Annotated in this window: 189 protein-coding genes, 1 tRNA gene and 21 pseudogenes (2 of these 211 running past the window's edge); 123 read left to right on the top strand and 88 right to left on the bottom strand. The window is 43.6% G+C overall.

Annotated features, from left to right (window positions below):
* From LEPTO7376_RS20435 to LEPTO7376_RS26655, 3 genes are all read left to right on the top strand, one after another.
* Positions 1-4709: the final stretch of an RHS repeat-associated core domain-containing protein gene (locus tag LEPTO7376_RS20435; protein ID WP_015135942.1), read on the top strand. The gene continues 5698 nt to the left of window position 1, outside the view; only the last 4709 of its 10407 coding nucleotides appear in the window; its start codon lies beyond the left edge, outside the window; the stop codon is at positions 4707-4709.
* A 34-nt stretch (positions 4710-4743) separates the two neighbouring features.
* Complete coding sequence (locus LEPTO7376_RS20430) at positions 4744-5403, top strand: hypothetical protein (protein ID WP_015135941.1); 660 nt, start codon at positions 4744-4746, stop codon at positions 5401-5403.
* Positions 5404-5601: 198 nt separating this feature from the next.
* On the top strand, positions 5602-5751 hold the full coding sequence (locus LEPTO7376_RS26655; RefSeq protein WP_160148534.1) for a hypothetical protein: 150 nt from the start codon (positions 5602-5604) through the stop codon (positions 5749-5751).
* A 44-nt stretch (positions 5752-5795) separates the two neighbouring features.
* On the opposite strand, the gene LEPTO7376_RS20425 is transcribed toward LEPTO7376_RS26655, so the two are convergent.
* The 3 genes from LEPTO7376_RS20425 to LEPTO7376_RS20415 form a co-directional block, all read right to left on the bottom strand.
* Positions 5796-6134, bottom strand: coding sequence for a DUF5615 family PIN-like protein (locus LEPTO7376_RS20425; protein WP_015135940.1), 339 nt, complete (start codon positions 6132-6134; stop codon positions 5796-5798).
* Positions 6131-6364 carry a DUF433 domain-containing protein gene (locus LEPTO7376_RS20420; RefSeq protein WP_015135939.1) on the bottom strand — a complete coding sequence of 78 codons (234 nt, stop codon included), beginning with the start codon at positions 6362-6364 and terminating at the stop codon, positions 6131-6133. The genes LEPTO7376_RS20425 and LEPTO7376_RS20420 overlap by 4 nt, the downstream gene beginning before the upstream one ends.
* A gap of 217 nt (positions 6365-6581) precedes the next feature.
* Positions 6582-21992: an autotransporter outer membrane beta-barrel domain-containing protein gene (locus LEPTO7376_RS20415; protein WP_015135938.1), complete on the bottom strand. Its 15411-nt coding sequence runs from the start codon at positions 21990-21992 to the stop codon at positions 6582-6584.
* A 346-nt stretch (positions 21993-22338) separates the two neighbouring features.
* On the opposite strand from LEPTO7376_RS20415, the gene LEPTO7376_RS28505 reads away from it, so the two are divergent.
* The 4 genes from LEPTO7376_RS28505 to LEPTO7376_RS28065 all read left to right on the top strand — a co-directional run bounded on the left by LEPTO7376_RS28505 (position 22339) and on the right by LEPTO7376_RS28065 (position 24873).
* Positions 22339-22470 (top strand): hypothetical protein, encoded by a 132-nt coding sequence (locus tag LEPTO7376_RS28505; protein ID WP_264308923.1) that lies wholly within the window; start codon positions 22339-22341, stop codon positions 22468-22470.
* A 590-nt stretch (positions 22471-23060) separates the two neighbouring features.
* Positions 23061-23783: a SapC family protein gene (locus LEPTO7376_RS20410; RefSeq protein WP_015135937.1), complete on the top strand. Its 723-nt coding sequence runs from the start codon at positions 23061-23063 to the stop codon at positions 23781-23783.
* 105 nt (positions 23784-23888) lie between these two features.
* Positions 23889-24287 carry a transposase gene (locus LEPTO7376_RS28070; RefSeq protein WP_225901096.1) on the top strand — a complete coding sequence of 133 codons (399 nt, stop codon included), beginning with the start codon at positions 23889-23891 and terminating at the stop codon, positions 24285-24287.
* Between the two features lie 13 nt (positions 24288-24300).
* The gene (locus LEPTO7376_RS28065) at positions 24301-24873 is read left to right on the top strand and encodes an IS630 family transposase (RefSeq protein ID WP_041763060.1); all 573 of its coding nucleotides are present in this window, start codon (positions 24301-24303) and stop codon (positions 24871-24873) included.
* Here LEPTO7376_RS28065 and LEPTO7376_RS20395 read toward each other — a convergent pair.
* Positions 24870-25160, bottom strand: coding sequence for a hypothetical protein (locus LEPTO7376_RS20395; protein ID WP_041764229.1), 291 nt, complete (start codon positions 25158-25160; stop codon positions 24870-24872). The two genes, LEPTO7376_RS28065 and LEPTO7376_RS20395, sit on opposite strands and share 4 nt — an antisense overlap.
* 168 nt (positions 25161-25328) lie before the next feature.
* Positions 25329-25796, bottom strand: a complete 468-nt coding sequence (gene bcp / locus LEPTO7376_RS20390; RefSeq protein ID WP_015135935.1) for a thioredoxin-dependent thiol peroxidase — start codon at positions 25794-25796, stop codon at positions 25329-25331.
* Positions 25797-26031: 235 nt separating this feature from the next.
* Here bcp and LEPTO7376_RS20385 point away from each other — a divergent pair, with 235 nt between their 5' ends.
* Positions 26032-26742, top strand: coding sequence for a DUF4230 domain-containing protein (locus LEPTO7376_RS20385; protein ID WP_015135934.1), 711 nt, complete (start codon positions 26032-26034; stop codon positions 26740-26742).
* A 24-nt stretch (positions 26743-26766) separates the two neighbouring features.
* On the opposite strand, the gene LEPTO7376_RS20380 is transcribed toward LEPTO7376_RS20385, so the two are convergent.
* On the bottom strand, positions 26767-28035 hold the full coding sequence (locus LEPTO7376_RS20380; RefSeq protein WP_015135933.1) for a HEAT repeat domain-containing protein: 1269 nt from the start codon (positions 28033-28035) through the stop codon (positions 26767-26769).
* A 231-nt stretch (positions 28036-28266) separates the two neighbouring features.
* Here LEPTO7376_RS20380 and LEPTO7376_RS20375 point away from each other — a divergent pair, with 231 nt between their 5' ends.
* On the top strand, positions 28267-28485 hold the full coding sequence (locus tag LEPTO7376_RS20375) for a hypothetical protein (RefSeq protein WP_015135932.1): 219 nt from the start codon (positions 28267-28269) through the stop codon (positions 28483-28485).
* 127 nt (positions 28486-28612) lie between these two features.
* Here LEPTO7376_RS20375 and LEPTO7376_RS20370 read toward each other — a convergent pair.
* A protein-coding gene (locus LEPTO7376_RS20370; RefSeq protein WP_160148659.1) for an IS1 family transposase occupies positions 28613-29304 on the bottom strand; the annotation gives its coding sequence in 2 pieces (ribosomal slippage) (positions 28613-29256 and positions 29256-29304; 693 coding nt in all).
* A gap of 114 nt (positions 29305-29418) precedes the next feature.
* On the opposite strand from LEPTO7376_RS20370, the gene LEPTO7376_RS20365 reads away from it, so the two are divergent.
* Entirely contained in the window at positions 29419-30321 is a 903-nt protein-coding gene (locus LEPTO7376_RS20365; RefSeq protein WP_015135931.1) for a HEAT repeat domain-containing protein, read from the top strand.
* A 76-nt stretch (positions 30322-30397) separates the two neighbouring features.
* On the opposite strand, the gene mnmG is transcribed toward LEPTO7376_RS20365, so the two are convergent.
* From mnmG to LEPTO7376_RS23985, 3 genes are all read right to left on the bottom strand, one after another.
* Positions 30398-32302, bottom strand: a complete 1905-nt coding sequence (mnmG, locus tag LEPTO7376_RS20360) for a tRNA uridine-5-carboxymethylaminomethyl(34) synthesis enzyme MnmG (RefSeq protein WP_015135930.1) — start codon at positions 32300-32302, stop codon at positions 30398-30400.
* Between the two features lie 161 nt (positions 32303-32463).
* Positions 32464-32730 carry a PTPA-CTERM sorting domain-containing protein gene (locus LEPTO7376_RS20355; protein WP_015135929.1) on the bottom strand — a complete coding sequence of 89 codons (267 nt, stop codon included), beginning with the start codon at positions 32728-32730 and terminating at the stop codon, positions 32464-32466.
* 862 nt (positions 32731-33592) lie between these two features.
* Entirely contained in the window at positions 33593-38365 is a 4773-nt protein-coding gene (locus LEPTO7376_RS23985) for a CHAT domain-containing protein (protein WP_015135928.1), read from the bottom strand.
* A gap of 235 nt (positions 38366-38600) precedes the next feature.
* Between LEPTO7376_RS23985 and LEPTO7376_RS23980 the strand changes: the two genes are divergently transcribed.
* From LEPTO7376_RS23980 to LEPTO7376_RS28060, 4 genes and pseudogenes are all read left to right on the top strand, one after another.
* A complete protein-coding gene (locus LEPTO7376_RS23980; protein ID WP_015135927.1) occupies positions 38601-40022 on the top strand; it encodes a hypothetical protein in 1422 nt (473 codons plus the stop codon).
* 92 nt (positions 40023-40114) lie between these two features.
* Complete coding sequence (locus LEPTO7376_RS20340) at positions 40115-40525, top strand: hypothetical protein (protein WP_015135926.1); 411 nt, start codon at positions 40115-40117, stop codon at positions 40523-40525.
* 104 nt (positions 40526-40629) lie between these two features.
* On the top strand, positions 40630-41331 hold the full coding sequence (locus LEPTO7376_RS20335; protein WP_015135925.1) for a hypothetical protein: 702 nt from the start codon (positions 40630-40632) through the stop codon (positions 41329-41331).
* A gap of 581 nt (positions 41332-41912) precedes the next feature.
* Positions 41913-42065 (top strand): annotated as a pseudogene (locus tag LEPTO7376_RS28060) (transporter substrate-binding protein); the annotation flags it as partial.
* Positions 42066-42126: 61 nt separating this feature from the next.
* On the opposite strand, the gene LEPTO7376_RS20325 reads toward LEPTO7376_RS28060, so the two are convergent.
* Complete coding sequence (locus LEPTO7376_RS20325) at positions 42127-42945, bottom strand: IS6 family transposase (RefSeq protein ID WP_015135586.1); 819 nt, start codon at positions 42943-42945, stop codon at positions 42127-42129.
* Positions 42946-43246: 301 nt separating this feature from the next.
* On the opposite strand from LEPTO7376_RS20325, the gene LEPTO7376_RS20320 reads away from it, so the two are divergent.
* From LEPTO7376_RS20320 to LEPTO7376_RS20300, 5 genes are all read left to right on the top strand, one after another.
* Positions 43247-47203 carry a filamentous hemagglutinin N-terminal domain-containing protein gene (locus tag LEPTO7376_RS20320; protein ID WP_015135924.1) on the top strand — a complete coding sequence of 1319 codons (3957 nt, stop codon included), beginning with the start codon at positions 43247-43249 and terminating at the stop codon, positions 47201-47203.
* Between the two features lie 582 nt (positions 47204-47785).
* Positions 47786-48337, top strand: coding sequence for a PTPA-CTERM sorting domain-containing protein (locus LEPTO7376_RS20315; protein WP_216700263.1), 552 nt, complete (start codon positions 47786-47788; stop codon positions 48335-48337).
* Between the two features lie 202 nt (positions 48338-48539).
* Entirely contained in the window at positions 48540-49358 is an 819-nt protein-coding gene (locus LEPTO7376_RS20310; RefSeq protein WP_015135922.1) for an IS6 family transposase, read from the top strand.
* Between the two features lie 306 nt (positions 49359-49664).
* Complete coding sequence (locus LEPTO7376_RS20305) at positions 49665-50495, top strand: SDR family oxidoreductase (protein ID WP_015135921.1); 831 nt, start codon at positions 49665-49667, stop codon at positions 50493-50495.
* A complete protein-coding gene (locus LEPTO7376_RS20300; protein WP_015135920.1) occupies positions 50495-51343 on the top strand; it encodes an EI24 domain-containing protein in 849 nt (282 codons plus the stop codon). The genes LEPTO7376_RS20305 and LEPTO7376_RS20300 overlap by 1 nt, the downstream gene beginning before the upstream one ends.
* Here LEPTO7376_RS20300 and LEPTO7376_RS20295 read toward each other — a convergent pair.
* Positions 51314-51652 carry a hypothetical protein gene (locus tag LEPTO7376_RS20295; RefSeq protein ID WP_015135919.1) on the bottom strand — a complete coding sequence of 113 codons (339 nt, stop codon included), beginning with the start codon at positions 51650-51652 and terminating at the stop codon, positions 51314-51316. The genes LEPTO7376_RS20300 and LEPTO7376_RS20295 overlap by 30 nt on opposite strands.
* Before the next feature lie 353 nt (positions 51653-52005).
* On the opposite strand from LEPTO7376_RS20295, the gene LEPTO7376_RS20290 reads away from it, so the two are divergent.
* The 6 genes from LEPTO7376_RS20290 to LEPTO7376_RS20265 all read left to right on the top strand — a co-directional run bounded on the left by LEPTO7376_RS20290 (position 52006) and on the right by LEPTO7376_RS20265 (position 59297).
* Positions 52006-52803 carry an ABC transporter ATP-binding protein gene (locus LEPTO7376_RS20290; protein WP_015135918.1) on the top strand — a complete coding sequence of 266 codons (798 nt, stop codon included), beginning with the start codon at positions 52006-52008 and terminating at the stop codon, positions 52801-52803.
* Positions 52803-55454 (top strand): FtsX-like permease family protein, encoded by a 2652-nt coding sequence (locus LEPTO7376_RS20285; RefSeq protein ID WP_015135917.1) that lies wholly within the window; start codon positions 52803-52805, stop codon positions 55452-55454. The genes LEPTO7376_RS20290 and LEPTO7376_RS20285 overlap by 1 nt, the downstream gene beginning before the upstream one ends.
* A gap of 12 nt (positions 55455-55466) precedes the next feature.
* On the top strand, positions 55467-56636 hold the full coding sequence (locus LEPTO7376_RS20280) for a lipocalin-like domain-containing protein (RefSeq protein ID WP_015135916.1): 1170 nt from the start codon (positions 55467-55469) through the stop codon (positions 56634-56636).
* A gap of 284 nt (positions 56637-56920) precedes the next feature.
* Positions 56921-57859: a response regulator gene (locus tag LEPTO7376_RS20275; protein WP_015135915.1), complete on the top strand. Its 939-nt coding sequence runs from the start codon at positions 56921-56923 to the stop codon at positions 57857-57859.
* Between the two features lie 3 nt (positions 57860-57862).
* Positions 57863-58567 (top strand): bifunctional demethylmenaquinone methyltransferase/2-methoxy-6-polyprenyl-1,4-benzoquinol methylase UbiE, encoded by a 705-nt coding sequence (ubiE, locus tag LEPTO7376_RS20270; protein WP_015135914.1) that lies wholly within the window; start codon positions 57863-57865, stop codon positions 58565-58567.
* A 16-nt stretch (positions 58568-58583) separates the two neighbouring features.
* The gene (locus LEPTO7376_RS20265; RefSeq protein WP_015135913.1) at positions 58584-59297 is read left to right on the top strand and encodes a metallophosphoesterase family protein; all 714 of its coding nucleotides are present in this window, start codon (positions 58584-58586) and stop codon (positions 59295-59297) included.
* 30 nt (positions 59298-59327) lie between these two features.
* Here LEPTO7376_RS20265 and LEPTO7376_RS20260 read toward each other — a convergent pair whose 3' ends face one another.
* Complete coding sequence (locus LEPTO7376_RS20260; RefSeq protein WP_015135912.1) at positions 59328-60263, bottom strand: phosphoesterase DHHA1; 936 nt, start codon at positions 60261-60263, stop codon at positions 59328-59330.
* Between the two features lie 184 nt (positions 60264-60447).
* Here LEPTO7376_RS20260 and LEPTO7376_RS20255 point away from each other — a divergent pair, with 184 nt between their 5' ends.
* Positions 60448-60651 carry a hypothetical protein gene (locus LEPTO7376_RS20255; protein ID WP_015135911.1) on the top strand — a complete coding sequence of 68 codons (204 nt, stop codon included), beginning with the start codon at positions 60448-60450 and terminating at the stop codon, positions 60649-60651.
* Between the two features lie 104 nt (positions 60652-60755).
* Positions 60756-61373 (top strand): isochorismatase family cysteine hydrolase, encoded by a 618-nt coding sequence (locus LEPTO7376_RS20250; RefSeq protein WP_015135910.1) that lies wholly within the window; start codon positions 60756-60758, stop codon positions 61371-61373.
* 29 nt (positions 61374-61402) lie between these two features.
* Here LEPTO7376_RS20250 and bchH read toward each other — a convergent pair whose 3' ends face one another.
* Entirely contained in the window at positions 61403-65128 is a 3726-nt protein-coding gene (bchH, locus tag LEPTO7376_RS20245) for a magnesium chelatase subunit H (protein ID WP_015135909.1), read from the bottom strand.
* Positions 65129-65823: 695 nt separating this feature from the next.
* Between bchH and LEPTO7376_RS20240 the strand changes: the two genes are divergently transcribed.
* The 11 genes and pseudogenes from LEPTO7376_RS20240 to LEPTO7376_RS20190 form a co-directional block, all read left to right on the top strand.
* A complete protein-coding gene (locus tag LEPTO7376_RS20240; protein ID WP_015135908.1) occupies positions 65824-66990 on the top strand; it encodes an FIST signal transduction protein in 1167 nt (388 codons plus the stop codon).
* A 22-nt stretch (positions 66991-67012) separates the two neighbouring features.
* Positions 67013-68089: a sensor histidine kinase gene (locus LEPTO7376_RS20235; RefSeq protein ID WP_015135907.1), complete on the top strand. Its 1077-nt coding sequence runs from the start codon at positions 67013-67015 to the stop codon at positions 68087-68089.
* Positions 68090-68143: 54 nt separating this feature from the next.
* Positions 68144-68230, top strand: a pseudogene (locus LEPTO7376_RS29295) (IS630 family transposase); the annotation flags it as partial.
* 34 nt (positions 68231-68264) lie between these two features.
* On the top strand, positions 68265-68663 hold the full coding sequence (locus LEPTO7376_RS28055; RefSeq protein ID WP_225901139.1) for a transposase: 399 nt from the start codon (positions 68265-68267) through the stop codon (positions 68661-68663).
* Positions 68664-68676: 13 nt separating this feature from the next.
* Positions 68677-69249 carry an IS630 family transposase gene (locus LEPTO7376_RS28050; protein WP_041763060.1) on the top strand — a complete coding sequence of 191 codons (573 nt, stop codon included), beginning with the start codon at positions 68677-68679 and terminating at the stop codon, positions 69247-69249.
* Between the two features lie 4 nt (positions 69250-69253).
* Positions 69254-70056: pseudogene (locus tag LEPTO7376_RS29290) on the top strand (IS630 family transposase); the annotation flags it as partial.
* Between the two features lie 272 nt (positions 70057-70328).
* Positions 70329-71186 carry an IS982 family transposase gene (locus tag LEPTO7376_RS20210; protein ID WP_015135906.1) on the top strand — a complete coding sequence of 286 codons (858 nt, stop codon included), beginning with the start codon at positions 70329-70331 and terminating at the stop codon, positions 71184-71186.
* A 65-nt stretch (positions 71187-71251) separates the two neighbouring features.
* Positions 71252-72262 (top strand): ATP-binding protein, encoded by a 1011-nt coding sequence (locus LEPTO7376_RS20205; protein ID WP_225901231.1) that lies wholly within the window; start codon positions 71252-71254, stop codon positions 72260-72262.
* Positions 72259-74895 (top strand): EAL domain-containing protein, encoded by a 2637-nt coding sequence (locus LEPTO7376_RS23975; RefSeq protein ID WP_015135905.1) that lies wholly within the window; start codon positions 72259-72261, stop codon positions 74893-74895. The genes LEPTO7376_RS20205 and LEPTO7376_RS23975 overlap by 4 nt, the downstream gene beginning before the upstream one ends.
* Positions 74896-75146: 251 nt before the next feature.
* Positions 75147-76226 carry a magnesium-protoporphyrin IX monomethyl ester (oxidative) cyclase gene (gene acsF, locus LEPTO7376_RS20195; RefSeq protein ID WP_015135904.1) on the top strand — a complete coding sequence of 360 codons (1080 nt, stop codon included), beginning with the start codon at positions 75147-75149 and terminating at the stop codon, positions 76224-76226.
* A gap of 140 nt (positions 76227-76366) precedes the next feature.
* Positions 76367-76612: pseudogene (locus LEPTO7376_RS20190) on the top strand (magnesium chelatase ATPase subunit I); the annotation flags it as partial.
* A gap of 58 nt (positions 76613-76670) precedes the next feature.
* On the opposite strand, the gene LEPTO7376_RS20185 reads toward LEPTO7376_RS20190, so the two are convergent.
* The gene (locus LEPTO7376_RS20185; RefSeq protein WP_015135903.1) at positions 76671-77528 is read right to left on the bottom strand and encodes an IS982 family transposase; all 858 of its coding nucleotides are present in this window, start codon (positions 77526-77528) and stop codon (positions 76671-76673) included.
* Between the two features lie 244 nt (positions 77529-77772).
* On the opposite strand from LEPTO7376_RS20185, the pseudogene LEPTO7376_RS29285 reads away from it, so the two are divergent.
* A pseudogene (locus tag LEPTO7376_RS29285) lies at positions 77773-78647 on the top strand (IS630 family transposase).
* A 497-nt stretch (positions 78648-79144) separates the two neighbouring features.
* On the opposite strand, the gene LEPTO7376_RS20170 reads toward LEPTO7376_RS29285, so the two are convergent.
* On the bottom strand, positions 79145-80731 hold the full coding sequence (locus LEPTO7376_RS20170) for a glucose-6-phosphate isomerase (RefSeq protein WP_015135901.1): 1587 nt from the start codon (positions 80729-80731) through the stop codon (positions 79145-79147).
* A 118-nt stretch (positions 80732-80849) separates the two neighbouring features.
* On the opposite strand from LEPTO7376_RS20170, the gene LEPTO7376_RS20165 reads away from it, so the two are divergent.
* The 3 genes from LEPTO7376_RS20165 (at position 80850) to LEPTO7376_RS20155 (ending at position 84615) form a co-directional block, all read left to right on the top strand.
* Positions 80850-82490 carry a S8 family serine peptidase gene (locus LEPTO7376_RS20165; RefSeq protein ID WP_015135900.1) on the top strand — a complete coding sequence of 547 codons (1641 nt, stop codon included), beginning with the start codon at positions 80850-80852 and terminating at the stop codon, positions 82488-82490.
* A 39-nt stretch (positions 82491-82529) separates the two neighbouring features.
* Positions 82530-83939, top strand: coding sequence for a hypothetical protein (locus LEPTO7376_RS20160; protein ID WP_015135899.1), 1410 nt, complete (start codon positions 82530-82532; stop codon positions 83937-83939).
* 88 nt (positions 83940-84027) lie between these two features.
* Positions 84028-84615 (top strand): hypothetical protein, encoded by a 588-nt coding sequence (locus LEPTO7376_RS20155; protein ID WP_015135898.1) that lies wholly within the window; start codon positions 84028-84030, stop codon positions 84613-84615.
* 7 nt (positions 84616-84622) lie between these two features.
* On the opposite strand, the gene LEPTO7376_RS20150 is transcribed toward LEPTO7376_RS20155, so the two are convergent.
* From LEPTO7376_RS20150 to LEPTO7376_RS20140, 3 genes are read right to left on the bottom strand one after another with little or no spacing between them, the layout of a single operon-like run.
* Positions 84623-86428 (bottom strand): ABC transporter ATP-binding protein, encoded by a 1806-nt coding sequence (locus tag LEPTO7376_RS20150; RefSeq protein WP_015135897.1) that lies wholly within the window; start codon positions 86426-86428, stop codon positions 84623-84625.
* 26 nt (positions 86429-86454) lie between these two features.
* Positions 86455-87207, bottom strand: a complete 753-nt coding sequence (locus LEPTO7376_RS20145) for a phosphonate ABC transporter ATP-binding protein (RefSeq protein WP_015135896.1) — start codon at positions 87205-87207, stop codon at positions 86455-86457.
* 16 nt (positions 87208-87223) lie between these two features.
* On the bottom strand, positions 87224-90001 hold the full coding sequence (locus LEPTO7376_RS20140) for a COR domain-containing protein (protein WP_015135895.1): 2778 nt from the start codon (positions 89999-90001) through the stop codon (positions 87224-87226).
* A 79-nt stretch (positions 90002-90080) separates the two neighbouring features.
* On the opposite strand from LEPTO7376_RS20140, the gene LEPTO7376_RS20135 reads away from it, so the two are divergent.
* Both LEPTO7376_RS20135 and LEPTO7376_RS20130 read left to right on the top strand, forming a co-directional pair.
* On the top strand, positions 90081-90500 hold the full coding sequence (locus LEPTO7376_RS20135) for a hypothetical protein (RefSeq protein WP_015135894.1): 420 nt from the start codon (positions 90081-90083) through the stop codon (positions 90498-90500).
* 26 nt (positions 90501-90526) lie between these two features.
* Positions 90527-91459: an o-succinylbenzoate synthase gene (locus tag LEPTO7376_RS20130; protein ID WP_015135893.1), complete on the top strand. Its 933-nt coding sequence runs from the start codon at positions 90527-90529 to the stop codon at positions 91457-91459.
* 3 nt (positions 91460-91462) lie between these two features.
* Here LEPTO7376_RS20130 and aroB read toward each other — a convergent pair whose 3' ends face one another.
* Complete coding sequence (aroB, locus tag LEPTO7376_RS20125; protein WP_015135892.1) at positions 91463-92560, bottom strand: 3-dehydroquinate synthase; 1098 nt, start codon at positions 92558-92560, stop codon at positions 91463-91465.
* 258 nt (positions 92561-92818) lie between these two features.
* On the opposite strand from aroB, the gene LEPTO7376_RS20120 reads away from it, so the two are divergent.
* On the top strand, positions 92819-94477 hold the full coding sequence (locus LEPTO7376_RS20120) for a glycosyltransferase family 39 protein (protein ID WP_160148533.1): 1659 nt from the start codon (positions 92819-92821) through the stop codon (positions 94475-94477).
* 49 nt (positions 94478-94526) lie between these two features.
* On the opposite strand, the gene LEPTO7376_RS20115 is transcribed toward LEPTO7376_RS20120, so the two are convergent.
* Positions 94527-95051, bottom strand: coding sequence for a hypothetical protein (locus LEPTO7376_RS20115; RefSeq protein ID WP_160148532.1), 525 nt, complete (start codon positions 95049-95051; stop codon positions 94527-94529).
* 13 nt (positions 95052-95064) lie between these two features.
* Positions 95065-96498 carry a NupC/NupG family nucleoside CNT transporter gene (locus tag LEPTO7376_RS20110; protein ID WP_015135889.1) on the bottom strand — a complete coding sequence of 478 codons (1434 nt, stop codon included), beginning with the start codon at positions 96496-96498 and terminating at the stop codon, positions 95065-95067.
* A 378-nt stretch (positions 96499-96876) separates the two neighbouring features.
* On the opposite strand from LEPTO7376_RS20110, the gene LEPTO7376_RS20105 reads away from it, so the two are divergent.
* Positions 96877-97512, top strand: a complete 636-nt coding sequence (locus LEPTO7376_RS20105; RefSeq protein ID WP_015135888.1) for an NAD(P)H-dependent oxidoreductase — start codon at positions 96877-96879, stop codon at positions 97510-97512.
* Positions 97505-99394, top strand: coding sequence for a glutathione-regulated potassium-efflux system protein KefC (gene kefC, locus LEPTO7376_RS20100; protein WP_015135887.1), 1890 nt, complete (start codon positions 97505-97507; stop codon positions 99392-99394). Before LEPTO7376_RS20105 ends, kefC begins: the two co-directional genes overlap by 8 nt.
* 14 nt (positions 99395-99408) lie before the next feature.
* Here kefC and LEPTO7376_RS29280 read toward each other — a convergent pair.
* The 6 genes and pseudogenes from LEPTO7376_RS29280 to LEPTO7376_RS20075 form a co-directional block, all read right to left on the bottom strand.
* Positions 99409-99800 (bottom strand): annotated as a pseudogene (locus LEPTO7376_RS29280) (hypothetical protein); the annotation flags it as partial.
* Between the two features lie 15 nt (positions 99801-99815).
* Positions 99816-100346: a murein L,D-transpeptidase family protein gene (locus LEPTO7376_RS20095; protein WP_015135886.1), complete on the bottom strand. Its 531-nt coding sequence runs from the start codon at positions 100344-100346 to the stop codon at positions 99816-99818.
* A 15-nt stretch (positions 100347-100361) separates the two neighbouring features.
* Positions 100362-100904 (bottom strand): hypothetical protein, encoded by a 543-nt coding sequence (locus LEPTO7376_RS20090; protein WP_015135885.1) that lies wholly within the window; start codon positions 100902-100904, stop codon positions 100362-100364.
* A gap of 27 nt (positions 100905-100931) precedes the next feature.
* Positions 100932-103253, bottom strand: coding sequence for a penicillin-binding protein 1C (gene pbpC, locus LEPTO7376_RS20085; protein ID WP_041764217.1), 2322 nt, complete (start codon positions 103251-103253; stop codon positions 100932-100934).
* Positions 103254-103452: 199 nt separating this feature from the next.
* Positions 103453-104109, bottom strand: a complete 657-nt coding sequence (locus tag LEPTO7376_RS20080; protein ID WP_051188833.1) for a hypothetical protein — start codon at positions 104107-104109, stop codon at positions 103453-103455.
* Positions 104110-104273: 164 nt separating this feature from the next.
* Positions 104274-104345, bottom strand: a tRNA-Asn gene (locus LEPTO7376_RS20075).
* 179 nt (positions 104346-104524) lie between these two features.
* Between LEPTO7376_RS20075 and LEPTO7376_RS20070 the strand changes: the two genes are divergently transcribed.
* The 6 genes from LEPTO7376_RS20070 to atpC all read left to right on the top strand — a co-directional run bounded on the left by LEPTO7376_RS20070 (position 104525) and on the right by atpC (position 109186).
* Complete coding sequence (locus LEPTO7376_RS20070; RefSeq protein ID WP_041764215.1) at positions 104525-105103, top strand: sigma-70 family RNA polymerase sigma factor; 579 nt, start codon at positions 104525-104527, stop codon at positions 105101-105103.
* Positions 105100-105504 (top strand): hypothetical protein, encoded by a 405-nt coding sequence (locus LEPTO7376_RS20065; protein ID WP_015135882.1) that lies wholly within the window; start codon positions 105100-105102, stop codon positions 105502-105504. The genes LEPTO7376_RS20070 and LEPTO7376_RS20065 overlap by 4 nt, the downstream gene beginning before the upstream one ends.
* 125 nt (positions 105505-105629) lie before the next feature.
* Complete coding sequence (locus tag LEPTO7376_RS20060) at positions 105630-106121, top strand: Spy/CpxP family protein refolding chaperone (RefSeq protein WP_015135881.1); 492 nt, start codon at positions 105630-105632, stop codon at positions 106119-106121.
* A gap of 208 nt (positions 106122-106329) precedes the next feature.
* Entirely contained in the window at positions 106330-107073 is a 744-nt protein-coding gene (gene rsmG, locus LEPTO7376_RS20055) for a 16S rRNA (guanine(527)-N(7))-methyltransferase RsmG (RefSeq protein ID WP_015135880.1), read from the top strand.
* Between the two features lie 155 nt (positions 107074-107228).
* Positions 107229-108680, top strand: a complete 1452-nt coding sequence (atpD, locus tag LEPTO7376_RS20050) for a F0F1 ATP synthase subunit beta (protein WP_015135879.1) — start codon at positions 107229-107231, stop codon at positions 108678-108680.
* A 101-nt stretch (positions 108681-108781) separates the two neighbouring features.
* Positions 108782-109186 carry an ATP synthase F1 subunit epsilon gene (gene atpC / locus LEPTO7376_RS20045; protein ID WP_015135878.1) on the top strand — a complete coding sequence of 135 codons (405 nt, stop codon included), beginning with the start codon at positions 108782-108784 and terminating at the stop codon, positions 109184-109186.
* A gap of 264 nt (positions 109187-109450) precedes the next feature.
* Here the strand turns inward: atpC and LEPTO7376_RS20040 are convergent, their stop codons facing one another.
* Entirely contained in the window at positions 109451-109753 is a 303-nt protein-coding gene (locus tag LEPTO7376_RS20040) for a 30S ribosomal protein PSRP-3 (protein WP_015135877.1), read from the bottom strand.
* Between the two features lie 288 nt (positions 109754-110041).
* Between LEPTO7376_RS20040 and rimP the strand changes: the two genes are divergently transcribed.
* The 8 genes from rimP to recO all read left to right on the top strand — a co-directional run bounded on the left by rimP (position 110042) and on the right by recO (position 117534).
* Positions 110042-110512, top strand: coding sequence for a ribosome maturation factor RimP (rimP, locus tag LEPTO7376_RS20035; protein ID WP_015135876.1), 471 nt, complete (start codon positions 110042-110044; stop codon positions 110510-110512).
* 85 nt (positions 110513-110597) lie between these two features.
* Entirely contained in the window at positions 110598-111947 is a 1350-nt protein-coding gene (gene nusA, locus LEPTO7376_RS20030; RefSeq protein WP_015135875.1) for a transcription termination factor NusA, read from the top strand.
* A 51-nt stretch (positions 111948-111998) separates the two neighbouring features.
* Positions 111999-112247: a YlxR family protein gene (locus LEPTO7376_RS25260; protein WP_015135874.1), complete on the top strand. Its 249-nt coding sequence runs from the start codon at positions 111999-112001 to the stop codon at positions 112245-112247.
* A 222-nt stretch (positions 112248-112469) separates the two neighbouring features.
* A complete protein-coding gene (gene infB, locus LEPTO7376_RS20025) occupies positions 112470-115409 on the top strand; it encodes a translation initiation factor IF-2 (protein WP_015135873.1) in 2940 nt (979 codons plus the stop codon).
* A 187-nt stretch (positions 115410-115596) separates the two neighbouring features.
* Positions 115597-115686 (top strand): cytochrome b6-f complex subunit PetN, encoded by a 90-nt coding sequence (gene petN / locus LEPTO7376_RS25255; RefSeq protein WP_015135872.1) that lies wholly within the window; start codon positions 115597-115599, stop codon positions 115684-115686.
* Between the two features lie 18 nt (positions 115687-115704).
* Positions 115705-115839 carry a hypothetical protein gene (locus LEPTO7376_RS28500; protein ID WP_264308921.1) on the top strand — a complete coding sequence of 45 codons (135 nt, stop codon included), beginning with the start codon at positions 115705-115707 and terminating at the stop codon, positions 115837-115839.
* A 196-nt stretch (positions 115840-116035) separates the two neighbouring features.
* The gene (gene deoC, locus LEPTO7376_RS20020) at positions 116036-116710 is read left to right on the top strand and encodes a deoxyribose-phosphate aldolase (RefSeq protein WP_015135871.1); all 675 of its coding nucleotides are present in this window, start codon (positions 116036-116038) and stop codon (positions 116708-116710) included.
* 2 nt (positions 116711-116712) lie between these two features.
* On the top strand, positions 116713-117534 hold the full coding sequence (gene recO, locus LEPTO7376_RS20015) for a DNA repair protein RecO (protein ID WP_015135870.1): 822 nt from the start codon (positions 116713-116715) through the stop codon (positions 117532-117534).
* Between the two features lie 112 nt (positions 117535-117646).
* Here recO and LEPTO7376_RS20010 read toward each other — a convergent pair.
* Positions 117647-118502 (bottom strand): annotated as a pseudogene (locus LEPTO7376_RS20010) (IS982 family transposase).
* A 219-nt stretch (positions 118503-118721) separates the two neighbouring features.
* On the opposite strand from LEPTO7376_RS20010, the gene LEPTO7376_RS26650 reads away from it, so the two are divergent.
* Positions 118722-118895: a hypothetical protein gene (locus LEPTO7376_RS26650; protein WP_216700262.1), complete on the top strand. Its 174-nt coding sequence runs from the start codon at positions 118722-118724 to the stop codon at positions 118893-118895.
* A 73-nt stretch (positions 118896-118968) separates the two neighbouring features.
* Here the strand turns inward: LEPTO7376_RS26650 and LEPTO7376_RS20005 are convergent, their stop codons facing one another.
* Entirely contained in the window at positions 118969-119499 is a 531-nt protein-coding gene (locus LEPTO7376_RS20005) for a DKNYY domain-containing protein (protein WP_041764210.1), read from the bottom strand.
* A 521-nt stretch (positions 119500-120020) separates the two neighbouring features.
* Here LEPTO7376_RS20005 and LEPTO7376_RS20000 point away from each other — a divergent pair.
* Positions 120021-120491, top strand: a complete 471-nt coding sequence (locus LEPTO7376_RS20000) for an SET domain-containing protein-lysine N-methyltransferase (protein WP_015135867.1) — start codon at positions 120021-120023, stop codon at positions 120489-120491.
* A gap of 236 nt (positions 120492-120727) precedes the next feature.
* Here LEPTO7376_RS20000 and LEPTO7376_RS19995 read toward each other — a convergent pair.
* The 6 genes and pseudogenes from LEPTO7376_RS19995 to LEPTO7376_RS19970 form a co-directional block, all read right to left on the bottom strand.
* Positions 120728-121585, bottom strand: a pseudogene (locus tag LEPTO7376_RS19995) (IS982 family transposase).
* Between the two features lie 85 nt (positions 121586-121670).
* Positions 121671-123935, bottom strand: a complete 2265-nt coding sequence (locus LEPTO7376_RS19990) for a serine/threonine-protein kinase (RefSeq protein ID WP_015135866.1) — start codon at positions 123933-123935, stop codon at positions 121671-121673.
* 194 nt (positions 123936-124129) lie between these two features.
* Positions 124130-124867 carry a hypothetical protein gene (locus tag LEPTO7376_RS19985; RefSeq protein ID WP_015135865.1) on the bottom strand — a complete coding sequence of 246 codons (738 nt, stop codon included), beginning with the start codon at positions 124865-124867 and terminating at the stop codon, positions 124130-124132.
* A 45-nt stretch (positions 124868-124912) separates the two neighbouring features.
* A complete protein-coding gene (locus tag LEPTO7376_RS19980) occupies positions 124913-125302 on the bottom strand; it encodes an SET domain-containing protein-lysine N-methyltransferase (protein WP_015135864.1) in 390 nt (129 codons plus the stop codon).
* A gap of 97 nt (positions 125303-125399) precedes the next feature.
* Positions 125400-127076 (bottom strand): DUF3352 domain-containing protein, encoded by a 1677-nt coding sequence (locus LEPTO7376_RS19975; protein WP_015135863.1) that lies wholly within the window; start codon positions 127074-127076, stop codon positions 125400-125402.
* 265 nt (positions 127077-127341) lie between these two features.
* The gene (locus LEPTO7376_RS19970; RefSeq protein WP_015135862.1) at positions 127342-129006 is read right to left on the bottom strand and encodes a DUF262 domain-containing protein; all 1665 of its coding nucleotides are present in this window, start codon (positions 129004-129006) and stop codon (positions 127342-127344) included.
* 184 nt (positions 129007-129190) lie between these two features.
* Here LEPTO7376_RS19970 and proS point away from each other — a divergent pair, with 184 nt between their 5' ends.
* Positions 129191-130996, top strand: coding sequence for a proline--tRNA ligase (gene proS, locus LEPTO7376_RS19965; protein WP_015135861.1), 1806 nt, complete (start codon positions 129191-129193; stop codon positions 130994-130996).
* A 27-nt stretch (positions 130997-131023) separates the two neighbouring features.
* On the opposite strand, the gene LEPTO7376_RS19960 is transcribed toward proS, so the two are convergent.
* On the bottom strand, positions 131024-131203 hold the full coding sequence (locus tag LEPTO7376_RS19960) for a hypothetical protein (protein ID WP_015135860.1): 180 nt from the start codon (positions 131201-131203) through the stop codon (positions 131024-131026).
* 91 nt (positions 131204-131294) lie between these two features.
* Between LEPTO7376_RS19960 and LEPTO7376_RS28020 the strand changes: the two genes are divergently transcribed.
* Both LEPTO7376_RS28020 and LEPTO7376_RS28015 read left to right on the top strand, forming a co-directional pair.
* Positions 131295-131753 carry a transposase gene (locus LEPTO7376_RS28020; protein ID WP_225901137.1) on the top strand — a complete coding sequence of 153 codons (459 nt, stop codon included), beginning with the start codon at positions 131295-131297 and terminating at the stop codon, positions 131751-131753.
* Positions 131705-132277, top strand: a complete 573-nt coding sequence (locus LEPTO7376_RS28015) for an IS630 family transposase (RefSeq protein WP_071880719.1) — start codon at positions 131705-131707, stop codon at positions 132275-132277. The genes LEPTO7376_RS28020 and LEPTO7376_RS28015 overlap by 49 nt, the downstream gene beginning before the upstream one ends.
* Before the next feature lie 461 nt (positions 132278-132738).
* On the opposite strand, the gene LEPTO7376_RS19945 is transcribed toward LEPTO7376_RS28015, so the two are convergent.
* The 5 genes from LEPTO7376_RS19945 to LEPTO7376_RS19920 form a co-directional block, all read right to left on the bottom strand.
* Positions 132739-133716, bottom strand: coding sequence for an alpha/beta fold hydrolase (locus tag LEPTO7376_RS19945; protein ID WP_041766123.1), 978 nt, complete (start codon positions 133714-133716; stop codon positions 132739-132741).
* Positions 133717-133739: 23 nt separating this feature from the next.
* Complete coding sequence (locus LEPTO7376_RS19940) at positions 133740-134120, bottom strand: nuclear transport factor 2 family protein (protein ID WP_015135857.1); 381 nt, start codon at positions 134118-134120, stop codon at positions 133740-133742.
* A gap of 233 nt (positions 134121-134353) precedes the next feature.
* Positions 134354-137110 carry a COR domain-containing protein gene (locus LEPTO7376_RS19935; RefSeq protein ID WP_015135856.1) on the bottom strand — a complete coding sequence of 919 codons (2757 nt, stop codon included), beginning with the start codon at positions 137108-137110 and terminating at the stop codon, positions 134354-134356.
* 71 nt (positions 137111-137181) lie between these two features.
* Positions 137182-139899: a cation-transporting P-type ATPase gene (locus LEPTO7376_RS19930; protein WP_015135855.1), complete on the bottom strand. Its 2718-nt coding sequence runs from the start codon at positions 139897-139899 to the stop codon at positions 137182-137184.
* Between the two features lie 615 nt (positions 139900-140514).
* Positions 140515-142200: a SulP family inorganic anion transporter gene (locus LEPTO7376_RS19920; RefSeq protein WP_015135854.1), complete on the bottom strand. Its 1686-nt coding sequence runs from the start codon at positions 142198-142200 to the stop codon at positions 140515-140517.
* 118 nt (positions 142201-142318) lie between these two features.
* Between LEPTO7376_RS19920 and LEPTO7376_RS26645 the strand changes: the two genes are divergently transcribed.
* The 9 genes from LEPTO7376_RS26645 to LEPTO7376_RS19885 all read left to right on the top strand — a co-directional run bounded on the left by LEPTO7376_RS26645 (position 142319) and on the right by LEPTO7376_RS19885 (position 148090).
* Positions 142319-142495, top strand: coding sequence for a hypothetical protein (locus LEPTO7376_RS26645; RefSeq protein WP_160148530.1), 177 nt, complete (start codon positions 142319-142321; stop codon positions 142493-142495).
* 504 nt (positions 142496-142999) lie between these two features.
* On the top strand, positions 143000-143308 hold the full coding sequence (locus tag LEPTO7376_RS19915; protein WP_015135853.1) for a hypothetical protein: 309 nt from the start codon (positions 143000-143002) through the stop codon (positions 143306-143308).
* Between the two features lie 155 nt (positions 143309-143463).
* Positions 143464-143664 carry a hypothetical protein gene (locus LEPTO7376_RS26640; RefSeq protein WP_160148529.1) on the top strand — a complete coding sequence of 67 codons (201 nt, stop codon included), beginning with the start codon at positions 143464-143466 and terminating at the stop codon, positions 143662-143664.
* On the top strand, positions 143651-144850 hold the full coding sequence (locus LEPTO7376_RS19910) for an HhoA/HhoB/HtrA family serine endopeptidase (protein WP_015135852.1): 1200 nt from the start codon (positions 143651-143653) through the stop codon (positions 144848-144850). The genes LEPTO7376_RS26640 and LEPTO7376_RS19910 overlap by 14 nt, the downstream gene beginning before the upstream one ends.
* 96 nt (positions 144851-144946) lie before the next feature.
* Positions 144947-145420, top strand: coding sequence for an HXXEE domain-containing protein (locus LEPTO7376_RS19905; RefSeq protein ID WP_015135851.1), 474 nt, complete (start codon positions 144947-144949; stop codon positions 145418-145420).
* 53 nt (positions 145421-145473) lie between these two features.
* Complete coding sequence (locus LEPTO7376_RS23970; protein WP_015135850.1) at positions 145474-146103, top strand: GNAT family N-acetyltransferase; 630 nt, start codon at positions 145474-145476, stop codon at positions 146101-146103.
* A gap of 35 nt (positions 146104-146138) precedes the next feature.
* The gene (locus LEPTO7376_RS19895; protein ID WP_015135849.1) at positions 146139-146762 is read left to right on the top strand and encodes a class I SAM-dependent methyltransferase; all 624 of its coding nucleotides are present in this window, start codon (positions 146139-146141) and stop codon (positions 146760-146762) included.
* A gap of 19 nt (positions 146763-146781) precedes the next feature.
* Positions 146782-147498 (top strand): class I SAM-dependent methyltransferase, encoded by a 717-nt coding sequence (locus LEPTO7376_RS19890; RefSeq protein WP_015135848.1) that lies wholly within the window; start codon positions 146782-146784, stop codon positions 147496-147498.
* Between the two features lie 106 nt (positions 147499-147604).
* Positions 147605-148090, top strand: coding sequence for a hypothetical protein (locus LEPTO7376_RS19885; RefSeq protein ID WP_015135847.1), 486 nt, complete (start codon positions 147605-147607; stop codon positions 148088-148090).
* 9 nt (positions 148091-148099) lie between these two features.
* On the opposite strand, the gene LEPTO7376_RS19880 is transcribed toward LEPTO7376_RS19885, so the two are convergent.
* The 3 genes from LEPTO7376_RS19880 to LEPTO7376_RS26635 all read right to left on the bottom strand — a co-directional run bounded on the left by LEPTO7376_RS19880 (position 148100) and on the right by LEPTO7376_RS26635 (position 151769).
* The gene (locus LEPTO7376_RS19880) at positions 148100-149569 is read right to left on the bottom strand and encodes a DUF4335 domain-containing protein (protein ID WP_015135846.1); all 1470 of its coding nucleotides are present in this window, start codon (positions 149567-149569) and stop codon (positions 148100-148102) included.
* A 57-nt stretch (positions 149570-149626) separates the two neighbouring features.
* Positions 149627-150217: a DUF3038 domain-containing protein gene (locus LEPTO7376_RS19875; protein WP_015135845.1), complete on the bottom strand. Its 591-nt coding sequence runs from the start codon at positions 150215-150217 to the stop codon at positions 149627-149629.
* 1336 nt (positions 150218-151553) lie between these two features.
* On the bottom strand, positions 151554-151769 hold the full coding sequence (locus tag LEPTO7376_RS26635; RefSeq protein WP_015135844.1) for a hypothetical protein: 216 nt from the start codon (positions 151767-151769) through the stop codon (positions 151554-151556).
* A gap of 217 nt (positions 151770-151986) precedes the next feature.
* Between LEPTO7376_RS26635 and LEPTO7376_RS19865 the strand changes: the two genes are divergently transcribed.
* Positions 151987-152331, top strand: a complete 345-nt coding sequence (locus tag LEPTO7376_RS19865; RefSeq protein WP_015135843.1) for a hypothetical protein — start codon at positions 151987-151989, stop codon at positions 152329-152331.
* 23 nt (positions 152332-152354) lie between these two features.
* Entirely contained in the window at positions 152355-153908 is a 1554-nt protein-coding gene (locus LEPTO7376_RS19860) for a TGS domain-containing protein (protein WP_015135842.1), read from the top strand.
* Positions 153909-154023: 115 nt separating this feature from the next.
* On the opposite strand, the gene LEPTO7376_RS19855 is transcribed toward LEPTO7376_RS19860, so the two are convergent.
* The 4 genes from LEPTO7376_RS19855 to LEPTO7376_RS19840 all read right to left on the bottom strand — a co-directional run bounded on the left by LEPTO7376_RS19855 (position 154024) and on the right by LEPTO7376_RS19840 (position 157259).
* Positions 154024-155184, bottom strand: coding sequence for an aminotransferase class V-fold PLP-dependent enzyme (locus LEPTO7376_RS19855; protein ID WP_015135841.1), 1161 nt, complete (start codon positions 155182-155184; stop codon positions 154024-154026).
* Positions 155185-155227: 43 nt separating this feature from the next.
* Positions 155228-155962: a hypothetical protein gene (locus tag LEPTO7376_RS19850; RefSeq protein ID WP_015135840.1), complete on the bottom strand. Its 735-nt coding sequence runs from the start codon at positions 155960-155962 to the stop codon at positions 155228-155230.
* 129 nt (positions 155963-156091) lie between these two features.
* A complete protein-coding gene (locus tag LEPTO7376_RS19845) occupies positions 156092-156886 on the bottom strand; it encodes a type 1 glutamine amidotransferase (protein ID WP_015135839.1) in 795 nt (264 codons plus the stop codon).
* A 94-nt stretch (positions 156887-156980) separates the two neighbouring features.
* Entirely contained in the window at positions 156981-157259 is a 279-nt protein-coding gene (locus tag LEPTO7376_RS19840; RefSeq protein WP_015135838.1) for a hypothetical protein, read from the bottom strand.
* A gap of 116 nt (positions 157260-157375) precedes the next feature.
* Here LEPTO7376_RS19840 and LEPTO7376_RS19835 point away from each other — a divergent pair, with 116 nt between their 5' ends.
* Positions 157376-157885 carry a DUF411 domain-containing protein gene (locus LEPTO7376_RS19835; RefSeq protein WP_160148528.1) on the top strand — a complete coding sequence of 170 codons (510 nt, stop codon included), beginning with the start codon at positions 157376-157378 and terminating at the stop codon, positions 157883-157885.
* Positions 157851-159362 (top strand): multicopper oxidase family protein, encoded by a 1512-nt coding sequence (locus LEPTO7376_RS19830; RefSeq protein ID WP_225901136.1) that lies wholly within the window; start codon positions 157851-157853, stop codon positions 159360-159362. The genes LEPTO7376_RS19835 and LEPTO7376_RS19830 overlap by 35 nt, the downstream gene beginning before the upstream one ends.
* A gap of 111 nt (positions 159363-159473) precedes the next feature.
* Here LEPTO7376_RS19830 and LEPTO7376_RS19825 read toward each other — a convergent pair whose 3' ends face one another.
* The gene (locus tag LEPTO7376_RS19825; RefSeq protein ID WP_015135835.1) at positions 159474-160307 is read right to left on the bottom strand and encodes a sulfurtransferase; all 834 of its coding nucleotides are present in this window, start codon (positions 160305-160307) and stop codon (positions 159474-159476) included.
* A gap of 93 nt (positions 160308-160400) precedes the next feature.
* Between LEPTO7376_RS19825 and LEPTO7376_RS19820 the strand changes: the two genes are divergently transcribed.
* The gene (locus tag LEPTO7376_RS19820; protein WP_015135834.1) at positions 160401-161063 is read left to right on the top strand and encodes a LuxR C-terminal-related transcriptional regulator; all 663 of its coding nucleotides are present in this window, start codon (positions 160401-160403) and stop codon (positions 161061-161063) included.
* A 98-nt stretch (positions 161064-161161) separates the two neighbouring features.
* On the opposite strand, the gene LEPTO7376_RS19815 is transcribed toward LEPTO7376_RS19820, so the two are convergent.
* Both LEPTO7376_RS19815 and LEPTO7376_RS19810 read right to left on the bottom strand, forming a co-directional pair.
* Positions 161162-161743 (bottom strand): hypothetical protein, encoded by a 582-nt coding sequence (locus tag LEPTO7376_RS19815; RefSeq protein WP_015135833.1) that lies wholly within the window; start codon positions 161741-161743, stop codon positions 161162-161164.
* Positions 161744-161827: 84 nt separating this feature from the next.
* Complete coding sequence (locus LEPTO7376_RS19810) at positions 161828-162931, bottom strand: alkene reductase (protein WP_015135832.1); 1104 nt, start codon at positions 162929-162931, stop codon at positions 161828-161830.
* Between the two features lie 282 nt (positions 162932-163213).
* Between LEPTO7376_RS19810 and LEPTO7376_RS19805 the strand changes: the two genes are divergently transcribed.
* The 6 genes from LEPTO7376_RS19805 to LEPTO7376_RS19780 all read left to right on the top strand — a co-directional run bounded on the left by LEPTO7376_RS19805 (position 163214) and on the right by LEPTO7376_RS19780 (position 169137).
* Entirely contained in the window at positions 163214-164161 is a 948-nt protein-coding gene (locus LEPTO7376_RS19805) for a glycosyltransferase family 2 protein (RefSeq protein ID WP_264309037.1), read from the top strand.
* A 336-nt stretch (positions 164162-164497) separates the two neighbouring features.
* Positions 164498-165964 (top strand): PP2C family protein-serine/threonine phosphatase, encoded by a 1467-nt coding sequence (locus LEPTO7376_RS19800; protein WP_015135830.1) that lies wholly within the window; start codon positions 164498-164500, stop codon positions 165962-165964.
* Between the two features lie 17 nt (positions 165965-165981).
* A complete protein-coding gene (locus LEPTO7376_RS19795; RefSeq protein WP_015135829.1) occupies positions 165982-166218 on the top strand; it encodes a hypothetical protein in 237 nt (78 codons plus the stop codon).
* Between the two features lie 97 nt (positions 166219-166315).
* Complete coding sequence (locus tag LEPTO7376_RS19790) at positions 166316-167170, top strand: hypothetical protein (protein WP_160148527.1); 855 nt, start codon at positions 166316-166318, stop codon at positions 167168-167170.
* Positions 167171-167216: 46 nt separating this feature from the next.
* Positions 167217-168464, top strand: a complete 1248-nt coding sequence (locus LEPTO7376_RS19785) for a hypothetical protein (RefSeq protein WP_015135827.1) — start codon at positions 167217-167219, stop codon at positions 168462-168464.
* Between the two features lie 88 nt (positions 168465-168552).
* Positions 168553-169137 carry a TetR/AcrR family transcriptional regulator gene (locus tag LEPTO7376_RS19780; RefSeq protein ID WP_015135826.1) on the top strand — a complete coding sequence of 195 codons (585 nt, stop codon included), beginning with the start codon at positions 168553-168555 and terminating at the stop codon, positions 169135-169137.
* Positions 169138-169240: 103 nt separating this feature from the next.
* Here LEPTO7376_RS19780 and LEPTO7376_RS19775 read toward each other — a convergent pair whose 3' ends face one another.
* Positions 169241-169969, bottom strand: a complete 729-nt coding sequence (locus tag LEPTO7376_RS19775; protein ID WP_015135825.1) for a Bax inhibitor-1 family protein — start codon at positions 169967-169969, stop codon at positions 169241-169243.
* 145 nt (positions 169970-170114) lie between these two features.
* On the opposite strand from LEPTO7376_RS19775, the gene accA reads away from it, so the two are divergent.
* The 6 genes from accA (at position 170115) to LEPTO7376_RS26025 (ending at position 175289) form a co-directional block, all read left to right on the top strand.
* Entirely contained in the window at positions 170115-171092 is a 978-nt protein-coding gene (gene accA, locus LEPTO7376_RS19770) for an acetyl-CoA carboxylase carboxyl transferase subunit alpha (RefSeq protein WP_015135824.1), read from the top strand.
* Positions 171093-171502: 410 nt separating this feature from the next.
* Positions 171503-171793 carry a hypothetical protein gene (locus LEPTO7376_RS19765; protein WP_160148526.1) on the top strand — a complete coding sequence of 97 codons (291 nt, stop codon included), beginning with the start codon at positions 171503-171505 and terminating at the stop codon, positions 171791-171793.
* 67 nt (positions 171794-171860) lie between these two features.
* Complete coding sequence (folE, locus tag LEPTO7376_RS19760; RefSeq protein WP_015135823.1) at positions 171861-172580, top strand: GTP cyclohydrolase I FolE; 720 nt, start codon at positions 171861-171863, stop codon at positions 172578-172580.
* 155 nt (positions 172581-172735) lie between these two features.
* On the top strand, positions 172736-173272 hold the full coding sequence (gene pyrR / locus LEPTO7376_RS19755; RefSeq protein WP_015135822.1) for a bifunctional pyr operon transcriptional regulator/uracil phosphoribosyltransferase PyrR: 537 nt from the start codon (positions 172736-172738) through the stop codon (positions 173270-173272).
* A gap of 74 nt (positions 173273-173346) precedes the next feature.
* Positions 173347-174375: an ABC transporter permease gene (locus LEPTO7376_RS19750; RefSeq protein ID WP_015135821.1), complete on the top strand. Its 1029-nt coding sequence runs from the start codon at positions 173347-173349 to the stop codon at positions 174373-174375.
* 189 nt (positions 174376-174564) lie between these two features.
* Positions 174565-175289, top strand: a protein-coding gene (locus LEPTO7376_RS26025; protein WP_398338393.1) for an IS1 family transposase whose coding sequence is annotated in 2 segments (ribosomal slippage) — positions 174565-174888 and positions 174891-175289 — 723 coding nt in all. Because the reading frame shifts where the segments join, the coding sequence is not laid out codon by codon here.
* Positions 175290-175354: 65 nt separating this feature from the next.
* Here LEPTO7376_RS26025 and LEPTO7376_RS19740 read toward each other — a convergent pair.
* Positions 175355-175918 (bottom strand): annotated as a pseudogene (locus LEPTO7376_RS19740) (IS982 family transposase); the annotation flags it as partial.
* Positions 175919-175995: 77 nt separating this feature from the next.
* On the opposite strand from LEPTO7376_RS19740, the pseudogene LEPTO7376_RS19735 reads away from it, so the two are divergent.
* The 8 genes and pseudogenes from LEPTO7376_RS19735 to LEPTO7376_RS19705 form a co-directional block, all read left to right on the top strand.
* Positions 175996-176436, top strand: a pseudogene (locus LEPTO7376_RS19735) (transposase); the annotation flags it as partial.
* A gap of 222 nt (positions 176437-176658) precedes the next feature.
* Positions 176659-177530, top strand: a pseudogene (locus LEPTO7376_RS29275) (IS630 family transposase).
* 150 nt (positions 177531-177680) lie between these two features.
* Positions 177681-177890 (top strand): hypothetical protein, encoded by a 210-nt coding sequence (locus tag LEPTO7376_RS27995; protein ID WP_225901135.1) that lies wholly within the window; start codon positions 177681-177683, stop codon positions 177888-177890.
* Complete coding sequence (locus tag LEPTO7376_RS29270) at positions 177811-178131, top strand: transposase family protein (protein ID WP_225901134.1); 321 nt, start codon at positions 177811-177813, stop codon at positions 178129-178131. The genes LEPTO7376_RS27995 and LEPTO7376_RS29270 overlap by 80 nt, the downstream gene beginning before the upstream one ends.
* A gap of 128 nt (positions 178132-178259) precedes the next feature.
* A pseudogene (locus LEPTO7376_RS26625) lies at positions 178260-178409 on the top strand (transposase); the annotation flags it as partial.
* Positions 178400-178876, top strand: a complete 477-nt coding sequence (locus LEPTO7376_RS19715) for an IS5 family transposase (protein WP_083891174.1) — start codon at positions 178400-178402, stop codon at positions 178874-178876. The pseudogene LEPTO7376_RS26625 and the gene LEPTO7376_RS19715, both read left to right, overlap by 10 nt.
* Before the next feature lie 290 nt (positions 178877-179166).
* Positions 179167-179356: pseudogene (locus tag LEPTO7376_RS27985) on the top strand (DDE-type integrase/transposase/recombinase); the annotation flags it as partial.
* 259 nt (positions 179357-179615) lie between these two features.
* Positions 179616-181502 carry a mechanosensitive ion channel domain-containing protein gene (locus tag LEPTO7376_RS19705; protein ID WP_015135820.1) on the top strand — a complete coding sequence of 629 codons (1887 nt, stop codon included), beginning with the start codon at positions 179616-179618 and terminating at the stop codon, positions 181500-181502.
* A 124-nt stretch (positions 181503-181626) separates the two neighbouring features.
* Here LEPTO7376_RS19705 and LEPTO7376_RS19700 read toward each other — a convergent pair whose 3' ends face one another.
* From LEPTO7376_RS19700 to LEPTO7376_RS19660, 9 genes are all read right to left on the bottom strand, one after another.
* Positions 181627-182418 (bottom strand): trans-aconitate 2-methyltransferase, encoded by a 792-nt coding sequence (locus tag LEPTO7376_RS19700; RefSeq protein WP_015135819.1) that lies wholly within the window; start codon positions 182416-182418, stop codon positions 181627-181629.
* 27 nt (positions 182419-182445) lie between these two features.
* Positions 182446-183795, bottom strand: coding sequence for an aspartate aminotransferase family protein (locus LEPTO7376_RS19695; protein WP_015135818.1), 1350 nt, complete (start codon positions 183793-183795; stop codon positions 182446-182448).
* A 32-nt stretch (positions 183796-183827) separates the two neighbouring features.
* On the bottom strand, positions 183828-185168 hold the full coding sequence (locus LEPTO7376_RS19690; RefSeq protein WP_015135817.1) for a hypothetical protein: 1341 nt from the start codon (positions 185166-185168) through the stop codon (positions 183828-183830).
* Between the two features lie 34 nt (positions 185169-185202).
* Entirely contained in the window at positions 185203-186039 is an 837-nt protein-coding gene (locus LEPTO7376_RS19685; protein ID WP_015135816.1) for a class I SAM-dependent methyltransferase, read from the bottom strand.
* A 39-nt stretch (positions 186040-186078) separates the two neighbouring features.
* The gene (locus LEPTO7376_RS19680) at positions 186079-186930 is read right to left on the bottom strand and encodes an MBL fold metallo-hydrolase (RefSeq protein ID WP_015135815.1); all 852 of its coding nucleotides are present in this window, start codon (positions 186928-186930) and stop codon (positions 186079-186081) included.
* 17 nt (positions 186931-186947) lie between these two features.
* Complete coding sequence (locus LEPTO7376_RS19675; protein ID WP_015135814.1) at positions 186948-187880, bottom strand: phytanoyl-CoA dioxygenase family protein; 933 nt, start codon at positions 187878-187880, stop codon at positions 186948-186950.
* A 65-nt stretch (positions 187881-187945) separates the two neighbouring features.
* Positions 187946-188638, bottom strand: coding sequence for a YggS family pyridoxal phosphate-dependent enzyme (locus tag LEPTO7376_RS19670; protein WP_015135813.1), 693 nt, complete (start codon positions 188636-188638; stop codon positions 187946-187948).
* A 109-nt stretch (positions 188639-188747) separates the two neighbouring features.
* The gene (locus LEPTO7376_RS19665) at positions 188748-189572 is read right to left on the bottom strand and encodes an SDR family oxidoreductase (RefSeq protein WP_015135812.1); all 825 of its coding nucleotides are present in this window, start codon (positions 189570-189572) and stop codon (positions 188748-188750) included.
* Between the two features lie 25 nt (positions 189573-189597).
* Positions 189598-190308, bottom strand: a complete 711-nt coding sequence (locus LEPTO7376_RS19660) for an iron-containing redox enzyme family protein (protein ID WP_216700261.1) — start codon at positions 190306-190308, stop codon at positions 189598-189600.
* 470 nt (positions 190309-190778) lie between these two features.
* Here LEPTO7376_RS19660 and LEPTO7376_RS29265 point away from each other — a divergent pair.
* The 4 genes and pseudogenes from LEPTO7376_RS29265 (at position 190779) to LEPTO7376_RS19640 (ending at position 194719) form a co-directional block, all read left to right on the top strand.
* Positions 190779-191478 (top strand): annotated as a pseudogene (locus tag LEPTO7376_RS29265) (IS6 family transposase).
* 87 nt (positions 191479-191565) lie between these two features.
* Positions 191566-192437 (top strand): annotated as a pseudogene (locus LEPTO7376_RS29260) (IS630 family transposase).
* A gap of 190 nt (positions 192438-192627) precedes the next feature.
* On the top strand, positions 192628-193653 hold the full coding sequence (locus LEPTO7376_RS19645; RefSeq protein WP_015135810.1) for an iron ABC transporter permease: 1026 nt from the start codon (positions 192628-192630) through the stop codon (positions 193651-193653).
* Between the two features lies 1 nt (position 193654).
* Positions 193655-194719: an iron chelate uptake ABC transporter family permease subunit gene (locus LEPTO7376_RS19640; RefSeq protein ID WP_015135809.1), complete on the top strand. Its 1065-nt coding sequence runs from the start codon at positions 193655-193657 to the stop codon at positions 194717-194719.
* Between the two features lie 234 nt (positions 194720-194953).
* Here the strand turns inward: LEPTO7376_RS19640 and LEPTO7376_RS28490 are convergent.
* Positions 194954-195314: pseudogene (locus LEPTO7376_RS28490) on the bottom strand (IS6 family transposase); the annotation flags it as partial.
* A 79-nt stretch (positions 195315-195393) separates the two neighbouring features.
* Complete coding sequence (locus LEPTO7376_RS28485) at positions 195394-195627, bottom strand: hypothetical protein (protein ID WP_264308919.1); 234 nt, start codon at positions 195625-195627, stop codon at positions 195394-195396.
* Between the two features lie 78 nt (positions 195628-195705).
* On the opposite strand from LEPTO7376_RS28485, the pseudogene LEPTO7376_RS19630 reads away from it, so the two are divergent.
* A pseudogene (locus LEPTO7376_RS19630) lies at positions 195706-196563 on the top strand (IS982 family transposase).
* Positions 196564-196615: 52 nt separating this feature from the next.
* On the opposite strand, the gene LEPTO7376_RS19625 reads toward LEPTO7376_RS19630, so the two are convergent.
* Positions 196616-197143, bottom strand: coding sequence for a GIY-YIG nuclease family protein (locus tag LEPTO7376_RS19625; RefSeq protein WP_015135808.1), 528 nt, complete (start codon positions 197141-197143; stop codon positions 196616-196618).
* Between the two features lie 97 nt (positions 197144-197240).
* Here LEPTO7376_RS19625 and LEPTO7376_RS19620 point away from each other — a divergent pair, with 97 nt between their 5' ends.
* Positions 197241-198401: a DUF58 domain-containing protein gene (locus tag LEPTO7376_RS19620; RefSeq protein WP_015135807.1), complete on the top strand. Its 1161-nt coding sequence runs from the start codon at positions 197241-197243 to the stop codon at positions 198399-198401.
* 39 nt (positions 198402-198440) lie between these two features.
* Here LEPTO7376_RS19620 and LEPTO7376_RS19615 read toward each other — a convergent pair whose 3' ends face one another.
* From LEPTO7376_RS19615 to LEPTO7376_RS19585, 7 genes are all read right to left on the bottom strand, one after another.
* Positions 198441-199487 carry a PepSY-associated TM helix domain-containing protein gene (locus tag LEPTO7376_RS19615; protein WP_015135806.1) on the bottom strand — a complete coding sequence of 349 codons (1047 nt, stop codon included), beginning with the start codon at positions 199485-199487 and terminating at the stop codon, positions 198441-198443.
* A 139-nt stretch (positions 199488-199626) separates the two neighbouring features.
* Positions 199627-200499, bottom strand: a complete 873-nt coding sequence (locus LEPTO7376_RS19610; RefSeq protein WP_015135805.1) for an adenylate/guanylate cyclase domain-containing protein — start codon at positions 200497-200499, stop codon at positions 199627-199629.
* A gap of 136 nt (positions 200500-200635) precedes the next feature.
* Positions 200636-201004 carry a slr1659 superfamily regulator gene (locus LEPTO7376_RS19605; protein ID WP_015135804.1) on the bottom strand — a complete coding sequence of 123 codons (369 nt, stop codon included), beginning with the start codon at positions 201002-201004 and terminating at the stop codon, positions 200636-200638.
* Between the two features lie 48 nt (positions 201005-201052).
* Positions 201053-201643, bottom strand: coding sequence for a DUF6272 family protein (locus tag LEPTO7376_RS19600; RefSeq protein ID WP_015135803.1), 591 nt, complete (start codon positions 201641-201643; stop codon positions 201053-201055).
* 33 nt (positions 201644-201676) lie between these two features.
* The gene (locus LEPTO7376_RS19595) at positions 201677-203305 is read right to left on the bottom strand and encodes a PP2C family protein-serine/threonine phosphatase (RefSeq protein ID WP_225901132.1); all 1629 of its coding nucleotides are present in this window, start codon (positions 203303-203305) and stop codon (positions 201677-201679) included.
* Positions 203306-203630: 325 nt separating this feature from the next.
* Positions 203631-203924 carry a hypothetical protein gene (locus LEPTO7376_RS19590; RefSeq protein ID WP_015135801.1) on the bottom strand — a complete coding sequence of 98 codons (294 nt, stop codon included), beginning with the start codon at positions 203922-203924 and terminating at the stop codon, positions 203631-203633.
* A complete protein-coding gene (locus tag LEPTO7376_RS19585) occupies positions 203924-204796 on the bottom strand; it encodes an MBL fold metallo-hydrolase (RefSeq protein ID WP_015135800.1) in 873 nt (290 codons plus the stop codon). Before LEPTO7376_RS19585 ends, LEPTO7376_RS19590 begins: the two co-directional genes overlap by 1 nt.
* Positions 204797-204927: 131 nt before the next feature.
* Between LEPTO7376_RS19585 and LEPTO7376_RS19580 the strand changes: the two genes are divergently transcribed.
* Positions 204928-206277, top strand: coding sequence for a nicotinate phosphoribosyltransferase (locus tag LEPTO7376_RS19580; protein WP_015135799.1), 1350 nt, complete (start codon positions 204928-204930; stop codon positions 206275-206277).
* Here LEPTO7376_RS19580 and LEPTO7376_RS19575 read toward each other — a convergent pair.
* The 4 genes from LEPTO7376_RS19575 to LEPTO7376_RS19560 form a co-directional block, all read right to left on the bottom strand.
* Entirely contained in the window at positions 206274-207149 is an 876-nt protein-coding gene (locus LEPTO7376_RS19575) for a hypothetical protein (protein ID WP_015135798.1), read from the bottom strand. The genes LEPTO7376_RS19580 and LEPTO7376_RS19575 overlap by 4 nt on opposite strands.
* A 13-nt stretch (positions 207150-207162) precedes the next feature.
* Positions 207163-207552 carry a prevent-host-death family protein gene (locus LEPTO7376_RS19570; RefSeq protein WP_015135797.1) on the bottom strand — a complete coding sequence of 130 codons (390 nt, stop codon included), beginning with the start codon at positions 207550-207552 and terminating at the stop codon, positions 207163-207165.
* A 216-nt stretch (positions 207553-207768) separates the two neighbouring features.
* Entirely contained in the window at positions 207769-208245 is a 477-nt protein-coding gene (locus LEPTO7376_RS19565) for a GNAT family N-acetyltransferase (protein WP_015135796.1), read from the bottom strand.
* 16 nt (positions 208246-208261) lie between these two features.
* Positions 208262-209614 (bottom strand): 16S rRNA (cytosine(967)-C(5))-methyltransferase, encoded by a 1353-nt coding sequence (locus LEPTO7376_RS19560; protein WP_015135795.1) that lies wholly within the window; start codon positions 209612-209614, stop codon positions 208262-208264.
* Between the two features lie 87 nt (positions 209615-209701).
* Here LEPTO7376_RS19560 and LEPTO7376_RS19555 point away from each other — a divergent pair, with 87 nt between their 5' ends.
* Positions 209702-210385, top strand: coding sequence for an HAD family hydrolase (locus LEPTO7376_RS19555; protein WP_015135794.1), 684 nt, complete (start codon positions 209702-209704; stop codon positions 210383-210385).
* Between the two features lie 6 nt (positions 210386-210391).
* Here LEPTO7376_RS19555 and LEPTO7376_RS19550 read toward each other — a convergent pair whose 3' ends face one another.
* On the bottom strand, positions 210392-210931 hold the full coding sequence (locus LEPTO7376_RS19550) for a hypothetical protein (protein ID WP_015135793.1): 540 nt from the start codon (positions 210929-210931) through the stop codon (positions 210392-210394).
* Between the two features lie 283 nt (positions 210932-211214).
* Here LEPTO7376_RS19550 and LEPTO7376_RS26615 point away from each other — a divergent pair, with 283 nt between their 5' ends.
* Positions 211215-211394 (top strand): hypothetical protein, encoded by a 180-nt coding sequence (locus LEPTO7376_RS26615; RefSeq protein ID WP_160148523.1) that lies wholly within the window; start codon positions 211215-211217, stop codon positions 211392-211394.
* A gap of 249 nt (positions 211395-211643) precedes the next feature.
* Here LEPTO7376_RS26615 and LEPTO7376_RS19545 read toward each other — a convergent pair whose 3' ends face one another.
* The 4 genes from LEPTO7376_RS19545 to pilM form a co-directional block, all read right to left on the bottom strand.
* Positions 211644-213926: a secretin N-terminal domain-containing protein gene (locus LEPTO7376_RS19545; protein ID WP_041764186.1), complete on the bottom strand. Its 2283-nt coding sequence runs from the start codon at positions 213924-213926 to the stop codon at positions 211644-211646.
* A gap of 173 nt (positions 213927-214099) precedes the next feature.
* Positions 214100-214864 (bottom strand): hypothetical protein, encoded by a 765-nt coding sequence (locus LEPTO7376_RS19540; RefSeq protein ID WP_015135791.1) that lies wholly within the window; start codon positions 214862-214864, stop codon positions 214100-214102.
* A 53-nt stretch (positions 214865-214917) separates the two neighbouring features.
* Positions 214918-215637, bottom strand: coding sequence for a PilN domain-containing protein (locus LEPTO7376_RS19535; RefSeq protein WP_015135790.1), 720 nt, complete (start codon positions 215635-215637; stop codon positions 214918-214920).
* A gap of 3 nt (positions 215638-215640) precedes the next feature.
* Positions 215641-216744 (bottom strand): type IV pilus assembly protein PilM, encoded by a 1104-nt coding sequence (gene pilM / locus LEPTO7376_RS19530; protein ID WP_015135789.1) that lies wholly within the window; start codon positions 216742-216744, stop codon positions 215641-215643.
* Positions 216745-216973: 229 nt separating this feature from the next.
* Between pilM and LEPTO7376_RS19525 the strand changes: the two genes are divergently transcribed.
* The 5 genes from LEPTO7376_RS19525 (at position 216974) to LEPTO7376_RS19505 (ending at position 220839) form a co-directional block, all read left to right on the top strand.
* The gene (locus LEPTO7376_RS19525) at positions 216974-218260 is read left to right on the top strand and encodes an ABC transporter substrate-binding protein (RefSeq protein WP_015135788.1); all 1287 of its coding nucleotides are present in this window, start codon (positions 216974-216976) and stop codon (positions 218258-218260) included.
* 128 nt (positions 218261-218388) lie between these two features.
* The gene (locus LEPTO7376_RS19520) at positions 218389-218838 is read left to right on the top strand and encodes a DUF3531 family protein (RefSeq protein ID WP_015135787.1); all 450 of its coding nucleotides are present in this window, start codon (positions 218389-218391) and stop codon (positions 218836-218838) included.
* A complete protein-coding gene (locus LEPTO7376_RS19515; protein WP_015135786.1) occupies positions 218831-219499 on the top strand; it encodes a RibD family protein in 669 nt (222 codons plus the stop codon). Before LEPTO7376_RS19520 ends, LEPTO7376_RS19515 begins: the two co-directional genes overlap by 8 nt.
* A complete protein-coding gene (locus LEPTO7376_RS19510) occupies positions 219500-220234 on the top strand; it encodes an ATP-binding cassette domain-containing protein (RefSeq protein WP_015135785.1) in 735 nt (244 codons plus the stop codon). It abuts the gene before it with no gap.
* Between the two features lie 305 nt (positions 220235-220539).
* Positions 220540-220839: a hypothetical protein gene (locus LEPTO7376_RS19505; RefSeq protein WP_015135784.1), complete on the top strand. Its 300-nt coding sequence runs from the start codon at positions 220540-220542 to the stop codon at positions 220837-220839.
* A gap of 129 nt (positions 220840-220968) precedes the next feature.
* Here LEPTO7376_RS19505 and LEPTO7376_RS26020 read toward each other — a convergent pair.
* Positions 220969-221693 (bottom strand): IS1 family transposase gene (locus tag LEPTO7376_RS26020; RefSeq protein WP_315861540.1). Its coding sequence is split into 2 segments (ribosomal slippage): positions 220969-221369 and positions 221369-221693, totalling 726 coding nucleotides; the frame shifts between segments, so codons are not numbered across the junction.
* A gap of 293 nt (positions 221694-221986) precedes the next feature.
* Here LEPTO7376_RS26020 and LEPTO7376_RS23960 point away from each other — a divergent pair.
* A complete protein-coding gene (locus LEPTO7376_RS23960) occupies positions 221987-222436 on the top strand; it encodes a caspase family protein (protein WP_225901131.1) in 450 nt (149 codons plus the stop codon).
* A gap of 317 nt (positions 222437-222753) precedes the next feature.
* Here LEPTO7376_RS23960 and LEPTO7376_RS19490 read toward each other — a convergent pair whose 3' ends face one another.
* A complete protein-coding gene (locus LEPTO7376_RS19490) occupies positions 222754-223611 on the bottom strand; it encodes an IS982 family transposase (RefSeq protein ID WP_015135782.1) in 858 nt (285 codons plus the stop codon).
* Between the two features lie 153 nt (positions 223612-223764).
* On the opposite strand from LEPTO7376_RS19490, the pseudogene LEPTO7376_RS19485 reads away from it, so the two are divergent.
* A pseudogene (locus tag LEPTO7376_RS19485) lies at positions 223765-224335 on the top strand (IS630 family transposase); the annotation flags it as partial.
* 13 nt (positions 224336-224348) lie between these two features.
* Here the strand turns inward: LEPTO7376_RS19485 and LEPTO7376_RS19480 are convergent.
* Positions 224349-224519 (bottom strand): annotated as a pseudogene (locus tag LEPTO7376_RS19480) (IS1 family transposase); the annotation flags it as partial.
* 66 nt (positions 224520-224585) lie between these two features.
* Here LEPTO7376_RS19480 and LEPTO7376_RS19475 point away from each other — a divergent pair.
* From LEPTO7376_RS19475 to LEPTO7376_RS19460, 4 genes and pseudogenes are all read left to right on the top strand, one after another.
* Positions 224586-225134, top strand: a pseudogene (locus tag LEPTO7376_RS19475) (IS630 family transposase); the annotation flags it as partial.
* 17 nt (positions 225135-225151) lie between these two features.
* Positions 225152-225500 (top strand): annotated as a pseudogene (locus tag LEPTO7376_RS19470) (IS6 family transposase); the annotation flags it as partial.
* Positions 225501-225920: 420 nt separating this feature from the next.
* A complete protein-coding gene (locus LEPTO7376_RS19465) occupies positions 225921-226958 on the top strand; it encodes a hypothetical protein (RefSeq protein ID WP_015135780.1) in 1038 nt (345 codons plus the stop codon).
* A complete protein-coding gene (locus tag LEPTO7376_RS19460; protein WP_015135779.1) occupies positions 226951-227400 on the top strand; it encodes a TIGR03792 family protein in 450 nt (149 codons plus the stop codon). Before LEPTO7376_RS19465 ends, LEPTO7376_RS19460 begins: the two co-directional genes overlap by 8 nt.
* A 14-nt stretch (positions 227401-227414) precedes the next feature.
* Here the strand turns inward: LEPTO7376_RS19460 and LEPTO7376_RS19455 are convergent, their stop codons facing one another.
* Entirely contained in the window at positions 227415-228821 is a 1407-nt protein-coding gene (locus tag LEPTO7376_RS19455) for a sensor histidine kinase KdpD (RefSeq protein WP_015135778.1), read from the bottom strand.
* 139 nt (positions 228822-228960) lie between these two features.
* Here LEPTO7376_RS19455 and LEPTO7376_RS19450 point away from each other — a divergent pair, with 139 nt between their 5' ends.
* The 3 genes from LEPTO7376_RS19450 to LEPTO7376_RS19440 all read left to right on the top strand — a co-directional run bounded on the left by LEPTO7376_RS19450 (position 228961) and on the right by LEPTO7376_RS19440 (position 230303).
* The gene (locus LEPTO7376_RS19450; protein ID WP_015135777.1) at positions 228961-229281 is read left to right on the top strand and encodes a hypothetical protein; all 321 of its coding nucleotides are present in this window, start codon (positions 228961-228963) and stop codon (positions 229279-229281) included.
* Between the two features lie 290 nt (positions 229282-229571).
* Positions 229572-229724 (top strand): hypothetical protein, encoded by a 153-nt coding sequence (locus LEPTO7376_RS26740; RefSeq protein ID WP_162471211.1) that lies wholly within the window; start codon positions 229572-229574, stop codon positions 229722-229724.
* 15 nt (positions 229725-229739) lie between these two features.
* Complete coding sequence (locus LEPTO7376_RS19440) at positions 229740-230303, top strand: DUF697 domain-containing protein (RefSeq protein WP_015135776.1); 564 nt, start codon at positions 229740-229742, stop codon at positions 230301-230303.
* Between the two features lie 13 nt (positions 230304-230316).
* Here LEPTO7376_RS19440 and LEPTO7376_RS19435 read toward each other — a convergent pair whose 3' ends face one another.
* Positions 230317-230686 carry the 3' portion of a class I SAM-dependent methyltransferase gene (locus LEPTO7376_RS19435; protein ID WP_015135775.1) on the bottom strand. It continues 302 nt past the right edge of the window, so only the last 370 of its 672 coding nucleotides appear in the window; its start codon lies off the right edge, out of view — the gene reads right to left on this strand; the stop codon is at positions 230317-230319.

The raw sequence follows: 230686 nt of genomic DNA, 5'->3' as shown, positions 1-230686 counted from the left end.
TTAATGGAGATGGAATCGATGACATCCTCATTGGCTCTGGCTTCGCTAATTCTAATGGTCTTGGAGGAGCTGGCTCAAGCTATGTTGTATTTGGACGTACAGAAGGTTTTGAATCAAGCTTTAGCTTATCTACCTTAAATGGAATCAATGGATTTACAGTTGATGGTTTAAGTCAATCATCTCGTACTGGCATGGTCGTCAGTGAAGCAGGAGATATTAATGGCGATGGTATAAATGATCTTATTATTGGCGCAGCAGGCATTGACGAAACCTATGTTGTTTTTGGTCGTATAGGAAATTATGAAGCCAACTTCGAGCTATCTTCCTTGGATGGTAGTAATGGCTTTGTCATCGAAGGAGTAGCGCGTACTGGTAACTCAAATCTTCCTTTTGTAAGTAGTGCGGGTGACTTTGATGGTGATGGTTTTGATGACATCATTATTTCAGCACCAGGTGTTGACGTTGATGATGCTTCTAGCGCTGGAGCTGCTTATCTTGTTTGGGGAAGGAATGGTGGTTTTGCTGCTAGAGAAGATATTTCTACCTTAGAGAAGGTTACACTTTCAACAGTCATTGAAGGCGCTTCTATTAACTACAGAGTTAGTAGTGCAGGAGATTTTAATAACGATGGTTATGAAGATCTTTTGATTGGTATACCATTTAGTCCAACTGATAATGGAAGTTTTAGCAGCGATGGCAATAGTTACGTTGTATTTGGCCGCCAGCGTGGAGAATTTGGGACTTCATCCTATAGTTATGATTCGGTATTTAGTCAGCTAACAAGCTATACGGATGAATTGGGGCATCAGACTTTATTTGATGTTGATCCTACCAATGGAAATATTCTCTCTGAAACGCGAGTAGTTGGCGAAGTTGGTGGTAGTGATGATCAGGTTACTGTATATACCTATACTGCCAATGGGTTGGTTGACTTGATGACGGATCCTTTGGGTCGAGTCACGGATTATGATTATGATTCCTTTGGCCGTGTTACTCAGCTTATTGTCGCTAAAGGAACGATAGATGAAGCGATTCAACAGTTTGAGTATGATGCAGCAGGAAATCAGACTGCATTTATTGATGAAAATGGTAATCGTACTCAGTATGGCTACGACGAGCTTAATCGTTTAATACAACTCATTGAAGCAGATCCAGATGGTATAGAGCCTCTAGAATCTCCAATTACTTCCTTCATTTATGATGCAGCAGGTAATGTTGCCAGTATTGAGGATGCTCGCGGTCACGAAACAACTTTTGATTACGATGTTCAGCATCGCCAGACTTCTATTACTAATGCTTTGCTCGGTGAAATGGAGTATGAGTATGACAACTCCGGTAATGTAATTGCGGAGATTGATGAGCGGGGTAATGTTACTCGATATCGCTATGATTCACGCGATCGCCTAATCGAAACTATCAATCCAGAAGGTGGAAAAACTCGATTTAGATATGACGGCAATAATAATTTAATTGCCTTAGAAGAACTGTTGGATGATGGTACATTCCGCAGTACAACGTTTGGCTATGATTCGCGCGATCGCCTGATTCGTGAAGTAGATGCTAAAGGTTCTGAAACTTTGTATGAGTATGATGCGGCTAATAATTTGACCGCGATTGTTGATCGTAATGGCAACCGTACTGAGTTTCGTTATGACGAGCTTAATCGCTTAATGGAAACTGAGGATGCACGGAATCAGGTTTCGTCTCAGGCCTATGATTTAGCAAATAATTTAATTAGTTCTACTGATGAACTGGGTCGCATAATGACCTATCAGTATGACAACAGAAATCGCCTCACCCAGATTAATCATCCCAGTCCATTTAATGCAGAGTCCGTTAATTATGCCTACGATGCTGTTGGCAATTTGCTGTCTGTTTCGGATGAGCTGGGTCGTACCACTTCCTATCAATATGATGGCCTGAATCGTCAAGTCTCAATATTGGATCCGCTGGGTTATCAAACTCAGTATCAATATGATGCGAATGATAATCTTACGGCGGTTATTGATGCTCTCGGACGGACAACACAATTCACCTACGACAAGCTGAATCGTCAACGCACCCAAATTGATGCGCTCGGTGGAATAGTAACAACGGGCTATGATGCATCCAGTAATGTCACATCGATCACAGATGAGCTGAATCGCACAACGACTTTTGAATACGATCGCCGCAATCTCCTGACAAAGGTCACCGATCCTCTTGAACAAGTTACAACGACAACCTATGACATTTTGGGTCGAGTAATTTCGACAACTGATGCTCTCGGAAATACGACTCAAAATCGCTATGATAATCTCGACCGCCTCATTGAAACAGAGGATGCAACAGGGGCAGTGGTTAAATATGACTATTATGCGGAAGGTCAAATTCTGAGAGTTACCGATGCAGAACAGAACACCACTGGCTTCCGTTATGATGAACTCTATCGATTGACGGAGCGTGACACAGATTCTGGCAGTGAACAGTTTGTTTATGATGCTGTTGGCAACCTCATTGGTGCTTTTGATCGTAATCAGAGAGTAAAAGTCTTGAATTATGATCAGCGTGATCGTCTTATCAAGGAATTCTGGTTTGATGACTTAGCCCATCTACAAGAGACATTTACGGCGGGTACTCCACTTGAAGAGCTAAATAATTTGGATGACTCTAGTAACCCGACTTATTTGGCAGAATATGACTACAATGCCGCCAGTGAATTAACTCGCGCGAGTGATAACTATTCGACCTATAGCTATGAATATGACCTCAATGGTCGTCTAGAAGAAGTTGATAATCTCGGCACGCCAAATCTCCCCAATGTGGTCTTTAACTATGACTACAATGCGGTGGGCGATCGCCTCTCAGTTACAGACACAATCAACGGCCAACAAAATGGCGTTGAAACATTCACCTATGATGACCTGAGTCGAGTTACCTCTATTACCCAAACCGGAACGAATGTCACCGATAAGCGGGTTGACTTTAGCTACGATGCAGCAAGTCAGATGACTGGGGTGACACGTTACAGCGATTTGGCGGGCAATAATGTTGTCGCAAATTCCACCTATACCTTTGATTCTGTCGGTCGTCTGGAAGAACTAAATCATCTCAAAGATGGCAATCCCCTTGCGTTCTATCGATTTGAGTATGACGATGCGAATCGACTGACACGCTTTGAATCGGTGGATGGCAGTAGTGACTTTGATTACAACGAACGGGATGAGCTGACCTCAACCGACCACAGTTATCAAAATGATGAGGCTTACAGTTATGACGACCAAGGCAATCGCACCAATGATGGCTATGTCACTGGTCTAGAGAATCGATTATTAGAGGATGGCACCTATACCTACACCTATGACAACGAAGGAAATCGCCTAACTCGCAAGGAAATTGCCACGGACATCGTTGATGAATATGGCTGGGATCATCTCAATCGCCTCGTGAGTATCACCACTAAAGATACTGATGGCAATGTCATCAAATCCATCGAATATACCTATGACATCTATGGTCGCCGCATCCTGAAGGTGGTTGACAGTGATGGTGCTGGCACAAATTCTGCTGAAACAGAAGCCTTTGTTTACGACGGTGAGCACATTGCACTAGTCTTCGATGGGGAAGAGAATCAAACCCACCGATATTTGCATGGGCCACAGATTGATCAGGTCTTAGCGGAAGAAACTGCTGATGGCGAAGTGCGTTGGGCATTAACGGATCATCAGGGTTCGGTGCGGGATGTCATCGATAATGACGGCGTAATTCTCAATCACATCACCTATGACAGCTTAGGTAATATCACTAGTGAAACTGATAGTGAAGTCAGTTTTCGCTTTAGCTATACAGGTCGAGAATTTGATGAGGAGTCAGGTCAGTATTTCTATCGAGCGAGATATTACGATGCGGCGATCGGGCGCTTTATTAATGAAGATCCAATCGGCTTTGCTAGCGGTGACGTAAATCTCTTCCGTTATGTAAATAATAGTCCCTTGAACTATGTTGATCCTTCTGGATTATTCACTGAGACATATCCACCAAACTCTCTCCCAAATCCGATTAATTGGCTCAGAGGAGGTGCTGCTTTTGTCAAAAATGTTGCTCCAGTAGCATTAAAGGGCGTTGCACAAGGTTCAGCTGCCGTAGCACCATTTCTATTCCTTCCTGGCGGGTTGTTGAATCCTCGTGCGACTTCAGATAGCGTAGTTCCTGATTTTATCCGAGAAGAAGAGTCCCGTAATCAACCTCCTCGAAATGACGAAGGCTCGATGCCTATTCCGCAAGTAAATATAGCTGAAGAACTGCAAAAGTTAGTAGAAAAGAACCGAAAAGAATGTGAAGACGATGACGAAGTTTACAGAGATTTTGCCCATGGCACATCTAAAGAGGACGCCCTTGACATCTTAACTTATGGTATCAATGAGACACGTGCTAGAAGTCGATATCCTGGAGGACAAGGGCTGCCGGGAAGTTTTCATACAGTTGATCTCCAGAGAGAGCCAGCAGCACTTCAAATTGCTTATGAGTTTGGACTTAGAAAGGCTCCGGATCCTGTGATTCTAGTTATGCGAGTGCCGGAATCTGACTTTGATAAATTAGAAGCAACAGGTCAAGTTTTCACACAAGAAATTGGGCAGTCAGGAGTTAACGAAACTGTTTTCAGACCTAGTTCTTTTGAAACTTTAAATAGAGTTGCTATTTTCACTGAAGCTATTGATCCAAGTAAATAATACTTTTTGCTGAATAAACAGAGGAGTAAAAGTAATGACCTCAAAAAGATATGCCGATAGCGGTATCACTAAACGAAATTACCCAGAACTAAAGACACTCTCGGACAATACTTTTCAACAGAAATGGTTGGTGAGCCTAAAAAAGAATACTCCTCAAAAACCAGACTTAGATGACATTTCAAAAAAATTGTCATTTGAAGGGTTTAATATTGCTATTGAAGACTTAAGTGAGAAAAATATTCAGGTTATAGTGAATACAGCATATTCTGAAACCGATTACTTATTTCTTAATACAAGTAATTTATTTGCTGAGATTGACTGTTTGTTATGTGGAATTGAGTTGATTCAAAGTCAAGAAAGAAATGAGTGGTTCCCTTGGCTATCAGAAAGAAGTGGTCAATCCTTCAATATAAACCGGATAATTATCCATGAGATCGACGTTGGTTTGCGTATTTCTCTGCAACAAGGAGTCTCTTTTTTTGGTATAGAAAAAGTAAACGAAGTATTACTGAAAAATTCAAGAGTTATCTCCGTCAACCCGGGTGGAGCTTTAACAAAAAAAAGCATTGATAGTGATGGTAATAATAGTTTTGAAATATCTGGCTTTTTCCTTACTATTCGGTTACATGAGTATCAGCCTTCTTTATCAAACTGGACTAACTCAAAAACTACTACTGAAAGCTATCCCAAATAAAGTCGCTCAACTCATTTTCTAGAAATAGATCACCTCTGGAGCTTTTTATGATCATCCTAAGAAATTGTTTCCTCACGAGAAACTGAATGATTAAGATGCATGCAATAGGTCGGTGATCGTCTAACGGATGAGTACTGGTTAGATGAGTCTAATAATCCTATTTATCAAGCAGAATATGACTACAATACGGCTAGTGAATTGACCCGTGCTAGTGATAATTATTTCACCTATAGCTATGAGCATGATCTCAATGGTTGTCTGACAGAAGTTGATAATGCTGGTACGCCAAATCTCCTCAATGTTGTCTTTAATTATGACTACAACGATGTCAGCGATCATTTGATGTGAAGAATGGTGATTGAGCTGAAGAGAGGCGATCTCTCAATTTATGATTAGTCACTGATTTCGATAATATTTACTCCGGCTCGAAGTTGAATAAGTGACTGTTCAAAAGTAGCTAACAGTAATTTTCTAAGATTACGGTTAGTCACATTGCCACAGGTAATCCAAAGAATTTGAGGAGGTGTTCCTAAACGACACACAAGATCAACAAAATCACTGTCTTTTGTCATGATCACTACATTTTTTTGTTGCTGAGCTGCACCAAAGATGTCCTCATCTTTCGCATCGCGCAAACCAATATCTCTCAAAGCCTCAGCTTCCACATTGAAGGTTGCACTTAGCCAGCCTGCTAATGAGGGAGGAAGTTGAGCATCTATCCAAAACTTCATGCTGTTAGACGAGGGAATTCAGTTCGTTTAGCCGCAAAAATCAGACAAGCTTGAATATCTGCAAACTCCAGATCGGGAAAGTCCTCTAAAAGCTCATCAGCACTGACACTTTCAGCAAGCATTTCGAGGATGTCACAAACACGAATACGCATGCCTCGAATGCAAGGGCGACCGCCACATTGTCCAGGGGTTTGGGTGATACGGGATAATAGATTATTCGATTTACTCATAGTCCATAAGCACTAGCATCGATTCTCAAAGCAATCATATTCTTCGCTTCTATCCTACACCGACTGCCATTTGATACTATCCAGACGTACTTTTCTCGTGTGCGGCGATCGCCACGATAGATGCTCTTGGAAATACCACTCAAAATCGTTATGGCAATCTAGATCTATATGACTACAGCACAGTGGGCGATCACATCATACTTTTATGCTCTCAAAACTAGAATGAGAACTTCATCTTGAAGTCAGCACCGTGAACCGTTGTGTTCCGGGAGAACTGACCCCAATAGCCTGCTTGCATTGAGAGTCCATTTAAGAATTGCAGTTCCACTTTTGCTGAAGCATCAAAAATACTGCGATCGCCTGTGCTATCAACCTCAAAAGAATCAACACCTTGGGGAGCACCAGCTAAACGAGCAGATGTCGATGGTTGCGGATCACTGAGGTAGTGAGTATAGCCGAAGTAGAAGGATGGGCGAACCGTCAAATTGCCATCCTTAAATTCGCCACCAAACTCAATTGCGGGATTGATGCTGACATAGGCTTGACTACTGTCGTCAACAATCAAACTCAAAGCGCTAGAAGGTGTTTCCTCAAAGCCGCTATATTTCACGCGAGTCGAACCAAAATCAAGAATCGGTCGAGCGTACCAGCCACCACCAGCATCAATGTCATGGGAGATGCGTAGCCAGGAGCCGAAGAAAGAGGCTTTTTGGTCACTTGTGACTTCGCCATCAGTGATGAAGAGGTTGGAGCGAACCGCATCAAAATCACCGGAGCCACCGACAATACCCAAAGCAATGTCTGTATCTCCAAGAGATTTCTTGATGGCAATACCAGCCTGATTGGAGGAACCATTCATCATGGCAGGAACTGTTGTGGAAGCCGTTTCGTAAACGCTCGCGCCAGCCGCTAATGCCAAATACCAGTCATTCCCCATATCGAACTGACCACCGCCCGACACTGCCGAAGCCGCAGTCTCAAAACCGAAATGTTCATCCGTGCGATCGCCGTTATTACCGAGAGCGGCAACATCAAGCCAGAGACATTCCCCTTCCTTAACAATGCGACTATCGCCACTCGACTTACAAGTGAAGAGGTCATCCCGTAATTGCTCAGAAGTGAGGAGATAATTAGTATGAATCGAACCATAAATCTCAGGAGAGAGACTATCGTAAGGATCCTTCAAATCCTCTGTATTGGGGAGATCAAAAATCGCCTGAATGAATGGAGCCAACTCATCAGAACTACCAGCCAACTGAACCCGATTAATGTAATCACCGAATGAGGTTTGATTACGATTCAAGTCACCAAAGCCTCGGAAATCAACATCCAAACTTAGATATGCAGTTGTGTTCGTGTACCCAATCTCATAGTTAGCAATTGAAGACTCAGGAATAACAAGATTTAGCGCTTGCTTATCAACAATGCCTTGATCCGTTGCGACAAAAATCAGATCCCGTTGACCCGGCTTAATCTTCTCAATGGTTCGAGTGAAGACATTTAGATCACCTTCCAGAAACGCATTTTGAGTGACATTTAAACGATCCAGCGAATCATCGAGAAAATCGAGATTAAGGTCGAAATCAGCCGTCTGAGTCTGAACATAATTACCGGCAATTTCACTGGTGTAGACAGTCTGGTCACCGGGAGAAATTAGACCCGCAATGGTAAAGCTACTTTGGTCATCGCCACCGATATAGATTTCCTCACCGGTATAGACCGAAGCCCCAAGCTCACTGATGAAGTTGTTCACACCAGCACCGAGGTTCATGTTGCCGTAGAAAACACCGGTTGATTTGTTGGTAACCGTTTCATTTCCTTCCTCACCAACAACGGTGTAACCATTTGGAGCAGCTAGGAATACGCCGGGAACTGAATCAGGAGTCGCCTCAGACGCTGCGATGACAGTACCACCATTGTTCGTAAAGCTATTGTTCGCACCACCAGAAATCTTGACGCCAGTGCCGGTGTCATTCATCCAAATGGTTTTATCATCCGCGAGGGAAACCGTAATATCGCCCTGAGTCTCGGAACTTAGAGATTGCGCATAAATGCCGACATTGTTCTGACCGCTTGCCGTTAAATTACCCTCCAGTTCAACATTCACCGTGCCAGAATTCGCGACAGTTGTTGTGGAAGTATCGGTGCTCGCCGCAGTATTACCCCCTGCATCCATCGCGAAGAAATCATCAACGAGACCACCACCACCACCGAGACTCTGCGCAAAGATACCAAAGGAGCGATCGCCAGAAATATTGACATCACCGATTTGCTTGTAATCAATATTGCCGCCACTACCGCTGTTGGCTGCACTCTTATTAATGGTGATTTGAGGTTCATCCAAATCAGTGAGGACGAAACCACCGCCACCACCGATGGACTGCATCACAACACCATGAGATAACGTACCGGAAGTCGAAACATGACCCGTTTTGGTAACTGTGATATCACCACCATGACCAGTAGAACCATCCTGGGCACCCATGGTGATTGTTGTGCTATTCAAACCAGTCGTTTGGACTAAGCCACCACCAGCACCAATACTCTGGATTACCTTTCCGGTTGAGCGCTCTCCTGTGGTTGTTGTATCCCCAGTTTCATCCATCGTGATGTCGCCACCATGGTTGTTATAACTTGGGTCAGCACCAAGCGTAATATCTGCATCTGCATCACTGTCATCAACTTCAGTGCCCGTATTGTCGCTCTCAACAGTCACCACCTCTAGATTGAGTTGACCACCGCCACCACCAATAGATTGAATATTGTCACCAGTAGAATTATCTCCATTTGTTTGAGTATCGCCAGTTCGTTGGATCTGAACATCTCCACCGCTGGAGTTATTAGTATTTTGAGCGCCTAATAAAACATCCAGATCAACAGTCGCTTCAGAATCCACAATTACTGTTTTGTTGGATGTACCACCACCACCACCAATCGACTGGGCAGTAGAACCATTGGCATAATCACCGCTTGTAACAACATTGCCCGTATGTTCAGCATCAACAATGCCACCAAAAGCATTATTAATTGCGTTACCACCAATATTGATGCCAGAAGTGATGCCCGCTGCGACAATCGAGATTGGGTCAGTTGGGGGACTATCATCGGTGGGGTCATAACTGGTGGCCTGTTGACTCACATCAGCAAAGACATTGGTATTTCCACCACCACCATTAACCGTTTGCCAAAGAATCGCCTGACTATTATTTCCGAGAACCGTTATGTCACCAGTGCTATTGACAGTAACATTGCCCACATCACCAGTCGAGCCACCACCCATAGTAGATGTGAGAAGTAAATCTAAAGCTGTCCAAGCAGGACTAGATAAAGAATAAGCACCGTTACCGCCACCACCAGAGACAGACTGAGCAAAAATACCATAGGAATTATCACCACCAACGATGATGTCCCCACTGTGATTGACGACCACATTACCTGAGTCTGCGCCATCTCCAGCAGAACCTCCCATTGCAAAACTCATCAGAGATTTACCAAGATTGGAAATGGGATTAGTGAGGGCATTTCGGCTGAGGACAGCAGCAAAGCCGCCATCACCACCGCCACCGCCGACGGATTGAGCAAAGATACCGTAGGATGCTTCACCATCAACACTGATTGTGCCGGTGTTATTTACCGTGACTAAACCAGAAGTATTACCATCACCACCAGCACCACCAATGGAAATATCAACGATGTTGCCAGAAGAGGTCGTCCCATTAGAACTACCAAGGGCAAGATCACCGATAACGCTCATACCTCCAGTTCCACCACCACCGCCGACGGATTGGGCAATGATGCCATGGGCCTTATCACCAGCAGTAGCGATTGTCCCAGCATTAGTGACTTCGACTTCGCCGCCAGTACCACCACCACCACCTTGACCACCGAGAGCAAAGGTTAGAGAGTTTGCTTTTGTTGACCCCAGATTGTTAGAACGATTGACCGCCAGGACAGTACTACCATTACCGCCGCCACCACCGATACTAGAGGCCAAAATACCGTGACCCTCATCACCAAGGGTAATAATCGTGGCTGAGTTATTGATATTTTGATCAATCGTATTATTGACGACGACCTTACCGCCACCACCGCCATCACCGCCAGTACCACCGACGTTTACAGAAATATTGTTGCCTTCACTGCCAACAACAGTGTTGTTAAACACTAGATCGCCATTACCACCGCCACCACCAACGGATTGAGCGAGAATACCAACCGAGCCTTCTTGATTTGTTCCAATCGCTCCTTTGTTCGTCGTATTAACTTGACCGCCCTCGGATCCATCACCACCATTACCACCGACCACTACAGAAATAGAGGTTGACCTTGATGCAGAAGAAGTGCTCGCAAAGATTGAGCTTGCTGCGATACCACCGGTACCACCACCACCACCAAGACTCTGGGCCAGAATGCCATGGGCATCTTCTCCATCGGTGATGATAATTCCTTCGTTATTGACATCGACTGTGCCACCAGTATTTCCGGTACCACCACCACCGCCGATCGCCACATTGACGCTTGAACTTTGGACTCTCAAACCTCCAGTCGCCGCCATACCACCGGTACCACCGCCGCCACCAACAGATTGAGCCAAGATACCAATCGCCTGTTTACCAGTAGTATCAATATCGACAAAGTTATCAACATCGATAGCACCACCATAACCACCTTTACCACCGGTACCACCAACGTTTACGGCGAGGTTAGGCGCTTCAATACCGAAGCTACTGGCCATACCACCGGCACCACCACCACCACCGACACTCTGGGCAAAAATACCGTGGGCTTCTTCACCATTAGTTGTGATGGTTGCATCTCCGCTGGTTGTATCTTGGCTGAGGATAGTTACAGTATCTGCATTACCACCTTCTGGGCCGCCAATACCGACAGAAACACTGGCAATTTTGGAGCTGAGGCCATTACTAGCCCCTGCGGGAGCCTGTCCAGCAACAGTTACGGCTGCACTCGTACCACCGCCACCACCGACTGATTGACCAAAGATACCGTAGCCTTTTTTGCCATCTGTTGTAATGCTGCCAGTTGTGGTTACATTGACGGCTGCTGCTGCACCACCTGTGCCACCTTCTTGGCCGAGAACAAAGGTGACGTTACCACCATCCGCAAAAGGCATTGAAATATCTAAGCCAGTGTTACCACCGCCACCACCGATCGCCTGGGCAAAAATACCTGCAGAGTTTTCGCCAGCAGTCTTAATGTCACCGACCTGGACGACATCGACTTGAGCCGCCGCACCTCCATCGCCGACCGTACCACCAATGGCGATCGCCGCACCTAAATTCTTATCACTGCTGTTGGCATAAGTTATACCGAGGTTGAAGTTGGCGTTACCGCCGCCGCCGCCAATAGATTGAGCGAAAATACCATGACTTGTCTTTTGCTTAGTTTCAATGTCACTGTAGTTTGTAACTTTGGCTGTGTCTGCTTCTGAGGACTCACCACCAGAACCACCGATATTAAACTGTGCAGTAAACCCTTGGGAAGTATCACCCGTCCCCACTGTCGAAACACCAAGGTTAAAGTTCATACCAGCATCACCACCGCCACCAGCAATACTTGAAGCTTCGATACCGTAAGCCTTCTCACCATCGGTTGTGACTTTGCCTGTGGAAGTTGTGGAGTTCCCTCGAATTACCTCTACTGAACCAGAAGAAGCACCATCGCCACCGGAACCACCTACACCGACTTGGATGGGCGACTGACTCCTCGTCAAAATGGCAGAAATATTCATACCACCAGTACCGCCACCACCACCGATAGATTGAGCCATCACACCGACAGCATTATCACCAGAAGTTGTGACCACACCATTTTGTGTGACAAGAACATTCCCTGCTGTTGCCGCATCACCACCAGAACCACCGACGCCAACGACAATACCGACATCCTTCTTGCCGCCAGCATCGCCAGCCAAATCAGAATTAGTAATTTGAGCAGTAGTATTTAGACCACCGTTACCGCCACCACCACCGATAGATTGAGCAGCAACACCATGAGTCCAATCACCCGAAGTTGTTGCATCACCGGTATGAGTAACTGTTACGTTGTCACCTTTTGCACCATCGCCGCCGAAACCACCAACACCAACCGCAACAGTCGGAACAAAACTGTCCTTAAAGAGAACAACACTACCTGTAACATTTAGTGCACCGTTACCACCGCCGCCACCGATAGATTGGGCGAGAATACCACCACTACCAGCTGTTTGAGTCTCTGTACCGGTTGCAGATACATCAGTAGTCGCGTTTACTGTAACTGCTTTTGCTTCACTAGCATCACCACCAGAACCACCAACACCGACTGTAATTGAGGAATCAGAGGAAATATTGCCAGTAACATTAACTGCGCCATCACCACCACTGCCACCAATGGACTGTGCAAGAATTGCAGACCTTTGTTCGCCGTAAGCTGTAATACTTTCGCCACCGAGGACAGTGACATCAACGGTATCTGCATTACCACCATCGCCACCAAAACCACCGACACCTACGCCGAGACCATAACCATTGCCATTGGATGAAGCAAAGGATAAGGTGCCGGATACATTTACTGCACCAGTACCACCACCACCACCGAGGGATTGAGCAACTAGACCATGAGCTCCTTTGCCTGTTTGTCCAGAAGCGGCATCAATTTTTCCTGTGTAATCAATTTCTACAGCACCAGAACTACCGCCATCGCCACCAAAGCCACCTACACCGATTGATACGGCACCAGTCTTAGAATTAGCGCTCGCTGCAGCTGTAAAGGAAAGCGTCCCAGTTACGTTTGTACCACCATTACCGCCGGAACCACCGACTGATTGCGCCAAAATACCATGGGAGTTTTCGCCAGTCGTTTCGATGTCACTTGTCACGGCAAGGTCAACCGCAGCACCAGTACCGCCGCCGCCGCCAAAGCCACCGACACCTACTCCAATCGCTGCGCCACTTTCACCAGAAAGATTAATTCCAGCTGTAACGTTAACGCCGCCATTACCGCCGCCACCACCAAGGGATTGTGCGATAACACCGGAAGAATCATCGCCACCAGTCTTGATGATGTAGTTATTACCAGGACTATTGGGATTACTGGATGCCGTAATAGTGCTTGTGACGGAACCAGCATTGCCTGCGCCGCCACCGAAACCACCGACACCTACACCAATTGTGCCGCCATAACCATCAGAAACATTAATTCCTGCGGTGACATTAGTAGCACCGTTACCACCGCCACCACCAATACTCTGGGAGGCGATCGCACTCGAATCTTTCCCCGCAGTTGTGACCCCACCCGTGACATTATTTGTGACTGCCGCTGCATTACCGCCATCGCCACCAAAGCCACCGACACCAACAGCAAGGTTTCCACTGTTGCTATTACCTGATGCAGTGATTGCGCCAGTAACATTAACGGCCCCATTGCCGCCACCACCAGCGAGGGATTGGGCGGCGATACCAATGGCATTGTCCCCCGCAGTTTCGACGAAGCCAACAACTGCGTTTTCGACTTCACCCGATGTGCCGCCGCCGCCGCCGAAGCCACCGACACCAACACCAATGGCTCCACTACCGCTTGTGTTAGAGAAGGAGACAGTACCGGAAACATTCACGCCGCCGTTACCACCGCCACCGCCGATGGATTGAACTGCGACACCAAAGCCATCATCACTGGATGTGCTGACATCACCAGTTAAGCTATTGACGACTTTGCCTGCTGTACCACCATCGCCACCGAAACCACCAACGCCGATCGCCGCCGCCCCAGATGCATTTTTCGAAACGGAAATAGCACCAGCAACATTGACGCCACCATTTCCGCCGCCACCACCGACACTTTGAACTAAAACACCAGCAGAACCGGTCTTATCTTCGCCATCGGGAGTCGTCGCTGAGGTTGTGACATCGCTATAAATTGTCGAAGTAACGTTTGCGCCATTACCACCATCACCGCCGTAGCCACCAACACCAATACCTAATGCAGCACTGCCACTTGTTGCGTAGGACAATGCACCAGTCACATTAAAGCCACCATTACCGCCGCCGCCACCAAGGGATTGAGCTGCGATACCAGTAGAGCCAAAGCCAGCTGTTGTAACTGTTGTACTGGTTGAGCTTGTACCCACGGTTAAGTCAACAGTATCAGCGCTACCGCCGCCACCACCTTTACCACCAACACCAATGCCGACTGCAGCGCCACCTTTGCCGGAAGCAGAGCCAGTTAAGGTCACATTAAAGCCACCATTACCGCCGCCGCCGCCAACGGATTGCGCCAAGATACCAAAGGAGTCATCGCCTGTAGTGCTGATATCACCAAAAGATTTCGCTGTTACTGCACCAGCGATACCACCGCCATCACCAGAACCACCAACACCGATCGCCAAAGAACCACTACCAGTACCAGCACCAGAACCCGTGACGTTTACAGAGAAGCCACCATTACCACCACCACCACCGATGGATTGGGCAGTAAAGGCCGTTGCATCTTTGCCTTCTGTTGTGATTTTGCCATCAGCTTGAGCTGTCACCGCAGCACCATTGCCAGCACCACCACCGGAACCACCAACACTAATATCGAGGTTGCCGCTGCCAGTACCTGCACCAGTCCCACCGACATTGACGTTAAAGCCGCCATTACCGCCCCCTCCGCCAAGGGATTGAGCAATAAATCCTAATGCCCCTTCACCCTTCGTCGAAATATCTTGTTTTGCTAATGCGGTAACTGTGGAAGCATTGCCGCCACCAGCACCGGAGCCACCAACACCAACATTAAGTGATCCTGCACCAGTCCCAGCACCGTTGCCTGTAACATTGACGTTAAAGCCGCCATTACCACCGCCTCCAGCAATAGATTGAGCAGCAAAACCAATGGCTTCTTTTCCTTCAGTTGTGATTGTTCCTTCCGCAGTTGCATCGACGCTACCGGAATTACCAGCATCACCACCGTCGCCGCCAACACCAACATTCAGGGCTGCACTACCAGTTCCTGCACCTGAGCCTTGGACGCTAACAGAAAAACCGCCATTACCGCCGCCGCCGCCAATGGATTGGGCTAGGAGACCAGAAGAGTTTGCGCCTTTTGTGGTGATGTTGCCGACGACCTTTGCCGTAACTGCATCAGCAGCGCCACCGCCAGCACCTTCTCCACCAACACCGACGCTAAGAGTTCCGGTGCCAGTTCCGGCGCCATTTCCTACGACATTTACCGAGAAACCACCATTACCACCGCCGCCGCCAATCGATTGAGCGGCAAATGCTGTAGAGTCTTCTCCTTCGGTAGAAATATTTCCTTCGGCAGTCGCAGTAACTGTACTTGCATCGACACCTGTGCCGCCTTTGCCGCCAACGCTAATACCTAATGCACCGCTACCTGTTCCTGCAGCACTGCCGGTAACTCCGACATTGAATCCGCCGTTACCACCGCCACCACCAAGGGATTGGGCAAGGAAGCCAAAGGAATCATTCCCCTTAGTCGAAATATCTTGCTTTGCTGTTGCTGTTACTGCATTAGCTGCACCACCGGAAGCTCCATTACCACCAACACCAATATTTAGTGCAGCACTGCCTGTTCCTGCAGCACTTCCAGTGACATTAACGACAAATCCGCCGTTACCACCACCGCCACCGATGGATTGGGCGACAAATCCAGATGCTTCGTTTCCTTCTGTTGTGATAGTGCCCTCAGCAGTTGCTTCAACGGTATTTGCAGAACCGCCATCACCACCAGAACCACCAACACCAATACTTATTGCGCCACTTGCTGTGCCTGCACCACTGCCGTTAACGGTTACTGCGAAACCACCGTTACCACCGCCACCGCCAAGGGACTGAGCTGTAAAGCCAGTTGCCCTAAGACCTTTTGTGGAAATGTTATCTTTCGCTGTTGCGACAACAGTAGAAGCTGTTCCGCCATTACCGCCAGAACCACCAACATTAACGTTTAGAGCGCCACCAACTGTACCTGCGCCAGAGCCACCAACGCCAACCGTAAAGCCGCCATTACCACCACCACCACCGATGGACTGAGCGGCAAAACCAAGGGCATCTTCACCTTCTGTGGAGATTGTTCCTTCCGCTGTTGCATTAACAGAGCTAGCGTTACCGCCATTGCCGCCGGAACCACCAACACCAATTTCGACATTGCCACTGACTGTACCTGCGCCAGAGCCGCCAACACCGACTGTAAATCCGCCATTACCGCCTCCGCCAGCAAGGGATTGGGCGATAAATCCGGACGAGCGATCGCCAGTGGTAGAGATAGTTTGTGTCGCGAGTGCAGTAACAGAGTTAGATGCACCACCAGCACCAGCAGATCCACCAACACCAATATTGACCGTGCCGCTGACTGTACCTGCACCGGAGCCTCCAACATTGACTGTAAAGCCACCATTACCGCCGCCACCGCCGACGCTCTGAGCCATAAACGCTGTAGAGTCAGCTCCTAATGTTGTGATTGTGCCTTCAGCTGTTGCATTGACTGTGTCGGCATTGCCCGCTGTGCCGCCGGAACCACCAACGCCAACATTAACGTTCCCGCTAACGACACCTGCGCCGGAACCACCAACATTGACGGAGAAACCACCATTACCGCCGCCGCCACCAAGGGATTGAGCAAGTAAACCGCCCGAATCTTCGAGAGTTGTAGAGATATTACCTGTGGTTTTCGCAGTAACAGAGCCTGCACTACCTGCGCCACCACCAGAGCCGCCAACGCCAACATTGACTGTGCCGCTGACTGTGCCACCACCAGAGCCCCCAACTGTTACGGCAAAACCACCATTACCACCACCGCCGCCGATACTTTGGGCAGTAAATGCTGTAGAGTCTTTGCCTTTTGTTGTAATGTCTCCGTTCGCTGTGGCATCAACCGCGCCTGCTGCACCGCCACTGTTTCCTTCACCACCGACGCCAACGTTGACAGACCCACTCGCAACGCCTGCACCACTACCGGAAACGCTTACGGCAAAACCACCATTACCACCGCCCCCACCGAGGGATTGGGCAACAACACCGCGAGATTTTTCGCCGTCAGTATTGACCGCATTGTCGATGTCTACGGTGACCGCTCCACCGTCTCCAGCAGAGTTACCATCGCCACCAACGCCTACGGAGACAGTTCCACTACCAACGCCAGCACCAGAACCAGTTGCAGTGACGCTAAAGCCACCATTACCACCGCCACCACCGACACTCTGCGCAATGACGGCGATCGCCTCATCCCCAGTTGTCGTAATTGATGTGTCAGTTAGAGTGTTTTTCTCATCAACAGTAAGGCTAACAGTGCTCGCATTTTCACCAGTACCACCATCACCACCAACACCAATCGCTAGACCTCCACTACCAACACCAGCACCACTACCTGATGCAGCTACAGTGAAGCCGCCATTACCACCACTACCACCAATGGATTGAGCCACAATACCAAGCGCTTTATTACCAGCAGTATTCACACCACCAGTAAAATCAACATCCACTGCACCGCCAGTACCACCAGCAGAACCATTACCACCGACAGATACACCTAACGCGCCACTACCAACGCCAGCACCAGAGCCAGTTGCTGTGATGGAGAAATTACCGTTACCACCACCACCACCAACGGATTGAGCAACATAACCAGAAGACCCTTCTCCAGCCGTGGTGATCGAACCATCAAAGTCTCCATCTACATTTGCACCATTGCCACCAGTACCACCATTACCACCGACACCCACTGTAATACTCGCACTAGCAACACCTGCACCAGAACCATTTGCCGTAACTGTAAAGCCACCGTTACCACCACCGCCACCGACAGATTGGGTGATGACACCAATTGCATTGTCACCGTAGGTCGTAATCGTTCCTGTAACATCACTGGTTGCAGTACTAGCATCACCGCCGCCACCGCCTTTACCACCAACACTTACATCGACAGAACCACTGGCAACACCTGCGCCAGAACCAGATGCATTAATTGCAAAACCACCGTTACCGCCGCCGCCGCCAAGACTTTGAGCAACGACACCATGGGAGTTATCTCCTTCGTCATCAATACGGTTGGCGATTCCTGTTGTCACATTATTGGTAACGGTCAAGTTAACAGTATTTCCATCCCCAGCTGTGCCACCAGACCCACCAACACCAACATTGACTGTGCCACTACCAATCCCTGCTCCGGAACCAGTGACACCAATGGCAAAACCACCATTACCGCCACCACCACCGACACTCTGAGCAAGAACACCAATGGAATCTTTTCCGACAGTTGTGACATCTCCCGACGTCGAACCTGTCACTGTACCGGAGGAACCGCCACTGCCGCCATCTCCTCCAACACCGACATTAATCCCAGCACTACCTACTCCTGCGCCACTACCGGAGAGCGTAATACTGAAGCCACCATTACCGCCGCCTCCGCCGAGACTCTGGGCATTGAAACCGATTGAACTATCGCCAGAAGTTTGGATTGTTCCTGTTGACGAAGCATTTACATTACCTCCAGCTCCACCAGCACTGCCGCTTCCACCAACGCCAATAGATAATGCGCCACTGCCGACACCTGCGCCAGAACCGGATGCGACAAAGGTAAAGCCACCGTTACCGCCGCCACCGCCAACGGATTGTGCCAAGATGCCACCGGAATTATTTCCGGTTGTTATTACATCAGATTGCAAGTCTGCCTTAACGGTATTACCATCACCAGCTGTGCCACCTTTACCTCCGACATTGACGCTTATCGCCCCAGAAGCAACCCCAGCTCCAGAACCGCCAACACCAATGGAATAACCGCCATTACCGCCACCCCCACCAAGGGATTGGACAATAATGCCGCCTGCATCACTACCAGTAGTTGATATTGTTCCTGAACGTGTTGCAGCGGAGACAACGCCTGCATTCCCACCGTTACCACCAGAACCACCAACACCAACATTTACTGATGCAGAAGCAATACCAGCTCCAGAACCGGAGAGGGTAATACTACCGCCACCATTACCACCGCCGCCGCCAACGGATTGTGCGAGAAAACCGGCAGAGTTATCACCTTGAGTAAGAATATTTCCTTCAATACCTGCTGAAACGGAGCCACCAGTTCCACCAGAGCCAGCTGAACCACCAACACCAACTGAAATAGCACCGCTAAATGTTGCACCACCACTACCGCTGGCAGACACGGCCAAGCCACCATTACCACCGCCACCACCGACGGACTGGGCAATGAAACCTGTTGACTGGTTGCCAACTGTGCTAATTGTTCCGCTGAAGCCGGTGCTAGTCAGCATGTTGGAGCTATTGAAGGAACCAACGGTTACTGTGCCGCCTGTGCCACCGGAGCCACCGGAGCCACCGACTGCAACGCTAAGAGATGCGGATGCGGGGCCACCAGAACCGGATACTGCAACGGCAAAGCCTCCATTACCGCCACCACCACCGACGGATTGGAGCATCACACCAGCAGATTCATTACCTCCGGTAAAGACGTTACTAGTTCCTGTTCCTTTCGTGAGACTTACTGTGCCGCCTGTGCCACCAGAGCCGCCGGAACCACCGACAGAAAAAGAACCTGCACCGACGAATCCCCCGGTTACTTGAACGGATCCACCACCGTTACCACCACCGCCGCCGACGGATTGGGCAAAGAAACCAATGGAGCGATCGCCGACCGTTTTAATTTCGGAACTGGTACTAGCGTCGATACCTTGTAGCTTGGCAACGACTTGACCGCCATTACCACCACTGCTGCCAGAACCACCGACAGAGACACCGACAAAAGCACTACCGGATCCGGATCCACCACCATTACCACCGCCTCCACCGACGGATTGTGCGAGCACACCATGAGAATCCGTCCCTTGAGTCTCGATTTTGCCACCATTTGTAATAGTTACTTTCTCAGCGTTAGAACCAGCACCAGCGCTACCACCCACAGAGGCAAAAACACCACCGGAGTTACCACCATCACCACCGCCGCCGCCAATACTCTGGGCAACAATACCGCGGGCTGTATTACCAGCTGTTTTGATACTGCCGAAGTTTTCAACTTTTACTTCATCGCTCAAGCCACCAGTGCTGCCTCGACCACCGATAGAAACTAAGCCACCACTATTAGAGCCGCTACCACCGCTACCACCAACAGATTGCGCAAAAATACCGTCCGAGCGATCGCCACTGGTTTCGATTGCACCAGTACTGTTGTTTGTGACAGTTACCTTTCCGCCATCACCACCACTGGAACCAGAACCACCGAGGGAAACTAGGCCACCAGAGCTACCACCAGAACCACCGCCGCCACCGAGACTTTGCGCAAAAATACCGCGAGAATCATTCCCTGTTGTCTTAATAGAGCCACTGTTGGTAACAGTTACATCGCCACCAGAACCTCCATTGTCAGAATCTCCTTGGAGCGCCAGAATCAAGTTACCAGAAGTACCAGAGGAACCACCAGAGCCACCAACACTTTGGGCATAAATACCGTGCGAAAAGTTTCCTTCTGTAGAGATTTCTCCGTCTACAGTATTAGAGACAATGACTGTTCCGCCGTTACCACCGAAGCCAGCACTACCACTTCGACCAACAAGTCCCCATTGGTCGCCGCCATTACCACCGTTGTTACTGACACTCAGGGCATAAATACCGTAGGCATCAGTACCATCTGTGATTACAGTGCCTTTATTTTCTGCGTCAACATTACCGCCATCACTGGTATGACCACCAGTACCACCACCCGGAGCTGCAAAGCCACTGCCTCCATCTCCTGCTTCACCACTACGGCTGTAGGCAAAAATACCGTAATGTTCATTGCCAGAAGTTTGAACAGTTACTCCCTGGTTATTGGTGAAGTCAACATTGCCGCCTTTCGCACCATCTCCTCCATCTTCTCCATCCCAATAGGAAAGATAAGAATCTCCACCATTACCGCCATCTCCACCAACGCTTCCGACTTCTACACCGACCTGACTATTCGTTAGAACATTTGTGGTGTTAGTAAAATTATTATCATCAGGCGTTTTGCCATCTCCACCGCTACGGGGTCGCACAAATAAGGCACCATCGCGGCCGTTGGAACCGTCATCTCCCGTTTTGACACGAACAACACCACTTGCACCTGTTGTAATTTCATCAGGCGTAACGGCTCCGGGAGTATCATTACCTAATAGTTCTGCATCTAGCGTTGTGCTTAAAGGCTGAGTGGAGAATGTTGTTGTATTTGAACCATTACTCAGCGTTGCTGTTGTCCCAGTGATATTCGTAATCGTAAAACCCAGGGCGGGAGAATCATTGTTGTAAATGATGTCGTTGGCGCTTTTTACAAGAATTGAGTAACTGGTATTCGTCGTATCCCCTACATCTACAACGTCAACCCATGCCACATTCCCCACTGTGGGTGTTCCACTTGGATCCGTCCGCAACGCTGTAACGGTTGCCTGATTGCCAGTGGCTGGATTGGTTACTGTCTGACCCACTGTTGATGTTGTTGAAGGATCTGGATCTGTAGTTTGGGCGATCGCCACAGTAGGGGTAGCTAGGATTGCAACCAGTAGCAAAGACCCCTTCAGCTTAAGACGACAGATACAGGCGATCGCCAAAACAATCTGAGTCAAACCTCTATTTAGATAACGAGCGGAGAACGAAACAGGGTTAGGAAGGGACATAGTGGAGAAAAAACAGTGGCAGTATGGTCTGGGGAGCTTGAACTAAGGTCTCAAATTAGCTCGAAAAGTTCGGATCAAGGAAATGGAAAAAGAAGGTTCATGCAATTTGGGCTCAAGCTGTAATGGTGGCGCTAGATATTTAGCTAATTCAAATATCGCTCAAGACCCCGTTCAGAAAAAATCCCTAAAAAGTCACTTTTAGTCATGTCTTTTGAAAAAAACTTGTTGTTTTTTGTATCTTGCGTAAGATTTAGGGTTGCAAAAAAGATTTGGGGTGGTGGCTTGATCACCAGCAATTGAGGGCTACGGTGGTGGAGTAGAAAATATTGTTGCGGTGATCGCCACCATGGGGGGAGATAAGATCGCGATTAATGCCAGTGACCCTTTGAAGCTGGGTTTACAGAAACAGGCGATCGCCAAAACGGTTTGCGCTATAACCTTCCAAACAGAGCGATGGACAGAGGTTGATGTTGTTTGAGAAGGCATGGCAGTAAAACAAGAAATTGAAGAGTAGTCACCCTTGCGAGCTGACAAAGACCAATGTTTAAAGGCTTAGCGTCGCAAGATTAGACGACGAAATATGAAGTCCATATGTTCACTCGTCTATCCATAGATCGTAATTTTAATTACATCAGATGAAGATGATAAAGATCACACTTCTAGAGTGAAAAGATCTATCCTCAACTGTTATTTGAAATCTGATGGCTAGGAAATAAGATCATACTGAGAAACAAGTTTTTTTATTAATGTTGTTTTGATGAAAATATAATGGTCTGTCTTCCTATAACTTCATCAAATCTTTATATAAAATAAGTTGTAAACAGATTGAGTATGTGGGTTGTGTGCTTCTCAAAGATGGTGTTGGAGCATGTCTGAGTCATTATCCTTTTGTCGCTGCGTTGCAATGACCGTCCATTAAAAAATATTTGGAGTCAGTTTTCACTGTAGTAAATATTAATTTGTGAGATTTTATTTTTTATTTTTTGAGGAACACACACTCAAATCATCTTAGGCAGACTACCCTTTAAATATTGAAACCATTTCGCAATATCAAGGAGGCTTTTGAAATTGTCGAAGCAACTACTAATTTATCAAGATGCGATTCCTATTTCTTTGGAAAAGCATAAAGATTGGTGCTTGAAAAGTACTGATAGCTTTGCATTTGCCAAGGATGTCAATTCTTTTCCTCTGCTCAACGTTGAATTTTTTCAAGCAGCTGTAGCTTACCCGATTGTTTTCATTAAAACCGAGTCAGGTTTATATCCATCTGCCATTGTTGGCATTCGAGATCAGCAAAATTTATTTGTGACAGAGTCTGGTGAGTGGCAAGCGGATTATATTCCAGCGTTTGTTCGTCGCTATCCATTTGTATTTTCGATGAGTGAAGATCAGCAAACATTCACTGTCTGCATTGATGAATCTTTTGAAGGCTGGAATCAAGAAGGACTTGGGGAACGACTATTTGATGGTGAAGGAAATCAGACTCAATATCTCAATAATGTCGTGGCCTTTCTGCAAGATTATCAAGCTAAATATCTTGGGACTGAGGCATTTTGCCAAAAGATAATGGAGCTAGATTTGCTAGAAGATATGCAGGCCAATCTCAGGGTAGATGGTGTTGAGCAGCCGCCTCTCCAAGGTTTTCTGGGGATTAGTCGGGAGAAGCTCCGCAATTTATCGCAAGAGACTATCTATGAGCTAATGCAATTAGGCTGGTTAGAGCTTATGCACCTACATCTACATTCCCTTAATCATTTTTCTGCCTTGACGAAAATGCAATCTGAAAATTAGGTTGCAGTTCAAAATGTTGTGAAGGAAATTTATGTTTATTGTCTCAACAGGAAAGACTTACAGCAAATTTCAGCCTAGCAAGGTGTATGAAGTAGTATAGGTGAGTTGACTGGTGAGGAAGAAAGTAGCATCTTGCCGAAAGCCTACTCATTAGACTTAAGACAGAAAATAGTGGATGCCTACGAAAGGGGTGGTGTGAGTCAAAGTAGTCTTGCCCGACAATTTGGAGTGGCGAAAAGTTTTGTACAAAAGCTCCTCGACCAAAAACGACTGACAGGGTCGATTGCTCCGAAAAAACGAAGCCAACAAACACCTCCCAAATTAAACGAAGAGCATCAAACAATATTGCGCCAGTTGCTCACCAAGAAAAACGATGCGACGCTAGCGGAACTATGTGATGAGATGGAGAAACGCACTGGTCTCCGTGTGGCCAATAGCACCATGCATCGCACCTTAAGAAGAATGGGATATAGCCTCAAAAAAAACATTCTATCCAGACCTTAAGGCGACAAAACGAGTGCAACAAGCCAGATATGATTTTTGGCAGAAAATGCAAGCGACTCTAGCGAAAAACTTGATTTTTATCGATGAATCGGGCGTGAACTTAGCCATGACAAGACTGAGGGCACGTTCTGAGAAAGGGAAACGAGCTTATAGTCCGAAATCCAGTAAACGAGGCAAGAATGTTTCTTTGATTGGAGCATTAGGCTTCAAGGGAATGGTCGCTAATTATCATCTGCTGGGGAGTACGGATGGATTAACCTTTGAAGCATTCATCAGCCAGAAGTTAATACCAAACTTATGGGCGGGAGCATGTGTGGTGATGGATAACTGTTCGATTCATTTAGGAGAGTCAGTACGCACAATGATTGAGGCCGTGGGAGCTAAGTTGATTTACCTTCCTCCCTATTCTCCAGATTTTTCACCCATTGAAAATTGCTGGTCAAAGTTGAAAAGTACCTTGAAAAGTATCGGGGCAAGAACTTATCTAGCTCTAGACAAGGCAATTGAGGTAGCTTTTTCCAAGATTACCCTTGATGATATTCGATGCTGGTTTACACATTGCTGCTATTGCACCTCACTCGACTAGAAATTGCTATAGTCCGAATGTTTGAGGGCAATATCGCCGATTGGGAAATCTTGGGATAAAAATGCTTCAATATCTTCTGCTGCATCTTCCCAAGAAAGCGGCATTGTTGTGGTCTTTGGAGTCTCTAAGCTCTCAGTAGCTGTATGTTTGTGTGATAGCTGCTGTAAGGTTTGGAGTGACTCTTCAAATTCTCTTTCGGAAAATACCCGTTGGATATTTGGATTTGTACTACTCACAAATATAGGTCGCATTGCTAAAAATCTAGCCTCATCATAACTCTCAGCCACTTTTCCTAGTAGAGGGGGTGGCCTCAGGAACTGAATATTAAAGAAATCTTCAATATTTTCTTTGATTCGTGATGATTGGTGAGTTGCGACCTATGAAAGTTTAAATGTTTGTGAAAGTTTAAATGTTTGTGAGGTTTAAAGGCCTGGCGATCGCCTTGAAAATTCTATTTATACTAGCGCTTGCAATTCATCTAAAACCTTTTGGGCATGTTCTTTGACGCGCACTTTAACCCAAGCATGGGCGAGTTTGCCTTCTGGATTGATCAAGAAAGTCGAACGGACGATCCCCATATACTCTTTGCCCATAAATTTTTTCAGTTGCCAAATGCCATAATCTTCAGCTGTTTGGTGTTCGGGATCGCTGAGCAATTCGATTTGAAGTTCTTTTTTATCGATAAATTTTTGGTGGGATTTCTCGGAATCAGGGCTAATGCCGACAACAACGGCATTATGTTTTGCAAATTCAGGTTTTAGGGCAGTGAAGTCTAGGGCTTCGGTGGTGCAACCAGGGGTGTTGTCTTTGGGATAAAAGTAAAGCACCAACCATTGACCCGAAAAATCTGAAAGGGTTTTGACTTCACCTTGGGCATTGGAGAGGGAGAAGTTGGGAGCTGCTTGACCGATTTCGAGAGACATATTTGTTTTAAAGAAAGTGCTGGCTAGGGAATTGAGTGAAAGACTTGCAGGTGTTGTGAGTGCAAGTTTGGTTTCATAGGTTAGCAGATTTTATATAGGGATACGTCAGAATTATTTCGTTTGGTATTGCTTGCTGCCATTGATCGTTAGATGGAAGGGTCAAGGCCTTTACCAAATCTTTAAGAATATCTAGTTACAATGGGCAAAGCTGTTTTCTAGGGCTGCAGCGAATATTATGCGCGATCGCCGTTCTCTACTCCATTTGCCATTGAATATTCTACGAACAACATTATTGCTAGGTACTGGTGGGATCGCTATTGTGTTGATTCTGTCGCTGATGAATATCGGACAGTTTAGCTTGCGCTGGTTACAGGGCATAGACGATTGGTTCAAGGTGGAAGAACAGGAACCAGAGGTGGAATCGCCGACGCTGATCGTCCAGAAAATCCGTGGAGTGAGTGAGCTAACCACTACTGTGTTTGCGATGGAAACAGTTGTGCCTGCATCCCAAACAAATCAGATTGGTAATTTGGTGATTGGTGAGAGTCGTTTGCTTTATGTCGCCTATGGTGAGGTGCGGGCTGGTATTGATCTCAGTCAACTTTCTGCTGAAGCAATACAAAATGAAGGCGATCGCCTTGTGGTGACATTACCAGAGCCAGAAATTCTCGATAAAAAGATCGATGTGGAACGCTCCAGAATTTACGATTATGATCGCGGTTTTTTAAATCTTGGTCCCGATAAAATTCCTGAATTATTAGAATTTGCCCAACGCGAAACCCTCAACAATATTGTGTTGAATGCTTGTGAAAATGGCATTTTACGTCAGGCAAATGATCAGGCAGAGGTTGCCTTATCGCGTTTGCTGGGTGATACGGGTTTTGGTTCGGTTGAGATCCAAACGACAAAACCCGCAATGTGCAATGGCGATTCGAGTGAAACTTAGATCGTTAATTTGTTTGCAGAAAGATTAGGCGATCGCCTCTGCTTTAGATCGGATGAGTGGATCTGTATTTTCCGGTAGCCAGTCAAGCTGAATCGTTTCGCCTAGTGCTTTGAGGCCTAGGAGGGATGCATATTGCAGATCGAAAATACCTGTTTTGAGACTTTCTTTGAGCAATGGCACTGCCCGTTGATCGCCAATTTCACTGAGGGCGATCGCCGCGGCAGCTCGGGATTTCTGGAATTGTGGCGCACGGTTGTCGAGGGCTTCAACAAAAAGGTCATAAGCGGGACTATATTTGAGCCACCCTAAGAGCTTGATGACATGGTAATGAGCGCCATAGTCATTGTGGGCTTCCTCTCTCCACGTCTCTAATAATGCAGCAGGTGTTTCCTCTGAGTAAGATTCGAGCAATGTTTGAATGCTGAGATAACAGCGCCCAAAATCAGTGTGATATAGTTCTCGCACCGCAAATTCGAGGGTTGGCTTTTGATCGTATTCATGTACCAACTCGATGTTTTTCGGATGATCTAAAATAACGTTGTCAAGGCAGGATTCAAGATCATTAAATGTCAAATCACCAGCGATAAATCCCTCATTTGCCAATAGTCTGATGCCCCGCAAACGGAAGACAAGGGACACGGGACAGCGGGCGATCGCCGGAATGGCTTGATAATATTTCGCCGTAATCAAATCCTGAATTGCCGAACGCCTCACTGTAACGCCAGAATCTTCGAGGAATTCGAGCACTATTCCAATTGAGTCATAATTGCCTGTGAGACGACAAATTGTGGCGATCGCCGCACTCGCAATGGTTTTATCCTCGTGGTCAACGAATTTCTTAATGCGCTCTACCGCTGGAACATAATTGAGCTTTTCGAGGGTTTGAATAATGATGCGATAGCTCTGATTCGGGCGTTCTAGCAGACCGCTAATATCTTCTAAAATTGCTGTCTCTGTCGTACCGATTTCACCAATGGCCCAAGCTGCATTCTCAACGGTATAGCAGTCGTCGTCATCAAGACAGCGACGAACATCAGATAATGCTCTCGTTGCTTGGAGGCGACCTAAACTTTCAATTGCTTTGCGTCGGGTAATCCGGTCATAAAGCTCTGCCGAAGACTTGTTCAGCACATCGATCAAGGCATCAATTGAACGATCCGTCGGGAAATTAGTTAGCGTCGAAACAGCAACATAATGCTCCGTTGGTGCCGTAAGCTGTTCGATCGGGGTTTCTAGTAGGGCGATCGCTTGATCTTCCGTCAAACCAAACATATTTGAAAAACGTTTATCCATACCAAAAGCCCTGGGAATAGTGCCAACTCTTAAAAACTTTTATTAGGCTAACCATTATCCCAGAGGGATTCACTCAAATACAAAAATAAACATTCAGCTTTACAATCCGCAAAGTTCAAGATGGATGGGTGCAAAAATCGGTAGTCTAGATAGGGCAAATTGTGGCAATGTCCGCAGGCTGCTACTTATTTTTAAAGTGTTGTTTAAAATTTTTACGGAATAATTTTGGTTATGTCTCAAGACAATACTCCCGCCTCTGCTGAAGATCTCGCTGCAGCGATTGAAGAATTAACTCAATATCGTGAGCGTCTTGTTACTGAGATGACGGACACAGCGAAAAAGGCAAAGGTTAAGAAGTCCAAAATGATGGGCGTCCTCCAACCTGAACTGGAAAAAATTGATAATGCTCTTGAAGCTTTAAAGACACAACATGCGTCAAGTGCAAACTAATTCAAATTTAGAATTTGTTCTGAGATAAGTTTTAAAAAATAAATTGTTTAGATCACCTTTAATCTCGGTTTAAACATTTAAACTCTATTGATATCAATATTTGGCGTTGGTGAATTGAGGTATGAATCTATGAGGGTCGAGGGATAGGAACATCCCAGAACTTGAGATAGTGAATCAGCAATCGAATCGAATGCTCTAACATTTCCACAGACTTTGAATAACATAAGGTCTTTCGATGGAGTCGAGCGAGATAATGCCGCAATCGAGTGTTCTCTCCTTCGACTCGAGTCATATAGGTCTTACTGACAATCTGGTCCCCATCGGGTACAAAGATGGGATAAACTTTCCAGCCATCTGTGACGTAAAAGAAGCATCTCCAGAGACTAACGATTGCCCATAGTGGCTTGAATGTCTCTGCACTTCTGTCACCAATAGTCCAAGCAAGAATACCTGGTTGAAAGTGGTCTACTGCTGTCCAGAGCCAGACCTTGTTTTTAGCACCGACGAATGTTTGAAGTTCATCGAGTTCCCCGACCTGAGGCATCTCTTCCGGTTCATAAGCATCAGGCAGCAATGCACCGACTTGTTTGACCCAAGTGATGACGGTAGTGTGGTGCACTCCTTTCACCCGTTCAATGGCTCGAAAGCCCATACCGTTGACATACATTTTGAGGCATTCACGTTTGAAGGCATTTGAGTAGCCGAGCTGACTATAGTGGTCGATAAACTGACGACCGCAATCTACACAGATGTGATTCTGTTTGCCTTTTTCTTTCCATTCTTACGGATATGAGTAGATTGGCATTCTGGACATTCCATTGAGTCAACAACCTCCATTCATACCTCTATTCTGCAACGCCCAATATTTTATTAATAACTCTAAAAGCGTAGCGATTGTAGTTACGCTTGTTTTTTTAATTTGCCGCAAGACCTATGAGTGAAACTATTGCAACATTATTTGCTTCGCAAGCTGAAGTAGATGAATTTTTGGCGATCGCCCGTAAAGATGCTGTCGCAAAAACCTTTGATACAAGCGATGGTGATCGCATTAAAAAGTTAGTCGAATGTATGGGGGATACCCGTGGCATGACCCGACTTGCGGTGGCAGAAACTATTGGATTACTGGGGAAACCTGCAACACCTTTTTTGATTGAAGGATTGCTGAACCACGAGAATGTTGTCGTCCGTCGTGCCTGTGCCAAAACCATTACACTCATTGGGGATACGGCGGCGGTAAAAGACTTGGTTTATGCTCATTTAAATGATGAGGATACCGTTGTTAAAGGTTCAACCATCGGTGCTTTGGCGAGAATGGGAGAGTCTGCCGTTAAAGAATTACTTGAATTCATCAAAGCTCCCGAAACCTCAGAAAGTACGAAGGGCCATGCGGCATGGGCTTTGGCATTTATTGGGGCTGAGGCAAAGCAATATCTCTATAACGAAATCAATTCTGACTCGGAATCTGTCCGTAGTGCCATCGTTGGGGCGATCGCCAAAATTGCAGCAGATAAAGGTGAGACTGAAGATTTCGATGCCCTCGTTAATTTTCTCGATGATAAGAGCGAAACTGTGCGTTGTGAAACAGCAGCAGTTCTCGGAAATCTTACCCACAAACCAGCCATTCCCAAACTGATTGAATTATTAGATCATCCAGAAGGCATTACCCGCAAAGCAGCAGCATTAGCTTTGATGAAAATCAAAGACACTTCCGTCATTCCTCAGTTACAAACTGCCCTTGAGAAAGAACAAGATGATACCCTTCAGCCTATTTATAAATTAGCTATTTCTCTTCTTGAACGTCAGCTCGATGAAGATGACGATGAAGATTGGGACTAAAACAAAAAAAATCCCCCTTTGATTAGGAAGTATTTAGTTGGATCTAGAAGTGAATTAAAGCAACATTTAAATCCCGCTAAGATTTCACTGTTTGACGATTTTTCACTTCAAGAAAAACTAATAATGCATTAATATCTGCAGGATTTACGCCGCCAATACGAGTTGCTTGACCAATTGTGAGGGGGCGTACTTTATTGAGTTTTTCGCGTGCTTCCATCGACAGTGTTTCCACTGTCAAGTAATCCAGTGTTTCCGGCAATTTGCGATTGGCATGGCGACTTACCTGATCAATCTGATTTTGCTGGCGCTTGATGTAACCAGAATATTTAATGTCGATTTCTGCGCCTTCTTTTTCTGCCCGAGTTAGAGTCTCATCACCCAAACCATAATTCTCTAAATCAGCATAATGAAATTTCGGACGACGCAACAAATCTGCCAAGGTCACAGAATTCTTGATTCGATTGCCTGTTTCGTTCGCGATTCGTTGTCCAAGATCCTCTAATTCTTTAACGCGTTCAGAATGAAGACGTTCTTTTTCAGCAGTAATTTTGGCTTGCTTGTCTTGATATAGATTCCAACGGCGATCGCCAATCAAACCAACTTCACGGCCGAGAGGCGTTAACCGTTGATCTGCATTATCAGAGCGCAGAATCAATCGATATTCAGAGCGAGAAGTCAGCATTCGGTAGGGTTCTCGTAGATCTTTTGTACAGAGATCGTCGATCAACGTCCCGAGATAGCTTTGCTCCCGCGGGAAAATCACCATCTCTTTGTCTTGAGCAAACTTTGCTGCGTTAACACCTGCAACAAGACCTTGCGCTGCTGCTTCTTCATAACCCGTTGTTCCGTTAATTTGGCCCGCAGAAAATAAGCCTTCCACCTTCTTCGTCATCAGAGTTGGGAAACATTGGGTCGCAGGTAAAAAGTCATATTCCACCGCATAGGCAGGACGAAGCATTACACACTCTTCCATGCCCGGTAAGCTTTGCAGCATTTGGAGTTGGAGATTTTCAGGTAAGCCTGTCGAAAACCCCTGAATATAAAGTTCAGGAATGGTACGACCTTCTGGCTCAATGAAAATTTGGTGGGAATCTTTATCCGCAAAACGAACGATTTTGTCTTCAATACTGGGGCAATAGCGTGGCCCTTTTGAATCGATAAAACCACCATAAATCGGCGATAAATGCAGATTATCTTTGATGATTTGGTGGGTTTTTTTTGTCGTACGAGTGAGATGACAAGGCATTTGCTCCCGCTTAATCCATGCTTCTGGATCAAAACTAAACCAACGGATCTCTTCATCAGCAGGCTGCTCCTCCATCTTGCTGTAATCGACGGAACGTTTATCAACTCGTGCTGGGGTTCCGGTTTTGAGACGACCAGTTTCAAAACCTAACTCATTAAGGGTTTCAGTCATGCCGACTGCTGCGAATTCTCCAGCACGTCCGGCAGGCATTGATTTATTACCAATCCAGATGGTGCCACCAAGGAATGTGCCTGTGGTGAGAACCACAGCTTTTGCGCCAAAACAAGTGCCGAAGTAAGTTTGGACACCACAAATTTCGTCGTTATTGCCGAGCACCAAATCCGTCGCCATTCCTTCCCGAATAACTAAATTCTCTTGGTTTTCGACGATATTTTTCATTACAGCTGCATATTCACGCTTATCGGTTTGCGCGCGCAATGCCCATACTGCAGGCCCTCGTGAAGAGTTAAGGACACGCTTTTGGAGGTAGGTGCGGTCTGCCATTTTGCCGATTTCACCGCCGAGGGCATCGACTTCATGGGTGAGTTGAGATTTTGCAGGGCCACCAACCGCAGGGTTGCAAGGTTGCCAGGCGATTTTGTCGAGATTTAACGTCAGCATCAAAGTGCGGCATCCAAGACGAGCAGAAGCTAAGGCTGCCTCACATCCGGAATGGCCTGCACCGATGATGATCACATCAAATTCATCTTGAAAATCGACTGGGTTTCTCAGCATGACGAAAGGGTTATAGTTGCGATGTTTGGGAAACGTCTTATTCTAACCTGTTTGTTCGTAACGCTTTCAAGATGTGATAAAGCTAACGTTTTTTTAAAGAAAAAAGGAGACGGTAAAATCTCCTTAATTCAATATTTCGAATGGATTTTGAATTTGATAAATTATTCGGCTTTATTACGGCGCTTTGCTACAGCAAATAGCCCTGATAAAACAGGCAGAACCGCTGCAGGAGTTGGAACTACACCATAGTCAATATTATCAATACCTAGTTTTGAAATACCAGAACCACGAACAGTTGGATCATCTATAAATTTCAAAGCATCGATATAACAATCTTCGATAATTAGTCCGAAAAAACCACTTTGGGAATCAGGTTCTCCAAATACGGTATTAGTGACAGTAAATTCTTCGCCACTAGCAAGGGTCAAGATCAGCTGATCGATGGCTGATGGGTCAGGATTGTTGCCACCGGGACCTGTGTCTTCGTTGCGCCAATCAAAACCAAAAGCATTGATCTGGCTATTAAATAAAAATTCAAGATAGTTATCACCATTTAGAGAGGAACTTGTTCTGAGAAATTGAGAACCATCAACACTAGCTGTCGTGGGATTCCCAGAACTATTCGCACCTTTGGAAATATTGAAAACAGCTGGATCACTATTGTTCCGACTTTTTACAGCTCCGTCGGGTCTAACTGAAACTGTAAAACCATCAAAATCCTTTGTTGAGAATGATCCACGTGAGGATGAATTAAAGTCTTCAGTGGCTAGAAGATTTTGCGTTGCAAAGTCAAAATCACTAGCACTTGTAAATGTTTTAATTGCTTAGTGCTTGTGCCATTTGACTACATAGCATAGATGCTAGAGAAAACCCAAATATGACACTCGCTTTTTTTGATAAAGAGAACATAACCTTAAAAAATATATTGCCAACTAGCTTCAATTAAGTAACTAATGATTGGTAGACAACACTCTTACATCAGAAAAAACACCAATTTCACTTAAATAGTAGCAATCATTGTTTAGGGAGATTTCGGTATTCCACGGGTTTTGTATGAAGAGATGACAAAGATAAATTGATCGTCATCATTTTTTTGAAGAAGATGTAAAGTCGATGTTGGTTTTAGGTATTCTGAAGCCTTAGGTCAAAAAAGATATATTTATTTGCTGAGGTAAGTTTACTATCTCAATTGTGATTGTTAATTTCAATCAATCAATCAAATGAGTGATCGCCAATTCTTACATTCGCTTCTGGCGTGAGACTATTTCGGTATTTCACAAGTGAGCATTTTTAGAGACCATTGCCGATGAGAATGAAGCTCGACCAATAGTAGGGGTGAGCATAGTTGCTAGTGGATGGAGCAGTAATTGATCGCTCAGTGACAGGATCTTTGCTCTGAATTAAAGCGACTTGCGCCTGCCGTAAAGCTTCGGCTTTAGTGATTTTGGGTTGGTTTGCCAGAATGGCATAAAAATTGTTCATTAGCGTTTGGGTGCCACCATCATCCACTGACCAGAGGGATGCCATAATCGATTTTGCCCCAGCTCGTTGCATCTGGAAGCCTAGTCCGAGGATTTCTTCGCCATCTCCCAATTCATGCCCAAGGGCAGTTTGGCAAGCGCTAAGCACCATCAAATCGACATTACTGAGATCCCATTTTTCGACGTCCTTGAGCGTTTGTTTTTGTTGATTGTTGAACAGGATGAATGATTCTTCTGGGTCGCCACTTACGAATTGAGCATGGGTCGCCAAGTGCACAATGTTGTAGTCTTCCACTTCAAAACGAATGTCTGCATTGAAGTCATTATCAAAGCGTGTTTGGGTTGCTGAGATAGTTTGGGCAAGGATTTCCACTTCGGATTTTGCGTACGGGAGTGGCGAAAAAGTGAATTGGCGATCGCCAACCTTGATACTACTTTGGGTATCGGTGAAAGCGCCGGCAAGGATCGATAGTTCTTGGCTGGGTTTATCCGTAAAGTTGGTGAGGCTAACGGCGGTGATGTTGTTAATGTTGTAATTTTCGATTAGCCATTGCTTTCCATCGTAGAGAGACGAAAGAGGCGCATAACGTAACGGCCCATCGGGGGCATAGATAATCGTTTTTGTGGCTAGGGCATAGAGGTCTTTTTCGATAGGTGCAATAAGAAGATCGTAGAGTTTTTTGGACGCAGATTGCACAGCATCAAGGTTTCTGCGTAGCTGTGGGCGCGTTAAGGCTTGGCGATATCTAAGGATTTTTTCATTGAGGTCTACTCGACTGATGGAAACTGTACGCCGGAATGGAGGGGCATCCGCAGAGAGGAGAATCAGTTCTAGGCGATCGTCGAGGATAAGAGGGTAAACAATAACGGCATTATCCAGTTCTTGGAGGTCATCTTTAAGGGCTTTCGCATAGAGGTCGAGGTCGAAATTTTCGCCATTCGTATTCTGTCGGAGCTTATCTAATTCTGTTTGGACGACATCGCTACCAACAAATGTGCGGAATGTTTCGGAGAGTTGTTCCTTTGACTGTCGGAGCTGAGTAATTTGTTTGCGCTGGTCTGGGGTACGATCGCCGACCGGAATTTGATTGAGTTTAGTCAAGCTTTTGCCTACCTGAATTGCATCATCTAGAATCACTTGATGGCGTTCCATGATGAGCGTTTCTGAGCGATGATGAGCGATACCTTTTTCGGTGTTGGCAGTCCCTCGCACGTTATTAAGATATTGATCAAGCTCTTGCACCTTCAGCAAATCAAGCACTCGCTGAGCCTCTAACACACGGTCTTGCTTTAGCAACAAATCAGCTAATGCTCGGTAATGATCTTGATTGCGAGCTAAAAAGAGTGCATCAAAATCGACTCCCGTGCTGCCTATAGTGGCTGAGCTTTGTTCTTTATAGTCAGCGCGAATTTTTTCATAAGTATTAATCGCAGATTTGTAGAAGGCGATCGCCAACTCAGGTTGATTTTGCGCTTCATACAGAGCCGCAATCTGACTGGTTACACTTCCAGTCCAATCAGTGCCTACAAATAATGGATCTTCCCGCAGCTCATAGGCGATCGCCAAAGCCTGTTGATAGAACATCAGAGCAGAGTCAAATTGAGCTTGCTCCTGGTATTTTTGACCAAGATCTAAGTGTGCTTGAAATTTTTTGATAAGACTGCCGCCATCTTGAATGAGTGCTAAATACTGCTGGTGAATATCGAGAGCATAGTCGATATGTCCTTGCTCAAGATAAAGATCACCAATTTTTTGGAGTGATAGTTTTTCTGAATGGCGATCGCCAATATTTTTAGTGACTTCAATCTCCTGTTGAAAGTAGTCAGAGGCTTGGACAAGATCGCCTTTTTCTAAAGAAAATTTTCCTAATTTATGTAGACTATATCTCGCGCTATAGCTGGGACTAAAGTCATCTATAACCTCATAGGATTGCTGTAAATATTGAAGTGCAAGTTCATCATTCTCTAGATATTGATAATATCGGGCAATCCCCAATAAAACGTCGCTCTCTCTAGAAACAGACTCATATTTCTGACATATTTCTAATGCTTGTTGATAAGTCTTTAATGCTAAATCATTTAAATTCAGCTGTTGATAGCGGAACGCTAGTGCATGCAATAAAGAAGCTTTGACAATCTCGTTGAGGTCTTCACCTTCTATCTCAATGGCCTGCTGATAATATTCTAGGGCTCGATCGGTTTGCTGTAGGTGAACATAGATATCACCAATCTCAACCAAAAGACTTTGGACATTATAGGCATGTGTATTTTTAGTGTAAATCTCTAAAGCTTGCTGTGAATAATCTAGAGCTTTTTTATACTCATCAATATCTTGATCTGTTAGTGAGGTCTGAAGTGAAAGGGAGAGTACTCTTTTTTTATCAAGAGGATCACTCATATTTTCATAACCACCAAGACCAAAATCAGAGGAGTAAAGTTTAGGTGCTTCACCTGTTCGACTGAAACGTGAATGGGTGATTTTTTCTAGAGAATAATTGCCCATTGATCTTAAAATCTCAGCAACTCTAAACTGAGCTCCTGTTGATTCCTCATAGCTCTGGGCAAATTTCAAGGCTTGCTCATATTCATCTGAGTAAAGATATTGTGAAGCAAAATAGCTATAAAGACTTGATAATTGGCTCTGATGACTTTGGATAATATTTGTTTTTTCAGGACTTGTAATCTCTAGGTATCTGATAGCTTCTTTATGCAAATTAATTGCTTCGAGATGAGCCTCTAGTGCTTGTTGGTTTAATTCTTTAGCAAGCTCAACATCTCCCATGTCTCTTAGCTCCCTCGATCGATGTAAGAGCCGAGTTCCATCAGTAGTCAGCAGGGAGATACGCATGTCTAAAACTTTGTCTTCTGAACCTAGTTCCCGGTAAATGGCGATCGCCTGTTCCCGGAACTCCCGTACCGCTTGTTCCGCTTCTGACCAATATCCATGGTCATTTTGCTGGATAGTATTTTGGTTGGTATGGCGGCTATATTGATTTTCTAAAATACGGATATATTCTGCCAATTCCCAAAGCTGTTTTTCACGGTCATCTGATTTTTTAGCTAATGTTTGATAAATCTCAATCGCCTGCTTATGTAAAGGCAATGCAAGACTGAATTGTTGGTGGATTTGGTCTAATTGATTGCTCGCTTGACTCCCTTGATCGTAGTGTAGAGACCCCAATCGATTAAGTATTTGAGCTTCCTTTTCTTTGTTTCCTAGTTGTCGATAGATATTCAGAGATTGTTGATAATATTCGAAGGCGGGTTTGTATTGTTGGAGAGTATATGAATACAAAAATCCGATGAAATTGAGGGAGCTTGCTTGTTGTTTTAAATCCCCAAGTTTTTGGAAGAGTTCTAATCGCCTTTGTACCAGTAAAATTGCTTTGTCTGGACTATTATTCTGGAGGTGTCCAACTATCGGTGCAAATTCTATAAGTAGGACTGTTTGGCGATCGCCATCTTCAATTTGACTAACAAGATCGAGAGCCTGTATCGAGGTATTAAAAACTTCTTCATATGCTTGTTGTCGGTAGTGAGCATAACCTATGTCATAAAGGGTTTGTGCCTGCTGATCTAATAGGTTTAACTGGCGATATATTGCGAGTGCTCTGTCATAAAACCCAAAGGTAATCTCCATATCTTGAGCATCGCCAAATTGATATTTTTCACCAAGATTTCTGAGGATTTTTGCTTCAGCTAATTCTCCTTTTGTCTCTCGAATTAATTGCAAACAAGATTCTAAGATGTCGAGCGCTTGCTCACGATTTCCCGCAGCTTGATGGGAGAGGCCGAGTTCAAATAATGCATCAGCTTCTTTTGTTGAATCATTCTGGGATTTGGCGATCGCCAGTAATTCTTCAAAGGTGGCGATCGCCTCGTCATGTCGATCAGAATCACGGTAATCTCTGCCAAGTTCATACAAAGTTGCCGCGACAAAATCATTAGGCGTCGCATTACTGGACTGGAGTGTAGTGATTTGTCCCCAAGCCGTTGAGCGATTATTTATGCGGATTAAAATCGACGAGTCTGTCTGCTGAGGCAATGCATCAAGACTCTGATAAAGAGCGATCGCCTGCTGAAAAGATTCTAGTGACTCTTCATAGTTTGAGCCAATTGAACCGAGCCAATAGAGAATAGTCGCTTCCTGAAAGCGATCACCTTGCTCTTGAGCTAAACCTAATTGCTGTTTTAAAAGCGTCTGTGTCTGATTTCTAAGGCTCGAACCTTGTGTTGTGTCTGAATAGGGAAATGTTAAAGCTTGCTGTCCCGTAAAACCAAGAAAATTAGAGAGTAATGTTTGATGATGTGGCTCTACATTTATGTCATTTTTAATGACTTCTGAAAAAACATCTCCGCAACTGATCAGTAGCTCTTGATAAGCCTGAAATGCTTTGTAATCCCATTGAGCATTAATATCCGCGGTCAGACTATTTTGGCAATCCGTTAATTGTTGAGCCGTTATCGTCTCACTCTGATTAGCCGTCTGGGCGATCGCCACTTTCGCGTTAAAGCTACTTGCTGAAATGGGAACTATCAGCGAGCTAATCAGAATTGGTAGGATGCTGTGCAGTCGGTTCATACTGAAATTATATGAGCGGAAACTTAAAAATCTAAATACTTGTAGAAATATAATGGCGATCGCCTGCATCGAAAGAAATCTGTAGGGAAAACCAATTTCCGAGCTAGGCGCTCATTACGCTAGAGCATCTTAGAGATCACCATAAAAGAGACATTTAGTATTTCAATTGCCCATTCCTGACAGTTGTCATGGTCGCTGTATCTATGGCATAGAACCATAGTGAGGAGAGCAAAACATGCGACTATCCCGCATTACTTGCTGTACGGTATCCGCGTTATTAGGGAGTGGTGTTGCTGCCCAGGCCAATGAAGGACTGAATGAACACCAACCTAAAAATACGGATTTTGATGAACAGCCCGATTTGAATTTTTCCCACCCGTCGGAGAAATATCAGGTTGCGGCAGCGGTGATACCGACTACAGCAAGCCGGATTGTTCCCCCCGAAACTCACTTCAGTGACATTGAAGTTGTGCGCTCAGTCTCTGACATGAAGCAATCCAAGACAGCGGCGATCACCCCCGAAAGAGAACGCACTATTGCGAGAGTGAATACCATTTCTCCAGAGTCTCCAGAATTTATCTCTGAGTTTGAATGGTCTACAACTTCAGAAACAGATGTAGCGGTTGTGGAATCTGTAGACACCGAAGCTAACGACATTCCAGAGCAAGCTTTAAATCCTATTCCAAAACCTGAAGAACCAATTATTCTCGCAGCGAACAGTGCTTCCATCGAAACCAAGGCTACACGAGACATTGTTCCTGAGAAGCTCCTTTTCAATCATAATCAGCAATTAGATCAGGAAGTTCATGCTCGTTCTCTACCCGAATTCAAGGAAGTAGAAGTTGAGTCTGAGGCGATCGCCAAACGACTTCCTGAGGTTGCAGAGCCTAAAATTATCGAGGTGACATCCGAACCTGATTATCTGTTTGCGCAAACTTCCCAGGGCATTGACTGCAAACCCTGTACGCCTGTCGAACCTCTCGTTTTACCCGAAGTTCCAAATAGCGTTAGTCCCGCTTTAAGCATTAGTATCCCCACCGGCTTTGGCGCAGACCAAAATACGGTTTTTCTTAGCAGTACCTATCAAGCCGTCACCCGTACCGATGGCTATTCCACCTTCCACTCCGGCATTGGCGTCGGCTTAGGTAATGCCAGTAAAACTGTCGGTGTAGAGCTGAGCTACAGTCAGGACACCAATGACAATTTTGGTGATGGTGGTTTTAATGCCAAGCTTCATAAGCGTTTTAAGACCGATTTCGCAGGTTCTTTGGGTTGGAATGGGTTTCTGAATACCAGTCGTCATGGCTATGAACACTCCCTCTACGGCTCTCTCACTAAAGTGTTCCGCACCCGTGAATCCCTCGACAAAAGCTTTAGCCGCGTTGCTGTAACTGCTGGTTTGGGCACAAATCAATTCCGTTCCGATGCTGCTGTCCGTGCTGGCAATAACGACATCAATGCCTTCGGAAATATCACCGTGCGCGTTGCAAAACCTGTCAGCCTTATCACCGAGTGGAGTGGCCAGGATCTTGGTGTTGGCCTATCTATTGCACCCTTCAAAAGTTTCCCGTTAGTGATTACTCCTGCTATTCGCGACATCTTTGATGGCAATGGTTCCCGCTTTGTTTTAGGCGTTGGTTTAGCCAAGAAATTTTAGTCTGCTGACACAGTCATTTTCTAATCCATGCTCACAATTTCTATTTGAACTGAGGAAAACATATCGCCCCATTGTTGGTGGTAGGAGAAATTATGAATAAACGAGAAAAATCACTTATTGCGCTGGGTATCGGTTGTCTCTGTTTAGGTATTGCAACCCCCAGTTTCGCCCAAAGTTATTCTGATATTACCGGGACAAATGTTTGGAATAGTGTGCCCGTCATGCTCGATAACGCTGATGCTTTAGATCCTGAGTTAGTCGCTCGCGTCACCGAACTCAACGAAACATCGGCGATCGCCTACGAAGATTGCAAGAAAGCCATTGAGGCGATCGAAGCCCAATATCAAAACGAACCCCAACGGTTTACCCGCGAAGATATTTCCCCAGAGCCGCCGCTAGCTTGTGTTGCTCTAGAAGAAGCTCGTCAAGAAATGGCAACGTTACGAGTGCAGCTCGCTCAATTGCAAGCGGAAATTGATGAAACGAGTTCTTTCACTTGGTAACTCAAAAGCTTAAAGCAATAACACTCAAGAATTGTCGAGATAAATTTCTTTGCTGAATGAATGCCGCCTTGACATCGTAAAAATTTATGGAGAGATAGATAAAAATGTGGAAAAAACTCTTGGTGAGACAGCCTTTTGTCCTTACAAAAATCAGTAATGTAGTGTTGGGTGTTAGCCTCTGCGCTCTCGGTTTAATGCCATTGCGAGCCCAAGCCAATACCAACTTTGACAGCCAAAGTATTAGTTTTAATAAAAATACAATTGTCGAGTTTGAATTTGTGCAATCTCATGGTTCATATCGCACTGTTTTCGGCATGATTAATCAGACAACAGGGACAAAAACAGTCATTTTCCAAGAGAATCAACCCTACGATGATTATCAATTTGCAGAATATGCACCGAACCCCATGCAGCATGACACAGGTTCGAACAAAGACTATGTTGGTACATTCGGCAAAACAGTCACACCGGGTATTGGCATAAATGCAGTCAAAACTTTCGGTAAGCCTGATGGTCAAGTGGTGGAAGTGCCATTTCAGGCCAATCACCAATATGTCTTTTTCCTTGATGTTTATGACGAGCAAGGTAACTTTGTGAATCAATTCCTATCGACTCAAAATGCCGCGAATTTTGATGGCAATTTGCAAGGTGGTCAAGGTCGAGATAGCTATAGCAGAAGCATTACAGGGATTTCTTTACTCTGGGAAGACGGTGGTAGACGGGAAAGCGTCGAAGATTTTGACTACGATGATTTCGTTGTAGAGGCTGGTGGTTTTTTGTTTGATCCCTGCCCTGATGTGAATTAATCTAGCCTTCCGAGCACCGTATTTTTGCTGAAAAGTAGAGCTTTTATCTCACAGGGCGATCGCCTTTTAAGTGCATACATTTTTCAAATCTATAACACTATAAATTTGAATGGCGATCGCCCTGTGAGTGTCATTACGTGAACAGAAAGCCTTCATATCTTTAAGATTTCTCTGTAGATACTTATCCAATTCTGAAATGGATGAAATCAATGGCTCGATTTGCATCGTGTCGCGAGAAGAGATGCTGTTAGATAATGTCAGAAATCTTTCTAACCACGTATGTAAGCCATAAAATACTTGTTATTAAGAACTTCTAACCATGATGTGAAATGCAATCCTAAAACTTGCGACATGATCAGGTATCTACGAAATGATGGCGACAGTTCATTTAGATAGTCATATGCGATACGGTTTTGATTTTGCAGCATTGTCTAAAATATCATCTATATAGGCTGATTAAACATCCTCCTAATGAGAATCCGAGCCTCGGGTCACTCTACTCATTAATGTTGTCATATTAGTTTTTTGAGGTTTATGAGTCTATGACCATTGACCGCTTGGGTGCTTGCGACTTATCTCCTATCCCAGTCGGAATTTTGCATTCTTGCAGCGGCACGATGGCGATTAGTGAAATGTCGTTGATCGACGCGGAAAGAATGGCGATCGCAGAAATCAATCAGGCTGGTGGTGTGCTTGGCCGCCAAATACTTCCTGTTGTCGAAGAGAAAATGTCAGGATTGGGTAGCCAAGTTGGCATCCAAGACGAAACATCATTTTTCTTCGATAAGCCTGTTGTTAAGCGGCATTGAAAATGCTGTGTAATGCTTCGATTCTTTGGAGAAACCTATCTCTTCGTTCAGACGAAGACACTACTTCTCCCATTTGACGACGAGGTCTCAGAACATTATTCACCTCATCAAAAGCCTGACAGAATCTCTGGGCTGATTCCAAGGCTCCAAATCCAAGAGTCGGATAATATCGGTCTTTCTGGCCACGATGACTTTGTTCCACTGGATTACCCTGACAGCCAATCACTTGATGCTCCACCTCTTTTCCTAATTCTTCATCAATGGCTCTGGGGTATGACTTAAGACCATCAGTAAAGACTTGCTCGGGACTTTCCCCTGATATCTCTCTGGCCATTTCAAAAAAGGCTTTAGTCCCTGCCATGTCCCGTTTATCAGAGAGCCTCACATCCACAAGATTGCCATCTTGATCAATGCCACGGTATAGATAGCACCATCGCCCAGAAACTTGGACATAAGTTTCATCAACAAACCAGACTTGCCCTATTTTTCCTCGTCGTTTTTCTCGAATGTGTTCGGTGAAATAAGGCAGGAAACGCTCCTCCCAGTCCCGAACAGTTTCATGGCTGAATTGAAATCCACGAAGCAAATAGAATTCAGCGACATCGCGATAGCTGAGTTTATATCTGATTCGACAGAATAGAACTTCAAAGACGATGTCTGTAGGCACTTCAATGAAATTGAAAGGTGTTGCAGTGCGCTCGTTATAGGTGCGATGGCAAGTTTTACACTGAAAGCGATCGTAACCAAGGTTAGTCTTTCGTTGTAGGACTGAAAATCTTGTCGAGTCACAATGAGGGCAGTCCATAGAACGGTTTGAGAGCGATGGTTTAAGTTAACTCAAACAATATCAGACGGTCACATTCAAACCTATTTTGACAACTCAACTCTGACAGAATCGACTTGGCTACTCAATCCTGACACTTTCAGTTGATGCTGTAGTTTCCAACAGAAATCAGCATAGTAAATATCTAGAAATAAATAGTTTTATGTAACAAATAGACATATCGATATTGCTTAGATATCGTTAATGACAAATATCAAGGGAATAATATTTGTAAGTCATAAAGCAACATCGATACTTTTTTTCCCTGCGGGAGGTTATCTGTGTGAAAACTATTTCTTGTCTCGGTGCTTCAATTGTTTTTTTCTCTATTTCTTGCTTGCAGCTCTCAAATTCAGCACAGATTACCCCAGATACAACATTAGGAGCTGATGCTTCATTTGTTACTCCCGACGTTCTTCTTGATAGTCAAACCGTTGATTTAATTCAAGGTGGTGTAGTAAAAGACAATAATTTACTTCATAGTTTTATCAAATTTAATGTTGCCGCAGGAAAAAATGTTTATTTTGAAAATCCTGTAGCAACTCAAGCAATTTTTAGTCGAGTTACGGGGGATAATGCTTCCGAAATTTTTGGAACTCTGGGAGTAAATGGCAACGCAAATTTATTCTTATTCAATCCTAACGGCATTATTTTTGGGGTTGATGCAAATCTTGACATTAGTGGATCATTCCTCGCCACTACTGCGACTGAAATTGAGCAGATTGATGGAGAGCTATTAAATATTGTTAGTGCTAATGTTAATGATTTATTATCTATTAATCCTAATACTTTATTTCAAAATGCCTTGCGTAATTATCAAGGGCAAATCAGAAGTGACTCAAATTTAATAGTCGGAGAACGTTTACATTTTTCTGCAAATGGGTCTTTAGAAATAAAAGGAGATGTAAGAGCGACAAAAAGTATTAGTCTTCTGACGACAAATGGCAATATCATAACGGCCAATCTTGACTCTTCTTTATCTGACTCAATATCTGGGGATGGAGGAGATATAAGAATATCTACTGATATTGGTGATATTGCTACAAAAAATATTAAATCCTTTTCTTTTAATGAGTCTGAATCATCTTCCTCGTTAACGGGAAATGGAGGAAATATTAGTCTTCTTACAACTATAGGTGATATTTCTACTGAAGATATTCAATCCTATGCTTTTGCCGCTTCTAAACCCTCTTTTTCATCTGCTGGTCATGGAGGAGATATTCGTATTGCTACAACTACAGGGAACATATCCACTGGGAAAATTGAATCCTTTTCTTTTTCTTTATCAGAGGCTGAGGACTCTTCAGTTTCTGGTGATGGTGGAGAGATAAGTATCTCTACTGATATAGGTGATGTTTTAACTAGTGAAATCCGTTCATTTTCATTATCAGAGGCTGAGGGCTCTTCAGTTTCTGGAAATGGTGGCGAGATAAGTATTTCTACCAATACAGGTGATATTGTCACCGAAAAGACTGAAGTTAATAGTATTGAATCTTTCTCTTTTTCTACTTCTAAGTCATCTTTTTCGTCTGCTGGAAATGGCGGCCATATTAATTTCGCTACATCCATAGGTGGTATTTCCACTATTGATCTCAAATCTTTCTCTTTTGCTTTTTCTGAATCATCATCGTCATCAGCTAAAAATGGCGGCGATATTAGTTTCTTTGCAACTATAGGTGATATAAAAATCGATGAAATCGAATCTTTTTCCACCTCTAACTCAAAGTTGTCATCCTCAGCTGGAGACGGAGGAGATATTAGTTTGTTGACAACTATAGGTGATATCCAAACTGCAAATATAAAATCTTTTTCCATTACAGATTCAGGTGACTCTTCAGTTTCTGGTGATGGAGGAATAATTATTATGTCTACGGATACAGGCAATATCCTGACTAAGGAGCTTAGCTCTATTTCTATTGCTGCTTCTAATGTAAATAGTTCTTCTCTTTCTGGTGATGCAGGAGATATAAAAATTTCTATTAATCTAGGTGATATTATCACTGATGAAATACTCTCTTTTTCATCATCTAGTCTTGCCGAATCTTCAATATCTGGAAACGGTGGCAATGTCAATCTATCTACCATTAATGGAAATATTCTTATTAAAGATATCCAGTCTTTTTCTCTTTCAGACTCTAAATCTGGAAATGGTGCAGATATTACCTTATTGGTTACAGAAGAGGGAAATATCTCAACTAAGAATGATGCGATATTCTTCTCTGGTTCAGTTGCTAGATCTGGCAGTTCTGGTAATAGTGGGAGTGTTTTTCTCCAGACCCAAAATAATATTAGTAATCTTGAAATATCCACTCTTTCTCCAGATTCGCAGTCAGGCGTAGTTGAGATTATCGGGAATGAGTATTTAGAGTTGAATAATGTCGATATTATTACTAGACCTACATTGGCAATTACAAATCCACTGGATCTTAATAACCCATTAGTTATTGATCTCAGTACTGTTGGTCAGTCGGGGGATATTTTTCTCACTAGCTCAGAAGATTTGATACTCAATAATAGTTCGGTGCTCAGTGAGACTAACGGGAGTAAACCAGCAGGAAATGTTTTTGTCCGAAGCCCAGGTATTATCACCTTAAACCAAAGTTCTATAACAAGTGATACAAACAATACTGGTAAAGCTGGAAGTATTCAATTTGACTCATCAATCTTGAATGTTTTTAATGATAGTCAAATCTTTGCACGTACCTCCGACTCAGGAGATGGAGGCACAGTAACAGTAAATGCATCTCAAGCTGTGAACCTTGGGCAAGAATCGCAAGATTCATCTCCAATACTTTCTGTCGAAACATCTAGTTTAGGTAGAGCAGGAGACATTATTATCAATACACCATTATTAAATGTATTTGACGGTGCTCGAATTACAGCAATATCAACAGAAACGTCAACTAATCAAGATGGTGGGGGCAGCATTACTCTTAATGCTGATCAAATGAATCTGAGAGGACAAGTAGGAATCTTCGCAGAAACTCAAGGGGAAGCTCCAGCCGGTCGCCTATTGCTGCAACCTTATCAGAATAATCCTAATCTCTTGATTGCTCTCTTTACAGGATCAAAAATTTCTGCATCAACATCAGGTAGTGGTAAGGGAGGCGATTTAGTGATTGTTGCGACAAACCAAGTAAATATTAATGGGGCGGGAATTCTATCAGTAGAGACAACTTCTAGCGGAGATGCCGGCACTATAGATATTTCCTCAAAGAATCTAATCATCAGAGACGGTGTTACTTTAACTGCTTCCACTTCAGGGAGTGGAGATGGAGGATTTATCAAATTTACAGTTGCGGATGATATCAATATTTTAGATAGTTCAGTAGAAGCAATTACGAAATCAGGCTCCACAGGAAAAGGTGGCAGCATTGACATTGACCCTCGTAATGTTAACTTCACTAATTCAAACATTGCTGTGAATTCTCAAGGTCAAGGTGTTGGTGGAGATATTTTGCTGGTTGCAGATTTCCTCCGTTTAGATAATTCAGATCTAACAACAGAAACGTTTAGTAGTGATGGTGGTAATGTAAATCTTGATATTGGAAGGTTTTTCTCTTTAGCCAACGGCAGTAATGTTACGGCTACGGCTGGGCGCGAACGACTAGCAGGTAATGGCGGCAATATTACTATTTTTTCACCAATTATTACAGCCCCGCTTGATCAAGATAACAATATTCGAGCCGAGGCTTTTGCCGGAACTGGCGGCAATATTTTTATTCGTACAATAGGACTTTCAGGACTAGACTTTACGGGTACGGATATCCCAATCCGTAATGATATTACAGCTTCCTCGGGAGTTGTTGGGCTCGATGGGACTGTGACCATTGATGAGCAGCAAACGGAATCTGACGATTTACCCGAAGACTTGATTGATGCAGATAGTCTAATTGAGCAAAATGTCTGTGCGATTGAAAATGACCAAATCGCTGGCGGGAGTTCGCTTACAATTGAAGGTAAAGGTGGCTTGCCGATGAGTCTAGAAGGAAATGCAAGTATTCGTACTCCTATACTTAGCTATCTGACAAGCTCCGGAAATATTCAAGATATGATCTCCAAAGATTTCCCTACCCATACGACCTCACTGTCAAAAATAAGGCCAATAATGATTGAAGAAATTTCGTTAGCTAGAGGATGGCAAAGATTTTCAGACGGAAAAATGGAACTAGTTAGTGATATTTTTTTACCTTCAATACAAAATATTTCATCACATCCCGACTGTTTAACTACACGATGATAGATTAACTGAACATCAAGACTGATTGACTTTTAAAATAGTTTTTGGGATTTCCTTCTATCTTGGTTGACAGATGAAACTTTCGTATTGCTAGTACATACATGGAATGCACTCTTTTTTTCGAATGATACGATATTTCATATCAAGTAAAAAGCTTTTATGTTGAGGAGTTTGTAGAATGAGCGAACAAATGATTTCTATAAAAGACATTTATCTCTACACAAACCAATGCATCTTCCTCTTGAACTGATGTGGAGGATGCTTCCACTCAAATCAGTCCAACATTCAGCCAGAGAATATTGAGTCAATGAATACATAGTTGGTATAAATCAACATATTTAGGAAAAACTATCTAAATCGAAAATAGTGGCCCAATATAAAAAAAATATAGCTATATTCCTAGAACCTTCTGTTAAGTTGACAATGCCCTTAGTATCTTCACGGAATTTTTATATAGCCAAAGAAAAATCATCTAAGTTTTATACTTAAGTAGGATAACTGTGAAAAAAATCAATATCTCATTTATATAATTTAGTTTGTAAGTATTACACTGAACCAATCATGAAGACGATTTCGAAAGCTATGGTTGTAACTGGTTTCGTTGCAACTAGTATGTTGAGTGCAGATCCTGTAGATGCTTTAACCTTCGACTTTTCCTATAGATTTGAGTCAGGCGACGTCCTTTCTGGTGTTCTCGAGGGGAACATTCTTACAGATGAAGAAGATGTTGTTATCGTTTCAGAAATTACAAGCTCTTTCTTTAATAGCACAAATCTTGGTGGCAAAGAAGTTGTCAACTTTTTCCCAGAAACAGACCTTGGTTTAGGTAATATTTTTCTGGGTCTTGAGCCACTAACACCTATTGTCACCTTTAGTGGTTTCGGGATGGATTTATTTGCCTGTGACAGTTTTAGTTTTGACGGACCTGGATTCCCAAATATAGATGATAGTGAATGCGATACAGGCTTTTTCACTTTTGCTTTTGGAGAAGGTTTTATCGGTAATGCTGCGTTTGGAGAAGCATTCAATGCAGAACGCTGGTCATTAACTCCTGTTCCAACTCCTGCAACAGTACTTCCCATTCTGACTGGTCTTTTCGGTGCGGCATCTAAACGTAGGCAAGAAAACGCTTAAGTTACCGTCCAATCATTTGAACATATTTTCCAAAGAATTCTGGGTGATGAAATGCTCAGAATTTTTTGTTGTCTATTTTCTGCTGTTATCGAATTGTTCTTGTAGACGATTCTGTCAGGACTGATTGTCCAAAATAGCTCTGAATGTGACTGTCTGATATTGTTTGAGTCCGCCTAAACCATTTGCCCTCAAACCATTCTCTATGGACTGTCCTCATTGTCATTCAACAGAATTTTCTCTCCTTCAACAAAGAACTAACCTTGGTTACCATCGCTTTCGCTGTAAAATCTGCCGTCGCACCTATAACGAGCGCACTGCAACCCCTTTCAATTTTGTTGAAGTTCCAACAGACATTATCTTCGAAGTGTTATTCGTTCGAGTCAGATATAAACTCAGCTATCGAGATGTCGCTGAATTCTATTTGCTTCGCGGATTTCAATTCAGCCATGAAACTGTTCGGGACTGGGAGGAGCGTTTCCTGCCTTATTTCACCGAACACATTCGAGAAAAACGACGAGGAAAAATAGGGCAAGTCTGGTTTGTTGATGAAACTTATGTCAAAGTTTCTGGGCGATGGTGCTATCTATACCGTGGCATTGATCAAGATGGCAATCTTGTGGATGTGAGGCTCTCTGATAAACGGGACATGGCAGGGACTAAAGCCTTTTTTGAAATGGCCAGAGAGATATCAGGGGAAAGTCCCGAGCAAGTCTTTACTGATGGTCTTAAGTCATACCCCAGAGCCATTGATGAAGAATTAGGAAAAGAGGTGGAGCATCAAGTGATTGGCTGTCAGGGTAATCCAGTGGAGCAAAGTCATCGTGGCCAGAAAGACCGATATTATCCGACTCTTGGATTTGGAGCCTTGGAATCAGCCCAGAGATTCTGTCAGGCTTTTGATGAGGTGAATAATGTTCTGAGACCTCGTCGTCAAATGAGAGAATTCGTGTCTCTATCTGAACAAAGAGATAGATTCTTTCATGGAGTGGAAGCATTACACAACATTTTCAATGCTACTTAACTAAAAGCTTATCGAAGGAAAATGATGTTTCATCTCGAATACTGACTTGGCTACTCAATCCTGACACTTTCCCTACTGCAGGGATGGTTGCTTTTGCGAATCATCTAACGAGTGTTGTTGAGAGAATCGACCCAGCCCAAATGAATACAATTCGAGAAATTATTACTAAAGCCTTACCTTTAGGCAACTAACTGTTCTGAAAAAATGTGGACGTTTCACAAAATGCCCCTACATAAAACGTGAATCTTAAAATCTGCTTGATATACTTTGGAGCGGCGATATTTATGGAATTTAGCGGTTGTGGGTATGAAGATTGCAATTATTGGGTGTGGTTATGTTGGACGGACGATCGCCAAACGATGGAAAGCAGTGGGACATGAGCTGACAGTCACGACCACAAGCTCCGAAAAAGTCTCCCAACTCGCTGATCTTGCCCATCGCGTCAAAGTGATCGAAGGGTCTGATCAAGATGCCTTGCGGGAACTTTGTGAAGGTCAAGAAGTAATTTTGCTGAGCGTTGGCTCCAAAGGCGGACGTACTGAAGAAAATTATCGCCGTTCCTATCTCCAAACTGCCCAAAATCTCCGTGATGCCCTACGCACGAACAGCACCGTTAAACAAGTCATTTACACTAGCAGCTATTCTGTCGTCGGAAACCATGATGGCGCATGGGTAGATGAATCCACTCCCGATCAGCCCGCCAATATTTTTGCTGAAATTTTGCGCGAAGTCGAACAAACTCTCATGGAAATACAAACAGGCGATCGCCATGTCTGTATTTTGCGATTGGGGGGTATTTATGGTGAAGGACGCGAAATCCTCAAAATTTTCCGGCGGGCGATGGGTACAACAAAAGCAGGCAAAGGCGCAGAATACGGTAACTGGATTCACTTAGCCGATATTGTTCGAGGCATAGAATTTGCCCGCGAGAAGCAGTTGTCTGGACTGTTTAACCTTGTGGCGGATGAACCCATGCAACGGCGAGAAATGTTAGATCGCCTCGCAAAAAAATATAATTTAGATCCAGTCCTTTGGGATGAAGCTAAGCCTTCTGACCGTATCTTCAATGTGCGTGTCTCCAACCAAAAACTCAGAGACCAAGGCTTTTTGCTCGCATATCCAACCATTCAGCTCTAATGCAACCTATGCCCATCGCCATTTTTAAAGGTGCCAGTTACCCATTCCGCGCCGTCAGAATGTTTTCGCGTCACCCTCATCTGTTGCAGTATCTCGCAATTCCCATGGCGGTCAATATTGTTGTTGGCGTTCTGCTGTATACATTTTCGCTACGGTGGGCATGGCGTACCGCAGGCAATGGCTATGTTTGGATTGACACCTTTTTCAATGGCTTAATTAGTCGGTTACCCCAATGGTTGCAATGGTTAGATTATGGTGCTCATGCTCTGGCGGTCGTACTTGGGATTATTTTTATCGCCGCAATTTTTATTGTGATTGGTTTAATCTTGGTGCAATTTGGAACACTGCTCGGCGCACCTTGGTATGGTCAACTGTCGGAACAGATCGAAAAACTTCGGACTAGTCGTGTTGAGGTGATTGAAATTGGCATTGTGCGAGATTTGAGTCGAGCCATTCTGTTTGAACTAAAAAAATTAGCGCTTATTATTACGGCTACACCATTTCTCTTTGGCATCAACTTTGTTCCAGTTGCTGGCAGCATCATTTCATCTATTGGTGGTACCACGCTAACCCTCACCCTCATTTGTCTTGACTTTTTTGATGCGCCCCTAGAACGTCGTCGTTTACCTTTTCGCCGAAAACTAGGGATTGTCTATCGTGCCTTTCCCGCCAGTGCTGGATTTGGATTTGTTTGTTTAGCCTTGGTCAGTGTGCCGTTAATTAATCTGATCACCATTCCCATCTGTGTCGCTTCTGGAACGCTTTTTGTATGCGATCGCCTCTTAAATAAACTGCCGCAACGAACAGAAGCGCCATCATCAGAAGAAATTCCGCAAGAATCGGTGTAATATCGCCCGCCCAGAAACATTATCCTCATAGCCCAAAGACTCATCATAGAGCGCTGTCCAAAACTCCAAGATCTCTGTATCTAGAGCTTCTCGAACTCTTTGATAATCAATAATCACATCCGATGTGCGGTGCAAAGAAATCACTTCTGCCGCTTCTGACTCGCTCGACACAAGACAGTGCGGACGAATCCAATAACTCTTTTGCTTCTCGATAAACTGAATCACAGACCCATACAAGCGCTCTTGCGGTGACTCTAAACAGACAATTTGCTGCGGCGAAAAGTTTGCATGGCCTGGCGTGTGACTCATCTAAATAAACCCACCCAACGATTACTAGCAACTGACATTTAGTTCATTATCATGACAAATCTTGGCGAAAGTCGCTGAATCTTGTTTCCCCAAACTCGATTTTTGAGGGTTTTATACAATTCAAAATGTTGTCACTAGTCATCCAATAGACAAAAGAATTTGGACTGATTGGATGTCTGATATTAATGACGCAATTATGGGAAATCTCCTGCTATATCAATGACATTAGGTAAGAAGCTATTGATAGTCAGTAAGCTCTGAAATCCAAGCTATTAAATCGATCCCCAAAGACAGCCTCTTCAATTTGCGTTAAGATTTGGCTTGCAAAGAAACTTAACAAAGAGCGGGTCAACATGGGTTCAAAGCCATCGATCATCACGCAGATATTCGGTTGGTTGCAACCATCTGTCGGCAATTGGGAGCAATTTAAGCAGCCATCTGAAGGTTTTATTGAATTCCGAAATCTCAGCAAAGGTTTCACTGAAGGCTTGACCGAAAGACAGGTGCTTAATAATTTATCGATGGCTTTCGAACAGGGACAATTTATTGTGCTGCTTGGGCAAAGTGGTAGCGGTAAGAGCACATTGCTAAATTTGATTAGCGGTATTGAACGACCAAGCTCTGGGACGGTGCTAATCGATGGTGTACCGATTACGGAGTTAAATGAACGCGATTGCACGTTATTTCGTCGGGATCAGATTGGTATTATTTTTCAGTTTTTTAATCTCATTCCAACCTTAACTGTCCTCGAAAATGTGACGTTGCCGCAAGAGCTGGCAGGTCGTTCCCCTGCTGATGTTGAATCTCAGGCTCTTGCTCTTCTGTCCAAAGTTGGGTTGGGCGATCGCAGTGAAGCTTTCCCTGATAAACTCTCCGGCGGGCAACAACAACGGGTGGCGATCGCCCGCGCTTTGGTTCATGAGCCACGTTTGATTTTGGCAGATGAACCAACAGGCAATCTCGACGAAGATACCGGCAAAACAGTTTTAGAATTACTCCTCGACTTGACCCGCAATGCCAATAAAACTCTGATTATGGCGACCCATAATCCCGAAATTGCAACCTATGCAGACAAAGTACTGCGGGTGCATGAAGGCCATCTCGAAGATGCCACAGCAGAGTTCCAACGTCGAGAGGTCGCGACTCTCTAATGACTGCATCTTCCCATTCCAACAAAGAATCTATTCCACCAGTGGACAACGCTCCTCTATGGCGATTGGCGTGGCGTCGAGTGCGTCGTCGGCCATTCCAATATCTCCTCTTTATTTTGGGCATTGCGATTGGCGTCGCCATGATGGTGTCCATCGATTTGGCTAATGGTTCTGCCCAGAGAGCTTTTGAACTTTCCACCGATGCGATCGCCGGGCGCACGACCCATCGTATTGAGGCCATTTCTCCAATTGGCGTAGACGAATCTCTTTATCGTCAACTTCGTACAGAGGTAGGTTATTCTCAATCTGCTCCCATTGTTGAAGGCTATGTTGTTGCCGAAGATTTAGATCGCCAGCCCATGCGTTTAGTTGGGGTCGATTTTTTCGCAGAAGCACCTTTCCGAAGTTATCTCAGTGGCGACTCCGATGGCGATGCGAATCAAGGTGTAGAAGCTTTAACTGCTTTTCTAACTGAACCGAACACTGTTATTTTGGCGCGAGATACTGCCTCTCAATATGACGTTCAGGTGGGCGATCGCCTCAATCTTTCCCTCGCTGGCCAGCCAATTTCCTCAAAAGTAGTAGGAATCCTTGCGCCTGCCAATGCCCTCACCCGCGATGCCCTGAGTAATGTTTTATTTACTGATATCGCCTCTGCCCAAGAAGTGTTGGGAATGCAGGGTCGTCTCAGTCATATTGACCTCATTGCTGAAGATGAAACTAACTTAGACCGCGTTCGTGCGATTTTGCCTGAGGATGTGAAACTCACCACAGCCCAAGCCCAGAAAAATGCTGTGCAGCAAATGACCGCCGCATTTGAGCTAAACCTCACTGCCCTAAGTTTATTGGCGCTTGTGGTAGGGATGTTTTTGATTTACAACACCGTCACCTTTAGTGTGATTCAGCGGCGACCCTTGTTCGGCACATTGCGATGCTTAGGCGTTACACAAGGTCAATTATTTCAACTAATTTTAGGCGAATCATTAGTACTCAGTATTGTCGGTTCACTGCTGGGTTTAGGTCTCGGCATAATCTTAAGCCGCAGTATTGTTGGATTGATTACCCAGACCATTAATGACTTTTATTTTGTCGTGTATGTTCGCGATATTAGTCTCAGTACCTTCACTTTGGTTAAAGGGATTTTTATTGGTATTTTTGCAGCGTTATTAGCCTCGGTTATTCCAGCGGTTGAAGCGATGCGGACATCACCGAACAATAGCTTGAAGCGTTCAACCCTCGAAGCAAAAGTCCAACAAATTTTGCCTTGGCTCGTCTTAGCTTGGGGTGTTTTTACCCTTGGAGGCACTGGCCTATTAATGATTAAAAATGGTGGCCTCGTCACCGCCTTCGCAGGATTATTCGCCATTCTTTTGGCTGCAGCTCTACTGACCCCACCGTTAACGGCTTTATTAATGCAGGGTTTATCGCCTGTTCTAAATAATTTGATCGGTATTTTGGGCAAGATGGCACCCCGTGATATTACTCGTTCCCTTAGTCGCACCTCCATTGCGATCGCCTCTTTGATGGTTGCAGTGTCAGTAATTGTGGGTGTGTCAGTAATGGTGGGTTCTTTCCGGACAACTGTGGTGCAATGGCTAGACCAAACCCTACAGGCCGATATTTATGTCACGCCGCCGAGTACTACAGCAAACCGTGTCTTTGGCAGTGTCGATCCGAGTGTTGTGGCCGAAGCTTATACTTGGCCAGAAATCGACCGCATTGTCACTTATAACGATACTGATGTTGAGGTAATTGCCTTTAATCGCGATGCTGAAACTAGCACTGAAATCGCGGTAGATCGCTCCGCTAAATTAATCTCTGCCGATGGTGATGTATCTGATGGTCAACGTCCCTACGCTTGGATTCGTGACGATGTCGAAGATCCTTGGCCACAGCTCGATGCTGGCGAAGGAGCGATTATCTCTGAGGCTTTAATGATTCGAGCAGGTGTATCAGAACCACCGGAAACAGTGACTGTCGAATCTCCTCAGGGAGCACTGACCTACCCTGTCATTGCGGTTTTTTATGATTACTCATCCGACCGAGGCACAATTCTCCTCGATGACAATCTTTATCTAGAGGCATGGCAAGACCCCAGCATTGCATCCCTTGGGTTATTCGTGAAACCCGATATCAATGTGGATGAAGTGGTGACTCATCTGCGGGAAATCTTTAAGGGAAGACAGGATTTGGTGGCGCAGTCGAACCGTAATTTACGGCAGGGCTCACTAGAGATTTTTGATCGAACTTTTGCGATTACTGGTGCTTTGAGACTGCTGGCAGTTGTGGTTGCATTTATTGGGGTTCTCAGCGCCCTGATGAGTCTGCAACTAGAACGCACTCGGGAACTCGGCATCTTGCGAGCGAATGGCATGACTCCTCCTCAAATGTGGCAGCTAACCCTTTTGGAGACGGGCATTATGGGAAGTTTAGCTGGCTTTTTTGCGATGCCGCTGGGCTATGTTTTGGCGTGGATTTTGATCTACGTGATTAATGTGCGGTCGTTTGGCTGGACGTTACAAATGCAAGTTCAGCCGAGCTATTTTTGGCAGGCATGGATTGTTGCGGTAGTAGCTGCATTGCTGGCGGGATTATATCCAGCTTGGCGGTTAAGCCGAATGGTTGTAGCAAGTGCGATTCGAGAGGAATAGAAGAGGAAAAAGATGAAAGGATTAAAACAGTTTTCACTCGTAATGCTTGCAATTGGATTAGCTCTTGCAGTGGCTTTTTGGCCGAGGGCTGGCATCACAAATAGTGGTCAGGCTTCAGTGGAATGGCTATCCGTTCAGAATGTTGAGACTACTGCTGAGTTCACTCAGGCGATCGCCCCCAAGCCTCTAAGATTTCCCAAAGATTTAGGCCCTCACGACGATTACCAAACAGAATGGTGGTATTACACAGGCAATCTCGAAACAGATCAAGGTCGAGAATTTGGCTATCAACTCACTTTTTTCCGCCGGGCATTAACCCCAGAGACTGCGGAAGTTGTTGATGCGTCTGACTGGCGATCGCCTCAAGTTTATTTTTCTCACTTCACCATCAGTGATATTGAGAATCAAACCTTTTATCCCCATGAACGCTTTAGTCGAAAATCTGCGGGATTATCTGGTGCGCAATCTGTGCCCTATCGGGTCTGGCTCGAAAACTGGTCAGCGGAAGAAATAGAACCTGGCAAAGTAAGACTCGTCGCCGATGCTGATGATGTGCAATTGGATTTAGTGTTGAGCGAAACTTTACCACCTGTGCTTCAGGGTGATCGCGGTTATAGCAAAAAAGGTCAAGAGCCAGGCAATGCCTCCTATTACTACTCCATCGTCCAACAAGAAAGCGTTGGAACCATTATCGTGGGTGATGAATCCTTTAAGGTTACTGGTCACACTTGGAAAGATCATGAATATTCAACGAGTGCTCTCAGTCCAGGCACTGTCGGTTGGGATTGGTTCTCCCTTCAATTGGATGATGGTTCGGCATTAATGCTTTATGGCTTGCGTCAAGAAAATGGCGATATTACCGATGTTTCCAGTGGTACTTATGTCAGTTCTACAGGTGAAACCCAAACCATTGATAATACAGAGTGGCAAATCGATGTTCTCGACACTTGGCATAGCCCTACGAGTCAGGCTGATTATCCATCCCAGTGGCATATCGAAATTCCAAAGCTTTATCTGATGCTAGACGGCAAATCTCTGATTGCAAATCAAGAGTTAAATGTGTCGACAACCTATTGGGAAGGCGCCGTTGGATTTGAAGGAAAAAAATCAAATCAGCCTATTGCAGCCAAAGGATATGTTGAAATGTCAGGCTACGCTGATCGTCTTGATGTGGTGCTTTAACAAAAAATATGCTGCTTTTTTCTAAGGCAGATTTACCAAAAAATAGTCTGATTTAGGGTTGATACAGGGTTGATCGGCATAGGAGTGTTTCTCCGGCGATCGCCCTGTATTTTGTTTAACGGTCTAAATTGCTAAAAAAGTTCATAAATTTCTGGAATTAATTGGCATTAGCGCCATCTATCAGCATGAGATTTTACAGGAGCTTAAGTTTAGGCTGAAAATCTGCTGACAAGCATTGTAGGGTAAGTATTATGTAATTAGATCAAAATCCGATCCTTGCGATCATGACTATCCCTGAATTTACCCATATCACCGAGCAGATGAAAGCTGTGACTCGCAGACAGAAAGCTAAACTCTTGGTCGTTGACGATGAACCTGACAACCTCGATTTGTTGTACCGGACATTTCGGCGTGACTTCCACGTGCTCCGAGCCAGTAACGGTATCGAAGCCTTACAAGTACTCGAAGAGGAAGGGGAAGTCGCTGTCATTATTTCCGATCAGCGTATGCCGAAAATGAAGGGGACGGAGTTTCTTAGTCGTACAGTCCCTGAGTTTCCGAATACCATGCGGATTATTTTGACGGGGTTTACGGACGTAGAAGATCTCGTCGAAGCGATTAATGCTGGGCAAGTATATCGCTACATCACTAAGCCTTGGGACCCCGCTGAATTGCAGGATGTCGTTGCAGTTGCTGCAGAAACCTATGCGACCGCCAACAATCGTATTGCAGAGCTAGAGCGTAGCCAAAACCAAACGCAACTCCTCGGTAAACTCCTCACTATTTTTGCGTCTGATACTCCTCTAGAAGAGACATTAAACCAAGCAACAGCCGCAATTATGCCTGCCCTAGGGGCAGATGCTTGTTATCTCAAGATCACAAAATCTGGAGATTGTGAAGATGCCATCGGTGAAAGCGGTTCTCTCAACACTGCGATCGCCATCCCGGAGAATGATCCGCTCATCGCTAAGGTGAAAGAATCATTAGCTTTGCAATTATGGCTAAACTCCCGCAAAACGCCACCGCCAGAAGATATTAGTTACTACACCGAGAATGCGATCAAACAACATTTATTGTTGCCTCTGACCTATCGTCAGGAAATCCTCGCTCTTCTGTCACTACAATGGCTTGATGTCTGTACATTGCGTGAGTCTGATCTCAACCTCTTATACCTTGCCAGTCAACAGATTGCATTTGCTCTGATTAGCCAAAAATCCTGTTAACACATGCCCCAAGCCGATACCGCCCCCGAAATCCAAGAAATTTTTAATCGCATCGCTCCAAAATACGACGACCTCAATCAATGGATCAGTTTGGGGCAGCATCAGATTTGGAAAAAAATGGCGGTGAAATGGAGCAATGTGCAACCGGGGGATACGGCGCTCGATATTTGTTGTGGGAGTGGCGATCTAACGCTGCTACTGGCTCGCACAGTTGGAGTGATGGGAAAAACCATCGGCATCGATTTTGCGACAAAACAATTGGCGATCGCCGCTGAAAAACAAACCCGTCAGTGCCCAGAATTTGATATCACTTGGCAAGAGGGTGATGCTTTATCATTGCCCTTTGAAGCTGAAACTTTTGATGGTGTAACCATGGGCTATGGGTTGCGAAATGTAACAAATATTCCCCTTGCCCTCGCAGAAGTTTATCGCGTTCTAAAACCGGGCAAGAAAGTTGCTATCTTAGATTTTCACCGCCCCGCTGATCAAACCAAACAAGCCTTTCAGCAATGGTATATGCAGACTGTTGTGGTTCCCCTTGCTGAACGGTTTAAGCTCACAGCCGAGTACGAATATATTCAGCCCAGTATTGAGCGTTTCCCTACGGGGAAAGCACAGGAAACATTGGCCCGAGAAGCTGGCTTTAGTGAAGCTATTCACTACCCCTTCGCGGGGGATATGATGGGTGTACTGGTGGCAACCAAGTGATTGCAGGCATATTTTTATGGGGCAACGACGAATCTGTATAGGCGACGTGCATGGTCATTACGATACATTAATGGCTTTGCTCGATTTTGTTGCTCCAAATCAAGATGATCGGGTTTATTTTTTGGGAGATCTCATCGATCGTGGCCCAAAGAGTGCTGAAATTATTGAGTTTGTTCGTCGGAGTTCGTACCAATCTCTCATGGGGAATCACGAGATGATGATGCTAGAGGCGATCGCCGCCGACGGTAGTGTGGACGAAGATACATTTGTGGCTTGGTATCACAGCGGTGGTTCTAATACGCTTCAGAGCTATAACCACAAAATTCCCTATGAGCATTTACTCTGGTTGCGCGATCGCCCCACCCATTTAGATCTTGGTGATATCTGGCTTGTTCATGCAGGTCTTGACCCAGACTTACCTATCGATAAACAAGGTGCAGATCAATTCTGCTGGGTGCGGGGTGAATTTCACTCTATTCCGCAGCCCTATTTTTCCAATAAACTAGTGATCGTTGGGCACACGATTACCTTTACCTTTCCGGGAGTTGAGCCGGGACAATTGGCACAGGGAGCCGGTTGGCTCGATATTGATACGGGGGTTTATCACGCTAAAAGTGGTTGGTTGACTGCTTTCGATATTGATCAGCGCGAAGTCTTTCAGGTCAACAGTCATACGGAGCAACAGCGTCATTTCCCCCTAGAGGCGATCGCCGTTACTCCGTTTCTTTAAAGCTCGTCCAAACTAGACTGAATTTCCGCTTTAGCCGTCTGCATTAATTTTGGTGATTAGCTCTTTCAACACAGCTTCAGCCTTGTCATTATCCACTTGGCAAGTACCCGCATTGGCGTGACCACCACCGCCATATTGCAACATCAACTCACCAATATTTGTTTGAGAAGAGCGATCGAAAATCGATTTACCCACGGCATAAACTGTATTTTGCTGCTTTAATCCCCACAGTGCATGGATTGAAATATTGCACTCAGGGAAAAGCGCATAAATCATAAATCGGTTGCCTGTATAAATTGTTTCCTCTTCCCGCAAGTCCAGCACAACAACATTGCCATGAACAGTTGAACATCGTTTTAGCTGCTCTTTAAATTTGTCTTCGTGGTCAAAATAAAGTTCGCTACGTTCTTTGACATCAGGCACTTCGAGAATGTCTGCAATCGAGTGCTCCTTACAGTAATCAATCAACTCCATCATGAGCTGATAATTTGAAATCCGAAAATCCCGGAAACGACCTAAACCAGTGCGCGCATCCATCAGAAAATTGAGCAGAACCCAATCTGTCGGGTGCAAACATTCCTCCTGACTGAATTGAGCAGAATCTGCTTTATCCACAGCGACCATCATCTCGTCGCTGATCATCGAGAATTTTTCTTTCCCACCGTAATAGTCGTAAACAACTCTTGCTGCAGAGGGCGCATCAGGGTCAATGACGTGGTTGTCTGGTTGCTCAGCATTACGGAGCGTTTCACTGTAATGATGGTCGAATGCGAGATGAGCCTCTTTCACATAAGGGAGGTTGGTTGTGATGTCCTGCCCAGTGATATCGACCTTGCCATCTTGCATATCTTTCGGGTGTACGAACTTGATGTCATCGATGAGGTCAAGTTCTTTTAGTAAAACACCACACACTAAACCGTCGAAGTCACTACGGGTTACGAGGCGATATTTAGAAGATGAGGTCATAGGATTTATCTAAAACTTATATTGCTGCTACTGTTTAAATTTTGAGGAAAGATATTTTTACCCTAGCCTTTTCTCAATGATTCTTAATGCAGAGACGAGATAAGGCTACTCTTTTAAAGCTGTTGGATAATGGGCGTTTCTCTTGTGATATTGGCTGAAGGTGAAATGATCACATGCTGAGTCAATGACAGAATTTAAAAACGATCGAGGTGATGCAACAATGACTTTTAATATTAGACGCTTTTTTGTGCTGTTTATTCTTGCGGCAGCGGGATGGTGGTTTGTTGCGGATCCTGATGTGGGTGATAACTGGTCTTATTTTGTAAGTTTCGTGTTTTTATCAAGTGTTTTTTTTATTTGTTTTGAGCTAGATCCGAACGAAGATTAGATTTCTTGCAATTTGGCGATCGCCAAATTGATTAGGGTTAGGCTTGATTTAGTCAGGTGTTTCAATAAACCTCTAACGAAAATTACGTTTTAGGAGTAGGCGAGATGGATCCTCAAAAAACGGCGTTGGTGCTAATCGAATATCAAAACGATTTTGTATCGGAAGGTGGCACATTACACGCAGCGGTAAAGTCTGTGATGGACGCAAGCAATATGCTGGCAAACACAGTCGAAACGATGAAAAAGGCACGTCAATTGGGAGTCGCGATTGTCCATCTGCCGATTACGTTTACTGAGGATTATCACGAATTAACATCTCAGCCCTACGGCATTCTCAAGGGTGTTGTTGATAGTCAGTCTTTTCAAAAAGGGACTTGGGGCGCGGCGATCGCCGATGAACTCACTCCAGAATCTAGCGATATTGTGATTGAAGGCAAACGAGGTTTATGTGGGTTTGCCAGTACAAATCTCGATTTTATTTTGCGGAGTCGAGGGATTACAAATTTAGTGTTGGGCGGCTTTTTAACGAACTGTTGTGTCGAATCCACGATGCGAACTGGCTACGAAAAAGGCTATCGCGTTTTTACACTCAAAGATTGCACCGCAACAGTTAGTGCTGAGGAACAGCAGCTGTCCATCGAAAAAAATTTCCCGATGTTTTCCCAGCCCCTCAATCATGAGGAATTTTTAGCGCAACTTACCCCTACAACAGTGACTGTTTAAGGAAATTACTATTGTAAGGAACTACCACTTTAAGCATTAGGGCTTGCCACACCTTCGATTACATCATCCGTGAGGTCGTATAACTCATTGAGTTTGGCGAGTTTGTCATCAGAAGCTTGCCAAAAACCACGGCCATTCGCTTCGATCATCCGACTGACAATATTGCGAAACGCTTCGGGGTTTGCCTCTCGTAATTTCGCTGCCATATCTTCATCGAATGCATATGTGTCAGCGGCTTGGTCATAAACCCATTCATCGGTGAAATCGACTGTGCCGCCCCAACCTATCAACGCAGTCATTCGCTGGGAAATTTCGTAGGCTCCCCCTGATCCTTCATTCGCCATCGCCCCTGCCCATTTGGGGTTGAGTAATTTTGAACGGTACTCCATGCGTAAAACTGATTCGAGTTTGCGGGGCGTGGTGTCTTTTGAGAAGCTCTCAACGAAGCTGGCAGTAACTTGCTTCCCACTGGCATTTTCGGCAGCTTTTTTGAGGCCGCCAGTATTCGCGTAATACTCTTGGATGTCGGTCAGGCCATATTCCACTGAGTCGATTTCTTGGATGAGGTGATCGCCCGTCTCCAATAATTTTTTGAGAACTTCTGGACGGGCTTGGCCTTTGTCATTGCGACCGTAGCTAAACTGATTTCGTCCTTCCCAAGTTTTGGCTAATTCATCGCCATTTTCCCAATTCCCTTCGACTACTTGATCATTTACGAGAGAACCGAAATCTCCAGCGGGATTAGAAAAAAGTCTTGCCGATGCATTGTCGATACCTTGGGCTTCTAATTCGAGGGTATGTTTGCGAATGAAATTCTGCGCTGGATCTTCATCAATTTCAGCTGCACGGATAAATAAATCATCCAGTAATTCGATGATATTCACAAAACTATCTCGGAAGATTCCAGACATATTCGCCAAAATATCGATGCGGGGATGACCGACGTTTTCGAGGGGAATTAATTCATATCGAACGATGCGACCTGTTCCTTCTTTTACGGGTTCTGCACCGACTAATTCCAAAAGAATGCCTAGCGATTCTCCCTTGGTTTTAATGGCATCCAATCCCCACAACATCACTGCCACAGTTTCAGGATAGTTACCGGTTTCTTCGAGGTGCTGGACAATAATTTTTTTTCCAATTTCTCGCCCACGGGCATAGGCGGCAGGGGACGGCATTCGATAGGGATCGAGGGCATGGATATTCCGTCCTGTCGGCAATACACCCATCCCATCCCGTAACAAATCGCCACCAGGAGCAGGGGGAATGTATTCGCCGTTTAAGCCTTTTACTAAATTTGTGATTTCGTCGTCTGTTTGCAGTAACAAATCCCGAATCTGCTGGGCTTCTTGTAATAGTTTTGGTAGGCGATCGCCAGACTCTACATTTTCACCATGAGAGATTTTCTTGATGGTTTGTTCGGGGAGGCGATCGCCAAAATAAGCCGCTAAATAAGATTGAATTGTTTCGCCATCAGGTTTCTCTCCTAGAACATGTAACCCCGACGAAAATAGCCGTTGTTCTAGAATTTGCAGATAGTCATAAACCTGCACAAAATAATCTTGAATCACTTCTAAATCAAAGCTTTTCGCATTCTCGACAGTGAACTCGATTTCTGTTCTTTCTTCCGATGTAAATGGATAATCCTCTGGTAATCCCATGTCTACAATCTTTTGGATAATGTCCGGTTGCAGCGCTGAATTTGCCTCTGGATTTTCGCGATATTCCGCAATTAAATCCCGCACCACCAGAAGCTCTTTATAGAGCCCAGCACGACCATAGGGCGGCACATTATGGGAAATCAAAGTGCCATAGCCTCGCCGTTTTGCCAGGATCGATTCCGAGGGATTATTCGCCGCATAGATATATAGATTAGGAATATTTCCTAGCAAAATATCGGACCAAGAATAGCTGGTATTTCCCAATGGCGAACCCGGCAACCATTCCACTGTGCCATGCATCCCAAAATGAATCATTGCGTCAGCTCTGAAATCATTTTGCAACCATTTATAGAAGGCTGCGTATTGAGGGTGAGGGGTTAAATCTTTCTCAAACATTAACCGCATTGGATCGCCAGAAATTCCGAGGGGAGGCTGTACCCCAATCCACACATTTCCAAATTGAATGCCACCAACTTGGAGCTTCCCACCAAATGTTTTTAGTCCTGTTTCTGTGAGACTTTGCCATTGATTTTCGATACGCTTGGTGAGCAAATATCCCAACCATCGATCCATTGTTTTGACATCAATATTTTTTAGCGTTTGGGGCGAAAATTCTGGGTCGAGTCGATAAGCTTCATCTGCCTCCTTTACCATTTTGATAATCGCTTCGCCGTCATCTGGAAAATCACCGACATCATATCCTTGGGCTTTTAAAGTCTTGAGGAGATGGATTAAACTCCTCGGCACATTTAGGAGAGCGGCGGTTCCAGTTGCGCCATAACCCGGCGGAAATCCATAGAGTAAAATTGCCAATTTTTTTTCAGCAGGAGCCGCATTTCGGAGGCGAATCCACTGTTTGACGCGACCAGTGAGACGTTTGACGCGTTCTGGAATGATGTAAATGTCTTCGCCAACTAGACCACCGAGAGGCACTGTATCGATCGCCCCATCGAGTTCGGGCAGAGAGTAGAGAACGACGCTTTGCAAACCACCAATGCCTTGCCGTGTCCAGGAATGGAGGTCTTGGATGAGGAGGGGAGCGGCGACAATATAGGGAATATTTTTGGCGGTGAGAATACTTTTAGCGACTTCAATTTGGCGACCAGCTTCCATTGAACCAGCAGGGCCACCAACCAATGGGAAACCGATAGTTGAGACGATGCTATCTACTTTGATTGCATCAGGCTTGAGAGATTTAATTTGGATATGACCGACCAAACGCTGATGTTGTTCATAATCTGTGGTGAGCCAATCTCGGACGATGACATGACCTTCGACACCATTAATGAAAACTGGTAGCGGAGTGAGTCCGTCTGCCTCGAATTTTTGGATGAGCTGGGGGATATATTTTTGATTGGTGATGACGTGTTTTCTATAGAGTAAAACCGCCACAACGGGATTGAATTTTTGGTCAGGAAAAGTCTTGCGATGCCACTCTAAGTAATCTTTTGGAGATGTGAAATAGCCATCATATTTTGGATGCAATAAACCCATATTGGGGGTTTCAATTACTTCCGGTAGTTTGCCGATTTCTAGGCCGAGATAGTTTTCGGCGATCGCCCAACACATTGCCGCGACATTCGCTGTACCGCCAGCATTCCAGTAGCCATAGATGATTAGCCAATTGCGGAGATCTTGAACCTTTTTCGCGGGAATATATTTGAGGAGTTTAGGCCCAGTTTTTAGAAAGCTGAGGTAACCTGCGAGCTTATCTTCTTCCTTACTATTTGTGAATTTGCCGAGGATAAATTTAATTGGCTTGGGCATTCCTTTGGGTTTTTCGCCGATCACAAATTTACCCAGTCGGGTCAATGCCATCAACTCCAACGCCGACTCAAATACCAAGCGGGTTGGGATATGGTCTAGCCGTTCCCGCAGCCACATCACCTGGTCATAGTCAAAAATTAGGCTCGCAAAAAAGACTTCTGCACCGGCGATCGCCTCCGCCACTACATCCGGTTGAGATGCAATATCGCGATCCGTAAAGGTCACCACCTCCAACTCTGGACAACGGGCGATCGCCTGAGCTGCGGCATCCCGATATAAGCTCGCATTAAACGCCTCAAACCCTGTGATGATGACTATGCGTTTCATGGTGGCTGCCTTTACCTTTCGTTACAAGCAGATCTTAGCAAGATTTCTCGAAGAGGTAAGCCATATAAGCGATAAGGATTTAGCCAATCAATTTTCTTCTAACCCATCTTTCAAGAAGATTAGATAGAGATTATTTGAATCTGGCTATTCTCAGATTGGAGAAATACAAAAAATATATATTCAACCATTATTTATTCTGAAATCTACCGAAAAAATATCTGTAATTTATTTTTATTTCCCATGTTTTTACAGGCTACATAATTCAAAATATTTTTTTGTACTTAGTAGGTCTGTAGGATTTTGAAATTTATAATCCTATTTTCTTATTGCATCAAGAGGATTGATACTGACAGTTGAATTGGGAGATTTTGTCATGAAAATCTTTTATCTCAATACTTCACAGGAGCTGTTTCTATCTTCAAGGATCTCGTTAGCGTCTTTTTTACATCACTTCTTGATGCTATCTGACGAAGAATAGTATCATGAATTTCTCTATATATTCATCTGCTAAATCTACTAAAAAAATAAGGTTTCTCTCATGTAAATCTTTATCAATAGTTTAAGAGTATAGATATTTTTAGATAATAGGATAAAGTTACTGAATCAGCATTAAATACTATTAGAATATGTATTTATGTAGGGTGTAATATACCGATCGTCATTTTGTGAAAGTGCTTTTTAGGAATTAAAGATTGATGTTTAAAGTTGTTGTTGGTCATAGTGTAGATCCAGAATCCCAAGATGCAATCGAGGAAATATTGGAGCAGTGTCAAGAGTCTTTAGCGGATCTCAAGCCTCAGGCTGGCATTTTGCTCGCAGCGTTGGATTTTGATCATGAACTTGTCCTACAAGAAATCAATCAATCTTTTCCAGGAATAGAGTTGATTGGTTGTACGACTGATGGGGAAATGTCGTCAATATTGGGGTTTGAGCAAGGGTCGCTAACGCTGATGCTCTTCTGTTCTGATACTGTTCAGATTCATGCTGGAGTGGGTCATAGAACAGCTGAAGATGCGATCGCCGCCGCTGCTGAAGCCGTTAAACAAGCCACGGATAAAAGCACAGAAGAAGCCAAGCTTTGTATTACACTGCCCGCCAGTTATATCGATGCGGAAACAGTGACGAGTGGCGAAGAAATTTTAAAAGGTTTAAATCTTGTGCTCGGTGCGCAGATCCCTGTGGTGGGTGGGACTGCTGGCGATAAATCTCTATTTCAGAAAAGCTATCAGTTTTTTGGCACAGAAGTTTTAACGGATGCCTTACCCGTTTTAATATTTTCGGGAGATTTAGTTTATTCTTTCGGCGCTGGTTGTGGTTGGCAAACGATTGGCAAGAAAAGTATCGTCACGAAATCCAAAGAAAATGTTGTATATGAGATTGATGGCAAGTCGGCTAAAGATTTTTATCAGCAATATATCGGTGATGTCGAGCCAGCCAAAGAAAATCCCCTCGCTGTCTATACCGATGAAGGCGATCGCCACTATCTGCGTGTCCCCAATCTATGTGACAAAAAGACAGGCAGTATTACATTTCTTGGCAATGTCCCAGAAAATTCAGAAATCCAGCTGACCGAAGTTAGCCGTGACCGTATTATTGAAGCATCTAGAGCCTCTTTTGAGATGGCATTAGATCGCTATACCGGCGACAAACCTGAAGCAACTTTATTGTTTTCTTGCTGTTGCCGCCGTTGGGTCTTAGGTACAAGAACAAAAGAAGAATATCAACTCGTTCAAAATGTTCTTGAGAAAGAGATTCCTAGCTGTGGGTTTTACACTTATGGTGAATTTTCTCCTCTAAATCCAGATGGTGTAAATTTCTTTCACCAAGAGACTTTCGTCACACTCTTGCTGGGAACCGAATAGATAAAGAAATGACTGTTAGGCTATGACACTGACTCCTCATGAAAAAGAAATTAAAGCCTTAAAGAAGCAGGTTCGTATCCTTCAGAAAAAGCTGGATTATTCCGAGGCAGATCGACTGCGTTTGGAAGAAGGAAATAATCTAAGAGAAAAGTTTCTAAAGAGTTTAATCAGTAAATTAGAAAGCTCTGAAAATTCTTTAACGCAGCGAAGTCAGGAATTGGAAGAGACTCTGAAAAACATCCAAGCTCTCCAATCGAAGCTGGTCGAATCAGAAAAAATATCTGCCCTAGGTGTCCTAGTGGCGGGTATTGCCCATGAAATTAATAATCCGATTAGCTTTATCTACGGAAATATCTCCTATGCGATGGAGTATTTTCAGGATTTGTTGAAGTTGATTAGTTTATATGAAAGACATTATCCTGAACCTCATTTAGAAATTGCACAAAAGCGTCAAGATATTGACTTGGATTTTTTACAGGAAGATTTGTCTTCTGTATTGGAGTCAATGGATTTTGGTGCCGAAAGAATTAAGAATATTATTTTGTCATTGAGGACATTTGCACGGTTAGGTGAATCATCTCTGAAAGCTGTCGATATTCACACAGGTATTGATAGTAGTTTGATGATGTTAAATAACCGCTTACAAACAGGGAAAGTGCCAATCAAAATCACAAGTGATTATGGTGATCTTCCTAATATTGAATGCTTTGCAGGTCAGCTCAATCAGGCATTTTTAAATATTCTGACAAATTCGATTGATGCGATTGAAGAGAGTGTGGATAAAAAAACGGACGAGAATGTGTCAGAACTCAAAGAGATTGTGATTACAACTCAAGTGATTGGTGACGAATCTATTGGTATTATCATTACTGATAATGGGGTAGGGATGTCAGAAGAGGTTCAGGCTCATCTTTTTGATCCTTTTTTTACGACCAAACCTGTTGGGAAAGGGACAGGTCTCGGTTTGGCGATCGCCCACCAAATCATTACAGCGCAACATCAAGGCTTAATTCACTGCACCTCAACGGAAGGCCAAGGAACTACCATTACTATTTCTCTGCCTGTCTCCATCAATACTCAACTCACCCACTCTCTATAGCAGGCAAGGAGTGGGTTAAGACAAAATAGGATAGAAGCAATAAACATAGATGCCATGCCTGCTCCCCATAGTCTTGATTTACGCCTAAAAGCTGTTGCCGCCTTCGATAAAGGTGAACGAAAAAGTGATACAGCAAATTTCAGCCTAGCAAGGTGTATGAAGTAGTATAGGTGAGTTGACTGGTGAGGAAGAAAGTAGCATCTTGCCGAAAGCCTACTCATTAGACTTAAGACAGAAAATAGTGGATGCCTACGAAAGGGGTGGTGTGAGTCAAAGTAGTCTTGCCCGACAATTTGGAGTGGCGAAAAGTTTTGTACAAAAGCTCCTCGACCAAAAACGACTGACAGGGTCGATTGCTCCGAAAAAACGAAGCCAACAAACACCTCCCAAATTAAACGAAGAGCATCAAACAATATTGCGCCAGTTGCTCACCAAGAAAAACGATACGACGCTAGCGGAACTATGTGATGAGATGGAGAAACGCACTGGTCTCCGTGTGGCCAATAGCACCATGCATCGCACCTTAAGAAGAATGGGATATAGCCTCAAAAAAAACATTCTATCCAGACCTTAAGGCGACAAAACGAGTGCAACAAGCCAGATATGATTTTTGGCAGAAAATGCAAGCGACTCTAGCGAAAAACTTGATTTTTATCGATGAATCGGGCGTGAACTTAGCCATGACAAGACTGAGGGCACGTTCTGAGAAAGGGAAACGAGCTTATAGTCCGAAATCCAGTAAACGAGGCAAGAATGTTTCTTTGATTGGAGCATTAGGCTTCAAGGGAATGGTCGCTAATTATCATCTGCTGGGGAGTACGGATGGATTAACCTTTGAAGCATTCATCAGCCAGAAGTTAATACCAAACTTATGGGCGGGAGCATGTGTGGTGATGGATAACTGTTCGATTCATTTAGGAGAGTCAGTACGCACAATGATTGAGGCCGTGGGAGCTAAGTTGATTTACCTTCCTCCCTATTCTCCAGATTTTTCACCCATTGAAAATTGCTGGTCAAAGTTGAAAAGTACCTTGAAAAGTATCGGGGCAAGAACTTATCTAGCTCTAGACAAGGCAATTGAGGTAGCTTTTTCCAAGATTACCCTTGATGATATTCGATGCTGGTTTACACATTGCTGCTATTGCACCTCACTCGACTAGAAATTGCTATATCTGTCGCTTCTTTGGTATTAGCCGAAATACGCTAGACCTGTGGCTGAAACGACGAGAGAAAATCGGTTCAGTCGCTCCGAAGACAGATTACCGTCGAGGCCCTCAACCGAAGATTAATGATCTAGATGCTTTTCGTGCTTTTGCAGAGGAATATGGGCATCTAACCCAGAAGGAAATGGCGGAGAAATGGCCAGAGTCTATTAGTGATGCATCCAGACGTGAAGCTCTACGGAAAATTGAATTTACTCGAAAAAAAAGACCTATCGATATCAAGAGAGAGATAAAGAATTAGAAAAAGCATTTGTGGCACAACTGAAGCAGTATGTCCAAGAACGACTCGTATATATCGATGAAAGTGGATTTGATAATACCTTAGATTATGGGTATGGCTACTGCCATAAGTCAGAGAGGTTTATCGCAGAGAAGTTAGGTCATCGTACAGAACGAGTTAGCGTGATTGGAGGATGGCGAGAGGGAGAGCAGATAGCACCGATGGTATTTGAGGGCTATGCCAACAGCGCCTTAGTTTGCCAATGGGTAGAGGATTGCTTAGTGCCAGAGTTGATTCCGGGTCAAATTATTATTCTGGATAATGCCAGTGTTCATCCAAAGGAAAGAATACAAACATTGGTGGCGAAGGCAGGATGTGAAGTGATATTTTTGCCACCCTACTCACCACACCTGAACAAGATAGAGAAGTTTTGGGGGAGGTTAAAGAAGGAGGTAAGTAAGCTCATCAAGAAGACTGAGGATTTGTTCGATGCCATCAGAATAGCCTTCTGTTCTATGTCCTAACCTTCTCCTTCGCTGCTATAAATCTAATTAATGAAGTTTTAGACTTGTCTAAGTTGGATTCTGGAAGGGCAGAATTGCAACTCTCAAATTTTGATTTACATGAGCTTTTTGAACAAATATATGGATTGTTTTCTTCCCAATGCCAAAACAAGAATATTACCTTGCAAGTTGATTGGGAAGATGATGTCCCTAAATAACGTGAGTTCTGGATAAGGAAAGAAAAGAAGAAAGCTCATATCGTGGCAGTTGAAACCAATCCACAGCTTTCTCCTATGCTTAGTTTAGACGCTTTATTTTGTGACGTTGACGATTTCTGCCAGGTCTTTGAACCTCAGCGGCATCAAGAATTACTTAGCTCTTGCAAAAGGTATCGTCACCGTTCTAGAAGCCTAAGCTTGAGTGAGGTGATGACGATACTGATTGCATTTCATCAATCTCACTATCGTAATTTCAAGCATTTCTATCTCCTGATGGTGCGACACTATTGGCAAAAAGCCTTTCCCAAAGCAGTGAGTTATCAACGCTTTGTGGCATGGATGCCCTCCAGCTTAGTGCCTCTATGTGCCTATTTATGTGACTGTTATGGAGATTGCACAGGCATTAGTTTCATTGATGCCACCAGTATCAAAGTTTGTCACAATCGCCGTATTGCCCAACATCGAGTCTTTAACGGTCATGCCGCTAGAGGTAAAACCTCTGTTGGATGGTTCTTTGGCTTCAAACTCCATCTGGTCATTAATGACCGAGGAGAATTACTTCATGTACAAATCACTCCTGGCAATATTGATGACAGAAAGCCTGTCGTTGAACTGTTACGGAATTTATTCGGCAAAGTTTTTGGAGATAAGGGCTATGTGTCCCAAGCTCTGGCACAACATCTCAAAGAAGAACATGATGTGATGTTAATTGCTAAACCTCGCCGCAATATGAAGAATCGCTTGATGCTCTGGCAAGATACATTCATCGCTCGTAAACGAGCTTTGATTGAAACAGTGATTGACCAACTGAAGAACATTTCTCAGATTGAGCACTCTAGGCATCGTAGTCCAGCGAACTTCTGTGTCAATTTGCTGTGTGGCTTGATTGCCTATTGTCATCAGCCTAAGAAACCTTCTCTCCAACTCAATTAGAGTCTCATTTCCTTATCCAGAACTCACGTTAAATATATTAAATGTGATGAAAAAAACTACGACAAATTCTCATCAACCTCATTGGTAATGCCGTCAAATTTACAGAGGTAGGTGGCATTACTATTCAAGCTCAGGTGAGTACAGAATTTGAAAAAGTTATCCTTAAAACTAGTGTGACGGATACAGGTCGAGGGATTTCTGAACAAGATATCACAGAGATTTTTCGCTCTTTTATACAGACACAGCATGATAAAGGAGGAACTGGTCTTGGCTTAGCTATTAGTCAGAAATTTGCCGAATTAATGGGAGGTTCACTTTCTGTAGACAGTAATCTTGGTCAAGGGACAACATTTACTTTAGAGACTCCCATAACCATTGTTGATGAGCAAAGTCTGCCCAAAGCAACACCAGAACGACGGGCGATCGCCATTGCTGAAGGCCAACCAACTTATCGTATTCTCGTGGTTGATGATCGCTGGACTAACCGCCAATTTTTAATGAAATTGCTTGAACCATTTGGCTTTGAGCTGCGAGACGCCAGCAATGGTAAAGAAGCCGTCACCATTTGGGAAGAATGGACGCCACATCTAATTTGGATGGATTTACGAATGCCTGTTATGGATGGGTACGAAGCCACAAAATACATAAAATCCCAGCCTGGAGGTCAAAGCACAATCATCATTGCCCTGACAGCTAGTGTATTTGAACATGAGCGAAACCTTGTCCTTGCAGAAGGATGCGATGATTTTGTCCGAAAGCCAGTTAAGGAAGTTTTAATATTTGAAAAGTTAAGTCAGTATCTCGGGATTTTATTCATTTATGAAGATACAATTAGGAATGTTAAGACAGGTCGAGTTGCATCACTTCTAGGTATAAATCCTTTAGCGAACATGCCAGGCACATGGCTACAGGATTTAAGGCAAGCAGCTCTTATTGCAAAACCAACACCGATATTCCACTTAATTGATCATATCTCTGCGGAAAATTCTACTGTTGCTGCTCATTTAAGAAACCTAGTTAAAAACTATCAATTTCACGACATTATCCAGTTAGTTGATGAAGCTAGAGAGCCATGAGTGCCGATTTATTTGACGGCAAAACACCTGAGATTTTAATTGCTGATGACACATTGGAGTCATTAGCTGTACTTACAGAGACAATTTCTAGCCATGGCTATGATGTCCGTAGCGTCAGCAAAGGTTTCCTCGCCTATGAATCGGCATTAGCCGCACAACCAGACTTGATTTTACTAGACATTAGAATGCCAGCTCTATCTGGCTATGAAGTCTGTAAAAAACTCAAAGAACATCCTGCGACACAAGACATCCCCATTATTTTTATTAGTGCTTTAAATGAGGGTTTTGATAAAGTCCAAGCATTTGCCGTAGGTGGTGTTGATTATATTACTAAACCTTTCCAAACTGAAGAAGTTTTAGTACGTATTCAAAGCCATGTCGCATTGCATTTCTCTCGACTCCAGATTCAAGATCTAAATAGCGAACTAGAACAAAGAGTTCAAGCAAGATCTATCGAGTTACTGGAGAGTAACAGGCAATTACAGAATGAGATTATCGAAAAAGAAAGTATTGCCCAAAGTCTTCGTGAGAGTGAATCAAAATTTCGACAAATTTCAGAATGTATTGATGAAGTTTTTTGGTTGACTAACTATGATTCCCGTACGCGATGTTTTACGAATGTTGAGTATGTTAGCCCGGCCTTTGAAAAAGTCTGGGGAAAAGAAACTCAAGTTTTATATGACAACCATTTTGAATGGACTAATGCAATTCACATTGATGATCGTCAGCGTGTTATCCATGCGTTTTCTGATGAGGCAATCAAAGGTGCTTTTGAGGAAGAATATCGTGTTGTGACACCTGATGGGGGAGTGCGTTGGATTTATGACCGCGGCTTTCCAATTCATGACAAAGCTGGTGAGGTTTATCGTGTTGCTGGTATCGCCCAAGATATTACTGAACGTAAAGTTGCTGAATTAGAGCGTGATCGCGTCTTTAAACTTTCCCTCGATTTATTATTTGTCGCTAATGACCAAGGCGAATTAGAGCGAGTGAATCCTGCTTGGACTAAATTATTAGGATATTCCTCTCAAGAATTGCAAAATCAATCATTTTGGGACTTTATTCATCCAGATGATTTAGATTTAGTCGAGCAGGATTCTTTACAATTATTAAGCAATGGGAAAGAGATCGATTCTCTAGAGCTTCGTTGTCGGCGAAAAGATAATTCTTACATTTGGACAGCATGGAATATTGTTCCTTTCCTTCGTGAGAACCGACTATATGGAGCTGGAAGAAATATCGCCCAACGTAAAGCCTCAGAAGCTCGATTTGTACATGAAATTCTACATGATGCATTAACTGGTTTATCAAATCGTGTTCATGTAATGCAGCAGATTAAACAGGCGATCAAAAAAGAGCGGAGGCATCCTGATCATCATTTTGCTGTTCTATTTATTGATCTAGATAATTTTAAGCAAATCAATGATACTTTGGGTCATTTGATAGGTGATAAATTACTGATTAAAATCGCAAAAATATTAGAGAAATCGGTAAGAGAAATCGATTCGGTTGCCCGTTTAGGAGGAGATGAATTTTTGATTCTTCTAGAAGATTTTTATGTTTTACAAGATGTATTAAGGGTTGTGGAGAGAATTCAAGATCATTTAAAGACATCTTTTATGCTTGAGAGTCATGAAGTCTTTTCAAGTGCGAGTATTGGCATCGTTATTGGAACTCCAGATTATCAAAGTGTCTCTGATATTATTCGAGATGCTGATATTGCAATGTATCGAGCTAAAGCGGAACAGAAGGGGAGTTATGCAATATTTGATCAGGAAATGTATGCAGAGACATTACATGAAGTTGAGTTAGAGAATGCTTTGCGTCAAGCGATAACCAACAACGAATTTCGTATCTATTTTCAACCGATCGTCAATCTCAAAAATGCTTCATCACTCGAAGGATTCGAAATTCTCTTGCGTTGGCTACATCCTGAAAAAGGTTGGATTCCTCCTTCTGAATTCATCCCCATTGCTGAGGATATTGGATTAATCAATTCGATTGATCAATGGGTTTTTCACCAAGCGTGTGTGGAGTTTCAGAGATTAACTGCTAGCTATAAAGATTTTGAAAGGTTATATTTCAGTATTAATATTTCTGGTCGTCACTTAAAAGATCCGTCTCTGATTAGTAGTTTAGAAAGTACTTTGAAAACAACAAAGGTCCCTTGTGATTGTCTGAAATTAGAACTGACCGAAAGTAGTTTGATTGATAATACAAATACTGCTGTAGAAATTCTTTCATTACTTCAAAATAAAGGGCTTAGAATTAGCTTGGATGATTTTGGGACTGGCTTCTCTTCATTGAGATATCTACATCAGTTTCCAATTGATGTAATCAAAATTGATCGCTCTTTTATTCTGAGTCTCGATAAAGGCGATCGCGAGCAAAGTATTATTCATGCGATCATCACTCTTGCCAAAGCATTAGGGTTTAAAACAGTGGCAGAAGGTATCGAGACAAATGCTCAATTAATGAAAATCAAGTCCTTAGGCTGTGATTCTGGACAAGGTTATTTATTTTCAAGACCAATGTCTAAATACAAGCTCATAGACTTTTTAAGCCAACATGGATTCTTGCGGCAAAATTCTTCTGTGGCGATCGCCCATTATGACGATAGACAGAGCGCATAATGAAGCATCTCAAAACATTCATTCTTACCTCCGACCTTTAATAAGTTTGAGTTCAGGAGAGAGCAGGCGATCGGCCCATGGTCGACTGCAACAGTTTGTAACAATATGTATAAACTATTCACACAAAAGGGTTTCTACCCCACTCATGACCTTGTTAAACTGTAACCTAACAAAATACGACCAGTTATAGTGGTTCGGCCAAATTGGTGGATGCCACGCACTGTTTAATAAGGACGCAATAAATTACAGATATGGTAAGTACTGTTAACAAACCCTCTGGATCAGATGAGCTGCGCCCCGGCGTCAAAGTTCCAGCAAAGGAGACGATCCTCACACCCCGCTTCTACACCACCGACTTCGACGAGATGGCAAAAATGGATTTGTCCGTCAACGAAGAAGAGATGGAAGCCATCATTGAAGAGTTCCGCGTAGACTACAATCGTCACCACTTTGTTCGTGACGAATCCTTTGATGTCTCCTTTGACGGCATCGAAGGCAAAACCCGTGAGCTTTTCGTTGAATTCCTAGAGCGTTCTTGTACTGCCGAATTTTCCGGTTTCCTTCTTTATAAAGAATTAGGCCGTCGTCTCAAAAATAAAAATCCCCTTTTGGCTGAAGGCTTTAACTTGATGTCCCGCGATGAAGCGCGTCATGCTGGTTTCCTCAACAAAGCCATGACAGACTTCAACTTGTCTCTTGACCTTGGCTTCCTCACAAAGAGCCGTAGTTATACATTCTTCAAGCCTAAGTTCATCTTTTACGCGACTTACCTCTCCGAGAAGATTGGTTACTGGCGTTATATCAAGATTTACCGCCACCTCGAGAAGAATCCTCAAGACCAGATTTACCCTATCTTCAAGTTCTTCGAGAATTGGTGTCAGGATGAAAACCGTCATGGTGATTTCTTCGATGCATTGATGAAGACTCAACCCAATATTCTCAACGACTGGAGAGCGCGTCTTTGGTGTCGTTTCTTCCTCCTCTCTGTCTTTGCCACCATGTATCTCAACGACACTCAGCGTTCTGGGTTCTATGAGTCCCTTGGTCTCGATGCACGTCAGTTTGATAAGGAAGTGATTTACGAGACTAACAACACTGCTGGTCGCGTATTCCCCATCATCCTTGATGTTGAGAAACCTGAATTCTATGAGCGTCTCGAAACTTGTGTAAGCAATAACGAGAACCTCCGCGAGATTGTGGAATCTGAGGCTCCTGCTCCTGTGAAATTCTTGAGGAAGCTTCCTGCATACATCTCGAACGCAACTAACTTGATCAGCTTGTACTTCATGAAGCCTATTCGTGTTGATCAGCTCGAAGGCACAGTTCGTTAAATTGGCTCTTTCGATTTTGTGGGTTTGATCTAGATTCATTTTTGCCAAAAATAAAATCTCCTCATGACTCTGCTCTGGGGAGAGTTTTTAGTGCATGGATAAGATATTTTCTGATCTGAGCTTAAGGGATGACAAGCGGGTTAAAAGTGAAAATTTCTGAGGTTTGCTCCGAAGCAGATATTGACGGTTTGCGAGGTGATAACCGTGCAGCCAAAACATTAGCTGCTTACGAAGGTCGTACTGAAGCTACTGTTGATGATATTCGTCGCGTTGTAACTCTCTGTCTTCGTCACCGTCCCCGTAAAGACCCTCTTGAATCCATTGATTCTGGCTATAAAGTACAGAAGATCGTTGCTCGTGTCTTCGGTCTCGAAGAAGAAGAGTAAGACTTACTATATCTAAATAAATTTATGTAACGTGAGTTCTGGATAAGGAATGATAGCTTTAATCAAGCTGTAAAGAAGGTTTTTTGGGTTGATGGCAGTAAGCAATCAGCCCACACAGCAAGTTCACACAAAAGTTTGTGGGACTGCGATGTCGGGAATGTTCAATCTGTGAGATGTTCTTCAGTTGGTCAATAACTGTCTCAATCAAAGCCCGCTTACGAGCAAAAAGTTTATCTTGATAAACCATCAAATGATGCTTCATATTTCGACGAGGTTTAGCCATTAGGGTCACCTCATGTTCCTCTTGAAGATGCTGGGCTAAAGATTGTGAGACATAGCCTTTATCGGCAAAGACTTTACCCCATAAGTCTTGCAATAACTCCACTACAGGTTGGCGGTCATCGGTATTTCCGGGCGTCACTTGGACGTTGAGTAATTCTCCTCGCTCATTGATGACCAGGTGTAGTTTGAAGCCGAAGAACCATCCCACCGAAGTCTTGCCCCTTGCCGCGCAACCTTCAAAAACACGGTGTTGAGAGATACGGCGATTATGGCAAACCTTGATGCTGGTGGCATCAATGAAGCTAATACCAGTGCATTGTCCGAAGCATCGTCGCAGATATGTACAGAGAGGAATCAAGCTCGAAAGTATCCATGTCACAAAGCGTTGATAGCTCACAGCTAGAGGAAACTCTTGTTGCCAATCGCATTTCACCTTGATGAGATAGAAATGCTTGAAATTTCGATAGTGAGATTGATGGAAAGCAATGAGAATAGTCATCACCTCACTCAGACTGAGGCTTCTCTGACGGCGACGGTATTTTTTGCCAGAGCTGAGTAACGCTTGATGCCATAAGGGTTCAAAGACTTGGCAGAAATCATCAACATGGCAAAACAGAGCCTCTAGACTGGACATGGGAGAAAGCCGTGGATTCGTTACAACTTCCACGATATGGGCTTTCTCCTTTTCTTTCCTTATCCAGAACTCACGTTATTTAGTAGAGATATTTCATGAAATGTCCCTATTCTTCTGTTTAGGGCAAGGTGATGACCAAAACGCGATTGCAGTATTCAAAAATTGATTGTTTAGTTTTGATGAAATATAGCAGGCAAGGAGTAGGTTAAGACAGAATAGGATAGAAGCAATAAACATAGATGCCATGCCTGCTCCCCATAGTCTTGATTTACGCCTAAAAGCTGTTGCCGCCTTCGATAAAGGTGAACGAAAAAGTGATATCTGTCGCTTCTTTGGTATTAGCCGAAATACGCTAGACCTGTGGCTGAAACAACGAGAGAAAATCGGTTCAGTCGCTCCGAAGACAGATTACCGTCGAGGCCCTCAACCGAAGATTAATGATCTAGATGCTTTTCGTGCTTTTGCAGAGGAATATGGGCATCTAACCCAGAAGGAAATGGCGGAGAAATGGCCAGAGTCTATTAGTGATGCATCCAGACGTGAAGCTCTACGGAAAATTGAATTTACTCGAAAAAAAAGACCTATCGATATCAAGAGAGAGATAAAGAATTAGAAAAAGCATTTGTGGCACAACTGAAGCAGTATGTCCAAGAACGACTCGTATATATCGATGAAAGTGGATTTGATAATACCTTAGATTATGGGTATGGCTACTGCCATAAGTCAGAGAGGTTTATCGCAGAGAAGTTAGGTCATCGTACAGAACGAGTTAGCGTGATTGGAGGATGGCGAGAGGGAGAGCAGATAGCACCGATGGTATTTGTTGAGGGCTATGCCAACAGCGCCTTAGTTTGCCAATGGGTAGAGGATTGCTTAGTGCCAGAGTTGATTCCGGGTCAAATTATTATTCTGGATAATGCCAGTGTTCATCCAAAGGAAAGAATACAAACATTGGTGGCGAAGGCAGGATGTGAAGTGATATTTTTGCCACCCTACTCACCACACCTGAACAAGATAGAGAAGTTTTGGGGGAGGTTAAAGAAGGAGGTAAGTAAGCTCATCAAGAAGACTGAGGATTTGTTCGATGCCATCAGAATAGCCTTCTGTTCTATGTCCTAACCTTCTCCTTCGCTGCTATAGATCAGTTTCTATTTTCTGTATGTAAAATTGCTTCATTTCTTCGTCTACTCTTTCAATAAGACCTTTGTAGTGAAAATGTTCAAGAAGTTTTGGATAGCCGAATACAGCCTGAACAGCATATTCACCTTGATCATAAAATGTTGAGAATTCCCAATTGTTAGGGATTCGATTATCAACAACAGTAAACAGCTCTGCAGGATACTAGCTTGGCTGATTTGTATCATCAACAATCAAATAAAAAATGATCCGATACCAGTAACAAACACCGTAAACATTAAAGATTGAATCTAATCGGATATTGAAATGCGTTTTACTAACCTGCGTCTTTACATGTCTGAGATAAAGCTGAGCCTTCTGTTGTAATACATTGAATCCTCATTTTTAGTCTAAGGTTTTATTCCTGAAAGGTTGATCGCCTTCATCGCAAATATAGTAAAACTCATATGGTATTAGATTGAAGGCGATCACGATTTTTTCTATATGCGACTGATGCTTAACTCGGCAGGTTTAGCGGGATTCCCTTCAAGTTTGATAGAACGACCATTGGCAGCAAGGTGACGCACAATTTTATAAATCACCTCGATTTGCTCTTGTTCGCCAACTTTACTCGCTAAGCTATCGAGAGTTAAGGCAGACTCATTCGCTTTAACGGCATCAACGACTTTTTTCTGGAGGTCGAGAACAGAAGCTGCGGCTTTTTTCCCTGCTTCCACGCCAGGCTGGTGATAGGCATTGATATTTACGAGAGATGCATAGATGGTGACGGCACGCTCATACAACGCAATCATTGCACCGACAGTGCGGGGATTCACTTCTTGGATCGTGAGGGTGATTGAGTCACGGTTATTTTCAAACAAAGCTTCACGAGTTCCCAGTAAGAAGCCAGAGAGGAAATCTCCTGCTGTTGCGCCATTTTCGATGTTTATGGATTCTCCTTGGCGATCGCCCAACACCTCAATCAAAGTGGCGAAGAAATTAGGAATACCTTCACGGAGTTGTTGCACATAGGCATGTTGGTCGGTGGAACCTTTATTTCCGTAGACGGCGATACCTTGATATACCTTGTTGCCATCAAGGTCTTCTTCTTTACCGAGGGACTCCATCACGAGTTGCTGTAGATAACGGCTAAAGAGTAGCAAACTATCTTTGTAAGGCAGGATCACCATGTCTTTTTCGCCTTTACCATTGCCGGAGTAGTACCAAGATAAGGCAAGGAGAGCAGCGGGATTTTGCTTTAATTCAGCTAGACGAGTCGCATCATCCATCACTTTTGCACCGTCGAGCATGGCATCGATATCAATACCTTGTAATGACGCTGCGACTAAACCTACTGCTGACAGTTCAGATGTTCGGCCGCCGATCCAGTCGTACATTGGGAATGTGTTTAACCAGTGCTCTGACTTTGCGACATTTTCGAGCTTGGAACCAATACCTGTAATAGCGATCGCATGGGAAGAGAAATCAATATTGTGCGTTTTGTAGAAGTTTTTGACTTCCACCATGCCATTGCGGGTTTCGGGAGTGCCACCAGATTTGGAGACCACAAGGACAAGGGTGGTATTTAGTCGGTCTTTAAGACGATCAAGAACGCGATCAATGCCTGCAGGGTCACTATTGTCAATAAAGCTGATCGCAAGGGGGGCATCATTACCTGCGAGGGCTTCGGTGACAAACTGGGGGCCTAAGGCTGAGCCACCAATACCAACGGAGAGAATATCGGTGAATTTTGCACCACCAGGTGCTGTGATTTCGCCACTGTGGACGGATTTCGTGAATTTCTGGATCTTGTCGAGGGTGGTTGTAATATCTGCTTTCAACTCGGCATTCGGGGCAAGGTCAGGGTTGCGGAGCCAATAATGTCCCACCATGCGGCCTTCGTCAGGGTTGGCGATCGCCCCAGCTTCTAATGCTTTTATATCTTCAAACGCTTTCGTGAATTTCGGTGCTAAACTCTGCACAAACGCGTCATCAAAACCCATCCGACTAACATCGATATAAAGTTCTAGTTCGGGATGGTAGTAGAGCCAATCTTGGTAGCGTTGCCAGAGTGCGGCGGTATCCATATATAAATATCTCAGTCTGAATTTCTATGATTTACGTTAAGTTTAACTAGAGGCAGCCCTCTCGTTAGTAGCGATTCACATTGTTTAGTATTCGGTTTTAGGTTAATAAGCAAAGCTCATGCAGGGATTTGGACAACAACGCTCGCTATTCGGTTTATTTACTTGTTCTTGCGCGGTTTTGGGGAGCTTTAATGGAGCGATCGCCGAATCACTGCATCCGTCCATTGGAGAGCTGGGAATCCAAGCCACAACCCTACACGCTGAACCCTACGATCTTTTAGGCCGAAAAATTGCCATTGGCCAAGTTGAAATCGGTCGTCCTGGCAAATTTGGCCTCGATAAACGTGCCGCTTGGCAGCCGCAGCTCAATCTACCGCAGCTTTTTTTTGTTGATGGTAAAGCGATCCCTGATGAAAATGTCGATGACCATGCCGGAATGGTCGCAGGGGTAATGATTAGTCGCGATAAACGTCAACTGGGTGTTGCTCCAGCAGCAAAGCTCTTTGCATCGGCGATTGGGTCACTGGATGAATCAGGACAACCTCAAGAATGTCTCGCAACCCAACATGTCGCTTTGCAAAATAGCCAAGATGTAAGGGCTATTAATTTTAGTTTTGGGGAATCCCTCGCCCGAGATGATCGAAGCAATCCCATCCTTGATGGCAACTCTTTATTTACGCAGTGTCTTGACTGGTCTGCGCGGGTTTACGATGTACTCCATGTGGTTGCTGGGAATCAAGGCAGTGGTGGCATTCCCATCCCCACAGATCAATACAACGGCATCACCACGGCATATACCACCAGATTTAAGGGCGACGAGTTTAATAAAGTCGACTTTGCTAACCTTAGTTCTCTACCAGAAGGGATTGGCAGTTCGCTGATTCGTGAAGAAATTAATTATGGCGATCGCCGTGCCATTAGCTTGACTGCACCCGGTAGCCGATTAGAACTGATTACTACTTTCAATAAAATCAAAAAAGTCAGTGGCACAAGTTTTGCCGCGCCCCATATTACGGGAACCGTGGCCTTGTTGCAGGAGTATGGCGATCGTCAAATCACGAACAAGGTAGAAAATTGGAGTTTAGATTCCCGTCGCCATGAGGTGATTAAAGCTGTTTTGTTGAACTCAGCAGAAAAAGTTGAGGATCAAGGAGATGGAAAATTATTAGGGATGGAACGCACCATTCTCAAAGAAAATAACCTCACTTGGTTTGATTCCGACGCGGCAACTAATTCTGAAATTCCCCTCGATATTCAAATGGGCACAGGTCAACTTAATGCCCGGCGATCGCACGAACAATTTGCAGGAGGTCAATGGTCACCCACAACAACCGTGGCAAATATTGGCTGGAATTACGACGAACTGCCTCACCAGAACTATCATGACTACCTCATTGATGCGCCATTAATCGCCGATTCCTATGTCTCTGCGACAACCACTTGGGACAGAAGAGTTGAATTAAATGACCTCAACCAAAATGAACGTTATGACGAAGGTGAAACTTTTCAGGATTTGGGATTAAACAATTTGGATCTATATTTACTGCCTGCAACGAGCGATAACCTCAAGGATGCAATTTGTCATTCTAATAGCAGTGTGGATAGTGTTGAGCATTTATTTTGCCCCGTGCCGAATACTGCCCAATACAAATTACGGGTTGTCTTTCCCGACAAGGTAAACGAAGACACCCAAAATTATGCGATCGCCTGGTGGAGTGCAGCTCAAAATCCTAGCCTTGCAATAGAAACTCCAAACTAATTTTTGCGTCAGTGACGATAGCCACTGTTAGCCAAATCCATGAAAACGCGCCGATTTTTCTCCTTCTGTGCCCTTCTTCTCTTTAGTGCCCTAACTATTATTTATTTTCCCGGCGATCGCCTTGATGCAGCCCCTTGGTTTCGATCGTCAAATTATTGGGGTTCTGATGGGCAAGATGGTCGCTCTGGAAGGGATGGCCGAGACGGCATTGATGGCGTAAATCAAGTTATTTATGCTGAGGGAGCACCGCTTAATTTTGACCTATCTGGTAGTGATGGTCGCGACGGTGATGACGGTGAATATGGTGAATCGGCTATTTGTCCCATTTATTGGGATCGACCAGAACGTAATATCAACGGTGCAGATGGCGGCGATGGCGGTCATGGTGGCGATGCAGGGCGCGGCGGCAATGGTGGCAATGTCACAATTTTTTATCAGCAACCCCAAGATTTAAGAAGCGTTTTTATTAATAACAGTGGTGGACTAGCTGGAGAATCTGGCCGCGGTGGCTATGGCGGCGAAGGGTGCGATTGTTATCACAATTCATGGCGTATCAAAACTTGTGAGTGGGAAGAAAAAACCCGCGCTGATGGAACCACCTACCAAGAAGAAAAATGTAAGCGCAAAACCTATTATTGTCGCGATGGTTCTGATGGACGCGATGGACGCGATGGCCAGATTGCAGACGATGGACGCTTTGGTCAGGTTACCCTCGTCCAAAATTACACGGATATTCCCCGCGAAAATCCAGTCAAGCGCGCCTCTGTTGCTCAGCTCGAAAATACAGGGGTGACCCTCTCTAAAAATATTTGGCGATCGCAGTCCGGTTTGTTGAGTAAATTAGCTGGTGGCTCACGCGTCCCGAATAACTACAAAGAGCATGTCGAATTTGTGGAAGTACCTGTTTCTCTCGTTTGGCAAGCAGCTCAGCCCAAAGCGAATTTTAACGATGCAGAATTTGAACTAAGGTTGGGCGATCGCCGTGATCTTTCAGCGAAACAAACGGGTGATCTTTGGTTGGATTATGATGTGATGCGCCAAGGTGAGGGTTATAAGGTGACCGTAAAAAGGGCGATCGCCAAATCCGATGCAACTCAACTCATTCGCCAGAGCGTAAATGGAGAAGGCCGAGACCTCAAAATGACCCTTGTCGATCTTGGACAATATCCAGATTGGATCAATACAGATTTCCGAGTTATTTATCGAACCCGCAACCCTAACCCAGAGTTCCGCGAAGGCTATACCTATACTAGTCGCTATGAAGCTGATTTAGACCCTGCTTACTTCGAAAAAAATGGCGAAGAATTTCTTCTTCATCTCGGCGATCTCCCGATGAATTTCAAATATCTTCAGAGTGGAACAGGCGTAGAAATTGAAGTCAAAGCAACCCGTTCTTTTGCTGATAACAGCACAACCCAAATTATCTCTTGGATAGGAGTTCTACCTTAAACATAGATATTCTGGTTGTGGTTGATCTCTATAATCAGAAACTCACTATGGGAGCTGAATATCGCATTTCCATTAAACCTAGAATGAAATGACTAATACTTATTTTGAAAATATTCCATCATGTCAGATTGAACTTCTACAAAAGATAATTGGGCAGAGAGTAGAAAACCTTATTCGATACAGTTGGTGGTCTGCTGAAGAATCTACTGCTCAAGCTGACATTGATGAACACGAAGTTTTTTCACTAACAGCAGGCCCTCTACTCCTGTACTTCGATTCTGGGTTAGTGATCGGAGCAGCAAGTAATCCATCCCTAAATTCTGTGACTGTGTGGATTGAAGAAGATCAAAATGAAGTTGTGCAAAGTGGCAAACCTATAGAATCAGATGCGCAACTATTCCCTATAGAAGCAAGAGATCGAAAATATAGTCACTTACTCTGGAGAAAACTTATCGGTCAAAAAGTCTGTGATTTTACCATTCTCAAACAAAAGCCAATCAATGTTCTATATGAGGACTTACCTAATGAGGTCGGTATAATAATCACTTTTGAGCAAGGACTAGCCTTCGTACTATCTCACGGACTTCACGATGATTCTGATGACTTTTCTGTCATACAAAAATCTCACATATCAGAGCAAGTTCTAAATACGATTATTGAAATTCAATCTTGCTAAAAAAAGTCTACTCACCGAGCATGTGAAGACGATGTAAACCTGCATATAGACCGTTAAGTTCTAGCAGTTCGTCGTGGTTGCCTGTTTCGATGATTTCACCTTGTTTGAGGACGATGATTTTATCGACATCGCGAATAGTAGAAAGTCGGTGGGCAATGATAATTGCAGTACGTTCTTCGAGGAGCTGATCGAGGGCAGATTGAATTAGGGCTTCTGTGCCGACATCGAGGCTAGCTGTTGCTTCATCTAATACCAAAATCTTCGGGTCGCGAATTGCAACTCGGGCGAAGGCTAGTAGTTGTTTTTGCCCACCCGAAAGGTTTGTGCCACGTTCCCGCAATGCGGTGTTGTAGCCTTGGGGTAATTCTTCGATTAGGCTATCGACATTGGTGATTTGAGCGGCTCGCTGAACCTCGGAGAAGGGATAGTCTTCGCCGAGGGTAATGTTGCGTTGGACATCACCCGTAAACAAAAAGCTTTCTTGCAAAATTACGCCCACATGACGTCGTAATTCTTCTTGGGGAATGTCACGGATATCAACGCCATCAACCAAAATTCGGCCTTCGGTTGGGTCATAAAGACGACAAAGCAGACGAATAATGGAACTTTTTCCTGCACCTGTGGGGCCCACAAGGGCAATTTTTTCGCCGGATTTAATTTTGAAATTCAGATTTTTTAGGACATATTCGCCGGGTTTATAGCCAAACGAAACGTTATCGAAAATGATTTCACCGGAAGCTGTTTCGTTGAGATTTGCGGCGGTGAGGGAGTCTTGATCGCGATCCTTAATTTCAATTGGTTCTGCCATCAACTCGTTAATCCGTTCAATCGCCGTAAAGCCTGACTGAAACATGGTGAATTTGTCCGCGAACTGACGTAGGGGATTGAAGAGTCGCTGGGAATAGAGGATGAATGCGGCCAAAACACCGAAATTTAGAGCATCTTGGTAGATGAACCAACCACCAAGCCACAAAACACCGGCGATCGCCACGAGAGATATCCATTCGAGAGTAGAGGAAACGGCAGAATCGTGAAAAATTGTGGTGTTTACAGCATCACGATAACGGTCATTTACAGAACGGAACATCTCGCTATTGAGCGCTTCACGGCGGAACAGTTGCACGACATTAATGCCAGAAACATTCTCCTGAAGCATCGCATTCATCTGGGAGAGTTCTTCGCGGGCTTGGTAGTTTGCTTTGCGGTATTGGCTCTGGAAATAAATGATCAAGAAGGCGACAGGTACCAACATCAAAATTAGCAAGGTTGCCAATTTCCATTGCAGAGCAAAAATCGTGAAGATAATCACCAACAAATAGATAATGTCGCTGAGAATACCGATCGCCCCACTGGCAAAAACATCTCCCAATGCTTCAACGTCGTTGGTGAGACGGGTGACGAGTTTTCCGACGGGCATCCGATCAAAAAAGCGTGAGGATAAGGATGTCACATGATCGAATAGATCTTGGCGAACTCCCGCAGTAATTTCTTGACCAACTTTCTGGACTAAAAATCCTTGGATCGAGGCGAAGGCAAGACGAATTAAAATCGTGGCACAGAGAATAAAAATTAGGCGATTGAGGCCATCGGTCACGGACAAATCCGCCAAAACAGACCAGACTTTTTCACCCCGCAACAAGGAGATCGCTTGACCAATCACCAAAGGCTGAATGGCTCCGGCGATCGCCAGAGGAATGAGCAACACAATGGAGATCAAAAGGGTGACAATATTGCGTTTTGCGTAGGGAATCAGCTTGCCAGCCAACTGCCAATCGTTATTATCTTTTGGTCGTGCGTTTGATGCGATCGCCATTCTTGCTCTTCATAAAATCCAGACATCTAGTATAAAGGGCTATCACTATAGAGGTGATCGAGTTGGGCATCGGTAACGGCATCCGCAGGTAAATCAAAGAGGATTTTGCCTTGTTTTAGACCGATTAGGCGATCGCAGTGACTTTTTGCAAAGTCTAATGAGTGCAAACTCACCACCAATGTCTTACCGTGGCGATCGCACAAATCCACCAACAAATCCATCATGTCGCGACTGAGCTGTGGGTCGAGACTGGAGATTGGTTCATCCGCCAAAATAATTTCCGGGTCTTGGATGAGAACTCGCGCTAATGCCACACGCTGTTTCTGACCACCTGACAATTCGCTAGTCTTCGCAAACATCTTTTCGGGAATACCAACCTGCTCTAATGCCCAGTGCACTCGCTGCTGCTCTAAAGGAAAAAACAACGAAACTGCGGCTTTCAGAAAAGACCATCGCCCCAAATTCCCCGCATTCACATTATGAACAACAGCCAAACTTTCCACTAAATTGAGCTGCTGATAAATTGTGCCGATTTTGCGCTGCACTCGTCGTCGTCGTTTTCCTTGAAGTTTGGCGAAAGAATCACCCCAAATATTTAGGTTGCCATCGGTTGATTGCCATTGACCATTGAGCAGACTTAAAAATGAACTTTTTCCTGCACCGCTAGACCCAATTAAGCCAACTTTTTCTCCTGCCAAAATTTCAAAATTCAGGTTATCTAAGACTATGGAATCGCCTAAATATAAACTAATTTTCTGACCAGAAAAAACGGATTCCATTATTGATTGAATAAAATTAATTTCCTTTATTTGCTATCCCTCTAATTGCACTAACAACATTACCAAGTACCGGAAGTTGCTGAAGCACGATTGTGACAAGCTGAACCATCGACTCATCTTTGGTTTGGTCGGCAGCTCGTAGAGTGAAAACACCAATCAGAACATACAACATCGTGATTCCGATTAGGGCGATCGCCAGAGAAATAGGATGCAGAACACTGGCCGCAACCAGAATCACTACGGCGACAAGGGCAAACAAATAACCCATTGCGAAGGAGCTGGTGAGCACAACAGGTAATTTTGGGGTGGCATCGTTTGAGATGGGGGATTCTGGCTTTGGTTCAGTCACAGCTTTAGGAGTGATATTAACGGTGCTGTCTTTAATAATAATTCGTTCGTCTCCCAGGAATTCTGTATTGGGGATGGGGGGAGGCAGATTGGTAGAAGGATCATATATTTCGTCGATTAAGCCTTGTACTTTTACTAGCTCAAAACTTCGGCGACATTGGAGAGTCGGTTGATGTTTCGATATTGCCCATTTAATATCTGCAAATGGGAAAAGTTCAGGGTTTGGTTTCGGCTTACATTCAGTGCAGTTACAAGGAATTAGTTTATCGACTTGTAGACCGTGGTAGGAGTCATGAATCTTATCCAACTCATGGAAAATAACCGTCAGTAAATTCTGTTTATGGTCGCCGCGCACCCGAATGGTGATTTTTCGTTGGGCAAGATTTTCGATCACCTCAGCATCAGTATTATCTTTGTGGAGAATAATGCCGCTACGCCACACCAGATTTTGGTCTTTAATTAGTCGATTCATCTCCACAATAAACTGACTAACAATCCCTTTTGGCATAAAGTCATAGCGATATTCAGCGATGAGATTATTCGATTTTCTCCAACCATATTTAGGTTGTTGGGGATTTAAGAGCTGCGGTGAAATATAAATATTCGCTGTTTCAGTGATGCGATAACAAAGCTTGAATTTAATCATTAACTGCAAGACTTCATCATGCATGTTATCGAAAGCTGTATTAATCGAGATGAGCTGTAAATCTTTCCGACTAAAAGTGCCATAGTTCTCAATGATTTCGGGGTGGTCGAGGATCTGATAAACAGCATCAGTTGCCCATTCGGGACTGAGAATAACGGTTTTGTTTAGCAGTGGATCATCCTGGAAGTGCAGAACAATGCCGAGGTCATGGAGATATTGGCTCAGAGAAAGTTTATCGGTGTTTTCTTTAAAGCCAAAGTCATCACACAGGTCAATATATTCCTGCAAAGTAATGTGATTACGGCCATCAGTTTCTAGAAAAGTACGGAGATTTGTCCAAGTTTTTGGCAGTGGGTCACCAATATGATCAAGGGTCTGGAGATAAGCTTGGATTTTATTAACCAGCTTGGGGATTTCTTCGCTCTTAGACAAATCGAGGGAAATGATTTCTTTGAGGTTGGGGAACTGTCCGCGCAGGGCACTTTCATTAATTTTGCGTTTGCGGCCGAGCTTTTCGTTGAGCAGTACGATGACAGGGCTTTTTTTGCCGAGGAGCTGGATAATATTGAGCCAATAGTCGAAGTCGGTATCTTCTTTTCGTTCGTCGGCCACAAGGATATAAACGGATCTTTCGGTAAGGAAAAAGCGGTGGGTGGCATGGTAAATTTCTTGTCCGCCAAAGTCCCAAATGTTTACGCGAAAGTCATGGTCTTGGTACGGGAAAATATATTCGTGGATGTCGATGCCGTGGGTGGTGTCTTCGGGTTGAAGCTCGTAATGTTGATCAAGAATTTTATTAGCAAGGGTTGTTTTTCCTGCGCCTGCCTCTCCAACGATTAAAAGTTTGGCTTCATAGAGTTTGGTGATGCCTTCTTCTCGGATTTGTTTGTAATAATTCCGAATGCTTTCTAAGCCTTGATCCACAACTTCAGGTGGTGGAATTTCTATAGGGTTTTCATCGTTTTTACTTACATTGATTCGCCATGAATAATCACGTGGGTATACTACATTAGTGCTTCCTTTAAGAATAAGTTTTTCAAGCTTTTCTAATTTACAAATATCTTTAGGGATTTGACTAATTTCATTGGATGATAAAGACAAAAGTCGTAGTTCTTTTAATTGAAAAATACAAGCTGGGATTTCTTTAATTCTATTCCTCGATAATGTAAGCTGCATGAGCTTACTCAAATCTTTTATAGCTTCAGGTAATTCAGATAATAAGTTAGAGTCAAGAGACAAAATCTCTAAGGATTTTAAATGGCATATTTCACTTGGAATAACAGCTATATTATTGATTAAAAGTTCTAGAACAACTAAACCCTTTAATTTACCTATCGATGGTGGAATTAAGTTAATCCTGTTCATGCCAAGATATAGTTGTCTGAGCGATATCAGTTCACTTAAGTTTGAAAAGTCATTAATATTATTGTTGTGTAAATCAATAATATTAATGTGAGATAATTGTTTGATAGTTACTGGAATTTCTGTGATCTGATTGTCATAAAGATATAGCTCTTGAAGATTAGATAAGTGACATAGTATTACAGGGATTTTTTTAATCTTATTTCCGCTAAGATGAAAAGTCGTGAGGTTTTCAAGTTGGGCAATTTCACTGGGAATAAATTGAATTTTGTGACGACAAATCTCCAAGCTAGTTAAAAAATCCAGCTCAAATACCTCCGGCGGAATTATTGTCAAGTCGCCTCCGTCAATCTCTGGAGCACTTAAATCTAACTCTGTTGAACCTTGGGCTTTAACCTCTGCAATCTTGTCTAATACCCACTGTGGCGTATCACTCATCTACTCTGTCGCTGCTCGCTCTAATCCCACTGCTCATAATTATACGAAGATAGTTTGAGAGCCTCCGCAATTTCTGACTATGTCTTCTCCACCAACTTCCCAAAATCCTTTTCTTGGCATTTTTTGCATTGTGCTGGGATTTTTTCCGATCGCCGCATCTACTGGTATCTTGAAAACAGACCCCTCGACAATCCATGCGCCGCTGTGGGTGCTATTTGCATGTGGCATGGTGTTTGTAACCACGGGCTTGATGATGATTTTCGGGCAAAAATATCCTTGGTTTAACCACCTCTGTGCGGTGTTGTGGTTTGTGACGATGGGTTCCGTCGCTGGCTGGGTTGCTTTCTTTGCGGAGGGTGGGAGCTGTAGCGTTTTTATTCCTTTTTTCCCGCCTGCATGGGAAATGCTTTTGTGCAAAAGTTTTGTGGCGTTCGGGGCGTTGTTCTGTGCTGGACTAGCAATTTACGCCTTTAGGCAATTTCTGAAAAGCTTAGACTAATTCTTTTCACCGGCAGCGAGCGACAGATGACGGAATACAAACTGAGTTTTCAGCCTTATGAGCGGCGATTAGCGCAACCGCTCCGGACTAATCATGGTGTGATGGCGATGCGTCAAGGGATTATTGTGACGCTCACCAATACGGCAGGTCGTCAATCCCAAGGAGAAATCGCGCCTTTGACTCAGTTTGGGACAGAGACTGTTCAGCAGGCGATCGCCCTGTGCGAAGGATTTGGAGAGCGAATCACCACCGAAGATATTTATTCAATTTCGACAGAATATCCAGCTTGCCAATTTGGGTTTGGGTCAGCCTTGATGGGATTTGAGTGGCAGCCAGAGATAAAACCGATTTCCGTAACGATGCTCTGCCAACTTATTCCACGCACCGCAGATCTGCGCGAGACCAATCCAGAACAATTACAACAACTCATCAAAGAGGGTCACGATACCTTCAAAATCAAAATTCATCGCGGCGATATTCATCGAGAGATAGCTTTCTGTGAACAGATTTTAGAGTTACTGCCATCCTCTGCAAAGTTACGATTAGACGCAAACGGGCGGTTGGCGATCGCCGAAGCTGAGGTGCTGTTTCAGTGGGCAGATCAGCAATCTCAAATCGACTTTATCGAACAGCCATTCCATCCCAAGCAACACCAAGATACCTTGATATTCCAGCAGAAATATCGGACGGCGATCACCCTTGATGAGTCAGTCTGCACTATCGCTTCACTGAAAGCTCATTACACACCGAATTCGCCATTTATCTATGTTTTGAAGCCAGCCATTATGGGCTTTCCATCGCAGCTCAAGCAGTTTTGCGAAACGAATCCCGAGGCAGATTTAGTCTTTTCAACAGTTTTTGAAACGGAGATTGGTCACCAATTTGTCACCAGACTCGCCCAAGCCTTTGGTGGCCAGAGAGCGTTTGGATTTGCGGGGAAACATTGGTTTGTGGACTAGTTATTAAAGAGTGACTGGAGCCAGCACATCCTGAATGAGTTCTGAACTGACCTGATCTGTGATCAGCACTTCGCCAATTTTCGTGGGCAAAATAAACCGCACTTTGCCAGCCCGCACTTTTTTATCGTTCTGGAGTGTCCGCAAAATATCTTTCACCTCTAGATGACTCGGACATTCAATTGGCAAACCAGCTTTCTTAATCAGAGCATCCTGTCGTTGTACTTCTTCATTCGTCCAGAGACTCATTTTCATGGCGATCGCCCCCGCTAGAGCCATGCCAATCGCGACCCCTTCCCCATGCACAAACTGCTTATAGTGAGTCAAACTTTCCACCGCATGACCGAGAGTATGACCATAATTTAAAATGGCACGAATCCCTGACTCCCGTTCATCCTGACTGACTACATCCGCTTTTGCCTGACAAGACCGCTCCAGAATCAAATCGAGCAAATCGGACTTAATACTGTCGTAGCTGTCGATGCTTTCTGCTGTTTCTAATTCTTTAAATAGCTCCTGATCCCAAATCACACCATATTTGATCACCTCTGCCATCCCAGCCCGAAACTCCCGCACTGGAAGCGTTTTTAGCACTGTAGGATCAATCATGACAAATTTGGGTTGGTAAAAAGCACCAATCAAATTTTTGCCTTGGGGATGATTAACTCCTGTTTTACCCCCCACCGACGCATCAACCATTGCGAGTAATGATGTTGGCACCTGTACAAAATTAATGCCGCGTAGCCATGTTGCCGCTGCAAAACCGGTCATATCACCGATAACGCCACCACCCAAAGCCAAAAATGTGGAGGAACGCTCAATACGATTTTCTAGAGCTGTATCATAAACTTGCTGAATCGATGCCAAATTTTTATATTCTTCGCCTGCCGGAATTAGATGACTACAGACATCAAAACCACCTTCCAAAAGGGAACCGACGACCGTTTCGCCGTAATGCCCAAAAATTTCAGGATTCGAGATAATTAGAATCTTCTTGCCAAGATTTAACTGGCTCAGTTCCGAACCGATGCGTGCCAGTTGACCATTGACAATCGCAATATCGTAGCTATTTTCTCCCAATTCGACCCGAAGTCTTGCATCCATAAATCTGCGTAACCTAATCTCAATCTATGTTTTCAATGGTTGAACCAAGGAGTATTCTACTGTATCGCATCAATCTTTTTATAGGGCGATCGCCATACTTATTGCTACAACAAGAAATATTGTGCATTTCTTCATCAAGTTTTCTAATCATAGACTCAGCCACTATTTCTTAATGACACTCTGTAGCCGAACCCTGTATTAAGATAAATGATAAATAATCTTCTCAAATCACGACCTTATCTTTTAGTCTCATTTTGGATGATTATCGGCGGCATTTTACGAGTATTTAAATTAGGCTCAAAACCGCCTTGGACTGATGAATTTGCAACAGTTTTTTATTCTCGTGGAGATGATTATAGTCAGATTTCCATTAACACAATTATATCTCCAGCAGAACTTTTAGCTCCTCTCAAAGGATATCCTATACATAATCTAAAAGATGTTGCAGCTTTACTGATCCAACAAGATAATCACCCACCATTATATTTTTTGATAGCTAATCTATGGCAAAAATTATTTCCTTTAGAGGCAGACAACTATATCTCCATTAATAGCATTCGTTATCTATCTGTGATTTTTAGTATTGTCGGTATCTTTGCGATCTATTGGATAGCAAAAAAATCCTTTAAATCAGAATCAATTGCCCAAATCAGTGCAGCTTTAATGGCACTTTCTCCATTTAATATTTATCTTGCCCAAGAAGCTCGACATTACTCACTGATTATCTTGGTGGCGATCGCCTCTTTTGGCTACTGTCTCCATTGCATCAATTGTCTGCTCGAAAAAAAAGCATTATCTTATTTCATCATTTTTGGTTGGCTGAGCATCAATATCTGTGGCCTTTTAACCCACTACTTTTTCGCACTAACCCTAATCGCCCAGGCGATCGCCTTTATCTGGTTACTCTATACCCACAAAATTTTGCCTAATAAATCCCAATCACTACGCATTGTTTCTGTTGTGATTGGTGTGGCATTTTTTAGCTTGATTTGGATAACTCAAGTTCTCCCGTCTAGCTACGGCAGCGCCATGACCGATTGGATTCGACTGGACTATTCAGATTGGTCAGAATTCTTTTTCCCAGTAGGACAATTTATTTATGCTTTAGCAACGATGATTTTCGTGTTGCCAGTAAAAGCTCCGGTGGTCTCAATTATTATTGTGTCAGGCATTTTGATGGTGATATTTATCCTCAAACTTTTTAGATTTTGGCAACAAGGTATTTCCCATCAAATAAACAATCCCCAATACCAACCTTTAATTTTTTTTCTAACTCGATTTGTGGTGATAGCTTGGGGGCTATTTATTATTTTGACCTATGGGTTTGGTTACGATATCACCCGTGGCGCACGTTATCACTTCATCTATTTTCCAGCGATCATCTTACTTGTCGCTATTGGGATGAGTCATTTTTGGCAACGAAATAATAGTCAGTTTTTTCAATCTCAAAAGATATTTGTTTTTTTCTCTAAATCTGGCTCTCAGGCGATCGCCCTTATTCTGAGCCTCAGTTTTCTAGGTAGCCTGACTGTCATTAATAATTTGGCTTACCAAAAACCTTACCAACCCACTCCGATCATTCAGCAGATTGAAAAAGACGCTCAACCGGCTCTAATTCTGACCTATCACAAAAGTATTGTTCAAATTGGCGAAATGATGGCGATCGCCTGGGAAAGATATCGCAGCTCAAGCCCTAGCGATATTTCCTTTGCTCTTATTCCCTACCAAGACAACCCAGAAAACTATCATCCTGATTTTGAGCAAATTATTGCTAAATACCCAAATCAAGAATTTAAATTATGGACACTAAATCTACAGGAAGATTCGACGCCAAAACTTTGTGAAACCCCACAAAAAACTCGCCAAGCTGGTTACTATGGCTATGTTTATCATTGCAATAAAAAAGCCACCACATAACATTGTGATGACTGAACAATCCTTCTATTCTTTTGCTTATCATTAAGCCTTATTCAATGGGCTTTAAACTTTGGGATAAATCTGGCAAAATCTGCGCAATATTGTCTGTATTTTCTGCCGTTGTCGAAATGCTGAGTACTAAAACAGAATTATTTGTTTGCCGTGCAAAAGCGGTACCAGATACAGGTGTTTTACCTTGCGTCCCGCGCCAAGGAATTTCGACACCAATATCATTGCCAGCAAAGACTCCTGGAACAAATCCTTCTCCTGCCGCTAGGGTATCCAGTGCGACTTGAGCTAATTCATTATCTTCGAGATAACGGTCGGAAGCCTTTGGGCGCACAGATACTGTATAAGCAACGTCCCCTTCTGCGGACTCCACAACAAACATACCCGCAACAGGTGTCATTTTATAGCTAGGTAAAATTGCGACTTCAAAGCGTCCAGCAGGATCTTGATAGCTAGAGGTTTCAGCATGGACAGCAATGAAATTGCCTAAGGTAAAGCCCATCACACTGAGGGCTGTCATAAAGGCAAGTCCGATTGTCCAAAAACGTTTACGGTTTAACATCATTTTTCCTTAGTATTTATCGACCTAAAATTGCGGCGTTGCTACCGCCGAAGAAGAATAGACCAGCGATACAACCAGTCATAAGAGTTGCGAGAGTTGCACCCCAGAGCGCTTTCCAGCCGAGGGAACCGATTTCGCTACGTCGTGAAGGTGCAAGATTTGCGAGACCTCCGACAAAAATGCCGTAGGACGGGACATGGGCAAAGCCACAGAGAACATAACTCACGATCAATAAAGTGCGATCACTTAATGCACCTTCCCGCGCCAAACTTGCGAGCTGAAGATAAGGTGGAATCGAGGTTTGTAAGACGCGCTGTCCAATTAATACCGAAGCTTGCCAAAGTTCAGAAGGGTCGAGAGAGACACCAGTTAAAAAGGTAAGAGGTAGGAATAAAACACCGAAAATATTATTTAAACTGACATATTTAAATAAGCTACCAACCATAGCTAATATGGCGTTTTCGCTTGTTTGTAAACCAGCTAAGCCAGCGAAAGAACTATCAAGCAGTTTTACTAAGCTGACGATTGCAATTAGTACAGCAGCAATACCTACAGCCATTTTGACGCCATCCAATGCACCGAGGATGATGCTGTCCATAATGCTTTGCTTAGGTTTATCTGGGTCCTCTTCCTCTTCTGGAACGCCGCCCATTGTGACAGGCTCACCGGTTTCCGGCACAAGGATTTTTGAAATAACAAAACATGCGGGAATCGTCAGCACGGATGCCGACATTAGGTGACCAGTAATACTTGGGAAAACGGGCAATAAAAATCCGGCATAGAGTCCTAGAACAGTAGAGGCAATAGAACCAAAACAACTGGTGAGAATCGCACAGAGTTCACTGCGGGTCATTTCGGCAAGGAAAGGCTTCACGGCGATCGCCGATTCGATTCCTACAAAAATATTGGCAGAACCGGATAAAGCTTCGGCACCACTGATGCCCATAGCTTTCCGGAAAAACTTAGCGAAGATGCTGATGATGAAAGGGAGAATGCCAAGTCGATAGAGTAAACCGACCAGGGCAGAGAAAAAGATGATGAGTGGTAATGCTCTAAAGGCAAATACATAGCCAAGATTGAGATTTGCACCGCCGAGTGCAGCGTCTGCCCCAGGGACATAAGACGACCCCAGAGTATTCACAAGCCATGTTGCCGCAGTCCCAATGCCCGCACCTCCAGTTGGAGCCGGTGGTACTAATACCGAACCAAACATAAAGCGACTACCTTGTTCGGCAGCGGCAATAAAAGAATTAAGGAGATCATTGAGAAAAACAATGAATTGCTGAGTAATCGGAACAGTGAAGACTAAAAAGCCAATCACTAACTGCATCCCAACACCAACACCAATAATTTTCCACGGAACAATTTTCTTGTTTTCTGAGCCAAGCCATGCAACGCCGCATAGCCCGAATATTCCACAGAAGGAAATCAGATTTAACAAAAGATTCATAGAACAAGACCCACACCAAACAAGTGAGAACCAGAGACTGTTTTAGACAGAATTGACTTATATAACGCCCAAAGTATCAAAGAAAAGCGGTTTTGCAACTTGTATGCAATGAATCTTCGGTTAATGTTTTCATTCTGCTGATGAACCTCTTATTTCCTGCCTATTCAATGTTTTAAGCCTAGATCATTGTCTTGTGGCAGCAGCGACAGCTTTCATTGAAAAAGACAAGGCGATCGCCACGGGGAAGCGATTGTGATAATAGATCTACAGAAAAAATCTATTAAGTCGCTGATTTTATTAGTGGGAAGCTGACATTCCAGTTGATTTGGGCTCACAATGAGTAGATCACGGCTATTCGTCCACTTCACATCATTTGTCATGACTGCCACCAATCGGATTTTGATCTTATTTGCCCATCCGGCTCTCCAGAAGTCTCGCGTGAATCGGGCTTTATTGGAGGCGATCGCCGATCTTGATGGCATTACGATCAATGATCTCTATGAGGAATATCCAGATCTCCATATCAATGTCCCTCGGGAACAACAACTTCTCAGAGAGCATGACATTATTGTTTGGCAACATCCTTTTTTTTGGTATAGCAGCCCTGCAATTCTCAAGAAATGGCAGGATTTGGTGTTGTCCTATGGCTTTGCCTACGGTAAAACAGGCGACGAACTCCAAGGGAAACGGTGCCTCTCTGTTATCTCCACAGGCGGTATGAAAGAAACCTATTGTCGTGAGGGAGACAACCATTATTCGATGCGGGAATTGTTAGTTCCTTTTGAGCAAACTGCGCGACTCTGCGGCATGAATTATCTTCCACCTTTTGTCATTCATGGGGCACTAAAATTTGGCGATCGCCAGCAACTCGATGAGCACGTTACAAAATATCGCCAAGTTTTAAAAGCTTTACGTCAGAATCAAATCCAGTGGGAAAATCTCGTTAACCTTGAATACATTAACGACAACCTAGATCCGATCCTTTCTTCTCCTGCCGAGGTGCCGAGTGCATAGCCAAGACTTCTTTTTTCAAGCATTTATTTATTTAATGGCGGCAGTGCTCTCCGTCCCCCTTGCGAAACGGCTGGGCTTAGGCTCTGTGTTGGGATATCTAATTGCAGGGATTGTGATTGGCCCCTTTGGTATTCAGTTAGTCGGCGCGGAAGAAGGTGTCATGCACTTCGCCGAATTTGGTGTCGTGATGATGCTTTTTCTCATCGGCTTAGAACTACAACCCTCATTATTGTGGCGAATGCGAGGGCCTATTCTCGGTTTGGGAGGATTGCAGGTTGCTGTCACCACGGGGGTAATTACCCTAATAGCTCTGGCATTGGGACAACCGATACAAAGCAGTCTGGCGATCGCCATGACTTTGGCATTATCTTCGACGGCGATCGTTCTCCAAACTCTCAGTGAAAAAGGCTTAATGCGTACCGAAGCAGGTCAAGCTTGCTTTTCTGTATTGCTGTTTCAGGATATTGCTGTAATCCCGATGTTGGCTCTTATGCCTCTACTGGCGATCGCCCCACCGAAAACCGACACTGCCCTAGTCGCCTCCACAGATATCATTGCCGCCGCTGCAAATACCGTTGATCGTCCTGGTTGGCAGCAAACCATCCTCGTCATGGGTGCAGTGGGAGGCATTATCGTCATTGGTCGTTTTTTAATGCGCCCAATCTTCCGATTTATTGCCGACACCCGAATGCGAGAAATCTTTACTGCAACAGCACTCCTCCTAGTGATTGGTATTGCACTACTGATGGCTCAAGTGGGTTTATCCCCAGCGCTCGGGACTTTTGTCGCAGGTGTTGTCCTTGCCGATAATGAGTACCGCCATGAACTCGAAACCAATGTTGCACCCTTTAAAGGTCTACTTTTAGGATTATTTTTTATCTCCGTCGGCGCAGGTATTGATTTCAAGATTTTGTTTGGACAGCCCTTACTCGTCCTTAGCCTAGTAATAGGGTTAATGTTCTTAAAAGGCGTAATCCTCTTTGTCCTTGGTAAATTTTTCAAACAACCCTTTGGCGAAAACCTATTCTTTGCAACCGCTTTGGCTCAGAGTGGCGAATTTTGTTTTGTGCTCTTTTCCTTTGCCCTTACTAGTAATGTTCTGCCGGAAGAGATAGTTGCATTACTGATTGTGGTGGTTGCTCTCTCGATGGGATTAACGCCTCTGGTGATCATCCTCAATGAGCGTTTAATCCAACCACGCTTTAAGGTCACTACAAAAAAACCAGAACCTGACAAAATTGATGACGGTGAAACCCCAGTCATCATTGCGGGCTTCGGTCGGTTCGGTCAGATTATTGGTCGCTTACTGATTGCCAATGGCTTCCAGACCACTATTCTCGATAGTGATCCTGTCCACATTGAGATGCTCCGTAAATTTGGCAATAAGGTTTTTTATGGTGATCCAACACGCATGGATTTGCTTCATTCTGCTGGAGCTGAACATGCCAAGCTGCTAATTATTGCGATCGATGATGTGGAGAAATGTCTGCATATGATCGACTTGGTAAAAAAAGAATTTCCTCACCTTAAATTATTAGTTAGGGCTGTAGACCGTCGCCATGCTTATCAGCTGATTCACCGTAAGGTTGATGTGATTGAACGGGAAACCTTTGAAGCTTCTTTGCATATGGGAATTGAAGCTCTCAAACTCTTGGGATTCCGTGCTTATCGTGCCCACCATGATGCCCAAACATTCCGTCATCATGATATTGAAGCGATGTATGAGATGGCGGAAATCCACGAAGATGAAAGTGGTTTAGTCGCACGTAGTAATCAGCTATTTGATGATCTGCAAGAAATCTTTCAGTCTGATAATTACGATTTACCTCATGAAGTTGATCAAGCTTGGGACACGGCAGATTTACGGAAAGATGTGTCTTAATTTAGAGCGTGTCATCAATTAATCCAGATGATAGAAGCAGCGAGATAAATTCCCCCTAAGAAATTTCTTGCTGTCCTGTCATAATGAGTGGCTCCCCCACGATATTACTTCAAGTTTGACAAAGAAGTTTTCTTGTCGATTATAGCAATGGACACAAGGCTTAAGGGGCAGCTGTTACTGCACCCTGAGTCCTATTCCTGACTATAATTCTAATCTATCCGGCCATCGCGATAAATGGCGAGCTTTTGTAAACCTCTTGGTCATAAAGGTAAGGCGGTTTCCGCTTTTTCGTGGAAGGAAGGACCACTTCGCAATGCTCCTGTGCCAATCGCTGTCGCACTCTCTCATCTGCATCATAGGCTCTATTAGTTAAAAGAGTTTTTGCTTTTATCCCTGGCAATAATGCCCTAATGGGTAGTAGTCAATTTGTTTCGCCTGAAAGCTTTGCCTGAAAATGTTCGCGCCATGATTCGGGTCGAGGGTAATCGAGCCAAATGAATTTGAACCAAGCGGAGTGGGGATAAAGATCTCGAACGTAATAAATTCCTTCCGGTGTTTTGCGATCGCCCTCATGAAATTTATCGCCTTCTGGAGCACTACCGAGAACTATTGGATAGGATTTCATCGGCTGACGATCTTGAAAAACCGTCAATCTAAGTTTTGCTTTCTCGACCAATATCGAAATCTCCCCTTGAGCGAAATTTTCGTTAATGACTTGCTCCAAAGCCTGTTCATAGTTGAGAAAATCGTCGCCTTCTATGGCTGGATGAAAGGCTTCTTCTGGCTCACAGGAAAGTAAACAAAATACTTCTGGAATCTCCGAAAGTGGCATCAACAAATTTGCCTTGACCAGAGCAAAATATGAAATTGCTCCACCGAATAAAAGGAGAGCTATCAACCGCAACCATTTATTGCCGAGATTAAATTTCGTTTTGTTTTTCTGCTTCTTCATGGCTCCTCAGGATGCTCAGCTTTCGTTAGCAATAACGTATGTTCTGGGACTGACTTCACGAACATAAAATCCTTCCGGCGGATGAACTGGAGGGGTTGCAAACACAAGCACCCCATGGCGACCATTTCCCCACCAGAGACGTAATTGTCTGTCTTCAAGAGATTCGCTGTCATTTAGGAGCAAATCGGGAGACTGAAACCAACTCCCACCAAGATCATGGAATCGTTCAGGCAGACGCTCGATGGGAACCTGCCATCCACCGTACATTGACTCAGGTAGAGTAGACACTGTCGTGGCATAGTCGAGAAAAATCTCATCTGCAATTTCTTCAAGTGCAAGATAGCTGCCCTGTTCGAGAATATCAGCTGCGTCATTGACATCTTGAGTAGCTCCAGGTTCTCCTTGCAGGTGTCGCCAAGTGCACTCTGAAACGGAAGTATGGGGAGAACCAAATAAGGCACAGGTTACGCTATGCATAGCAATCCAACCCAGTACTCCGATAGCCATTAAAGCCAATGGAAAAAATAGCAGTACTTTACCTATCTTGGATTTTTGCATAGGAAAAAATCAAACAATAAGATTGAATTACTCAACAGAAAAACCTCGTTTTGAGTCATTTAATTGACCTTGTTCCACCGTAAAACTGACTTGATGATCTGCATCTCCCTGCTTGATTTGCAATGTCCAATTGCCCGGTTGGAGATTTAATTTTGGATTTGTTGAATCACTAGGTTGCCAAGGCTTTTCGTTTAGAAACCATTGCACTGGTTGATCATTGATGGTTTGGTATTGAATTTGCAGCTTGTTAGGATCTCCGGGAAAACTCAATAGGCGATCGCCATCGTTGGGAAAAAGAATTTGCAATCCGCTTTGGGGCACATCGATACGGGTTTGGGTAGCGAGCCAATCGTTGTATTCGGCGGGTAAAGTGAGTTGAATTTCGCCGTTAATCTCTTGATAAAAATCGTCGGTATCGGTTTCGTATTGCGCGAGATCTTCGGGATAGAAATATTCTTGGGCGATCGCCGGACAGAGGCCAGTAGATTTTTTGCCGGATAACGCACAGATAGACTTTTCGACCATGCCATTAGGTTTTGGAAAAGCGCCAGGTTCATTGTCTTTGTGGAGCTGCAACATAATTTCCCGCCACAAAGGAGCTGCCCCCATCACTCCCGAAACGCCATTCATCGGTGAGCCATCAAAATTGCCGACCCACACCGCCACCGTATAGTTTTCGCTAAAACCTACAGTCCAAGTGTCGCGATAGTTCGATGACGTGCCTGTTTTGACCGCTGCTGGGAATGGCAAATTCAAAGCTGAATCTACTCCGAAGGTGATCGCCCGTGCCTGTTTATCGCTGAGCATATCGGTAATCAGTTGCCAGCTCGACTTTTGATCCCCCCCTTTGATAAGGGGGGTTAGGGGGGATCTTTCCTCCTCCAACTCACCCGTAATCTCTCCAAAATTTCCTTGGTTGGCGATCGCCCGATAAGCATTAGCCAACTCCATCAAATTCACCTCGCCACTACCAAGCGTTAAACCCAGGCCATAATGCTCTGCCTGCTGATCGAGATGCTCAAAACCCAAGTCTCTTAGCCGCGTCAAAAAATTGCCCACACCGACATCTTCTAAAACTCTTACTGCGGGAATATTGAGAGAATTCGCTAAAGCCAACCGCACCCGCACAGGCCCCAAAAATGTTTCGCTATAGTCAGTCGGCTCATAGAGCTTTTCGCCAGGAATCGCATAATAAGTCGGGATATCTGCCAACACAGTATTTGCCTGAATCGTTCGTTGTTCTATTGCCAACTGATATAAGAAAGGTTTGAGCGTAGAACCCGGTTGTCGCAATGCCTGAACCCCATCATTTTGCCCGGCATTATCCTGATCTAAATAATCTCGCGAACCGACATAGGCCAAGATTTCGCCTGTTTTGTTATCAAGGGCGATCGCCGCCGCTTGGGTGGCATCGAGCTTCCCGAGATTTAAAACCGTTTGTTGTACCTGTCCCGTTACAAACTCCTGCAACTCCTTATCAAGGCTGGTTTTAACGCTGGGATGATCTGTTGCATCGAGTTGCTGCGTTAACCAAAATAAAAAGTGAGGCGCTGTTTCTATGCCTTGATGACGAGGCTGAAGCGTCAGATTTTCGGCCAAGGCTTGGTCAGCTTGATCTTGGGAAATGTAGCCATCCATGACCATTCGATTCAGCACATATTTCTGACGAACTTTGAGGTTCTCCCAGTAATCATAGGGATTGAGATAAATCGGGTTATTCGGTAACGATGCGAGAACAGCTGCCTGAGCAATACTTAAATCTTCCGCTGCTACCCCAAAATAAATTCGTGCCGCCGCCTCCACACCATAAATATTGCCGCCCATAGGTAGCCGATTAATGTAGGCTGCCAAAATTTCATCGTGGGTCATCCCCGCCATCAGCCGCCAAGACAACCAAATTTCCTGCATCTTCGCGGGAATCGTCCAGGGATTCGGGTGCAGCATGCGCGATAACTGCATGGTTACAGTTGAGGCACCACTGACAATTTTGCGATATTTGGCTGCCTGTCCAATCGCACGGGCGATCGCCTTTAAATCCAGCGCACCATGCTCGTAAAAATTTTTATCTTCCGCTGAGAGAATGGCCTGTTTAAAGTGAGGCGATATTTCGTCGAGGCTGACAACGGACGTTTCTTCTTGGGTTTCGCTGAGCACCGTTCCAAGCCTTAATCCATGGCGATCATAGAAGGTAAATGCTTGATCCTTCTGGGCAATATCTTCGGCACGAATGGGGATTAGATAGGGAGTGATGCGAATAGATAAGGCGATCGCCCCCATCACTCCCAAAACTTTTACTGGGAGAGGAGAACGTTGCCATAGCTTTCGGCCAGAGGAAAAAATGCGTCGCACAAAAAATGTCAGTTACATCAATTCCCTTGTAACTTGCATCAAGCACCAAAGAACGAACCGTTTAAAATTCTGAAACGATTTAAAACTCTTTAGGTTTTTTTTCAATCAGACTCTATTTAAAACTAAAATTCCCTAGGCAAGATTCAAACTTGCGGCCAATCGATTAACAGTCAAGTACTCCAGCGAGATAGGAATGTTCTTAGGAGTCATAGCCTTTTTCGCTGTAATTCCAATCATAGGCAAATACACAACACCACCTTATAGCCATTCCAATAATCTCTTCGATTTTTAAATTATTTGAGAATTCGATATCAGGGCATACAAGTGGATCATTGTCTTCACCAAAATCAGAATTTGAGGGAATAATGATGTCTTGGAGCTGATCTTCGACAGTTAAGAGCGTAGGCTGTGCCGTGATGATTGCAGTGTCACTTTTGCTTAAAATATCTGCAATTTTAGACTCTGTATTTCGTTCCCATACTGCTCCCCACAAACCATCATTACAATCGCCGTCACCCTCATTGAATACCATACGTAGTTCAAGCAATGTATTCATGTTGGAATCTAGAATATCGAAATCGAACCAGTAATATTGCCCTATGTGATAGTTATCAGGATTTCCTCTACCTTCTTGATAGTCATAGGCCAGATCAACATGACCGTCAGGGATATTAGGACAATCAAGATATCTTGCGGTACTACATTTACCTAATAGTTTGATAGGGCGGACAGGAATAAATATTGCAGCGTCATCCACAATCTCAGTGGCATGGAAAGCCATTTTTAAAAACTTTGGAGTTTCTCTCTTCAGTTCATAGGGAAAGGGATTAAGTTGGTTAATACAAGACGGCCACATATCTTCAATACCCGCATTAGAGAATAATTCTGGCTTAACATCTTAAGTCAATGTGTAAAGGGCCAGTAGTAGAGCATCATGTTGTGCTCACCATAACAACAGGATTAACCATCCAACCTCATAACTCCAAGCTATATGTGCTTGTACTTATTCTTTTTTCTATACTCCCCAGGCAAGATTCGAACTTGCGACCAATCGATTAACAGTCGACCGCTCTACCACTGAGCTACTGAGGATAGTGGGTCGTTGAAGTTGACGCTTAACTCCAACGGTTAACCATCATAACCATACTTTTCCATTTTGGCAAGATATTTCCAGAAAAAACTTTTAAAGGGATGTTTTTGGCGCTTTTGAACCTTTTTGATCTGGGCTTTGTCTAAAGAGGCGTGCAATGGTTGAGCGTTCGGAGTACATAATGTCCAGTTTATCTGCGGCACAGTTAGCGTCGGTTTCAGATGAGATCTTGGTGGAATATTGCCGTAATGGCGATCGCCAAAGTTTTCAGATGTTGTATCGGCGTTACCAGCAGAAGGTGCGATCTACGCTTTATCAGCTTTGTGGCAAAACAGTTTTAGACGATCTAGTACAGGAGGTATTTCTGAAGGTCTGGCAAGGTTTACCCAAGTTGAGAAATCCCGAATATTTTGCAACTTGGCTTTATCGGATTTGTTGGAATGTGGCGACGGATCAACGGCGACGTTTTGCGAAGCGACAAACCACTTCTCTGGATGGACTCTCAGAATCTTCAGCCCAATTGACTGCTCCTCAGTCAGGGGGATTAACTTCTCTCCATTACAAAGATGTTGTCCAGCAGGGTTTACAGACTCTCAGTTTGGATCAACGAGCTGTTTTGGTGCTTCATGATCTCAAAGATTTGCCTCAAAAAGATGTGGCTGAAATTTTGACGGTGCCAGTGGGTACGGTAAAGTCACGCCTTCATCATGCCCGGCGATCGCTACGTCAGTTTCTCGAATCACAAGGAGTTCAATTATGAAATCCAACCATGACGAGTCTTTAATTAATTTTCTGAAACAGCATGAGCCTTTACCTCCTCCGGCTCCCGCCGATGCTGAGGAGTCTCTAATGGCGCTGATTGCTGACCAAGCTCCAATTTCACAGCCGCGATCACGGAAAAAATCAAAGGTGGTTTGGTTGATTCCGACGGCGATCGCTGCTGGTATGACTATCACTTGGGGTCGCTACCAATCATATTTACTGTCGCCGGGTATCGCTGATTATGATCTCGTACCACCCGTGATTACGGCAATCCAACCGGATATAAACCCAGAAGAAAATTTAGAAGCTTATCTAGAGAGCACTTGGAGTGAACCGCTCATGGAGTCGGAGTCTTCAGACAGTTATTTCGGCTACTCAGAGCTAATGTACTCTCCCTGAATTTTTGACGAATTGACGCAACGACTTTGGTAACGGATCGCCATTGCACAGGATAGATCTGTCTGTATCTACTGCTTCCTACTCAATTTTTGTACCTAATTACCCTTCACTTCCGGAGAATACTCATGTTGAAACAGTCCTTACTTCTTGCTGGTGCTATGGCTCTCTCTTTCGCAACGGTCAGTCCGGTGATCGCCCAAGCTTCTGATACATCTTTGAGCTCTTTAGAATCGAGCGAGTACATCCTTGCTAATCGTTTCGAAGATAACTTCAAAAAAAATCAGGGAGAGTTGCTCAGTAAATTAGATCTTTCCAGTACCCAAAAACAGCAGATCCAGGCAATTCGTGAGCAATATCGCCCTCAAATGACGAATCTCATGTCTGAGATTCGTGCGGCCCAAGAAGAAATGAAAAGCCTCGCCCAAAGCAATGCAAGCCGTAGCCAATTGGAATCCCAATACAATGCGAACAGTTCTCTCCGCAACGAAATGGCAGATCTTAAATTTGCACAGATGATGGATATCCGTGATATTTTGACGGTTTCCCAACGCCAAGAGATGGTTGATTTTATTGCTGGAAAGCAGAAACAACGTGGTGGCTTCTTTGGTAACCGCTAAGGCATCTCAACTAATTTCAATTCTCTACATCTCACACCAAACATAATCCTCACTTCCCGAGACTCATCCCTATTCATTAGGAGCTCTTGGGGAGTGATTTTCTTTCTGAGGGTTAGGCGATCGCCCCAGCTTCATCCCTATGGTTTACTGGAAATGAGGCATAACTGCTACCAAAATTTAGCGATAGAGAGTTCGAAAATAGAATCAGATGAGCGATGTTTGCACCCAGTTCAAGTCACTATTTGAGTTGCATAGAAGCACCTTAGCGTGGCAACCCGAAGCCAACCAGCTCAATAAACTCACAGATTTATATGACGGGATTTGCGCAGGCAATCAGAAGCTTAATCTCACTCGCATCACGACATTAGAAGATTTTTGGGAAAAGCATCTATGGGACTCTTTTGTTGCCTTAAACCCCATCTTTTCTGACTTACCCAATACTGGAAAACTAATTGATATAGGCACTGGCGGTGGTTTTCCCGGACTCCCTTTGGCGATCGCCTACCCAGAGTGGCAGATCACATTATTAGATTCCACGCGCAAAAAAATTGCCTTCCTCAACGAACTCAGCGAGACCCTCGCTCTAAATACAGTCGGAATCGCCGACCGTGCCGAAGCCGTTGGCCAGAACCCAGCGTATCGCGCTCAATTTGATCTCGTCACGATTAGAGCTGTCGCCAAAGCTGCCATCTGTGTTGAATACACCCTGCCTCTCTTAAAAATAGACGGACTAGCTATTCTTTATCGAGGGCAATGGTCAGAAAGTGAAACAGAAAAACTAATCCCGGCGATCGCCCAATGTGGTGGCTTCCTTGAACGAACCGAGCAATTCATTACTCCCTTGACCCAGAGCCAACGGACTTGCCTTTACATCCGGAAAATTGAACCGACCGATCAGTACCTTCCCAGAGCAATCGGCGTTCCAAAACAATCACCCCTAAGCGACGTTTAAACCCTTCCTGCATAGCGCTAAAAGCACCTGCTTCAAACTGCTTTACAGAAGTCCAAGAAATGGTACTCTGAATATGGCAAAATTTTACATTAGGTTAAGACTTCGGTCACCGAGACACCGTTTCGGCTTAGTAAATAACCAATAAATTAAAAAGAATGGTAGCAACTCAAGAACAAACGTTGGGTAAAATCACCCAGGTCATTGGCCCTGTAATTGACGCAGAATTCCCCAGTGGCAAACTTCCTCGAATCTATAACGCTCTTAAGGTTCAAGGCAAAAACCCCGCAGGTCAAGACATCAACATCACTTGTGAAGTACAACAACTTCTCGGTGACAACCAAGTCCGTGCAGTCGCAATGAGCGGTACCGACGGTTTGGTTCGTGGCATGGAAGTACTCGACACAGGCGCTCCCATCAGCGTTCCCGTTGGTAAGAAGACCCTAGGCCGTATCTTTAACGTTCTTGGTGAGCCCGTAGACGAACAAGGTGACGTTGGCACAGAAGAAACTTCTCCCATTCACCGTCCCGCTCCTAAGCTTACTGAACTTGAGACAGCTCCTTCTGTTTTCGAAACTGGTATTAAAGTCGTAGACCTCCTCACTCCCTACCGTCGTGGTGGAAAGATTGGTCTCTTCGGTGGTGCAGGTGTAGGTAAGACTGTCATCATGATGGAACTTATCAACAACATCGCAACCCAGCACGGTGGTGTATCCGTATTTGCTGGTGTAGGTGAGCGTACCCGTGAAGGTAATGACCTCTACAACGAGATGATGGAATCTGGCGTGATCAACGAGGAAAACCTCAACGAATCCAAGATTGCCCTCGTGTACGGTCAAATGAACGAGCCCCCCGGAGCACGGATGCGTGTTGGTCTTTCTGGTTTGACAATGGCGGAATACTTCCGTGACGTAAACAAGCAAGACGTACTACTCTTCGTTGACAACATCTTCCGTTTCGTACAAGCGGGTTCTGAGGTATCTGCACTTCTCGGTCGTATGCCTTCTGCGGTAGGTTACCAGCCTACTCTCGGTACTGACGTAGGTGACCTCCAAGAGCGTATTACCTCCACAAAGGAAGGTTCTATCACTTCTATCCAAGCGGTATATGTACCTGCGGATGACTTGACTGACCCTGCTCCTGCGACAACATTTGCACACCTCGACGGTACAACCGTACTTTCTCGTGCGTTGGCTTCTAAGGGTATTTATCCTGCAGTAGATCCTCTCGGTTCTACCAGTACAATGCTCCAGCCCAACATCGTTGGTGGTGACCACTACGACACTGCACGTGCTGTACAGTCTACGCTTCAGCGCTACAAAGAGCTCCAAGACATCATCGCGATTCTTGGTCTTGATGAATTGTCTGAGGAAGACCGCCTCACTGTAGCTCGTGCTCGTAAGATTGAGCGTTTCTTGTCTCAGCCTTTCTTCGTTGCTGAAGTATTTACTGGTTCTCCTGGTAAGTATGTAACTCTCGAAGACACTATTGATGGCTTTAAGCGCATTCTTGCTGGTGAGCTCGATGATCTTCCTGAGCAAGCGTTCTACCTCGTTGGTGATATCAATGAGGCGATCGCCAAAGGTAAGAAGCTCCAAGAGCAAGGCTAATCGCTAGATTGCTAAGTTTAAGGTCAGTACTTTTGTGTAAAACGGAGTGCTGACCTTTTACACAAAAGTCGTCCTATTATTTGAATTAAATTTTTAAACTAATGGCTTTAAAAGTACGAGTGATCACGCCAGACCAAACGGTTTTGGATGACAGTGTAGAAGAGGTCATTCTGCCCAGCAGTTCTGGTCTAGTCGGTATTTTATCTGGACATGCTCCCCTATTAACAGCCCTAGAAACAGGTGTTTTGCGAGTACGCATCAACGGCTGGGAAAACATTGCCATTACCGATGGCTTTGCAGAAGTTGAAGAGAATGAAGTGAAAGTTCTCGTTAACGCAGCAACTAAGGCTTCTGATATTAATTTGGAAGAGGCTCGCCAAGCTTTTAACGCAGCTCAATCCAAGTTTGAAGGGATGAGCAGCGAAGCGGGGAAAGATTATTTTGATGCTCGCCAGGAATTTAAGCGTGCTCGGGCACTTTTCATGGCCGCAGGTGGTATGGCTTAATTCTGAAAATCAGTGAATCTTTAACACTTCAAAAGAAGTTCAAAGAATATCAATAAACCAAAAAGGCAGCCGATGAGGCTACCTTTTTTTCGTTTAATCACAAGTAAGTTTTTAGTTAACAGAGTAGGCGAGCTAACGCCCAACTACAAATAAAATTTAATCGATTTCAATACCAATTATATTTACGTCAAACAAAGTGATAATCGCTAATCTAATAGTTTTTATGCTTTACAAGACAAAATAAAATAAATAGTTTGAGTCAATCTAGTTGCTGCCACTAAATGCGACTTCAGGGAATTTTGCCTGAGCTTCCGCCATACTTGTCTTTTTACCGTTTTCTTGCCAGTAGTTAATAACTTCTGTTGCTTGGTTCAGGACGTCAATGCGCTCTGATTCAGAAATCCAATGCTTTGCTTCCATCTCGTCTTTAAGCTGTTGCCAAGCATCGTTACGGGGCCAGAAAAAATATGCAGTCAAAGGACTTGTGCCTTTTCCAACGACCTGATCAACGGCGATCGCCACATCTTTATCTAACCAAAGAACTTTTAAGAGAAATCTTTCTGCCAATGAAGCCTCCGAACCCAAATAGACAATTGGTTTCAAAAATTTACAGTCTACTATTCTACAGTGAAGCGGTTGATTTTTAACTGTTATCTACAAAATAATGGCGAAAAAATATAGAGAGAAGCACATAAAAAATCAGCAGGATAGGAGCTGTGCCCCTGCGATGAGGTCATTTTACCGAGACGATGATAATATGGAATTTAGAGTAAAGCGGCAAGCTTTACGAATCACACCTCGATTAAAGTTCATTGAAGTGGGTTTAGCCCGCTTTTTTTGTTGTCTAATTGTTTTATGGCTCATCCGCTGATTCCTGACATTATCGCCTGTGCTAAACCGATCGCTGAGAGCTTAGGTTTGGAACTTGTCGATGTCATTTTCCAGACGAATAAAAAGCCCCCTGTACTCCGAATTGATATCCGTAATTTGGAGCGAGATACGGGTTTAGAAGATTGCGAACAGTTTAGCCGTACTTTTGATCCCCACCTTGAATCACAAAATTTGATTCCGGGCGCTTATGTTTTGGAAGTGTCTAGTCCAGGAACCACACGGACCCTTAGCCTTGACCGTGAATTTATTGCATTTCGCGGTTTTCCGGTAATCGTTAAGACCTACGCGCCTTATAAGGAGAAGAAAGAATGGCGAGGGAATTTGCAACAGCGAGATGACGACATGATTCGTTTAACTCAAAAAGGTAAGGCGATCGCCATCCCAAGAGAACTCGTTGCCAAGGTGCAGTTAGACGATCAAACCAAATCATCATAAGCCAGACATCAGCTTGAGTATTGCCCAGCAATCAAGCCCTCTATTTTTTATTGTTAGTTTCCTGTTTTATTTAAATTAAATTTCTATGTCCCTTGTTAGTCTCACTGGTTTAGGTACGCTCGTTGCTGAAATTAGCGATCGCCATAACCTTCCCCAATCCGCCGTTCAAGATGCTCTCTGCGAAGCCTTATTAAAAGGCTACGAACGTTACCGTCGTTCCCAAAACCTCGACCAAGTTGTTCCTTTCGCCGAAGATTACTTCGATAACTTTGAAGTGGAGCTAGACCTAGAAGACGAAGGCTTCCGCGTACTATCGACAAAATTAATTGTGGAAGAAGTCGATAATACCGACCACCAAATCGCCCTTGTGGAAGTGCAAGAAGTTGCAACCGAAGCTCAACTGGGTGATTCCGTAATTCTAGATGTCACGCCAGAACAAAATGATTTTGGTCGGATGGCTGCGATCCAAACAAAACAGGTTCTTCTCCAAAAATTACGAGATCAACAACGTAAACTCGTTCAGGAAGAATTCCAAGAACTAGAGGGAGAAGTCCTACAGGCAAGAGTGCTTCGCTTCGAACGTCACTCGATTATCATGGCTGTCACCAGCGCCTTTGGTCAGCCAGAAACAGAATCTGAACTGCCTCGCCGCGAACAGCTTCCTAACGATAACTATCGTGCCAATGCAACCTTTAAGGTTTATCTGAAGAAAGTGAAAGAGGGTTCCCACCGTGGCCCTCAATTAGTGGTTTCTCGGGCGGCAGCAGACCTCGTTGTTTATCTTTTTGCCAACGAAGTACCTGAAATTGAAGAGGAAATCGTTCGAATTGTCGCCGTAGCACGGGAAGCAAATCCTCCAACTCGTTATGTCGGGCCTCGAACTAAGATTGCGGTTGATACCGTTGAACGCGATGTTGATCCTGTCGGCGCATGTATTGGTGCGAGAGGTTCTCGTATTCAAGCAGTCGTTAATGAGCTACGTGGCGAAAAAATCGATGTGATCCGTTGGTCTCCCGACCCAGCGACTTATATCTCTAATGCCCTTAGCCCAGCACGGGTTGATGGCGTGATTTTAGTGGATGCTGAAGAAAGACAGGCGATCGTTCTTGTTCCCGAAAATCAATTGAGTCTTGCCATCGGTAAAGAAGGTCAAAATGTTCGTTTGGCGGCCCGTCTCACGGGTTGGAAAATCGACATTAAAGATAGCCAGAAATATGAAGACGAGCAGGCAGCTTTGGCTGAGGCAGCAGCGGCGGCACCTCCCGAAGATGACATCGACGAAATAGATGATGCTGACTTTGAGCCTGAGACTAAGCTTGAAACCGACACAATTGAATCTGAAGCAGCTGAACCTGTTGAAGAGATTGAAGAAGACGAGTCTATTGAAGAAACAGAAGTAGTGGAGGCGATTGAATCAGATACTGAAGAGGAATAGGATGACACTTAATGTGTTTCTTGGGCGATCGCCCTTTATTGAAAAAGCCAGATGGTTAAGACGAATCACCGCCGCTGCGTTGCCTGTCGCAAGCTAGCCCCCAAAGAATATTTTTGGCGAGTCGTTAGAGTCTATCCATCCCAGGCGGTACAATTGGATGAAGGTATGGGGCGCTCAGCTTATCTTTGTCCGACCCCTGACTGCTTGACCATTGCCCAACGTAAAAATCGTCTCGGGCGATCGCTCAGAAAGCAAATACCCTCTGAAATTTATCAGCAACTAACATCAAGACTTCATTAACACGAACCTCATGGTCTTCAGTTATTCTCTAAAACGTTTTCTAATCCCAAGTTCTTAATCTAAAAAACATTCATTAATCCACTATCGAGCACGAAAAAACATGATTTCGACAACAACCCAGGAGGATAGAACATTCCTTTACTAACCCCCCCCAACCCAACCCCCTTACAGCAACAACTACACAAAAAACACACCTATAGACTCAGGAAAGGACATTATTGAATGAATAACGGCAAAGTTAGAATTTACGAACTCTCAAAGGAGCTAAATCTCGAAAATAAAGATATTTTGGAAATCTGCGAGAATCTTTCAATTGCGGCAAAAAGCCATAGCAGCACTATTACAGAAGCCGAAGCTGAACAAATTCGTGCTAATGCAACAACCGCTACACCTAAAGTTGCAAATAAGCCGAAGCCCCAGCGTCCGAAAAAGAAGAAACAAGAGATTTTAGCCGTCCAGTCCAGTCCTAAAAGTACTCAGAGTGCGCCCGCTGACAACGTAGCAAGTGCTCCCAGCCCAAGTAATGATTCCCCACAATCAACTGGGCGTAAATTAGAACGACCGAGGCTACAGTCTCCGCCAAATCGTGGCAGTAAGACCACAGCTCCGAAAGCAGTGCAAAAGATTGTATCTGCTCCAACATCCGCACCAACTGAGACTAATGCAGCAGAAGTTGCAGAGCAAGAACCAGCAAAAACACCAGCGAAACAAAATGTGGTTAAACCCAAATTGGTTTCTCCCCCTTCGCGCCCCAGTAAAAAAACAGCATCCAAGCCCGCAACATCTAATTCCCGCCCCGATGGCAAGCAACAAGTTGCGAAAAAAGCTGATGGCAATGCAAAACCGAGTAAAGGTGGCCCACAATTAAGGCCGAAGCCTCAGATTGTTGGTACTGTCAGTCGTAATGCCAAAAAGCCCAAAGAAGCGGAGCCCGAACTAGAAACAATCAGTGCTGATTCGGAAGCAGGCGATGATGCAGCTTCAACTGAAACACTCCTTGCACCTCCCAAGCGTCCTCAGCCTAAACCGAAGAAGTCTCTAGGTACTAAGCCCAGCAGCAGTAAGCGCAAGAAGTGGGAAGAGGAAGAAGAAGAGCAACGGGCAGCTCAGAAGAATAAAAATTCCAAACTCAAGCGTCGTCCTGTTGTCATTGATGATGATGATGATGAGTTAGAAACAGCTCTAGGTAGTGAGAAGGAAGCAACACCCGTTAGTCTTTCCATTGCTCGTCCTCCGAGACCGAAGAAGACAACGGCAAGTAAGCCACCAACTTCTAAGCCTCGTAAACCAAGTACCAAGAAAGGTGGTGGGTCGAACTCGTCATCTCAGCAAAAAAATCAGAAGCGTGATCGCCCTGAAGTCCAGGCACCTCCAGAGGAAATCACGCTCACAGAGACCATGACCCTCAGGGAAATGGCAGAGGCGCTACATATTTCCGAGACAGATATTATTCGTCGTCTCTTTACGAAGGGGATCGCGATTAATATCACCCAAACTCTCGACTATGACACCGCTCAAATGGTCGCAGAAGAGTTTGAAGTAACTGTTAACGCGCCGGAGGAAACATCCGAGGCAACGAAGTCCACTGAGATGTTGGATGTCGATGACCTTGATAATCTCCAGAACCGTCCACCTGTCGTAACAATCATGGGTCACGTTGACCACGGTAAAACGACTCTCCTTGACTCTATCCGTGAAACTAAAGTTGTACAGGGCGAAGCAGGTGGTATTACGCAACATATTGGTGCATATCATGTTGATGTTGAGCACAACGGCAAACCTTCCCAGATTGTCTTCCTAGATACACCGGGTCACGAAGCGTTTACCGCAATGCGAGCGCGGGGTGCAAGGGTCACAGATATTGCTGTTCTCGTTGTAGCGGCTGATGATGGTGTACGTCCCCAAACGCTTGAAGCAATTAAACACGCCCAAGCAGCCCAAGTTCCCATCGTTGTTGCGATTAACAAGATGGATAAAGCCACAGCTGAGCCTGATCGCGTGAAGCAAGAGCTTTCTGAACAAGGTCTTCTTCCTGAAGAGTGGGGTGGCGAAACCATTATGGTTCCTGTTAGTGCTTTAACAGGTGAGAACCTTGATACATTGCTGGAAATGTTGCAGCTCGTTTCTGAAATTGAGGAGCTATCGGCAAACCCAGATCGTCTAGCGAAGGGTACTGTTATTGAGGCACACCTCGACCGTGCCCGTGGTCCAGTAGCTTCGTTACTTATCCAAAACGGTACGTTACGCGTTGGTGATGTCATCGTGGCGGGTTCTGTCATGGGTAAAATCCGTGCCATGATTGACGACCGTGGTGATCATGTAGAAGCAGCAACACCATCATTTGCAGTGGAAATTCTCGGTCTCAATGAGGTTCCTGCTGCCGGTGATGAGTTTGATGTCTATTCTGGTGAGAAAGAAGCACGGGCGATCGCCGAGCAGCGCGCGGAAGGCAACCGTCAGACTCGACTTCAGCAAGCAATGTCTTCTCGTCGTGTGAGCTTAAGTAGTCTTTCTGCTCAAGCAGAAGAAGGCGAGCTCAAGGAATTGAACCTGATTCTCAAGGCCGATGTACAGGGTTCTGTGGAAGCGATCTTGGGATCACTACAACAGCTCCCTCAAGACGAAGTGCAAATTCGCGTCTTGCTTTCTGCTCCTGGTGAAATTAGTGAAACTGATGTTGACCTAGCTGCAGCGAGTGGAGCCGTCATTATTGGCTTTAATACAACCCTTGCTCCCGGTGCGCGACAAGCTGCGGAACAGGAAGGCGTTGACATTCGTGAATACAACGTCATCTACCGTTTCCTCGAAGAAATTCAAGGGGCAATGGAAGGTCTCCTCGATCCCGAAGAGGTCGAAGAGCATCTCGGCAAAGCCGAAGTGCGGGCAGTCTTCCCTGTGGGTCGTGGCTCCGTGGCTGGTTGTTATGTCCAGTCAGGTAAAGTCGTTCGGAACCGGATGGTGCGCGTCAATCGTGGCAGTGTTGTGGTTTATGAAGGTCCTCTCGATTCTCTCAAACGGGTGAAGGAAGACGTTCGTGAAGTGAACTCCGGCTACGAATGTGGTATCGGCGTCGATAAATTTAGCACTTGGAAAGAGGGCGACATTATTGAAGCCTTTGAAATGGTGTTTAAGCAACGGACTTTGGCTGGCCGCAAAAGCTAAACGGCGATCGCCAATGTAACGAACTAAATAACTAAATAATTAGCTTTAAGCCTCTCACATGATGTGAGGGGCTTTTGTATGAAATGTAGTCATCTGAAAGAAGTTCTGATAGAGCATTCACCTAGGGTCGGCTTTCACGATATTATGTTGGGGATAACTTGATAAAAATTCAGCATAATTTAGACATATGGATGTTCTCTCTCTAGGCTGGGGCGCAATGCTCGCTCTTTTTGCTTGGTCGATCGCGATGGTTGTTTGGGCAAGAAACGGTTTCTAAAAAACCTTTCAAAAAGTTGTGGAAACGTATTTTTTAAATTCTCTTTTTCTCGGAGCACTCGTTCTCCTGCTCCTTGTGAGTGGTGGTATCTCCTACCTCACTTTTGTTGAATGGCGCGATCGCCGTCGTCAAGAGCGAGATCGACGTGGATAATCATTAATCTAGAATTAGTGCTTTAACCGCTAAAAATAATTGTATTTTTTAGCCTGAAGTCCTCTGCTACCGTTGCGGAGGCTTTTTAATGACTGGCTGATCACAACATTTCTTTGCAGATAAAAACGTTTTAATCAGTGAGCGCAAGGTTTTTCGGTAATCTGTCAAAATTAGAGTAGTCCGTTATCGACCCATTATGGCTATTCCCGAGTATGACATTGACCTTTCTCGCTACATTGAGCATTCTATGCTGCATCCCGCAGCAACTGTAGAGCAAGTCAAACACTATTGCCAAGCGGCGGATCAATGGCGTTTTCCTTGTGTTTGTATTTATCCGAATATGGTTCGCGTCGCAGAGGAAGCATTGCATAAAAGTCGTACCAATGTTTGTACTGTCATTGGCTTTCCATCAGGTGCCCACACCGCTGCCTCCAAACTCTATGAAGCCCAAGAGGCTGTGGACAATGGCGCAACAGAGCTTGACGTCGTGATGAGTCTCGGATTACTCAAGATGGGTAACTCTGATGGTATTTATAAAGAAGTGGCTCAGATCCGTGAGACAACAAATGCCGTAGTAAAGGTGATTTTAGAGACTGGTTTGCTGACAGATGATGAAAAATGTTTGGCGGCGGAAATCTGTTTAGATGCAGGGGCTGATTATCTTAAAACGTCAACGGGTTGGTTCGGTGGCGCAACAGTTGAGGATGTTGAGCTTTTGTACAGTATTACAAAGGGTCGTATCGGCATTAAAGCGGCTGGTGGGATCAAAACTGCCACACAGGCGATCGCCCTCGTCCAGGCAGGAGCGACTCGTTTAGGCACATCCCGTGGCGTAAAAATTATGGAAGAGCGGGAAGCGATGGCGGACTAGGTATGGCAACTCCCTTTAAGGTGACTGGCATTGTGATTAAAGGTTTTCCTTTTGGGGAATCGGATCGTCTTGTCACTATTTTGTCCCCCGAATTGGGATTGCTAAAAGCCGTGGTGCCGAGTGCGCGAAAGCATCGTTCGCAGCTGCGGGGACGCACTGAACTTTTAGTGGTCAACGATTTTTTGTTAGTTAAGGGGCGATCGCTAAATCGAGTAAGCCAAGCAGAAACGCTAACATCCCATGCTGGCTTAAGTAAGGATTTTGCGAAGTTGGCCGCCGGACAATATTTAGCAGAACTGGTTGGTTATTTGGGCGCGAGCGATTTGTATCAAGCAGAACTCTATAATCTGTTGCTGGAGCACTTACAGCGTTTGGAGAAGTTAGAGGTTACGACAGAAAATCGGGTTACAGAAATTGTGGCACATCTTACCCAAGCGATTTTTCATTTGCTGGCGATCGCCGGGCTTGCCCCCCAGACCCAACGCTGCAATGTAACCCAAGATGTTGTGGAGGCAAACTTCACAGACCCTCGGTGGCGAACAGGTTTCAGCCATAATCTTGGTGGTATTCTCAAACTCGATCAACGACCCACTAGTGTGAAGCTCGATCAACGATTAACAGCACTCGAATTGGATTTATTGCAATGTCTCGCCGCTGCAACTCTGCCAGATTTTGCATCATGGTCAGAACGTAAAACCGTATTTCCTTTAGAAACGGCTTGGTTACGATTGGAGCGATTATTGCGAGATTACAGTGAATATCACATCGGCAAATCTCTAAAAACCGCAATTTTAATTGATACTCTTGCGCCCCTCTCTTTTTAGGGCGATCGCCTAACCGCAGTCATAACCACTACAATCACAGAAGTCAAAATCACAACCTTCCAGACAATCGGGAATGCTATTACACGTGAGTTCGGGATAAGGAATCAAGGTTCTAATCAAGTTTTAGAGAAGGTTTCTTGGGCTGATGACAGTAGGCAATGAGACAACAGCAAGTTGACACAAACATTGGCAGGACTGCGATGGCGAGAATGCTCAATCTGAGAAATATTCTTCAGTTGGTCAATCACTGTTTCAATCAAAGCTCGCTTACGAGCAAAAAGTTTATTTTGATAAACCATCAAATGATGCTTCATATTTCGACGAGGTTTAGCCATTAGGGTCACCTCATGTTCCTCTTGAAGATGCTGGGCTAAAGATTGTGAGACATAGCCTTTATCGGCAAAGACTTTACCCCATAAGTCTTGCCATAACTCCACTATAGGTTGGCGGTCATCGGTATTTCCGGGCGTCACTTGGACGTTGAGTAATTCTCCTCGCTCATTGATGACCAGGTGTAGTTTGAAGCCGAAGAACCATCCCACCGAAGTCTTGCCCCTTGCCGCGCAACCTTCAAAAACACGGTGTTGAGAGATACGGCGATTATGGCAAACCTTGATGCTGGTGGCATCAATGAAGCTAATACCAGTGTATTGTCCGAAGCATCGTCGCAGATATGTACAGAGAGGAATCAAGCTCGAAAGTATCCATGTCACAAAGCGTTGATAGCTCACAGCTAGAGGAAACTCTTGTTGCCAATCGCATTTCACCTTGATGAGATAGAAATGCTTGAAATTTCGATAGTGAGATTGATGGAAAGCAATGAGAATAGTCATCACCTCACTCAGACTGAGGCTTCTCTGACGGCGACGGTATTTTTTGCCAGAGCTGAGTAACGCTTGATGCCATAAGGGTTCAAAGACTTGGCAGAAATCATCAACATGGCAAAACAGAGCCTCTAGACTGGACATGGGAGAAAGCCGTGGATTCGTTACAACTTCCACGATATGGGCTTTCTCCTTTTCTTTCCTTATCCAGAACTCACGTTATGTACTGATTTCGCAACAAAACATTCTAATTGAAAATATCGTATTGATTGAGCTCAATCAATACGATATTGCATAAAATAATCGCTGCTCAATAAAGAATCAAGAAGCCTCAAACCCAGATTAGGAAAGACTTTTTTCCTGTTGTTCTTATCCCGAACTCACGTTGAATTAGGCGATTTTTTAGGGACTGTAATTGCGGGGATTTATCAGGGTATTCGAGAAGGCAAGTCTAATAATCCCAGTCATTATCGAGAAGCGGCAGGTCGAGAGCATATGAGCTGGCAAACCTATTTTGAAAGCATCAAAGTAGGATAAATTACTTCAGATGAATAGCGATCCAAAGACTATTGAGACAGCTTATCATTTTCAGCGAAATGCAATTGAAATATCAGTCAATCCGGCGACCCATATTGTAAGAGTGATTTTTGTCCTCAGCATGGCTAGTCACTTCACCTGTGACAACAAATGATTCTGGGTCTGCGCCTTCGACAATATTTCTGAGGTAGTAAACATTGTCACGATCTTTCGAATAACCCCGAGACAAAATTTGCCAATGTTCAACATCTTCGGTGACTGGTATTGACTTCCAATAAATCTGGTTGGCATCGCGACTGAATTCTTGACGCCAATCCTCCACCACAAAACTTTTAGGATCAGCACTCGTTAGCTGTACTTCGCCAAAAAATACTCTTTTGCCGTCTGAACCATACAGATCTCCACTCCACGGAATAGTCCGAATAGTATTGGGGTCTGCGCCTCGAACTTCTTTTGATTTGAACTGCCATTGCATATTGTCAAAAGCTCGAAAATAGACTTTGCCGTCACTAACCTTGTAGCCACTATTACTTTTGAACCAAATTAGTACTAATGCAAGGAATAAGACGATCGCCAACGCAGCATAGAGATAAAGTTGACCCATCCTACTCAGAATCTTGCCCATAGTGATTCACGCCAGCTCAGTATCTAGTCTCATTTATCGGCGATTATTTAGTTCTCGGCAAGTTTAGAGATTAGGCGATCACTCAATCTCTTTAAAACTCATATTTCAAAATATTCAGTGAAATAATACTCTAGCAATACTGTAAGAGAAATGGCGATCACTGTTGAGATTTTGATGGATCGACCTACCTTGTCCCCATGATTATCCACACGTATTTATTGATAGTTTAATCACTTATTATATTGGTGTGATTATTTCAGAAAATATTGATGCAAAAAATAACGAATAGAACTTTTAGATAACACTAATATAAAAGGTAGATAATCAGGCATTTTCTAATTCCCAAAACTTTGTCTTTATACAAAACAACATTTTATTGCTTTACTGACAGAAAATACTGAGTACATGATATTCCTATATTAATTAATTCGCTTTGTCATAAACATTGTTTCGGCATTAAAAATTATATTGTTATCATTGACTTTCGGGAAAAACTAAAGATGCATAACGGATATGAATTGAGAACAGTCGGTAATAAGGATGAAGGAGTTTTTAGCCTACGTCATTTTAAAACTGCTGAGATTGTCATGGTCGGTAAGATCAAAGAAATTTTGAGTAGTAATGACTCTCATGCCTCGCAGATTGCTAAAGGTATATTTGCCCGACATACAGGTGATATCCCTAAAGTAAATCACTCCTGTGGCCCAAATTGTGGTGTCAAACTTAATGAATCAGGAGCTCATGATTTTGTCGCTAGACGGGATATCACAGTAGGTGAAGAAATCACATTTGATTATGCGATGAGGAATTATATTATTGAACATTTCCCTCTCCAATGTGCTTGTGGCGCTGACAATTGTCGAGGTCAAGTAACAGGCTGGAAAGATTTATCAGTAGAACAGAAAAAACATTATGACGGTTTTGCTGCTCCTTATCTGCATGAGTTGGATACAGAACTGAAAACAAGATAAAAGGCCTCTGATGTGTTACTAGTGCTCAAACATAAACTAGTAGAAAAGACTAAAGTCAGATTTTTTTACATCTTAAAGCCTTATTTCTCGATGCTATTTTTTTAGTGAAAGCTATTATGAATATATACCAAGTTAGTTTGAGATGAAGAGATTAATAATTGGACTTTAGAAAATGGTTAGCTACTATCTTTTTTGCTTACCTAAATAACGTGAGTTCGGGATAAGGAATAAAGGTTCTAATCAAGTTTTAGAGAAGGTTTCTTGGGCTGATGAGAATAGGCAATGAGACCACACAGCAAGTTGACACAAAAATTGGCAGGACTGCGATGGCGGGAATGCTCAATCTGAGAAATATTCTTCAGTTAGTCAATGACTATCTCAATCAAAGCTCGCTTACGAGCCAGCACTTTGTCACGCCAAAGCATCAGGTGATTCTTCATATTGCGACGAGGCTTAGCTAGAAGCCTCACATCATATTCTTCTTGTAAATACTGTGCCAGAGCTTGAGAGACGTAACCTTTATCAGCAAAGACTTTTCCCGATAACTCTTTCAATAGCTCTACCACAGGCTTTCTATCATCAGTGTTGCCGGGTGTGACTTTCACATTGAGTAATTCTCCACGGTCATTAATCACCAGATGTAGTTTGAAGCCAAAGAACCAACCCACAGAGGTTTTACCTCGAGCAGCATGACCTTCAAAAACGCGATGTTGAGAGATGCGGCGATTGTGACAAACCTTGATACTGGTGGCATCAATGAAACTAATACCTGTGCATTGACCATAACAGTGACGCAAATAGACACACAGTGGTACTAATGTTGAAGGCATCCACTCCACAAAACGTTGGTCACTCACGGCTCTTGGAAAAGCTCTTCGCCAGTGATGACGCACATTGATGAGATAGAAATACTTGAAGTTACGATAATGAGATTGATGAAAAGCAATCAATATCGTCATTATCTCGCTGAGACTAAGGCTTCTGGGGCGATGCCGTCGCTTTTGTTTTGAGGCCAGTAATTGTTGTTGCCATTGAGGTTCAAAGACTTGGCAGAAATCATCAACAGCACAAAACAAAGGTTCTAGACTGAGCATGGGAGAAGGTGGTGGACTGGTTATCAACTTCCACAATATGCACTTTCTCCTTTTCTTCCCTTATCTCGAACTCACGTTATTCAGATTAGAGCCAAGGTAATAGACTGTCTAGGCCAGATTTAATATCCTCAGCGGTTTCTTCCAGCTCTTCTTTAAGTTCTTCCTTGAGCTCTTCTTTGAGTCGACGACGTTCGAGTTCAGCTTCGGCTTGCTCACGATTGGCGAGAATCTCTTCATCACCAGGCTTATATTGCAAAGCTTGATCATAGGCGGCGATCGCCTCGGCATAGTCCCCGATAAGTAGGTGAGAATTGCCTTTGAGTTCCCAACTATTGCCGTCTTGGGTTTTTAGGGCAAGGGCACGCTCATAGGCGGCGATCGCCTCAGGATAATTCTTTGCTTCGTAGAAGAGGTTCCCGAGATTGACCCAGCTACTATGGTCATTACCTTTAATGCTGACAGTGCGACGGTAGGCCATAATTGCCGTGTCTCGATTATTCGCCTGTTGGGCATTCCACGCGAGATGATACCAAGCGCGATCATTCTCTGGCTCTAACTCAACCACTTTCGTAAAAGACTGCTGGGCATCACGAAATTTCTCAAGATTTTCGAAAGCAATCCCTTGGCTATACCAAGCGGGAGCGTGATCCGGCTTAAGTTTTACCACGCGACCATAAGCATTTTTTGCTTCTTGATAATTGGCTAGTTTGAAATAGCTATTTCCTTTTTGATACCAAATATTTGGGTCAGAATTATTGATGCGCAGCGCCCGATCATAGGCGGCGATCGCCTCTTTATATTGCTCTTGTTGATGATGAATCCAGCCCTTTTCGTACCACGCCCAAGCTTGGCGACTATCTAGTTTCAGAACCGCCTCTAGGCTTCTGAGAGCATTCTCGCGATCATCCTGAGCAAGATGAATTTGCGCTTTTGTTTGCCAAATTTCTAAATTATTGCCGTTCCCCTGAATGGCTCGATTTAGAGACGTAATTGCTTGGCCATATTGTTGGCGATCGCTGTAAATCTTGCCCCGCCCCCACCAAGCTTCCCAATCATTCGGACTGAGCTGGAGCAACTCATCATAGGTCGCCAAAGCTTCGTCATAACGCTGGAGCTGTTGTAAAACCTGCGCCTTACCGAGTAATGCCCCTTGATGACTCGCATCTTGGTTGAGGACTTCTTGATAGCTAGCGAGAGCGTTTTCGGCTTCACCCAGCTCTTGATAAACTTGCCCCTGCTCATATTGCTCAATCCGTTCCTGACGACTAGACAGCCATTGCATGCCAATATTGAGCGTCGCGCCTAAACTCACCACAGCTGCTAGACCTAAACCAATCACCACAGCCATTGCTGTGCGATCTTTTGGATTAATGGTGAAAGCTCGGCCAGCTCCCTGAGGAACCTGAGTATAAAAAGACGAGGTCGCCACTGGCACTGGAGCAGCTTGTACATTATTGGCTGGCACATTTGCTGGGTCGGGCACTTGGGGACGGAGCACCACAGTATTTGATTCCTCTTCTTTTCCCATTTCATTAAGAGCATCGAGGGCAGCTTGGGCGGAAAAATATCGTTCCCGAAAATCATGGCGCACCATCTTGTCGATAATGTCAGCAAATTCAGGGTCAAGATGGATGATCGTATCTCGCCAAATTAACTCTGCAGTGTGAGGATCGGTTGCGAGGGTATGAGGAAACTGTCCTGTAAGAGCTTCAATGGCAATCATCCCTGCTGCATAAATATCACTACCAAATTGTGGACGACCTTGAGCCTGTTCGCTGGGGATATAGCCTTGGGTACCAATGGCCACTGTGGCGCGACCCGTTGCCTGCTGAAATTGGGTGGTAACTCTTTTTACTGCACCAAAATCAATTAAACAGAGACGGCGATCGCTAGCCCGACGGATGAGGTTACTGGGGTTGAGGTCACGGTGAATGACATTACTACCATGCACAAACACCAAGATCTCTAAAATTTCTTTGAGAATATCGACAACTTGATCTTGAGACAGTCTGCCCTGCTGCCGAATTTCTTGCCGTAAATCTTGCCCTCTAATGTATTCCTGAACGAGATAAAACTCGTGTTGCTCCTCGAAATAAGCAAAAAGCTGTGGGATGGCATCATACTTCCCCAACTCATATAAAATTTGTGCCTCAGTTTCAAATAGCCGCCGCGCTGTTTTGAGAGATTGCGGATCGTCCATTTGTGGTTTGAGTTGTTTTACCACGCAGGCAGGATGTTCTGGCAGATGCAAGTCCTCCGCAAGAAAAGTTGCCCCAAAGCCCCCTTGGGCAAGTTCTTGGGAGATGCGATAGCGTCCATTAAGGGTCGTTTGTCCGGTAGGCAACGTCATGGTAGGGAGTTCGGAGGGCACAGGATGATGGCAGAATAATATAGGTTATCTGACTCTAGACTTCATCAGACCCAAAATTGATTCCGTATTTTCATCTTAATGGCGATTCGCACAACCATTAACGTTCATGATGCTCTTAATAAATGATTACGTTGAAAAGATGCAGGAACATGAACAACGCTCGACAATTTATTTTAGACAAGACGATGTTGATATAATTCTTGATAAACCTGATTGCATTGTTTAAGCAAATCATGAAGTTCTGGAGGAATCACTTCTGTCTTCGGTTTATCAGGATGAAAAGTCGTTGAATTCCTAACGGTGTCATACCAATGGTATTTGCTCCAAACATCATTAGTCGGATTACCATTTGGCCATGACAACATTGCTTTATCAAAGTCAATTTCCAACGCTGCACAAAGCAATGAAAGAGTACGTTTGGGATTCTCTAATAAATCTTTCGCATCAACCACTGGTGGAATTTGACTGTTAAATTCACAAACTTGATTAAATAATTTTTTTAAGCGTAAAGTACCGAGACTTTCTAGAGTGGGTGTTGTGCCCCAGAGTTTCAGGTAGGATAGAATCATTTCCCGTGGATCACGAATGAGAAAGCAATTGGTTAATTGATGAACCCAGTGCGTCTCAATGTGAGGAAGCAGCCGATAAACCATAAACTTATAGTAATAAATTGATTTATTGGGTGACGTTCTTGTTGTTACTTGAGTGATAATTTTACGCCAATCTGTTTCATATTGAGCCAGGATTTCTGCCTGCTCTGGATCTTGACGGTCGCTAATAAAAAGATAGTGGGGATAAAGAGGTTCATCTTGAACAAAAGTATCTGGACGAGATGACCAAGACCTTAATAGAACAGTAGACAGACAACGGGGACTCGCCCACATTGCAATGCGCTTTACTTCGGGTTCCATGATTCTAAATCTTTTAACTCGGAAAACGTTTAGAGTGGTAGTTAATTAAGTGACAAATTTACTAGCCAACGAATACTCATTAATATTGGCATAGAAAATGGAGACTTCTTCATTAGGCTGTATATCTTCTTTGGCAATCAAATGTGCCCATAAACCAAGTTCATTCTCGACCCATTCAATGTAAGAATTAGGCTTCTCTGAGTGGTTGCAAAGGGTTGAAGTTCCAAAAACAAGATAGCCATCCACCTTCTTTTGAATACGATACTCTGAGAGCCGTACAAAGCAATATTTAAAAATACTAGTTTGTCTAATCATATCCCATTGTTCTTTGGGGAAAGATGACACTGGAGAAGCTTCAATCAAGGTTCCTTTTGCGATAAGAGTAGTAGCGACAACTCCTCGCCCTTTTGGTGGAATGATTTTGACTTTAATCACAGGATAAAAATACTTTAACTATTTTTACAGTAGTATTATTATTGTTTTTTTTGCAAGAACAATAACTATTTAATTAATGTATATGGACTTTATTTATTTAGTTTTGGATTGACTCCGGCGACAGAGTAAAGAACAATGTCGAACGGCGAATATCTTCAGTATTCCCGGAGCTGGTGAGGCTAAGAGAATTTAGGTGATTAAAGAAGGGTTTCGCGACATAGTCCACCACTCGCAAAATAGGCACTTGGGTTTTAAAAAGGGAAGAACCGCGCCGCCAATCGGCATAGAGATAACCACCATTTTTGCTGGGGAGTTTTTGGAGACTAGTTTTAAAGTTTTTATTGTCGAGTAGGGATTGTTTCTTGCTGGCTTTAATAGCACGGCTGAGAACTTTGACTGAGCTGGCAAAAAGTTCATAGTTTTCCACGCTAATGTGAGCACCTTGGACTTCCGCATTTAATTGCACTAAATCATCACGGTCGGAAGTATCAATGGCGGTCCAGGCTGTTACTTTGCGATCGTCCAAAGGCAGTCTACCGACACTTAATCCTTTAGCTTGGGCAAGTTCATCGAAATGGTCAATGATGGGATCAATATTCGTTTCTTCGTCCCGTGCAGCGACAAATAACCAATCTACTTTGCGAGGATCTTCGGTGGGGACGATCGCCAACGCATAGTCATCAGCAATCCATTCAAAAATATCAGCGGGTAAATCAATGCCGAGGGGCTCTTGAACAGCGACAACAGATTGCTGTAACACTTGGGATAGGGGGCTACTGGGATTCAGTCCAGTGGTTGCGTCTGTCCAAAGCTGATTTAAATCGCGTCCAGCCACTGCCAGTAAAGCTTGGGGCGGAATGTAGTTTAAGGCTTCAACGGGCTCAGTTAACATCGGACGGTTTAAAGCTGGTTCCGTATCCCCAATCAGCGCAGTCTCGGCAATTAAGCCATCGGTTTGTAAGCTTAGGGCAATCGCCAACCGTTGTTTTAGAGTCGGTTCTTCAGGATTGATATCGTTCGCTATCCAGGCACTCAGAGCAGGTAAATTTGCTACGGCAATACCAATATGATCGCGATCAATCGTTTCGAGGGCTTCGTTGTACTGAGGATCGTGGCTGAGGTTGAGATCAGGCACTTGCACTGTATTAATGGCACTGCGGAGCACTTTTCCTTCGCTGGCAAACAGCACATAATTTCCAACAATGGCGCTGGCAAATTGCTTTGTTTTCACATCTGGAATAACGAGATTTACGCCTTTATAGGTTTCGTAGCTTAAGGCAGAATCCGGTGACAAAGCCTGCTCAGTGTAGGCAAGCTGGAGAAATTCTTTTGCCAGTTCTTGATCCCGTGCCTCAACGACCAGCAGATATCCAGGCGTCACACCATTTTCAGGATTGCGATCCACATCGAGAGTGGTCACCGCTAAACTAATTTCGTTACCAAGCCATGGCTCAATTTGTTTGGTGTAGTCTAATCCCGTCGCACTCATCAAACTAGTTTTTGCTTGCTGGAGTTCCTGCAAGGTTTCCCGGCGTTTACCGTAGGGACTCTGCACTAATCCTAATGCAGCTAATTTCTCTGGATTCACGACCATCGACAGCATCAAGGGAGCCTGACGCGGGACAAATAACGCTGCTGCAGGGTTTGTCGCCACACCACCTTTTAGCCAAGGCAAAGGACTTTGAGCAAAAATGCCATACCAACTCGCTGCTCCCACAGAGAGCAACAATACAGCCAGCAGACCAAGGTAAACGAAAAAAGAACGGGATTTCATCAGCCACTCGAAAACGCACGCCAATCATTATCTCATTGTGCCTGAGCTTCTCTCACTCGACTCCAGATGAATACATAAATCTCAAGGGCTGGGCGATTGTCGGACATTTCTGTCATCGGCTGACACATCCGAAACAAATGCTATTCGTTCAGCAAGCCTAACCTTCTATCGTGTTATATCAACTTGAATTATTTTCAACATGGCTCAAAGTACCTTATAATTTCCCACCTCTACTATAGAAAAGAGAAGCATTTTCTTCTAAAAGTTATTCTGTAATCGTTGGCTCCTCTTCATAATCATCTTTTAGATCAGATTGATCTTGTAAGTCTCCATCTTGCCTAATAATTCTTTTACTGAGTTCTTCACTAACTTTTTTTGCTCTTTCCTCAAAGAAGACATCATAATCATCATCCCAAATACCAAATCCATCAATATCTATTAAATGACTTTTCATTGCAGATTCAATGTCTTTATTCTTATTTTTAAAATCATTCATGTATAAAGATGGTGCTTTAGTTCTAATAAGCCTTTTGTTTAAAAAATCATCGACAATTGTTATATTCAGAATATGGTTTATCCTAAATGAATCTTCTTGTCTTTTCAATAAATAAGCTTTTGGGAAAAAGTGATGGTAATTTTTACTGTTTGCTTGTTTTAGCCAATAATTACTGATGTTGACTAGTGAACTATCAACAAATGATTGAGGTTGGAAATATGCATAAATGGACAAAATTGCTTTTATATAGCTTCTGCCCGCACTAAACCATCCATTATTAATAATAAAGTCAGGAGAAGTATCTACAGCATAGTCATAAGTAGGTAGCTGATCATTCAAAATTTGATCAATTCTTTTAATATCCTGAGCTAATTTGCTTTCAAGAGAAGACGAATATCTTCCAGATAAAGAACATCTCCAAAAGAAATCCTCTAAGAATTTTTGCTTGTCTCCTGTAGGTTTATCAGGGTGGTGAAAAAAGAAATATGAAAATTGCACAATGAGCCCGTTATAAGGCAAAAGTTGTGAAACAGGGATTCTATAATAACTTCTGAAATATTCTATACAACGTTCAATTGCATCTTTTGCTTTTTCCCACACTTCAATAAACTTATTCTTATCAAGTTTTAGTATCGTTTTTCGATTACATTCTTTAGCTAGAATCATGGAAACAGTCTGAAGAATAATAGCATCAGAGATGGTTTCGTAATTCAGAGGTTTTAAAACATCCAATAATTCCTGAAATTTTTCAGATAAATCAAACTTTTTCTCATGATCATATGTTTTTGCAACCATGATCTCAAAAAGAGAAAGAGGTTTTCCTCCTACATTAATACGTGTAAATATCTCTGTCGCAATATCAATGGGGACATCTTGAACTTGAATAATTGAAAATTGATAGCTTCGTATTCTATCTTGGTATTCTTTAATCTTTGGATGATAGATGGACTTATATAAGCCAAGTGAGGTGAAATCACCTTCTAATAAAGTCAAAATACTTATTAGTTGATCTTTTTCTTTCCCTTCAGCATTAACGACAACTATTTGTTCAAACTTGCTAGCTTCTAAGTCGATAAATATCTTGGAGAAATCGTCTTCTTTTTTCCCTTCTCTATATAACTTAATGCCTCGTAAACTTGCAAAGAGACTTGTTAAACGTTGTTGACCATCTAATACATAGTCAATCAATTGATTTTCATCAGGTTCAGGGAGGGATTGTTGTCCAAGTTTTTTGATGGAGCGAAGTCTTTCTTGTGTTCGCCAAAAGATAAAAGTCCCTATCGGATATCCTTTAACGATGCTATCAATGAGACCTGCTGACTTCTGCATTGTCCAAACGAAATCTCTTTGAAACTGAGGAATCTGAATCTGTCCTTCTAATATATCTGTGATTAGGCTAGTGAATGTTCGAGTTTGAGGCTGAGGTAATGACATTTACGTGAAGAGGATCGGATTTGGTTCATTTTAAAGTAGTTGCTAAGTATTTTCTGAATTAGGGATTATATTGTTGTTTTGAAGTTCTATTTTTAAATTGTTTTATAATTCTCTATCCCAAATGTCGAAAAGTGACCCATAATAAACGATGGTTCAATAGCGATCGCCAAAGAATAGAGAAATCATGCGCCTTTCCCAGAGTTTATTTGTCACCCTCAGAGAAGTTCCTGCTGATGCGGAGATTTCCAGCCATCAGCTCCTGTTGCGGGCGGGCTATATTCGGCGGATTGGTCGCGGGATTTATGCGTATCTACCGATGATGTGGCGAGTGCTCCAAAAAGTATCAGCGATTGTGCGGGAAGAGATGAATGCGACCGGGGCACAGGAAACACTTCTGCCTCAGCTTCAACCCTCAGAGCTTTGGAAAGATTCTGGTCGTTGGGATACTTATACGAAAGCGGAAGGGATCATGTTTTCCCTCACGGATCGCGTGGATGGTGAACTTGGTCTTGGCCCCACCCACGAAGAAGTGATTACAACCGTGGCGAAGGATATGATTCGTTCATACCGCCAACTGCCTCAACATCTTTATCAGATTCAAACGAAGTTCCGTGATGAAATTCGTCCCCGGTTCGGTTTGATGCGTGGTCGTGAATTCATTATGAAAGACGGCTATTCTTTCCATGCCAATGAGGAAAGTCTCAAGGAAACCTACGCAGATATGGATCAAGCGTATCGCAATATGTTGCGCCGCTGTGGTTTGGAGTTTCGCGCTGTCGAGGCGGATTCTGGAGCAATCGGTGGGTCTGGTTCGCAGGAATTTATGGTGTTGGCGGAAGCTGGCGAGGATGAAATTCTCTACACCGATGACGAGAAGTACGCTGCAAATACAGAGAAAGCTGTTTCCTTACCTGCAGATTTAGTAGAGTCTCCTTTTTCTAGTTTTGAAAAGCGCGAAACCCCTGACACTGCAACCATTGCAACACTCTGCAAAGCCGTTGACTGTGACCCGACTAATACTGTTAAAAATGTTCTCTATCAAGTAGTTTACGACAATGGGCAAACGGTTTTAGTGCTGATTTCCATCCGAGGTGATCAGGATGTAAATGAGGTGAAACTCACCAACGAACTCACAAAATTAGCGCCTGATTACGATGCAAATACCATCATTGCGTTAACGGTTCCCGATGCTGATGCTCAGAAAAAATGGGCGGCTAAACCCCTTCCCCTCGGCTATATTTCACCTGATTTAGCCGATGACTATATCGAAGGCTCTAAGACTGTTGCGGCTAAGTTTTTGCGGATGGTGGATCAGACAGCGGTTGAGCTAAAGAATTTTGTCACAGGTGCGGATGAGTCTGGTTACCATGTGCTTGGCGCAAACTGGGGATCTAAGTTTAAACTGCCTAAGTTGCAGGTGGATATTCGTCTCGCAATGGCTGGCGATCGCGCGGTTCATGACCCTAGTCAAATTCTCCAAACCGCACGGGGCATCGAAGCCGGTCATATCTTTCAACTCGGCACTAAATATTCCGAGGCGATGGGGGCAACCTTTATGGATGAAAATGGTAAGCCTCAACCTTTGGTTATGGGATGTTATGGCGTGGGTGTTTCTCGTCTCGCCCAAGCTGCCGTCGAGCAATCCTACGATAAAAATGGCATCATCTGGCCTGTGGCGATCGCCCCTTACCATGCGGTGGTGGTGGTTCCCAATATTAAAGATGCTGACCAAATGGCTGCGGCAGAAAAACTCTATACTGAACTCAATTCGGCGGGTGTAGAAACTATTCTCGATGATCGCAAAGAGCGAGCTGGTGTGAAGTTCAAGGATTCTGAACTCATTGGTATTCCTTTCCGCATTGTCACTGGAAAATCTCTTAAGGATGGCAAGGTCGAGGTAGTGAAAAGAAAGGACGGCGATCGCCAAGATATTGCTATTGAAGACGTGGTGGCAACGGTGAAAGGTTGGGTTGAAGAAGCAACAGCTTAGATGATTCAAATTTACCAGGGTTTTGCCCTACTTTTTCTTTGTCTTGCCGCTCTTCTTACTTTTCTTTTGAGTATCTTTTGCAACCAAGTAGAAGAGTGGTACTAATCCACCAGCAGAAGTAGCGAGAATAGTTAACAAACCAGTAGCAATAAGATAACTAATTTGCCTGTTCTCTAGATTTCTCTGACGACAAGCAACGGCTGTCATACCAACGGTGTAGATAAGAGCTGCTATGGGTAGATCTGTTTCTATACAGCAAATTTCAGCCTAGCAAGGTGTATGAAGTAGTATAGGTGAGTTGACTGGTGAGGAAGAAAGTAGCATCTTGCCGAAAGCCTACTCATTAGACTTAAGACAGAAAATAGTGGATGCCTACGAAAGGGGTGGTGTGAGTCAAAGTAGTCTTGCCCGACAATTTGGAGTGGCGAAAAGTTTTGTACAAAAGCTCCTCGACCAAAAACGACTGACAGGGTCGATTGCTCCGAAAAAACGAAGCCAACAAACACCTCCCAAATTAAACGAAGAGCATCAAACAATATTGCGCCAGTTGCTCACCAAGAAAAACGATGCGACGCTAGCGGAACTATGTGATGAGATGGAGAAACGCACTGGTCTCCGTGTGGCCAATAGCACCATGCATCGCACCTTAAGAAGAATGGGATATAGCCTCAAAAAACATTCTATCCAGACCTTAAGGCGACAAAACGAGTGCAACAAGCCAGATATGATTTTTGGCAGAAAATGCAAGCGACTCTAGCGAAAAACTTGATTTTTATCGATGAATCGGGCGTGAACTTAGCCATGACAAGACTGAGGGCACGTTCTGAGAAAGGGAAACGAGCTTATAGTCCGAAATCCAGTAAACGAGGCAAGAATGTTCCTTTGATTGGAGCATTAGGCTTCAAGGGAATGGTCGCTAATTATCATCTGCTGGGGAGTACGGATGGATTAACCTTTGAAGAATTCATCAGCCAGAAGTTAATACCAAACTTATGGGCGGGAGCATGTGTGGTGATGGATAACTGTTCGATTCATTTAGGAGAGTCAGTACGCACAATGATTGAGGCCGTGGGAGCTAAGTTGATTTACCTTCCTCCCTATTCTCCAGATTTTTCACCCATTGAAAATTGCTGGTCAAAGTTGAAAAGTACCTTGAAAAGTATCGGGGCAAGAACTTATCTAGCTCTAGACAAGGCAATTGAGGTAGCTTTTTCCAAGATTACCCTTGATGATATTCGATGCTGGTTTACACATTGCTGCTATTGCACCTCACTCGACTAGAAATTGCTATAGAGCTATTACCCACATGGTTATACATCCATACCGCACCAATCGATAGTACCGAGTGAGTGAGATATAGTGCCAAGGCTTCTGGCAGCTTCCTAACATATGAAAAATCGAATAAAAAACGATTGATTTTATCCATATTATTTTTCTAACAGATACTATTTTAGTTCTACCAATAAAGATTAGTTTATCCGCAATTTCTCAAGGGTTTATGAAGCTAATTTTTTGTAAATTTAAAGTATTTTTAATATCGAGAGAATTAGTAGGTTATAGGCGTAAAAATATGAGATTTATGAAGATGAAGAATTACAGCATGGCCAAGATTTATCGCTAGATGAAGTGGTTTCCACTGTTAAAGGTTGGGTTGAAGAAGCAACCAAATAAAACTCAATCGCCAAATCAATATTTTCAAGATCTTGACAAGTAAATGTTGAGCTCTCTTTTTGTATCCTCCCTTACTCTGGAATCTGAGCAAGCAATTTTTTTACAGCATTAATAATTATGTGTGGTTCATCTACCCAGACAAAATGTCCGCTTTGATTCGCTTCAATTTGAGTGCAGTTTGTTGAGAGTTTGCACAATTCTTGATGCATCCTATCTCGTAACTTATTTGCCTTTTTTAAAGGAATAAAAAGAGTTAAGAAAGAAGGCTTAAAAAATGAACTAGCTTTAATACTCATAATGGGCATTTCACCAAAGTTTTTAGCGACACTCACCTGACGTGCACTTTCCTCTAGGTTGATCATTTCTCGACTCATCGTAATCCAGTGTTTCGGGCGACAAAATGAACGTTTCACTAACTTAAGAGAATGTTGAGGGAATTTTCGTAACTCAGGCTTTAATAACTCAAATATTTTTAAAACATTGAGTAATCGAATAATGCCTAACATTGAGCCTAATGTCGACATAAAAAAACCTGAAATGAAAAAGAGTTTTAGTAGCTTCAACGCCAATGGCATATTAAGCATTCCTATTTCGTGTAGACCATCTGTGAGCACAATTCCTAAAACTTTTTCAGGGAAGAGATGGGTATACATCCTGACGTTATAAGTGCCAAAAGAATCACCAATTAAAATATATGGTGGTTCGATTTTTGCTTGGGTCAGAAGGGTATCTAATTCATTCGCAATCTGTTCACTAGTTCGAGGATTTGGGCTGTGATCACTCCAGCCATAGCCAGCTCGATCATAGATACAGACTCTTGTTAGTCTCGATAATTCTTCGATCAGAAAATAGCCTTCTATTCCACCTAAACTATGGTCGAAAATAATCGTTGGATGAGCTTTTGCTTCTCCTGAAATGCAAAGGTGTAGCTGGTAATCTCCGATATCAATGAGTTGTCCGGGTGGGGATTCTTGATCTTCTAGCCAAGTGGCGATCGCCTGAAAAAAAATTGTCGGGATGAGCAACAACAATTGCATCGAAATCGGCATCATAAAAACCTATTTGATATTGGTTAGGCGATCACCTCAAAATCATCCTCACGGAGTTTTGCTGCACCATTTTCTTGGATCACCCATAGCTCTTTGTGAATAACACCAGAGGCTTTGTTCATTCGCCACCCTGATGTCAGAATTGCTTCGGTTTCACTCAGTACTTCTACTTTGGGTTCGATATATTCAACGTCAGAATAGCCACCATCGATCAATCCTTGCCAAAATGTTTTGATGGCTTCAGTCCCAGTAAATGTGCCGAAGGGTCGGGCGTGCATCGTCGCATCATCCTCATAATTTGCGGCGCAGCCAGCAGCATCTCCAGTATTAAATGCATTTTTCCATCGTTCGCTGGCTTGGGAAACAGCGGCTAATACTTTTTGCTCATGCTTAGAATTCGACATACACCTTAGGTTTTTGGTGAGGAAGGACAATTCATGATAACGAATGAGCCGATAGAGATTTTCTGAATAAAATATGGGCGATCGCCTAACGAAGCTAATTTAATAGGCATTTCGCATAAATCTTGAAAGTTCTCCTCTTAGGAGAGGTTAAGGGTGGGTTCTCCGAAGATCGTGAAACCTATAGAGAATCCCTTCCGGTCTTCGATCACCTTCTTCAAGAAAGGATGTAAATCTCAATCATTATCGTCAGCAGAGGGTAAGGCTTGCTGAATAATGCCCCGGATGGCCTCGGTTTGAGTGGGTTCTACTTTCTCGGCGAGGTCAACGATATTGTACGCAAAGTCTAGAATTTCTGCTGTTGGTGCGTCAATAACAGGAATGGCCAGGGCGATCGCCTTTAGTCGCCGCACCAATTTTTTAGAGTTCGGTTGTTCTTTTTGCTTCGCCAACTCGGCTTCAAAATCTTCAATTTCATCTAACAAGTCGTCTCTGGTGTCCTTGGGGAAAGCTGTGACATTGACACACATTGCTTGAATCATTGCTGTGATTTCTGAGAGATCTGAACCGTTTGCGTTGTATTCGCCTGCAACTCTTGCTTGGCTGCCGATTGACCCTTCATTAACGCCCATACCGAATTTGCTATTGCTTTGGTTGAGCTTATCTCCACCAAAGAAATTTGGGTCATTAACTGATGATTGAAAAATGTATTGCTTCTCAATGTATTGAGGTTCTGAAGTGGTATCGTGTTGTCGTGAAATCTCTGGCTTCTCGGCTTTAGAAGATCGAGCAATGACATCATCGAGCAAATTACGAACATTGATCATTTGATAGCTTTTCTGGCACTGGATGGGCTGACCATCGGCCATAAATTGCTTCAGGATTTTGTCGTCGTAGAAGTGAGGTTCGGATGAATCTCGGCAGGTTTTAGAGCAATTGCAAGGGACAAGCTTTTTGTATTTAATACCGGGAAAAGTTTGGTGGATTTTGTCAAGTTCGTGGGTGATTTTAATCAATAAATCCCGCTTTTGCTGGCCTCGAACACGAATTCGGATTTCCCGTTTGCTATAGGTTTCGATGATTTCGGCTTCGGTATCTTGAGCTTGCAGAATAATGCCATTGCGCCAAACCAAATCTTGGGATTTCAGCCATTGGTTCATCTCGACGATGAGGGTTGTCAGAATACCCTTGGGCATAAATTCATATTCATAACGGACAATTAGATTCGCGTCGGGTTGCCAGCTGTAGTCTGGCTTTTCGGGATTGAGGAGTTCAGGAGCAAGGAAGATATCCGGTTGCTGGGGTAGTTGGTAGCAGAGTTTGAATTTCAGCATGAGCTGGAGCAGTTCATCAGCCATCTGTTGGTACTCTGGGTCTTGCCAAATATCACTCAGATCGGCGCGAGAAAAAAGCCCGAAATTGTCTTTGACTTTTTTGTTATCAAGGATTTGGTAAACGGCGGTTGTGCCCCACTCGGGATTGAGAATGACGGTTTTCTTTAACAATGGGTCATCTTGGAAATGGAGAATAATCCCTAGGTCATGGAGATAGTGGCTTAGTTGGAGGCTATCTTTTGAGGCTTTAAAACCAGCTTTTTTACACAGAGATAAAAAGAGCTTTAAAGATACATAATTTCGCGGATTATCCTGTAAAAAATCACGGATCTTAACCCATATTTTTGGTAAACGATCTCCAACATGAGGAAGATTACTAAGTTGGAAGCAAAGCTGCTTAATTAGTTCGTCTAGATTCGTACCTGTTTTAAGGTCTGTTGCTATAATATCTTTGATATTCTCAAAGCGTCCTTTCAAGCCACGAATATCAATCTTTCGGGTGCGCCCGTCTCGTTGATTTTGAGCTACAACAATCGGGCTATCTTTACCCAGAAGTTCGATGATATTTAGCCAATAGTCAAAATCTGTATCTTCTTTTCGTTCATCGGTGACTAGTATATAAAGTGATCGCTGGGTGAGAAAAAATTGGTGAGTAGCATGGTAAATTTCCTGACCACCAAAATCCCAGATATTTACCTGAAATTCATGATTATTATAGGGAAATGTCCAAGGGTGAATATCAATACCATGGGTAGTCATTGTATCCAGCGAGCAATCAGGATCCTGAATTTTATTGGTCAATGTGGTTTTACCTGCCCCAGCTTCTCCAACTACTAAAAGCTTTGCTGCATAGAGATGATCAACTCCTTGTTCTGTAAGTTGTTTATAATAATTGCGAATTGCATCGATACCTTTAAATGCAATCTCTGGAGGTGGAATTTTAACTGGATTAATATTTTGAATATCTCTAATAATTAACGTGTTTAGATTAGGTAGATCACATAGAAATTTAGGGATTATTTTAATTTGATTACCCCGAATATCTAATACTTGAAGCTTTGGAAGCTGGGCAATCACCGGCGAGATTCTCATGATTTCATTATTATTGAGGTAGAGCTGTTGGATATTTCTCAGGCTAGCGATTACTACGGGGATTTCTTTGATTTTATTGTTACTAAGACAAAGCTTTTGTAGATTGTTTAATTCGGTGATTCCTTTCGGGATTTCTTTGATTTTGTTGTTTGATAGATCAAGCTGTTGAAGATTTTTTAGTTCGGCAATTGTATGGGATAGATACCTGATTTGGTTATTGGAAATATTGAGTTTTTTGAGATTTCTTAGTTTTGTGATTGTTTCCGGAATTTCCAAAGTTTGATTATCAGAGAGGTCAAGCTGTTGGAGATTTTTTAGGTTCGTAATTTCCTCAGGAAAATTTCTGATTTTGTTATGACGGAGATTCAGTCGTTGTAAATTGTTTAGGTTCGTGATTTTCCAAGGAATATTCCTGATTTTGTTACCCCAGAGATTAAGTTGTTGTAGATTTTTAAGTTCGGTAATTTCCTCAGGAATTTTCCTTAATCCATATGTCGACAAATCAAGTGTTTTCCAGCCTTCTGCCGCTGCTCGTTTGATTAGTTGAAGAATATCTTCTGTTACCATCACTCACCACGCACTATCTACCTTGCTGGCATTCTAGCGGAGCTATCTGAGAACCGATGCTTGTGGCGAAATTAGGGATCGATACGATTGGCAAAGATTGCTAATGGAATCATTGGTAGCATTGGAATGAGACAAATTAACCCTTGGGAGAAAGTAAGTGGCGCTGTGTCGAAAAGACGATTCATGACACTCCATTGGCTAAAGACAATTTGTAGGACGATCGCCACAAGAATTCCCACAAGTAAAAATGGTGCATTGGTAATGGTTTGGGTTTTGCCGCGTAGATATAGCAGCAAACTGCGACCTAACTGACTAATGCTGAGGAGATAAATGACCCGCGCTGCAACTAAGGCCTGAATTGCCATTGTTCGGGCAATCGTCACATCGCCAGTGGTTGATTTCGCCCATTCAAACATCCCAAAAATCAGAATCCAGTTAAATGCAGAGACTGCCAAAATTCGTCGCAGCAATAGTTTGGTGATCAGTGGTTCATTGGGGTTGCGCGGTACGGACTGCATGATGTCTGGGGATTTCGCTTCAAAGGCGAGGGGAACCGTCATGGTGATCGAGTTAATCATGTTCAGCCACAACACCTGCAATGACAAAATGGGTAGATCGCGTGCCAGCAACGCACTGATCAAAATGGTCATCGATTCGCCACCATTAACCGGCAATAAAAAGGCGATCGCCTTACGCAGATTTTGATAGACAGTGCGACCTTCCTCTACTGCTGCTTCGATGGAGGCAAAATTATCGTCAGTGAGGAGCATATCAGCCGATTCGCGGGCAACTTCTGTGCCACCTTTACCCATCGCAATACCAATATCGGCCTGTTTGAGAGCGGGAGCATCATTCACTCCATCGCCAGTCATGGCAACGATATCGCCTTTTAATTGGAGAGCTTCCACCAGTTGTAATTTTTGGGCTGGGGCAACGCGTGCAAATACGGATCCGGTTTCGGCGGTGCGGGCAAGCTGAGTTTTATCCATCTCCACCAATTGCCGTCCTTCAAACGCTGTAACCTCACCAGCAGTATTGATGCCCATCCGTTGAGCGATCGCCTGAGCAGTTTTAATGTGGTCACCCGTAATCATTTTGACGCGAATTCCTGCTTTCTGACAGGCATGGACTGCGGCGATCGCCTCTGGTCTGGGCGGGTCAATCATGCCCTGCAATCCCAAGAACATTAAATTCGCGACAATATCTTCATGGTCAACAGAATGCTGATGTTCCTTAACTTCTTTTTTCGCAAACGCTAGCACCCGCAGCCCTTGAGCTGCCATGTCATTAACCACCTGAGTAATTGTGTCTTGTTCGACGGGAATCGATTGACCTTGCTCATCGAACATTTGACCACAGCGACTGAGGATAGATTCCACCGAGCCTTTCACGTAAATTGTGCGAGCTTCCCCATCATGGAGAGTCGCCATATATTGATATTCCGACTCAAAAGGAATGACATCTAAACGGGGTTTCGTTGCCGCAAATCCCGTTTGACTAAACCCTGCTTTGGCCGCCGAACTGATTAATGCTCCCTCCGTCGGGTCGCCCACCACCGACCAATCTTCACCAGTTTGTTTAAGCTGAGAATCATTGCACAGTAATCCTGCTAACAAACATTCGGCGAGGGTAGAGGGCAACTCTCCATCAAGATGACAATTGGCACGCCGATCATCTTGACGACAAATTTCTCCCTTAGCACTGTAACCCCCACCACTGACGGAATAATGCTCTTGTCCCGCATAAATCGCCTGTACCGTCATTTGATTTTCGGTGAGGGTTCCGGTTTTATCAGAACAAACCACCGTTGCACTTCCTAATGCTTCTACGGCAGGAAGCTTACGAATAATGGCATGGCGACTTGCCATCCGATTAACTCCAATCGCCAAAGTAATAGTGACCACTGCGGGCAAACCCTCAGGAATGGCACTCACCGCCAGGGCGATCGCCGCCTCAAACATATAAACCCAAGATTCTCCCTGACCCAAACCAATGGCAAAGGTCAAGGTTGCAAGGGTCAAAATGGCATAGAGAAGCGTACGACTAAACTTCGAAAACTTACGGGTGAGGGGCGTTTGGAGACTAACTTGTCGCTCCATCGATTGGGAAATTTGCCCCATTTCCGTGGCATTCGCTGTGGCAACCACAATGCCGCGACCCTGCCCAAAGGTCACAAAACTTCCCGCATAGGCCATGTTATTGCGTTCAGCGAGAGGAGTATCCAGCGGTAAGGATTCGGGATTTTTCTCAACGGGAACAGCTTCTCCCGTTAGAGCGGATTCATCAATTTGCAGATTGCGCGTGGCGACTAATCGGAGATCTGCGGGGACTTTATCACCCGATGCCAACATCACTAGATCACCCGGCACCAGATCTTTTGAGGGAATGCGCAAAGGCTGCTGATCTCGCAATACACTGGCTTCCGTTGTCACTGCTTTAGCAAGGGAGGCGATCGCCCCTTCAGCTTTTGCTTCTTGGAGATAACCAATAACAGCATTCACAACTGTTACGCCCCAGATAACAGCGGCATTTGTCCAAGATCCCAAAAATGCTTTCACAACCCCAGCGAACAGCAAAATATAGAGCAAAGGCTGATGGAATTGCAATAAAAATCTTAGCCAAGCAGGCTTTCCTGATTTGAAGGTGAGCTCATTCCAGCCATAGGTTTCATAACGCTGGGCAACTTGCTCTGCTGATAATCCTTGTTCTAAATTACTGCCAAAATCATCGAGTACCTTTTGTGTAGATAAATCGTGGAAAGAGTGCTGTGATGATGGTCGTTGCGTCATACCGGCTAATCCAACAAGGGGACATCTCGATCCTAATGATTTACCTAAGCATTTGTACTCGTTTTAATTGATGTTTTCCATCCCAAACAGATCAAAGAAATATCCAACGCCTGACACAGTATTCGATTCATCAGACCCGAAATCAATAGCAAGAAATTCTGAATAATTGTTACAACAAAAAAGGCCGCATTCGCTCAATGAAATTGCTCTATTCAGCGGTTAGATAAAAGCCTATGACTTAATAAAAAGTCGAGGAGTTGTGCCCTTATATTTTTTAAAAAGTGCGAGTGAATTGGGATTGATTGGTAAAGCCAAACTGATGGAATGCTTGAGCTATATCTAGTTCTTGCTTTTATAGTGGCGCAACAGTTGGTGATAAGCCAAATCCTTTCCATCAATCAGTATTTGTTAAAGGTGCCGATGCCGGAATTACGTCTGATTGGATTTGGAAACAAACTCTTCTTTGCGAGAAGGACAAGAGCTTCAGCCAATTTCGCAACTGATCGAGAATCTTTCCCCAAGAAGAACAGACTTGATCCATATTCAAAAAACCGCCAATCTTATGACGCAAGATTGGCGGTTTTCTAATGCTTATTTAGTTAATTGAGCGAAGGATTAAGCTAAAGTGCCCATTGGCATACCTTGTCTATCTTCAATCATCCGTAGACCTTCTTCTAAAGCCATAAGACGATCTTTCATCCAATGCTCTTCAGGGATCATGCCTGCAATACCAAGTTTTTCGAGGCGATCGCGGACTTTACCAGTTGCACCAACAACGACAACTTCACGACCTACATCCAATGCTTCTTGGATTGCATTTTCAATCGCTAGAGCTGAAGTCACACCAACTACTGGAACTTCCTCTAAATCCACAATGAGAACGTCATAGCTATCAATTGCACTATGCTCACGGGCGATCGCCTTAGCGACACCAAAGATCATGGGGCCATTGAGGTGGAAAAGAAGGAGTTTACCGTTGGCAAGGTCTAGAATTCGCTTCTCTTCAGAACCAAGAATAATTTGGTCATCAACGTCTGTAATTGCTTTAACCGCGTCTTTTTGAACAGAGGAGAGACGGTCAATAGTGAGAATGTTCGCGATAAATACACCGACACCAACCGCAATCATGAGGTCAACGAAGACGGTGAGAAGAATAACGCTGTAGACAATACCTGCTGCTTTCCAAGAAATCTTGTGGACACGCTTGAGGAAACCCCAGTCAATAATATCGATACCCACCTTAAGAACGATACCCGCGAGTACAGCGAGGGGGATACCAGAGGTTAGAGGTGCAGCCCAAAGCGCAATAATTAAGAGAACAAAAGCGCGGACAATACCGGCCATTGCCGTACGACCACCAGCCTGAACACTGACAACCGTTGCCGTTGTAGCACCAGAACCAGCGACACCACCGAATAAACCAGTAATAATATTTGCGACACCTTGACCAATTAACTCTTTGTTGGAGTTGTGCTCTGTACGGGTCAAACTATCTGCAACGAGACAAGTCAAAAGACAATCAATACAACCCACTGTCGCCAGGATAAGTGCATTCACCACGATCAGACGTGCATCTGCCATGGAGAAATAAGGGATCTGCAAGGAAGGTAAACCAGGCGTGATCTCTCCAATTGTGGCGATCGTCCTAATCTCAATGTTGCCGAGGAACAAGATAGAAATGATTGTTCCGATAACCAACGCTGTAAGCTGAGGAGGCAAAATCGTCTTTAGCTTGTTGGGATAAAAGAACAAAATTGCAAGGGTTAAGACACCCAAACCTGCTTCTACAGGACTTGCATTGCTCAGCAGCGAAGGGAGGCTGCGAAGTACGCCTAGCACACCACCTTTGGGAGTTGCCTGACCGAGAAATGGTGCAATTTGCAAGAAAATCAGGATGACACCAATGCCTGTCATAAAGCCAGAAATGACGTTATAGGGCAGCATGGTGATGTACTTACCGAGACGGAATACCCCAAATAATATTTGGAATACACCAGCCAAAACCACAACGGTAAAACCCATTGCCAAACCGTTTTCTGGATTATTGGCAACAAGCTCGGTAATAACGGCAGTCAAGATCACGGTCATGGGACCGGTGGGTTCGGAGATCAAGCTAGGTGTTCCGCCGAACAAAGATGCAAAGAAGCCGATTAATATGGCTCCCCAGATCCCGGCAGCGGCTCCAGCACCGGATGCAATACCAAAGGCGAGAGCCATCGGCAAAGCAACAACAGCAGCGGTTAAGCCTCCATAAAAATCTCCTTTAAAATTTCGAAAGGAAATTTTGTTAACAACGCTCATAGTGTGTGTATGTTCCTCAAGATGAATCGTTAAAAAATCAACGGCCTCAAAATTTAGGGGAGTTGCAATAATTCGGACAATCGATCAGAACATCGTGCGATCTTGCAGAATTCTCACAGTGGGTCAATTCATCGCATCTACAACGCAATCAATGGGCTACAGACACCTGTTTCGGCGATCGCCATCTACTGATTTCCGACTGCTACTCATCCCTGAATTTTTGACTTACCAAAATGCAGGTATTTTTGTTAAGGATTGTAACAGTCTTTGGTCATATACAATTTTTGGGATGTAAGCACAACAGCAATTGCAAGTGGAAAAAATTTACGAAAAAAGAGAATCAGTCAAAATCAACTCTTAACAAAACGCAATCTTTTTCATGTTTAAAATATCAAAAAATCTGGGCTAATTCACTTTAAAAAAAGTTTCAACAAGGCCTCTCAATTACCTGGATCAAATCAGAATTTATAGAATCCATACGATCACATCAGCTAAACAGAAATATCTCATTATCTAAGGGAGATATTCAGGCTCTCTTTTGGTGAGACTTATTATTTACTCATAATGGCTCAGCACTATAGAAATAGGAAAAAAGCCGAATATCTAGACTTAAACAAGAGAAATAGATAAGTAATCTGATTCGATTTACTTTGTTTTTGACGGCATTTCTCCAGGGGAAAACTGAGTTCTTATTTGAGAGACTCCATTTTCCTTGAGAGAATTCGCTCAAAAAAATCTTTTATACAGTGATTTTTCTAGGTAGAGGCTACACATCTAATTGAAATACAGGAGCAATGTAATGATGTATAGAAAGTTTCTATTTATTGGCATCATTTCCGCGAGTACTTTAGTCGTTTTTCATAACGCGGCTCAGGCGAATGAAGTGAATCAGGCCAAGGGCAAACTTCGCCATTTATCTGAGAGTCACGTCATGTTGTCTAGAAGTGCGAGACAGGCTCAGGTTGAAGCAAGTGAGAAAACAGGCAAACTTGGACATTTATATGGCAGCAGCTATGTTTGTCTAAATAATCCCAGACCAGAGTGTGCGAATCCTGAGCATGCGGAAGAACGGACAGCGGAATTGCCAAATCGACTGAAAGTTATCTAAGTACAAGTTGCATTGGCTAAGACAATAGAGCTGGGGTTCTGGTATTTTTGCTGGAGCCCTTTGCGCTAGAGGTCGCCGAATACAGGGAAGGACAAGAAGGCGATCGCCTGAATCATGCTTTTCATTTTTTAATACAAGCTTTTTAAACATAAATTATGGAATCTACGTCACGGTTGTTGAAGTGTTCCCCTGATGATGGCGAAAAATCCCTACCCAAATTTACTAAGCCAAATTGTTACCATTGGTTTAATAAATTTTTGGTAGACCGCTCACTCACTCTCAGGGCGATCGCCATTGCTGTTGACTGTTTACTGATAAGACTGGATGGGAAGAAAAACTTCTATGCGACGATCTAAATTTTTACAGCGATTTAGCACTCATATTGTGGCGTTAGTCTTTGGCTGTGCGATCACGTTTGGTGCAATACAAGGTTCCGCTGAGCCTACAAATCAAACTCTCGCTGATACCCAAACTCCTCAACAAGTTGCTGCTGTACCGATTACTGGGGAAAGCAGTTTTGTTGCCGATGCGGTGGCAAGGACTGGTTCGGCGGTAGTCCGTCTCGATACAGAGAAAACAGTGGTACGCCGCTTTGAAGATCCATTCATGAATGATCCGTTCTTTAGAGAATTTTTTGGCGATCGCTTCGGTGTGGAGATACCTAGCGAGCAGGAGCAAGTTTTGACTGGTCAGGGCTCTGGCTTCATCACAGATCGTAATGGCATCATCCTCACCAATGCCCATGTTGTCAGTGGTGCAGATAAGGTGACAGTGACGCTAAAAGATGGTCGTAGTTTCGAGGGAGAAGTAAAAGGGACTGACGAAATTACTGACCTTGCTGTAGTGAAAATCAACCCCGGCAATGAATCTATTCCCGTTGCACCTCTTGGTAATTCTGGTGCGGTACAAGTCGGTGATTGGGCGATCGCCGTAGGTAACCCGGTAGGCCTTAACAACACAGTGACGCTCGGTATTATCAGTACTCTAGAACGTTCCTCTGCCCAAGCTGGTATTCCTGATAAGCGCGTTGATTTCCTTCAAACTGATGCCGCGATCAACCCGGGTAATTCCGGCGGCCCTCTCCTTAATGCAAAAGGTGAGGTGATTGGTATCAACACTGCAATTCGCCGCGATGCAATGGGTATTGGTTTTGCGATTCCGATTAATAAGGCCAAATCTCTGCAGGATACGCTCGCTTCCGGGAAAGAAGTGCCCCATCCATTTATTGGCATCCGTATGGTGACAATTACCCCCGAAGATGCGAAGCAAAACAATGACGACCCGAATTCTCTTGTTACTCTCCCTGAGGTGGATGGTGTATTGGTAATTGGTGTTGTACCAAACAGCCCTGCGCAGGATGCAGGTCTCCGTCGTGGCGATGTGATCACAAAAATCGATGGCAAGCGTATTACCGATGCTCAACAATTACAGGAAGTGGTTGAAGATAGTGGCATTAATGCAACGCTGAAAGTGGAACTCTCTCGCGGCGATCGCCAACTGCAGATGAATATCAGAACGGCACAACTGAGTGAAATGTCCTAGATTTTACGTCTGTTAACTCAATATTGAAATTTTGGGATTAGGGCTGGTACAACTCAGGTATCAGCTCTTTTCTTTTGGATTCACGCAGGTAAAACAATGATGGCGACTCCAATTTTAATAATGTGGTTACTGGCGATCGCCCTAATCCTCCATGTCTTCGAAGAGGTGTGGGTGAGTGAATATAAAAAAGGGCAAGTCACTTGGGGCACAGTTATCTTGAATTATGCACCGATTGTTGAAAATATACCCATCTTTATTTTCGCAATTGTTCTCGCTGTGATTGGGTGGCGATCGCCGATGATTAGTGGCATTTTGCTTTCAGTTTGCCTCACCCATCCATTGCTAGATCATGTCGGCTTAAGCATCAAAACCCAGAGCATCCGGGCTGGTAGCCTCACCGCAATTTTTTTAATGTTACCTCTGAGTATCTGGGCTTATGCGGTTGGCTACAATAACGCTCTATTCCAAGCTCCTGCCTTAGTCATTAGCGGTATGACTGGTTTGGGCATTTCAATTTGGCTCTTTTGGGAAGTGGAGAAAGAGCTACAACAGAAAAGTAGAAGCTCATAACTCTTCCAATATTTGACATCACTCTTCTATAAATCCACAGGAGTAAGATTTTTATGGGTACAGCCGATATGAACAGCATTATAAAAGCGACTTTCAGTGATGCAGATTTGATTGCAGAAACTTTGGGAGAAGCCTTTGACGATGACCCTGTAATTTCCTATTTACTAGGTGCATCCGGTAATGCCTATGACTTTTTTAGATCACTTTTTCAACATATTTATCTGCCTTTTAATTGTTCTTTTTACCTAGCGAATGACCAAGGTGAAATGATGGGCTGCGCACTCTGGTCAAAGCCTGGCCAAGATCCAAATGCTCTGTCTCTCGGATTTTTTAAAGTGTTATGGCAGAATAGGCGCAATCTTACCTTCAGCTCTTTACAACGTCTTTTCTCCACTTCTAATCTTTCGATGCGTTATCACCCGAAAGAGCCTCATTATTATCTCTGTGCGATTGGTGTGAATTTGTCCTTTCGTCGTCAGGGAGCAGCCAGTCGTCTTCTTGCCTCTGTTTTAACGATGGCCGATCAAGAGCAAGTCTCTGTTTATCTAGAAAATTCAAAGGAGCAAAATCTAGCTTTCTATCAGAAAAACGGTTTTAAGGTTGTCCATAAACACATCCTTGCAAATGATGGCCCTCCTATCTGGTTTATGCAGCGATCGCCACAAAATCCACCTCAAGCCTAAGCTTTGATCTTTTGTATTTTTTAGCAGGGAATCCAATGGCACAATCAACAAAATTCTGGGACAAGATCGCGGCTAAATATTCCAAGCAACCCATCGAGGATGAAGCGTCTTATCAAAAGAAATTAGAAGTCACCCGCACCTATTTTCAGCCAGACACAGAGGTCTTAGAAATCGGCTGTGGTACTGGCTCCACGGCATTGCTCCATGCCCCCTATGTTAAACATATTCGAGCGACTGATTTTTCTAAAGAGATGTTGGCGATCGCCCGTGAAAAAGCCGCAGCCCAAAATGTCGAAAATGTCACCTTTGAGCAATCCAGCATTGATGATTTAAACGTTGCTGCCGAAAGCCTAGGTGTGGTGATGGGCATGAGTATTTTGCATTTGCTGGAGGATAAGGAAGCGGCGATCGCCAAAGTCTATAAAATGTTGAAGCCAGGTGGTTTATTTGTCACCAGTACCGTTTGTTTAGGGGATACGATGGGATGGTTTAAATTGATTGCACCCATCGGCAAATTGCTCGGATTTTTCCCACTGGTCAAGGTTTTTAAAGTCGAGGCTTTAGTAAATAGTTTGACTCAGGCAGGCTTTTCGATTGATTATCAATGGCAGCCGGGTAAGAAAAAAGCAGTTTTTATCGTGGCAAAAAAAGCGACCTAGACTTTGAGCAAAATTATTTATGTGTTCAGCATTATCGCAACAAAACTCTTTCTCCAGTACCCATGAAATTGCCACCGAATTTGATAAGTGGGCAGAGATCGGCCGAGGCGATTCGATGGCGGAAGGTCATCTCCATGCCACCCAAACATTATTAAAAGACTTTGCGATCGCCGAAAATTCCGTTGTCCTTGACGCAGGTTGCGGGATTGGCTGGATCTTAAATGATTTAATTGGCTCACAGATTACTGAAGGGGTAGGCATAGATCTGGCGCCAGAAATGATCTCGATCGCCTCTGCCCGATGTAAGCGGCCCCACCTAAAATTTTTAACTGCCGATAGTGCAAAAACACCCTTCGGGAATGATCAGTTTTCCCACATCATCTCGGTCGAATCCCTCTATTACAATGCCGAGCCGCTTGACACCTTGCAAGAATGGTTGCGGATCTCGATGCCGGGTGGTCGCCTTGGTCTTGTGCTCGATCTGTACCAAGATAATCCCGCTGCTCACCATTGGGTTAATGCCTTATCGGTCACAGCCCACAATTTTTCCGTTGCAGAGTGGGAAACGCTTTTGGCCTCAGCAGGTTGGACAAATATCAAGCATCGTCGTGTTACGCTACCAGCCAAAATTTCGGCCAGTGATTTTACGCCATCGGCCTACTTCCCGACCTACGATATCTATCAGGCTTATTGTGCAGCAGGCTCATTATTGCTCAGTGCAGAAAAAGCAAAATAATTCGGCGATCGCCCTGAGTTTGGGAATAACGCAAGATAAATTCGCCTCATCATAAACTCGATATAATTGCACTATTGATTTGTGGCGATCGCCCCCGGAGTTAGCGATGAATTTAGAGCAACAATTGCAAATCCTCGTTGACCAAGCCCCCAAGGATGGTGTGACTCCCAATGTTATTGCGAAGGCTGTGAACCCTGTCCTCAAAAGCTTTGCGACTCAGCTCAAACACAACGAATATTTTGCATATCAATCGGTGCAGGGAAATTGGCTCCTCACCACCCTCAGCAATCGTCGCGATCCGATGCTGGAGAAAAAAGTAATCTACGCATTCACAACCCTCGAAGATGCCAAATTATTTGAGCAAATGGAAGGCGATCGCCCGGATCCAGATCTCACGGCGCAACTCATTCCAGTGACTCATATTTTGTTTCAGCTGTTTGCTCTAAAGAAATTAGACAGTATCGTTTTCCTCGAAACGGCAGGTGATTTAAATAATGGCACTGAAGTCCATCGCCGCGATTTACAAGGGGCAATCCAGAAGAAACTTAAGCAGTATAAGCAAGAAAAAAGCGACTCGACTCGTCTTGCTTAATGTCGCGAATTATTCCTCAAAAGTTTGGACAGTGCCATCTGGGTCAAGCACTAAACGAATCGTTTGCGCAGGATTTTCAGTAGCACCAACAATCTTGTTTCCAGTGGCGAGATAGCTTAATCGACTTTGGTAGAGCTCTGATGCCTTGCCAAGAGGCACAACTTTTTGGAGGTTACCCGTTTGATCGATATTGAGACGATATTCGAGGGTTTCTTCTAATCCTTCAGGAGTTTGCCAACGAGAATCAAAATACTGTTGGGTCTGTTCGAGGCGATCGCCTGTCAATACTGGGTCAACTGGAGCGGCTGTGACTTCACCACTGACAGAATCATCATAGGCATCCGCACTATAACTATAGTCGGCAGCAACACTATTCAAACCGATTGAAGCGCCTCGTTGTGCAGAAGTGCCAAAATTGCCATCGGCAGGTGCTGCAGCCGTAACGCTTGGTGCTGGCGCTGGGGGAGAGGCTGTAGCAATAGGAGCTTCGCGAGCTACAGACGGTGCAGCAGATTCAATGCCACTACTCGCTTGCTGGCGAGGAATAATTGGTGTCGGAGCATTCGCAATTGCAGGGGGTCGCGGCACTGACTCCAGACTTCCTCCAGCAGTTGCAGTCTCTGATGGCGGCGGTGCAGAACTCGCAGCGGGTTGTGGACTAGCCGGTTTTGGTGAACCGGCAGGTGTAGGATTCGTGGCGATCGCCTCTAGCTGCACAGTGGAGGGATCGGCTTTTTCTGCTTCTAAGGCTTCTTCGAGCTCGGGGACTTCTGTGAATGTATAGGACGAATGCAAATCTGGTGGAACAACTTGCTGTTCAAACTCAGTCGCAGTTTCTTCGACAGCTTCAAGGCTGGCAGCAGTTTCATTTTGTGAGGATTGCTGTAAATCAAAGGCTGTTTTGCTCACACCCACAACGATGAGGAATGATGCGGCGATCGCCCCCCAACGCATCACATTTTTCCGATTACGGCCAGCGGTTAAAGTGGGTAGCGCCACCATGTCAGCACTATAGGATTCTAGAGCGTTGGCGAGGTCATAAAGTTGTGTGGCACTAAGCTGAATTGTTTGCCCAGAAACATCGTTCGCCAAGCGTCCTAAATGTAATCGGTGGGAAAGTAATCCTTTTGTTTCTAGTTGGGGTCGTGCAATCGTCGCAATATTGCCAGCGTTACTACCGGGGGTTTGATAAGTGTAAATATTTTGGGTCGGCGCAAAATCAAAAACGGGATTCGTTTGCTGGAGAAAATTCTGGACATAATCCGTGACCACTTCCACCAAATCTTCCAGTTGTTGGCGATCGCCCGTGAGCAAGATTTTATTTTCAGTGACGAGGCGTGGATCATCGAGACTCAGTTCAAAGTCTAATTCTTTGATCACCGGATTCCCTGTCCATTGGGACAACGCAGAAGTCTTTGCAACCACTTCTAGGCTGCAAGTCGGCGGTGTATATCGTCGGATTAGGGTGGGTGTGAGCATAAAATCTAAACTTCGGTCAAATCAAAAGGGTTAGGTAACTTGGACAAAAATGAGGGTTTATTCTGTTGCATGATCCATTAACGCGAGCCACAAACGGCGATGACCATTATTTGCTCCGTAGAATAACAAATCTATTAAAAGCTTGAAGGCTAAACGCACCAAAAATTCGGGGGGAGCCGGACTCTCTTCGTCCATCCGTTCCTGATACGTATTACTGAAATTATCGAGGTAATCCCCAAGTAATGCCGCGCGATGGGGTTCTTTTCCTTGCTCGGTCACCTGCTCCAAGAGGGCACAGGCACGGCGAATATTTTCCTGCTCCTGCTGTGCGAGATGACAAATGATTAATACGAGAGACCGTGCCTCCTCAACGTCTAACTTTTTTCGACCACCACTACTTTTTCGTAGGGGGTTGGATTGCCGCAGTCGCCACAGGGTAACGCGATCGCCGATCACAGATTCGAGGTCTAATTCCTTCGCTGCCAATAACATCGCTTCTGAACCAATCCCCGCGAGAGACTCCAGCGCCAACAAAATCAAGTCAAGATGACTTTTGATATTCTCCAACTGCTGACCATCGGGAGTCCGGGTCAGGGTTAGATCCTCCAGTGATGCAGGAGCAGTAACCGTTTGGAGACTGGGGCGCATAACAATAATTTAGGCGATCGCTCGGTGAATAGGCATGGGGTTACAGGTCTTGAAACGTCTTTTTTTCGCGAAATGTTCCCTCATATTATGCCCTACAACGAGAAACCTCTTCGTTCCGCGATTAATCGACTTCAGGATTTAGCCTGATGTTTTCATCCTTTGCCCATTACTTCTAATTCCATTCTCCTCACAGAATAAAAGCAGCCCAATATTTGGAGATGTGACCAATTAGTTTCTTCGCGCATTTCTCGTTGGGGCATTGTCAACTTAACTGAAGATTTGAGGAAAGTAGCTACAATTTTTTTGTAAGGAAGGAGCGGCTGTCTCTGATTTGGGAGCCCTTCTCTAAACGTATTAATTTCCGCCAACTCTCTATTCGTTGACTCATTATTTCTCGATATTCTCTGGCCGGATGCTGGGGTTGATGTGGGTAGAAGTATCCTCGTATTGGTTCAAATGCTGATAAAAATCGTTGGGCATGGCCAGGGGATTTGAATCTTCCCATGCACCTTGCTGTGAATACCTCTTGCTTAAGTTGACATTGCCATTCAAAGTGTTCGGAAAAGTTCTTCGGTTTGATTAATGCGTCTTTATGCTTGCTAGATTTATCGTATAGAATCTTGATTTCATTTCCATCTTGATTTCATTTCCATCTTGATTTACAAAAAGGTTGCATGTAGATCTTTCCATTTATCCTTTAAAGTCAATTATGATTTGCTCAATCATAATTGACTAATTCTTGCTATTAATCATCAAAAACTCACATGTGAGTTTTTGATGATATTCCGCTAGAAGGGAACTCCTGAGGTGAATTATTGATTTCCTCAGAAAAAGACAAGCTCAATAATAAGATCAGTATTAGAAGACCTATAAACAATAGAAAGAAACTTCCATTGGATTTGTCATCAGTTTTATTATTGGACTTATAAAAGCGCTGATTGCAATAGCGGCAATACCATTGTCGTGGGTCATCAGGGTGTATCAAAATTTCGCAACCGCTCCGCCTGCAGTCATATTGAGTTATCATCATCGAACTCCTTAATCACTACGATTTCAAAATATTTTTTTCTAGAAGCAAATCCAATTGCTTAGTCCCTAAAGATCATGTTTAGATAAAAGATTCAGAAGCCTAGGAGAATATCAAAACTCATAGAATACTGCCGAAAATACTCTTGCTTTAAACATAAATGATCGAATTCAGATTCTTGATATTGGGTTGGTTATAGGACAGCAGATATCATTTTTTGATAGTTCTAAAATTCAGCCTTAGTTATCTTTCTATCAAGTGAAAATCTTTTTCTCACCGCCTAATCTCATCCAAATTTCTATGAGCGTACTATGTCAAAAAAGCATCTTCATAGAATGGTGCGATCAAGACTTTTGCTCCTTTTGTCCCTAGCACTAATACCTGATCCCCTACTTCAATTACGACATGAGTCCCGAGATAATATGCTTCAGCCATGAGGTAGCGGCCGCCAACAATTACCTGAAATTCTATTTCGTCTAGCTTGTCTGCGACCTTGCCACAAAGTGCTTCATAAGAATTTCTCATATCCAATACCTCTATTAGGTTACTGATACTTGTCCCAAAAGTGTATACCCACCTAGGTGCTTTGTGTATAGTCTGTCCATTTCTCGTTAACAAAAAGTCATACTTCTGGTCAGTTTTGGAAAGACTATTGACGAACTTGAATGAGGTTCTTACGATAATGGATATTAAAAGAGGTGTTTCCCACTTGATCTGAGGAAATTGAAAGAGTAATAAAGCTATGGCAAATCCTAATCCCAACATTAGTGGGCTGGAAAAAGGTAGAGGCAAACGCCCAAAAGAGGATAATGAATCCATTAGTATGCGCTTACCATCTAAGACTTGTTTAGTCTTAGAGGATATTGCAGAAGAGTACGGGATTTATTATGGCGATAAGCCTTGGATTTCAGGTTTGTTGAGAAAGATTGGTGAAGGAGAGCTGATGGTTGTTCCTGCTAGTCCTGATACAAAAGAGAACATCAAAAAAAGATTACAGGAAAGGACAGAGAAAGGAAAAATCATTCGAGAGAGAATGAATCTAAAGAAATTTAGACCTACAACACAAAGGAAAAAGAATAAACAGTAGATAAATAAATCAGGAGTGTACTAATGATTAAGGTAACCGTATGTGGGCATCTTTTAGTTGATTGGATACTGAGCAATGGGTGGTCCACTCCTGAAGAAGAAAATCTATACAAAAAAATAGAAAATGCTCAGGTATTTAAAAAACTTATAGAAGCAGATATTGTTTCAGTTTATCTGCATCCTGGTTTGAGTAGCTTTATCCAGGTGTCTATCGAAGATTCGTGTTCTTCTAGACAGCAATTTCGTGATCAAATGAGACAATTAAATCAATATATAACTCTTGAAAATAACATTTCTTTGGATCAATGCGGTGAGGATTTTGTAGAGTTAGATTTGCCAGAAGAGTCTTGTTATCATGAAGGTTTAATACTAGTCTCTGCAAAAATGATTAAGGCAGATGCTGTTGTTTGTACGGAAGACAGTAAAGTAATTTTAAAGCAGATTTTAGAGTTGAACCCGAAGTTCTTTAAGCATTTCCAAACTCCCATTTATGATCTGGGAGAGTTTTTGGCCCATTTAAATCAAGATGTCCGCTTTATTCCAAAGATTGAGAGTTGTAATAATTCTATTTTTGTTAAGACTCCGAAAGGAAGGATTGTCGAGTTGCCTTGCAACGCCACACCAATTGATTTTGCCCATTCTCTACATACAAAATTCACAACAAGTTGTATAGGAGCTGTAGTAGATGGAATCCAAGTCCCTTTAAATCATATTTTAAGAGGAGGGGAAACTATTGAAATCGTTCGAGGAAAGCCAAATGATATATTTAAATCTACTAATCTAAATGCTACTTTGTATTCTGATCTTGAAAAATATCTAAGGCTATATTGCCGAAAAAAAAGCACTGTAAAAGCTTTAACAAAAGCTTTTGAGAGATCTTACAGAAAAAAAGGTTGGAAGATAATTAATAAAAGCCTCAATAAAAATCAAAGAAGAATGCTTGAAGAGGCATCTATATATAATGATCTTAACTCTTTGAAAGGAATAAAATCCAGAAGAGATTTGGTTCTATATTTAGGTCTGGGCAGGATTAAGATCGAAGAACTTCAAATGCTTCTAGATAGTATTGAAAATGTTGAATACAGCTTTTTCTTATCACCCTACAATAAAGATCTACTCAAAACTAAAAGATATAACATATCCATATGCTGTAATCCCAGCCTTAATGATGATATAGCCGGTATTATATCTTCTGGTAGAAGGCCTATTCGTGTTCATACTAAATGCTGCGATTATATTAAGCACATGCATTCGGATGATTTGATTGATTTGCAGTGGAATTGTGACTTACTCGGAGTCAACTTACAGCTGAATTTATATAATCAACCCGGTGCTTTATCAGAGCTGATAGTTTTTTTAGATAAAGACTATTGTTGGGAATATAATATTCATAGTGTTCAACCAATCAAAGAAAATAGAAGTTCTCAAGTTTTAACTCAAGTCATACTCAAAAAAGGAAATACCATTTCTGAATTGCTCACGGATATTCAACAACTTAAAAAGTTAAATCGCGTCCGTGTTCGAGATATTTCTCCTCTAAATAATAATATGGTGAATAATTTTTTCTATGGCTCTTGATAACTTTTAAAAAAGATATTTCTCTGAATGGTAGCCGAGGAAAACTGATTTACCTAAATGTATTTTTTCTGTTATGTACAAGAGGAAAAGTATTTTTAACTTAAGTAAGCGGTATTCACAGCAGAGCTTTTATTGCAATAATCAATTGATCAATTTCAGCATGGCTTGTGAAGTAGTGAGTACAAGCGCGAATGCAATCTGGATAGGTGAGAGTCCGCAGACAAAACCCCTTTTCTTCGAGGATTTCGACGAGCTTTTTGTGACCGATAGGAGAGTCAACGGTGAAGGAAACTAAGCCTGATTTTGGTGGAGTATTTTTAAGGCAAGACACTGCATCAATTGAACCTAATCTTTCCCAAGCGTAAGCACTCATCTCACAAATTTTGGCGTAGCGCTCCTCTGCTGTCCCGTAGCTTTGGTGGAGCTTAATCGCTTCCGTTAAGCCTGCTTGCAGCGGATAGGCTGAGGTCGCAACTTCGTATTGATTGCCATCGTTTTTGAGTTTGACGTCGAAAGGGGAAGGCCAAATTTTGACACCACGCCAGCCGATAAATGTCGGTCGCAAAGTTGGCATTGCAGCTTCAGACACATACAAACCACCTACACCTGCTGGACCACAACACCATTTATGGCCAGTAAACGCATAAAAATCACCGCCGATATCTTCTAAATTTAGGGCGAGACTGCCGACGGATTGCGCAGCGTCCACCATCACCTGGACATCTTGTTTATGGCATAGCTCACAAATGTCTTTTATTGGTAAAACCTGTCCGGTATTCCAGAGCAAGTGGCTAATCACTAAACAGCGGGTTTTCGGGGTTAGATGCTGGGCAATAACTTCAGTAGGATTGCCTTCGTTAAGCGTGTCAAAAATTGGGCAGAAATTTATTTTTATGCCAAAGCGATGCACCAATTCTTGGAGCGTGCCAATGACGCCGGGATGCTCACAATCCCCCACCAAAACTTCATCACCTTCTTGCCACTCGATACCCCACAACGCAATATTGCAGCCAATCGTGACATTTTCAGTGAGGACAATATTTCTGGGCTGAGCACCAATCTCTGTGGCGATCGCCTGTTTTGTGGCAGCCATTACATCCTGTGCCCAATCATTCACCGCAATAGAAAATGGCCCTTGCACTTGCACTTTGTCGTAGCTGGAGATGATTGCATTCAGGGATTTTTGAGATAGAGGCCCCTGTCCACCAAAATTAAAATAGGACTTCGCTGCGATCGCCGGAAACTGTAGATGCAACTGTTCGAGATCCATTGTCATAGGAAATATTGAGGGGAGTATTAATTAAAAAAAGTGAGGCGAATTAAACCTTAGGGAGAAACTGTCTGGATTCAGTATCAAATTCCCAGCCAACATTTTGAGGGTCTTTGCTGCGACTCCACTCTAGAAAACCTTCTTCAGTGCGACGTTTGCGGAGGGTGCTGGGGTGAACATCGAGACGTTTTGCGAGGTCTGCCTGAATAAGTGGATCGAGGGCTTGGGCTGAGTGTAAATCCACCAACGACGAAATATCACTCACCCGCGAGGAATCATCGTCCATATCTAGCAGTTGGGCAATGTCATTTGGGGAAGAAGAAGCTTCTTCTGGCTCTGGTTGCACTGCATCAGCGAGTTCAAAACTATCCAGTTCAAACTCTGGCTCTTCAAGTTCAAAGTCTGGATCGCTATCGTCAAACATATTCCCCAACGCAGAAACCGTCAGGAAGTAGTAGATAATGCCGCGATTTTCGTAGGCGATCGCCTGGGCACCATATTCTTTCGCTTTGCGAGTGAGGAACCATCGAGCAGAACCGCCGGATAAACCTGTTTCGAGGGCAAGATCCGCGACGGTAATTTTGCCTTGGTTTGATTCGATGAGCCGCCGAAAATCGGGATTAATCGCAAGGGACAGCTGTTGCCATTGGTATTCTTGCCACAGTCGCCACGCAATCGAAAAGGCGATCGCCAGAACGATTAACGGCCAAGCGGTAACGACAAAGGTCATCACCATCGCGAAGGGAAGGATTAGAATTAAAAGGCCTTTTGACTCGTTGTCCATCGGTTCTCGAAACTCAGTGTTCAGAAAAAATAATGCTTTTGTCCGTCAAGAATCAAGCTATTCACACGAATGTATCTTTAGCTGGATTAGGCGATCGCCAAGCTGCGCCCTTCATTGTACGAGCTTAGTTTAGGCAGAAGTGTTTAGTTCGGTTAAATTTAGGCGGTTAAACATAGTCTCACGGGCATCGGTCGCCAGCTGATCGTCAAGTGCAGAGAATTCCACCGTTTTGTCATATTTACGTTCGAGGGCTTTTTCGAGGAGCCAATCTGCAATAAATGGATTTTTCGGCAAGAGGGGGCCATGGGCATAGGTGGCGATCGCCATCTTATGAAACGCACCTTCCCAACCATCTTCACCGTTATTACCATAGCCAGTCAGCACTTTACCTAGAGGCTGCACATCACCGAGATAGGTTCGACCGCCATGATTCTCGAAACCAAGCGCCACTGGTTTAGAACCTAATTTTTTCGCAAGGTCATCAGCTAAAGGATTTGCTGTAATTTCAAACGCCACATTGCCGATACACCGTTTCGCATCAAAGCCGGGATGCTTACTGACCAAATCTAAAATCCCTAACCCTTCAATGCGTTGTCCGACAGCAGGTTCATAGTATTTTCCGAGCAGTTGCGGCGACCCACAGGTAAACACACCAGGCACGCCGTCCTCAATAAGCGATTTGAATTTTGCGGCCTTCGCTCCCTGCAAATCTCGCATCACAATTTCTTGCTGACGATCCTGCGCGCCACCACCCACAATCAGATCAATATCTGACCAAGCCTCTAGCGGTGCTTCCTGATCGAGCGCCACAATTTCCACCTCAATATCTCGCCACTGCGCCCGTTTTTCGAGACAAATCACATTACCGCGATCACCGTAAGTTCCCATCAGAGTTGGATAGAGCCAGCCGAGCTTTAGGTGCATAAAAAATTAAGGGGAATTAAGTCAAGATTTGTGCAAACGATTCTAACCTGCGAACCTCCGCAAAGGAATAATTCTTTGCCAAACCAACTCAACTTCATTGCCGATATCGGAATAACCAAAAAACAACCGGCACAATCAACAGCAAAGCAAAGCTCGTAACATTAACAATCTGCTCAACACTGATGGCATTTTCATAAATAGGCGTGAGTTCCGTTGCCGTTATTTCCAAAGGTTCTACAGGTGGAGCAAACTCTTCCGCTTTCTCATCAGAAAGCTCTAGTGTTGATTCAGATTGATTTACTTCCGACTCTTGAGTCTCACCTGTATGGAATTTGGGATCATGGGCGAGCAATATTTCATGGGCATTAGTCATCGCTTGGAATTTTCGATCTAAGTCTCTTCAAAACTTCATTAAAACACCTTGACTCTCCAGTGAACTAGAGAGTTTAAGGTGGACGAAATGCCCTATCGAAATATTTCTTGAAATCTATGAAGCGGTTAATGATCGGAAGTTTGGTTGCTATTGGCTTGGGTATTGGTGGTAGTTGGTATTGGTTTACTCAATCCCGCTCTGTTTCTACGACAGCTGAATCGACCCATACAACTGTGTCTCAGACCCAACCTATTGAAGCAGAGGTTTTTCGGACACCGACTTGCGGGTGTTGTGGACTTTGGATTGACCATGCTCAAACCCATGGCTTTGTCATTGGCGATCGCCAGCAGGAAAACATCACATCAATCAAAGAACAGTACAGCATCACCCCCGAGCTTGCGTCTTGCCATACGACTATTGCTGAAGGTTTTGTTTTTGAAGGACATATCCCAGCAGCAGAAGTAAGACACTTCCTCGCTAACCCTCCCGCAGAAGCTATTGGCCTCACTGTGCCGGGAATGCCCATTGGTTCTCCTGGTATGGAAATGGCGAATAAAACTCAGCCCTATGATGTTTTGGCGTTAAATCGTGATGGCTCAACATCAGTGTTTGCCAGTTACGAATAGAAAATCATTGCGAAATCGAGCGGTCAATCAGGTAAAGAAAATGGGAATTCGGCGGCGAGAATTTATCACAATGGGAGCGCTAGGAACATTGGGAGCTTTCGCACTGAAGAGTTGTGGGAATTCTTCTATCCCAAACACTCCGGCTAATAATGAAACTCCTACTCAGGTATTTCGTAGCGAGAATGGGTTACTAGAAATTGATTTAACTGCGCAGTATAGTGACTTGGTTTTAGCGGAACAGCCATTCCCACAGATGATGACCTACAACGGTCAAATTCCAGCGCCTCGCCTAGAAGTTAATGCCGGCGATCGCCTCATTATCCATTTCAAAAATGATCTCGACCAAGCGACAAATTTACATTTCCATGGCTTGCACCTATCGCCAGATCAGGACAATGTTTTTCTAAAAATTGCCCCAGGTCAAAGCCATACCTATGAGCTAGATATTCATCCCCAACAGCGAGCTGGAACCCACTGGTATCACCCTCATCTCCATGGCTCGGTCGCAGAACAGCTCTTTCGAGGACTAGCTGGCATCATTGTCGTGCGAGGGGCATTGGATGAGATTCCAGAAATTGCGGTGGCTCAGGAAGAATTTTTTCTGTTGCAGGATTTTGCGTCACCGGATGCCAATAGCCGCCACATGAATTTAATGGCAGGTCGGGAAGGCTCATTGCGATTGGTGAATGGCAGTTACCATCCGAGCATTGAGGTGACAGAAGATTTGCTGCGGTTGCGTCTGGTTAATGCTTCCCCTTCAAGGTTTTACCATTTGGAAATCAAGGGACAAAAGCTAGTCCAAATTTCCAATGATGGTGGGGCATTATCTCAACCCATCGAAATCGATAAATTGCTGCTCACCCCCGGACAAAGAGCTGAACTTTTAATCCATACCGCCGATTTACCGGATATTCCGATTCATCTCCTTAATCTCCCTTATAAACGTACTCAAATGGGCATGATGGGAAACCAAACTCCGCAAACAATTGAGGCGATCGCCGACTTTAAGCGGGCAGCAAAAGATTTTGATGTTGTGTATTTGCCTGAGACCTTACAGCCTATTGAGCAATTACCAGAACCTCAGCAAACAAGGCAATTCACGCTCAACCATGGCATGGTGAAAGGGCAGGGGATGGCATTTTTGATTAATGGCGAATCCTATTCCGGTGCAGTGCAAACTGAAGTCACTCTCGATACGGTGGAAGATTGGGAGATTAAGAATATGGGAACGATGGATCACCCTTTCCATATCCATACCAACAAATTTCAGATTATTAGCCGCAATGGCATTCCAGAAGAGATGATTGTCTGGCACGACACAGTTTTAGTAAAAGTCGGCGAAACCATCAAAATCCGAATGAAGTTTGAGCATTTCACTGGTGAGACAGTCTACCATTGCCACATTCTTGATCATGAAGATTTAGGCATGATGGGTAAGTTAAAAATCAGTGCACCTACGGCTGCTATTTTTGGTTAAGCTTCCATTCCAAATCCATTAAGTCAGCTTTGTCCACAGCGCTACACCACCACCTTTTCCATACGCGGCGATCGCCTTTTCTTGAGTTTCTAAATATCTAATCGTGGATGATTATTGCTCGATTGGGACATTGGGTAAACGACTCCACTCATTCCAAGAACCATCATAATTTCGCACCTTAGGATATCCGAGCAAGTATTTTAGAACAAACCAAATATATGCAGAACGTCCCCCAATAGCGCAGTAAGGAAACACTTCTTTCTCCGCTGTAATGCCACTACTATTGTAGAGATTGCTTAATTCTGCCGGAGATTTGAAAGTGCTATCTTCATTTAATGTCAACGCATGTTCGAGATGAATCGCACCGGGTATATGCCCGCCTCGTTCATCCTCTTTCGGCGGTTGCAGCAAATATATTTCGCCTCGATATTCTTCTTGGCTACGAACATCTAGCAAAATGCAATCTGGCTGTTCCAAAGAAGCTTGTACTTCGGCTTGAAGCACTCTCAGACTCGAATTAATTGTTTTTTGAGGATATTGCGTAGGGGCAAACTCAGAAAGTTCTGAGGTTACAGGGCGATTCTCGGCTACCCACTTTTGATGCCCGCCGTTCAGCACCAATACTTTTTCGTGACCGAAAAGTTTCAATAACCAAAAAATCCATGCCCCTGTGCCAGGATAGCTACCGTAGGCAATAACCGTTGTCTTTGGGGTAATACCTGAGCGTGAAAGTAAGCGAGCGATCGCCGCAGGATCGAGATTGATACTGTGGTCAGGCTGAAGTAAATCTGCAAAAACGTTCCAAAAAATTGCACCGGGAATATGATTATCCTTGTGGGAATCTAGACTCATATCGACTTCTACAATACGCACCAACGGATTACTGAGATGATCCATTAACCATTGTGTATCTGCCAAAGCTTCGGGGTGAGCGTAATGGGACATCGATTTCTTCTCCTAATCAATAAAGCTAAGATTAAAAAAAATCCCTGACCCCGCCTAGTCCTCGATCGGGTACTCTTTTTCACCGTTTTGACTATGACCCATCCCCTAAAATTTTTATTTGAATCTCTCCAGCAGCTTAAGAGCGAACAGGATTTGCAGACTAATTTTGCTGCCAAAATCGGTGACTATTTTGAGGCAAAGCGTCGAGGCATTCTATTTTTTGATCAATTACCTTTAGCAAATAAAAAACTACAAAAAGCGATAGAAACCGGGTTGTCAGTAAACAAGAATCCAGTGTTGCGCTATCTCACAGAACGTCATACGCCAGTGCATGAGGCTTTGGTTACATCCCCAAAAGTTTGGACAATGATTTGTCCTCGACCTGATCATTGGCATGTTATGGCGGGACCGATCGTTAGTAATAATCAATTAGTTGGCGTTATCGGCTGCACTCGTGAACAGTCAATGCCCGCTTTTGATGAGCAGAATTTAGCTGATTTGAGTGCAATTTGCTTACACGTATCTGTCTGGGTTGCAGCCCGGCGATCACCGCAAAAACCTCTTTGTACAGAGCGGCTCACTTCCCGTGAATTACAAATTGCTGAATTGGTTGCTTTGGGAAAAACAAATGCTGAAATTGGCACTGAACTTTGGATCACAGAAAATTCGGTAAAACAGGCTCTGAAACGGATATTTCGTAAGCTTGAGGTATCTTCTCGTGCGGCAATGGTGAGACAGATTTATGCAACGCAGTAATCCTTAAAAATAGGTGATGACTTACTGGATTTTTTGGCGATCTTGTCTGTTTCAAAATTATGTGGAATGACTATAAAAACAAAGAGGACATAAAGAGGCTAATCAAGTTTTGTCCATAGCGCTACACCGCCACCTTTTCCACGCGCGGCGATCGCCTTTTCTGCGACATAAAAATAACTAAAAAATGGGAGCTTCCCGATTGGGGTTGCGTGAAATTTTGCAGCAGCTTCATCTCCGCCACGCATATCGCCATCGTAAAGTTGAATGCCTCCAAGCTTTACTGTTATGTGGGTGAAATCAAATGCTAATAAGCGTTTCTGCGCCTGAAATTTAATTGCCCCTGACACAGCCAGATTTAATAAGCCAAATTTGACTGAGTTTAAAACCGTTCCTTTTTGCCACTCTGCTGTGGGGTCATTATCCGGAGCTTCAGAATAGGCGATCGCCACCGTGACAAAACCTGGAAGATAACGCCCCTTTCCCAATACATTGCCCGCCTGTTTCTGGGCTTTTTTTGTCCCCGTAATAAAGGTGAGTCGCCATTGACCGAGGAGCTGCTCAAAGCCATACACTCGCCGTTCCTTTTTTGCGGACTTTTCGAGGGCGAGTAATTGCGTAATCAATTCCCCTGGAGCTGGACGATTTTTATCTAGATCGAGAAATTCGAGGGTGGCAGTCATTAGGCGGAATAAAAAGAGGGCTGGTCACATTTTCCAATAAAAGTCATTGGTCATGCCAGCCCAGAGAACAAATAGGTTTCGACCCTATACGGATTGATAGGTCGGGAAATCAGTGTAGCCAGCCGAACCTGGAGCTGACCAAGTTGTCACATCCGCAGGGGGATTTAGCTCCCAATCGTTGGCATATCGCGCAATTAAATCTGGGTTACTAATAAATGGACGACCAATCGCAATCATGTCAGCCTTACCCGAAGCGATCGCCGCTTCCGCACTGAGTTGGTCATAGCCACAATTGCCGATGAGTACGCCATCATAGGCCTCACGAAATTCATCAAGGGTCATTGGGTCACCCAGCTCATGGAAGCCAAATGCCAAACCATCCATCACATGAAGATAGGCCAAATTGTATTGATTTAACTGCTTTGCGGCATAGAGAAACTGCTCTCGATAATCCGGCGAACCCATGTCATTAAACATGCCATTCGGGGAGAGACGAACACCGACACGCTCAGAATCCCAAACAGTCAACACAGCTTTGAGAACTTCCGATAACATCCGAAAACGATTTTCAATACTACCGCCGTATTCATCAGTCCGGTGATTAGTTTTCGACTGCAAAAAAGTATCGAGCAAATAGCCATTGGCTGAGTGAACTTCGATGCCGTCTAAACCCGCTGCCTTGGCACGTTCCGCCGCAAGACGATATTCTTCAACAATCAAAGGGATTTCTTCTGTTTCGATGGCGCGAGGCACTTCATAGGGCTGTTTGCCATTAGGCGTGTGGATCAATCCCTCCTCATCCTCAATTTTGATTGCAGATGGGGCGATCGCCGGTTTCCCACCATGAAACGAACTGTGGGAAGCCCGACCACAATGCCAGAGCTGCATAAAAACCTTACTGCCCTTAGCATGAATGGCCTCTGTGATTTTCTTCCAACCCTCGACCATCGCGTCGCTATAAATACCAGGGGATTCATTCCAACCATTCGCTTGGGGAGAAATTGTAGTGGCCTCTGTGATAATCAGTCCTGTGGCTGCCCGCTGCGCATAGTATTCCGCCATCAGTTCATTCGGAATACGCTCTTTTCCTGCCCGCGCCCTTGTCATCGGAGCCATCGCAACACGATTCTGTAACGCTAAACCTTTGAGATCAAAAGATTCGAGAAACTTTGGGGAAGATGTCGTCATAGTTTTGTGCTCTAACTTGCGCCTAATTATTGACCATTCAGTCAATTGATGGATTTATTATGGCAAATATAAAGCAGTAGATATAGGGGGATTTCCTCACACGAACTGATTTAAAAGTACGGCAATCAACCTATTGTTTGAGCAACCGTGCGCAGAAATTACAGGTTCACCGACAGAACACATCCTCACTCGCCTTCTTTACGGCGATCGCCACCGGATATCCCCCCACAAGACATTATTAAAATCCAGTAACATAAAGCAGTCTTTTTCTGTTGGGTGAAAATTTTGGTTTATATCAGCGTTGTGATTCCGACATACAACCGCAAACCGATTTTGACAAAATGCCTCAATGCCCTCGAACACCAGCAAGTCCCTGAAGAGTTACAAAATGAGGGCTACGAAATTGTCGTGGTGGATGACGGCTCAACAGATGGCACCGTTGAATGGCTCCAGACTGACGCAAATTCATATCCTCATGTCCGACTATTTGAGCAGGCCCATAAAGGTGCCGCCGCTGCCCGCAATCTTGGAGTAGAGCAAGCGCAGGGCGACATTATTATTTTTATTGATAGCGACTTAGTTGTTACCGAAACGTTTCTCGCTGCTCACCTCGAAGGTCTTCGTCAGGGCAAACGTAAACTCCGCAGCGATCGCCTCTTCACCTATGGCCGCGTGATCAATACCGCTAATTTTGAGGAACCCACCGCTGAACCTTATAAATTGACCGATTATTCAGCTGCTTATTTTGCGACAGGCAATGTGGCGATCGCCCGCAAATGGCTCCTCGAAGCAGGCCTCTTTGATCTTGGCTTTCAGCTCTACGGCTGGGAAGATCTCGAACTCGGTGTACGTCTCAAAAAACTAGGCCTCACCCTAATTAAATGTCCCGATGCCGTGGGCTACCATTGGCATCCTCCGTTTAGCTTGGAGCAAATCCCAAAACTCATCGACCAAGAAATTCAGCGCGGCAAGATGGGTGTTGTTTTCTATGAAAAGCATCCTACCTGGGAAGTTCGCATGATGATTCAGATGACTGTCTTACACCGTATCCTCTGGGGGATTCTTTCTCTCGGTGGTTGGCTCAATGAAAAACGTCTGAAGCCCCTTCTCAGCTGGCTCATTAAACGTGGCAATTCTCAGCTTGCCCTCGAAGTCGCCCGTATTTTTCTCAATTGGTATAACGTCCAAGGAGTTTACGCGGCCTACCGTGAAGCTCGTAGCTCCTCATAAAAAATATGAATTTGGGGCGTATCTTTTGATGACAGCCACCACGTCATAAAACTTCATGACAATCCCACAAATTACTTGACATAGGTGTATTCATTAAGCTATCAATTAGCAACCTTTACTGGTAAATATGTACGAGACCTAAAAAAATCCCGTAATTTTTTGATTTGCAATTGAAGAAAAATATGTCGCAACTGGCTATGGCGATCGCCGCCCAAGATAATTTGCGTCAACACACTGAACTAGTAAGTAGAACTGAGGTTCTGTTCTCCATGTCGAGGCTAAACTGACGACCCGCAAGACTATTTCAAAACCCTTTTATTTCCTGCGCTAACTATTGTGACCTCAACCTCTAGCATCCAGCCTCCAGCCAATAGATCGGGCTCTCAGCACCAAGAGTCACGGTTAGTCGCACTTAGTCATCAACCAAAGGCAGAAGTCGTGTCCGCAGACCCTATTCAAGAGGATGTCGAATTTCTCAAGGCCCAAATTGCGAAGCTCAGTCGCGAACAGACCAAAATTCAAGATCTTTTGAGTTCCTTAGGTTTTGCACTCCGCAGTTTTAATAATCTCAATCAATTTTTAGAATTAACGCCACTCATCTCAGCACGAGTTTCCGATGCCGATGGGGGCGTATTATTGACCTTCACGAAAGAGGGTCGCATCCGTCTCGAAGCGATTTACTGTGGTCAGGGCGAAGGTATTGATGTCATTAAAAAGACTTTTGAAAAATTAGAGAGTCTCGGCTCTGGTAACACTGAAGCACTAGAATTAGATGAGCTTGATGATTGGTTACAGTCAGCGTTAGAAAATGTAGCTATCCTGCATAGCACATCAATTCTTGTTAAAAATATAGAGCGCGGTAGACTCTTCATTTTTAGTACCAGCGAAAATTATATTTGGGATATTACGCGCCGTAAATTGGTGCAGTTAGTCGCTGATCAAACTGCTGTGGCGATCGCCAACAATGATCTCACTCGCAAGTTACGGCAAAAAGAGAAGCAAGACCGCGAATTGGAAATCGCTTCCGAAATCCAAAATCATCTGTTGCCTCGCGAATGTCCTCGTATTAGTGGCTTGGCGCTCGCCGCTGAATGCCGCAATGCCTATCGAGTTGGGGGTGATTACTACGACTTTATCCCTTCGAATTATGACCGAGTGCGTCACCAAGACGACCCCAAACTTGTGCAATGTGTCCCTTGGAGCATTGTGATCGGTGACGTCATGGGTAAAGGTGTGCCAGCTGGTTTGATTATGACCATGACGCGGGGGATGCTGCGGGCAGAAGTCCTCAATCGTCACACTCCCGCACAGGTACTCTCTCACCTGAATCGGGTGATGTATCCCGACCTCGACAACTCCCACCGTTTTGTCACCCTATTTTATTCTGAGTACGACCCAGTCAGCCGTAAATTATCTTTCTGTAATGCGGCTCACCATCCACCTCTCCTCTGGCGTGCGCAAACCGATACCATTGAGCAACTCGATACCTGGGGAATGCTAATCGGTCTAGATATGGACTCCAAATATGAGGAAGGGGAAGTCACCCTAGAGCCAGGCGATATTATTTTGTATTACACCGATGGGTTCACAGATGCGGTAAATGCCCACGGCGATCGCTTCGATGAAGCAAATCTCTATGAGAGTTTCCAAACGGCCTGCCGCACCCACAATAATCCTAATGAAATTGTCGATGCGCTGTTTAAAAAAGTCAGTCAATTCACTTATCCAAAGATCCGCAATAGTGATGATATGACTCTCGTGGTTGTACAGGTACAATCGGAAACTGTTAAACCCTGTCAGTAGAACCTTCTCTATAAGCCATGTCTTTGCAAAAGCCTTTACAGTCTATCGCCGACGCTCAACAAGCTGGATTAATCGAAACTTTACCGCAACCCCAACTGGTGATTGGCCAGCAACTCAGCGGTTACGTTGAGGATCCTGATGTTCTCGGTCAAATCCAAACAGGTCTCACTAATTTCGTAGAATCTGGTCAGCTTTGGGCGATGATCGGGGGCTTTATTTTGGGCTATATGTTTGCCGGTTTACGTCGGGGCTAAAGGTCTTTTATCACTGTAAATTTACGGTATGCTTAGGGGGTCGTTCGCTGCTTTGCTCGCGATTTTGACTCTTTCATTTCGCCGTTTCAGATTACCTGTGACTAGATTTCCCCACACTCAACCTGAGAGACCGAACAAGTTTCGACGCGATATCAGTCGAGATTTAGTTGGTTTACAGGATGTTGTTGCCCTTAGCCGCTCGGTTAATTGGCAACGATTTATTTTGATTAGTGGTGTGAGCGCTGCTTCAGTAAATCTTTGGGCGTGGCAATGGGAACTCGTGGCAGCAACGGGTATCGGCGCGGCAGTGATGGGCGCAATATATGCATCCTACGACCTACCTTGGACAAAATATTTAGACGTTTTTTATCGGATATGGCGCAGTGATTATCAACGGTTACTGATGTCCGTAGCCAGTGGAGCGATCGCCGTCTCCGTAAGTTTCGGGGCGATCGCTCTGTGGGAAACTACAGAAAACCATTGGTTAGTGGTAGCTCTGGGCTGTCAAACCTTGATGATTGCTGCAATCCTACTTTTAACAACTAAAAATAGTTGGATGAAAGGCACAAATAATAAGCAATTTGAATCAGCTTTACATGATTTAAGCCATAGCAGCAGTGTCAAGCGTCTCGCCACTATTCGTTTTTTGCGACAGCTTCTCCAAGAGCAATCTCTCACCACAGAACAGCAGCAATTACTCTGCACTTTTTTGCACTTAGCATGGCGCGAGGAAACAGAAACTGTATTGCGAGAAGCGCTTCTTTCAACTCTCAGCCTTGCCCAAAAATTTGAACGGGGTATGCACGAACCTACACCCCTCGAAAAACCAACATCCCGCTCAAAACCTTTACGCCTCAAGAATTTCTCCCCAGTGGAACGCAAATCTTGGCGATCGCCCAGACCTTTAGAGTCAATGGAAATGAGTCAATCTTTTCGGGAAGAGCGCTCTTAAGTTCGTCACCAAATAGCCTTGTTTAAGTTTTTGAGTAATTTGTTTAATGTCCCAACCCTTTGATCTCTTGATTCTCAGCAATGGGCCAGGGGAGGTGGCAACATGGGTACGGCCAGTCGTAAAGACGATCCGACAGCGATTTGGGACATTACCACGCATTTCGGTAGTTCTTTCGCCTTGCAGTAATGGCACTGGCAAGGAAGCGGCGATCGCCCGTAGTTTTCCAGAAGTTGATCGAGTACAGGATGCCAAAGATTTTTTTCCATTTTTGCTATTTGGGAAAACAAAAGAACATTGGCAATGGTTTGACCAAGGACTGGTTTTATTTTTAGGGGGCGACCAGTTTTTCCCGCTCGTGATTGGCAAGCGACTGGGGTTTAAAACGTTTATTTATGCAGAATGGGACGCCCGTTGGTGGCGATTTATTGACGGCTTTGGTGTGATGAACGAAAAAGTTTTAGCAAAAGTTCCACCCCGTTACCACCACAAATTCACAGTTGTTGGGGATCTGATGGTAGATATTGACTCGAAGGCTGAATCTACGTCGTCCACAGCAACAACTATCGGATTATTGCCGGGTTCTAAGGCAATGAAATTGTCCCAAGGGCTGCCTCTCAGTTTGGCGATCGCCGAACAGCTCCGTCTTGCAAAACCAGATATTCAATTTCTTCTCCCCGTTGCGCCCACTTTAACGCTACAGAATCTCGCCAAATTTGCTGACCCTGGCTACAATCCCGTTGTGTCACTCGTAAATGGGCAAACCGCCCAGCTCAAACACATTAACGAAAAACCTGTTTTAGAGACTCCCACAGGGCTACAGGTGAAATTAATCACTGATTTTCCTGCCCATGATTTTTTGCGCGACTGTAGCCTTTGCGTGACTACAATTGGTGCAAATACTGCCGAACTCGGAGCCTTGGGGATTCCGATGATCGTGCTATTACCCACTCAGAAAATCGATGCGATGAAAGCGTGGGATGGCATTCCTGGCCTCATTGCAAAAATTCCATTTGTCGGGACTTTGTTTCTTCGCTGGTTTAATAGTCGCCTTGCTAAACAAATTGAAAAAAAACAATCCTTTTTCGCTTGGCCGAATATCTGGGCAAATCGTAAAATCATTCCCGAACTGCTCGGTGATCTAACCGCAGAATATGTTGCGGATATCATGCTCGATTTTTTAGACCATCCTGAAAAATTAGCAGCCATCCAATCAGAATTACACCATTTGCGCGGTTCCCGTGGTGCAGCCAAAAAACTGACCGAGGCGATCGCCAAATTAATGAACTTGCCCTAAATTCACAGAACCTTGTTTTTTGACTTAATGGTCAAGCTAGAATTAGGATAAGCAATCCGATAAAATTTCAATTCACAACACAACACTTATGGCTGGTCGCAAACTCGCATTTGAACGGGAAGTCGTTTTAGATAAAGCGATGGATCTCTTTTGGGAGAAAGGCTACCATGCCACTGGCCTGACAGAATTGCTCGAACGAATGGGCATTAAACGCCAAAGTCTTTACAATACCTTTGGTAGCAAACATCAGCTTTTTCTTGAGGCGATCGCCCACTACGGTTCAACGGTTGTCCAAACCCTAGAAACAGAACTCCTGAAACCCGGTTCAGTGATCGCCAATATCGAAACATTTTTTGATCAGAAAATTGCCACTGCCAATACCGATTGTTGCCGAGGCTGTTTTCTGGTTAATGCCATGGTTGAACTTTCTCCCCATGACCAAAAAGTTGCCGCTGAAGTGGAGCGGTTATGTCAACAGGGGGAACGTGCCTTTGAAGCAGCCCTCAATAAGGCGATTGCCGAGGGAGAGCTGCCAACAGACTTTGAGACAAAAAAAATTGCTCGTTATCTTCACCAAACTGCCCTTGGCTTAAGCGCTCGCACCAAAGGAATTCCTAACCCTGACGATCTCCACGAAACCATTGAGTTAGCCCTCGCCGTTTTACATCCATAAGAAAACTCCCCACCACCAGGATGAGGAGTGATCGCGTGACTAACTTAAATTTCTAATTGAATTTTTAAATTAAGTGACTCGTTTTCTGTGACCTTCAATGTCTCTAGTCGCGGCTATTGATCGCAATCAGCAAACGGAGAATGAAGATAAAGAGGTTGATGTAAGTGAGGTACATCGAGAGTGCAGCGGAGAGGTATTGCTCATCCCGATAGGTACGAGGCAGGACGTAGAAGTCAACGACTGCACAACCAGCAAATAGGAGTGTACCTAGACCCGAAATACCTACTTCTAACCAACTGGGAGTGTAAACACCAAAGAGGCTAAAACCAAGTTGTGCGATGAGGACAACGAACAATGCTGTAATGCCAAGGCGAACCGTTTGTGCGAGGGCTAGACCATCTTCGTCGGATAGATTCGAGCCAATGTTTCGGGCAATAATAAAGGTGACACCACAACCTAATGCTGCAATCCCAACACCTTGGATACCAACACCAGCGGTACCGATCGCCAATGCGACTAGACCAGTGAGAGTGTAGCCAGAAAGGAGACTATAAACAGCGAGGAGAGGTAATGCGGTAGCGTTATTCCCTTTCTCTGCAACACCACGAGCAACGAAGAATAATGCCAATTCAGCAATTAGCGCAACCCAAAAGGTTGGCATAAACATGCTGGGGTTTGTTTGAAGTACTCCTAGGCCGCCGTAGGTACCGAGGGCTGTGAGGACGAGACCACCGCCGAGATAGGGGAGGGCATTTTTGACGACATCGGAACCAACAAGAGCTTGCCCTTTTGCCTGCCGTATGGCATCCCGAAAATTACTTGTGTTACTCATATACGTACTTTTTTAATTAAAAACTTATTGACTTAATTATATTTTGGCAAAACTCAGGGGCGATCGCAGTACGGATTTCTTTACTGTTGGCAAAGCTTGTGGCGATAATGGAGAACGGTAAACGCTGTCAGTGAACAAGATCACCATGCCAAAAACGGAGCGACGCACATTTCTCCTCGACTTTGAAAAGCCTCTCTCTGAGCTGGAATCACGGATCGATCAGATTCGAGAGCTTGCAGAAGAAAATAATGTCGATGTCTCAGAGCAGATTAAGCAGCTTGAGGATCGCGCAGATTTGCTCAGGAATGAAATTTTTAGTGCTTTAACCCCAGCTCAACGGTTACAACTCGCCCGCCACCCTCGCCGTCCGAGCACCCTCGATTATGTGCAGATGATGACAGACGAGTGGTTTGAACTTCACGGCGATCGCGGTGGGTCCGATGATCCAGCTTTAATCGGTGGGATTGCGAGATTCGATGGTCAGCCTGTAATGATGCTTGGTCACCAAAAGGGTCGCGATACGAAAGATAATGTCGCCCGAAATTTCGGAATGCCAGCCCCTGGTGGTTATCGCAAAGCAATGCGCTTGATGGATCACGCTAATCGCTTTGGCATGCCGATCCTGACGTTTATCGATACACCTGGCGCTTGGGCAGGCCTCGAAGCGGAAAAACTTGGTCAAGGGGAGGCGATCGCCTACAACTTGCGAGAAATGTTTAGTCTCGATGTACCAATTATTTGCACCGTTATTGGCGAAGGTGGTTCCGGTGGAGCTTTGGGAATCGGGGTCGGCGATCGCGTTCTCATGCTGCAACATAGCGTTTATACCGTGGCGACTCCTGAAGCCTGTGCTGCAATCCTATGGAAAGATGCAGGTAAATCTGAACAAGCTGCTGCCGCCCTGAAAATCACTGCCGAAGATCTAAAAAAACTCAGCATTATCGATGAGATTGTCCCAGAGCCGCCATCTTGCGCACACTCTGATCCGATTAATGCCGCTCAGCTTCTCAAACAAACGATCCAAGCAAACTTACAAACTTTGCTACAGATGACACCCGAACAACGGAAAGATCTTCGTTATCAGCGTTTCCGTAAAATCGGTGTATTTTTAGAATCTGCTTAAACCACCCATAATCGTTAAGGTTTAGGGTGTTATACTGTTTTGGTAACATTTTGTAACATTGCTCAGGCTTTGTTAGGGTGTCAATACCTCAAGCATTAAGGTTGTATAGCGATGCATAACATTGGAGCTCGCTTTTCTGCCTTCGGACTAGCATTTGTCCGCATTTATATCGCCTTGATGGCAACTCCGACATGGGTTTGCCTTTTTTAAGTGCGATTTTTAGGCGACAAAAACTAGGCAAGCGAAAGGAATTGGACGTTAAGACAAAGTAAGGCTTAGTCTCTATGCACTTTTCTGCCGATACAAAAAAATCCATTGCCACAAAAGCCAATCAAATAATTGGCAGGATTGTATCTTTGGGTTTGGCAAAGAAGATTATTAGGGTTAATCAGGTTTTAATGAGGCGTTTCATGGAGCGTCTTGAGGCAATGAAAAACTCTATAGAAAGTTTTACTTTTAGCCTCACTAGCATTTTTCAGACAACTTCGAGGAAAGAATCCACCAATGGTATTCAGGTAATGACAAGAATACCTGGTGCACTTCGGACTTCAATTTGGGATGCAGAGATGACTGATGCTGATTTAGACAGCATAATACTGACCCAAATAAATGTTGCTGAAACCATCCTTCAAATTGTCAGGCTACTAGCTGGCACAAATATTGAAGACATTACAGTCACATCCAGTGCAGGTGTCCTATAGACTTCAACGGCTAATTTAGCCATATCCTGCATAATTCATTCTTACTCCTAAAACTAAACAACACATTATGACGACATCTTCTTTAAACAGTACCAACAGTGGTTCTAGCACCCCCACAACAGACGCTCTAGGTCGTGATCTCGCGGATATCGTCACCCGCCCCGACCGCAATAGCAATGATGGTAAGACGGCAAGCATCCGTCCTTCTACAGAAGAAAGCCAGCAAAAAATGATGGAAGCGGTCTACACCATGTTGGAATCAGTTGGTGAAGATCCTGAGCGAGAAGGTTTGCTAAAAACACCTAAGCGTGTTGCGAAGGCAATGCAGTTTTTGACCCAAGGTTATAACCAATCCCTTGAGGAACTGCTCAATGGTGCCATTTTTGATGAAGGACACAATGAAATGGTCTTGGTAAGAGACATTGATTTCTTTAGTCTCTGTGAACACCACATGTTGCCTTTCATGGGTCGTGCCCATGTTGCTTACATTCCAAACCAGAAGGTTGTGGGTTTGAGTAAGTTGGCTCGGATTGTAGAGATGTATTCTCGTCGTCTACAGGTTCAGGAGCGCTTAACTCGTCAAATCGCTGAGGCTGTAGAGGAAGTGCTTGAGCCTCAAGGTGTCGCGGTTGTGATGGAGGGAATGCATATGTGTATGTCTATGCGGGGTGTTCAGAAGCCTGGTTCTTGGACAGTGACCAGTGCAATGATTGGTTGTTTTCAGAATGAGCAGAAAACGCGCGAAGAATTTTTAAACCTCATTCGCCACAAACCCAGTTTCCTTTAGGGATCTATATCAGCGATTTAGAAATCTAAGATTTTAAGGGCAGCTCCAGGGCTGTCTTTTTCTTTTGGAATCATTAGTACAGGAAAAAATAGGCAGCGATCGCCTGGGGTTCAGTGCAAGGCGTACAATATAAACCTACTGCACCAAGGTTGACCATGACAGACAGTGTCATCGAGATTCTTTCCGCTGAGGAAATGCGCCGTACATTGACGCGTCTCGCTTCACAAATTATCGAGAAAGCGCGGGATTTATCAAATGTAGCGTTGCTAGGGCTTTATACGCGTGGTGTGCCCTTAGCCCAGAGTATTGCGAAACAAATCGATCTTTTAGAAAATATTCAGGTGCCTGTGGGGTCGCTGGATATCACGTTTTATCGGGATGATCTCGACAAAATCAGTGTGCGCACGCCGTCCAAAACAGATATTCCGTTTGATATTAATGGACGACACTTGGTGCTGGTGGATGATGTTGTGTTTAGTGGCAGAACGATTCGGGCAGCTCTCAACGCGGTGAATGATTATGGTCGTCCGGAGTTGATTCGGTTGGCGGTGCTCGTGGATCGGGGTCATCGTCAGTTGCCTGTACAGCCAGATTTCACAGGCAAAAAATTACCGACAGCCAAGGATGAGAAGGTGAAAGTATTTTTGCAAAATGTGGACGGACGGGATGCGGTGGAATTGATTAAATCCTAGGACTCAACGCAAAGATGTGGCGATCGCCCCGTGTTTCTCTATAATCTTTGCAGTCCGCCGGAAACCAAATCGCTATGTCCTCCCGCAGTAAAGCCCTCCAATACTACATTTTGACCCGCCTCATATTGGCGCCGTTGATGTTGTTCACGATTGTGACGGTGGTGTTTTTGCTATTGCGGGCAACACCGGGCGACCCTGCCGATGCAATCCTTGGTAACCGTGCCCCGGAAGCTGCGAAAGCTGCTCTGCGAGAACAGTTGGGTTTGGATATGCCACTCTGGTTGCAATATATTGCCTATCTCGGCCAGCTTCTCAAATTTGATCTTGGGACTTCTCTCACCAGTCGTGGTTTAGATGTGTGGCAAGTGATTCAGCAACATTTCCCAGCGACGGTAGAACTCACCTTTTTTGGGATGTTGGTGGCAGTGACTATTGGTGTGAGTGTCGGAATGTTGTCGGCCTCGAAACAAGGCACGATTTTTGATATTGGTGGTCGTCTCTTCGGCATCGTCACCTATGCGCTCCCTCTGTTTTGGATGGGGATGGTGGTGCAATTGGTGTTCTCTGTAAAGCTCGGTTGGTTTCCGCTCGGCACAAGGTTTCCGCTGAATATTGAGCCACCCCCAAGTATTTCTGGTCTATATACCCTCGACAGTGTCCTCACTGGCAATTTTCTCCAGCTAAAAACAGCACTTTATTATCTATTTCTACCCTGCACAACCCTTGGCTTATTGCTGAGTGGTATCTTCGAACGAATTGTCCGGGTAAATCTCCGGCAAACCCTGAAGTCTGATTACGTCGAGGCGGCGCGAGCGCGGGGCATCCCAGAACGAAAAATCCTCTTAAATCATGCCCTAAAAAATGCGCTTATTCCTGTTATTACTGTGCTCGGTTTAACGTTTGCGGCATTACTCGGTGGGGCAGTACTAACAGAGGTAACCTTCTCATGGCCAGGTCTCGGCAACCGATTATATGAGGCAATCTCTTTGCGGGACTATCCAACAGTGCAAGGAATTATGGTCTTTTTTGGGGCGATCGTCGTGGTGATGAGTCTCGTGATCGATATCGTGAATGCGCTGATTGATCCGCGGATTCGCTATTAATTTTTAGGGCATTGTCAACTTAACTGAAGATTTTAGGAATGTAGCTACTATTTTTCTACAAGGACGGCTGTTCCTGATTTAGAAAGCTTTTGACCTCTTGCAAAAGGTTATAGCAATTCAAAATTGGAGAGTTTCAAGTAAGTAATGCTATAGCAAAATGGAGTGAGTCGTTTCCTTGGAAGTCTCGCTATGACAATTCACTGTCCCCAATGTAATGCTCAAGACATCATCAAAAGTGGATTCGCTAAAAATCGTCAACGATTTAAGTGTAAGCAGTGCAATTATCAATTTACAAGCTTTTCTAAAGAGCGGGGCAAGCCTCTCTGGATGAAATTAGAAGCTGTATTGATGTATATGAGTGGTATGTCAATGAATGCGACAGCCAAGATTCTCGGTGTATCAGCTCAATCAGTGCTCAATTGGGTAAGAGATTTCGGTGAAGCCAATTATGAAAAGCCCACTCCTGAGTCTGCTGTCGTGGTGGAGCTAGATGAGCTATGGCATTTTATCCAAGAGAAAAAAACAAACTTTGGGTCTGGAAAGCATATGACCGTAATACTGGGCGACTCATTGACTGGGAATTGGGAAGTCGTGATAGTCGAACTTTAGGTCATTTACTAGAGCGGTTCTCGCAATGGCAAATCACTGTCTATTGCACCGATAATTGGAAACCCTATCAACAGCTATTAGAGAATCACCCAGATGCTTTTCATGTCATTAGCAAGAAAGAGACAATAGCAATTGAGAGAAACAACTCAGACAATCGCCATTGGTTTGCTCGGTTTCATCGCAGGACGAAGGTCGTCTCTAAATCAAAACACATGGTGGACTTGAGCATGGCACTGTTTGCGAAATTTAGAGTGAATGGAAGTATTGAGCTACTGCGCAATTGGCGTTTAACATTACTCTCTTGAAACTCTCCAAAATTGTAAAGACCAGCAATGAGATTAACGTGAGTTCGGGATAAGGAATAAAGGTTCTAATCAAGTTTTAGAGAAGGTTTCTTGGGCTGATGAGAATAGGCAATGAGACAACACAGCAAGTTGACACAAAAGTTGGCAGGACTGCGGTGGCGGGAATGTTCAATCTGAGAAATATTCTTCAGTTGGTCAATGACTGTTTCAATCAAAGCTCGCTTACGAGCCAGAACTTTGTCACGCCAAAGCATCAGGTGATTCTTCATATTGCGACGAGGCTTAGCTAGAAGCGTCACATCATATTCTTCTTGTAAATACTGTGCCAGAGGTTGAGAGACGTAACCTTTATCAGCAAAGACTTTTCCCGATAACTCTTTCAATAGCTCTACCACAGGCTTTCTATCATCAGTGTTGCCGGGTGTGACTTTCACATTGAGTAATTCTCCACGATCATTGATAACCAGATGTAGTTTGAAACCAAAGAACCAACCCACAGAGGTTTTACCTCGAGCGGCATGACCATCAAAAACGCGATGTTGAGAGATGCGGCGATTGTGACAAACCTTGATACTGGTGGCATCAATGAAACGAATACCTGTGCATTGACCATAACAGTGCTTTAGGTAACGTGAGTTCGGGATAATGAAGAAAAAGGAGAAAGTGCATATTGTGGAAGTTGATAAACAGCCCACCACCTTCTCCCATGACCAGTCTAGAGCCTTTGTTTTGTGCTGTTGATGATTTCTGCCAAGTCTTTGAACCTCAATGGCAACAACAGCTGCTGGCCTCGAAACAACGGCGGCGACGTCGCTCAAGAAGCTTGAGTTTAAGCGAGATAATGACGATATTGATTGCTTTTCATCAATCTCATTATCGTAACTTCAAGTATTTCTATCTCATCAATGTGCGTCATCATTGGCGAGGAGCTTTTCCCAGAGCCGTGAGTTACCAACGTTTTGTGGAATGGATGCCTTCTACATTAGTACCGCTGTGCATCTATTGGCGCCACTGTTATGGCCAATGCACAGGAATCAGTTTCATTGATGCCACCAGTATCAAGGTTTGTCACAATCGCCGCATCTCTCAACATCGCGTTTTTGATGGTCATGCCGCTCGAGGTGAAACCTCTGTGGGTTGGTTCTTTTGACCTCTTGCAAAAGGGGTGAGAGTAGGTAAAAAAGAGGAAAGTAACAGAGTCATAGCGATAAAAATGCCAACTTACGAACAGCTCCAACATTTATCTCCAGAACAATTCAGGAGAGCCTGTGGAGTTAAACTTCAGACCTTCAATCGTCTGGTAGAGGTCCTATAGCAGGCAAGGAGTGGGTTAAGACAGAATAGGATAGAAGCAATAAACATAGATGCCATGCCTGCTCCCCATAGTCTTGATTTACGCCTAAAAGCTGTTGCCGCCTTCGATAAAGGTGAACGAAAAAGTGATATCTGTCGCTTCTTTGGTATTAGCCGAAATACGCTAGACCTGTGGCTGAAACGACGAGAGAAAATCGGTTCAGTCGCTCCGAAGACAGATTACCGTCGAGGCCCTCAACCGAAGATTAATGATCTAGATGCTTTTCGTGCTTTTGCAGAGGAATATGGGCATCTAACCCAGAAGGAAATGGCGGAGAAATGGCCAGAGTCTATTAGTGATGCATCCAGACGTGAAGCTCTACGGAAAATTGAATTTACTCGAAAAAAAAGACCTATCGATATCAAGAGAGAGATAAAGAATTAGAAAAAGCATTTGTGGCACAACTGAAGCAGTATGTCCAAGAACGACTCGTATATATCGATGAAAGTGGATTTGATAATACCTTAGATTATGGGTATGGCTACTGCCATAAGTCAGAGAGGTTTATCGCAGAGAAGTTAGGTCATCGTACAGAACGAGTTAGCGTGATTGGAGGATGGCGAGAGGGAGAGCAGATAGCACCGATGGTATTTGAGGGCTATGCCAACAGCGCCTTAGTTTGCCAATGGGTAGAGGATTGCTTAGTGCCAGAGTTGATTCCGGGTCAAATTATTATTCTGGATAATGCCAGTGTTCATCCAAAGGAAAGAATACAAACATTGGTGGCGAAGGCAGGATGTGAAGTGATATTTTTGCCACCCTACTCACCACACCTGAACAAGATAGAGAAGTTTTGGGGGAGGTTAAAGAAGGAGGTAAGTAAGCTCATCAAGAAGACTGAGGATTTGTTCGATGCCATCAGAATAGCCTTCTGTTCTATGTCCTAACCTTCTCCTTCGCTGCTATAGCAGAAGCTAAAGCAAAGCAAAAACCTGGTCGTCCCAGTATTTTATCCCTGGAAAATCAGTTACTCCTCATCTTGGAATATCTGAGGGAATATCGCACTTATTTTCCTATCGCTCAATCATGGGGCATTCATGAATCAACAGTTTGTCGCATGGTGCAAAAAAACAGAGAATACACTCATCAAAGAAACCGATTGCCACTTACCCGGCATGAAACAGCTCCATGGTTCAGAAGAGTTATCTCTAACAGTAGTGGTGATGGATGCCACAGAACAGGCGATTGAAAAGCCGCAAAAAACAACGTCTTTACTACTCAGGGAAAAAGAAGCATCATTCTCTTAAAGCTCAAATAGTTATTGCTTGGCAGTGGGCACAGATTATCTGTTGTGACTGTGAGAAAGGTAGCACCCATGACTTCAAACTACTCAAAAAGAGTAGAGTGCATTTTCAGCAGGGACAACTCTGCCTTGCCGACACTGGATATCAAGGTATACACAAGCGACATCAGCGGAGTCACACTCCTCACAAGAAGCCGAGGAGGAGAGTTGACTGCGGGAACAGAAACAGGAGAATCAGCTCTTAGAGGATGTCTGAAAAGTCTTTATGTTCGATAAATACTGCGTAAATTCCGCCAGGTTGATCGCCTGAAGTACTTATTTTTACGTGCAACTCATTTCGACAAAAGTTACGGTCAGACCCTTTTCAGACATCCTCTTAGCAGCTCAAAGAATCACCATTGAGATGGTATTCAGAATGCTCAAAAGATTCCGCCTCTTATCCAGTCGATATCGTAACCGCCGTCGGAGATGGGGATTAAGACTCAATCTCATTGCTGGTCTTTACAATTTTGAATTGCCATAACCTTTTGCAAGAGGTCAAATGATTCATCAGGATGTTGGTGTGGCAACAAACGGGTCAAAGGACGCAAACGTCATGTGATGGTGGATAGCTTGGGAATCCCCCTAGCGATAATCGTTACAGCTGCTAACGTCTCTGATATCAAAGGATTGCGATTCCTACTAGAGCGAGTCAAAAGTCTGGATTTAAATTTAGAGCGCCTCTATTTACTCTATGTCGATGGAGGCTATCATGGGGCGAACCTCATGCGCTGGGTAATGGATAGCTTCGGTTGGATATTGGCGGTGGTACTACGCCCAAAAGAACAAACGGGCTTTACTCCTCTGCCAAGGCGATGGGTGGTGGAAAGGACATTTGGCTGGTTCTATTGGTGCAGACGTTTGAGTCGTGATTATGAATGTTCCACTGAGAGTGCAGAAGCTTGGATTTACATCGCTTCTCTTCGTCTGCTCTTGAGGCGATTAGCCTGATATTCGACTTTTTAAACATCCTCTAAGACGATTAGCCTGAAACCAGACTTTTCAGACATCCTCTTATATAAGCAAGAGTAATCCATAAGGCTAACATCCGGGGCCTATAATCACTATTGTGCCTGTTCGGAAGTTTCTTTCTCCATAATTCCCCTCAATGACATTATCAACTTAAGTGAAAGGTTTTCACGACAAGGACTTTGTCAGATGAGTCAATGAATCATTTCTACAAAAGACATCGCTACCCAAGCGAGATAATCTGCCATGGCATCTGGCTCTACTACACATTTCCTAGAGTGATAGTCACCGATAAACTCAAGAGTTATGGAGCCGCTAAAAAGAACATACTCAAAGGGGTAGAGCATAGACAGCATAGAGGCTTGAATAATCGAGTATAGAATTCCCATCGACCGACGAGGGTGAGGGAAAGGCGAATGGGCAGATTCAAGTCCTCTGGTCATGCCCAACGATTTTTATCAGCATTTGAACCGATACGAGGATACTTCCACCCACATCAACACCAGCATCCAGCCAAAGAATATCGAGAGATAATGAGCCAACAGATAGAGAGTTGTCAGAAACAGCCGTTCTTGCAGAAAAATGGTGACTAAATTTCTAATATCTTCAGTTAAGTTGGCAATTCCCTTCAGCTTAACAATTATAAATAGTTTGTTTACTATAGTTCTTCCCTGCTTCATACTTAGCAAACACAAATGGTTAATGTAGGAAAAAGCAGGTAATGAAGTTTGCCAAACAGCAATCAACACTCAAGCAAAAGCTTAAGGTTATAATCGCCACGAGTATTATGGTGAGCTCTTTTTGCCTCGGTTTGCCGTTGAAAGCTCAAGAAGAAGAAGTTGGAGCAACTCCTCTGACCACTACGATTGTAGGAGAACCGGAAACAGAGCAAGCGATAACTGCTGAAAATTCTGAAATTCCTCTGGATCAGCTCAAATTTTTAGTACAGCCTTTGCTTCTCGAAGAGTTAGAAGTCGAAGCTGCTGCTTGGCTAATGTTGCTCAAAGCTAAAGTTCAAGAAAAAGCAGACGCAGAGATCGCTATTAAACGGCGGAATGAAATTACCGATACCAAAGAAGAAGCTGTCGAATCAATCGAGACGGCGGAGAAACTTTTGGAGCAAGCACAGCAAGCTAAAGAGAATGCCGAAGTTGGTACCCCTGAGTATGATAATGCCATCAAGAAAGTAGAGGAGGCTGAAGCCGCGCTAGCTGAAGCGAGAGCTGCAGTAACGGAAGTTATTGAAGCCCAAGAGGAATTACAAGAAGATGAAGCTAGCCAAAAAGCGATTGAAAAAGCGGAAGAAATTGTAGAAGAGAAAGAAGCCGAAGAATCTGGTGAAACTCCTCCTCCATCCGACGATAACAGTGAAGCGATTGAAGTTGATAAGGAATCTTTAGAGACTCTGGGTGAAGCTCAAGAAACACTAGATGAGATAGCTGAGGAAGAAAAAGACGAAGCTGAGCTTTTGCAAGACGATGCAAAACTCGAGGAAGAGGAAGAAATCCTTCAGGAAATTGCTGAAGATATTGAAGACTCAGCCGAAGAAGAAGCTGAGTTAAAACAAGAGCTAGTTAAAGGGGTTACTGAGCTTCAAGAAGAACAAACGGCGATCGCTGATCGCTTAGAAGTTGTCCTTGATGAAATGGATGCCAAAGGCGGAGATTCCACTTCTTATCGCACCTATATCAAAGCAGTTAGCACTTTAGAGATTGACGTAACCGATACATCTGGCTTAGGAGTCAGAATTCAGGGCTGGCTTGCCTCTGAAGAAGGAGGTCTGCGCTGGGCTAAAAACATTGCAGTTTTCTTGGTGGTATTGGCTATTTCTGTCGCAATTACCCAAGCCCTCGCAGTAGCTTTGGATAAATCCCTTAAAAAGTTTGGGAACACTTCCAACCTATTAAGAGAGTTCTCTGTAATGACTGTCAAACGAGGGGGGATTGTCTTGGGTATCCTTCTGGGCTTAACTGCTTTAGAAGTCAGTTTAGGACCAGTACTTGCTTTAGTAGGGGGGGCAAGTTTCATCTTAGCTTTTGCCTTACAAAGCAACCTTGGTAACTTTGCCAGTGGCTTATTACTCCTGACAACTAAGCCTTTCGATGTAGGAGATGAAATTCAAGTTGCTGGCTATTGGGCTTTTGTTCGATCAATCACCCTAGCCAACACCAAACTACAAGGCTTCGATGGAAGTATCATCACAATCCCAAATAACACTGTTTGGGGAGGAAATATCGTCAACCATACCCATAGTGACATGCGAAAATTAACATTGAACATCAATGTTAAATTCGTTGACGACTTAGAGAAAGTCAAGAACATGTGGTTTGAGATAGCATCTGATGAACCTCGAGTTGAACGGCACTATTGGTTCCCCTATAACTCACATTTTGATTCCCATGTCTCAATTACTTTAGGCTCTTGGACCAAAACAGAAGAATATTGGGAGATGTATATTGTGATGCTTCTTAAATTACAGAAACGACTGGATGAATTAAATATTGAGCTCACGACTCCAATCCAAGATATTCGCATCCAGCAACTCTCATCAGGCACAACAAATAGCGAAACTCTAAACCCTTCACAAATGATTCCCCCAGCGGAATAAAGCGAGAATATTTCGCTGAATAGAAGCATCTAATTCTTGCTTCTCAAGAAAAAAGATCCTTAGAATATCTAAGGATCTTTTTTTATCGCAAATTTAGATTTATTTACTTTGAAGAAGAGAATGCCTAAGCAGCTTTGATAAGCACTACAGCAACTTCACTATCAGATTGATAAGGGCCAAATGCAAAATCCCCATAAATATCAGTAACTTTCAATCCGCAAGTTTCCAATAATAATTGAAACTCTCCGAGGAAGAAGAAGCGACTGCGCCATAAAACAGCTTGCTCTCTTTCTAGCAAGCCTTCCTGATCATAGATTTTATAATGCCGATCTTGCTCCATAATTTGGGTCGAGTGATCAAACCGAAAAGTACTCCACATTTCCGTGGTATTACCAGTTTCTGGATTGATTCCTTGTTTTACCTTCATCACAGCGACGTCATTGTCTAACCATTTTTCATCCTTTGCTTCTACCCATGTGGGCAAGTCAATCACCAATGTTCCACCATCAGCAAGATGATTACGCAAAGCATTCAAGCATGACTTCTGATCTTGAATGGATAGAAGGTAAACAAAGCTGGCAAAGGGAATAAAGACAAAACTAAACTTTTTATTTAAGTTGAAATCTCGCATATCTTCGTGATATAGATGAATGCGATCGCGAGTTTCTTCTGATAGGCTTGGGAGCTTATCTCGAAATTTCTGCAGCATTGCAGCTGAGTAATCAATACCATGTACAATCCTTCCTTTTTCAGCAAGAGGAATTGCCAATCTTCCTGTACCGACAGCACATTCTAAGATTTCAGAATGACCTTCAGTTAATTGGCAGTACATATCAACATCTTTGTCTGTTTTCCGATATAGCCAATCGTATAGAATTGGTCGATCTGGAACTTGAGGAAAAATATCTTGAGCCATTTTTTTTTACCTTTTTGAAAAGTTAGTTTAAATTAAGTTTTCAGTTTTTAACCATGCAATTGTCTGAGAAAATGCAGTAACTGTTTGGTCTATATCTTTGGTTGAATGTGCTGCCATAATCACACTGCTTAGAGAAATATCAATTCCATTAAGCAATAAACCTAAACGTAAATATTGACGTAAATAAGGATTGCCACGGTACATTAATTTTCGATAATCCAATGTATGGGGATTAAAATCAGCGGTTTTTAATCCTTTCAACCCATGACCAATTAAAAATTTGAGACAAGAAAATTCACCATACACAACCCAATCTAGATGATTATCATCAATAATTTGATTGAGTTGTTGACGAAAATAGTTTGCTAATTCATTAATGTGCTTGTGAGGTTTTCTCGTTTTTATTGCTGTTAGCATTGCAATCCCTGCTGAAGCAGAAACTGGATTAGCATTAAATGTCCCTAGATGAGAAACTTTTGTACTTTTAAGTGTTTTTTTCTGTACTTTTTTAGAGATTAAATTTAGAATTTCCTGCCTCCCAGCAACAGCACCACCAGGTAATCCTCCAGCGACAACTTTTGCTAGTGTTGTTAGATCTGGCGTGATCTGATGGTAAGTTTGGGCACCACCAGGATGTACTCGAAAACCAGTAATAATCTCATCAAAAATTAGAACAACACCGTAATGTAGTGTGAGTTCTCTTAATTGAGCTAGAAACTGGCCTGTTATCGGAACAACTCCAGAACATCCTCCTGTTGGTTCTAAAATGATGCATGCAATATCGGGATCTTCCCGTAGATATTTTTCTACTATATCCAGATCATTGGGAGGACAAGCAATTGTCTGGCTAGCGATATATGAAGGAATACCAGAAGGAGTATTTTCTCCTTCTCCAGCCCCTAAGATTACAGAATCTTGCCAGCCATGATAATGCCCTAAAAATCGAAGAATCTTATTTTTGCCAGTATAAGTTCGGGCTAGCCTAATTGCGAGTAAATTGGCTTCGGTTCCTGAGTTTGTAAAACGTACTTTCTCAGCGGATGGAATTAACTCTTGTATTAAATTTGCCCACTCTATTTCTAAAGGATGACAAGCACTATAGTGAGTTCCTAGTTGGAGTTGCTTGGTTACTGCGGCCACAATCTCTGGTGGATTATGGCCTAACAATAAAGCCCCATTTCCTCCCCGATAATCGATAAATTCTTGCCCGCTTACTCCCCATTTTTTACTGCCATTTGATTCTTTGATGTAGATGGGGAATGGTTCCATATAGCGACCATCACTAGTGATGCCATCCGGCAAAACTTTATTGGCTTGCTGTGCTAACTCTTGGTCTTTTGGAAACGCTTTTTGATATCGTTCCAAAATTGTTGGCATTGAATTTAATCTCCGTTTTTTTGAATTGAGTTTTAGGGTGTTTTCGTATCTTCCAATAGATATAAGAAATATTCATGGCGATCGCCCAAATAGTTCTTTGCTTTTTTCATCAAATCTCCTTCAGTTAAGCTGGAAGGATATAGCTTAAATACATCTGATTTCTGGAATAATGGATACAAAATAGTCATGGCTAAAATATAGAAAAGATCATGATCCATTTTGTAGCTTCTACGTCTTTCCTTAGACCAAGTATCTTGAATCTCTCTTCTATATTTTTTCAACATAAAGAGATAAGGAACAAAACAATTCCATAACTTCTTAGTAATGGAGCTAATTTCTTGCTCTGTAGCCTTGGGGAAATAGCCACTAATCAACTCAAATAAAGGATCATATTCGAGCAAATTAGTTAATGTATAAGTATCTAAGACAGCAGGTGTAGAAAACTTAGCGATTGTCCGGTAAACTACAGAGCCTAAATCACGCAATGCTTGCAAAGTGCGAAACTCGGCTGGAATTTCATCCATATGCCGCGTTGAATCTAAATCTGTAAAGAGGATTTCTTGATGTTCAAAATCAAAATCGAAATTCGACCATTCAGGAGAGTAACGATAGAGTCCAGCTATCGTAAATTGTCTAATGCCCTCACCAATTTTTCTAGCTAAAATTTTGATGGTTTTTAGACGCGTTACTTCACTTAGCGGATCACCTTCAATTCCCAAAGATTCCCGAATGCGATCATAATATTTATCTGCTTCTGGATCGATGCCTCGATGGGTCGCCTTACCAAACTGAATTTCCGATAAGCGATAGGGAGCAGTATCTGGTACTAGTGAAATTACAGCTCCCATCGGCTGATCAAGAAAGCGATACTCTTCACCATACTGAATCACTGCCACCGGGATAATGGTAGGCACACCTTTTTCTACTAAAGTTTGAGCACTACGATATTCCAATAGAGCGCGACTATGAAGAATTCCTCCTACTGGAGCAGGGTTACTATAAACAAAAGTATATTCTCCTGCTTGGTTAAAACCGAAGTGAGGGTAAGTTGCAAAACTGTCTAAAGGTTTTGTTGTTGGTGGAATGGGTACTTCAGTGAAAGTATCCAATAGTGGATCACGATGGCGACTTGTATCAGGAGGGTTCCAAGCACCTACACCTTTTAATTTCGCAGCTCGTAGTTTATGACTAGGACGATTGGCTAAAGAGACAGGTTGCTCTAAAAGGTGCCATGCCATTCTGCCTCGACGCGGAAATTTTGGCATGCGTTGCCAACTCGCAAGTTCAATTAAAGTCTTAAATTGTTGGTCACTGATATTAAGATCTTCAAATTGATGGGTAACAGTATATTTGAGGGATTGTGTAGTAATCAAAGCTCTATCCTTTTGTACTAAAAAATAGTGAAATTCAAAGAATTCCTGTTGTTAAAACTTCTAGGATTCCGTAATAAACATCATCACGGTCGAGCACATATTCTTCAGAGTTTGGGTCAAAAGAACTACTCCATTGTTTGATATCTTCTGCTGACAGATAAGGGGCTGAAATTTTTTCATATAATTGAGCATTGCCTCGGATGTACCGCTTTTCTACTTCAGAGAGAGGCGCTAGCATTTGTACGCTATATGAAGTGGTTTTAACGTCTTTAAAGCCACAATCTTTGAAAATGCTGTGGGATTTTCGACCAAAATAATTGTCAAAGTAAATATTAGGATTTATTGCTTCAGACGCTTGGGCGATCGCCAACATTACCTTTGCAGAAAGAAGCGGATTAATCGGATGGACAATGAACATACCATCATCCCAACTACGATCGGCAATTTTTCCTCCTGCTTTGATGATGCGTTTTTGCTTATTTAAAGCCGCATTAATATCAGCTAAATAAGGAGAGCAACCACTAATAAAAACTAAGTCAAAAGTATTGTCTTTAAAATCTAGCTCATTTAAATTAGCAACTTGGTATTCAATCAGACTTTGCAGAGGATTTTCCTTTAAATTCTGCTGAGCATACTCAATCCAGCGCGAATCCATATCAACCCCAATTACCTTGCCATGGGGTTTGACCTTTTCTGCAAAAAGAGAAGACCATAAACCAGCACCACACCCTAAATCCAGAACAATATCACCGGACTGAATATCAAGACTATCAACAATCTTTTGACGATGTTTTTGTTTTGCAGAATGATGATCTAATTGCCATTCAATATTGAGCAATTCTAGCTCTTTTATCCCTGATCCATGTTTCATTTGATCTAATTTATCAATTAAATGACTGTGTAGTTTATATCAAGCTATATCTACTTTCCATGCCATATTATGTTTGCTGATTTTGACTGGCTTAGGGGCAGACCAGTGAGTCCCAATAACTAAAATATTTTGCTCACTAACTTTCTCTAAAAAAGCTCGTCGAGTGGCTTCTGCTTGTTCGGGAGAAGTATCCGCAGTACAGAGCCAATCTGGATGAGCACATTGACAGGGATGATGCATCACATCTCCCGTGATCACTGCATTTTTACCTTGGGAGGTGATCGCCACACTACAATGCCCCGGAGTATGACCCGGAGTATGGAACAACCTTATTTCTGGCGTAATCTGATAGTTGCAATCAACCAAATCAACTAATCCAGCTTTAAACACTGGGGCAACCGAATCCCCAAAAGTTTTCACCCAGAAATCATCTTCCTGCTCTTTGCAATATTTAACTTCCGATTCGGCCATCAAATAGCGAGCATTCGGGAATGTTGGAATCCATTCACCATGGACTTTCATCGTGTTCCAGCCAACATGATCGTAATGCAAATGAGTACACACAACGATGTTAACATCATGGCGCGAGAAGCCAGCCTTCGTAATATCTTCTAGAAAGAATCCATTGAGTTCATTAAATGCTGGTTCTGCTCGCTTTTTATCATTACCAATACAAGTATCAATAATAATTTTTTGACCATAGGACTCGATTAAAAGTGCTTGAACTCTAAATTTCAATCGGCCATCTTGATCAACAAAATATGGTTTAAGCCAATCAAAATCAGAGGATAAATTTTTAGCCGTAGCATCAGGAAGACTGAAATCTGGGTCCACTGAAATGTCAAGTTCAATGACCGATTTAACGAGAACATCACCTATGTTCCAATTCATAGTTTGACCTCCTAGCCTTATTCTGAGTCCCAACTCTTCCTGTAAAAAACGCCCTTACCTAAACTATTATTTGTTTCAGTGGGATGAAAGTCATTGATATCAAAGCCTGGAGTATACTGATTCTCTCTAATAGTTGAGTCAGATAGCTTTATTAACGGACGATATTGATGGTGCTCTTGCCCTTCTTTAATAAAAGGAGCATTATTCGCGGCATTATAGCTAGAGTGCATTAGGATGCGAGAGTTTTCAGAGCTATTCGCCCCAGAACCATGCAGGGTATTCGCATGAAAAAAGACAACATCTCCTGGCTCAAGCTCACAGTAAACAACTTCATGTCTTTCTAAAATTTTTTCTAATCTAGGAGATTCTGGAATATTTTGATTTCCTCTCTCCTTCACAGAAACATGATTGACACGACCAACTAAATGAGACCCTTTGACAACTTGTAAACAGCCGTTATTTTTATTGGCAGGACTCAAAGCAATCGTACAAGTTAAAAGCTGTGGAAAAAGACAACCATCTTGATACCAATAGTCATAGTCTTGATGCCATGCTAAACCTGTATTGTTAGGTTGCACTTTAACAATTTTGGAGTGCCAATGGTAACATTTTTGCTCTAATAAAGCTTCGGCAGCATTAATCATTCTCGCCATGCGAGGAATCACGCCAAATATACTGTTACCTAGCTCTGTCCACACAGCAACCTTGAAATTATCACCACTTTTGTCAGTGTTTCTTTTTGTCCAGAAGTTATTAAAATCAGGATTGCTCTTGATTATTTCTTGTAAAGGAGCAATTTCTTCTGGAGTAAAGAATTTACGGATGATCACAAAACCATCGTCTTGATAACCTTTGATTTGGCTGGAAGATAGAGCCGAAGATTCAAGAACTGGCTTGATAGTCTGGAGTGACAAATGGTTTATGTCGAGAGTTTTTTGAGTGATGCTCATGTTGTTTCGATTAGAAAGATAATTTGTTCAAAAATAGAGTGATTTAAAATGTCATTTCAGTTTGCTTATACGCTCTTTGACATAACTTTTCTCTCTCCAAAAATACTCCGGCCAACTCGAACCATTGTTGATCCAGCTTCAATGGCTAAAGCATAGTCACCAGACATTCCCATAGATAATTCTTCAATTTGAATGCGGGATAGATTCTGGTTGTTGATATCAAGAGAGAGCTGTTTTAGGCTCTTAAATCCTTCGAGAATTTGTGTATCAGTCAGTCCTAGAGGCAAGATTGTCATTAGCCCTCGAATCTTGAGGTTTTGCAACTCATTAAGCTCGGCTAGAGCAGTCATCAGCTCTTGGATACTTAAACCAAATTTATCGGGATCAGGCAACACTTTGACTTGTAGACAGACAGAGGGAGTACGGGATAATTCTCCTGCTAATTGATTCAGTCTACGGGCTAGCTTTAATGTATCTACCGACTGAATCCATTGAAATTGTTGTATCGCTTTAGCCGCTTTGTTACTCTGCAAATGACCAATTAAATGCCAAGTAATATCGGTTAAATCTTTGAGCTCTTCTTGCTTTTTTGCTTCTTCTTGAACTTTACTTTCTGCAAAGTCTCGAAGTCCTGCTGCATAGGCTGCGCGAATAGCTTCTGCGGAGGCTTGTTTTGATACAGCGATTAATTTTACTGATGCTGGCAAAACAGCACAAACTTTCTCAATTCTTTCTGCAATAGATCCGGTAGTATCCATTTTAAATTCAATAATTCAAAGGGTTATTCAAAAAACAGAGATATGATTTATATTTCACATAAAGAGCATCTAAAATAATCATCTCTTTGAAGTTATCACTTCATAGTTTTTATGGATTTCTTGAAGCTTCTGCGTAGGCGCTTTTAAGAGGGACTGTTAGTTTACCGCCATCGATCGTAATGCTTTGACCCGTCATATAGCTCAGTTTGTCTGAGGCTAAACAAGTCACTAGATCTGCGACTTCCTCTGGTGTGCCCATGCGTCCCATCGGGATGCCAAATGCTAATTGATCTTTAGCAGCTTCCAATGAAATGTTTCCTTCAACGGACATTTTTTCAGCTAAGTTCAACATTGCTCCCGTGCTAATAACACCAGGACACACTGTATGGATGAGAACATTTTGTCTGGCTAAATCTGCGGCGATCGCCCGACTAAAAGACGCTAACCCAGATCTCAAAGTAGTAGATATTAGAAGATCACCTCTAGGCTGTTCAACCGCACTGGTGGCAATATTAACGATTCGCCCCCAGCCATTTTTTTGCATATCAGGAACGACTTGTTTAATGAGTCGAATGGCACTCATCAATACCAATTGGTAAGCATCGTCCCAATCTGAGTCATCTAGTTGATCTAGCTTACCGACGGGCGGGTTACCCGTATTATTCACGAGAATCTCTATCGAACCAAGTTGAGTTTGTACAGTATCCAGAAGCTTTTCTATATCTTTTTTCACACTCAAATCAGCAACAACGCCAATAATTTTGGCATTAGTTTGAGCTGCTAGAGCCTGACGAGTTTTCTCCAGAGTTTCTGAGTTACGCCCACAGATCGCAATATTGCTTCCTTCTCTAGCGAGAGACGTCGCAATTGCTTTGCCAAGCCCTTGACTGCTTGCACAGACTAGGGCGACACGATTATTTAGTCCAAGCTCCATAACTTCATTTCCAATCCAAAATATTTCAACTAACAGTCAGCAAAGAGGGAAGTTTCAAAGCATAATCTTGCTGACTTCCTAATTGCTGATTAGCCTCCAGAATATCCTGGTGGACAACATTCCAAAAACGATTCCAAAAAACAATTCCATGGTGGTAATTGTGTATCATTGCTTTAATTTGATGTTCGTCAGAACAACAATTCAAGCCCATAGTTAAAGCCCTTCTAATATGCTCAGGTTCTACCTTGAAATGCTCTTGAAAATATGGCGTTTCTAATAATTCTTCCCTTGCGCAGTTATAGGGCTGTAGGCACTCAAATACATGGGAAATATTATGCTCAGCTAAAAGCTCAAATCCCAAGAAAAATCCAGCAACTTCATAGTCATTCTTTGAGTTCAGCAGCTTGTTTCTTAAAGAATTCAGAATGTCGTCCAGCTCAGTTGTTGGGTAAGCAATAAGTTCTTGTTTATCGATTCCTGCTTGTTCTAGTGCTTCTAACAATAAAACGGAGTGAACTTGAGACGGCTCGCCATGACCCAATTCTTCATCGACTGTCTGGGCAACGTAACTACGGTTTGTATGACTCTGCAATAATGGCAAAGCTAAACAGAGAAAATCGGCTGCAAAAACGCTAAAATGATACCAGAATGACGCAACTCGGAGAGGTGATGTATTTATTTGAACTTGACTGAGTTGGTTTAGCGGAATACTTGCGAGCCAAGCTTGTTTTGACAAAATCCCTTTAAGGTGAGATTGCCATTGATCAAACTGCTCATCTTTGGTAGTGCTATAGCTGTTCATTTGATAAATACAGTTTTTAACTATAGGTTTTTCTCTATCATGCTTGGCAATTTCAAGGCTAATATCAAGCTTAGGTAAGGAACGAATTGCCTCAGAAAGATTAAGCTTAAAAGCTCAAATTTGTTAAGCAAATTTTTAGATTTAAAAAACTCTTACTGACAGATATCAGTATGGTAGAAGTTTTTAGATTGACAGGGCTTTGTTACTAAAGTTTGCAACAGTACACAGAAGTATATATATATACAGGAGGGTTTCAATATCTTTTGATTTTTGTATTTAGAGTTTGATAGTCCTAAAGGTGTAAGGGTGGAATAAAAAGAATGTAGACAAAAATGCAACTATCTTGCCGGCATTGTCAACTTAAGTGAAAGGTTTTCACGACAAGGATTCTGTCAAATGAGCGAATGAATCATTTCTACAAAAGACATCGCTATCCAAGCGAGATCATCTCTCATTGCATCTGGCTTTACTACACATTTCCCTTGAGCCACCGCGATATCCAAAAGATGATGCAATACCGTGGTATCGATATCACTTATGGAACTATCCACCAATGGTGTCATAAGTTTGCTCAAACCTCTGCCAACCACCTTCGTCGTAAACGAGCTAAGTCAGCAGATAAATGTCATCTACACGAAATTGTACTCAAAATAAAAGGCAAATATCACTACCTTTGACGAGCCGTGGATAAAGAAGGTCAAACCCTAGATATTCTTCTGCAATCCAGACGAAATAGGGCAGCAGCAGAGAAGTTCTTCAAGAGATTGCTCAAGGGAGAAGGGACAGTTCCTAGAGTGAGTCACCGATAAACTCAAGAGTTATGGAGCCGCTAAAAAGAACATACTCAAAGGGGTAGAGCATAGACAGCATAGAGGCTTGAATAATCGAGTATAGAATTCCCATCAACCGACGAGGGTGAGGGAAAGGCGAATGGGCAGATTCAAGTCCTCTGGTCATGCCCAACGATTTTTATCAGCATTTGAACCGATACGAGGATACTTCCACCCACATCAACACCAGCATCCAGCCAGAGAATATCGGGAGATAATGAGCCAACGGATAGAGAGTTGGCAGAAACTCACATGTCTAGAGAAAGCTTTCTAAATCAGGAACAGCCGTCCTTGTAGAAAAATATAGCAGGCAAGGAGTGGGTTAAGACAGAATAGGATAGAAGCAATAAACATAGATGCCATGCCTGCTCCCCATAGTCTTGATTTACGCCTAAAAGCTGTTGCCGCCTTCGATAAAGGTGAACGAAAAAGTGATATCTGTCGCTTCTTTGGTATTAGCCGAAATACGCTAGACCTGTGGCTGAAACGACGAGAGAAAATCGGTTCAGTCGCTCCGAAGACAGATTACCGTCGAGGCCCTCAACCGAAGATTAATGATCTAGATGCTTTTCGTGCTTTTGCAGAGAAATATGGGCATCTAACCCAGAAGGAAATGGCGGAGAAATGGCCAGAGTCTATTAGTGATGCATCCAGACGTGAAGCTCTACGGAAAATTGAATTTACTCGAAAAAAAAGACCTATCGATATCAAGAGAGAGATAAAGAATTAGAAAAAGCATTTGTGGCACAACTGAAGCAGTATGTCCAAGAACGACTCGTATATATCGATGAAAGTGGATTTGATAATACCTTAGATTATGGGTATGGCTACTGCCATAAGTCAGAGAGGTTTATCGCAGAGAAGTTAGGTCATCGTACAGAACGAGTTAGCGTGATTGGAGGATGGCGAGAGGGAGAGCAGATAGCACCGATGGTATTTGAGGGCTATGCCAACAGCGCCTTAGTTTGCCAATGGGTAGAGGATTGCTTAGTGCCAGAGTTGATTCCGGGTCAAATTATTATTCTGGATAATGCCAGTGTTCATCCAAAGGAAAGAATACAAACATTGGTGGCGAAGGCAGGATGTGAAGTGATATTTTTGCCACCCTACTCACCACACCTGAACAAGATAGAGAAGTTTTGGGGGAGGTTAAAGAAGGAGGTAAGTAAGCTCATCAAGAAGACTGAGGATTTGTTCGATGCCATCAGAATAGCCTTCTGTTCTATGTCCTAACCTTCTCCTTCGCTGCTATAGTGGCTACATTCCTAAAACCTTCAGTTAAGTTGACAATTCTTTTAAAACTTTCTGACATCAAAATAAGTTTCTGATTCAAAAAATCACAAGGGTTAAGATCTTGCTGAATAAACTTAATCCCCGTATGATTTAATGACAATTTTTTGAATTAAGTGAGTGGCTATTTGAAGTGTCTACTGCTCCATCTGCACGATCACAGAGAGCTCAATCCGGGATATTAGCAGTAGGTATTGTTATTGGCTTGGTGGTTTTGATTGTTTGTTTTGCTGCCAGTGTGGCCTTTGGTGTCGCGGATATTACTCCCCTCGAAATTTATCAAGCTTTAGTTAGTCCGGATGGCTCGACAGAACATCTAATTATTCGAACGGTACGTTTACCTCGTTCGATAACAGCGTTACTTGTAGGAGCTGCTGTTGCTGTTGCTGGAGCGATTATGCAAGGTCTCACACGCAATCCTTTGGCTGATCCTGGAATTCTCGGTATCAATGCGGGAGCGGCTTTAGCTGTTGTTGGATCGGTATTTTTATTAGATGCGTCTTCACTGAGTGCTTATGCAGGGTCTGCTTTGGTCGGAGCCACAATATCGACGATCACCGTCTACAGTTTAGGTTCTTTAGGACGTGGTGGTTTGACCCCCTTAAATTTGACGATTGCAGGTGCTGCTTTCACAGCTTTAATTTCGTCATTAACAACAGCCATTTTAATTTTGAGTCAACGCACTCTTGATGAGATTCGGTTTTGGCTAGCGGGCTCTGTCGCAGGAAGAGATTTAGAATTAGTCGTTCAAGTTTTGCCTTATTTATCAGTGGGATTATTGCTGGGTCTTGCTTTGGGAAAACAGTTGACAACCCTCAGTTTGGGAGATTCTGTCGCTAAAGGTTTAGGTCAAAATACGGCTTGGGTAAAGGTGTTAGCCGCCATTAGTGTCGTCCTCTTGGCAGGTGGTTCGGTGGCGATCGCCGGGCCGATTGGTTTTGTCGGATTAATCGTGCCCCACTTTGTTCGCTTTTGGGCTGGGGCTGACTACCGCTGGATTTTGCCCTACTCGGCATTATTAGGAGCAATTGTCATTCTCATTGCTGACATTATTGCCAGACTTGTCATTCAACCGCAGGAACTACCCGTTGGTTTGGTGATGCCATTGATTGGCGCACCATTTTTTATCTACCTCATTCGCTCACAGGTGAAACGCTGATATGGCAAGAACTTTTAAATCTCAAAATGGGCGATCGCCATGGTTAGTCTTGCGATGGGGGAAAATCTCATTTCGTCTAGATCGACGGGTGCCATTAATTTTAGTGAGTATACTCGCCATCACCCTTGCCGCAATGGTTTGGAATGTTGGGCAAGGAGAATATCCCATTCCACCATTGGATGTATTAAAGACTGTTTTAGGTTTACCCACAGGCAACGAAGATTATGGTTTTGTGGTGAATACCCTACGTTTGCCGCGGGTGCTAACAGCTTGGGGTGTAGGTATGGCACTGGCGATCGCCGGAACGATTACCCAAGGCATTAGCCGTAACCCTTTAGCTTCACCGGGCATTATCGGCGTTAACTCTGGAGCAGCTTTAGCAGCAGTCATCCTCATTATTGTCTTTCCTTCTGCACCTATTGGTCTACTTCCCATTGCCGCTTTTGCAGGAGCATTTGCCGTTGCAATCTCGATTTACGCTTTGGCCTGGAATGGCGGGACTTCACCAGTGCGTCTTATTCTTGTGGGTATCGGTTTTAGTTTAGTTACCGGGTCAATCACCAGTATTTTGACCACCTTCGGCAATATCAATAGTGTTAGTCAAGCCTTAGTCTGGCTAGCGGGCAGTGTATACGGTCGTAGCTGGGAAGAACTCACGGCATTTGTTCCATGGTTAGCGGTGTTTGGCTTCGCAGCCCTCGTTCTAAGTCGCGAACTTAATGCGCTGCAAATGGGTGATGAGCTGGCAATGGGGTTAGGTAGTCATTTGGAATGGCAAAGAGGCTGTTTAACATTCTGCGCAGTTGCTTTAGCTGGATCGGCGATCGCCACAGCAGGCAATATCGCTTTTGTTGGATTAATGGCTCCCCATATTGCGCGGCAATTGGTTGGGCCATCCCATGAAGGGCTACTACCAACTGCAGCAGCAACTGGTGGCATGATCGTCGTTCTTGCTGATTTGATTGGTCGTTTACTCTTTGCACCAATTGAGCTGCCCTGCGGCATTATTACAGCCATTGTCGGTGCACCATACTTTATCTATTTGCTTATTCGTACTCGACGTTAACCTTTAACATCAGAAATTTTATGCATTCCTCAACCGGCATTGTCAACTTAACTGAAGGTTTTAGGAATGTAGCCACTATTTTTCTACAAGGACGGCTGTTCCTGATTTAGAAAGCTTTCTCTAGGCATGTGAGTTTCTGCCAACTCTCTATCCGTTGGCTCATTATCTCCCGATATTCTCTGGCTGGATGCTGGTGTTGATGTGGATGGAAGTATCCTCGTATCGGTTCAAATACTGATAAAAATCGCTGGGCATGACCAGGGGATTTGAATTTGCCCATTCGCCTTTCCCTCACCCTCGTCGGTTGATGGGAATTCTATACTCGATTATTCAAGCCTCTATGCTGTCTATGCTCTACCCCTTTGAGTATGTTCTTTTTAGCGGCTCCATAACTCTTGAGTTTATCGGTGACTATCACTCTAGGAACTGTCCCTTCTCCCTTGAGCAATCTCTTGAAGAACTTCTCTGCTGCTGCCCTATTTCGTCTGGATTGCAGAAGAATATCTAGGGTTTGACCTTCTTTATCCACGGCTCGTCAAAGGTAGTAATATTTGCCTTTTATTTTGAGCACGACTTCGTCTAGATGCCATTTATAGCAGTCGCCAGATAGATTAAGACACTCCATAATGGTTTTGCAGACAGGCTCAGAATTGAGATTCACATGACATATCAAACTAAATGGCTACTGCTATATCTGCTGGCTTAACTCGCTTACGACGAAGGTGGTTGGCAGAGGTTTGAGCAAACTTATGACACCATTGGCGGATAGTTTCATAAGGGATATCAATGCCGCGGTATTGCACCATCTTTTGGACATCGCGGTAGCTCAAGGGAAATGTGTAGTAGAGCCAGATGCAATGGCAGATTATCTCGCTTGGATAGCGATGTCTTTTGTAGAAATGATTCATTAACTTGAGTGCTGGATAAGGAAAGAAAAGAAGAAAGCTCATATCGTGGAAGTTGAAACCAATCCACAGCTTTCTCCTATGCTTAGTTTAGACGCTTTATTTTGTGACGTTGACGATTTCTGCCCAGTCTTTGAACCTCAGTGGCATCAAGAATTACTTAGCTCTTGCAAAAGGTATCGTCACCGTTCTAGAAGCCTAAGCTTGAGTGAGGTGATGACGATACTCATCGCTTTTCATCAATCTCACTATCGTAATTTCAAGTATTTCTATCTCCTGATGGTGCGACACTATTGGCAAAAAGCCTTTCCCAAAGCAGTGAGTTATCAACGCTTTGTGGCATGGATGCCCTCCAGCTTAGTGCCTCTATGTGCCTATTTATGTGACTGTTATGGAGATTGCACAGGCATTAGTTTCATTGATGCCACCAGTATCAAAGTTTGTCACAATCGCCGTATTGTCCAACATCGAGTCTTTAACGGTCATGCCGCTAGAGGTAAAACCTCTGTTGGGTGGTTCTTTGGCTTCAAACTCCATCTGGTCATTAATGATCGGGGAGAATTACTTCATGTACAAATCACTCCTGGCAATATTGATGACAGAAAGCCTGTCGTCGAACTGTTACGGAATTTATTCAGCAAAGTCTTTGGAGATAAGGGCTATGTGTCCCAAGCTCTGGCACAACATCTCAAAGAAGAACATGATGTGATGTTAATTGCTAAGCCTCGCCGCAATATGAAGAATCACTTGATGCTCTGGCAAGATACATTCATCGCTCGTAAACGAGCTTTGATTGAAACAGTGATTGACTAACTGAAGAACATTTCTCAGATTGAGCACTCTAGGCATCGTAGTCCAGCGAACTTCTGCGTCAATTTGCTCTGTGGCTTGATTGCCTATTGTCATCAGCCTAAGAAACCTTCTCTCCAACTCAATTAGAGTCTCTTTTCCTTATCCAGAACTCACGTTAACTAATTTTTGGATTAAACACTTATTTCAAATCCAGTAAGCCTTGTTCTTTGAGCTTAGGTTGAAAACGAATTTCGATTTTCAAACCTCGTGCTTCCAGTTTTTCTTTGATTTCTGCTTCAACTCGACGGGCGTGATTTTTTAAGATTTTTGTTTTTTGGATCTCTTCAGCTGCTGCAATTTCAGCGTTTTGTTCTGGGGTGAGATCAGGTTTCACGTCAATGGGTTCTGTCCAGAGGGCTTCGGTTTCGTCATTACCAATAGGTAGGGTGCCATTTTCCTGAATCCAAGTATTTTTGATTTCTTCGAGTAATGTCCGGCTTGGGCGATCGCAAGTATGAATCTTTAGCCAATGACATTGGTCAGGACAACGCACTAAATGTTGCTGCAAACTCTTTTTGAAATCGCGGGAATAGCCTATGTAGCAAAGGGTTTCGGTAGCATCATAAATGGCATAAATCCCGATTTTAGCGTCAAAGTTGGAGGCGATCGCCCCACGACTATCGATATAGGAAAAAAGATTCAGTTCAGCGAGTACAGGCAGATCCATTGGCGGCAGTTCGTTTGGCAAAAGTCTACTATTGATCTTAGGCAAGGCAGCCCGAGCGGAAGGGCGATCGCAACTATCCTTAATTGTTCGAGAAATTATGGCACGGAACAAAAATAATTGGTACTCCAAATTAGAGCGACGCTGGGTGGCTCCGGCTTATGGAGGAGGAGTGTTAGGGGCGATTGGGTTGTCCTTCTTTGGAGCAGCGACGAACACGATGGCTGGCTGGCTCTATGTCATCAGTGGCACTATTTTCGCGATTTTATTTCTCGGAGCAATTTTGCCGATACGCTCCCTAAAAGAATTAGAGATTGGGCGATCGCCAATTTCGCCGGTCAGTGTCAGTGAAGTAATGCAAGTCAAAATCCAAATTACCAACCAGGGTAAAGCTGCAAAAAGCCTAGTTGCAGCGATGGATGAGTTGCCGCCAGAACTTGGTGCACCTCGTCGCAAAGTGATTGAAATGTTACCTCCTAAGGATTCGTTGGAATGGGTTTACGAAATCGATGCTCAGAAACGCGGCATTTTTCATTGGGAAACTATCGCCCTCCGTACCGCCAATCCCCTCGGACTTTTCTGGTGTCGGCGATCGCGCTCCGTTCCGGCAAGAGCTGTCATTTATCCACAAATTTTGCCGCTAAATGCTTGCCCAATTATCGATAGTATCGGCGCCGATGAAAGTACAAAATTCCAGAGCGATCGCCTTTATCAAAATGCGACAGAAGGCTTAACAAAATCAATTCGGAATTATCGAGTGGGTGACCCCATGCGCCTAATCCATTGGCGAAGTAGTGCCCGATTTGGAGAATTTAAAGTGCGAGAGCTCGAAATCACAACAGGTGGTGAAGAAGTGATTATCTGTCTCGATCACCAATTCGATTGGAATCCTGATAGCTTTGAACAAGCAGTCAGTGCAGCAGCTTCATTGTTTTTCTACGCGCGGCGATCGCAACTGAACGTAAAACTCTGGACAGCTCAAACAGGCATTCTCAATGCCCGCCCGATAATCCTAGAATCTCTAGCCGGCATCCAACCAGATAAGACAAAGAAAACCCTTACAACTCCTGACTCGACATTACTTTGGCTTACTCAAAACAAATCAACCCTTGATGCCTTGCCAAAAGGAAGTCGCTGGGTCTTTTTTGCAAATAACGATGATTCCCATTCACCAAAATCAAAAAAAGGCTTAACTATCACTCAAGAAAAAGCATTACAAATTCAATTACAAGCAGCAGTATCAAGCCCAACCCTTAAATAAGAAAAGTGATTGCATATCTAAGAGTTTGGCTAAACCAAATTATCGGAAAAGCACAAGAAAACCTGTCAACCATAAAATCAAAGATAGGATGTTTACAGGGAGAAAGACCCATAAATTCATATCAACTAGACCAATATCTGCCAACTTCCCTTCATGGAGATCTTCTAGAAAATCAGCTCTTCTAACTTGAGCATGAAGTAGTTCACCAGTTTCCGAATCAAACTGTAATTCATTACGGTTTTTAGCTCTGACTGTCGAGACACCTTTATTCGGATAAACGTAAATTCGCCAAACATCTTTCCATTCACTTACCCCATACTCTGGATACTTTTTCGCCGCCTCAAATAACTCCATAATTTCTACTCTTGGAGTTGTGCTTTGTCCAGTTTGTAGCTTAGGCATCACCCAAGGGACTTCATGACGAATCTGTAGCAACAAACCACTAGATATTACAAAAGCCCATGGAACAAGCACTACCCAGCCCAGCCAAGAATGATACTTTAATAGAAAGCCACGCATCCTAATCTTAATAGGTTTCTTTGTAGCAGATGTTTTGTCTTTACCTTCAGGCTTATTTTTACTTTTCTTGAAACTTTTAATTGAAAGCTTGATATTGAGAATAACACCAGTCAAGAAAATCAAGAGAAAGCCAATCTTAATCGGCAAGTAAATAAATAGACGAGTGAATCTATTATTCCCTTCATGCCAATCACTAACAATATCATTCAATCTTTGACGTGTCTGTAGAACTTCTCCAGTCTTTGCATCAACTTGAGTTTCTAATTCCTTATGATTCCGTACTTTTATTGTTCCTTGCTTAGGTCGAATATCAAAAAGCTTAATATCTTCCCAACCATTTACTTTCATCGCAGGAACACTTTCTACACTAGATAGAACTTCCTCAAGTTGAATAGAAGGATCGTACTTTGCAGAACCATCTACTAAAGGAGGTTGTATCCAATCAACAGGCTTCCTAAGCTGCAAAAAAATTCCAGTCGCAATGATAAATACAATAGGAATACCAATTAGAATAGATAACCATTTATGAAGTTTACGATTATCTTTAATACTTAAAGGGTCAAACATTCTGATTCTCAATGACTCAATTTTCTCGATATCAATATTAGCTCAATCTATAAAAAGTAAGTGTATTCTACTTAAAATATTCAGTGTAAGAATAAGGAGATATGGAGACTCTTGTATTCATGAACTAAACTCCTTGATTTTATGAACGATTTTTTGGGGATTGGATTGATAGATTATAGTCACCCTTTATACCTTCAAGGTTATAGACTTTAATCGGTTCAGAAACACCCTTTGCATTCACATATTTTTCTTGCTTAATTTCAACAATCTTCTCAACTTCCTGATAAGTCGAATCGGATATTAAAATTTCTCCAGCCTTCGAGAAAGATTCTATACGGAATGCAACATTTATATGATGTCCAACAACTGTAAATTGGGCTTTTTTCTCTGAACCTACATTCCCAACAACGACTTCACCAGTGTTAACCGCTATCCCCATTTCTAGCGGTGGCATTCCATCGTTTTCTAATTTTCTATTGAGGTTTTCCATTGCAAGCTGCATGTCCAAAGCACAAGCCACAGCCCTTTCAGAGTCATCTTCCCCAGCATTAGGGACTCCAAATAAAACGAGAATGCCATCACCTAAAAAATTATTGATATTTCCACCATACTTATCGATAATCTCAATCATTTCAGACAAATAAGTATTAATGATTTTAATGACAATTTCTGCATCTAAACTTTCAGATAAAGGTGTAAAACTTCTCAAATCTGAAGTCAATACAGTCAGCTTTTGTCTTTTTCCACCAAGTCGTAGTCCTTCAGGTGTTTCTAAAAGCTTATCAACAACTTTATCTGTGAGATAGCGACCAAATATCTGACGAATTAATTTATTTCTTTTCTCTAATTCTGATTCAATGAAGTCAGCATGCTCAGTAATAGTCTCAATAAGCATCTCTAGATCAGAGTTCTCAAGGCCAAGGTTTTCAATTTCTTGCTCTAGCTCTTGGTATTTCTGAGACAATTCTAATCCACATACATTCTGTTCAGCATTATTCTGATTCTTCTTCATCTTCATCTAAGTAATCAATGGTTTTGTAACCCTAGGTCTACCTCTCATCTTGCTAATATTTTTTTCGGTGTTAGATTCTATATATTTTAAAGGATAATTTTTTATTAGAATTCAGCATTGCTGAATGTAGATTGATTTATTTTAATTCCAAGATCAAGCTGGGCATAAGCCTCGTTAGATTCTTTAAAGATTTCTTTTGCCAAGGAATAGATTGTGAACCAACAATTTTCATCTGTACGTCATCTTTCTTACGAGCAAAAATCACGAATTTAGACAATGTACTAATCCCTGAACTATTTAGAAACTTGAGCTTTTCTAAGTTGATGGTCATTAAGTCGGAATTGTTTTGAATAATCTCTTTTAAAAAAGAGGATATAGGTTCATACTCTTTCGCTCCAATTAATCTTAAAGACCCCTCCATTACGACAATATTGTCTTCTTCTTCATAATAAACCTTGTATTTGCCATCACTATCATTAATCATTTGTTGCTGTACTCCTAGCATAAAACTGTTGCCTGAAATTCAAGAAAAAAATTATAGTTTAAAAGAGCATTATACTTTCAAATTAACCATCGTTGTGACAGTCGTTATATCAGGGTCTTGCTGAACAGTCTCGAATTTCCATGCTAGGCTAGCCGAATAGTCATTAATCATAGTTAGCAACCCTAATCCTGAGCTATCACTATTCTCATCTTCAGCCGACTCCTCAAGCTGCTTGAAATAAATCTCTTCGGGATCAGAGTTCATGAGCTCAGTTAAAAAAGATTTGAATTCATTAATTTCATTTGGATTAATGCTGTTAGTGACCCAGAAATATAGATCTTCCTGATAAAGTTTTAATTCAACTGTGATCGGATGCTCCGTAGCATAATCATTATATTTCATTGAATTCTCTAATAATTCATTGGAAATATAGTTGACTATATATTTTATTTCTTCTCTTTCTGCCTCATCACCAGGATAAAAAGTAGTTAGGTAACTCGCAATAAAGTCGGCAGAAAGACTATTGTTTTTCCAACATTGTTTAAAAGGAGCTGTCGCAGGAGAAAAAACGATTGTGAGATATGCATGACTAACTGGTAAGTTCTCAATAAATTCACCCACAATAGAGTTGTGATTTGAGAGATTAAAAGATTTATCCATTTAGAAAAAATTCCTTAGAAAAAGGCCGAGCATTTACTTTTGTTTTAAAATCACAAATGTGATATCGTCAAAAACTTTTTGTGAACCTATATGAGATTTGACATCGGAGATAACAATTTCCTTGATTTCCTCTGATGTTTTTGACCAGTTGTTACTGAGAAGATTACACAATTTATCTAACTCATATTGTTCTCCGCTATTGTTTTCTGCTTCTGTGACGCCATCGGTAAAAAGAACGACTCCATCACCAGAATTTAAATTGAACTCCCGGGAACTGATAAAATGTTCAATTTCGTATTCCAAGCCAATTGGAAAGCCTAGGTCAATAGTATCTATTAGTTCAACTTCACCACTTTTTCTGACCAAAATCACATCTTCATGTTGGCCACTTAAACTGATCGAACCATCTCGGTAATTCATTAATGACAATGTGAGATTTTTAGCAGAATCCATTCTCTGGATATTGTCATAGATAATGCGATTCACTGTATCCAGAAACTTAACTGGATTTGATTCACCATGAATCATTAGGGTTCTTACTGCTGTCTGAACCATAATCATCAGGACACCACTTTCTAGACCATGTCCTGTAACATCACCAATACCAATCTTGAGTTGATCGCCATATCGCAGAATATCGTAGTAATCACCGCCTACTTCATCTGCTGGATCCATAAAGGTTGCAATCTCTAAACCAGGAATCTGCTGAATTTCATTAGCATTCGGCAGAATCATAGTTTGTAGCTGTTGGGTGATCTCCAGCTCAGCGCTAAGCCTTGTGTTTTCTTTCTCAAGACGTTTATTCAGCTCCTGAATTTCAGTATTTGCCTCGGCTAGCTCTGATGTTCTGTCTAAAACTTTTTGTTCCAAATTGTGATTATAGTCTTGGATGAGACTGAGTAAATTGTTGTAGCGATCCACCATATAGCCAATTTCGTCGGCCTTATCCACTTTGTAAAACTGACCAAAATTTTGGGATTCTCGATTCTTTTCTAGGAATTTACTGAACTTACTCACTCTACGGATGGGCTGGATGATACCGATAGTGAGGAGAGTGGAAAAGACAAAAACAGCCAAAATAATCAATAGTGTTGTGACTGCCAGAGTTTGCTGGATCTTTTCCGCATTTTGAACAATCGCCTCATTTTGTCTGAGTTGAATTGCTTCAATGATTTCGTTTAATTCATCACCAGTATCTTGTCCTTCGCCACGAACATAACTATCGCCTTGGGTGTGATCATTGGTTTCTAAGAAGAGATCGATGCCTTCGTAGTAGGTCGCAATAAGTTGTTCATGATCTGCAAGAAACTTTTCCAGATCCTCTCTGTAAGGTTTGGCCAGAGGATTTTGTAGGAGGTCATCTGTTAGCTGATTTATTGATTCTGTTTTCTTGTCGACTCTTGAGCGATATTTGTCTAAATCTTCTGGATCATGTCCTCTGAGGAAAAGATTTTTGCGATGCTTAGCTTGTTCAATAAATTCATCGTTGATCTCTTCGACTTGTAAACGCAGTTCGTTGAGTTTAATGGTTGATTGATTGATCGACTTTAGATTATTTGAGATATACGATACTCCAGAAGGGATAGTGGCGATCAGAAATAATGTATATCCCCCTAAAATCATTAGTGTTCGGTTGAGAACACTAGATTTTTTTTGTTTCATCCAGCTTGTCTGACTATCCATGTATTGCAAAGCCAAATTTCAGTTAATGGCAATCCTGATTTAAAAATATTTTTGATTAGCAACTAATATTTCCTGGTGACATCCACATGTATACCTTTGATCAAGAGCGGATTCCGTGAAATTTTAATAAAAGTCAGTATCAAAAGTGCATACTTTTCCCGCAGAAAAGTTGTTCACATCCAAGGCTATCCCTTAGTTGCTTTGAGTGCTATTCATAGTTGTAGCAGAGCTTGTCTGAAAGCTTTTGTGATTCAAGATAGTGGATGAGGTGATCTTGATGATCAACCGGATACTTTCAATCTCGCTATCTTGATAAGAATCTATAGAGTTGAATAATAAGTTTGAGCTTATGGTGATAGTCTCTGAGCTGCTGTTTACGGGAGATTAGTTTGTCTTGTACTTCTGGTAACAACGCCATGCTTTGTCGTGCTTGTTCTAAATCCACCACAATATGTCTTTCATCTGCTGTAAATTTCTGGCGTAGATCTCGTAGCTTACGTCGCCAACGGGGTAGTTTCCAGAGTAAATAAAGATTGAATCCGGTTAGGCAGAGGTTGAAGGCGATCGCCACGCCAAAGTTCCAGTGAGGGTATTCCATTAAACGCTGGCCATCCAATCAATACATTGCTGCAAATCTTTCTGCATGGCTTCAGAATCACGGTGATAACGGCGGCCATGTCCCGGCAAAATCCAACTAAAAGAGTGATCTCGCAGTTTTTTCATGGACTCGGTTTGTTGCTCCCATGAATACCAACAGAAATTTCGGAAGCCAGTCAAATGCCCTAGTCGCACAGAATAGGCCAAATGATCCCCGGTGAACAAATATTTGTTTTTATAGAGCAAAACAGTATGTCCTTCGGTGTGTCCCGGTACTGCAATAATCTTGATATCTTCAGCAAAATCAATATCTTCTGTTCCGGTGAGAACAATTTCAATATTTTTAGTTCCCTCTCTTAGTTCCGTTTCGTGCAGAAGGCGATCGCACCCAAAATAGTCATGAAATTTCTGATGATCTGCTACATCATCACGATGAGTTAAGTAGAGATATTTGACGCCGCCCATCTTCTCTAATTGTTTGGTTAGGGGCGGATTAAAACGCGGTGAATCAATCAGGATATTTCCATCTGGACGCTGGATAAAATAGGATGTGGCACCAAAAGATTTTTTAGAGTGATAGCCACAATAGTAAACATTTTCGGCAATGTTCAAAGGGAATTCGGCCTGTATCGCTTTAATATCATTCGGGGAATTCACTGTGCCGATGGAAGCTGTCGGACAAGCTAATAATGCTCGTAAACCCGCTTTCTCTTCGGCTGGAGTTTTGGGCTGATGGTGCACTGCTGATTGACTATCCTGACGATTAAAAATCTCTGGGCTCAGCCAACGGCAAGTATCGCAATCGATGCAGGTGCTATCTACATAAAATTCACCTTCAATATTCTGCGATCGCCTATTTTGTAACGTTGCCATCTTTACGTTTTCACCTTCACCAGTAAGCTTGATCGTAACATTTACGTTCTTGAAATGAATGGTTAAAAGCGCGTCGCCAAACAAAAGACTAGAGCTATATTTAGATCAAATGAGTGGACTGGCGAAAGATTATGGCAGGCGGCAATTTAGCGATTACAGCGGCAGATTACAGTTTATTAACTGATCTGTATCAGCTCACAATGTCAGCCTGTTATGTCGGGGAAGATTTGGCAGAAACGCCAGCCCATTTTGAGATGTTTACACGGCGACTCTCTAATGGCTTTGGTTATTTTGTGGCAATGGGATTGGAGCAGGTTTTAAGCTATCTCGAATCGCTACAATTCACAGATGAACAAATAGATTATCTGCAAGGGACAGGCATCTTCAAGAATGCTCCAGCGGCATTTTGGGAATTGTTACGGGATGGCAAATTTACGGGTGATGTTTGGGCTGTTCCTGAAGGGACACCGATGTTTCCCCATGAACCTTTTTTGAGAATTGAAGCACCTCTTTGGCAAGCTCAAATTGTCGAAACATTTATCCTCAATGCCCTGAACTACCAAACTCTAATCGCAACACGAGCAGCAAGAATGCGTCATCAAGCAGGCGATCGCACATTATTAGAATTTGGTACGCGACGAGCATTTAGTCCCCAGGGTGCAACATGGGCAGCACGGGCAGCATTAGCAGGGGGCTTGGATGCAACATCAAATGTTTTAGCAGCCCAGCAACTCGGCATCAATCCCGTTGGTACGATGGCTCACGCCTTGGTTATGGCAGTGGGAACGCTCGAAGGCTCTGAAGACGAAGCATTTCAGGCTTTCCATCGCTATTTCCCAGCAGCTCCGCTGTTAATCGATACCTACGACACCATGGGAGCAGCAAATCGTTTAAAAGCTCAAATTGCCTCAGGCGAAACCACTTTATCGGGCATTCGTTTAGATTCGGGAGATTTGGTGCAACTTTCCCAAGATATTCACAAGTTGATGCCGGAAATTAATATTTTTGCCAGTGGTGACCTTGATGAATTTGAGATGGAGCGATTGCAAAATGCTGGGGCACAAATTGACGGCTATGGCTTGGGCACAAAATTGGTGACTGGTTCTCCGGTGAATGGCGTTTATAAACTCGTCGAGATTGATAACAAATCCACAATGAAAAAGTCGAAGAATAAGGCGACTTACCCTGGTCGAAAGCAAGTTTTCCGTAATGTTAAAGCGGGTGGCGATCACATGGCTTTAGCGACAGAATCTTCCCAAGACAACGAAATTCCGTTACTTAAAAAAGTCATGCAGGATGGCGATCGCCTCACCAAACCCGAAACATTAGATCAGATCCGTGATCGTACCAAAGCCAACGTTGCAAAATTACCGGCTGGCGTAAAGCAAGTGGAAAATCCAGAACCCTATCCCGTCAAGATTTCCGAGCAGTTGCAGACATTAACGGAAGAAGTTGCAGCCCGCCTTAAAAAAAAGCATTAAAATTTGCTGTCGTAGATATTTAAGTCTAAAAATAGTTGTATATGTCGACTTCCTTCTTTTCTAATAGGAATACCTTCTTCTCTTGCTAGCCAGTTAATCAGCGCCCGAACTGATTGTGCTCTCCTTCTTTTTGTTTTTGAGCCGTAACGTATAGGTTCTAGATCTTCCCATATGCTTTGTATCAGTTCGAGAGTCAATTCCTTTTGACCAGTAGTTGTTTCCCGTATTGCCTGCTTAATTACAGGGAAGCCTAATAGTGACTCCGCGACAAGTCTCAGAACCAAGCTTTCATCATTAGCTTGAAAGGCTTTCTGTATCTTATCTGAACAATAATATTTAGCCGCTTGTTGTCCAACTCTCTCCTCTCGAATCAAGCCACACTGCTTAAGAAACTCAACTCCATATTGACCATGCCGAGAAATATTCTTAGGATTTTGAGCCCTACTTCCAGCACAAACGCCCAACTGATAAGTGGTGTTATGTCCATCACTGATACACTTCAATGCCAACATTAGTCTCTTAATACCGACTTGTGGCAAAACAATCTCTGCTTCAGGTGAGTAATGAAAGCTATCCTCTAGCAATAGCCGCTGCCAATCAAGTGATTGAGAAGAGGCAATAAATTTGCATTCATAAAACCGAATTACTTTAGTTTGGGAATTTACAGAGTAAACAATTTCAAAAGTTCGACCACGCAGACGTAGAGCATTTCCAAAAATGTGATAACCATAGTCTGGAGACAATGAACTTTCACCTCTCTGCCTCAACTCATTAAGGACTGGACTAAGTTCATCTTTTAGAAATTCATCCCAAAGAGAGACCTTTGTTAATTGTTCTTTTAGTCCTGCACTAGCATAGTCAAACTTAAACATAAATCAACTGCTCCTAAACAGTAGCTTCTGGATTGATATTGGAAAATAACAACATCTGTCCCTGATTGCCTAATACAGGCAAATCAAGAAATTGTGCAAATTTGGGGGCAATAAAAACTAAAGCAGCCCGTGTGTGAAAGGTGAGAAAAATACAATCAACTCCTGCTTGCAATAGCTCCCACGTCTCGGTCATATGCGAACGAAATTCCGACAGTGACATTTCTTGACTTTCATCAATAGGAATCTCGCATCGTTCGATATCGCTTATGGGCAAAAGAAAACCGATCACCTCTCCGTAGTAAGTAACGACAATTCTTTGTTTTCCTAATTGAACCAACCTCCTTAGTTTGGGTAAGCGTACTCGCATTTCAGACATTGGGATTTGCTTATATTGACTACTCATGACCAATCACTTACTGCTGAAAACAGAAAAACTAAACATCTAAAAAAACTTGTTATGTAGATAATGATGGCACATTTTTCTAAAAAATATCAAATAAGATTTACTTGTTTTACGTTTTGATGCTCCGAGCCTTTCCTTACAGCTATTTCAGGGCTTACAATGTATCCTTCAATTCATTGTTTTTTGTAGCTACGTGTTGAGAGACGTATCCATTTCTCAAGCAAGATTATTGGATCGTTTTTTGATAAATTTCATTTCTCCAGCAAAATCACCATCAGACTCGACACCGACAGGAATCCAATTTAGATGTTCATAAAATCCATAAGCGCGAAAACTTGGTTCATTGCCTGTGAGTAACCAAATCTCGTCAATACCTTTTGACCAAAACCAATTTTCGGTGGTTTGCATTAAAGTTCGTCCAACACCTCGACCTTCAAAATCAGGACGCACAAAGAGTCCGAATATAGTTTTTTCTGTGGCACTGGCAATTGAAAAACCAATCGGCTGCCCTTCAATTTCCACAATCCACGCGCAGCAATCTGTCGCCAACATTTCAGCAACTGATTCTGGTGTAATGCCAAGCTCCGCAATTTCTTCGCGGGATTGATAATTTTCAGTCACACTCGTTCTAATTTCGAATAGCGTTTCGACGTCATCTTTTTGAGCAATGCGGATCGTAAGATTTTCACCCATATCGTTTATCTCTTTACTATTCGTCGTTAGCCGATTTCTGAAATTTCACCATAAAGAAGCCGTCCATATCATGTTTGTGGGGTAAGACTTCCACCCAGCCTTCTTCTGAGGCAAACGAATATGCGGGAGAGTTTTCGTCGGGCTTCGCAATGTGCCAATTGGGATTTTCTTTTAGAAATTTGTTGGCGATCGCCACATTTTCGGCGGGATTAATGGTGCAGGTGGAATAGACAAGACTGCCACTTGGTTTAACCCATTTCGAGCCAGCCTGCAGCAATTCCAATTGAAATTGTGTAAGTTCGGCAATTTTGTCGGGATTTTGTTGCCAACGGATGTCGGGTCGTTTGTGTAATGTTCCGAGACCAGAACAGGGCACATCCAACAACACTCGATCTGCCATCTGCCGAAACTGCGGATATTCTCGACTATCGCCAATCAATGTCCGAATCATCGACAAGTTCAAGCGGCGGGCATTTTGCTCAATCTTATTAATACGGGCTTTGTATTTATCACTGGCCCAAATCGTCCCTTCATCGCCCATCAATTCGGCAATATGGGTTGTTTTTCCACCAGGGGCAGCACAAGCGTCAATAATCACTTCCCGTGGTTGGGGATCAAGCAAATGACTCACCAACTGTGCACTCGCATCCTGAATCGTCCACCACCCCTCTTTATAGCCCGGTAAATCCTGAATCATGCCACGCTTTTCAGTCAGCCGTAACGCATTCGGTAAATTGGCGATCACCTCACATTTCACCCCAGCATTATTGAGCAGTACTTGCACATGCTCAACAGAATTTTTCAGGGGATTAATGCGAATATCGAGAGTAGAAGGCTGATTAAACCATTCGCAGAGTTGTGCCGTTTCCGCTTCCCCAAACTGCCCGAGCCAAGTTTTGATGAGCCATTCCGGGAAACTATATTGCAGTGCAAATTTTTCAGGCTGTGCCTCAGGCAAAATTAGTGGATCACCATTTTTATCCTGCAAGCGTAAATATTGCCGGAGACAACCATTGACCACGCCAGCTAATTGCCCAAGCTTATTTTCCTTCGCCAACTCAACACTAGTATTGACTGCTGCCGATGCAGGAATCGAGTCCAAATAGCGAATTTGATAAAGCCCCAACTGCAACAGCACTCGCAAATCTGGTGGCTGTTGTTCAATAGGTTTCTTGCCAACTTGATTGATAATTGCGTCTAAGGTTTTTTGTCGGCGCACCGTCCCGTAAACCAGCTCTGCCACTAACCCGCGATCACTTCCTCTGAGGCCGCTTTTACGTAAGACCCGATCAAGGGCAACATCAGTAAAAGCCTTGTGATACATGATTTGACGAAGGGCAAGAAATGCAAGCTGACGGGCTGAAGACATGAAATCCTAAAAAGCAAAGTAGATTGATTATCCCTTATTACTGACCTATGCTTGAGGGCGATATGAGTTGTGGTGGGGTAAAAAGTGATGCGTTTAATATTAGATTTTGACGGTGTAATTGCAGATTTGTCAGAACGATATTATCGCGTTTATCGTTGGTCACTCACAGAAATTGCCACGCCAGAACAAACAATTACTCCTCTCAGTAAGACAGATTTTTGGCAGCTCGAACGGCTAAAAACAACCCGCCCTGAGATTGCGCTCAAATCTGGGCTAACGAATTCTCAAACGAAACAATATATTCAACTCCGCAAAGAGAATGCCCATGCTCTCAAAAATATGATTCATGACCGAATTATCGATGGGTCGCTTCAAGCACTACAAATTGCGAAAAGTCTCGGTTGGGAAATTATGACCGTCACCATGCGCCGCCACAGTGAACTCGCAGAAGTGATTCGATTAAATCCAAGACTAGAAGAATTCTTTCCGGGCGATCGCCGTTTTACGAAACCAGAAGAAGCGGAGCATGACCGCGATTTAAATCAAAAACCCCTGTTACTCAAAACAACTCTTGCATCATTATCTCCAGCAGAATCCACATGGATGGTGGGAGATACAGAAGCTGATATTCGTGCGGCCCAAACCTGTAATATTCCAGTAATTGCGGTACTTTCTGGAATTCGTGATCGTCAGATTCTCGAAGATTTTAGGCCTGACTACATTGCCAACGATCTACTTGAAGCAGTCACGCTCATTCAAACCAAACTCTGAGCTTATTTATTCTGTGGGAATACCTTCCAAAGTTTCAGTGAGATCTTTTAATTTCTGTTCGATCTCTTGTTTTGTTGCCAATAACTTTTTCAGTCGATGATAACGGGCGATCGCCAAACTCACTGAGGGAACTTCCTCTACAGGACAAGGCTTAGACCAGAGCTTTCCAAACTCATCTAATCCACACAGACAATATCCCCCCCCCATTTCCGCAGGCGTCAAAACTTTATCGGTCGATTCTTTTTGGCCAGTCGTTGCCGATTGTAGCCAACCATCAAGGAGAGGCCCTTCAAGATATAAATCCTGAATTTTGCGTTGAGTCTCTTTGAGCTGATCTACTAACCGAAGAGAGTACTGTTCCAAATTTTGTAAAACATCGAGTACAAAATGAGGATTAGATTTATGGTGGTGCTGCGTAATAGGTGTTGCCTTTAGGCGAGGCAACGCAGGTAATGGCGTTGTAACAGGCGCAGCCCCAGCAATGGTAAAAGAAGGCTGACTAACCTTATCTAAAATATCCGCTGGAGTTTGTAGAGTGTTTTCCATTACGTTCAACCATTAAGCACTAAACATTTACAAATCTGAAATAAGGCAAAACATCCCATCAGAAGCTTTATCTCTCATTGCCCAAGTCAAGGATAAATATTGATTAAGGGACTTTTAGCAAATATAACACTGCAAATCAGAAATTCAATCTAGAAATTGGTTAATTGCTAACAACTTTAAAAGTGATCATATTCCCAAAAACTCTGTGATATAATTCTGTCTCCTGAAAGGGGCTGTGGCTCAGTTGGATAGAGCAAGCGCCTCCTAAAGAAATTTGGGCATCATGGTCGGAAACGCCATTGATGAATGTGGTCAAATTCAGGGAAACCTAAAGGTTAATGTTTTGGTGATTTCTACGGTGATCGCCATCCCCAAACCCAGGGCAATCCTGAGCCAAACTCTATTATCCTCAGATAGAGAAGGTGCAGAGACTAGGTGTTGGGAACGAGGCATTTCATACTAAAACCATCCCACAACATAACGGCCACCACCTACGGAAATTTTCAATCCAATATTTCTATGGTGAAGAGATAGTCCAGAGAGTCGGGGAAACCCACACAAATCTGAAGCGCTAGGTCGCCGGTTCAAATCCGGCCAGTCCCGTTTTTCCAAGACTCAATCAATTTCTTTCCCAATAAAAAGAGGGTTGCTATCTTGGCAACCCTCTCAGATACATTTTTATTTGTTTAACCTAAAAATCAAGTTCCCCAGACTAGTCATCATCAGTAGGGAAATTCTCATTACCGAGAAGATCTCTTGCAGTTTCACTAGGAACATACCCATAGCCCCAAGTCGCATTCTGAGAATCATCGATAATCTGAGGGGTGATGATGAATAACAATTCTCGTCTGCTATTTAATCGACTAGAACTTCTAAACAGAGACCCGATCAATGGGATATCACCGAGAAGTGGGACTTTAGATGTTTCAACAATATCCCGCTCATCAATTACACCAGCAAGAATTAGAGTTTGGTCATCACGGAGGCGAACGAGTCCTGAAGTCAACTTACTCTCCCGCTTTAGTGTGACAGGCTCATCATCAACAATTTCACTACCCGCAATGCTCGAGATAGATGGCTCAATGTTCATTGAAATAAAGCCATTGTCATCAATGCCAGTAACTTCCACTTCAACCTGCAAACCAACCTCATCAATCACCGGTTCTTCACCAGCACCAATAACATCACCATCATTGTTCGTGATTTCAATTTGTCGAGTACCAACAACAATATCTTCAGTAAGATCAATATTTGCAATTTCATCTTCTTGAATAATCAATGTTGGATCTGCAACAATCTTAGTTGTTGTGTTGCGAAGTAGCCCAGCAACTAGCTGTCCAACAAAGTTTGTACCACGTAGCGGGGAAGTACCTGTGTTGATATTACCCAAACCTTCCAAACGTGCTGTTACCTGAGAGTTAACAATAGTCTGACCGTTTACAGTTGAACTCGTCTGACTCACTTCTTGGATAACAGCAACCAGCTGATTTGGATCCGCAAAGTTAAAGGCAGAGGCTGTAAAGTTGTTGTCAATACTGGCAGCGACAGCGACAGCTTGCTCAATGTTTCCGATAAATACAGTCTCATCTGGGTTACTAGTATCAAATGCATCGAGCTGCTCACCTAATGAAACTGTTTGTGTACCTTGCTCTACAGTAATTGCACCATCGTTAAAGTCACCAAAAATAGTGGATGTCCTAGACAAATCATTGGGCGAGAGGATGATGCCATCTCCAGCACTAATACCAACACGATCTTCAAGGAGTAATTTGATATCCGAGGAGATTGAACGGTTCCCACTCAGAGTCACATCGAGAATTTTGACATTAACGGCAACCTGGCGCTTTCTAGCATCGAGCTGAGTCAAAAAGTTACTTGCAATTTCAATAACTTTTGGCTCACCAGTCACAGTAATCGCATTCAATCGCTCATCAGTAAGAATCTGAATATCTGGTAATAAGCCGTCTTCATCAGTACCAGCACTCTCAAGATAAGTTTGCGCTTCAAGAACATCAGCTTGGTTAAGGCGGAAAGTCCGAGTAACTTTTGGAGAAATAGCTCTAGGTAATTCTGTGCCAACAAAGATAGTTCGACCACGCATTGTCGCATCAAGTTCCGACAACATTAAAACGTAGTTAAAAACGTCTTGAACTGGTTCATTTTCAAGATCGAGAGAAATATTTTTATCAGTGATATCGTCCGCAAATACAAGGTTCAACTCTGCAGAACGCGCAAGTAAAGTAAGTACGTCTTGAGTGGGTGCTTCCTTCAGTACCAATCTGGGAACGACTGATGCTGTACCTAGGTCAACGTAATTTGGGAAAGAAGTGTCAACCGTGGAGATGGCAATATCACCGACTGGAGGGGCGCTTGCGCGCGGAAGAAATGGTGGCAGAGGAGCAGAGGGACGAAGTAAGCTTTCTGCTGTTGTTGGGCTAGGTTTGCCTTCACGGGGAATCTGAGGGTCTGGGAACAGGATGTCAGGTTCAGTAGTACTGGCTTCAGGATTTGAGGTTGGTTCCGCAGTGTTCTCAGCTGGTGCTTCTACTTGGGCAATTAAATTATTTTCATTCTCAGCGATCGCCTCAGACTGCGGTGTGAAATTAAACACAAAGCTGGATTGATCACGACTAAGCATTTCCCCAGTTGGAGCTGTTCCTTGACCTGTAGCAATGATTCGAACACTTTCTGGATCAAGCTGCATAATCTCAATCGCTTCGATACCTGGCATCGGATTACGCTGAGTAAAGGTCTGGCTATCACCTATGTCGAGCTGGGTATTAAGGATATCTGTAATCGTTTGGTTATCACGACTAATCGTAAAAACTTGAGGAACCCCATTATCCGTACCGGCGATCGCAAACTGTACTTGTAAACCAGTTCCCTCGGGACGAATATCAAGGTCAACAATCTGGCGCATGTCTGCCGAGTAAGCGGGAGGCAGAGCCAAAACACTGGTCACAGCTCCAGCAACTAATCCGGAATAGGGTTTCATGTTCACGACTTGGGGACTCCTCAAACGCTAATGCAGTAAAAGTTCAGTTGAAAAAAGAAATAAGTTTTAAATTTATAGATGCAACCGTAACCATCTTAATATTGAAACTCAAGTAGTCAATCAAAAAGCTCAAGAATCAGGAAATAGAATCAAAGAGCTAGTAAATTCTACATTTATTGAGGTGGTGGTGCTTCCGCGTTCTCCGCAGCCAATTCTTGCTGACGAGCTTGTAACTCTTCTGCAGTTGGCGCAATAAGAGCATCTACAACAAAAGAAACACCTAGTTTGGTAGGGTTTTGTGGAATTAGTTGGCTCTCAGTATAGAGACAAGAAGGTGGCTGAGCGATATCAGTAGAAAACTCTCGCAGAACAATCAATGGTTGCAAAACATCCAAGTTCTCTAACATCGAATCAACCTGAGCAAAGGTCATATCTTCAAAAGAGACATTAAACGTTTGACGCTTTAGTTTATTTGTAGCTTCCTCACCATAGCTGTCATCTGCAATAAATTCTGGTTGCGGTGAAGTCGGCTCATAGCTAACCAACTGGATATCACTTGCAGTTAAGATCCGGTTGAGATCGAGTAAGAATGTCTGAATCTGCTTATCTTTACCGTAAGCATTAATCACTTCACTAGCGATTCTTTCCTCCTGGACTAGCTGCGCTTCTAATTCAGCAATTTTATTTTCACTGCCAGCGGCTTTTTTCTGCTGAAGTTCACCTTGTTTCTGCTGAAGTTCTGCCTGGAGTGTCTCGGTCTCAGCAGTAATGGGTTTCACTAAAAACCACCAAATCGCGCCCGCACCCGCAATACCGGCGATCGCCAGCAAAGCACCAACAATAGTCGATGTAAACTCAACGCCAAAGGCGTTAAAAAAACCTTTCGGTTCAGAACCATCTCCGACTAAATCAGTTTGAAACTCTTCAGAATAAGCCATGTCCTTGCCAAACTCCTCTCATCATCACGTTAAAAATAATTTTTTATCTCTTTTTAAAAACTTGTTTTTAAGCGTTCTGCCATACCTCGTGCACCTTGCTGCTCAAGAGTTTGGATGATTTCCGCATCAGTGAGCTCACGCAATGTCACAGCCACTGTATATTCGACAACCTGCGGAACCTCAAAGGATTCAACAGGCCGGGAGAACTCAAGTACTGCTGGGTTATCTACAAGGTTGGCACTGACAATATAAACTTCTTCTTCAACAAATAAAGGAGAAGCTTGTAGATTAATCATTAAGTCATTAACATTAGTGAAATTCTGCGCATGACCACTGACTAAAACTTGATTATCAGTTTGAGCAAATGAACTCAATTTAAGCGTTGGTGGTGTTAAATCACTAATCTCTTGGAGAATCGCAGACCAAGGCTTAATCTTGGTTTGCAGCACATTAACAAAAGCTTCACTCTGGGATTTCAAAGACGCAATTTGCTGCTCTAGACCATTAACTTTTGCATTTTTGGCGTTGATCTCCTGGATCTCCTGATCTACGACCAAAATCTCTTCCTTCGTTTCTGCCCGGGCTTTAGAGGCATTCCAAAACAGAAAGCCAGCAGCAGCCAAGCAAATCGCAGCAACCACACCACCAGCAATTAATGGAGGAGTTTCTTGTCCATTCGGAGCAAGGGATTTAGAGGCCGCCTTCTCTGGTTGAGCCGCATTATCGCCATTTAGTTTGCGATCGCTCAGAAAATTAATATCGAGACTATACATATCCTAAACCTCCCTTAATCCGAGTCCGAGTGCTGTTCCCAAAGATGGTTTCTGAACCTGTGGGATATCATCTTCCGTTTCAATGGATAGAGCATCAAACGGATCAATCTGTAGGGTCGGAATACTTAATCGCTGGGTAAAGAATTCATCGAGCTGACCGATACCACCACCAGGACCAGCCAACAGTAGTTGCGCTACTTCTAGCTCTGCACTCTGATTGAGATAAAAGTCAATGGAACGGCGGAGTTCATCAGCCAATTCACCTAAAACTCTCAGTAAAGCTGCCATACCGGGATTGATACCAGTAGCACCAGTACGAACACCTTCCACAGGAGTGTTGGGAATTGTCATCCCTTGCAGCAATTCAATATTGCGAGAGGCTGGCAAATTCATCGCTCGCGACAAAGCGCTTTGGAGCTGGAATGTACCAATCGGAACAGTTCGGGAAAATTGCGGGACGCCATCAACAACAATCGCAATTTCTGTGCAGTCAAATTCCACATCAACGAGGACAACCGCCTCTTGGGAACTAAACTGACGTAGTTGTTCGCGGATGGTGCGAATTAGAGAAAAGCTATTAATCTCTAAGACATCAATCTGGAGGCCTGCTTGGTAAAAGGTGTCGTAGTAAGAATCCGTGACTTCCTGACGAGTCGCGACGAGAAGCACTTGCACTTTATCAATGCCATCTTCGTCTTGGAAAAAGCCTAGTTTTTGGTAATCGAGATCAACTTCCTCGCGGGGATAGGGCAAATACAAACCAGCTTCGTGGTTGAGCACCATATCTCGCAATTCTGCGTCATCAAGCTCGGCAGGAATGGGGATAAGTCGAATAATTGCTTCGCGCATGGGGACTGCGGCTGCAACCTTTTTAGTCGTGATGTTGTGAGCGGCTAGCGTGTCTTGAATTAATTCAGCAAGGGCAGGAGAATCGACAATTTTGCCTTCTTCGAAAATTCCTTCTGGGATTTCTTCGCTGATGCAATTGACGAGTTTGTAAATCTGTCCTTGCTTTTTTAATTGGACAATATTGAGCCGCTCGGCAGAAATTTCTATACCTATACCGTTGTTCTTGGGCTTTAGGATATTTTTGAGAAAATCTAACATGGGAGAATTTTCAAGAAATTGATGGCTTGTAAAGGCACCAGTTGATCGCCGAAGCTTTTTGCTGCTATCCAATCTAGCTCAGTTTGACGGAAGTGGGTAGTCGTCTTTGGGAAGGGATAGAATAAGTCGTCTTGTGAGGTGATGATTGATCAATTTCTGGGAATTATTATTATTTCCGAAATATTTTGTTCGACTCCTTATTGTTATTTCTGTCCTGAGGATCTTTTCTATGTTCAAACGTTGGTGTTGTGGGGTTTTGCTTGGGGTGAGCTTAGTGGCGATCGCCGGGTGTGGTTCATCATCTGAGACAAATTCTGCGGGTTCTGATGGAGAACCTAACGTTGAATTCTGGACAATGCAATTGCAACCGAAGTTTACAGAATATTTCAATACACTAATTTCGGAGTTTGAGACTGGACAATCCGATCTTTCTGTGCGTTGGGTAGATGTGCCATGGTCAGCGATGGAAAGCAAAATTTTAACGGCTGTTTCTGCAAAGACGGCTCCGGATGTGGTGAATCTCAACCCGAATTTTGCGTCGCAGTTAGCCAGTCGAAATGCTTGGCTAAATCTTGATACTGTGCTCACCCAAGAGATGCGTGATCGCTATTTGCCCAAGATTTGGGAAGCGAATCAGATCGAAGGACAAACGTTTGGAATCCCTTGGTATTTAACAACTCGCATCAGTTTTTATAATCAGGATTTACTTGAGCAGGCGGGGATTGCAGAGGCTCCCAAAACCTATGAAGAATTAGCAGCGGTTGCGGCTGAAGTGAAGGCAAAAACAGATAAGTATGCTTTCTTTGCGACCTTTGTGCCAGGGGATTCCAATGAGGTGTTGGAGTCGATGGTGCAGATGGGCGTAACGTTTATTGGAGAAGATGGTAAGGCTGCGTTTAATACGTCGGAAGGGATTGCCGCTTTTCAGTATTGGGTGGATTTGTATGAGCAAAAGTTGTTGCCACCAGAGGTTTTAACGCAAGGCCACCAACATGCCATTGAGCTTTACCAAGCGGGTGAAACGGCTATTGTGAATACCTCACCAGAGTTTATTAAGTCGATCCAACAAAACGCACCCAGCATTGCCGAAGTTTCGATACCGTCGGATCAAATTACGGGTTCAACTGGTAAAAAGAATGTCGCAGTAATGAATTTGGTGATTCCCAAGGATTCGCCCGATCAGGAAGAGGCGCTGGAGTTTGCGCTGTTTGTGACGAATACTGAAAATCAACTGGAGTTTGCCAAATCTGCAAATGTTTTACCTTCAACGGTAGATGCAGTGGATCAATACATTGCGAGTCTGGAAGAGGAATCGGCAGAGGATTTACTCAGTTTGGCGCGACAGGTGAGTGCGCAACAGCTCGGTGATGCGGAGATTTTAATTCCTGCTCAAAAGAATTTGACGCAACTTCAAAAGTTTATTTACGAAAATCTTCAGGCAGCAATGCTCGGCCAAAAATCTGTTGAGCAAGCGGTTGAGGATGCGGCTGCAGCTTGGGATAGTTTGCCTCAATAAAAAAAGTCAAACCCACCCCTTAATCCCCTCCCGAGAGGGGAAATATCTTCTTTTGATGCAACAAGGTATATGTTTTGGGCGATCGCCCGATATGATTATTCGTTCGGATTACAGAGATAAATAGGTAAATGGAAATTCAGTTTCGAGAGTTTAACCAGTTCGATTTGTGGATTTGGGTCGAGTTTGAAAGCGTCCCTTCCCGCAATGAAACGCAGTATGTGGAGGAATTGTTTGATTCTTGGTTTTATCTCGGCAAATTAGGTGGATTTAATGCGGAAAATCTCCAAATTCAAGACACTGGTGTGGAGGTTAGTTATTTGGACTATGACCACGACCAAGCGGATAACGCGATGATGGCTCCTATGCACAATATGGGAGATTGGGAATATCTCGGCATGTGGGGTCGTTGCTGGTTTGACCTCGGTACGAGCGATCTTGTTGCGCTGGATGTTCTCGCAAATGCGATGACTCAGCTCAGTAAGGATTTTGTGCCGATGAAACGCATGGTAATCGGTGGTGAAAATCCAGATTGGCACGTCGAACGTGAAGAGTCGGAAAGTAACGGCTGGTATGAGTAGACCTCATTTAACGGCTATTGTCGCGATGAGTGCGGACGGAAAAATTGCGGATAAGGGGCGATCGCCTGCGCGGTTTGGGTCAGCAGCGGATAAGGCTCATCTAGAAACACAAATTGCGGCAATGGATGCGGTTATTTTTGGGGCAAATACGTTGCGGGCTTATGGCACGAGTTTGTCGATTCGAGATCCAAAATTATTGGCTCAACGGCAACAGCAGGGCAAACCTTCTCAACCAATTCATTTTGTTTGTTCTGCTTCCGGGGTGATCGCCAAAGATATTCGTTTTTTTGAGCAGTCTATTCCGAGAGGTTTAATTACAACCCCACAAGGAAAAAAGGCTTGGGAAAACTCCAATAAATTCGAGCAAATTATTGAGCTAGATTCTTTAAATAATTGGCTACCAATATTGCATCAACTTAAGACTCAAGGCATCGAGAAAATTGGGCTATTGGGTGGCAGTAAATTAATTGGCAGTTTTGTAGAGCAGGGTTTAATTGATGAGCTTTTTCTTACTGTTTGTCCGATTGTGCTTGGCGGAGAAACTGCTCCAACTTGGTGTGGTGGCCAAGGTTTTCTGGAAGCCTCTGGTCTCAAATTAGAATTATTGAAGTCAGAAACGGTCGAGTCAGAAATTTTCATTCATTATCGGGTGGTGCGATAAATGGCAGTGCTAAAGGTGCAAAATCTTACGTTTCAGGTGCCAGCTCGCACAATTTTGCAAGATATTTCCTTTGAACTCAATGAGGGCGATCGCCTGGTGCTTTTGGGGTCATCGGGTTCTGGGAAAAGCACGGTTTTACAGATGCTAAACCGATTGCAATCACCGACTTCTGGGCAGCTAACTTTTCTGGATAAACCCTACGCAGAATATTCGCCAGAAGAGTTGCGCCAACAAATAAATCTTGTGCCACAGGAAGCGAAATTGCTGGGAATGCAAGTTAAAGAGGTGCTGCTTTATCCGCTCACCTTGCAGAAACTTCCAAAGGCAGAAATTCAGCGGCGATATTTATATTGGCAGGAAAAGCTTGATATCCCCGAAATCTGGCTCGACCGAAATGAAGCGCTGCTTTCCGGTGGTCAAAAACAATGGGTGGCGATCGCCCGAGGATTGATGCTGGAACCTAAGATTTTGTTATTGGATGAACCCACCTCAGCGCTGGATATTGGACGCTCAAAAAACTTGGCAGAAACTTTATTGGAATATCAAGCTGAAACTAAGGTTCCGATTATCGCGGCAACCCATGAGCTAGATTTCGCAAAACATCTGGCGACCCACGTAATTTACTTAGAAAAAGGTCGAATCATAACAGATGCAACAAATGCAGATATTGACTGGAAAGACTTACGCGAGAGATTGCTGGACGTGGAAAAGAATAGTCAAGCTGATGCTTGGTAGCTGAGAAGCCTAAGGATACTTTTTAATTACTCGATAGAATAAATCAAGTTAGTGTGCAGCGAGGTTTTTTCAAGATGTCTGAGTTCTACTTAGAGGATGTCTGAAAAGGGTCTGACCGTAACTTTTCTCGAAATGAGTTGCACGTAAAAATAAGCACTTCAGGCGATCAACCTGGCGGAATTTACGCAGCATTTATCAAACATAAAGACTTTTCAGACATCCTCTTAGTGATTAGCGATGCTGAGGCATCATAAGAGTCATTTGAAGAGGATCTGAGTAATATTCGGGAAGAGTTATCGACTCACGTGGGGCAAAGCGTTGTTGAGATTATTGCATCTGACGATATTCCGGATGGAGCAAAGGGCTTAGGTGAAGTCATCAAAAAGATCGGTGGGGCAGTTGTTGGTATTGTGAAAATGAATATCACAACGGAAAAGATTAAAGCTTTGTTTCCCACTTTCATTGAAATGTCTAAAGGTCGCGAAATAGAAGTCGTTTACGAAAAGACCACATCGCGTGGGACAAAGAAAGTTTCTGTTAAAGTCCCAAAAACTAAAGATTTAGGCGCTGTCGGAAATTTTATTAGGGAGTTGGATGCGGAATAGGTGATGAGGAAGTTCGCGCTTTTGGTTAGGGTAACGTGAGTTCGGGATAAGGACAACAGGAAAAAAGTCTTTCCTAATCTGGGTTTGAGGCTTCTTTATTCTTTATTGAGCAGCGATTATTAGAGAGTTTCAAGAGAGTAATGTTAAACGCCAATTGCGCAGTAGCTCAATACTTCCATTCACTCTAAATTTCGCAAACAGTGCCATGCTCAAGTCCACCATGTGTTTTGATTTAGAGACGACCTTCGTCCTGCGATGAAACCGAGCAAACCAATGGCGATTGTCTGAGTTGTTTCTCTCAATTGCTATTGTCTCTTTCTTGCTAATGGCATGAAAAGCATCTGGGTGATTCTCTAATAGCTGTTGATAGGGTTTCCAATTATCGGTGCAATAGACAGTGATTTGCCATTGCGATAACCGCTCTAGTAAATGACCTAAAGTTCGACTATCACGACTTCCCAATTCCCAGTCAATGAGTCGCCCAGTATTACGGTCATATGCTTTCCAGACCCAAAGTTTGTTTTTTTCTCTTGGATAAAATGCCATAGCTCATCTAGCTCCACCACGACAGCAGACTCAGGAGTGGGCTTTTCATAATTGGCTTCACCGGAATCTCTTACCCAATTGAGCACTGATTGAGCTGATACACCGAGAATCTTGGCTGTCGCATTCATTGACATACCACTCATATACATCAATACAGCTTCTAATTTCATCCAGAGAGGCTTGCCCCGCTCTTTAGAAAAGCTTGTAAATTGATAATTGCACTGCTTACACTTAAATCGTTGACGATTTTTAGCGAATCCACTTTTGATGATGTCTTGAGCATTACATTGGGGACAGTGAATTGTCATAGCGAGACTTCCAAGGAAACGACTCACTCCATTTTGCTATAGCATTACTTACTTGAAACTCTCGTCTGATTTAGGTGATTTTGATGATGTAAAGTGCTTGAAGAATCCCTCAAAAAGTGAGTTATAGCATTCTGTTTTCGAGCTGTTGGCAGGCCGTGAAACTGATGACTTGACTCTGTTCTATTTTTCAGGGCATGGCATACGAGATAGATCTTTTAATCTGTATTTTGCTTTGTCACACACTGAATTGGATAAAGACAAATATGTGAAGTCGTTTTCGGCTTATCGGGCAAGTGAAATGCACTGGGATAATGAATAGTAGCAGGTCAGAAAGACAGGTGATTATTATAGACTGTTGTTTTAGTGGGGCGTTTCCGAAAGGCTTAAATGTTAAAGGTGATGATGCGACAGCGCTTGATATTAAGCCGGATGAACTGGGTGGCAAAGGTCGTGCGATTTTAACGTCTTCGACAGCGACGAAATATTCTTTTGCGCAGGAAAATTCGGAGTTATCGATCTACACGCATTATCTGCTGGATGGTATTCGTTCTGGGGCAGCGGATCCGGATAATGATGGTTGGATTGGGGTGGATGAGTTATTCGAATATACGTCTGAAAAGGTAACTCAAGAATCATCGGCAATGACGCCGCAATTTTATCCGGTGAAGGAAGGTTACAAGATTCTTTTGGCTCGCTCGCTTCAGGATGATCCGAAGCTGAGATATCGGAAGCAGGTGATCTAAATTATTCGGGAAGAGCATGAGGATATTAATTTTATTGCTGGAGAGTTTGACCCAATTGATCGCAATACATTAGACATTCTGGTAGTCCTAAAGAGGTAAGGATAATAAGAAACCTGAGTTCGGGATAGGAAAAGAAGCTTCTAATCAAGCTGAAGAGAGGGTTTCTTAGGCTGATGACAGTAGGCAATGAGACCGCAAAGCAAGTTGACACAAAATTCTTGACACTCCCAACCACATTGGAGCTATTTGGCTTTTTGTTCATCACTACAACTCATCCTTACCTCTTTAACGTGAGTTCTGGATAAGGAATGATAGGTCTAATCAAGCTGTAAAGAAGGTTTTTTGGGTTGATGGCAGTAAGCAATCAGCCCACACAGCAAGTTCACACAAAAGTTTGTGGGACTGCGATGTCGGGAATGTTCAATCTGTGAGATGTTCTTCAGTTGGTCAATAACTGTCTCAATCAAAGCCCGCTTACGAGCAAAAAGTTTATCTTGATAAACCATCAAATGATGCTTCATATTTCGACGAGGTTTAGCCATTAGGGTCACCTCATGTTCCTCTTGAAGATGCTGGGCTAAAGATTGTGAGACATAGCCTTTATCGGCAAAGACTTTACCCCATAAGTCTTGCCATAACTCCACTATAGGTTGGCGGTCATCGGTATTTCCGGGCGTCACTTGGACGTTGAGTAATTCTCCTCGCTCATTGATGACCAGGTGTAGTTTGAAGCCGAAGAACCATCCCACCGAAGTCTTGCCCCTTGCCGCGCAACCTTCAAAAACACGATGTTGAGAGATACGGCGATTATGGCAAACCTTGATGCTGGTGGCATCAATGAAGCTAATACCAGTGCATTGTCCGAAGCATCGTCGCAGATATGTACAGAGAGGAATCAAGCTCGAAGGTATCCATGTCACAAAGCGTTGATAGCTCACAGCTAGAGGAAACTCTTGTTGCCAATCGCATTTCACCTTGATGAGATAGAAATGCTTGAAATTTCGATAGTGAGATTGATGGAAAGCAATGAGAATAGTCATCACCTCACTCAGACTGAAGCTTCTCTGACGGCGACGGTATTTTTTGCCAGAGCTGAGTAACGCTTGATGCCATAAGGGTTCAAAGACTTGGCAGAAATCATCAACATGGCAAAACAGAGCCTCTAGACTGGACATGGGAGAAAGCCGTGGATTCGTTACAACTTCCACGATATGGGCTTTCTCCTTTTCTTTCCTTATCCAGAACTCACGTTCTTTAGGACTACCGATATTCTCTGTCAAGAGCTGGAACTAGAAGTATTGGTGGCGAAGAGGCATTGTCAACTTAATGCCTGTCAAAGTATTGAATTTACTCGAAAAAAAGACCTATCGATATCAAGAGAGAGATAAAGAATTAGAAAAAGCATTTGTGGCACAACTGAAGCAGTATGGCCAAGAACGACTCGTATATATCGATGAAAGTGGATTTGATAATACCTTAGATTATGGGTATGGCTACTGCCATAAGTCAGAGAGGTTTATCGCAGAGAAGTTAGGTCATCGTATAGAACGAGTTAGCGTGATTGGAGGATGGCGAGAGGGAGAGCAGATAGCACCGATGGTATTTGAGGGCTATGCCAACAGCGCCTTAGTTTGCCAATGGGTAGAGGATTGCTTAGTGCCAGAGTTGATTCCGGGTCAAATTATTATTCTGGATAATGCCAGTGTTCATCCAAAGGAAAGAATACAAACATTGGTGGCGAAGGCAGGATGTGAAGTGATATTTTTGCCACCCTACTCACCACACCTGAACAAGATAGAGAAGTTTTGGGGGAGGTTAAAGAAGGAGGTAAGTAAGCTCATCAAGAAGACTGAGGATTTGTTCGATGCCATCAGAATAGCCTTCTGTTCTATGTCCTAACCTTCTCCTTCGCTGCTATATACATCAATACAGCTTCTAATTTCATCCAGAGAGGCTTGCCCCGCTCTTTAGAAAAGCTTGTAAATTGATAATTGCACTGCTTACACTTAAATCGTTGACGATTTTTAGCGAATCCACTTTTGATGATGTCTTGAGCATTACATTGGGAGCAGTGAATTGTCATAGCGAGAATTTCTAGGAAACGACTCACTCCATTTTGCTATAGCATTACTTACTTGAAACTCTCGAAAAAAAGACCTATGGATATCAAGAAAGGGATGAACAGAAGCGACAGGAATTCAGACAAGGGTTGACAAGATTGAAACCCGAGCAAATCATCTACTGTGATGAGTCAGGAATGGATGAGCGAGATGGTCAGTATGACTATAGCTATAGTCCCGAAGGAGAAAGAGTTTACTCCCTCAAGTCAGAAAGTCGTCGCGGTAGAGTCAATATGATTGCAGCCTGGCATCAGGGTAGATTGTTTGCTCCCTTTACGGTGGAAGGCTCTTGTAATCGCCATGTGTTTGAGGTGTGGCTAGAGAATTGTTTACTACCAGAATTACAACCTCATCAGGTGTTGATTTTGGATAATGCCACTTTCCACAAGGGAGGGAGGATTGTAGAAATCCTTGCGCAAGCGAAATGTGAGGTGTGGTATATGCCTCCTTACTCACCAGATTTAAACAGAATTGAACAGTGTTGGTCTTGGTTGAAAACTCGTATCAGAAAGCAACTCAAATATAGTCAATCTCTCAGAGAGGCAATGGAGATGACTCTTCGTGATGCTATGTCTTAACTCTTTTGACCACTGCTATAGACGAAGTCGTGCTCAAAATAAAAGGCAAATATTACTACCTTTGGCGAGCCGTGGATAAAGAAGGTCAAACCCTAGATATTCTTCTGCAATCCAGACGAAATAGGGCAGCAGCAGAGAAGTTCTTCAAGAGATTGCTCAAGGGAGAAGGGACAGTTCCTAGAGTGATAGTCACCGATAAACTCAAGAGTTATGGAGCCGCTAAAAAGAACATACTCAAAGGGGTAGAGCATAGACAGCATAGAGGCTTGAATAATCGAGTATAGAATTCCCATCGACCGACGAGGGTGAGGGAAAGGCGAATGGGCAGATTCAAGTCCTCTGGTCATGCCCAACGATTTTTATCAGCATTTGAACCATACGAGGATACTTCCACCCACATCAACACCAGCATCCAGCCAAAGAATATCGGGAGATAATGAGCCAACGGATAGAGAGTTGGCAGAAACTCACATGCCTAGAGAAAGCTTTCTAAATCAGGAACAGCCGTCCTTGTAGAAAAATAGTGGCTACATTCCTAAAACCTTCAGTTAAGTTGACAATGCCTCACCCTAGGTGCTTGGCTAATATTTCGGAAGGGTAATAAAAAGTCCTCTAAGGATTAATCTCAAAAGATACGTCAGAAAAAGAGTTGGCGGCGATCGCCCGAAGCTTTATATAAATCAATAGATGTATTTAATCTCAGATAAATTCCTTGTCGGAATCAGGTATGCCTTCTAAAATCATTGAGGCTTACATTCAACCTGAGTGGAAAAAGATATTTCAACTATGACTAGCTTCTCTGAGATCGCAACAGAAGACCTTTCGGCAGCAGCTCTCCCTAGCAACGAATTTGGCTTTGAGCTGCCAGATCCAGAGGATGACAAGCTCCACGAGGCGGAATTTGAAAGTCAGATCGAACGAGCGTGGCAGGTGTGCGATCGCTTTGATCTCCAGACCGATATTTGGCGTGGCAGAATTATGCGGGCAGTACGTGATCGCGAAAAGAAAGGTGGCGATGGTCGCGGCACAGGTTTTCTCAATTGGCTCAAGCAACGGGAAATCACAAAAAGTCAAGCTTACAACCTCATCGAGCTAGCTAATAGTGCCGATACTCTGTTAGCCGACGGACAGCTAGATGAGAGTAGCATTAATAATTTCAGTAAAAATGCCTTCGTTGAAACTGCGAAATCTTCCCCCGAAATTCAGCAACTGATCTCCGAAGCAGCTCAAAAAGGCGATCGCATTACCCGTCGTGAAGTGAAGCAACTCTCTGATGAATGGACAACCATGAACTCAGATCTCTTGCCTGACGAAGTAAAAGAACAGGCTGCTAGTGGTGCATTACCAAGCCGTTTCTTATCTCCCCTCGTTAAAGAGATGGAGAAATTACCTGAGACACATGTTACGGCTATCCAAGAAGAGATTCGCGAAAAGCCTGATTCTGACACCGTTAAAAGCGTGACTACTGAGGCAAAAAGCCTAGCGAAATATATCGATGCCGCATCCCAAGTGCAAACCATTAAAAAAGCGAATATCGATCTCGAAATGGCATTGGAAGAGGCACTGCGCTTAGATTGTTTGGGGACTGCTGCGGACTTGGTGAAGCAAGCCACTCAGATGGAGCAGGTTGTCGTCAAGCTCTTTACCACTTGGAGGCGGATGGGCAAATTAGCTGACCGTCTCTACGTTGATACTGGCGCGAGTAATCCTTACCTGCGATCACTCCTCGGCTCCCTAGAAATCCTAAGTGGAGAAGTGATTGAAGTGGATCTCGATGAGTCTGGCGAAAGCAGTGTACGTTTACGGATTATTGGTGATGACTAAATTCAAGTCTTTACTACAAAAACTCAATCAAATTCTTCTCACCAGCATTTGCTGTGTGGCATTTTTAGGTCTGTTTCTCAGCTTTAAGACTGTTCCTGCGGCGGCTTCCCAAGATGAAATCATTGTTGAATGGTTGCAATTTTCAGTGCCCGAGGATGAGCAAGCGCTCTTCATCACCAAAGAGATTGAAATTTGGGATCCAGTTAATCGGCGATCGCCCGACTATATCGGCAAAGAGCTTTGGCAAAACGACAAACAGCCTGATCAACTGACCATGATTAACTATTGGCATGGCAAAAATCATCGCCAAAATATCACGCCAGCAATGGTCGAAAAAGCTGAAAAAGATTTTGATATCGCGGTGGGTAAAACCTACAAAATCTTAGAATCAAAAACCTTTAAACAGCTTTTCACTGACAGTTCTCTACTCGATAAAAAGTAGATCAGCCCACAACTTTAAATCGTGAGTGGTACGTTATTCCCAAGGGGTAAAAAGATTGTGAAAACATCTTCTCCAGAAGGCTTTTGGCGAATGCGAAGCTTCCCTCCGAGGGCCTGAAACAGATTTTTAGTCACATTCACATTGAGGCTCAAACTGCCCGTTTCCGGTTGGAAAATAAGCATCTGGCCAATTGCCTTTTCGAGACATTTTTGACCAATTCCCTGGGATTGCACCTCTAATTTCAACTGACTACCTGCCGTTGAAACATTGATCTCAACTTCAGAGCCCGAAGGCAAACGACGAGTAAAGGTTTCAATGAGACCGGAAAGCACTTGATCGAGCATCGCTGGATCACTCACGACTTGGGGCAAAGTTTTCGGTAAAAGTACTTTTAGTTCGACATTTCGCCGCTGAGCTTGCTTTTCCCAAAAAGGAATCCCATGGTGAAAAATTTGTTCGAGAGAAATCGGAATGAGCTGTACTTCACGGCAATGGGAAGGTGCTTCAAGCTCTGCTGCACGAAAGATTAATTCCATCCGCCGAATTTGCTCGTTACATTCCTGCTCAATTGTTTCGATGCGTTTCACAATGTCTGAAGTGAGCTGTTTTTTCTTCTTAAGCAACAGCTTTGTCATCGTCCGAATCGTAGTGAGTGGCGTTCGAATTTCGTGAGTCAATGCCTGCAAGAGTTCTAGCTCTGGCTGAATATCTCGGGCAACCGTGGATTTTTCTTTGGTAGAGTGCGTTTTTGGAGCGGCTGTGGGAACGACATTAATATCCGGCAGCGATCGCAACATCACCTGAGAGAAACGCGACACAAGCTTATAATCTGGTGCAACAGGGAGAAATTGCTGCCACAATTGCTGAATGGTCTGAAATTGAAATGGCTGAGAGAGAGCCATCCGCCATCGCAACATTTGCCAGAGTTCGCTGAGTACCTCTGGATCAAAAGAGAATTGGAATCCACCTTCCTCCGACGCAACCATCACAAAGCTAAACTTTGGGGTCAAGACAATACAAAACCGTTCTTTGTAGAGCGGATCGTTGGAAAAAAGTGGAAATTCTAAAAAATTATGGTTGGATTTACTGGGGCAATCATCCACAATGCCTGTCAGCATCAGCGTCTTAATGGCAACTTCTTGGATGCTTTTCGGCGCAAAGACAACCTGCTGATAAAAATCTGAAATTTGGCGATCGCAGAACATTGGACTAGGGCTTGAAAGAACCATCCCTGCATCCTGAGCTTGGGGGTTTTGCTCATGCAATAACAACTCTAGCGCGGCGATCGCCCCCCGCCATTGTCGACGACGTTGCGGTGCAGACATCGGAGATTGATTTCCATCATCACCCAGCGCATCCTGCAATACAGAACTAATCGTTTTGCTGATTTCTATTTGATTTAGTTCGAAATTTGCATTCATCAATTTCTTTCGACCAAGCTAAATTGATAATAAAGGTATCTTGAGCAAAACAGAATCTGTAGAACCGAACCTCATTAGGTGTGGATTTGCTCGATTTATTTATTCAGATTTATAGAAGCAACGTTTAAAACTGACATTGATGGACGCACAAACTCTCATTGAAATCGGTCATTTACAGCAACTAGTCCTCTTGATCAGTCATGAAAATATCAACTTTTACAGCCTCTATCGCTGGGCGATGTTGGGGATTACGCTCTTTAATGTTTTCAATGTTGTCGTCTCGATTTTGAAATATAAGCGATATTTTGATCGGCTACCCCTGTTCCTACAACGCTACTTTCAAGAAAAGACAAAAAAAATTCTCGGCAATAAGCTCAATGATAGCCATCGAGAAATTCAGATAAATCTCGGTTTATTAGGGATTTTGATCACCCTCAATATTGTCTTATTTTTTATCTAGAATCTGAGTTTAAGAGAGTTTAGTCAGTTTATTTTCAAGGCTTTTTAGCTATGAGATTAGAGTAAAAAAAATCACCATTAGCGTTTAGTAATCGTCATCGGAAACACAAATCCCCTTACACTTAATGCCATTTGTTGCGGTGCGTTTGCAGTGAGGACATAAGATTTTTTCTTCGGTTTTTGAGTCCGCAGAATTTTGTGGAGCTGTGTCTGACTGGGCCATTATTAAAAAATTTAGAATATTCGTAATTTTGCTTTCTTGATCGTAGTCATACTTAAAAGCGTTATGCAATGTCAGAAACCGAACAAACAGTACCGAGGCGATCGCCGCAACACCCAATTTCCAATTTCTGCCGAGATGACCAAACCTTAAGAATCACCCAAAAGAAAAATCAGGCTGACTATCATAGGAAAAAGGGAGCTCCAAATTCCCCTCAACTCTAGATTAGAGAAACAACAATGAGCCAAAGAACTGAAGCTGATGCCATCATCAAATCCCACGTTATCTGGGCAATGGGAGGTGGCCTCATTCCAATCCCTTTAGTTGATTTTGCGGCGGTCACAGCCATCCAGCTTGAAATGATTCAGCAGATCGCACAGGTTTATGGCGTCAACTATACGCGCAGTACAGGTAAAACCTTCGTCTCAGCTCTGACCGGAACAACTTTAGCGCGTCTCGGTGCCAGTTTTATCAAGGCAATTCCCGGCGTGGGATCAGTGATTGGTGGCGCATCGATGGCGATTACGTCTGGGGCTTCTACTTATGCGGTGGGCCAGGTGGTCGTCAATCATTTTGCGACGGGTGGTTCTCTCTCTGACTTTGTCGAGGAAAAGGTTAAATCAGCTTATGACAGCGCTTTCGAGAAAGGAAAAGGCTACGTGTCCGATCTCGAAAAAGAAGAAGGAGATACGGCCGCTGATATTTACCAAACCCTCGAAAAGTTGGGTCAACTCAAGGAGCAGGGCGTGCTCACAGAAGAGGAATTTCAGACAAAAAAGACGGAGCTGCTTGCTCGAATTTAAAAGTTATTCGGCACTATTGTTCATCAACAAAAATCAATGTCCAGTGACGTTCAGATGTTTGTTCAACGTTGGCAGTAGCTAAGCCTGTTTGATTCGCGATCGCCTGAATTTCATCAATCGTAAATGCGGCAAATAGCGAATCTCGAAAGAGCTTTAGTTGGTGAGCATCAAAATCAGCATCATCAACACCTGCAATAATTTTGTCAATTTTCGCGACACTAGTTGGTCGGAAGAGATCTCGCAAAATAATTGCTCCACCAGGTTTCAATAGCCGTCGCATCTCCTGGAAACAAGGCAGCGGATCTGGCAAGTGGTGAATCAAACTATTCGACATAATGACATCAAAATAGCGATCGCCAAATCGTAAGTCTTTCGAGTCCGCT

The sequence above is a fragment of the [Leptolyngbya] sp. PCC 7376 genome (assembly GCF_000316605.1).
GTDB lineage: Bacteria > Cyanobacteriota > Cyanobacteriia > Cyanobacteriales > MRBY01 > MRBY01.
Note: the sequence above shows the minus strand (reverse complement) of the source record. Positions and strands in the feature narration are given on the sequence as shown.

Excerpts from the sequence above, each read along its gene's own strand:
- LEPTO7376_RS20430 (WP_015135941.1), top strand. The coding sequence starts at position 4,744 with ATGACCTCAAAAAGATATGCCGATAGCGGTATCACTAAACGAAATTAC.
- LEPTO7376_RS20425 (WP_015135940.1), bottom strand. The coding sequence starts at position 6,134 with ATGAAGTTTTGGATAGATGCTCAACTTCCTCCCTCATTAGCAGGCTGG.
- LEPTO7376_RS20420 (WP_015135939.1), bottom strand. The coding sequence starts at position 6,364 with ATGAGTAAATCGAATAATCTATTATCCCGTATCACCCAAACCCCTGGA.
- LEPTO7376_RS20415 (WP_015135938.1), bottom strand. The coding sequence starts at position 21,992 with ATGTCCCTTCCTAACCCTGTTTCGTTCTCCGCTCGTTATCTAAATAGA.
- LEPTO7376_RS28505 (WP_264308923.1), top strand. The coding sequence starts at position 22,339 with ATGGGGGGAGATAAGATCGCGATTAATGCCAGTGACCCTTTGAAGCTG.
- bcp (WP_015135935.1), bottom strand. The coding sequence starts at position 25,796 with ATGTCTCTCGAAATCGGTCAAGCAGCTCCCAACTTCTCCCTCTCCAAT.
- LEPTO7376_RS20385 (WP_015135934.1), top strand. The coding sequence starts at position 26,032 with ATGCGCGATCGCCGTTCTCTACTCCATTTGCCATTGAATATTCTACGA.
- LEPTO7376_RS20380 (WP_015135933.1), bottom strand. The coding sequence starts at position 28,035 with ATGGATAAACGTTTTTCAAATATGTTTGGTTTGACGGAAGATCAAGCG.
- LEPTO7376_RS20375 (WP_015135932.1), top strand. The coding sequence starts at position 28,267 with ATGTCTCAAGACAATACTCCCGCCTCTGCTGAAGATCTCGCTGCAGCG.
- LEPTO7376_RS20365 (WP_015135931.1), top strand. The coding sequence starts at position 29,419 with ATGAGTGAAACTATTGCAACATTATTTGCTTCGCAAGCTGAAGTAGAT.
- mnmG (WP_015135930.1), bottom strand. The coding sequence starts at position 32,302 with ATGCTGAGAAACCCAGTCGATTTTCAAGATGAATTTGATGTGATCATC.
- LEPTO7376_RS23985 (WP_015135928.1), bottom strand. The coding sequence starts at position 38,365 with ATGAACCGACTGCACAGCATCCTACCAATTCTGATTAGCTCGCTGATA.
- LEPTO7376_RS23980 (WP_015135927.1), top strand. The coding sequence starts at position 38,601 with ATGCGACTATCCCGCATTACTTGCTGTACGGTATCCGCGTTATTAGGG.
- LEPTO7376_RS20340 (WP_015135926.1), top strand. The coding sequence starts at position 40,115 with ATGAATAAACGAGAAAAATCACTTATTGCGCTGGGTATCGGTTGTCTC.
- LEPTO7376_RS20335 (WP_015135925.1), top strand. The coding sequence starts at position 40,630 with ATGTGGAAAAAACTCTTGGTGAGACAGCCTTTTGTCCTTACAAAAATC.
- LEPTO7376_RS20325 (WP_015135586.1), bottom strand. The coding sequence starts at position 42,945 with ATGGACTGCCCTCATTGTGACTCGACAAGATTTTCAGTCCTACAACGA.
- LEPTO7376_RS20315 (WP_216700263.1), top strand. The coding sequence starts at position 47,786 with ATGGTTGTAACTGGTTTCGTTGCAACTAGTATGTTGAGTGCAGATCCT.
- LEPTO7376_RS20310 (WP_015135922.1), top strand. The coding sequence starts at position 48,540 with ATGGACTGTCCTCATTGTCATTCAACAGAATTTTCTCTCCTTCAACAA.
- LEPTO7376_RS20305 (WP_015135921.1), top strand. The coding sequence starts at position 49,665 with ATGAAGATTGCAATTATTGGGTGTGGTTATGTTGGACGGACGATCGCC.
- LEPTO7376_RS20300 (WP_015135920.1), top strand. The coding sequence starts at position 50,495 with ATGCAACCTATGCCCATCGCCATTTTTAAAGGTGCCAGTTACCCATTC.
- LEPTO7376_RS20295 (WP_015135919.1), bottom strand. The coding sequence starts at position 51,652 with ATGAGTCACACGCCAGGCCATGCAAACTTTTCGCCGCAGCAAATTGTC.
- LEPTO7376_RS20290 (WP_015135918.1), top strand. The coding sequence starts at position 52,006 with ATGGGTTCAAAGCCATCGATCATCACGCAGATATTCGGTTGGTTGCAA.
- LEPTO7376_RS20285 (WP_015135917.1), top strand. The coding sequence starts at position 52,803 with ATGACTGCATCTTCCCATTCCAACAAAGAATCTATTCCACCAGTGGAC.
- LEPTO7376_RS20280 (WP_015135916.1), top strand. The coding sequence starts at position 55,467 with ATGAAAGGATTAAAACAGTTTTCACTCGTAATGCTTGCAATTGGATTA.
- LEPTO7376_RS20275 (WP_015135915.1), top strand. The coding sequence starts at position 56,921 with ATGACTATCCCTGAATTTACCCATATCACCGAGCAGATGAAAGCTGTG.
- ubiE (WP_015135914.1), top strand. The coding sequence starts at position 57,863 with ATGCCCCAAGCCGATACCGCCCCCGAAATCCAAGAAATTTTTAATCGC.
- LEPTO7376_RS20265 (WP_015135913.1), top strand. The coding sequence starts at position 58,584 with ATGGGGCAACGACGAATCTGTATAGGCGACGTGCATGGTCATTACGAT.
- LEPTO7376_RS20260 (WP_015135912.1), bottom strand. The coding sequence starts at position 60,263 with ATGACCTCATCTTCTAAATATCGCCTCGTAACCCGTAGTGACTTCGAC.
- LEPTO7376_RS20255 (WP_015135911.1), top strand. The coding sequence starts at position 60,448 with ATGACAGAATTTAAAAACGATCGAGGTGATGCAACAATGACTTTTAAT.
- LEPTO7376_RS20250 (WP_015135910.1), top strand. The coding sequence starts at position 60,756 with ATGGATCCTCAAAAAACGGCGTTGGTGCTAATCGAATATCAAAACGAT.
- bchH (WP_015135909.1), bottom strand. The coding sequence starts at position 65,128 with ATGAAACGCATAGTCATCATCACAGGGTTTGAGGCGTTTAATGCGAGC.
- LEPTO7376_RS20240 (WP_015135908.1), top strand. The coding sequence starts at position 65,824 with ATGTTTAAAGTTGTTGTTGGTCATAGTGTAGATCCAGAATCCCAAGAT.
- LEPTO7376_RS20235 (WP_015135907.1), top strand. The coding sequence starts at position 67,013 with ATGACACTGACTCCTCATGAAAAAGAAATTAAAGCCTTAAAGAAGCAG.
- LEPTO7376_RS20210 (WP_015135906.1), top strand. The coding sequence starts at position 70,329 with ATGCTTAGTTTAGACGCTTTATTTTGTGACGTTGACGATTTCTGCCAG.
- LEPTO7376_RS23975 (WP_015135905.1), top strand. The coding sequence starts at position 72,259 with ATGAGTGCCGATTTATTTGACGGCAAAACACCTGAGATTTTAATTGCT.
- acsF (WP_015135904.1), top strand. The coding sequence starts at position 75,147 with ATGGTAAGTACTGTTAACAAACCCTCTGGATCAGATGAGCTGCGCCCC.
- LEPTO7376_RS20185 (WP_015135903.1), bottom strand. The coding sequence starts at position 77,528 with ATGTCCAGTCTAGAGGCTCTGTTTTGCCATGTTGATGATTTCTGCCAA.
- LEPTO7376_RS20170 (WP_015135901.1), bottom strand. The coding sequence starts at position 80,731 with ATGGATACCGCCGCACTCTGGCAACGCTACCAAGATTGGCTCTACTAC.
- LEPTO7376_RS20165 (WP_015135900.1), top strand. The coding sequence starts at position 80,850 with ATGCAGGGATTTGGACAACAACGCTCGCTATTCGGTTTATTTACTTGT.
- LEPTO7376_RS20160 (WP_015135899.1), top strand. The coding sequence starts at position 82,530 with ATGAAAACGCGCCGATTTTTCTCCTTCTGTGCCCTTCTTCTCTTTAGT.
- LEPTO7376_RS20155 (WP_015135898.1), top strand. The coding sequence starts at position 84,028 with ATGACTAATACTTATTTTGAAAATATTCCATCATGTCAGATTGAACTT.
- LEPTO7376_RS20150 (WP_015135897.1), bottom strand. The coding sequence starts at position 86,428 with ATGGCGATCGCATCAAACGCACGACCAAAAGATAATAACGATTGGCAG.
- LEPTO7376_RS20145 (WP_015135896.1), bottom strand. The coding sequence starts at position 87,207 with ATGGAATCCGTTTTTTCTGGTCAGAAAATTAGTTTATATTTAGGCGAT.
- LEPTO7376_RS20140 (WP_015135895.1), bottom strand. The coding sequence starts at position 90,001 with ATGAGTGATACGCCACAGTGGGTATTAGACAAGATTGCAGAGGTTAAA.
- LEPTO7376_RS20135 (WP_015135894.1), top strand. The coding sequence starts at position 90,081 with ATGTCTTCTCCACCAACTTCCCAAAATCCTTTTCTTGGCATTTTTTGC.
- LEPTO7376_RS20130 (WP_015135893.1), top strand. The coding sequence starts at position 90,527 with ATGACGGAATACAAACTGAGTTTTCAGCCTTATGAGCGGCGATTAGCG.
- aroB (WP_015135892.1), bottom strand. The coding sequence starts at position 92,560 with ATGGATGCAAGACTTCGGGTCGAATTGGGAGAAAATAGCTACGATATT.
- LEPTO7376_RS20120 (WP_160148533.1), top strand. The coding sequence starts at position 92,819 with ATGATTATCGGCGGCATTTTACGAGTATTTAAATTAGGCTCAAAACCG.
- LEPTO7376_RS20115 (WP_160148532.1), bottom strand. The coding sequence starts at position 95,051 with ATGATGTTAAACCGTAAACGTTTTTGGACAATCGGACTTGCCTTTATG.
- LEPTO7376_RS20110 (WP_015135889.1), bottom strand. The coding sequence starts at position 96,498 with ATGAATCTTTTGTTAAATCTGATTTCCTTCTGTGGAATATTCGGGCTA.
- LEPTO7376_RS20105 (WP_015135888.1), top strand. The coding sequence starts at position 96,877 with ATGACTGCCACCAATCGGATTTTGATCTTATTTGCCCATCCGGCTCTC.
- LEPTO7376_RS20095 (WP_015135886.1), bottom strand. The coding sequence starts at position 100,346 with ATGAAGAAGCAGAAAAACAAAACGAAATTTAATCTCGGCAATAAATGG.
- LEPTO7376_RS20090 (WP_015135885.1), bottom strand. The coding sequence starts at position 100,904 with ATGCAAAAATCCAAGATAGGTAAAGTACTGCTATTTTTTCCATTGGCT.
- LEPTO7376_RS20080 (WP_051188833.1), bottom strand. The coding sequence starts at position 104,109 with ATGTGGCCGTCTTGTATTAACCAACTTAATCCCTTTCCCTATGAACTG.
- LEPTO7376_RS20070 (WP_041764215.1), top strand. The coding sequence starts at position 104,525 with ATGTCCAGTTTATCTGCGGCACAGTTAGCGTCGGTTTCAGATGAGATC.
- LEPTO7376_RS20065 (WP_015135882.1), top strand. The coding sequence starts at position 105,100 with ATGAAATCCAACCATGACGAGTCTTTAATTAATTTTCTGAAACAGCAT.
- LEPTO7376_RS20060 (WP_015135881.1), top strand. The coding sequence starts at position 105,630 with ATGTTGAAACAGTCCTTACTTCTTGCTGGTGCTATGGCTCTCTCTTTC.
- rsmG (WP_015135880.1), top strand. The coding sequence starts at position 106,330 with ATGAGCGATGTTTGCACCCAGTTCAAGTCACTATTTGAGTTGCATAGA.
- atpD (WP_015135879.1), top strand. The coding sequence starts at position 107,229 with ATGGTAGCAACTCAAGAACAAACGTTGGGTAAAATCACCCAGGTCATT.
- atpC (WP_015135878.1), top strand. The coding sequence starts at position 108,782 with ATGGCTTTAAAAGTACGAGTGATCACGCCAGACCAAACGGTTTTGGAT.
- rimP (WP_015135876.1), top strand. The coding sequence starts at position 110,042 with ATGGCTCATCCGCTGATTCCTGACATTATCGCCTGTGCTAAACCGATC.
- nusA (WP_015135875.1), top strand. The coding sequence starts at position 110,598 with ATGTCCCTTGTTAGTCTCACTGGTTTAGGTACGCTCGTTGCTGAAATT.
- LEPTO7376_RS25260 (WP_015135874.1), top strand. The coding sequence starts at position 111,999 with ATGGTTAAGACGAATCACCGCCGCTGCGTTGCCTGTCGCAAGCTAGCC.
- infB (WP_015135873.1), top strand. The coding sequence starts at position 112,470 with ATGAATAACGGCAAAGTTAGAATTTACGAACTCTCAAAGGAGCTAAAT.
- petN (WP_015135872.1), top strand. The coding sequence starts at position 115,597 with ATGGATGTTCTCTCTCTAGGCTGGGGCGCAATGCTCGCTCTTTTTGCT.
- deoC (WP_015135871.1), top strand. The coding sequence starts at position 116,036 with ATGGCTATTCCCGAGTATGACATTGACCTTTCTCGCTACATTGAGCAT.
- recO (WP_015135870.1), top strand. The coding sequence starts at position 116,713 with ATGGCAACTCCCTTTAAGGTGACTGGCATTGTGATTAAAGGTTTTCCT.
- LEPTO7376_RS20005 (WP_041764210.1), bottom strand. The coding sequence starts at position 119,499 with ATGGGTCAACTTTATCTCTATGCTGCGTTGGCGATCGTCTTATTCCTT.
- LEPTO7376_RS20000 (WP_015135867.1), top strand. The coding sequence starts at position 120,021 with ATGCATAACGGATATGAATTGAGAACAGTCGGTAATAAGGATGAAGGA.
- LEPTO7376_RS19990 (WP_015135866.1), bottom strand. The coding sequence starts at position 123,935 with ATGACGTTGCCTACCGGACAAACGACCCTTAATGGACGCTATCGCATC.
- LEPTO7376_RS19985 (WP_015135865.1), bottom strand. The coding sequence starts at position 124,867 with ATGGAACCCGAAGTAAAGCGCATTGCAATGTGGGCGAGTCCCCGTTGT.
- LEPTO7376_RS19975 (WP_015135863.1), bottom strand. The coding sequence starts at position 127,076 with ATGAAATCCCGTTCTTTTTTCGTTTACCTTGGTCTGCTGGCTGTATTG.
- LEPTO7376_RS19970 (WP_015135862.1), bottom strand. The coding sequence starts at position 129,006 with ATGTCATTACCTCAGCCTCAAACTCGAACATTCACTAGCCTAATCACA.
- proS (WP_015135861.1), top strand. The coding sequence starts at position 129,191 with ATGCGCCTTTCCCAGAGTTTATTTGTCACCCTCAGAGAAGTTCCTGCT.
- LEPTO7376_RS19960 (WP_015135860.1), bottom strand. The coding sequence starts at position 131,203 with ATGACAGCCGTTGCTTGTCGTCAGAGAAATCTAGAGAACAGGCAAATT.
- LEPTO7376_RS19945 (WP_041766123.1), bottom strand. The coding sequence starts at position 133,716 with ATGCCGATTTCGATGCAATTGTTGTTGCTCATCCCGACAATTTTTTTT.
- LEPTO7376_RS19940 (WP_015135857.1), bottom strand. The coding sequence starts at position 134,120 with ATGTCGAATTCTAAGCATGAGCAAAAAGTATTAGCCGCTGTTTCCCAA.
- LEPTO7376_RS19935 (WP_015135856.1), bottom strand. The coding sequence starts at position 137,110 with ATGGTAACAGAAGATATTCTTCAACTAATCAAACGAGCAGCGGCAGAA.
- LEPTO7376_RS19930 (WP_015135855.1), bottom strand. The coding sequence starts at position 139,899 with ATGACGCAACGACCATCATCACAGCACTCTTTCCACGATTTATCTACA.
- LEPTO7376_RS19920 (WP_015135854.1), bottom strand. The coding sequence starts at position 142,200 with ATGAGCGTTGTTAACAAAATTTCCTTTCGAAATTTTAAAGGAGATTTT.
- LEPTO7376_RS19915 (WP_015135853.1), top strand. The coding sequence starts at position 143,000 with ATGATGTATAGAAAGTTTCTATTTATTGGCATCATTTCCGCGAGTACT.
- LEPTO7376_RS26640 (WP_160148529.1), top strand. The coding sequence starts at position 143,464 with ATGGAATCTACGTCACGGTTGTTGAAGTGTTCCCCTGATGATGGCGAA.
- LEPTO7376_RS19910 (WP_015135852.1), top strand. The coding sequence starts at position 143,651 with ATGCGACGATCTAAATTTTTACAGCGATTTAGCACTCATATTGTGGCG.
- LEPTO7376_RS19905 (WP_015135851.1), top strand. The coding sequence starts at position 144,947 with ATGATGGCGACTCCAATTTTAATAATGTGGTTACTGGCGATCGCCCTA.
- LEPTO7376_RS23970 (WP_015135850.1), top strand. The coding sequence starts at position 145,474 with ATGGGTACAGCCGATATGAACAGCATTATAAAAGCGACTTTCAGTGAT.
- LEPTO7376_RS19895 (WP_015135849.1), top strand. The coding sequence starts at position 146,139 with ATGGCACAATCAACAAAATTCTGGGACAAGATCGCGGCTAAATATTCC.
- LEPTO7376_RS19890 (WP_015135848.1), top strand. The coding sequence starts at position 146,782 with ATGTGTTCAGCATTATCGCAACAAAACTCTTTCTCCAGTACCCATGAA.
- LEPTO7376_RS19885 (WP_015135847.1), top strand. The coding sequence starts at position 147,605 with ATGAATTTAGAGCAACAATTGCAAATCCTCGTTGACCAAGCCCCCAAG.
- LEPTO7376_RS19880 (WP_015135846.1), bottom strand. The coding sequence starts at position 149,569 with ATGCTCACACCCACCCTAATCCGACGATATACACCGCCGACTTGCAGC.
- LEPTO7376_RS19875 (WP_015135845.1), bottom strand. The coding sequence starts at position 150,217 with ATGCGCCCCAGTCTCCAAACGGTTACTGCTCCTGCATCACTGGAGGAT.
- LEPTO7376_RS26635 (WP_015135844.1), bottom strand. The coding sequence starts at position 151,769 with ATGAGAAATTCTTATGAAGCACTTTGTGGCAAGGTCGCAGACAAGCTA.
- LEPTO7376_RS19865 (WP_015135843.1), top strand. The coding sequence starts at position 151,987 with ATGGCAAATCCTAATCCCAACATTAGTGGGCTGGAAAAAGGTAGAGGC.
- LEPTO7376_RS19860 (WP_015135842.1), top strand. The coding sequence starts at position 152,355 with ATGATTAAGGTAACCGTATGTGGGCATCTTTTAGTTGATTGGATACTG.
- LEPTO7376_RS19855 (WP_015135841.1), bottom strand. The coding sequence starts at position 155,184 with ATGACAATGGATCTCGAACAGTTGCATCTACAGTTTCCGGCGATCGCA.
- LEPTO7376_RS19850 (WP_015135840.1), bottom strand. The coding sequence starts at position 155,962 with ATGGACAACGAGTCAAAAGGCCTTTTAATTCTAATCCTTCCCTTCGCG.
- LEPTO7376_RS19845 (WP_015135839.1), bottom strand. The coding sequence starts at position 156,886 with ATGCACCTAAAGCTCGGCTGGCTCTATCCAACTCTGATGGGAACTTAC.
- LEPTO7376_RS19840 (WP_015135838.1), bottom strand. The coding sequence starts at position 157,259 with ATGACTAATGCCCATGAAATATTGCTCGCCCATGATCCCAAATTCCAT.
- LEPTO7376_RS19835 (WP_160148528.1), top strand. The coding sequence starts at position 157,376 with ATGAAGCGGTTAATGATCGGAAGTTTGGTTGCTATTGGCTTGGGTATT.
- LEPTO7376_RS19830 (WP_225901136.1), top strand. The coding sequence starts at position 157,851 with ATGGCTCAACATCAGTGTTTGCCAGTTACGAATAGAAAATCATTGCGA.
- LEPTO7376_RS19825 (WP_015135835.1), bottom strand. The coding sequence starts at position 160,307 with ATGTCCCATTACGCTCACCCCGAAGCTTTGGCAGATACACAATGGTTA.
- LEPTO7376_RS19820 (WP_015135834.1), top strand. The coding sequence starts at position 160,401 with ATGACCCATCCCCTAAAATTTTTATTTGAATCTCTCCAGCAGCTTAAG.
- LEPTO7376_RS19815 (WP_015135833.1), bottom strand. The coding sequence starts at position 161,743 with ATGACTGCCACCCTCGAATTTCTCGATCTAGATAAAAATCGTCCAGCT.
- LEPTO7376_RS19810 (WP_015135832.1), bottom strand. The coding sequence starts at position 162,931 with ATGACGACATCTTCCCCAAAGTTTCTCGAATCTTTTGATCTCAAAGGT.
- LEPTO7376_RS19795 (WP_015135829.1), top strand. The coding sequence starts at position 165,982 with ATGTCTTTGCAAAAGCCTTTACAGTCTATCGCCGACGCTCAACAAGCT.
- LEPTO7376_RS19785 (WP_015135827.1), top strand. The coding sequence starts at position 167,217 with ATGTCCCAACCCTTTGATCTCTTGATTCTCAGCAATGGGCCAGGGGAG.
- LEPTO7376_RS19780 (WP_015135826.1), top strand. The coding sequence starts at position 168,553 with ATGGCTGGTCGCAAACTCGCATTTGAACGGGAAGTCGTTTTAGATAAA.
- LEPTO7376_RS19775 (WP_015135825.1), bottom strand. The coding sequence starts at position 169,969 with ATGAGTAACACAAGTAATTTTCGGGATGCCATACGGCAGGCAAAAGGG.
- accA (WP_015135824.1), top strand. The coding sequence starts at position 170,115 with ATGCCAAAAACGGAGCGACGCACATTTCTCCTCGACTTTGAAAAGCCT.
- LEPTO7376_RS19765 (WP_160148526.1), top strand. The coding sequence starts at position 171,503 with ATGGAGCGTCTTGAGGCAATGAAAAACTCTATAGAAAGTTTTACTTTT.
- folE (WP_015135823.1), top strand. The coding sequence starts at position 171,861 with ATGACGACATCTTCTTTAAACAGTACCAACAGTGGTTCTAGCACCCCC.
- pyrR (WP_015135822.1), top strand. The coding sequence starts at position 172,736 with ATGACAGACAGTGTCATCGAGATTCTTTCCGCTGAGGAAATGCGCCGT.
- LEPTO7376_RS19750 (WP_015135821.1), top strand. The coding sequence starts at position 173,347 with ATGTCCTCCCGCAGTAAAGCCCTCCAATACTACATTTTGACCCGCCTC.
- LEPTO7376_RS27995 (WP_225901135.1), top strand. The coding sequence starts at position 177,681 with ATGAATCAACAGTTTGTCGCATGGTGCAAAAAAACAGAGAATACACTC.
- LEPTO7376_RS29270 (WP_225901134.1), top strand. The coding sequence starts at position 177,811 with ATGCCACAGAACAGGCGATTGAAAAGCCGCAAAAAACAACGTCTTTAC.
- LEPTO7376_RS19705 (WP_015135820.1), top strand. The coding sequence starts at position 179,616 with ATGAAGTTTGCCAAACAGCAATCAACACTCAAGCAAAAGCTTAAGGTT.
- LEPTO7376_RS19700 (WP_015135819.1), bottom strand. The coding sequence starts at position 182,418 with ATGGCTCAAGATATTTTTCCTCAAGTTCCAGATCGACCAATTCTATAC.
- LEPTO7376_RS19695 (WP_015135818.1), bottom strand. The coding sequence starts at position 183,795 with ATGCCAACAATTTTGGAACGATATCAAAAAGCGTTTCCAAAAGACCAA.
- LEPTO7376_RS19685 (WP_015135816.1), bottom strand. The coding sequence starts at position 186,039 with ATGAAACATGGATCAGGGATAAAAGAGCTAGAATTGCTCAATATTGAA.
- LEPTO7376_RS19680 (WP_015135815.1), bottom strand. The coding sequence starts at position 186,930 with ATGAATTGGAACATAGGTGATGTTCTCGTTAAATCGGTCATTGAACTT.
- LEPTO7376_RS19675 (WP_015135814.1), bottom strand. The coding sequence starts at position 187,880 with ATGAGCATCACTCAAAAAACTCTCGACATAAACCATTTGTCACTCCAG.
- LEPTO7376_RS19670 (WP_015135813.1), bottom strand. The coding sequence starts at position 188,638 with ATGGATACTACCGGATCTATTGCAGAAAGAATTGAGAAAGTTTGTGCT.
- LEPTO7376_RS19665 (WP_015135812.1), bottom strand. The coding sequence starts at position 189,572 with ATGGAGCTTGGACTAAATAATCGTGTCGCCCTAGTCTGTGCAAGCAGT.
- LEPTO7376_RS19640 (WP_015135809.1), top strand. The coding sequence starts at position 193,655 with ATGGCAAGAACTTTTAAATCTCAAAATGGGCGATCGCCATGGTTAGTC.
- LEPTO7376_RS28485 (WP_264308919.1), bottom strand. The coding sequence starts at position 195,627 with ATGAATCATTTCTACAAAAGACATCGCTATCCAAGCGAGATAATCTGC.
- LEPTO7376_RS19625 (WP_015135808.1), bottom strand. The coding sequence starts at position 197,143 with ATGGATCTGCCTGTACTCGCTGAACTGAATCTTTTTTCCTATATCGAT.
- LEPTO7376_RS19620 (WP_015135807.1), top strand. The coding sequence starts at position 197,241 with ATGGCACGGAACAAAAATAATTGGTACTCCAAATTAGAGCGACGCTGG.
- LEPTO7376_RS19615 (WP_015135806.1), bottom strand. The coding sequence starts at position 199,487 with ATGTTTGACCCTTTAAGTATTAAAGATAATCGTAAACTTCATAAATGG.
- LEPTO7376_RS19610 (WP_015135805.1), bottom strand. The coding sequence starts at position 200,499 with ATGAAGAAGAATCAGAATAATGCTGAACAGAATGTATGTGGATTAGAA.
- LEPTO7376_RS19605 (WP_015135804.1), bottom strand. The coding sequence starts at position 201,004 with ATGCTAGGAGTACAGCAACAAATGATTAATGATAGTGATGGCAAATAC.
- LEPTO7376_RS19600 (WP_015135803.1), bottom strand. The coding sequence starts at position 201,643 with ATGGATAAATCTTTTAATCTCTCAAATCACAACTCTATTGTGGGTGAA.
- LEPTO7376_RS19595 (WP_225901132.1), bottom strand. The coding sequence starts at position 203,305 with ATGAAACAAAAAAAATCTAGTGTTCTCAACCGAACACTAATGATTTTA.
- LEPTO7376_RS19590 (WP_015135801.1), bottom strand. The coding sequence starts at position 203,924 with ATGGAATACCCTCACTGGAACTTTGGCGTGGCGATCGCCTTCAACCTC.
- LEPTO7376_RS19585 (WP_015135800.1), bottom strand. The coding sequence starts at position 204,796 with ATGGCAACGTTACAAAATAGGCGATCGCAGAATATTGAAGGTGAATTT.
- LEPTO7376_RS19580 (WP_015135799.1), top strand. The coding sequence starts at position 204,928 with ATGGCAGGCGGCAATTTAGCGATTACAGCGGCAGATTACAGTTTATTA.
- LEPTO7376_RS19575 (WP_015135798.1), bottom strand. The coding sequence starts at position 207,149 with ATGTTTAAGTTTGACTATGCTAGTGCAGGACTAAAAGAACAATTAACA.
- LEPTO7376_RS19570 (WP_015135797.1), bottom strand. The coding sequence starts at position 207,552 with ATGAGTAGTCAATATAAGCAAATCCCAATGTCTGAAATGCGAGTACGC.
- LEPTO7376_RS19565 (WP_015135796.1), bottom strand. The coding sequence starts at position 208,245 with ATGGGTGAAAATCTTACGATCCGCATTGCTCAAAAAGATGACGTCGAA.
- LEPTO7376_RS19560 (WP_015135795.1), bottom strand. The coding sequence starts at position 209,614 with ATGTCTTCAGCCCGTCAGCTTGCATTTCTTGCCCTTCGTCAAATCATG.
- LEPTO7376_RS19555 (WP_015135794.1), top strand. The coding sequence starts at position 209,702 with ATGCGTTTAATATTAGATTTTGACGGTGTAATTGCAGATTTGTCAGAA.
- LEPTO7376_RS19550 (WP_015135793.1), bottom strand. The coding sequence starts at position 210,931 with ATGGAAAACACTCTACAAACTCCAGCGGATATTTTAGATAAGGTTAGT.
- LEPTO7376_RS26615 (WP_160148523.1), top strand. The coding sequence starts at position 211,215 with ATGGTCGGAAACGCCATTGATGAATGTGGTCAAATTCAGGGAAACCTA.
- LEPTO7376_RS19545 (WP_041764186.1), bottom strand. The coding sequence starts at position 213,926 with ATGAAACCCTATTCCGGATTAGTTGCTGGAGCTGTGACCAGTGTTTTG.
- LEPTO7376_RS19540 (WP_015135791.1), bottom strand. The coding sequence starts at position 214,864 with ATGGCTTATTCTGAAGAGTTTCAAACTGATTTAGTCGGAGATGGTTCT.
- LEPTO7376_RS19535 (WP_015135790.1), bottom strand. The coding sequence starts at position 215,637 with ATGTATAGTCTCGATATTAATTTTCTGAGCGATCGCAAACTAAATGGC.
- pilM (WP_015135789.1), bottom strand. The coding sequence starts at position 216,744 with ATGTTAGATTTTCTCAAAAATATCCTAAAGCCCAAGAACAACGGTATA.
- LEPTO7376_RS19525 (WP_015135788.1), top strand. The coding sequence starts at position 216,974 with ATGTTCAAACGTTGGTGTTGTGGGGTTTTGCTTGGGGTGAGCTTAGTG.
- LEPTO7376_RS19520 (WP_015135787.1), top strand. The coding sequence starts at position 218,389 with ATGGAAATTCAGTTTCGAGAGTTTAACCAGTTCGATTTGTGGATTTGG.
- LEPTO7376_RS19515 (WP_015135786.1), top strand. The coding sequence starts at position 218,831 with ATGAGTAGACCTCATTTAACGGCTATTGTCGCGATGAGTGCGGACGGA.
- LEPTO7376_RS19510 (WP_015135785.1), top strand. The coding sequence starts at position 219,500 with ATGGCAGTGCTAAAGGTGCAAAATCTTACGTTTCAGGTGCCAGCTCGC.
- LEPTO7376_RS19490 (WP_015135782.1), bottom strand. The coding sequence starts at position 223,611 with ATGTCCAGTCTAGAGGCTCTGTTTTGCCATGTTGATGATTTCTGCCAA.
- LEPTO7376_RS19465 (WP_015135780.1), top strand. The coding sequence starts at position 225,921 with ATGACTAGCTTCTCTGAGATCGCAACAGAAGACCTTTCGGCAGCAGCT.
- LEPTO7376_RS19460 (WP_015135779.1), top strand. The coding sequence starts at position 226,951 with ATGACTAAATTCAAGTCTTTACTACAAAAACTCAATCAAATTCTTCTC.
- LEPTO7376_RS19455 (WP_015135778.1), bottom strand. The coding sequence starts at position 228,821 with ATGAATGCAAATTTCGAACTAAATCAAATAGAAATCAGCAAAACGATT.
- LEPTO7376_RS19450 (WP_015135777.1), top strand. The coding sequence starts at position 228,961 with ATGGACGCACAAACTCTCATTGAAATCGGTCATTTACAGCAACTAGTC.
- LEPTO7376_RS26740 (WP_162471211.1), top strand. The coding sequence starts at position 229,572 with ATGTCAGAAACCGAACAAACAGTACCGAGGCGATCGCCGCAACACCCA.
- LEPTO7376_RS19440 (WP_015135776.1), top strand. The coding sequence starts at position 229,740 with ATGAGCCAAAGAACTGAAGCTGATGCCATCATCAAATCCCACGTTATC.